Source organism: Curtobacterium sp. VKM Ac-2887, from assembly GCF_015350935.1.
Lineage (GTDB): Bacteria > Actinomycetota > Actinomycetes > Actinomycetales > Microbacteriaceae > Curtobacterium.
In genome coordinates this window covers 57,672-283,626 of the sequence record NZ_JADKSB010000001.1, presented here as the reverse complement: position 1 = coordinate 283,626, position 225,955 = coordinate 57,672, and the positions used below count along the sequence as shown (strand labels likewise).

General features: G+C 70.5%; 224 protein-coding genes (2 of these 224 only partly in view). 162 read left to right on the top strand and 62 right to left on the bottom strand.

The annotated features are described in order from the left end of the window. The 3 genes in view from ITJ69_RS01385 to ITJ69_RS01375 are tightly spaced (at most 51 nt apart) and all read right to left on the bottom strand, a layout consistent with a single transcriptional unit that may run on beyond the window. On the bottom strand, positions 1-400 hold the beginning of the coding sequence (locus tag ITJ69_RS01385) for an aldo/keto reductase (RefSeq protein WP_194671767.1). 539 nt of this gene lie to the left of the window's left edge; 400 of the gene's 939 nt are visible here — the first part of the coding sequence; it begins with the start codon at positions 398-400; the stop codon falls past the left edge of the window. Between the two features lie 51 nt (positions 401-451). Next, positions 452-1,072 (bottom strand): CG0192-related protein, encoded by a 621-nt coding sequence (locus ITJ69_RS01380; RefSeq protein WP_131920964.1) that lies wholly within the window; start codon positions 1,070-1,072, stop codon positions 452-454. 49 nt (positions 1,073-1,121) lie between these two features. After that, positions 1,122-1,877, bottom strand: coding sequence for an SDR family NAD(P)-dependent oxidoreductase (locus ITJ69_RS01375; protein ID WP_194671766.1), 756 nt, complete (start codon positions 1,875-1,877; stop codon positions 1,122-1,124). A 35-nt stretch (positions 1,878-1,912) separates the two neighbouring features. Here ITJ69_RS01375 and ITJ69_RS01370 point away from each other — a divergent pair, with 35 nt between their 5' ends. Next, positions 1,913-2,761: a putative RNA methyltransferase gene (locus ITJ69_RS01370; protein ID WP_194671765.1), complete on the top strand. Its 849-nt coding sequence runs from the start codon at positions 1,913-1,915 to the stop codon at positions 2,759-2,761. A gap of 22 nt (positions 2,762-2,783) precedes the next feature. On the opposite strand, the gene ITJ69_RS01365 is transcribed toward ITJ69_RS01370, so the two are convergent. Next, positions 2,784-3,203, bottom strand: coding sequence for a VOC family protein (locus ITJ69_RS01365; protein WP_131845900.1), 420 nt, complete (start codon positions 3,201-3,203; stop codon positions 2,784-2,786). Positions 3,204-3,265: 62 nt separating this feature from the next. Here ITJ69_RS01365 and ITJ69_RS01360 point away from each other — a divergent pair, with 62 nt between their 5' ends. The 8 genes from ITJ69_RS01360 to ITJ69_RS01325 all read left to right on the top strand — a co-directional run bounded on the left by ITJ69_RS01360 (position 3,266) and on the right by ITJ69_RS01325 (position 12,246). Beyond that, the gene (locus tag ITJ69_RS01360) at positions 3,266-4,213 is read left to right on the top strand and encodes a helix-turn-helix transcriptional regulator (protein WP_194671764.1); all 948 of its coding nucleotides are present in this window, start codon (positions 3,266-3,268) and stop codon (positions 4,211-4,213) included. A gap of 61 nt (positions 4,214-4,274) precedes the next feature. Continuing rightward, positions 4,275-4,445 (top strand): hypothetical protein, encoded by a 171-nt coding sequence (locus tag ITJ69_RS01355; RefSeq protein ID WP_166673509.1) that lies wholly within the window; start codon positions 4,275-4,277, stop codon positions 4,443-4,445. Then, positions 4,442-4,531: a potassium-transporting ATPase subunit F gene (locus tag ITJ69_RS01350; protein ID WP_017887940.1), complete on the top strand. Its 90-nt coding sequence runs from the start codon at positions 4,442-4,444 to the stop codon at positions 4,529-4,531. The genes ITJ69_RS01355 and ITJ69_RS01350 overlap by 4 nt, the downstream gene beginning before the upstream one ends. 8 nt (positions 4,532-4,539) lie before the next feature. Then, positions 4,540-6,231, top strand: a complete 1,692-nt coding sequence (gene kdpA / locus ITJ69_RS01345) for a potassium-transporting ATPase subunit KdpA (protein WP_194671763.1) — start codon at positions 4,540-4,542, stop codon at positions 6,229-6,231. Beyond that, positions 6,228-8,321, top strand: a complete 2,094-nt coding sequence (gene kdpB, locus ITJ69_RS01340; protein WP_194671762.1) for a potassium-transporting ATPase subunit KdpB — start codon at positions 6,228-6,230, stop codon at positions 8,319-8,321. The genes kdpA and kdpB overlap by 4 nt, the downstream gene beginning before the upstream one ends. Before the next feature lie 2 nt (positions 8,322-8,323). Continuing rightward, positions 8,324-8,929, top strand: a complete 606-nt coding sequence (gene kdpC / locus ITJ69_RS01335) for a potassium-transporting ATPase subunit KdpC (RefSeq protein ID WP_194671761.1) — start codon at positions 8,324-8,326, stop codon at positions 8,927-8,929. Positions 8,930-9,055: 126 nt separating this feature from the next. Next, on the top strand, positions 9,056-11,548 hold the full coding sequence (locus ITJ69_RS01330; RefSeq protein ID WP_123937010.1) for an ATP-binding protein: 2,493 nt from the start codon (positions 9,056-9,058) through the stop codon (positions 11,546-11,548). Beyond that, positions 11,545-12,246 (top strand): response regulator, encoded by a 702-nt coding sequence (locus tag ITJ69_RS01325; protein ID WP_123937009.1) that lies wholly within the window; start codon positions 11,545-11,547, stop codon positions 12,244-12,246. Before ITJ69_RS01330 ends, ITJ69_RS01325 begins: the two co-directional genes overlap by 4 nt. On the opposite strand, the gene ITJ69_RS01320 is transcribed toward ITJ69_RS01325, so the two are convergent. Next, positions 12,230-13,075 carry a helix-turn-helix transcriptional regulator gene (locus ITJ69_RS01320; protein ID WP_111083538.1) on the bottom strand — a complete coding sequence of 282 codons (846 nt, stop codon included), beginning with the start codon at positions 13,073-13,075 and terminating at the stop codon, positions 12,230-12,232. The genes ITJ69_RS01325 and ITJ69_RS01320 overlap by 17 nt on opposite strands. A gap of 111 nt (positions 13,076-13,186) precedes the next feature. On the opposite strand from ITJ69_RS01320, the gene hxlB reads away from it, so the two are divergent. The 6 genes from hxlB (at position 13,187) to ITJ69_RS01290 (ending at position 19,165) form a co-directional block, all read left to right on the top strand. Then, entirely contained in the window at positions 13,187-13,750 is a 564-nt protein-coding gene (gene hxlB / locus ITJ69_RS01315; RefSeq protein WP_123339553.1) for a 6-phospho-3-hexuloisomerase, read from the top strand. A gap of 11 nt (positions 13,751-13,761) precedes the next feature. Continuing rightward, complete coding sequence (gene hxlA, locus ITJ69_RS01310) at positions 13,762-14,388, top strand: 3-hexulose-6-phosphate synthase (RefSeq protein WP_111083537.1); 627 nt, start codon at positions 13,762-13,764, stop codon at positions 14,386-14,388. A 105-nt stretch (positions 14,389-14,493) separates the two neighbouring features. After that, a complete protein-coding gene (locus ITJ69_RS01305) occupies positions 14,494-14,988 on the top strand; it encodes a GNAT family N-acetyltransferase (protein WP_194671760.1) in 495 nt (164 codons plus the stop codon). Continuing rightward, entirely contained in the window at positions 14,985-15,725 is a 741-nt protein-coding gene (locus ITJ69_RS01300) for an alpha/beta hydrolase (protein WP_123339425.1), read from the top strand. The genes ITJ69_RS01305 and ITJ69_RS01300 overlap by 4 nt, the downstream gene beginning before the upstream one ends. 85 nt (positions 15,726-15,810) lie before the next feature. Further along, on the top strand, positions 15,811-16,578 hold the full coding sequence (locus tag ITJ69_RS01295; RefSeq protein WP_194671759.1) for an HAD family hydrolase: 768 nt from the start codon (positions 15,811-15,813) through the stop codon (positions 16,576-16,578). A gap of 76 nt (positions 16,579-16,654) precedes the next feature. Beyond that, positions 16,655-19,165 (top strand): glycoside hydrolase family 65 protein, encoded by a 2,511-nt coding sequence (locus ITJ69_RS01290; protein ID WP_123293055.1) that lies wholly within the window; start codon positions 16,655-16,657, stop codon positions 19,163-19,165. A 40-nt stretch (positions 19,166-19,205) separates the two neighbouring features. On the opposite strand, the gene ITJ69_RS01285 is transcribed toward ITJ69_RS01290, so the two are convergent. Together ITJ69_RS01285 and ITJ69_RS01280 are read right to left on the bottom strand one after the other, a co-directional pair. Beyond that, positions 19,206-19,592, bottom strand: coding sequence for a VOC family protein (locus ITJ69_RS01285; RefSeq protein WP_194671758.1), 387 nt, complete (start codon positions 19,590-19,592; stop codon positions 19,206-19,208). After that, complete coding sequence (locus tag ITJ69_RS01280; protein WP_194671757.1) at positions 19,589-20,104, bottom strand: DUF1697 domain-containing protein; 516 nt, start codon at positions 20,102-20,104, stop codon at positions 19,589-19,591. Before ITJ69_RS01280 ends, ITJ69_RS01285 begins: the two co-directional genes overlap by 4 nt. A 90-nt stretch (positions 20,105-20,194) precedes the next feature. Between ITJ69_RS01280 and ITJ69_RS01275 the strand changes: the two genes are divergently transcribed. Both ITJ69_RS01275 and ITJ69_RS01270 read left to right on the top strand, forming a co-directional pair. Next, positions 20,195-20,767, top strand: coding sequence for an ArsR/SmtB family transcription factor (locus tag ITJ69_RS01275; RefSeq protein ID WP_123293057.1), 573 nt, complete (start codon positions 20,195-20,197; stop codon positions 20,765-20,767). Beyond that, entirely contained in the window at positions 20,764-22,038 is a 1,275-nt protein-coding gene (locus ITJ69_RS01270; protein WP_194671756.1) for an MFS transporter, read from the top strand. Before ITJ69_RS01275 ends, ITJ69_RS01270 begins: the two co-directional genes overlap by 4 nt. A 19-nt stretch (positions 22,039-22,057) precedes the next feature. Here the strand turns inward: ITJ69_RS01270 and ITJ69_RS01265 are convergent, their stop codons facing one another. Further along, complete coding sequence (locus tag ITJ69_RS01265) at positions 22,058-22,321, bottom strand: hypothetical protein (RefSeq protein ID WP_111083527.1); 264 nt, start codon at positions 22,319-22,321, stop codon at positions 22,058-22,060. Between the two features lie 100 nt (positions 22,322-22,421). Between ITJ69_RS01265 and ITJ69_RS01260 the strand changes: the two genes are divergently transcribed. From ITJ69_RS01260 to ITJ69_RS01250, 3 genes are all read left to right on the top strand, one after another. After that, positions 22,422-22,886, top strand: coding sequence for a prevent-host-death protein (locus ITJ69_RS01260; RefSeq protein ID WP_131920992.1), 465 nt, complete (start codon positions 22,422-22,424; stop codon positions 22,884-22,886). A gap of 145 nt (positions 22,887-23,031) precedes the next feature. Next, entirely contained in the window at positions 23,032-23,235 is a 204-nt protein-coding gene (locus ITJ69_RS20240) for a hypothetical protein (protein WP_228504467.1), read from the top strand. Positions 23,236-23,274: 39 nt separating this feature from the next. Next, entirely contained in the window at positions 23,275-23,727 is a 453-nt protein-coding gene (locus ITJ69_RS01250; RefSeq protein WP_123937000.1) for a hypothetical protein, read from the top strand. Between the two features lie 149 nt (positions 23,728-23,876). Here ITJ69_RS01250 and ITJ69_RS01245 read toward each other — a convergent pair whose 3' ends face one another. Further along, positions 23,877-25,349 carry an NCS2 family permease gene (locus tag ITJ69_RS01245; protein WP_123293062.1) on the bottom strand — a complete coding sequence of 491 codons (1,473 nt, stop codon included), beginning with the start codon at positions 25,347-25,349 and terminating at the stop codon, positions 23,877-23,879. Positions 25,350-25,525: 176 nt separating this feature from the next. On the opposite strand from ITJ69_RS01245, the gene folE reads away from it, so the two are divergent. The 5 genes from folE to ITJ69_RS01220 all read left to right on the top strand — a co-directional run bounded on the left by folE (position 25,526) and on the right by ITJ69_RS01220 (position 29,155). Beyond that, positions 25,526-26,119, top strand: coding sequence for a GTP cyclohydrolase I (folE, locus tag ITJ69_RS01240; RefSeq protein WP_194671927.1), 594 nt, complete (start codon positions 25,526-25,528; stop codon positions 26,117-26,119). Next, complete coding sequence (folP, locus tag ITJ69_RS01235) at positions 26,116-27,054, top strand: dihydropteroate synthase (protein ID WP_194671755.1); 939 nt, start codon at positions 26,116-26,118, stop codon at positions 27,052-27,054. Before folE ends, folP begins: the two co-directional genes overlap by 4 nt. Then, positions 27,051-27,833, top strand: coding sequence for a pyrimidine reductase family protein (locus tag ITJ69_RS01230; protein ID WP_194671754.1), 783 nt, complete (start codon positions 27,051-27,053; stop codon positions 27,831-27,833). Before folP ends, ITJ69_RS01230 begins: the two co-directional genes overlap by 4 nt. Positions 27,834-27,843: 10 nt before the next feature. Next, positions 27,844-28,497 (top strand): HAD-IA family hydrolase, encoded by a 654-nt coding sequence (locus tag ITJ69_RS01225; protein ID WP_131921000.1) that lies wholly within the window; start codon positions 27,844-27,846, stop codon positions 28,495-28,497. Positions 28,498-28,612: 115 nt separating this feature from the next. Beyond that, positions 28,613-29,155, top strand: a complete 543-nt coding sequence (locus tag ITJ69_RS01220) for a type 1 glutamine amidotransferase domain-containing protein (RefSeq protein WP_194671753.1) — start codon at positions 28,613-28,615, stop codon at positions 29,153-29,155. 51 nt (positions 29,156-29,206) lie between these two features. Here the strand turns inward: ITJ69_RS01220 and ITJ69_RS01215 are convergent, their stop codons facing one another. Next, positions 29,207-29,743, bottom strand: a complete 537-nt coding sequence (locus ITJ69_RS01215) for a molybdenum cofactor biosysynthesis protein (RefSeq protein ID WP_131846116.1) — start codon at positions 29,741-29,743, stop codon at positions 29,207-29,209. Between the two features lie 333 nt (positions 29,744-30,076). Between ITJ69_RS01215 and ITJ69_RS01210 the strand changes: the two genes are divergently transcribed. The 7 genes from ITJ69_RS01210 to ITJ69_RS01180 all read left to right on the top strand — a co-directional run bounded on the left by ITJ69_RS01210 (position 30,077) and on the right by ITJ69_RS01180 (position 36,268). Next, positions 30,077-31,669: an AlkA N-terminal domain-containing protein gene (locus ITJ69_RS01210; protein WP_416354921.1), complete on the top strand. Its 1,593-nt coding sequence runs from the start codon at positions 30,077-30,079 to the stop codon at positions 31,667-31,669. Continuing rightward, on the top strand, positions 31,666-32,178 hold the full coding sequence (locus ITJ69_RS01205) for a methylated-DNA--[protein]-cysteine S-methyltransferase (RefSeq protein WP_111083519.1): 513 nt from the start codon (positions 31,666-31,668) through the stop codon (positions 32,176-32,178). The genes ITJ69_RS01210 and ITJ69_RS01205 overlap by 4 nt, the downstream gene beginning before the upstream one ends. 28 nt (positions 32,179-32,206) lie before the next feature. Beyond that, on the top strand, positions 32,207-32,467 hold the full coding sequence (locus ITJ69_RS01200; protein ID WP_123293073.1) for a type II toxin-antitoxin system Phd/YefM family antitoxin: 261 nt from the start codon (positions 32,207-32,209) through the stop codon (positions 32,465-32,467). Beyond that, the gene (locus tag ITJ69_RS01195; RefSeq protein WP_123293075.1) at positions 32,464-32,724 is read left to right on the top strand and encodes a type II toxin-antitoxin system RelE family toxin; all 261 of its coding nucleotides are present in this window, start codon (positions 32,464-32,466) and stop codon (positions 32,722-32,724) included. The genes ITJ69_RS01200 and ITJ69_RS01195 overlap by 4 nt, the downstream gene beginning before the upstream one ends. A gap of 164 nt (positions 32,725-32,888) precedes the next feature. Then, positions 32,889-33,710: an alpha/beta fold hydrolase gene (locus ITJ69_RS01190; protein ID WP_194671752.1), complete on the top strand. Its 822-nt coding sequence runs from the start codon at positions 32,889-32,891 to the stop codon at positions 33,708-33,710. An 18-nt stretch (positions 33,711-33,728) separates the two neighbouring features. Beyond that, on the top strand, positions 33,729-34,601 hold the full coding sequence (locus ITJ69_RS01185) for a hypothetical protein (RefSeq protein ID WP_194671751.1): 873 nt from the start codon (positions 33,729-33,731) through the stop codon (positions 34,599-34,601). A gap of 191 nt (positions 34,602-34,792) precedes the next feature. Then, positions 34,793-36,268 (top strand): amino acid permease, encoded by a 1,476-nt coding sequence (locus ITJ69_RS01180; RefSeq protein WP_123293079.1) that lies wholly within the window; start codon positions 34,793-34,795, stop codon positions 36,266-36,268. A gap of 14 nt (positions 36,269-36,282) precedes the next feature. On the opposite strand, the gene ITJ69_RS01175 is transcribed toward ITJ69_RS01180, so the two are convergent. Next, on the bottom strand, positions 36,283-37,047 hold the full coding sequence (locus ITJ69_RS01175) for a LysE/ArgO family amino acid transporter (protein WP_323742875.1): 765 nt from the start codon (positions 37,045-37,047) through the stop codon (positions 36,283-36,285). Positions 37,048-37,117: 70 nt separating this feature from the next. Here ITJ69_RS01175 and ITJ69_RS01170 point away from each other — a divergent pair, with 70 nt between their 5' ends. Continuing rightward, positions 37,118-38,044: a LysR family transcriptional regulator ArgP gene (locus tag ITJ69_RS01170; protein WP_194671749.1), complete on the top strand. Its 927-nt coding sequence runs from the start codon at positions 37,118-37,120 to the stop codon at positions 38,042-38,044. Positions 38,045-38,081: 37 nt separating this feature from the next. On the opposite strand, the gene ITJ69_RS01165 is transcribed toward ITJ69_RS01170, so the two are convergent. Both ITJ69_RS01165 and ITJ69_RS01160 read right to left on the bottom strand, forming a co-directional pair. Continuing rightward, positions 38,082-38,861: an Fpg/Nei family DNA glycosylase gene (locus tag ITJ69_RS01165; protein ID WP_123671403.1), complete on the bottom strand. Its 780-nt coding sequence runs from the start codon at positions 38,859-38,861 to the stop codon at positions 38,082-38,084. Then, a complete protein-coding gene (locus ITJ69_RS01160) occupies positions 38,854-43,641 on the bottom strand; it encodes a DEAD/DEAH box helicase (RefSeq protein ID WP_194671748.1) in 4,788 nt (1,595 codons plus the stop codon). Before ITJ69_RS01160 ends, ITJ69_RS01165 begins: the two co-directional genes overlap by 8 nt. A 161-nt stretch (positions 43,642-43,802) precedes the next feature. On the opposite strand from ITJ69_RS01160, the gene ITJ69_RS01155 reads away from it, so the two are divergent. Continuing rightward, a complete protein-coding gene (locus ITJ69_RS01155) occupies positions 43,803-44,459 on the top strand; it encodes a PadR family transcriptional regulator (protein ID WP_111083510.1) in 657 nt (218 codons plus the stop codon). Positions 44,460-44,619: 160 nt separating this feature from the next. Here the strand turns inward: ITJ69_RS01155 and ITJ69_RS01150 are convergent, their stop codons facing one another. After that, positions 44,620-45,240, bottom strand: a complete 621-nt coding sequence (locus tag ITJ69_RS01150) for an alpha/beta hydrolase (RefSeq protein ID WP_194671747.1) — start codon at positions 45,238-45,240, stop codon at positions 44,620-44,622. A gap of 73 nt (positions 45,241-45,313) precedes the next feature. Between ITJ69_RS01150 and ITJ69_RS01145 the strand changes: the two genes are divergently transcribed. Beyond that, positions 45,314-45,856 carry an NUDIX hydrolase family protein gene (locus ITJ69_RS01145; RefSeq protein WP_111083509.1) on the top strand — a complete coding sequence of 181 codons (543 nt, stop codon included), beginning with the start codon at positions 45,314-45,316 and terminating at the stop codon, positions 45,854-45,856. 96 nt (positions 45,857-45,952) lie between these two features. Here ITJ69_RS01145 and ITJ69_RS01140 read toward each other — a convergent pair whose 3' ends face one another. Both ITJ69_RS01140 and ITJ69_RS01135 read right to left on the bottom strand, forming a co-directional pair. After that, the gene (locus tag ITJ69_RS01140) at positions 45,953-46,162 is read right to left on the bottom strand and encodes a CsbD family protein (protein ID WP_111083508.1); all 210 of its coding nucleotides are present in this window, start codon (positions 46,160-46,162) and stop codon (positions 45,953-45,955) included. Between the two features lie 143 nt (positions 46,163-46,305). Further along, the gene (locus tag ITJ69_RS01135; RefSeq protein WP_131845925.1) at positions 46,306-47,913 is read right to left on the bottom strand and encodes a DEAD/DEAH box helicase; all 1,608 of its coding nucleotides are present in this window, start codon (positions 47,911-47,913) and stop codon (positions 46,306-46,308) included. A 288-nt stretch (positions 47,914-48,201) separates the two neighbouring features. On the opposite strand from ITJ69_RS01135, the gene ITJ69_RS01130 reads away from it, so the two are divergent. After that, on the top strand, positions 48,202-49,035 hold the full coding sequence (locus tag ITJ69_RS01130; RefSeq protein ID WP_194671746.1) for an endo alpha-1,4 polygalactosaminidase: 834 nt from the start codon (positions 48,202-48,204) through the stop codon (positions 49,033-49,035). Between the two features lie 111 nt (positions 49,036-49,146). On the opposite strand, the gene ITJ69_RS01125 is transcribed toward ITJ69_RS01130, so the two are convergent. From ITJ69_RS01125 to ITJ69_RS01115, 3 genes are all read right to left on the bottom strand, one after another. Beyond that, positions 49,147-49,506: a GntR family transcriptional regulator gene (locus ITJ69_RS01125; protein ID WP_165901018.1), complete on the bottom strand. Its 360-nt coding sequence runs from the start codon at positions 49,504-49,506 to the stop codon at positions 49,147-49,149. 10 nt (positions 49,507-49,516) lie between these two features. Continuing rightward, positions 49,517-50,089, bottom strand: coding sequence for a DUF1684 domain-containing protein (locus ITJ69_RS01120; RefSeq protein ID WP_123293403.1), 573 nt, complete (start codon positions 50,087-50,089; stop codon positions 49,517-49,519). A gap of 131 nt (positions 50,090-50,220) precedes the next feature. After that, positions 50,221-50,703, bottom strand: coding sequence for a hypothetical protein (locus ITJ69_RS01115; protein WP_123293092.1), 483 nt, complete (start codon positions 50,701-50,703; stop codon positions 50,221-50,223). A gap of 74 nt (positions 50,704-50,777) precedes the next feature. Between ITJ69_RS01115 and ITJ69_RS01110 the strand changes: the two genes are divergently transcribed. Next, positions 50,778-51,545: a carbonic anhydrase gene (locus tag ITJ69_RS01110; RefSeq protein ID WP_194671745.1), complete on the top strand. Its 768-nt coding sequence runs from the start codon at positions 50,778-50,780 to the stop codon at positions 51,543-51,545. Positions 51,546-51,548: 3 nt separating this feature from the next. Here the strand turns inward: ITJ69_RS01110 and ITJ69_RS01105 are convergent, their stop codons facing one another. Next, positions 51,549-52,181, bottom strand: coding sequence for a GNAT family N-acetyltransferase (locus ITJ69_RS01105; RefSeq protein ID WP_123339447.1), 633 nt, complete (start codon positions 52,179-52,181; stop codon positions 51,549-51,551). A 97-nt stretch (positions 52,182-52,278) separates the two neighbouring features. On the opposite strand from ITJ69_RS01105, the gene ITJ69_RS01100 reads away from it, so the two are divergent. Together ITJ69_RS01100 and ITJ69_RS01095 are read left to right on the top strand one after the other, a co-directional pair. Beyond that, complete coding sequence (locus ITJ69_RS01100) at positions 52,279-52,884, top strand: hypothetical protein (RefSeq protein WP_216834250.1); 606 nt, start codon at positions 52,279-52,281, stop codon at positions 52,882-52,884. 67 nt (positions 52,885-52,951) lie between these two features. Next, positions 52,952-53,254, top strand: a complete 303-nt coding sequence (locus ITJ69_RS01095; protein ID WP_111083501.1) for a DUF427 domain-containing protein — start codon at positions 52,952-52,954, stop codon at positions 53,252-53,254. 33 nt (positions 53,255-53,287) lie between these two features. On the opposite strand, the gene ITJ69_RS01090 is transcribed toward ITJ69_RS01095, so the two are convergent. The 6 genes from ITJ69_RS01090 to ITJ69_RS01065 all read right to left on the bottom strand — a co-directional run bounded on the left by ITJ69_RS01090 (position 53,288) and on the right by ITJ69_RS01065 (position 58,462). After that, positions 53,288-54,547: an Nramp family divalent metal transporter gene (locus ITJ69_RS01090; RefSeq protein ID WP_323742874.1), complete on the bottom strand. Its 1,260-nt coding sequence runs from the start codon at positions 54,545-54,547 to the stop codon at positions 53,288-53,290. Between the two features lie 77 nt (positions 54,548-54,624). Further along, positions 54,625-55,320 carry a CGNR zinc finger domain-containing protein gene (locus ITJ69_RS01085; protein ID WP_111083499.1) on the bottom strand — a complete coding sequence of 232 codons (696 nt, stop codon included), beginning with the start codon at positions 55,318-55,320 and terminating at the stop codon, positions 54,625-54,627. A 47-nt stretch (positions 55,321-55,367) separates the two neighbouring features. Next, complete coding sequence (locus ITJ69_RS01080; RefSeq protein ID WP_134194363.1) at positions 55,368-55,859, bottom strand: SprT-like domain-containing protein; 492 nt, start codon at positions 55,857-55,859, stop codon at positions 55,368-55,370. Next, entirely contained in the window at positions 55,856-56,686 is an 831-nt protein-coding gene (locus ITJ69_RS01075) for a hypothetical protein (RefSeq protein WP_194671743.1), read from the bottom strand. Before ITJ69_RS01075 ends, ITJ69_RS01080 begins: the two co-directional genes overlap by 4 nt. 125 nt (positions 56,687-56,811) lie before the next feature. Continuing rightward, positions 56,812-57,504, bottom strand: coding sequence for a hypothetical protein (locus tag ITJ69_RS01070; protein WP_194671742.1), 693 nt, complete (start codon positions 57,502-57,504; stop codon positions 56,812-56,814). A gap of 115 nt (positions 57,505-57,619) precedes the next feature. Further along, the gene (locus ITJ69_RS01065; RefSeq protein ID WP_123339452.1) at positions 57,620-58,462 is read right to left on the bottom strand and encodes a spermidine synthase; all 843 of its coding nucleotides are present in this window, start codon (positions 58,460-58,462) and stop codon (positions 57,620-57,622) included. Positions 58,463-58,604: 142 nt separating this feature from the next. On the opposite strand from ITJ69_RS01065, the gene ITJ69_RS01060 reads away from it, so the two are divergent. From ITJ69_RS01060 to rpoC, 6 genes are all read left to right on the top strand, one after another. After that, positions 58,605-59,174, top strand: a complete 570-nt coding sequence (locus ITJ69_RS01060; RefSeq protein ID WP_194671741.1) for a hypothetical protein — start codon at positions 58,605-58,607, stop codon at positions 59,172-59,174. Beyond that, the gene (locus ITJ69_RS01055; RefSeq protein ID WP_194671740.1) at positions 59,171-60,559 is read left to right on the top strand and encodes a sensor histidine kinase; all 1,389 of its coding nucleotides are present in this window, start codon (positions 59,171-59,173) and stop codon (positions 60,557-60,559) included. Before ITJ69_RS01060 ends, ITJ69_RS01055 begins: the two co-directional genes overlap by 4 nt. Then, complete coding sequence (locus ITJ69_RS20820) at positions 60,556-61,206, top strand: response regulator (protein ID WP_194671739.1); 651 nt, start codon at positions 60,556-60,558, stop codon at positions 61,204-61,206. The genes ITJ69_RS01055 and ITJ69_RS20820 overlap by 4 nt, the downstream gene beginning before the upstream one ends. Before the next feature lie 306 nt (positions 61,207-61,512). Further along, positions 61,513-62,124 (top strand): hypothetical protein, encoded by a 612-nt coding sequence (locus tag ITJ69_RS01045; RefSeq protein WP_194671738.1) that lies wholly within the window; start codon positions 61,513-61,515, stop codon positions 62,122-62,124. Positions 62,125-62,584: 460 nt separating this feature from the next. Next, the gene (rpoB, locus tag ITJ69_RS01040) at positions 62,585-66,073 is read left to right on the top strand and encodes a DNA-directed RNA polymerase subunit beta (RefSeq protein WP_111083490.1); all 3,489 of its coding nucleotides are present in this window, start codon (positions 62,585-62,587) and stop codon (positions 66,071-66,073) included. A 45-nt stretch (positions 66,074-66,118) separates the two neighbouring features. After that, positions 66,119-70,000 (top strand): DNA-directed RNA polymerase subunit beta', encoded by a 3,882-nt coding sequence (gene rpoC, locus ITJ69_RS01035; RefSeq protein ID WP_111083489.1) that lies wholly within the window; start codon positions 66,119-66,121, stop codon positions 69,998-70,000. Between the two features lie 129 nt (positions 70,001-70,129). Here the strand turns inward: rpoC and ITJ69_RS01030 are convergent, their stop codons facing one another. Beyond that, positions 70,130-70,525 carry a VOC family protein gene (locus ITJ69_RS01030; RefSeq protein WP_159571823.1) on the bottom strand — a complete coding sequence of 132 codons (396 nt, stop codon included), beginning with the start codon at positions 70,523-70,525 and terminating at the stop codon, positions 70,130-70,132. An 85-nt stretch (positions 70,526-70,610) separates the two neighbouring features. Here ITJ69_RS01030 and ITJ69_RS01025 point away from each other — a divergent pair, with 85 nt between their 5' ends. The 44 genes from ITJ69_RS01025 (at position 70,611) to map (ending at position 106,750) form a co-directional block, all read left to right on the top strand. Then, entirely contained in the window at positions 70,611-71,639 is a 1,029-nt protein-coding gene (locus ITJ69_RS01025) for a GNAT family N-acetyltransferase (RefSeq protein WP_159571820.1), read from the top strand. 178 nt (positions 71,640-71,817) lie between these two features. After that, a complete protein-coding gene (locus ITJ69_RS01020) occupies positions 71,818-73,485 on the top strand; it encodes a GspE/PulE family protein (RefSeq protein ID WP_111083486.1) in 1,668 nt (555 codons plus the stop codon). A gap of 19 nt (positions 73,486-73,504) precedes the next feature. Next, positions 73,505-75,058 (top strand): type IV pilus twitching motility protein PilT, encoded by a 1,554-nt coding sequence (locus ITJ69_RS01015; RefSeq protein WP_194671737.1) that lies wholly within the window; start codon positions 73,505-73,507, stop codon positions 75,056-75,058. Beyond that, positions 75,058-76,281 (top strand): type II secretion system F family protein, encoded by a 1,224-nt coding sequence (locus ITJ69_RS01010; RefSeq protein ID WP_194671736.1) that lies wholly within the window; start codon positions 75,058-75,060, stop codon positions 76,279-76,281. Before ITJ69_RS01015 ends, ITJ69_RS01010 begins: the two co-directional genes overlap by 1 nt. A gap of 193 nt (positions 76,282-76,474) precedes the next feature. Continuing rightward, positions 76,475-76,903: a type II secretion system protein gene (locus ITJ69_RS20815; RefSeq protein ID WP_311316835.1), complete on the top strand. Its 429-nt coding sequence runs from the start codon at positions 76,475-76,477 to the stop codon at positions 76,901-76,903. A 75-nt stretch (positions 76,904-76,978) separates the two neighbouring features. Next, positions 76,979-78,442 carry a prepilin-type N-terminal cleavage/methylation domain-containing protein gene (locus ITJ69_RS01000; RefSeq protein WP_131921045.1) on the top strand — a complete coding sequence of 488 codons (1,464 nt, stop codon included), beginning with the start codon at positions 76,979-76,981 and terminating at the stop codon, positions 78,440-78,442. After that, positions 78,439-79,140 carry a PilW family protein gene (locus tag ITJ69_RS00995; RefSeq protein WP_131921047.1) on the top strand — a complete coding sequence of 234 codons (702 nt, stop codon included), beginning with the start codon at positions 78,439-78,441 and terminating at the stop codon, positions 79,138-79,140. Before ITJ69_RS01000 ends, ITJ69_RS00995 begins: the two co-directional genes overlap by 4 nt. After that, positions 79,137-81,032, top strand: coding sequence for a hypothetical protein (locus ITJ69_RS00985; RefSeq protein WP_228504465.1), 1,896 nt, complete (start codon positions 79,137-79,139; stop codon positions 81,030-81,032). The genes ITJ69_RS00995 and ITJ69_RS00985 overlap by 4 nt, the downstream gene beginning before the upstream one ends. Further along, positions 80,999-81,880, top strand: coding sequence for a prepilin peptidase (locus tag ITJ69_RS00980; RefSeq protein ID WP_323742871.1), 882 nt, complete (start codon positions 80,999-81,001; stop codon positions 81,878-81,880). The genes ITJ69_RS00985 and ITJ69_RS00980 overlap by 34 nt, the downstream gene beginning before the upstream one ends. A 42-nt stretch (positions 81,881-81,922) precedes the next feature. Then, complete coding sequence (gene pilM / locus ITJ69_RS00975) at positions 81,923-82,975, top strand: type IV pilus assembly protein PilM (RefSeq protein ID WP_131921051.1); 1,053 nt, start codon at positions 81,923-81,925, stop codon at positions 82,973-82,975. Beyond that, positions 82,972-83,712 (top strand): hypothetical protein, encoded by a 741-nt coding sequence (locus ITJ69_RS00970; RefSeq protein WP_131921053.1) that lies wholly within the window; start codon positions 82,972-82,974, stop codon positions 83,710-83,712. Before pilM ends, ITJ69_RS00970 begins: the two co-directional genes overlap by 4 nt. Next, positions 83,709-84,413, top strand: a complete 705-nt coding sequence (locus tag ITJ69_RS00965; RefSeq protein ID WP_131921055.1) for a hypothetical protein — start codon at positions 83,709-83,711, stop codon at positions 84,411-84,413. Before ITJ69_RS00970 ends, ITJ69_RS00965 begins: the two co-directional genes overlap by 4 nt. 68 nt (positions 84,414-84,481) lie before the next feature. Continuing rightward, a complete protein-coding gene (locus tag ITJ69_RS00960; protein WP_416354919.1) occupies positions 84,482-85,210 on the top strand; it encodes a CBU_0592 family membrane protein in 729 nt (242 codons plus the stop codon). A 27-nt stretch (positions 85,211-85,237) separates the two neighbouring features. Then, complete coding sequence (locus tag ITJ69_RS00955; RefSeq protein ID WP_123936962.1) at positions 85,238-85,723, top strand: DUF6121 family protein; 486 nt, start codon at positions 85,238-85,240, stop codon at positions 85,721-85,723. A gap of 36 nt (positions 85,724-85,759) precedes the next feature. Then, positions 85,760-86,971 (top strand): hypothetical protein, encoded by a 1,212-nt coding sequence (locus tag ITJ69_RS00950; protein WP_194671735.1) that lies wholly within the window; start codon positions 85,760-85,762, stop codon positions 86,969-86,971. A gap of 229 nt (positions 86,972-87,200) precedes the next feature. Then, the gene (gene rpsL, locus ITJ69_RS00945; RefSeq protein WP_017885540.1) at positions 87,201-87,569 is read left to right on the top strand and encodes a 30S ribosomal protein S12; all 369 of its coding nucleotides are present in this window, start codon (positions 87,201-87,203) and stop codon (positions 87,567-87,569) included. Positions 87,570-87,574: 5 nt separating this feature from the next. After that, complete coding sequence (gene rpsG, locus ITJ69_RS00940; RefSeq protein WP_055950927.1) at positions 87,575-88,045, top strand: 30S ribosomal protein S7; 471 nt, start codon at positions 87,575-87,577, stop codon at positions 88,043-88,045. 87 nt (positions 88,046-88,132) lie between these two features. After that, positions 88,133-90,250, top strand: coding sequence for an elongation factor G (gene fusA, locus ITJ69_RS00935; RefSeq protein ID WP_111083473.1), 2,118 nt, complete (start codon positions 88,133-88,135; stop codon positions 90,248-90,250). Between the two features lie 147 nt (positions 90,251-90,397). After that, positions 90,398-91,585 carry an elongation factor Tu gene (gene tuf, locus ITJ69_RS00930; RefSeq protein ID WP_123293136.1) on the top strand — a complete coding sequence of 396 codons (1,188 nt, stop codon included), beginning with the start codon at positions 90,398-90,400 and terminating at the stop codon, positions 91,583-91,585. A gap of 205 nt (positions 91,586-91,790) precedes the next feature. Next, the gene (locus ITJ69_RS00925; protein ID WP_194671734.1) at positions 91,791-92,768 is read left to right on the top strand and encodes a DNA topoisomerase IB; all 978 of its coding nucleotides are present in this window, start codon (positions 91,791-91,793) and stop codon (positions 92,766-92,768) included. A gap of 79 nt (positions 92,769-92,847) precedes the next feature. Then, positions 92,848-93,675 (top strand): DarT ssDNA thymidine ADP-ribosyltransferase family protein, encoded by an 828-nt coding sequence (locus ITJ69_RS00920; protein WP_159571794.1) that lies wholly within the window; start codon positions 92,848-92,850, stop codon positions 93,673-93,675. A 510-nt stretch (positions 93,676-94,185) separates the two neighbouring features. Beyond that, entirely contained in the window at positions 94,186-94,494 is a 309-nt protein-coding gene (rpsJ, locus tag ITJ69_RS00915) for a 30S ribosomal protein S10 (protein ID WP_017885534.1), read from the top strand. 12 nt (positions 94,495-94,506) lie between these two features. Beyond that, positions 94,507-95,163 (top strand): 50S ribosomal protein L3, encoded by a 657-nt coding sequence (rplC, locus tag ITJ69_RS00910; protein WP_027466731.1) that lies wholly within the window; start codon positions 94,507-94,509, stop codon positions 95,161-95,163. 2 nt (positions 95,164-95,165) lie between these two features. Next, complete coding sequence (gene rplD, locus ITJ69_RS00905) at positions 95,166-95,825, top strand: 50S ribosomal protein L4 (RefSeq protein ID WP_111083469.1); 660 nt, start codon at positions 95,166-95,168, stop codon at positions 95,823-95,825. Continuing rightward, positions 95,822-96,121 (top strand): 50S ribosomal protein L23, encoded by a 300-nt coding sequence (gene rplW, locus ITJ69_RS00900; protein WP_111083468.1) that lies wholly within the window; start codon positions 95,822-95,824, stop codon positions 96,119-96,121. The genes rplD and rplW overlap by 4 nt, the downstream gene beginning before the upstream one ends. Before the next feature lie 18 nt (positions 96,122-96,139). Beyond that, the gene (gene rplB, locus ITJ69_RS00895; protein ID WP_111083467.1) at positions 96,140-96,979 is read left to right on the top strand and encodes a 50S ribosomal protein L2; all 840 of its coding nucleotides are present in this window, start codon (positions 96,140-96,142) and stop codon (positions 96,977-96,979) included. Positions 96,980-96,990: 11 nt separating this feature from the next. After that, positions 96,991-97,272, top strand: a complete 282-nt coding sequence (rpsS, locus tag ITJ69_RS00890) for a 30S ribosomal protein S19 (RefSeq protein ID WP_017885529.1) — start codon at positions 96,991-96,993, stop codon at positions 97,270-97,272. A 25-nt stretch (positions 97,273-97,297) separates the two neighbouring features. Next, the gene (rplV, locus tag ITJ69_RS00885; protein ID WP_111083466.1) at positions 97,298-97,690 is read left to right on the top strand and encodes a 50S ribosomal protein L22; all 393 of its coding nucleotides are present in this window, start codon (positions 97,298-97,300) and stop codon (positions 97,688-97,690) included. After that, positions 97,690-98,502 (top strand): 30S ribosomal protein S3, encoded by an 813-nt coding sequence (gene rpsC, locus ITJ69_RS00880; RefSeq protein ID WP_017885527.1) that lies wholly within the window; start codon positions 97,690-97,692, stop codon positions 98,500-98,502. Before rplV ends, rpsC begins: the two co-directional genes overlap by 1 nt. 2 nt (positions 98,503-98,504) lie before the next feature. Further along, entirely contained in the window at positions 98,505-98,924 is a 420-nt protein-coding gene (gene rplP, locus ITJ69_RS00875; protein WP_111083465.1) for a 50S ribosomal protein L16, read from the top strand. After that, on the top strand, positions 98,924-99,244 hold the full coding sequence (rpmC, locus tag ITJ69_RS00870; protein ID WP_111083464.1) for a 50S ribosomal protein L29: 321 nt from the start codon (positions 98,924-98,926) through the stop codon (positions 99,242-99,244). The genes rplP and rpmC overlap by 1 nt, the downstream gene beginning before the upstream one ends. Beyond that, complete coding sequence (gene rpsQ / locus ITJ69_RS00865; RefSeq protein ID WP_111083463.1) at positions 99,244-99,528, top strand: 30S ribosomal protein S17; 285 nt, start codon at positions 99,244-99,246, stop codon at positions 99,526-99,528. Before rpmC ends, rpsQ begins: the two co-directional genes overlap by 1 nt. Positions 99,529-99,559: 31 nt before the next feature. After that, on the top strand, positions 99,560-99,928 hold the full coding sequence (rplN, locus tag ITJ69_RS00860; protein ID WP_111083462.1) for a 50S ribosomal protein L14: 369 nt from the start codon (positions 99,560-99,562) through the stop codon (positions 99,926-99,928). A 3-nt stretch (positions 99,929-99,931) separates the two neighbouring features. After that, positions 99,932-100,291, top strand: a complete 360-nt coding sequence (gene rplX / locus ITJ69_RS00855; RefSeq protein WP_111083461.1) for a 50S ribosomal protein L24 — start codon at positions 99,932-99,934, stop codon at positions 100,289-100,291. Beyond that, positions 100,291-100,884, top strand: a complete 594-nt coding sequence (rplE, locus tag ITJ69_RS00850; RefSeq protein WP_111083460.1) for a 50S ribosomal protein L5 — start codon at positions 100,291-100,293, stop codon at positions 100,882-100,884. The genes rplX and rplE overlap by 1 nt, the downstream gene beginning before the upstream one ends. Before the next feature lie 153 nt (positions 100,885-101,037). Beyond that, entirely contained in the window at positions 101,038-101,436 is a 399-nt protein-coding gene (rpsH, locus tag ITJ69_RS00845; protein WP_017885519.1) for a 30S ribosomal protein S8, read from the top strand. Positions 101,437-101,442: 6 nt separating this feature from the next. Beyond that, the gene (gene rplF / locus ITJ69_RS00840; protein ID WP_111083459.1) at positions 101,443-101,979 is read left to right on the top strand and encodes a 50S ribosomal protein L6; all 537 of its coding nucleotides are present in this window, start codon (positions 101,443-101,445) and stop codon (positions 101,977-101,979) included. 2 nt (positions 101,980-101,981) lie between these two features. After that, the gene (gene rplR / locus ITJ69_RS00835) at positions 101,982-102,356 is read left to right on the top strand and encodes a 50S ribosomal protein L18 (protein WP_031259041.1); all 375 of its coding nucleotides are present in this window, start codon (positions 101,982-101,984) and stop codon (positions 102,354-102,356) included. Next, on the top strand, positions 102,353-103,207 hold the full coding sequence (gene rpsE / locus ITJ69_RS00830; RefSeq protein WP_123936959.1) for a 30S ribosomal protein S5: 855 nt from the start codon (positions 102,353-102,355) through the stop codon (positions 103,205-103,207). The genes rplR and rpsE overlap by 4 nt, the downstream gene beginning before the upstream one ends. Beyond that, complete coding sequence (rpmD, locus tag ITJ69_RS00825) at positions 103,207-103,392, top strand: 50S ribosomal protein L30 (RefSeq protein WP_173168934.1); 186 nt, start codon at positions 103,207-103,209, stop codon at positions 103,390-103,392. The genes rpsE and rpmD overlap by 1 nt, the downstream gene beginning before the upstream one ends. Beyond that, entirely contained in the window at positions 103,389-103,853 is a 465-nt protein-coding gene (gene rplO, locus ITJ69_RS00820) for a 50S ribosomal protein L15 (RefSeq protein WP_027466723.1), read from the top strand. The genes rpmD and rplO overlap by 4 nt, the downstream gene beginning before the upstream one ends. A gap of 147 nt (positions 103,854-104,000) precedes the next feature. Continuing rightward, positions 104,001-105,323, top strand: coding sequence for a preprotein translocase subunit SecY (gene secY, locus ITJ69_RS00815; RefSeq protein ID WP_111083457.1), 1,323 nt, complete (start codon positions 104,001-104,003; stop codon positions 105,321-105,323). Beyond that, positions 105,320-105,910, top strand: coding sequence for an adenylate kinase (locus ITJ69_RS00810; protein ID WP_123339470.1), 591 nt, complete (start codon positions 105,320-105,322; stop codon positions 105,908-105,910). Before secY ends, ITJ69_RS00810 begins: the two co-directional genes overlap by 4 nt. A 6-nt stretch (positions 105,911-105,916) precedes the next feature. After that, the gene (gene map, locus ITJ69_RS00805; protein ID WP_159571785.1) at positions 105,917-106,750 is read left to right on the top strand and encodes a type I methionyl aminopeptidase; all 834 of its coding nucleotides are present in this window, start codon (positions 105,917-105,919) and stop codon (positions 106,748-106,750) included. A 241-nt stretch (positions 106,751-106,991) separates the two neighbouring features. Here map and ITJ69_RS00800 read toward each other — a convergent pair whose 3' ends face one another. Then, entirely contained in the window at positions 106,992-108,278 is a 1,287-nt protein-coding gene (locus ITJ69_RS00800) for an LCP family protein (protein WP_185094111.1), read from the bottom strand. 294 nt (positions 108,279-108,572) lie between these two features. Between ITJ69_RS00800 and infA the strand changes: the two genes are divergently transcribed. From infA to ITJ69_RS00760, 8 genes are all read left to right on the top strand, one after another. Beyond that, positions 108,573-108,794 (top strand): translation initiation factor IF-1, encoded by a 222-nt coding sequence (gene infA, locus ITJ69_RS00795; RefSeq protein ID WP_017885509.1) that lies wholly within the window; start codon positions 108,573-108,575, stop codon positions 108,792-108,794. A gap of 70 nt (positions 108,795-108,864) precedes the next feature. Continuing rightward, positions 108,865-108,981 carry a 50S ribosomal protein L36 gene (gene rpmJ / locus ITJ69_RS00790; RefSeq protein ID WP_071276701.1) on the top strand — a complete coding sequence of 39 codons (117 nt, stop codon included), beginning with the start codon at positions 108,865-108,867 and terminating at the stop codon, positions 108,979-108,981. Between the two features lie 186 nt (positions 108,982-109,167). Continuing rightward, positions 109,168-109,542, top strand: a complete 375-nt coding sequence (rpsM, locus tag ITJ69_RS00785; RefSeq protein WP_058728274.1) for a 30S ribosomal protein S13 — start codon at positions 109,168-109,170, stop codon at positions 109,540-109,542. Between the two features lie 9 nt (positions 109,543-109,551). Further along, entirely contained in the window at positions 109,552-109,950 is a 399-nt protein-coding gene (rpsK, locus tag ITJ69_RS00780) for a 30S ribosomal protein S11 (protein ID WP_017885507.1), read from the top strand. A gap of 190 nt (positions 109,951-110,140) precedes the next feature. Next, positions 110,141-111,136 carry a DNA-directed RNA polymerase subunit alpha gene (locus ITJ69_RS00775; protein ID WP_071259847.1) on the top strand — a complete coding sequence of 332 codons (996 nt, stop codon included), beginning with the start codon at positions 110,141-110,143 and terminating at the stop codon, positions 111,134-111,136. A 63-nt stretch (positions 111,137-111,199) separates the two neighbouring features. Continuing rightward, positions 111,200-111,769, top strand: coding sequence for a 50S ribosomal protein L17 (gene rplQ, locus ITJ69_RS00770; protein ID WP_123293149.1), 570 nt, complete (start codon positions 111,200-111,202; stop codon positions 111,767-111,769). 157 nt (positions 111,770-111,926) lie between these two features. Beyond that, the gene (locus ITJ69_RS00765; RefSeq protein WP_123293150.1) at positions 111,927-113,045 is read left to right on the top strand and encodes an FUSC family protein; all 1,119 of its coding nucleotides are present in this window, start codon (positions 111,927-111,929) and stop codon (positions 113,043-113,045) included. Positions 113,046-113,086: 41 nt separating this feature from the next. Beyond that, on the top strand, positions 113,087-116,293 hold the full coding sequence (locus tag ITJ69_RS00760; protein ID WP_194671733.1) for a BTAD domain-containing putative transcriptional regulator: 3,207 nt from the start codon (positions 113,087-113,089) through the stop codon (positions 116,291-116,293). Between the two features lie 10 nt (positions 116,294-116,303). Here ITJ69_RS00760 and ITJ69_RS00755 read toward each other — a convergent pair whose 3' ends face one another. Further along, positions 116,304-117,137 carry an ABC transporter permease gene (locus tag ITJ69_RS00755; RefSeq protein ID WP_134194345.1) on the bottom strand — a complete coding sequence of 278 codons (834 nt, stop codon included), beginning with the start codon at positions 117,135-117,137 and terminating at the stop codon, positions 116,304-116,306. Continuing rightward, entirely contained in the window at positions 117,134-118,147 is a 1,014-nt protein-coding gene (locus tag ITJ69_RS00750; RefSeq protein WP_123293153.1) for an ATP-binding cassette domain-containing protein, read from the bottom strand. The genes ITJ69_RS00755 and ITJ69_RS00750 overlap by 4 nt, the downstream gene beginning before the upstream one ends. 175 nt (positions 118,148-118,322) lie before the next feature. Here ITJ69_RS00750 and truA point away from each other — a divergent pair, with 175 nt between their 5' ends. The 5 genes from truA to glmM all read left to right on the top strand — a co-directional run bounded on the left by truA (position 118,323) and on the right by glmM (position 125,099). After that, a complete protein-coding gene (truA, locus tag ITJ69_RS00745) occupies positions 118,323-119,210 on the top strand; it encodes a tRNA pseudouridine(38-40) synthase TruA (RefSeq protein ID WP_323742869.1) in 888 nt (295 codons plus the stop codon). A gap of 81 nt (positions 119,211-119,291) precedes the next feature. After that, a complete protein-coding gene (locus ITJ69_RS00740; RefSeq protein WP_194671732.1) occupies positions 119,292-122,402 on the top strand; it encodes an ExeM/NucH family extracellular endonuclease in 3,111 nt (1,036 codons plus the stop codon). A gap of 331 nt (positions 122,403-122,733) precedes the next feature. Then, positions 122,734-123,180 carry a 50S ribosomal protein L13 gene (gene rplM / locus ITJ69_RS00735; RefSeq protein WP_071259898.1) on the top strand — a complete coding sequence of 149 codons (447 nt, stop codon included), beginning with the start codon at positions 122,734-122,736 and terminating at the stop codon, positions 123,178-123,180. A 37-nt stretch (positions 123,181-123,217) separates the two neighbouring features. Further along, positions 123,218-123,703, top strand: coding sequence for a 30S ribosomal protein S9 (rpsI, locus tag ITJ69_RS00730; RefSeq protein ID WP_111083442.1), 486 nt, complete (start codon positions 123,218-123,220; stop codon positions 123,701-123,703). 22 nt (positions 123,704-123,725) lie between these two features. After that, a complete protein-coding gene (gene glmM, locus ITJ69_RS00725; protein WP_159570572.1) occupies positions 123,726-125,099 on the top strand; it encodes a phosphoglucosamine mutase in 1,374 nt (457 codons plus the stop codon). A gap of 229 nt (positions 125,100-125,328) precedes the next feature. Here the strand turns inward: glmM and coaA are convergent, their stop codons facing one another. Both coaA and ITJ69_RS00715 read right to left on the bottom strand, forming a co-directional pair. After that, the gene (gene coaA, locus ITJ69_RS00720; RefSeq protein ID WP_123339480.1) at positions 125,329-126,273 is read right to left on the bottom strand and encodes a type I pantothenate kinase; all 945 of its coding nucleotides are present in this window, start codon (positions 126,271-126,273) and stop codon (positions 125,329-125,331) included. A gap of 105 nt (positions 126,274-126,378) precedes the next feature. Continuing rightward, positions 126,379-126,864 carry a glutathione peroxidase gene (locus ITJ69_RS00715; RefSeq protein WP_111083439.1) on the bottom strand — a complete coding sequence of 162 codons (486 nt, stop codon included), beginning with the start codon at positions 126,862-126,864 and terminating at the stop codon, positions 126,379-126,381. 70 nt (positions 126,865-126,934) lie between these two features. Here ITJ69_RS00715 and glmS point away from each other — a divergent pair, with 70 nt between their 5' ends. From glmS to ITJ69_RS20810, 11 genes are all read left to right on the top strand, one after another. Beyond that, the gene (gene glmS / locus ITJ69_RS00710) at positions 126,935-128,782 is read left to right on the top strand and encodes a glutamine--fructose-6-phosphate transaminase (isomerizing) (protein WP_194671731.1); all 1,848 of its coding nucleotides are present in this window, start codon (positions 126,935-126,937) and stop codon (positions 128,780-128,782) included. A gap of 7 nt (positions 128,783-128,789) precedes the next feature. Next, positions 128,790-129,164 carry a holo-ACP synthase gene (locus ITJ69_RS00705; RefSeq protein WP_123293157.1) on the top strand — a complete coding sequence of 125 codons (375 nt, stop codon included), beginning with the start codon at positions 128,790-128,792 and terminating at the stop codon, positions 129,162-129,164. Next, the gene (gene alr, locus ITJ69_RS00700) at positions 129,161-130,264 is read left to right on the top strand and encodes an alanine racemase (RefSeq protein WP_194671730.1); all 1,104 of its coding nucleotides are present in this window, start codon (positions 129,161-129,163) and stop codon (positions 130,262-130,264) included. The genes ITJ69_RS00705 and alr (ITJ69_RS00700) overlap by 4 nt, the downstream gene beginning before the upstream one ends. After that, entirely contained in the window at positions 130,261-131,427 is a 1,167-nt protein-coding gene (gene alr, locus ITJ69_RS00695) for an alanine racemase (protein WP_194671729.1), read from the top strand. The genes alr (ITJ69_RS00700) and alr (ITJ69_RS00695) overlap by 4 nt, the downstream gene beginning before the upstream one ends. Next, complete coding sequence (tsaE, locus tag ITJ69_RS00690) at positions 131,424-131,939, top strand: tRNA (adenosine(37)-N6)-threonylcarbamoyltransferase complex ATPase subunit type 1 TsaE (RefSeq protein WP_333925014.1); 516 nt, start codon at positions 131,424-131,426, stop codon at positions 131,937-131,939. Before alr (ITJ69_RS00695) ends, tsaE begins: the two co-directional genes overlap by 4 nt. A gap of 70 nt (positions 131,940-132,009) precedes the next feature. Beyond that, on the top strand, positions 132,010-132,606 hold the full coding sequence (locus ITJ69_RS00685) for an NAD(P)H-dependent oxidoreductase (RefSeq protein ID WP_194671728.1): 597 nt from the start codon (positions 132,010-132,012) through the stop codon (positions 132,604-132,606). A 59-nt stretch (positions 132,607-132,665) separates the two neighbouring features. Then, positions 132,666-133,832, top strand: coding sequence for a Fic family protein (locus ITJ69_RS00680; protein WP_194671727.1), 1,167 nt, complete (start codon positions 132,666-132,668; stop codon positions 133,830-133,832). Positions 133,833-133,863: 31 nt separating this feature from the next. Beyond that, the gene (tsaB, locus tag ITJ69_RS00675; RefSeq protein WP_194671726.1) at positions 133,864-134,499 is read left to right on the top strand and encodes a tRNA (adenosine(37)-N6)-threonylcarbamoyltransferase complex dimerization subunit type 1 TsaB; all 636 of its coding nucleotides are present in this window, start codon (positions 133,864-133,866) and stop codon (positions 134,497-134,499) included. Next, positions 134,496-135,053 carry a ribosomal protein S18-alanine N-acetyltransferase gene (gene rimI / locus ITJ69_RS00670; RefSeq protein WP_194671725.1) on the top strand — a complete coding sequence of 186 codons (558 nt, stop codon included), beginning with the start codon at positions 134,496-134,498 and terminating at the stop codon, positions 135,051-135,053. Before tsaB ends, rimI begins: the two co-directional genes overlap by 4 nt. Further along, a complete protein-coding gene (gene tsaD, locus ITJ69_RS00665; protein ID WP_111083431.1) occupies positions 135,040-136,095 on the top strand; it encodes a tRNA (adenosine(37)-N6)-threonylcarbamoyltransferase complex transferase subunit TsaD in 1,056 nt (351 codons plus the stop codon). Before rimI ends, tsaD begins: the two co-directional genes overlap by 14 nt. A gap of 89 nt (positions 136,096-136,184) precedes the next feature. Then, positions 136,185-136,955: a DUF4190 domain-containing protein gene (locus ITJ69_RS20810; RefSeq protein WP_194671724.1), complete on the top strand. Its 771-nt coding sequence runs from the start codon at positions 136,185-136,187 to the stop codon at positions 136,953-136,955. On the opposite strand, the gene ITJ69_RS00655 is transcribed toward ITJ69_RS20810, so the two are convergent. Further along, positions 136,948-138,138 (bottom strand): class I SAM-dependent methyltransferase, encoded by a 1,191-nt coding sequence (locus ITJ69_RS00655; RefSeq protein ID WP_194671723.1) that lies wholly within the window; start codon positions 138,136-138,138, stop codon positions 136,948-136,950. The two genes, ITJ69_RS20810 and ITJ69_RS00655, sit on opposite strands and share 8 nt — an antisense overlap. Positions 138,139-138,298: 160 nt before the next feature. Here ITJ69_RS00655 and groES point away from each other — a divergent pair, with 160 nt between their 5' ends. Together groES and rarD are read left to right on the top strand one after the other, a co-directional pair. Continuing rightward, on the top strand, positions 138,299-138,595 hold the full coding sequence (groES, locus tag ITJ69_RS00650; protein WP_110893972.1) for a co-chaperone GroES: 297 nt from the start codon (positions 138,299-138,301) through the stop codon (positions 138,593-138,595). 154 nt (positions 138,596-138,749) lie between these two features. Beyond that, complete coding sequence (gene rarD, locus ITJ69_RS00645; RefSeq protein ID WP_181437351.1) at positions 138,750-139,712, top strand: EamA family transporter RarD; 963 nt, start codon at positions 138,750-138,752, stop codon at positions 139,710-139,712. Positions 139,713-139,876: 164 nt separating this feature from the next. On the opposite strand, the gene ITJ69_RS00640 is transcribed toward rarD, so the two are convergent. The 3 genes from ITJ69_RS00640 to guaB all read right to left on the bottom strand — a co-directional run bounded on the left by ITJ69_RS00640 (position 139,877) and on the right by guaB (position 143,360). After that, on the bottom strand, positions 139,877-141,208 hold the full coding sequence (locus ITJ69_RS00640) for an ABC transporter substrate-binding protein (protein WP_123936943.1): 1,332 nt from the start codon (positions 141,206-141,208) through the stop codon (positions 139,877-139,879). Positions 141,209-141,399: 191 nt separating this feature from the next. Further along, the gene (locus ITJ69_RS00635; protein WP_123293171.1) at positions 141,400-141,783 is read right to left on the bottom strand and encodes a VOC family protein; all 384 of its coding nucleotides are present in this window, start codon (positions 141,781-141,783) and stop codon (positions 141,400-141,402) included. Between the two features lie 74 nt (positions 141,784-141,857). After that, positions 141,858-143,360 (bottom strand): IMP dehydrogenase, encoded by a 1,503-nt coding sequence (gene guaB / locus ITJ69_RS00630; RefSeq protein ID WP_123293173.1) that lies wholly within the window; start codon positions 143,358-143,360, stop codon positions 141,858-141,860. A 242-nt stretch (positions 143,361-143,602) separates the two neighbouring features. On the opposite strand from guaB, the gene ITJ69_RS00625 reads away from it, so the two are divergent. The 7 genes from ITJ69_RS00625 to ITJ69_RS00595 all read left to right on the top strand — a co-directional run bounded on the left by ITJ69_RS00625 (position 143,603) and on the right by ITJ69_RS00595 (position 151,248). Then, positions 143,603-144,997 (top strand): branched-chain amino acid ABC transporter permease, encoded by a 1,395-nt coding sequence (locus ITJ69_RS00625; RefSeq protein WP_323742865.1) that lies wholly within the window; start codon positions 143,603-143,605, stop codon positions 144,995-144,997. A 12-nt stretch (positions 144,998-145,009) separates the two neighbouring features. Further along, a complete protein-coding gene (locus ITJ69_RS00620) occupies positions 145,010-145,996 on the top strand; it encodes a branched-chain amino acid ABC transporter permease (RefSeq protein WP_123293176.1) in 987 nt (328 codons plus the stop codon). Further along, positions 145,989-146,891 carry an ABC transporter ATP-binding protein gene (locus ITJ69_RS00615; protein ID WP_123293178.1) on the top strand — a complete coding sequence of 301 codons (903 nt, stop codon included), beginning with the start codon at positions 145,989-145,991 and terminating at the stop codon, positions 146,889-146,891. The genes ITJ69_RS00620 and ITJ69_RS00615 overlap by 8 nt, the downstream gene beginning before the upstream one ends. Next, entirely contained in the window at positions 146,888-147,706 is an 819-nt protein-coding gene (locus ITJ69_RS00610; RefSeq protein WP_123293180.1) for an ABC transporter ATP-binding protein, read from the top strand. The genes ITJ69_RS00615 and ITJ69_RS00610 overlap by 4 nt, the downstream gene beginning before the upstream one ends. Positions 147,707-147,895: 189 nt before the next feature. Next, positions 147,896-148,087: a hypothetical protein gene (locus ITJ69_RS00605; RefSeq protein WP_123936942.1), complete on the top strand. Its 192-nt coding sequence runs from the start codon at positions 147,896-147,898 to the stop codon at positions 148,085-148,087. Between the two features lie 90 nt (positions 148,088-148,177). Next, the gene (locus ITJ69_RS00600; RefSeq protein WP_123339491.1) at positions 148,178-149,296 is read left to right on the top strand and encodes a GuaB3 family IMP dehydrogenase-related protein; all 1,119 of its coding nucleotides are present in this window, start codon (positions 148,178-148,180) and stop codon (positions 149,294-149,296) included. A gap of 65 nt (positions 149,297-149,361) precedes the next feature. Then, positions 149,362-151,248, top strand: coding sequence for a glycerol-3-phosphate dehydrogenase/oxidase (locus tag ITJ69_RS00595; RefSeq protein ID WP_123293182.1), 1,887 nt, complete (start codon positions 149,362-149,364; stop codon positions 151,246-151,248). Between the two features lie 80 nt (positions 151,249-151,328). Here the strand turns inward: ITJ69_RS00595 and ITJ69_RS00590 are convergent, their stop codons facing one another. Then, positions 151,329-151,832: a hypothetical protein gene (locus tag ITJ69_RS00590; protein WP_194671722.1), complete on the bottom strand. Its 504-nt coding sequence runs from the start codon at positions 151,830-151,832 to the stop codon at positions 151,329-151,331. Positions 151,833-151,907: 75 nt separating this feature from the next. Here ITJ69_RS00590 and ITJ69_RS00585 point away from each other — a divergent pair, with 75 nt between their 5' ends. The 5 genes from ITJ69_RS00585 to guaA are packed head-to-tail and all read left to right on the top strand — an operon-like array spanning position 151,908 to position 156,712. Beyond that, positions 151,908-152,438, top strand: a complete 531-nt coding sequence (locus ITJ69_RS00585; RefSeq protein ID WP_071260110.1) for a cation:proton antiporter regulatory subunit — start codon at positions 151,908-151,910, stop codon at positions 152,436-152,438. Between the two features lie 3 nt (positions 152,439-152,441). Next, on the top strand, positions 152,442-153,893 hold the full coding sequence (locus tag ITJ69_RS00580) for a cation:proton antiporter (RefSeq protein ID WP_132099123.1): 1,452 nt from the start codon (positions 152,442-152,444) through the stop codon (positions 153,891-153,893). A 5-nt stretch (positions 153,894-153,898) separates the two neighbouring features. Beyond that, positions 153,899-154,678 carry an SURF1 family cytochrome oxidase biogenesis protein gene (locus ITJ69_RS00575; protein ID WP_123293184.1) on the top strand — a complete coding sequence of 260 codons (780 nt, stop codon included), beginning with the start codon at positions 153,899-153,901 and terminating at the stop codon, positions 154,676-154,678. 10 nt (positions 154,679-154,688) lie between these two features. Beyond that, positions 154,689-155,135, top strand: a complete 447-nt coding sequence (locus tag ITJ69_RS00570; RefSeq protein ID WP_111083416.1) for a DUF3817 domain-containing protein — start codon at positions 154,689-154,691, stop codon at positions 155,133-155,135. Then, positions 155,132-156,712 (top strand): glutamine-hydrolyzing GMP synthase, encoded by a 1,581-nt coding sequence (gene guaA, locus ITJ69_RS00565; protein ID WP_111083415.1) that lies wholly within the window; start codon positions 155,132-155,134, stop codon positions 156,710-156,712. The genes ITJ69_RS00570 and guaA overlap by 4 nt, the downstream gene beginning before the upstream one ends. A 307-nt stretch (positions 156,713-157,019) precedes the next feature. Here guaA and ITJ69_RS00560 read toward each other — a convergent pair whose 3' ends face one another. Both ITJ69_RS00560 and ITJ69_RS00555 read right to left on the bottom strand, forming a co-directional pair. Then, positions 157,020-157,883 carry a Bax inhibitor-1/YccA family membrane protein gene (locus ITJ69_RS00560; protein WP_194671721.1) on the bottom strand — a complete coding sequence of 288 codons (864 nt, stop codon included), beginning with the start codon at positions 157,881-157,883 and terminating at the stop codon, positions 157,020-157,022. Positions 157,884-157,919: 36 nt separating this feature from the next. Continuing rightward, positions 157,920-158,927 (bottom strand): DUF817 domain-containing protein, encoded by a 1,008-nt coding sequence (locus tag ITJ69_RS00555; RefSeq protein ID WP_159570537.1) that lies wholly within the window; start codon positions 158,925-158,927, stop codon positions 157,920-157,922. A 106-nt stretch (positions 158,928-159,033) separates the two neighbouring features. On the opposite strand from ITJ69_RS00555, the gene ITJ69_RS00550 reads away from it, so the two are divergent. The 6 genes from ITJ69_RS00550 (at position 159,034) to ITJ69_RS00525 (ending at position 168,556) form a co-directional block, all read left to right on the top strand. Then, a complete protein-coding gene (locus ITJ69_RS00550) occupies positions 159,034-160,044 on the top strand; it encodes a glycerophosphodiester phosphodiesterase family protein (protein ID WP_123293190.1) in 1,011 nt (336 codons plus the stop codon). A gap of 12 nt (positions 160,045-160,056) precedes the next feature. Next, positions 160,057-162,501 (top strand): ATP-dependent helicase, encoded by a 2,445-nt coding sequence (locus tag ITJ69_RS00545; protein ID WP_194671720.1) that lies wholly within the window; start codon positions 160,057-160,059, stop codon positions 162,499-162,501. 150 nt (positions 162,502-162,651) lie between these two features. Beyond that, positions 162,652-164,073, top strand: a complete 1,422-nt coding sequence (locus tag ITJ69_RS00540; RefSeq protein ID WP_323742863.1) for a pyridoxal phosphate-dependent decarboxylase family protein — start codon at positions 162,652-162,654, stop codon at positions 164,071-164,073. Beyond that, entirely contained in the window at positions 164,070-165,443 is a 1,374-nt protein-coding gene (locus ITJ69_RS00535; protein ID WP_194671719.1) for a lysine N(6)-hydroxylase/L-ornithine N(5)-oxygenase family protein, read from the top strand. Before ITJ69_RS00540 ends, ITJ69_RS00535 begins: the two co-directional genes overlap by 4 nt. Before the next feature lie 38 nt (positions 165,444-165,481). After that, the gene (locus ITJ69_RS00530) at positions 165,482-167,851 is read left to right on the top strand and encodes a GNAT family N-acetyltransferase (RefSeq protein ID WP_323742862.1); all 2,370 of its coding nucleotides are present in this window, start codon (positions 165,482-165,484) and stop codon (positions 167,849-167,851) included. A gap of 132 nt (positions 167,852-167,983) precedes the next feature. Continuing rightward, positions 167,984-168,556, top strand: coding sequence for a hypothetical protein (locus ITJ69_RS00525; protein WP_194671718.1), 573 nt, complete (start codon positions 167,984-167,986; stop codon positions 168,554-168,556). Between the two features lie 16 nt (positions 168,557-168,572). Here ITJ69_RS00525 and ITJ69_RS00520 read toward each other — a convergent pair whose 3' ends face one another. The 10 genes from ITJ69_RS00520 to ITJ69_RS00475 all read right to left on the bottom strand — a co-directional run bounded on the left by ITJ69_RS00520 (position 168,573) and on the right by ITJ69_RS00475 (position 176,958). Continuing rightward, positions 168,573-169,208 carry a pyridoxal 5'-phosphate synthase gene (locus ITJ69_RS00520; protein ID WP_194671717.1) on the bottom strand — a complete coding sequence of 212 codons (636 nt, stop codon included), beginning with the start codon at positions 169,206-169,208 and terminating at the stop codon, positions 168,573-168,575. A gap of 18 nt (positions 169,209-169,226) precedes the next feature. Then, the gene (locus tag ITJ69_RS00515) at positions 169,227-169,877 is read right to left on the bottom strand and encodes an NUDIX hydrolase (RefSeq protein WP_194671716.1); all 651 of its coding nucleotides are present in this window, start codon (positions 169,875-169,877) and stop codon (positions 169,227-169,229) included. Continuing rightward, the gene (locus tag ITJ69_RS00510; RefSeq protein WP_131922730.1) at positions 169,874-171,454 is read right to left on the bottom strand and encodes a nicotinate phosphoribosyltransferase; all 1,581 of its coding nucleotides are present in this window, start codon (positions 171,452-171,454) and stop codon (positions 169,874-169,876) included. Before ITJ69_RS00510 ends, ITJ69_RS00515 begins: the two co-directional genes overlap by 4 nt. Next, entirely contained in the window at positions 171,451-172,302 is an 852-nt protein-coding gene (locus ITJ69_RS00505) for a phosphoribosyltransferase family protein (RefSeq protein WP_159570510.1), read from the bottom strand. The genes ITJ69_RS00510 and ITJ69_RS00505 overlap by 4 nt, the downstream gene beginning before the upstream one ends. 24 nt (positions 172,303-172,326) lie before the next feature. Then, complete coding sequence (locus ITJ69_RS00500) at positions 172,327-172,797, bottom strand: hypothetical protein (RefSeq protein WP_194671715.1); 471 nt, start codon at positions 172,795-172,797, stop codon at positions 172,327-172,329. A 5-nt stretch (positions 172,798-172,802) separates the two neighbouring features. After that, on the bottom strand, positions 172,803-173,483 hold the full coding sequence (locus ITJ69_RS00495; RefSeq protein ID WP_123936925.1) for a hypothetical protein: 681 nt from the start codon (positions 173,481-173,483) through the stop codon (positions 172,803-172,805). Continuing rightward, entirely contained in the window at positions 173,483-174,346 is an 864-nt protein-coding gene (locus ITJ69_RS00490; RefSeq protein ID WP_194671714.1) for a hypothetical protein, read from the bottom strand. Before ITJ69_RS00490 ends, ITJ69_RS00495 begins: the two co-directional genes overlap by 1 nt. Next, on the bottom strand, positions 174,343-176,229 hold the full coding sequence (locus ITJ69_RS00485; RefSeq protein WP_228504461.1) for a WXG100 family type VII secretion target: 1,887 nt from the start codon (positions 176,227-176,229) through the stop codon (positions 174,343-174,345). The genes ITJ69_RS00490 and ITJ69_RS00485 overlap by 4 nt, the downstream gene beginning before the upstream one ends. 2 nt (positions 176,230-176,231) lie before the next feature. Further along, positions 176,232-176,561, bottom strand: a complete 330-nt coding sequence (locus ITJ69_RS00480; RefSeq protein WP_123936922.1) for a DUF6507 family protein — start codon at positions 176,559-176,561, stop codon at positions 176,232-176,234. A gap of 100 nt (positions 176,562-176,661) precedes the next feature. Then, on the bottom strand, positions 176,662-176,958 hold the full coding sequence (locus ITJ69_RS00475; protein ID WP_071404660.1) for a WXG100 family type VII secretion target: 297 nt from the start codon (positions 176,956-176,958) through the stop codon (positions 176,662-176,664). Between the two features lie 107 nt (positions 176,959-177,065). Between ITJ69_RS00475 and ITJ69_RS00470 the strand changes: the two genes are divergently transcribed. Further along, positions 177,066-181,487 carry an FtsK/SpoIIIE domain-containing protein gene (locus ITJ69_RS00470; RefSeq protein ID WP_194671712.1) on the top strand — a complete coding sequence of 1,474 codons (4,422 nt, stop codon included), beginning with the start codon at positions 177,066-177,068 and terminating at the stop codon, positions 181,485-181,487. A gap of 29 nt (positions 181,488-181,516) precedes the next feature. On the opposite strand, the gene ITJ69_RS00465 is transcribed toward ITJ69_RS00470, so the two are convergent. The 6 genes from ITJ69_RS00465 to ITJ69_RS00440 form a co-directional block, all read right to left on the bottom strand. Next, entirely contained in the window at positions 181,517-182,125 is a 609-nt protein-coding gene (locus tag ITJ69_RS00465; protein ID WP_123293218.1) for an FHA domain-containing protein, read from the bottom strand. After that, complete coding sequence (locus tag ITJ69_RS00460) at positions 182,125-182,733, bottom strand: hypothetical protein (protein ID WP_194671711.1); 609 nt, start codon at positions 182,731-182,733, stop codon at positions 182,125-182,127. Before ITJ69_RS00460 ends, ITJ69_RS00465 begins: the two co-directional genes overlap by 1 nt. Before the next feature lie 5 nt (positions 182,734-182,738). Further along, positions 182,739-183,542, bottom strand: a complete 804-nt coding sequence (locus ITJ69_RS00455; RefSeq protein ID WP_194671710.1) for an oxygenase MpaB family protein — start codon at positions 183,540-183,542, stop codon at positions 182,739-182,741. A 92-nt stretch (positions 183,543-183,634) separates the two neighbouring features. Then, positions 183,635-184,000 carry a hypothetical protein gene (locus ITJ69_RS00450; protein WP_194671709.1) on the bottom strand — a complete coding sequence of 122 codons (366 nt, stop codon included), beginning with the start codon at positions 183,998-184,000 and terminating at the stop codon, positions 183,635-183,637. A 63-nt stretch (positions 184,001-184,063) separates the two neighbouring features. Then, positions 184,064-184,357 (bottom strand): hypothetical protein, encoded by a 294-nt coding sequence (locus tag ITJ69_RS00445; protein WP_123340961.1) that lies wholly within the window; start codon positions 184,355-184,357, stop codon positions 184,064-184,066. A 43-nt stretch (positions 184,358-184,400) separates the two neighbouring features. Beyond that, entirely contained in the window at positions 184,401-184,835 is a 435-nt protein-coding gene (locus ITJ69_RS00440; protein ID WP_123293224.1) for an ester cyclase, read from the bottom strand. 357 nt (positions 184,836-185,192) lie between these two features. Here ITJ69_RS00440 and sucC point away from each other — a divergent pair, with 357 nt between their 5' ends. The 9 genes from sucC to ITJ69_RS00395 all read left to right on the top strand — a co-directional run bounded on the left by sucC (position 185,193) and on the right by ITJ69_RS00395 (position 196,938). Then, on the top strand, positions 185,193-186,362 hold the full coding sequence (sucC, locus tag ITJ69_RS00435; RefSeq protein ID WP_123671459.1) for an ADP-forming succinate--CoA ligase subunit beta: 1,170 nt from the start codon (positions 185,193-185,195) through the stop codon (positions 186,360-186,362). An 11-nt stretch (positions 186,363-186,373) separates the two neighbouring features. Next, complete coding sequence (gene sucD, locus ITJ69_RS00430) at positions 186,374-187,258, top strand: succinate--CoA ligase subunit alpha (RefSeq protein WP_159570483.1); 885 nt, start codon at positions 186,374-186,376, stop codon at positions 187,256-187,258. Positions 187,259-187,376: 118 nt separating this feature from the next. After that, complete coding sequence (locus ITJ69_RS00425) at positions 187,377-187,865, top strand: hypothetical protein (RefSeq protein WP_194671708.1); 489 nt, start codon at positions 187,377-187,379, stop codon at positions 187,863-187,865. A gap of 84 nt (positions 187,866-187,949) precedes the next feature. After that, positions 187,950-189,953, top strand: coding sequence for a DUF6350 family protein (locus tag ITJ69_RS00420; protein ID WP_194671707.1), 2,004 nt, complete (start codon positions 187,950-187,952; stop codon positions 189,951-189,953). 41 nt (positions 189,954-189,994) lie between these two features. Continuing rightward, positions 189,995-190,588, top strand: a complete 594-nt coding sequence (gene purN / locus ITJ69_RS00415; RefSeq protein WP_131845996.1) for a phosphoribosylglycinamide formyltransferase — start codon at positions 189,995-189,997, stop codon at positions 190,586-190,588. Beyond that, positions 190,585-192,219 (top strand): bifunctional phosphoribosylaminoimidazolecarboxamide formyltransferase/IMP cyclohydrolase, encoded by a 1,635-nt coding sequence (gene purH, locus ITJ69_RS00410; protein WP_194671706.1) that lies wholly within the window; start codon positions 190,585-190,587, stop codon positions 192,217-192,219. Before purN ends, purH begins: the two co-directional genes overlap by 4 nt. 546 nt (positions 192,220-192,765) lie before the next feature. Next, positions 192,766-194,574: an ABC transporter ATP-binding protein gene (locus ITJ69_RS00405; RefSeq protein WP_111085340.1), complete on the top strand. Its 1,809-nt coding sequence runs from the start codon at positions 192,766-192,768 to the stop codon at positions 194,572-194,574. A gap of 92 nt (positions 194,575-194,666) precedes the next feature. Beyond that, the gene (locus ITJ69_RS00400) at positions 194,667-196,475 is read left to right on the top strand and encodes an ABC transporter ATP-binding protein (RefSeq protein ID WP_123341009.1); all 1,809 of its coding nucleotides are present in this window, start codon (positions 194,667-194,669) and stop codon (positions 196,473-196,475) included. A gap of 37 nt (positions 196,476-196,512) precedes the next feature. Next, positions 196,513-196,938, top strand: coding sequence for a DUF805 domain-containing protein (locus ITJ69_RS00395; RefSeq protein ID WP_123293233.1), 426 nt, complete (start codon positions 196,513-196,515; stop codon positions 196,936-196,938). A gap of 39 nt (positions 196,939-196,977) precedes the next feature. Here the strand turns inward: ITJ69_RS00395 and ITJ69_RS00390 are convergent, their stop codons facing one another. Further along, positions 196,978-197,325: an MGMT family protein gene (locus ITJ69_RS00390; protein WP_235035781.1), complete on the bottom strand. Its 348-nt coding sequence runs from the start codon at positions 197,323-197,325 to the stop codon at positions 196,978-196,980. Between the two features lie 30 nt (positions 197,326-197,355). Then, positions 197,356-197,811 carry a GNAT family N-acetyltransferase gene (locus ITJ69_RS00385; RefSeq protein WP_111085338.1) on the bottom strand — a complete coding sequence of 152 codons (456 nt, stop codon included), beginning with the start codon at positions 197,809-197,811 and terminating at the stop codon, positions 197,356-197,358. An 85-nt stretch (positions 197,812-197,896) separates the two neighbouring features. On the opposite strand from ITJ69_RS00385, the gene ITJ69_RS00380 reads away from it, so the two are divergent. From ITJ69_RS00380 to ITJ69_RS00330, 11 genes are all read left to right on the top strand, one after another. After that, on the top strand, positions 197,897-199,180 hold the full coding sequence (locus ITJ69_RS00380) for an ROK family transcriptional regulator (protein WP_194671705.1): 1,284 nt from the start codon (positions 197,897-197,899) through the stop codon (positions 199,178-199,180). Positions 199,181-199,262: 82 nt separating this feature from the next. Next, a complete protein-coding gene (locus tag ITJ69_RS00375; RefSeq protein ID WP_194671704.1) occupies positions 199,263-200,192 on the top strand; it encodes a hypothetical protein in 930 nt (309 codons plus the stop codon). 116 nt (positions 200,193-200,308) lie between these two features. Beyond that, positions 200,309-202,744 (top strand): lamin tail domain-containing protein, encoded by a 2,436-nt coding sequence (locus ITJ69_RS00370; RefSeq protein ID WP_194671703.1) that lies wholly within the window; start codon positions 200,309-200,311, stop codon positions 202,742-202,744. A gap of 123 nt (positions 202,745-202,867) precedes the next feature. Further along, positions 202,868-203,710 carry a PhzF family phenazine biosynthesis protein gene (locus ITJ69_RS00365; RefSeq protein ID WP_194671702.1) on the top strand — a complete coding sequence of 281 codons (843 nt, stop codon included), beginning with the start codon at positions 202,868-202,870 and terminating at the stop codon, positions 203,708-203,710. Positions 203,711-203,932: 222 nt separating this feature from the next. Further along, positions 203,933-205,291, top strand: a complete 1,359-nt coding sequence (locus ITJ69_RS00360; RefSeq protein WP_123293238.1) for an extracellular solute-binding protein — start codon at positions 203,933-203,935, stop codon at positions 205,289-205,291. A 108-nt stretch (positions 205,292-205,399) separates the two neighbouring features. Beyond that, a complete protein-coding gene (locus ITJ69_RS00355) occupies positions 205,400-206,350 on the top strand; it encodes a carbohydrate ABC transporter permease (RefSeq protein ID WP_111085332.1) in 951 nt (316 codons plus the stop codon). Then, positions 206,350-207,249 carry a carbohydrate ABC transporter permease gene (locus ITJ69_RS00350; protein WP_333925055.1) on the top strand — a complete coding sequence of 300 codons (900 nt, stop codon included), beginning with the start codon at positions 206,350-206,352 and terminating at the stop codon, positions 207,247-207,249. Before ITJ69_RS00355 ends, ITJ69_RS00350 begins: the two co-directional genes overlap by 1 nt. Positions 207,250-207,286: 37 nt before the next feature. After that, the gene (locus ITJ69_RS00345; RefSeq protein ID WP_194671701.1) at positions 207,287-210,400 is read left to right on the top strand and encodes an alpha-mannosidase; all 3,114 of its coding nucleotides are present in this window, start codon (positions 207,287-207,289) and stop codon (positions 210,398-210,400) included. A 291-nt stretch (positions 210,401-210,691) separates the two neighbouring features. Further along, complete coding sequence (locus tag ITJ69_RS00340; protein ID WP_194671700.1) at positions 210,692-211,663, top strand: hypothetical protein; 972 nt, start codon at positions 210,692-210,694, stop codon at positions 211,661-211,663. A gap of 33 nt (positions 211,664-211,696) precedes the next feature. Continuing rightward, entirely contained in the window at positions 211,697-212,437 is a 741-nt protein-coding gene (locus ITJ69_RS00335) for a histidine phosphatase family protein (RefSeq protein WP_194671699.1), read from the top strand. Beyond that, positions 212,427-213,290: an NAD(P)H-hydrate dehydratase gene (locus tag ITJ69_RS00330; protein WP_194671698.1), complete on the top strand. Its 864-nt coding sequence runs from the start codon at positions 212,427-212,429 to the stop codon at positions 213,288-213,290. Before ITJ69_RS00335 ends, ITJ69_RS00330 begins: the two co-directional genes overlap by 11 nt. A 131-nt stretch (positions 213,291-213,421) precedes the next feature. Here ITJ69_RS00330 and ITJ69_RS00325 read toward each other — a convergent pair whose 3' ends face one another. After that, positions 213,422-213,859 (bottom strand): YdeI/OmpD-associated family protein, encoded by a 438-nt coding sequence (locus ITJ69_RS00325; RefSeq protein WP_123936903.1) that lies wholly within the window; start codon positions 213,857-213,859, stop codon positions 213,422-213,424. A 229-nt stretch (positions 213,860-214,088) separates the two neighbouring features. Between ITJ69_RS00325 and ITJ69_RS00320 the strand changes: the two genes are divergently transcribed. Genes ITJ69_RS00320 through ITJ69_RS00305 form a run of 4 tightly spaced genes read left to right on the top strand, consistent with a single transcriptional unit; the run spans position 214,089 to position 218,192 of the window. Beyond that, the gene (locus ITJ69_RS00320) at positions 214,089-215,231 is read left to right on the top strand and encodes an ABC transporter substrate-binding protein (RefSeq protein WP_194671697.1); all 1,143 of its coding nucleotides are present in this window, start codon (positions 214,089-214,091) and stop codon (positions 215,229-215,231) included. A 5-nt stretch (positions 215,232-215,236) separates the two neighbouring features. Then, the gene (locus tag ITJ69_RS00315; RefSeq protein ID WP_194671696.1) at positions 215,237-216,214 is read left to right on the top strand and encodes an ABC transporter permease; all 978 of its coding nucleotides are present in this window, start codon (positions 215,237-215,239) and stop codon (positions 216,212-216,214) included. Further along, complete coding sequence (locus ITJ69_RS00310; RefSeq protein ID WP_194671695.1) at positions 216,211-217,125, top strand: ABC transporter permease; 915 nt, start codon at positions 216,211-216,213, stop codon at positions 217,123-217,125. The genes ITJ69_RS00315 and ITJ69_RS00310 overlap by 4 nt, the downstream gene beginning before the upstream one ends. After that, positions 217,122-218,192: an ABC transporter ATP-binding protein gene (locus ITJ69_RS00305; RefSeq protein WP_194671694.1), complete on the top strand. Its 1,071-nt coding sequence runs from the start codon at positions 217,122-217,124 to the stop codon at positions 218,190-218,192. The genes ITJ69_RS00310 and ITJ69_RS00305 overlap by 4 nt, the downstream gene beginning before the upstream one ends. A 179-nt stretch (positions 218,193-218,371) precedes the next feature. On the opposite strand, the gene ITJ69_RS00300 is transcribed toward ITJ69_RS00305, so the two are convergent. Next, positions 218,372-218,851 (bottom strand): NUDIX hydrolase, encoded by a 480-nt coding sequence (locus tag ITJ69_RS00300; protein ID WP_123936898.1) that lies wholly within the window; start codon positions 218,849-218,851, stop codon positions 218,372-218,374. A gap of 59 nt (positions 218,852-218,910) precedes the next feature. Between ITJ69_RS00300 and nagB the strand changes: the two genes are divergently transcribed. Continuing rightward, positions 218,911-219,696: a glucosamine-6-phosphate deaminase gene (gene nagB, locus ITJ69_RS00295; protein ID WP_111085323.1), complete on the top strand. Its 786-nt coding sequence runs from the start codon at positions 218,911-218,913 to the stop codon at positions 219,694-219,696. A 9-nt stretch (positions 219,697-219,705) separates the two neighbouring features. Here the strand turns inward: nagB and ITJ69_RS00290 are convergent, their stop codons facing one another. Then, a complete protein-coding gene (locus ITJ69_RS00290) occupies positions 219,706-220,893 on the bottom strand; it encodes a MalY/PatB family protein (protein WP_194671693.1) in 1,188 nt (395 codons plus the stop codon). 45 nt (positions 220,894-220,938) lie between these two features. Here ITJ69_RS00290 and ITJ69_RS00285 point away from each other — a divergent pair, with 45 nt between their 5' ends. Then, positions 220,939-221,226: a hypothetical protein gene (locus tag ITJ69_RS00285; RefSeq protein WP_123671476.1), complete on the top strand. Its 288-nt coding sequence runs from the start codon at positions 220,939-220,941 to the stop codon at positions 221,224-221,226. On the opposite strand, the gene ITJ69_RS00280 is transcribed toward ITJ69_RS00285, so the two are convergent. Further along, a complete protein-coding gene (locus ITJ69_RS00280) occupies positions 221,168-221,743 on the bottom strand; it encodes a TetR/AcrR family transcriptional regulator (protein WP_123671477.1) in 576 nt (191 codons plus the stop codon). The two genes, ITJ69_RS00285 and ITJ69_RS00280, sit on opposite strands and share 59 nt — an antisense overlap. Positions 221,744-221,820: 77 nt before the next feature. On the opposite strand from ITJ69_RS00280, the gene ITJ69_RS00275 reads away from it, so the two are divergent. Beyond that, positions 221,821-222,717: an SDR family NAD(P)-dependent oxidoreductase gene (locus ITJ69_RS00275; protein ID WP_194671692.1), complete on the top strand. Its 897-nt coding sequence runs from the start codon at positions 221,821-221,823 to the stop codon at positions 222,715-222,717. Positions 222,718-222,725: 8 nt separating this feature from the next. On the opposite strand, the gene ITJ69_RS00270 is transcribed toward ITJ69_RS00275, so the two are convergent. Next, positions 222,726-223,616 (bottom strand): alpha/beta hydrolase family protein, encoded by an 891-nt coding sequence (locus ITJ69_RS00270; RefSeq protein WP_194671691.1) that lies wholly within the window; start codon positions 223,614-223,616, stop codon positions 222,726-222,728. 126 nt (positions 223,617-223,742) lie between these two features. On the opposite strand from ITJ69_RS00270, the gene ITJ69_RS00265 reads away from it, so the two are divergent. After that, on the top strand, positions 223,743-225,955 hold the 5' portion of the coding sequence (locus tag ITJ69_RS00265) for a GH92 family glycosyl hydrolase (RefSeq protein ID WP_323742852.1). It continues 244 nt past the right edge of the window; 2,213 of the gene's 2,457 nt are visible here — the first part of the coding sequence; its start codon is at positions 223,743-223,745; its stop codon lies beyond the right edge, outside the window.

The following is a 225,955-nucleotide window of genomic DNA, read 5'->3' as shown; positions in this document are numbered from 1 at the left end:
CGACCTCTTCCGGTTCGACCAGGGCGTCGGGGCGGTGCAGCAGCAGGACGTCGACGTAGTCGGTCTGCAGCGCGGTGAGCGATTCCTCGACCGACTCGAGGATGTGCTCGTACGAGAAGTCGAAGTACGCGCCGTTCGAAGTCGGACGGATGCCGACCTTGGTCTGCAGCACGATCTCGGCACGCTCCGACGGTGACAGCGTCACGGCGGCACCGAACCGCTCCTCGCAACCGTGCCACTCGCCGTACACCGCGGCGTGGTCGAACATGTTCACGCCCGCGTCACGCGAGGCGCTGTAGAGCGCGCGGATGTCCTCGTCGCTCATGTCGTTGATCCGCATCAAGCCGACGACGACGTCGGATGCGGTGAGGTCGGTCTGTGGCAACTCCAGTGTCTTCACGCCCCCGATCCTGCCAGCCGGTCCCCGGTGCAGGCAGGCCCTGCCAGTACCTCAGGCGCGTTCGGGCAGCAGGACGGCGAGCACTCCGGAGTCGTCCGTCCACGTACCGGTCAGCTTCTCGCCCTCGGGCAGGGCGGTGCCGACGACCCGAGCGATGACGATCGTGCCGTGGTCGGTCGCGATCGACGTCACCGCGCCCGTCGTGGTCGCGTGCACCGAGGTGACATCGGGGGAGTCGGGTTCGGAGCCGCTGCCGTGGGCCCAGGCGTCCTTCGGCCGCCGTCCGGCATCGTTCGCCAGTTCGAGCTCCGCTTCGTGCCCGCCGGTGACGATCGCCCGGCGCAGGACGTCGGCGTGGACCGGATCGCCCACGGCGTCGTACACCCAGCGTCGCCCGAGCACGGAGTGGTCCATCTCGGTGACCAGGAACGCGTCGGCGCCGGGCAGCGGTGCATCCCGGTAGGTCAGTGGCGCCTGCAGGACCCGGCCGTCCTCGGTGCGGGCGAGCAGCACTTCGACGCCGACCTCGCCGGCGGGGTCGTCGAACCGGAACTGCCCGACGACCTGCAGCGGCGCTCCCGCGACGACGCCGCTCCACGCCTGGTCGGGCAGCCAAGCGGCGAGCGCTTCGGCCTTGGAGGGGCGGAGCGTTGCCTGCTCGATGACTGCCATGTCCCGACCGTACTGCTGCGCAGCACCCTGCCGTCGGCGCACCTCGAGGTCAGTGGACGGAGAACCCGCCGTCGACCGCGATGGACTGCCCCGTGACGTACGCCGAACCAGGGCCGGCGAGGAACACGGCAGCGGCGGCAAAGTCCGAAGCGAGTCCGTTCCGGCCGACCAGCGTCCGCGCCGCGAGCGCTGACACCGCGGCCGGGTCGGAGCCGAGCCGCTCGTTGAGCGGGGTGCGCACGAAACCGGGGATGAGGACGTTGGAGGTGACCCCCTGCGCGGACCAGGCCTCCGCTTGGGACCGGGCCAGTGCCTCCAGGCCGGCCTTGGAGACCCCGTACGCGCCACTCGCGGCGAACGGACGGTGCGCCTGCTGCGAACTGATGCCGATGATCCGGCCGTGGCCACGAGCGGCCATGCCGGGCGCGAGCCGCTGGCCGAGCACGAAAGGTGCGTCGAGGTTCACGGCCATCGTGGCGTCCCAGGTGTCCTCGTCGAGGTCGGCCATCGGCGGCCGGAGGTTGATCCCCGCGGAGTTCACGAGGACGTCGACGTCACCCGCCGCGTCGGCGAGGGCGTCTGCCCCGGCACGCGAGGACAGGTCCGCGACGATGCCGTCGGCCGATCCTCCAGCGGCGCGGACGTCGTCGACCGTCGCGTCGATGGTCGACCGTGTCCGAGCAGCGACGAGCACGTGCGCACCCGCGTCGGCGAGTGCGGTGGCGATGGCGCGTCCGATGCCGGAACTGCCTCCTGTCACGAGGGCGGTGCGTCCGTCGAGGCCGAAGAGCTGCTGCAGCGACATCCGGCCAGGCTAGCGAGGCCCCGTACGCTGGGCCGGTGCGTGACGACCTGCTGCCGATGCTCGCCTGCCCCGTGTGCGCCGAGCCCCTCGGTCGGGTCGACGGCGGCCAGGTCGGCTGTACGACCGGACACCGGTTCGACGAGGCCAAGCAGGGCCACCTGACGCTCCTGCCGGCGAAGCGTCGGGCGCTCACCGCGGACACCCCGGAGATGGTCGACGCCCGGCTGCGGTTCCTGGGACGGGGCCACTACGCGCCCGTCGAGCGGGCGCTCGCCGACGCCGTCGCCGAGGCGACGGCCCCCGGCATCGTGCTCGACGTCGGGTCCGGTCCGGGAACGTACCTGGCGCATGCGCTGGACGCAGCGCAGGTTCCCGACGCAGCGCACGTCCCGGACGGTGCGGACGGGAGGCTCGGGGTCGCGTTGGATCTGTCGGCCATCGCGATCCGCCGCGCGGCCCGCGTCCACGAACGTGCCGGAGCCGTCGTCGGGGACGTGACCGAGCGCCTCCCGGTCGTCGACCACGCTGCCGCCGTCGTCCTCGATGTCTTCGCACCGCGCAACCAGACCGAGTACGCCCGTGTCCTGCACCCCGAGGGCGTGCTGGTCGTCGTGACCCCGCGCACCGGCCACCTGGCGGAGCTGGCCGAGGCGACGATCTCCGTCGACCCGGAGAAGGAGCGCCGGTTGCACGAGTCGCTCACGCCGTCGTTCGTCCTGCGGTCCTCCGAGGACCTGACCTGGACGATGGACCTCTCCGCCGAGGACGTCCACGACGTCGTGCACATGGGGCCGAGCCACCACCACGTCGCACCGGACGCGGCGTTCGCCCCAGCGACGGTGACGGCCGCGGTCACCGTGTCGACGTGGACGCCGACGCGCTGACCGCGGCCACGGGGAACTACAGCTAGCGGTCGGCCGGGGCGACGTCGAGCTGCCAGACCACGCCGAACCGGTCGCGGAGCTGCCCGGCGAGCGGCGCCCAGGCCGAGGGAGCGAGGGGCTGCCGGATCTCGGCGCCGTCTGACAGCACGGCCCAGTACCGCTCGATCTCGGCGGTGTCGTCGCCGTGCACGAACACGTAGAACGCGTTCGATCCCTGGTCGTAGGGCTGCCCGGGCCAGACGTCGAAGGCCATGACCCGGAACCCGGCGTCGGTGGAGACCTGGCCGAAGACGATGCGGTCGGCCCAGGCCTGGTCGTCGAGGGCGCCCATCTGGCCGTAGGTGGCGGCGGTGACCTCGCCGCCGAAGACCGATGCGTAGAAGTCGAGGGCCTCGCGGGCATTGCCGTCGAAGTTGAGGTGGGGTGTCGTTTCGATGCTCATGGAACGAGGATGACCGGCAATGCGGTCAGATCGTGTCCGCTTCTCCGACGAGAATGCTCGACATGGCCGGACCCTCCTCGCGCATGCTCGCGCTGCTGTCACTGCTGCAGGTGCACCGCGACTGGCCGGGCGACGAGCTCGCCGGACGCCTCGAGGTCAGCCCCCGCACGGTCCGCCGCGACGTCGACCGGCTCCGCGAGCTCGGGTACCGGGTGGAGGCGCTCCGCGGGCCGGCCGGGGGCTACCGGCTCGCAGCGGGCTCGGACCTTCCGCCGCTGCTGTTCGACGACGACCAGGCCGTGGCGATCGCGCTCGCCCTGACCGTCGCCCCCGCCTCGGGCGCGGACATCGCCGAGTCGGCCGCCCGGGCGCTTGCGACGATCCGGCAGGTCATGCCAGCGCGGCTCCGGTCGCGCATCGACGCGGTGCAGGCCGTGACCGCGACGAGCCGGACCACGACCGACCCGGACGTGCTGGTGGCGGTGAGCGAGGCCGTCCACCTGCGCGAGGTGTTCCGCTTCGGCTACGGCGAGGACGAGACCCCGCACCGGGTGGAAGCGCACGCCGTGATCGCGCGGAACGGCCGCTGGTACCTGCTCGACTGGGACCTCGACCGCGACGACTGGCGCACCCATCGCATCGACCGGATCACCCCGCGGATGCGCACACGGGTGCCGTTCACCCCACGGCCCGTACCCGGTGGCGACCCCGTGGCCTTCGTGTCGGCGCGCTTCAAGGGATCGGCGCAGGCCGACGTGTGGCCGTGCGTTGGTTCGGTCACCGTGACGGCTGCCGAGGCCCGGACGATCGCGCCCTACCTGCCCGAGGACGCCGTCGTCGAACCCCTGTCCGACGCGCGGATTCGGGTGACGCTCGGCTCGTGGTCCTGGTCGGGGCTCGCCGGAGCGTTCGCGGGGTTCGCGGTCGACTTCGTCGTCGAGGGTCCCGAGGACCTCCGCGACGCCGTCGGTGCGCTGGCCACGCGGCTCCGGGCGGCGAGCGCGCGTTAGCGGGGCGCATGCGTCCGCCAGGGCGGCGTGAGGAAACCGTTAGGAGCGGCCAGGAGGCCCGGTGCAGGATCCAGCATCGGTCCAGGCACCACACGTGGTGCCGTCCGCGTCGCCCGGCGCGGACACCGCAGACCTTCTGGAGTCCCTCGTGTTCGACGTGTTCGTCGTCGCCGGTGTCCTCGCCGTGTTCGGCGTGGTGGCACTGATCGCCAAGGGGGTGGAACGGCTGTGATCGGCATCACCATCGCGGCCGCCGTCCTCGGCATCGCCGCTGTCGTGTACCTCGTCTGGGCGCTCGTGCGTCCGGAGCGGTTCTAGTGGGCGCCGTGGGCGCGTCGGTCGCCGCGGACGTCTGGGCGGGGATCGTCCAGGTCGCCACGCTCGTCCTGCTGCTCGTCGTCGCCTACCGGCCGCTCGGCGACTGGATGGCCCGTGTCTTCACGCCCGTCCGGCACAACCGGGTCGAGCGCGGGGTCTACCGGCTGATCGGGGTCGACCCGGACGCCGAGCAGTCGTGGCCCGTGTACCTGCGCGGCGTGCTGCTCTTCAGCGTCGTCGGCCTCCTGCTCGTCTACCTGCTGCAGCGCATCCAGGTCGTGCTGCCCGGCGACCTCGGGCTCCCTGCCGTCGGCCCGTCGCTCGCGTTCAACACCGCGGCGTCGTTCGTCGCGAACACGAACTGGCAGTCCTACTCGCCCGAGGTCACCGTCGGGTACAGCGTGCAGATGGCCGGCCTCGCGGTGCAGAACTTCCTGTCCGCAGCCGTCGGGCTCGCCGTCGCCGTGGCGCTGGTCCGCGGGTTCGCCCGGCGCAAGTCCGGCACGCTCGGCAACGTGTGGGTCGACGTCGTCCGCGGCGTCGGTCGGCTGCTGCTGCCCGGGGCGTTCGTCTTCGCGATCGTGCTCGTCGCCGGCGGCGTCATCCAGTCGTGGGGGAGCGGCACCGACGTCACCACGCTGGTCGGTGGCACGCAGCACCTGCCGGACGGGTTCGTGGCGTCGCAGGAGGCGATCAAGGAACTCGGCACGAACGGCGGTGGCTACTTCAACGCCAACTCGGCGCACCCGTTCGAGAACCCGCAGGCGTGGACGAACCTGGTCGAGGTCTTCCTGATGCTCGTCATCCCGTTCTCGCTGCCGCGCACCTTCGGCCGGATGGTCGGCGACGACCGCCAGGGCTACGCGATCCTCGCCGTGATGGGCGCGATCTTCCTCGTGTCCCTGTCGGTGATGTCGATCGCCGAGCTCAGCGGTGGGGGGCTCGCCACACACGCAGCCGGTGCCGCGATGGAGGGCAAGGAGACCCGGTTCGGGATCCTCGGCACCACCCTGTTCGGCACGACGTCGACCGCGACCTCGACCGGTGCGGTGAACGGCATGTTCGACAGCTTCACGCCGATCGGCGGGATGATGGCGATGCTCAACATGATGCTCGGCGAGGTCACCCCCGGCGGTGTCGGTTCCGGCCTGTACGGCATGCTCGTGCTCGCCGTCATCACGGTGTTCATCGGCGGGCTGCTCGTCGGCCGGACGCCGGAGTACCTCGGCAAGAAGATCCGCGCCAAGGAGATGACCTTCGCGGCGCTGTACATCCTGGTGACGCCGACCCTCGTGCTCCTCGCGACCGGACTCTCGCTCGTGATCCCCGGTGTCCGGGAACAGGTGCTCGGCACGTCGATCTTCAACCCCGGCAACCACGGTCTGTCCGAGCTGCTCTACGCCTTCACCTCGGGTGCGAACAACAACGGCTCGGCCTTCGGCGGGCTCACCGCGAACACCACGTGGATGAACTCCGCGCTCGGCGTCGTGATGCTGCTCGGGCGCTTCGTGCCGATGGTGTTCGTCCTGGCGCTCGCCGGGTCCCTCGCCGCCCAGGACCGCGTACCCGAGACCGCCGGCACGCTGCCCACCCACCGCCCGCTGTTCATCGGGCTGCTCGGCGGCGTCGCCGTCATCGTCACCGCACTCACCTACTTCCCGGTGCTCGCACTGGGCCCGCTCGCAGAAGGACTGTCATGACCGTGACCACCGAGCCGGAACCGCGCACCGCAGTGGAGCCGGCCACCCGCTCGTCCGCATTCGGACCCCGTCAACTGGTGGCGGGCCTCCCGGGAGCCCTGCGGAAACTCGATCCGCGACTGATGTGGCGGAACCCCGTCATGTTCATCGTCGAGGTCGGCGCAGCCCTGACGACGGCGGCCGCCGTCGTCGAGCCGTCCGCGTTCACCATCGCCATCGCGGTGTGGCTGTGGCTCACCGTCGTCTTCGCGAACCTGGCGGAGTCCGTCGCCGAGGGCCGTGGGAAAGCGCAGGCCGACACGCTGCGGAAGACCCGCTCGACCACGAGCGCCCGACGGGTGCTCGGCTACGACCCGGCCGACGCAGCGGCCGTCGGCAACGCGACCGAGGAGGTCGCGTCGGTCGACCTGGCCAAGGGTGATGTGGTGGTCGTCGTCGCCGGCGAGGTGATCCCCGGTGACGGTGACGTCATCGACGGCATCGCGTCCGTCGACGAGTCGGCCGTCACGGGGGAGTCCGCACCGGTCATCCGCGAGTCCGGCGGCGACCGCAGTGCCGTCACCGGCGGCACCCGGGTGCTGTCCGACCGGATCATCGTGCGCATCACCTCGACCCCTGGTGAGACCTTCATCGACCGGATGATCCGCCTCGTCGAGGGTGCAGCCCGGCAGAAGACGCCGAACGAGATCGCGCTGAACATCCTGCTCGCCTCGCTGTCGATCGTGTTCGTGATCGTCTGCCTGACGATGCAGCCCATCGCGGGACTCGTCGGTGCCACGGTCAGCGTCCCCGTCCTGATCGCCCTGCTCGTCTGCCTCATCCCGACCACCATCGGCGCCCTGCTCTCCGCGATCGGCATCGCCGGCATGGACCGGCTCGTGCAGCACAACGTGTTGGCGATGTCGGGCCGTGCGGTCGAGGCCGCCGGTGACATCACCACCCTGCTGCTCGACAAGACCGGCACGATCACGTACGGCAACCGTCGGGCGTCCCGCGTGGTGCCGGTGCCGGGTGTGAGCGAGGCCTCGCTGATGGCGGCAGCCGCGCTGTCGAGCGCGGCGGACTCGACGCCCGAAGGTCGCTCGATCGTGTCGCTCGCTGCCGAGGCCGGGGTCACGCCGGCCCTGCCGGACGGCGCCGTCGAGGTGCCGTTCACGGCGCAGACGCGCATGTCCGGTCTGGACCTGCCGGACGGGTCGCAGATCCGAAAGGGTGCCGCTGCGGCCGTACTGGCCTGGGCAGACACCCCCGACGCCGGTTTGGTTGCCGCGATCGACTCCACCGTCGCGGAGATCTCCGACCAGGGCGGCACCCCACTTGTCGTCGGCCGCCGCTCCTCGGACGGCGCGGTCGCCCTGCTCGGCGTCGTGCACCTGAAGGACGTCGTCAAGGACGGCATGGCGTCACGGTTCGCCGAGCTCCGGTCGATGGGCATCCGCACGGTGATGATCACCGGTGACAACCCCCGAACCGCGGCCGCGATCGCGCACGAGGCCGGCGTCGACGACTTCCTGGCCGAGGCCACCCCGGAGGACAAGCTCGCGTACATCAAGCGCGAGCAGGAGGGCGGCAACCTCGTCGCGATGACCGGGGACGGCACCAACGACGCCCCGGCCCTGGCGCAGGCGGACGTCGGCGTCGCGATGAACACCGGCACGACGGCGGCGAAGGAGGCGGGCAACATGGTCGACCTCGACTCCGACCCGACCAAGCTCATCGACGTCGTCCGCATCGGCAAGCAGTTGCTCATCACGCGCGGCGCCCTGACCACCTTCTCCATCGCCAACGACGTCGCGAAGTACTTCGCGATCATCCCGGCGATGTTCCAGGCGGCGTTCCCCGGGCTCGCAGCACTCAACGTCATGGGGCTGCACAGTCCGTCGTCAGCGATCCTGTCAGCGGTCATCTTCAACGCGCTCGTCATCGTGGCGCTCATCCCGCTGTCCCTGCGTGGCGTCAAGTACCGCGCGGCCGCAGCGTCGTCGATCCTCGGCCGGAACCTGCTCGTCTACGGGCTCGGCGGCGTGATCGTCCCCTTCATCGGCATCAAACTGATCGACCTCGTGGTCGGTCTCATCCCGGGGTTCTAGTCATGGCATCTGCACGTTCCACCGTCCGTTCCGCTGGTGTGGCCATCCGCCTCACCCTGCTCGCCACCGTCGTGCTCGGCGTCGGCTACCCGCTCGCCGTCTGGGGCGTCGGCCAGGGGGTGTTCCACGAGCAGGCCAACGGCTCGGAGGTCACCGATTCGTCCGGCGCCGTCGTGGGGTCCTCCCTCATCGGGCAGTCGTTCTCCGGCAAGCAGGCGGATCGCTGGTTCCAGTCGCGGCCCTCCGCAGCTGGCGAGGACGGCTACGACGCCGGGGCCTCGTCCGGCTCGAACCTCGGGCCGAACAACCCGGACCTGCTGAAGGCCGTCGAAGAGCGGCGTGCGGCACTGGCAGAGGCCGACGGGGTCTCGGAGGCGGACGTCCCCGCCGACGCGGTCACCGCCTCGGGTTCGGGCCTCGACCCGGACATCAGCCCCGAGTACGCGTCGCAGCAGGTCGCGCGCGTGGCAGCGGCGCGGGGCGTGTCCGAGGACACGGTGCGGCAGTTGGTCGCATCGCACACCGAGTCGCGTCAGCTCGGGTTCCTCGGCGAGCCCGTCGTGAACGTGCTGGCCCTGAACCTCGCGCTGGCGAAGGCATCCTCGTGATCGATCGCGCCCCGCGGTGGTCATCGCGCCCCGACTCACCGGGGCGCGATGACCACACAGGGGCGCGATCCCGCCCTGCGCCCGGCTTCGCACCCGCTGCGGAACTCGACGCGAGAGGATGAGCACGTGAAGCGCGGCAAGCTACGGGTCCTGCTCGGTGCCGCACCGGGCGTCGGCAAGACGTTCACCATGCTCGAGGAGGGCCGCCGGCTGCTCGACGAGGGCCGGGACGTCGTCGTCGCCGTGGTCGAGACGCACGAACGGGCCGCCACCGCTGCGCTCGTCGACGGCCTCGAGGTCGTGCCGCGCCGCACCGTGGACCACCGCGGTGTGGAGCTCGACGACCTGGACCTCGACGCGGTGCTCCGGCGAGCGCCCGAGGTCGCCCTCGTCGACGAACTCGCGCACACGAACGCTCCCGGCAGTCCGAACGAGAAGCGCTGGCAGGACGTCGAAGCGCTGCGGGCCGCCGGCATCGACGTCATCTCGACGGTCAACGTGCAGCACATGCAGTCCCTCGGTGACGTGGTCCGCGAGATCACGGGCACCGTGCAGCGCGAGACCGTCCCCGACGCCGTGGTGCGCGCGGCCGACCAGATCGAGGTCGTCGACCTGGCACCGGCCGCCTTGCGCGAGCGGCTCTCCGACGGGCTCGTGTACCCGGCTGCCCGGATCGATGCGGCCCTGTCGAACTACTTCCGGCTCGGGAACCTGACGGCGTTGCGCGAGATCGCGCTGCTCTGGCTGGCGGACGAGGTCGACGACGCGCTCAAGGCCTACCGCGCCGAGCACGGCATCGAGCACCGGTGGGAGACCCGGGAGCGCGTGCTGGTCGCCCTGACCGGCGGCCCCGAGGGCGAGACCCTCCTGCGCCGCGGTGCCCGCATCGCTGCCCGCAGTGCCGGGGGTGAACTCGCGGCCGTGCACGTGACGACGAACGACGGCCTGCGCGAGCGCCACCCGGGGGCGCTCGGTGCCCAACGCACCCTGCTCGAACAGCTCGGCGGGACGTACCACCAGGTGGTCGGCGACGACGTGCCGTCGACCCTCGTGCGGTTCGCGCGGTCGATCGACGCGACCCAGATCGTCATCGGCGTCAGCCGTCGCAGTCGGCTCGCCGCGGCCCTGACCGGCCCGGGCATCGGCAACACGGTGATCCGGGAGTCGGGCGACATCGACGTGCACGTCGTCACGCACGAGCGCGCCGGTGGTGGCTTCGCCCTGCCCAAGCTCGGCGGCAGTCTGTCCCGCGGACGGGTCCTCGCCGCGTTCGTGCTCTCGGTCCTGGTCGGGCCCCTGCTCACCTGGGTCCTGTCGATCGGCAGCGACCCCGACGCCATCACCGTGGACGTCCTGGCGTACCAGTTGCTGGTGCTCGTCGTGGCGCTCGTCGGCGGGATGTGGCCGGCGGTGTTCACGGCGGTGCTGTCCGGACTGAGCCTCGACTTCTTCTTCGTCCAACCCCTGCACATGGTCACGGTGCAGCAGCCGTGGCACCTCTTCGCCCTGGTCATGTACGTCATCAGTGCCGTACTCGTCAGCTTCGTGGTCGACCGGTCCGCCAGACGTTCGCGTGCTGCCCGTCGCGCCGCGGCGGAGTCGGGTCTGCTGATGGGGATCGCCGGCAGCGTCCTCCGCGGCGACGACGCCCTGCAGGCCCTGCTCGACCGCACCCGCGAGGCCTTCGGGTTCGCCGGTGTCCGGATCCGGCAGGGGAACGAGGAACCGGCCACGTCGGGGACGTTCGGCGAATCGCCGGACGCGTCCACGAGCCTCCCGTCCGGTGCCGTGCTCGAGTTCGCGGGCGCTCCGGACGACCCGACGCAGCGCCGGTTGCTGCGCGTCGTCGAGCAGCAGCTCGACGCCGCGGTCGAACACCGCTCGTTGACGCGCACCGCGCTGGACGCGGAGCGGATCGCGGCGGCTGACCGCGTCCGCAGCGCGATCCTCGCGGCCGTCGGCCACGACGTGCGTCGGCCGATCGCGGCCGCCTCGGCCGCCGTCCAGTCGTTGCGTGCGCTGGACGTCGACCTGTCCAGGGCCGACCGGGAGGCGCTGCTCGCGACCGCCGACGAGAGCCTCGGTCAGCTGGCGGTGCTGTTGGCAGACCTGTTGGACGTCAGTCGTGTGCAGGCGGGTGTGCTCGCGGTCGCGTCCGGGCCGCTGGCCCTCGACACGGTGGTCGCACCGGCGCTCGACGAGCTCGAGCTCGGGCCCGACGACGTCGACCTCGACCTGCCGGCGGACCTGCCGCCGGTCCTCGCCGACCCGGTCCTGCTGCAGCGGGTCGTCGTGAACCTGCTCGCGAACGCCGTCCGCTACGCACCCGACGGCACCCGCGTGCGCGTCGCGGCGAGCGCCTTCGGAGGCGGGGTCGAGCTCCGGATCGCCGACCACGGTCCGGGTATCCCGTCGGACCGGGTCGACGAGGTCTTCCAGCCGTTCCAACGGCTCGGCGACACCGACAACGAGACGGGCCTCGGACTCGGTCTCGCACTCGCGCGGGGCTTCACCGAGGGCATGGGCGGCACGATCGAGGTCGACGACACCCCGGGTGGTGGGCTCACCGTCGTGGTGCGGCTGCCGATCGCCGGGCACGTGGGAGTGGAGCTCCGGTGAAGGTCCTGATCGCGGACGACGACGCGCAACTCGTCCGAGCGCTCTCCGTCACGCTCGCCGCCCGCGGGTACGAGGTCGTGACGGCGAAGGACGGGCGCGCGGCGATCGACGCCGTCATCACCGAACGCCCCGACCTGGTGCTGCTCGACCTGGGCATGCCCCGGCTCGACGGCATCGGGGTGCTCGAGGGCATCCGGGGGTGGTCGCAGGTGCCGGTGCTCGTGCTGTCCGGACGGACCGACTCGTCCGACAAGGTCGACGCACTCGACGCCGGCGCGGACGACTACGTGACGAAGCCGTTCCAGATGGACGAGCTGCTGGCGCGGTTGCGGGCCCTCGGACGACGCCGTGCCCCGGCCGGCGTCGACAGCGCGCCGACGATCCGGATCGGCGACCTCGTCGTGGACCTCGTCGCGAAGCAGGTCACCCCGGCCAGCGGTCCCGCGATCCGACTGACCCCGACCGAGTGGCGCCTGCTCGAGGTGCTCGTCACGAACCCCGACCGGCTGATGACCCGCGAGATGCTCCTGACCGAGGTGTGGGGGCCCTCGCACGGCAACGACTCCGGGTACCTGCGGCTGTACATGGCGCAGCTGCGGCGGAAGCTCGAGCCCGACTCGGCGACCCCGCGGTACCTGGTCACCGAGTCCGGCATGGGCTACCGCTTCAGCCCCTCCGGGGTCACGCCCGGGAACTGAAGGCGGCGAGCTCGGCACGGGTGCGGGCGCCGTGCTTCCGGAGCAGGTTCGCCACGTGGTACTTCACGGTGTTGACGCTGATGCCCAGGCCCTCGGCGATCTCGCGGTTGCCGACACCCGTCGCGAGCAGCCGCAGCACGTCGCGCTCCCGCGGGGTGAGGTCGTCGTCCGCGACCGAGTCCACCTCGGTCGGCGACGGGTCGAGGGGCAGCGAGATGTCGAGGACCGAGCCCCAGTCCGGCGTGCTCGACACCTGGACGCGGCCGTCGAGGGTGACGACCCGTTCTGCGATCGGCCGCATGGCGTCGTCGTGCACGTCGAGGGTGCCGGACCCGTCGTCACGGAGCTGCATGAGCAGGTTCCGGCCGTCGCAGTCCCACTGGATGCGGACCCGCTTGGCCGCACCACCGTCGACCAGGGCGAGCACGGCGGTCCGGACGATGGCGCGGGCCGCGTGCGCGACGTCGCCCGGCAGTGCGCGGCCGGTGGTCGGCGGCTCGACGAACTGCACGTCGAGGTCGCCGAACCGGACGAGCGGGCGCAGGTCGGCTCGGAGGCGCGAGAACGCCCCGGTGACCGGCTCCAGCAGGGTGCTGCGCTGGTGGTCGGTCTCGGTGCGCAGGTCGACGAGTGCTGCCGACGCGATCTCGACGGCCTCGGCCCGCGCGGCGGCGTCCGACACCCGTGGTGACCGGAGCACGGCGAGCACGGACTCGAGGGTGAGCGCCTGACGGTCCGCCTGCTCGGCGACGGTCCGGGCGTGCTCCGAGGCGGCGAGCCGACTGGCGGGCTCGCCACGGGCCTCCCGGTCGGGTGCGATGGCGTCCATGGGAGCCGAACCTACCTGTCCCACCCGTGCGGACGGGGCCACCCGATCGGGTGGGATGCCTGCCGACGCGGGTAGCGGTGCGGCGGGCCGCGCGACGGCATGCTCGTGGACATGGCAGAACCCACCGTCCCCGCAGCGTTCGACGTGATCGTGCGCGAGGTCACCGACCTCGCCGCGAACGTCGACGACGCGTCGGCCGAGCGCGCCCTCGACCTGATCGACCGCTCCCACCGTGTCTTCGTGCACGGTGCCGGCCGTTCCGGACTCGCGCTGCGCATGACCGCGATGCGGCTCATGCACCTCGGTCGCGACGTCCACGTCGTCGGCGAGGTCACCACGCCCGCGATCCGGCCCGGGGACGTGCTCCTCGTCGCGAGCGGTTCCGGCACGACCACCGGCATCGTGCAGGCCGCCCGCACCGCGCACGACGTCGGCGCGTCCGTCGTCGCCCTGTCGACCACCGACGACTCCCCGTTGTCCGAGGTCGCGGACGTCACCCTCGTGCTGCCGGCAGCGACGAAGACCGACCGCTCCGGCACGGCCTCGGCGCAGTACGCCGGCAGCCTCTTCGAGCAGGCCGTCGCCCTGGTCGGCGACGCCCTGTTCCACACGCTCTGGTCCCGCGGCGGGCAATCCGCCGACGACCTCTGGCCCCGACACGCAAACCTCGAATGAAAGGCATCCACATGCAGCTCCAGTTCGCCATGGACACCCTGACCACCGAAGCCGCCCTCGAACTCGCCGCCGCGGCCGCGCCGCACGTCGACGTCCTCGAGCTCGGAACGCCCCTGATCAAGAGCGCCGGCCTGTCCGCCGTCACCGCGATCAAGGAAGCCCACCCGGACAAGATCGTCTTCGCCGACCTCAAGACGATGGACGCCGGCGAGCTCGAGGCCGACATCGCGTTCTCGGCCGGAGCCGACCTGGTCACCGTCCTCGGTGTCGCCGGTGACTCGACCATCGTCGGCGCCGTCAAGGCCGCGAAGAAGCACGGCAAGGGCATCGTCGTCGACCTGATCGGCGTCTCCGACAAGGCCGCCCGTGCCCGCGAGGTCGTCGCGCTCGGCGCCGAGTTCGTCGAGGTCCACGCCGGGCTCGACGAGCAGGCGGAAGAGGGCTTCACGTTCTCGACACTGCTCGACGCCGGCAAGGAGTCGGGTGTGCCGTTCTCGATCGCCGGCGGCGTGAACGCGTCCTCCGTCGCCTCGGTGCAGGAGGCCGGTGCCCGGATCGCCGTCGCCGGCAGCGCGATCTACAGCGCGTCGGACGTCGGCGCAGCAGCCGCCGAGATCCGCGCCGCGATCACGGCGTAGCGCCCGCGGCGCCCGCGGCGCGATGGTGAGCAGAAATGGTCGAGTGCGCATCCCGCACCCGACCATTTCTGCTCACCGAGGGACCTCCGCCGGTACCGTCGAGGCGTGACGATCGAGCTGCGCCGGGTGACCGCGGACGATTGGCGCGTCTGGCGACCCGTCCGGCTGCGAGCGCTCGCCGACTCCCCGCACGCGTTCGGCTCGACGCTGCAGGACTGGGCGGACGCCCCCGAGCACCGCTGGCGGACACGCCTGTCGATCCCCGGTGCGCTCGACCTGCTGGCGGTCGCCGCCGAGGGCGACGTCGTCGGGATGGCCAGCGGCGTCCCGGGTACCGACGCCGGTGCGCCAGCCGAACTCATCTCGATGTGGGTCGACCCCGCAGCCCGGGGCCGAGGCGTCGCACGTGCCCTGATCGAGGCGATCGCGGAGTGGGCAGCGGCCTCCGGTGGCAGGGCGCTCGAACTCTCCGTGATGCCCGACAACACCGTCGCCCGGCACACCTACGAACGCGCCGGGTTCACCGCACTCGACGAACCGGGCGATCCCCTGCCCGACGGTCGGAACGAGGTGCTGATGCGTCGTACGGTGGTCGCATGAACCGAGTACTGCGGTGGACCGCGTGGATCGTCGCCGTGCTGCTGGTGGTCGTGGTGGTGTTCCTCGTCTGGGCGCACATCGTCATGCAGGGCACCCGGAGCGCTGCGCTGCAGGTCTGGCGCGACGACCGTGTGTCGGTCCAGGACGCCGGTGACTCCGTGGTGATGACGCCCACGGGGCAGGCCGACGGCAAGGGCATCGTGTTCATCCCGGGTGCGAAGGTCGATCCGTACGCGTACATGGCGACCTTCCGGCAGGTGGTCGCGAACGGCACGACGGTCGTCATCACGAAGCCGACGCTCAACCTCGCGTTCTTCGACACCCGGCCGCTCTCGACCTTCGAGGCGCACGCGCCGGACGTCGCGACCTGGGCGGTCGGCGGGCACTCGCTGGGCGGGGTCCGTGCCTGCCAGCTCGCGCAGGACGCGGACGGCCTGCTGCTGCTCGGCAGCTACTGCGCGAACGACATCAGCAGCTCGTACATCGACGTGCTGAGCGTCTCGGGCTCGCGTGACGGGCTCTCGACCCCCGACAAGGTCGACGCGGCCCGGCACCTGTTGCCGTCGACCGCGACGATGACCGAGGTCCAGGGTTCGAACCACGCCGACTTCGGCGCCTACGGGGACCAGCCGGGCGACCGCACGGCGACCATCAGCCGCGAGGCCGCCCGCGAGCAGATCTCCTCGGCGATCGAGGAATGGGCGCGCGACCTGCCGCCGGCCCCTGGCCTGCGCTGACGGCGCGGTCTGAACACGCGTGCTGGAGCGGTCCTAGACTCGACGAGAGCAACGTCCACGAACCCCGTTCCCTGAAGGGCTGCAGATGACGACGCCGACCCGGCGCACACCCGCGCGACTCGCGGACACGCGAGCGCTCCTGTTCGACCTGGACGGTGTCCTCACCCCCACCGCCAACGTGCACATGCGCGCCTGGAGCCGGCTCTTCACGCCGTACCTCGAAGCGCACGGGGTCGCGCCGTACACACAGGCCGACTACTTCGCGTACATCGACGGCAAGCCGCGGTACGACGGCGTGCGGTCGCTCCTCGAGTCGCGGGGGATCGACCTGCCGCAGGGCACCCCGGACGACGGCCCGGACGACGACACCGTGTGCGGTCTCGGCAACCGGAAGAACGCCGAGTTCACCGCCGAGCTGGACGAACACGGCGTCGAGCCGTACCCCGGCTCGCTCCGGTTCCTCACCGCCGCGATCGACGCCGGCTTCCACGTCGCGGTCGTCTCGAGCTCCGCGAACGCCGTCTCGGTGCTGCGGACCGCCGGCATCCTCGACCGGTTCACGGTCGTGGTCGACGGGCTCGTCGCCCGTCAGGACGGCCTGGCCGGCAAGCCCGCCCCCGACACCTACCTGGACGCGGCCGGGCGCTTCGGACTGACCGCCGCCGAGTGCGTCGTGGTCGAGGACGCCACCAGTGGTGTCGAAGCCGGCCGGAACGGGGCCTTCGGGCTCGTCGTCGGGGTCGACCGCGGAGCGGGCGCCGACGCGCTGCGTGAACACGGCGCCGACGTCGTCGTGACGGACCTCGCCGACCTGGTCGCGGACCTTCCCCACGCGACCACCAGCACGACGTAGCCAGCGCGCCGGAGGCGAGCCGCGCCTCCCGGTCGAACCGACGTCCCCACGCCACCCTCCCTTCCCACGGAGCACCATGAACCCCATCACCTCGGACCCGCTCGACCGCGTCCGGTACCCGATCGACGAGTGGGCACTCGTCGAGACCGAGTACACCCCCGACCAGCAGGGCGTCGCCGAGACGAACTTCGCCGTCGGTAACGGGTACCTCGGCCTGCGCGGCAACCTCGACGAGGGCCGCGGCGGTGTGCAGTACGGCACGTACATCAACGGGTTCCACGAGACCTGGCCGATCCGGCACGCCGAAGACGCCTTCGGGTTCGCCAAGACCGGCCAGACGATCATCAACGCGCCCGACGCCAAGGTGATCCGGCTCTACGTCGACGACGAACCCCTCGTGCTGGCCGAGGCGGACATCCTCCACCACACGCGGCGCCTCGAGTTCCGCGGCGGCTACCTGTTCCGCGAGACCGAGTGGTCGACGCCGTCCGGCAAGCGCGTGCTGATCCGGTCCCGCCGCCTGGTGTCGTTCACCGATCGGCACCTCGCCGTCATCGACTACGAGGTCACCGTGCTCGACGCGGACGCCTCGATCCTGCTGTCCAGCCAGATCCTGAACCGCCAGGACGTGCAGGACGAGTACCACGCGGGGATGCGCGCAGCCGCGAACGCCTTCGACCCGCGCAAGGCCGAGGCCTTCACCGACCGGGTGCTCGAACCGAAGCTCAAGCGCAGCACCGGCGCCCGTTCCCTGCTCGGGTACCAGGCGTCGAGCTCCGGCATGACGATCTGCGTCGGTGTGGAGCACCACCTCGAGACCGAGAACAGCTGGGACGAGTCGTCGTCGATCGACGACGACCTGGCGAAGCACGTCTACCGCGTCCAGGCGCGTGCCGGGCAGCCGATCCGACTCGTCAAGCACGTGGTGTACCACACCTCCCGCGGTGTCCCGGTGCGCGAACTCGCCGACCGCTGCGACCGCACGCTCGACCGGGCGCACGCCGAGAACATCGACGAGACGTTCGAGAAGCAGCGCGTCTGGCTCGACGACTACTGGGCCCGGAGCGACGTCGAGATCGCCGGGCAGCCGGAGATCCAGCAGGCCGTCCGGTGGAACCTGTTCATGCTCGCGCAGGCCACGGCCCGCACCGACGGGCACGGCATCGCCGCCAAGGGCGTCACCGGCTCCGGCTACGGCGGGCACTACTTCTGGGACATGGAGATCTACGTCCTGCCGTTCCTGTCGTACACGGCGCCGATCGTCGCCCGGAACGCGCTGCGGTTCCGCTACAACATGCTCGACGCCGCACGCTCGCGGGCACGCGAGCTGAACCAGCGGGGTGCCCTGTTCCCGTGGCGCACGATCAACGGCGAGGAGTCGAGCGCGTACTACGCCGCCGGCACCGCGCAGTACCACATCGACGCCGACATCGCCCATGCCCTGATGCAGTACGTGCGGGCGTCCGGTGACACCGAGTTCCTGAAGCGCGGGGCGATCGACGTGCTCGTCGAGACCGCCCGGCTGTGGGCCGACCTCGGCTTCTGGCGCTCCAACGGCGACAAGAAGTTCCACATCGACGGCGTCACCGGGCCCGACGAGTACACGACCGTCGTCGACGACAACCTCTACACGAACGTCATGGCGCGGGCGAACCTGTGGTTCGCGGTGAACGCGTGCCGCGAACTCGCGGCCGACGACGTCGAAGAGTACGACCGGATGGTCCGGCGCACCGGTCTGCGCCCCGACGAGCTCGTCGAGTGGGAGCACGCCGCCGAGTCGATGGAGATCCCCTTCGACCCGCACCGTGGCATCCACCCGCAGGACGCCCAGTTCCTCGACAAGGAACTCTGGGACCTCGAGAACACCCCCGAGTCCAAGCGTCCACTGCTGCTCCACTACCACCCGCTGGTCATCTACCGGTTCCAGGTGCTCAAGCAGGCTGATGTCGTGCTCGCGCTGTTCCTGCAGGGGCACGAGTTCACCGCGGCCGAGAAGCGCCGCGACTTCGACTACTACGACGCGCTCACCACGGGCGACTCGACGCTGTCGGCGGTCGTGCAGTCGATCATGGCGGCCGAGGTCGGGTACCACGACCTCGCCGACCAGTACTTCCAGACGGCGCTTTACGTCGACCTGGCCGACCTGCACGGCAACACCTCGGACGGCGTGCACATCGCGTCGACCGGGGGCATCTGGGGTGCGCTCGTCAACGGGTTCGGCGGCATGCGCGACCACGGTGGCCGGATGACGTTCAACCCGCGACTGCCGCGGCACTGGGACTCGTTGACCTACCGTCTGACCGTGCGCGGGTCGCGGGTCCGGGTCGACCTCGGGCAGGACGCCATGACCTTCACGGTCGAGACGGGTTCGGGCTTCACCGCCTGGGTGCACAACCAGCAGTGGGACATCGAGGCCGGCGAGCCGACCGTCGTGCCGTTGCCGCACCAGGGGCCGCGGATGTCCGGGCACGCACCGACCACGAGCGACATCCAGGGCACGCTCCGCGCCGACGGCTCCGTGATCACGGCGTCGATCCCGACGATCTCGCTCCAGCGCGACTTCGACGTGGACGAGACGACCGCGTAGGGCGTCACGCCGGCTGTCGGCAGGGGCCCGCTCGACCCGGTCAGCTCGCGACGAGCTCGACCTTGAAGCGTTCGGCGTCCTCCAGGAAGGCAGCACGGTGGTCTGGACCGCCGGCGTACGGGTGCCGGTCCTCGTAGAGGCGGGTCCAGCCGTGCGCCGGTGCGTCCGTCCACAGCTGCTCGACCTGTCCGGCGTCGCCGGCGTGGAACGCGAGGTGGCTCAGCCCGGGCCGTCGGCGGTCGTGCGCGCCGTCGAGCGGTGCGGCCTCGAGCACGACGTAGACGTCACCGAGTCGCCAGGTCCGGCCCGCTGGCCACTCCTGGAACGGCGTGTACCCGAGCTCGCCGAGCAGCCAGTCCCACGCCCTGCTCGCCGTGTCGAGGTGGGCGGTGCGGAGCTCGACGTGGTGCAGGGCTCCCCGGGTCACAGGAGCTTCCGGAGCGTGTTCGTGTTGCGCGTCGTGGTCGTCCGCTTGAAGCGTGCTGCTCCGGCCCGCTTCGCGAACGCGGTGTCCGTGCTCGACCCCTTCGGGCACGACCAGTACACGACCCCGTCACCCCGGGCGACCTGCTCCACGGCGGCGTCGAGCGTGAGGTCGGCGAGCAGCGCATCGAGGGCGTCGTCGTCGGAGCCGAACACCACGTAGTCGTGCCGATCGTCGGCCCGGTCGAACGGGAACCCCTCGACGATGCGTTCGAGGTCGTCGTGCGGGACGAGCACGATCCACGCGTCGTAGCCGAAGCGGTCGCGGAGTGTCTGCTCGATCGTGGCCTTCAGGGTCGGCGCGTCGGCGTCCGTCCCGAACACCACGTTGCCGGATGCGAGCACCGTGCGGACGTCGTCGAAGCCGATTCCACGGAGCAGTTCCGCGAGCTCGGCGTTCTTGATCGTGATGCCGTTGACGTTCACTCCGCGCAGCAGCGCGATCCACTTCGCCATGCCGGAACCGTAGCGCGGTGGCGGCCGTCTCAGCCGATCAACTACACAAGAAGCATTGCGCAAGAGTTCTTGTGCATCTATCGTCAGAGCATGACCGTGCGCAGACTCGACGACGCCGCCCACATGCGTGCCCTCGCCCACCCGACCCGACTGCGGATCGTCGGGCTCCTGCGTTCCGGTGGACCGCAGACTGCGGCGATGCTCGGCGACGAGATCGACGAGGCACCCGGCACGATCAGCTACCACTGCAAGCGCCTGGCCGACGCGGACTTCATCGAGCCGGCGCCGGAGCTCGGTTCGGACCGGCGGGAGCGGTGGTGGCGTGCGACTGCGGACCGCACGTCGTGGGACCTCGCCGATGCGCTCGACGACCCGGAACGGATGCTCGCCACGACGGCACTCGACCACACCGTCGCCGATGCGTACGCGGCCGAGTACGGGCGGTTCATCGACCAGGCGCCGGTGCTCGGCCGTGAGTGGGTCGCGGCGTCGACCAGTTCCGACGAGGTGCTGCGGCTGACCGCCGAGGAACTCACCGGCCTCGGCGCCGAACTGCGTGCCGTCGTCGAGCGATGGACGGCCGTGAGTGACGCGCACACGCCGGGTGACGGGTCGGAGCGCGTCATCGCCGTCACGCAGAGCTACCGGATGGGGCGACCGTGAACGCCCGGGCACGGTTGCGGGCGCTGCTCGCGGTCCAGGTCGTCTCGCGGACCGGCAACGTCGTCACGACCGTGGCCGTGCCCTTCGCCGTCCTGGCCCGGGGCGGCTCGGCGACGGATGTCGGGATCGCCGCCTTCGCCGCGACGGTGCCGATCGTCCTCGGCGGCCCGTTCGGCGGGGCGCTCGTCGAGCGGGTCGGGTTCGTCCGTTCGAGTGTGGCGTCGGACCTCGTCAGCGGTGCGACCCTCCTGGCGATGCCGATCCTCGCCTGGACGGTGGGTCTGCCGTTCTGGGCACTCCTGGCGCTCGTGTTCGTGAGCGGCCTGTTCGACCTGCCCGGGGAGTCCGCACGCCGGGTCCTGCTCCCGGGGCTCGCACGATCGGCCGGCGTCCCGCTGGAGCGCGCGGTCGGTCACTTCGAGGCGTCCCAGCGACTCTCGGTGCTCATCGGCGCGCCGCTCGGCGGGGTGCTCGTCGCGGCTGCCGGACCGATGGCCGCCCTCGTCTGCACCGCGGTGGCGTTCAGTACCGCAGCGCTGCTCGCTGCGGTACTGGTCCGGCCAGCGGGCGACGACGCAGCGGGCGACGACGCAGCGGGTGCGAGCGCTGATGCGGCTCCGACCAACGGGTACTGGCGGGACATCGCCGAGGGCTTCCGGTTCTGCGTCCGCGACCCGTTCTTCCGGCTCGTGATCGCCCTCGTGCTGATCACGAACCTGCTCGACGCGGCCCGGTCGACGACGTTGCTCCCGCTCTACGCCGCCGACGCACTCGGCGGGGCGCAGGCACTGGGCTTCGTGACCGGGACCTTCGGCGGTGCGGCGTTCCTCGGGTCGGTGGCCTTCGGGTACGTCGCACACCGCGTCCCCCGTCGGATCACGTTCGTCGTGTGCTTCGTGCTCGCCGGTGGGCCCTCGCTCCTGGTGCCGGCGCTCGGCCTCGGGCTGCCGTGGATGCTCGCTGCCTCGGCGCTGTCGGGCCTCGCCGCCGGTGCGCTCAACCCGATCCTCGGTGCGGTCGAGCTCGAGCGCATCCCGGTACACATGCGGGCCCGGGTGTTCGGGCTGCTCGGAGCCGGGTCCTGGGCGGGCATCCCGCTCGGCGGACTGCTCGCCGGGTTCGCGGCCGAGGGTGTCGGTGTGCAGGCGACGTTCGGAGCGGTCGTCGTGCTCTACACCGTCGTGACGCTCGCGCCGCTGACGGGTGGCGCCTGGCGCCTCATGGAACGACGGGCTCCGGAGCGGGCGCCGGTCGAGCGCGTGACGACGTAGTCCGCATCCGGGGCGGCGCTCACGTCCACGTCCGCGCGACGCCCCAGCCGCTGCCCTCGGGCACGATGTCGACCACCAGCGTGTCCCCGTCGTCGGCCGTGGCCTGGAAACGCCAGCCGACCGTGCGCTCGGGGGCGTGGGTGATGGCGGTCGGCAGCTCGGCCCGCGTCACGGTCAGACGGGTCGGGGTGTCGCTCACCCGCCAGCGGCGCCCGCCCCAGACCAGCCGGCTCGGTGCGCCCTCGGACCACCACACCGTGGCGGCCGTCTCCGTGATCATCATCGGGTCTCCTCGTTCGAACGTGTGTTCGAATGCTAGGTCGCAATCGGACGGCGAGCAACTGCGGGTTGTATTCAGAACGCGTTCTGAATACGCTGGATCCATGACCCTGACCGCCCCTCCTCGCTCGCGTCGTGCCGTCCAGTCGTCCGACCTCTCACGCCATTCGAGAGAAGTGTTCGCCGCGGCTGAAGAAGAGCCGCTCGAAGTCACGCGGCGCGACGGAAAAGCGCTCGTGCTCACCACGAAGGAACGCTCGGACGACGACGACGCGGTCCTCGAGATCGCCGCGCAGCTGATCGCTGCAGTGACCGTCAACGAGGGGCTGCCGCTCCACGATCGACTCGCCATCCCCTACCCGTGGATCAAGCTCCTGAGTCGAGACGACCAGCAGCGATTCGCACGTGAGATCGTCGACGTGGCTCGTGGATCGTTCTCGCTCAGGCAGCCGCGTGCCTTGCTCGTCGAGATGCAGGCGTGGCGCAGCAGTGCCGAGGCGATCGCGGCGGGCTGGAGCACCGGCGAACCCGAACTCCTCGAGCACCCGATCGTCCTCGACGCGCCGTGAAGCCGTGGTCAGTCGGGGCACCGGTGTCCCCCGTCCGGTACGGACGACGGAGTTCACGGTCGTCCTGGGTACGCGCTCGGCAGAACACGGCTGGCGAGACGTCCTGGCGACACAGCGGAACGCCGTCGTGTCAGCCTGGGAGCGGTTGACCAGCGACCCCTTGTCCGAAGACCTGGCCTGCCATGCGCTCCGCGGTGCGCTCGGCGTCGTCCGGCACTCGGGTCGCGAATGGACACGTCGGCAGCTCGAACTGAAGCGGGGCGCGCGGATCTGGTTCACGGTGGACGAGGCGGATCGAGTCGTCTGCATCACAGACGTCCACACGCGCCATCCCAACCAGACGAAGTGACTGCGCCTGACCTCGGATGCCCTCGTGTAGACGGAGAGCATGACGAACGACGATCAGGGCCCCGACGCACAGCACCAGGCCCCCGCGGGGGTCTCCGACGCCACGGTCGAGGCACTCGGCACACTGTCGGCAGCGGTCGAGGTCATCGAGCACGCCCGCGGCCTGCTCTACGGCTTCCACCGCCTGACGGGCACCGCCGACCTGAACCTCGGCGAAGCCGTCGAGCAGCTCCGGGAGGCCGGCCACACCGAACTCGCCGACCGCATCGACACCGAGCTCGTGGGTCGCAACGTCATCGCCGGCCGCTGGACGTTCCAGGTCGTCGAGGACTACGACGACGGGTACTACGCCCTGGCGAAGGAGCTGGAGCGCACTGCGCGGGACGAGCTCGTGCAGGGGCGGCGCCACCTGTTCGAGGCGGGCATGAAGGAGGACCGGCGGTCCGGCGGTCGACGCCACCACGAGGCGACGCCGGGCGACCTGCCGGACTGAGCACGGGCCTCCCGGCCGGCCCGAACGCGAAAGCGACAGTTCTCCGCGGATGTTTCGCGGACAACTGTCGCTTTCGTGGACCACCCTCGGACGGCCCCACAGGAACTGTCGCTCTTGCAGACCAGCCCCTGCCCAGCCCCCCCCCGGCCTCAGCCGACGCCGAGCAGCGCCTCGAGCGGCCCTCGTGCGAAGTACAGCAGGAAGCCCGCGGCGACGACGTAGAGCAGCCACGACACCTCGCGGCCCCGGCCGGACAGCAGCTTGATGAGGACCCAGCTGATGAACCCCACGCCGATGCCGTTCGCGATCGAGTAGGTCAGCGGCATGACGACGATCGTCAGGAACGCGGGCAGGGCCGAGCCGAAGTCCGTCCACGAGATGTCCGCGACCTGCGCGACCATCAGGGCGCCGACGACGACGAGTCCGGCGGCGGCGACCTCGAGCGGGACGACCTGCGTGAGCGGGGTGAGGAACATCGACGCCAGGAACAGCAGGCCGGTGACGACCGACGCCATGCCGGTGCGTGCGCCCTCGCCGATGCCGGCGGCGGAGTCGATGAAGACGGTGTTCGACGACACCGAGGCGCCACCGCCGGCGATCGCGCCGACGCCCTCGACGACGAGCGCCGACTTCAGGCGGGGGAACGTGCCGTCGGGCTTCGCGACGCCGGCGGCCTTCGCCAGGCCGGTCATGGTGCCCATCGCGTCGAAGAAGTTCGTGAACACGAGGGTGAAGACGAGCATCGACGCGGCCAACGGCCCGATGCGGCTGAATGCACCGAACAGGTCAGCGTGGCCGACGAGCGACAGGTCGGGGAACGCGAAGAGCGCACTCGGCAGGCCGGGGGCGTTGAGGTTCCAGCCGGTCTTCGAGTCGACCGAGGTCGGCACCTGGAAGATCGCCTGCAGGATGATCGCGATGATCGTCGTCGCGACGATCCCGATGAGCAGCGCGCCCTTGACCTTGCGGGCCATGAGCGTGCCGATGATGACGAGGCCGATCAGGAACACGATGGTCGGCAGGGCGCCGACGGAGCCGTCCTCACCGAGCTGCAGGGGCGGCGACGCGAGCCCGGACGAGCGCACGAAGCCCGAGTCGACGAGGCCGATGAAGGCGATGAACAGGCCGATGCCGACGGTGATCGCTGCCTTCAGCTGCGCCGGGACGGCGGTGAAGATCATCGTCCGGATCCCCGTCAACGCCAGGACCACGATGATCACGCCGTTGATGACGACGAGTCCCATCGCCTCGGCCCAGGTGACCTGCTGCACGACGCTGACGGCCAGGAACGAGTTGATCCCGAGGCCCGCGGCGATGCCGAACGGCAGGTTCGCGATGACGCCCATGGCGATGGTCATCAGGCCGGCGACGAGGCCGGTCGCGGCGGCGACCTGCGCGTTCTCGAGCCAGCCGCCGGAGACGTCCTTGGCGGCCTGGTCGGCGCTGAACCCACCGAGGATCAGCGGGTTGAGGATGACGATGTACGCCATCGTCACGAACGAGACGAGTCCGCCTCGCACCTCGCGCGGGATCGTGGATCCGCGCTTCGTGATGGAGAAGTATCGATCGAGGCCGGTCGCGAAGCGGTTCCGGGGTGGGGTGTCGGTCTTCGTGGCGCTCACCGAGCAAGTTTAAAGCCTGCTGGGTTTCCGGCATGTCACAGGATCCTCACAGGGCGCGCAGGGTGCGCCGATGTCCGACCGGGAGGCCCGACCCGCGTGATCGGGGGACGTCACGCCGTGCGCCGGCTCGCGTTCTCCGGCCATGGCTGGTGTTGGATGGACCGGTGACGTCACGCATGGACCGTGCCCGCGTCGAGGCCGCGGTGCGCGAACTCCTGCTCGGCATCGGCGAGGATCCCGACCGCCCCGAACTCGAACGCACACCCGCTCGGGTCGCCGACTCGTACGCCGAGTTCTTCGCCGGCATCGGCACGGATGCCGTGGCCATCGCCCGCGACGGCACGGTGCACGCCGAGGACGGTGAACGCGGCCGACTCGTCATCGTCCGCGACGTGAAGTTCCGGTCCGTCTGCGAGCACCACCTGCTGCCGTTCCTCGGGGTCGCGCACCTGGCCTACGCGCCGGGTGATCGCCTGATCGGGCTCGGCACCCTCGCGCGTGTGCTCGACGCCGTGGCCTCGCGTCCGCAGCTGCAGGAACGGCTGGGCGAGCAGGTCGCCGCCACGATCGCCGAGGGGCTCGGTGCCGAGGGGGTCCTCGTGGTCCTCGACGCGCAGCACCAGTGCGTGACGACCCGTGGGGAGCGCCAGACCGGCTCGACGACCGTCACGGTCGCGGCGAACGGCTCGCTGGCCGACGCCGCGGGCCGGGCGGAGGCGATCGCGCTCATCGGTGCGGGGCGTGTGCCCGACCCCGAGGCGGACTCGTGACGTCGGAGGGGGCCGCCACGGGCCTCCAGGCAGGATCGACCGCACCCGGCTGGGTCGTGCCGGACCTGCGGCAGCCGGTCCGTACGATCGGACGCAGAACGTTCGACTTCGACCACCGCATCGCCGTGATGGCGATCGTGAACCGCACGCCCGACTCGTTCCACGACCGCGGCGCCACCTTCGAGCTCGACCGCGCCGTCGCCGCCGCCGTCCGGGCTGCCGAACAGGGCGCCGACTGGGTCGACATCGGCGGCGTGAAGTTCGCTCCGGGGCCGGAACTGCCCGCTGCGGACGAGGTCGACCGCGTCGTGCCCGTCGTCGAGCAGCTCGCCCAGGAGTCCGACGTCACCATCAGCGTCGACACGTTCCGCCCCGAGGTCGCCGCAGCGGCGATCGCAGCTGGCGCGAGCGTGGTCAACGACACCACCGGCCTGTCCGATCCCCGGATGGCGGCCGTCGTCGCGGACTCCGAGGCGACGATCGTCATCACGCACTCGCTCGCCGAACCCCGACGGCCCCTCGCAGCGCCGCCGCAGTACGACGACGTCACCGCGTCCGTCGTCGGGTTCCTGCGGGAGCGCGTCGACCGGGCGCTCGCCGCGGGGATCCCGGAGTCGCGGATCATCGTCGACCCGGGCCACGACCTCAACAAGAACACCGTGCACACGCTCGAGGTGACCCGGCGCCTGCCCGAGGTCGTGGCGCTCGGCTACCCGGTGCTCGCGGCGGTTTCGAACAAGGACTTCGTGGGGGAGTCGCTCGGACGCCCGCGCGGCGAACGCCTGGCGGGCTCGCTCGCCGTCGCGACCGTGAGCGCGATGCTCGGGGCGCGGATCGTCCGGATGCACGACGTCGCCGAGAGCGTCGACGCGATGCGCATGGTCGAGGCGACACTCGGCTGGCGCACCCCGGTGGAAGCACGGCACAACACGTGAACCTCCTGCCCCCGTCGATCGCGGACCTGTCCGACGACGACCTCATCGACCTGTACACAGCGGGTGCCTCGGCGCCGTGGCTGCGGGTGAACTTCGTGGCGACGCTCGACGGGTCCGCCTCGGCCGCCGGGGTCTCGGGGTCGCTCGGCGGCCCGGACGACCTGCGCGTGTTCGACCTGCTCCGCCGGGTCGCCGACGTGGTGCTCGTCGCAGCCGGCACCGTGCGTGACGAGGGCTACGGGCCGATGGTCCTGCACGACGCCGACGTGGCCTGGCGCCGGGCGCACGGCCTGCCCGACCACCCGGTGTTCGCGATCATGTCGCGGTCACTGTCGCTGGACGCCGGATCCCGGGTGTTCACCGAGGCCCCGGTCCGGCCCGTCGTCCTGACCTCCGCGGCGGCGTCGGACGTCGGGGTCGCGCTGTCGTCCGTCGCCGACGTCGTGCCCTGCAGCACCGACACCGACCCCGACTCGGTCGACGTGTCGCTCGTCCGCGACGCACTGGTGGCGCGGGGGCTCGGCACGATCCACTGCGAGGGTGGCCCGTCGTTCCTCGGGTCGCTCATCGCCGCGGACGCCGTCGACGAGCTGACCCTGACGATCGACCCGTCGCTCGAGGGCGGCGCCGGGCCCCGGATCGCCCGCGGCAGTTCCCCGGAGCTGCGACGGATGCGGCCCGCGCACGTGCTCCGCGGTGCGGGTGACGTGCTGCTGACCCGGTACGTCCGGGCGGAGCCGTCCGCCCGAGTCTCGGTGCCGGTCGACCGCGTCGGCTAGGGTCGGGCGCGTGATCGACATCGTGGCGTCCGGGGTCCTCTTCGACATGGACGGGACGCTCGTCGACTCGACCGCGGTGGTCGAGGCGACCTGGACGAGGTTCGGTCAGGACCGCGGCATCGAGCCCGCCGAGATCCTGGCCTTCTCGCACGGCCGTCAGGCGATCAGCACGATCGAGCACTTCCTGCCCGGACTGGACCGCGACGAACAGCTCCGCATCGCCGCCGCACTGGTCGCCGAGGAGAGCGCGAGCAGCGAGGGCATCTTCGAGATCCCCGGCGCCGCAGCCTTCGTCGACCGGCTCCTCGACGCGGGGGTCCCGGTGGCGCTCGTGACGAGTGCGCCGCGCGACCTGGCCGCCGGCCGGATGGCGGCAGCGGGCCTGACCATGCCGACGGCGTTCGTGCCGTCCGAGGACGTCGAGCACGGCAAGCCGCACCCCGACGGGTACCTGCGCGGTGCCGCACTGCTCGGTGTCGCGGCAACCGACTGCGTGGCGTTCGAGGACGCCCCCGCCGGCCTCGAGTCGGCCATCGCCTCCGGAGCGACCACGGTCGTCGTCGGCCCGCACGAGTCGGACGTCACGGCCGGGCTCTACCGGGTGTCGGGGTACGAGGGCATCACCGTCGAGCCCGAAGGGTCCGCTTTCCGCATCCGCGGCTGAGGACCCGCTGCGTCCTGCGGGCACGCCCAGCGCTCCCCGACGACCCTCGGGTGTGCGGCCGGAACAACCGGGCCGCACGTGCGGCCGGAACCACCGGGCCGCGGAAGGAGCGACCATGGCAACCCTGGACGGCAAGAAGGTCCTCGTCATCGCGACGAACTACGGCGTGGAGCAGGACGAGATCGTCGTGCCCGTCGACCAGCTCCGCGAGCGCGGCGCGACGGTGACCGTGGCGGCGCAGGACTCCGGTTCGATCGCGACCCTCGTCGGCGACAAGGACCCCGGCAAGTCCCTCGACCCCGACACCACCATCGCCGGTGTCAACGTGACCGGGTACGACGCGCTCGTGGTCCCGGGTGGCACCATCAACGCCGACACCCTGCGACAGGACAACTCGGCGGTCTCCCTGGTGACGGCCTTCGTCGAGGCGAACAAGCCCGTCGCGGCGATCTGCCACGGCCCGTGGACCCTCATCGAGGCCGGTGTGCTGCGCGGACGGACGATCACCTCGTTCCCGTCGCTGCAGACCGACGTCTGGAACGCCGGCGCCGAGTGGGTCGACCAGGAGGTCCAGGTCGACGGCGGCATCATCACCTCGCGGAACCCCGACGACCTGCCGGCCTTCGTCGACGCGATCGAGAGCGCGCTGACCGCGTGAGCACGGTGCGCTGCCGCTGACGGCGGTGCGCTGCCGCTGACGGCGCCGCCGTCAGCCCGGCGCGACGGGGCGGGTCGTCCGGAGCACCGCGGGTCCGAGGGTGAGCACGCCGTCGGACTCGGGGTCGCACCGCACCCCGCCCCGTCCACGCATCGCCCGGAACGCACCCGGCGCCACCTCGTGGTCCATCCAGGCGCACGGGTTCGCCGGCCGGTACCCGCGGAACAGCACGGCACCGCTGCCGGGGCTCTGCAGCGAGAACGGCTCCCCCCGGAGCGCTTCGACGTCGGCGCCCCGCAGGAACACGTTCCGCCGGGTCGCCACGGGGTCGACCGGCACGCCGAGTGATCGTCCGACCTCCTCGAGGCCCTCGAGCCCGATGACCGTCACCGAGGCGTGCACGTGCGCCCGCGCCGCGAAGTAGCGGTCGCCGACGATGCCGAGTCCCGCGCGCAGTTCGATGCGGTCGCGCAGCTCGTCCGGGTCGTCCGATCGGACCGGCAGCGCACCGTCGGCCGGCCTGCCCTCGTAGCGGTGGCGGCGCGACACGAGCAGCAGCGCGACCTCGACGTCGGTCCGGAACGGCAGGTCGACGGAGTCGGCGACCTCGGCGAGCCCGGCGAGCTCGTCGGAGCCGACCCGGTGGTCAGACCCGGCCACGTCGTCTCCGGAGGTCACCCGCCCAACGCTAGCCGGGCCTCCCGGTCGACGCCGTGCCGTCGTCGGTACTGCGCCGAGGTTCCACAACACGCCGTCGGTGTGGCGCCGAGGTTCCACGGGCGAGTACATCGAGCGCCGACATGCCGAGATCTCGGAACCTCGGAACCTCGGGCCGCCCGCCACCCGCACCACGCGACGTGCCGCGGCGTCCGATTTCCGCCAGTCGCGGTCGGTGGTGCGTGTCAGGCTGGGCCCGTGACCATCCCCGGAACCGACCAGCTGCATGCCGAGCGCTACCGCGTCGTCGCCTCGCGCGACGCACGCTTCGACGGCCAGTTCGTCACCGCCGTGCACTCCACGGGCATCTACTGCCGACCGAGCTGCCCGGCACGCACGCCCCGCGAGACCGGCGTCACCTTCTACCGCACGAGCGCCGCAGCGCACCTGGCCGGCTTCCGTGCCTGCAAGCGCTGCCTGCCCGAAGCGACCCCCGGCAGCCCCGAGTGGGACCTGCGCGAGGACGTCGCCGGCCGCGCCATGCGCCTCGTCCTCGACGGCGTCGTCGAGCGCGACGGCGTCCCGGGGCTCGCCGCACGGGTCGGCTACTCCGAACGCCAGCTCAACCGCATCATGACGGCCGAGCTCGGTGCCGGCCCGAAGGCGCTCAGCCGCGCACACCGCGCCCAGACGGCACGCACGCTGCTGACGTCGTCGGACCTGCCCATCGCGGACGTCGCCTTCGCGGCCGGGTTCGCGAGCGTCCGCCAGTTCAACGAGACCGTCCGCGAGGTCTTCGCCGTCACCCCGTCCGAGCTGCGCGCCCGTCGGACGCTCCGGCCCGCGTCCGACGGCGCACTGCACGTGCACCTGCCCGCGCGGCCGCCGTTCGACGCGCAGGGGCTCCTCGACTGGCACGCACTGCACGCCCTGCCGGGCCTGGAGCAGGTGGACACCGACGAATCCGGTCGGGTCACCTCCTACGGGCGGCTGCTCGACCTGCCGGGAGGCCCGGGCTGGTTCAGCGCATCGGCCGCGGTCGCGGGGACGGCCGGTTCCACGGCCGCCGGTCGCGGTACCGGGATCGACCTGCGGGTGCGCGTCACCGACCTGTCCGACCTGCCGACGCTCGTCGCCCGCGTCCGGTCGTACTTCGACCTCGATGCCGACCCGGTCGCCGTCGACGCGGTGCTCGGCTCCGTGCCCGAGCTCGCTGCGGCCGTGCAGCGGGTCCCCGGCCTGCGGCTGCCCGGTGCCGTCGACGCGCACGAGATCGTGTTCCGCACCCTCATCGGGCAGCAGGTCTCCGTCGCCGCGGCCCGGACGGCCCAGACGCGGCTCGTGGCGGCGTTCGGTGCCGCCGTGCCGTCGGCGATCCTGCCGGACGGCCTGCTGTTCCCGTCCGCCGAGGTCATCGCCGCCCGCGGCCACGAGGTGCTGCGCGGTCCGGCCGCCCGCGTCGACACGATCCTGCGGGTCGCCGCGGCGCTCACCGACGGGTCGCTCGTCATCGACGGCGGACAGTCGCTCGACGAGCTGCGCGAGCGGCTGCTGGCGGTGAAGGGCATCGGGCCGTGGACCGCCGACTACGTGGCGCTCCGGGTCCGGCACCACCCCGACGTGTTCCTCCACAGCGACCTCGCGGTGCGCAACGGTGCACAGGAACTCGGACTGCCCGGTACGGCGCGCGAGCTCTCCCTATGGTCGGAGCAGGTGGCGCCCTGGCGGAGCTACCTGACGATGCACTGCTGGCGACCGATCATCGACCGCGCGATCGCGACGGCCGCCGGTGCGCGGGTGCACGGCACCGGCCGTGCGCGGCACGCAGACAACGACCCTCGGAAGGACGAACGATGACCGACGCAACCATCCAGACCCTGGACACCCCGGACGGGGCCTTCACCGTGCTCGAGGACGCCGAGGGCCGTGTCCTCGCCTCGGGCTGGACCGACTCCGTCGACCGGATCCTCGGGCGGCTCGCCGACCGGTACCGGCCCAGTCGCATCGTCGACGGCACGGTCGCCGCCGCTGATGCCGTGGACGCCTTCTACTCGGGCGAGGTCGAGCACGCCATGCAGGTGCCGGTGCGGCAGTTCGGCACCGACCTGTTCACCGAGGGGTGGCGGCAGCTCCGCCGCATCCCGGCCGGCGGCACCCTGACCTACACCGAGTTCGCGGGGGCGATGGGCCGACCGGACGCCGTGCGGGCCGCCGCCAGCGTGTGCGCACGGAACGCTCCCGCACTGTTCGTGCCGTGCCACCGGGTGCTGCGTTCCGACGGCACGCTCGGGGGCTTCGCGTGGGGGCTCGACGTCAAGCGATCGTTGCTCGAACGGGAGTCGGTCGGTACCACGGCGCTCGTCTGAGTTGTACAAAACGCTCTAGAATGTACCGGTGAGCGAAGTGTCGATCTCCGAAGCACGTGGCCGCCTGGCGTCGATCATCGATGACGCCCGGCACGAACCCGTCTACCTGACCCGGCGCAACAAGCGCGTCGCGGCGGTGGTGGACGCGGATGTCCTGGACCGCCTGCTCGAGGCGGCCGAGGACCTCGACGACCTGGTCGCGTACGACGCTGCCATCGCGGAGAACAAGCGCATCGGCGGCGAGAACGTGCAGTGGGACGATCTCAAGCGCGAACTCGGACTCGGATGACCTGGTCGGTCGAGGTCATCCCGTCCGCGCAACGTGTCATCCGCAAGCTCCCGCCCGACGGTCGTCGGCGGATCGAGGGACTCCTCGCGATCCTCGCCGACCACCCGCGGCCCCCGGCAGCTCGGAAGCTCGTGAACCGACCCGGTTGGCGGGTGCGATCAGGTGACTACCGTCTGATCTACGAGATCGACGACGGCCGACTCATCGTGATCGTCGTCGATGCCGGCCACCGCCGAGCGATATACCGCGACCGCTGAGCGGAGCCGGAGCCGGAGCCGGACCCGGACCCGGATCGGTCGTCTCCCCCTGGTTGCGGGTGGTGACGTGGGAGCGCTCCGATGCCATGCTTCGAGGACCGACCCGCCCGGTCCCTCCCGAGGACCCGACGCAGCGCCGTCGAACCACCCTCGGAAGGCCCCCAATGGACCAGCACGTCGACCGCACGGTCGTCTCCGCCGACGGCACGGTGATCGCCGTGTCCGACGCGGGGACCGGTCCGGCGCTCGTCGTGGTCGGTGGCGCCTTCGACCACCACGGCACCCCCACCGTCGAGCACCTGACCGGCGGCCTGCAGGACCGCTACCGGGTCATCACGTACGACCGGCGGGGCCGCGGTGCGAGCGGCGACACCACCCCGTGGACGATCGAGCGCGAGGTCGAGGACCTCGCGGCCGTCGTCGCGAGTGTGGACGGACCCGTCGTCGCGCTCGGCCTCTGCGTCGGCGCGGGGGTGGTCCTCCGGGGCCTCGCCGCCGGTGTCCCGCTCGGGGCCGCCGTGCTGTGGGAGCCGCCGTACCGGGCGACGGTCGACCCGCACGCCGACGACGTCGTCTTCGCCGACCTGCTCGACGAGCACGTCGCCGCCGGCCGTCGCGCCCAGGCCGTCCGGGCGTTCCTCGCGCACGTCCTGGGGGTGCCGATGGGGCAGATCTCGGCGCTGCGGCTGAAGGGTGCGCTCTGGCGGTCGCTCGTCGTCGACGCCCACGTGCTCAGCCGCGACGTGCGGGTGCTCAACGGCCTGGCGATCCCGGAGCGGGTGGCAGCAGCGGTCGGTGTCCCGGTGCTCGTCGCCGCGGGCAGCGACGGCCACGAGTGGATGCGGCAGGCGGCCCGAGCGGTCGTCGAGGCCGTGCCGGGCTCGGGCTACGTCGAGGTCCCCGGGCAGGGTCACGTGCCCGACCCGGCTGCGATCGGCGCCGTGCTCGACGGGTTCCTGGTCCGGGTCGTCTCACCGAGCAGCTGACTGCGAGAGGATGGCGTGGTGAACGCACCTCGTCTCGGTCTCCTGCTCGACGTCGACGGGCCCATCGCCAGCCCCGTCTCCCGCACCATCGCGATCCCGAGCATCATCGAGGACCTCGTCGCCCTCGCCGCCGAGGGCATCCCCGTCGTCTTCAACACCGGCCGGAGCGACGCCTTCATCCGGAGCGAGGTGGTCGGTCCGCTGCTCGCCGGTGGTCTCGCCGAAGGTGGCCGCGTGCACGCCGTCTGCGAGAAGGGCGCCGTCTGGTGCTCGATCGGCCCGCAGTACGAGGGCGGGACGAGCGAGCTCACCGTCGCCGACGACCTGGCGCTCCCGCGCGACTACGCCGACGAGATGCGCGAGCTCGTCCGCACCGAGTACGCCGACCTGGTGTTCTTCGACGAGACGAAGCGCGCCATGGTGTCGATCGAGCAGCGGGTGGAGGTGCCGAACGCCACGTACCTGGCTCGGCAGCCCGAGTTCGACGCGAAGGCGATGGCGGCCCTCGAGCGTCGCGGCCTGGGCGTGCGCCGTCTCGACGACGTCCGACCCGACGCCGACGGCGCCGTGCAGTGGCGGATCGACCCGACGATCATCTCGACCGACGTCGAGTCCGACCGCAGCGGCAAGGACATGGGCGCCGAGCGGTCGCTCGAGCTCCTGGCGCAGGACGGCGAGTTGCCGACGGCCTGGCGCACGATGGGCGACTCGCGCAGCGACTACGCGATGGCGGACTGGCTGCACGCGAACGGCCACGAGGTCGCGCACGTCGACGTCCGTCCCTCGGACGGCGTTCCGGCGACGCCGTACCCGGTGCTCACCGCACCCGACGGGGTGATCCACGACGAGGCCGGAGCGCGGTTCCTGGCGGACTGGCGCCGATCCGCCTGAGCCGAGCCGGGCCTCCCGGTCGACCCGCTCTGCCCACGGAACCTGGTTCCGGACACCGCACCGCGCCGTTCCCTGGTTCCGCGTCCGGAACCTGGTTCCCATGCGCCCAGCGGCTCCGCTGTTTGCGTGTCGGGGTGGTACACCAGTAATGTCACGGGGTCCGCCGCCCAGTCGATGACGGGATCCACCCCATGGCAACGAAGCTCCGCATCAAGTCGATCGAGGCCTCACTGGCCGACTCCGAGGAGCAGGGCCGGTCCCTGAAGCGCTCCCTGAAGACGTTTGACATCGCCGCGATGGGCATCGCGGTCGCCGTCGGCGCCGGCATCTTCTCGGTCGGCGCGAACGCCGCCGCGAACTTCGCCGGGCCCGGCGTCATCATCTCGTTCCTGCTCGCCGCGGTCACGTGTGGCCTGGCGATCATGTGCTACGCCGAGTTCGCCTCGACGATCCCCGTCGCCGGCTCCGCGTACACGTTCACCTACGCCACGATGGGCGAGCTCCTCGCCTGGATCGTCGGCTGGGACCTCATCCTCGAGACCCTCACCGCGAGCGCCGTCATCGCGAAGTACTGGGGCATCTACCTCAGCACCGCGTTCGACGTCTTCGGTGTGACCCTGCCCAGCACGATCCAGCTCGGCCCGATCCCGTTCACCTGGGGCCCGGTCCTGATCGTCGGCATCTTCACGGTGCTGCTCGCCTTCGGCACCCGCCTGTCGTCGCGGGTCTCGGCGGTCATCACGATCATCAAGGTCGCCATCGTGGTGTTCGTCATCGTCGCCGGTGCGTTCTTCGTCAAGGCCGCGAACTTCACCCCGTTCATCCCGCCGTCGGAGCCCGCCAAGGGCGCCGAGGGCAGCGTCTGGACCCAGTCGCTCGTGTCCTGGTTCACCGGTTCCGAGCCCGCGCAGTACGGCGTCTTCGGGCTGCTCGCCGCGGCGTCGCTCGTGTTCTTCGCGTTCATCGGGTTCGACGTCGTCGCGACCAGCGCGGAGGAGACCGAGAACCCGCAGAAGACGCTGCCCCGCGGCATCTTCATCGGCCTGGGCATCGTGACGCTGCTCTACGTCGGCGTCAGCATCGTCATCACCGGCATGGTCTCCTACCAGCGCCTGGCGCAGGAGGACGCACCGTCCCTGGCCTCGGCCTTCGACATCGTCGGGTTGCCGTGGGCTGCCGGCATCATCGCCATCGGCTCCCTGATCGGTCTGACGACCGTCGTCATGGTGCTGCTGCTCGGCCTGTCCCGCATCGTCTTCGCGATGAGCCGCGACGGTCTGCTGCCGCGCTGGTTCTCGAAGACGAACCCGAAGACGCAGACGCCGGTGCGCGTGCAGGTCGTCGCGGGCGTCGTCGTCGCGCTGCTCGCCGGCTTCACGGCGGTGGACAAGCTCGAGGGCATGATCAACATCGGCACCCTGTCGGCCTTCGTGCTGGTGTCGATCGGCATCATCGTGCTCCGCAAGTCGCGCCCGGACGCCCCGCGCTCGTTCCGGGTGCCGTGGTCGCCGGTGATCCCGATCCTGTCGGCGGTGCTGTGCTTCTGGCTGATGCTGAACCTCGAGGTCGAGACCTGGCTGCGGTTCGTCGTCTGGCTCGTCATCGGCTTCGCGATCTACTTCGGCTACAGCCGCCGCAACAGCCGGGTGGGCAAGGGGCAGCAGTAGCGGGCTCCGGCCTCCTACGCGCCGACGACCAGCAGGACGCCGAAGCCCAGCATCACGACGGCGACCAGGCCGTCGAACACCCGCCACGTCAGGGGCTTCGCGAACAGCGGCCGGAGCAGTCGCCCGCCGAACCCGAGCGCGCCGAACCACAGGCAGCTCGCCGCGACGGCGCCGACCGTCCACAGCCACCGGTCGTCGGGACCCTGCTGGTTCGCCACGGACCCGAGGAACACCAGCGTGTCCAGGTACACGTGCGGGTTCGCCCACGTGAAGACGAGCATGGTCGCCACCGCCGTGCGCATGGTCACCGCCTGGCCGGGAGGCGCGGTGCGCGTCCGCCCCGCCACCACCGTCCCCGGGCGCTCGGGTCCACTGCCCGCGGCCGGCTCCGGCACGCCGTCGTCCGCCGCCTGGTCGGCGACGCGAGTCGCGATGGTCACGTCGTCCGCCGCCGCCTCGTCGGCCACGCGCATGGCGTCGCTCGACGGCCGCAGTGCCCGTCGCGCGGCGAGCACGCCGTAGGTCACGAGGAACGCGGCTCCGACGAACCGCACGACGACGAGTGCCACCGGGAACCGCTCGACCACGGCCCCGACGCCGAGCACCCCGGCGACGATGAGCACGGCGTCCGACACCGCGCACACGACGACCGCCGCCGTCACCACCCGCAGGCCCGAGCTGACCGCCAACCGGAGCAGGTAGGTGTTCTGCACACCGATCGCGACGATCAGGGCGAGTCCGGTGCCGAGGCCGGCGAGCAGGGGGAGGAGTGCGGTCACGTCCACGACGCTAGGGGCACCCTCGTCTGTAGACCAGCTCACGTTCCTACAGCGCCGTAAGCTGCACTGCATGGTCCGGTTCCAGCGCGAGCACCTCGAGACCCTGTTGGCCGCCGTCGACCACGGCACCCTCGACGCGGCTGCCCGGGCCCTGGCGATCACCCCGTCGGCGGTCTCGCAGCGCATCAAGTCGATGGAGCAGCAGGTCGGCCGGGTCCTGCTGCAACGGACGACCCCGGTCACCCCGACAGCCGACGGCGCGGTCGTGCTCCGGCACGCACGCCAGGTGCGGTTGCTCGACGACGAGACCGCCCGTGCACTCGGCGAGACCGGTGCCGACGGTGCGGGGTCTGCGGTGCCGTCGATCCCGCTCGCCGTCAACGCCGACTCGCTCGGCACGTGGTTCCTCGACGCGCTCGCACTCGTCCGTGCCGACACCGAGGTGGTCTTCGACCTGCACCGCGAGGACCAGGACCGCACCGCCGAGCTGCTGCGCGCCGGCACGGTGATGGGTGCCGTGACGGCCGAGGCGGACCCCGTGCAGGGCTGCTCGTCGGTACCGCTCGGCATCGACCGGTACCGGGCGGTGGCATCGCCGGCGTTCGTCGACCGCTACCTGTCCGACGCCGACACCGAGCGGCGGATGCTGAGCCGCCTCGACCGGGTGCCGCTCGTCGACTACGACCGTGACGACGACCTGCAGCAGGGCTACCTCCGCCGGGTGCTCGGCCACGCGCCCTCCGGTCCACGCCACTTCGTCCCGACCTCGGCCGACTTCGCACGGGCGGTCTCGCTCGGCTTCGGGTGGGGGATGCTGCCCGAGGCGCAGTGCCTCGATGCCCTGGCGCGGGGCGAGCTGCTCGAGCTCACCCCGACCCGCCGAGCCGACGTCGCCCTGTGGTGGCAACGGTGGAACCTGGCGTCACCGCTGCTCGAGCGGGTCACGGACGCGGTGCGGTCGACCGCCGCCGAGCGCCTGCACCCCGTCACCCGGTGAGCAGGCACGTGCCGGTGCTCGTCGCTGCGCCCGCGGTTCAGGTCTGGCAGCGCGGGCACCAGTAGGTGTCCCGCAGGGTGAGCTCCGAGTCACCGAGGTCTCCTCGCCGGATCCGGGTGCCGCACCGCAGGCACGGCTTGCCCGCTCGTCCGTAGACCCAGAACCGACGCCCCGGGCGGTCGATCCCCGTCGTCACCCGGTGGCTGCGGTCGCGGTTCGCCAGGATGAGCCGGCTCGCCAGGGAGATCGTCCGGCCGGCGTCGTGCACCTCGGCCACCGGTCGGGTCGGCAGGACCCCGCGCAGGAAGCAGAGCTCGTTGCGGTAGACGTTGCCGAGGCCGGCGAGCACGCGCTGGTCGAGCAGCGCCAGTCCGACCGGCCGTGCAGGATCCCGCGTCAGGTTCTCGAGCGCCAGGTCGGCGTCCCAGTCGGGCCCGAGCAGGTCCGGGCCGAGGTGTCCGACGACCTCGGACTCCTGGTCGCGGGGGATCACCTCGAGCACCCCGAGCGTGAACCCGACGGTCGAGACGTCCTCGGTGTCGAGGATCGCGCGTGCCTGGTGCGCCGGGCGTCGCCAGCGCTCACCTGGCGCGTAGACGTCCCACCGCCCCTCCATCTTCAGGTGCGAGTGCACGGTCAGGTCCCCGATCCGGTGCAGCAGGTGCTTGCCACGGGGCACGACCTCGTCGACGGTGCGGCCGACCAGGTCGACGGTCGCGAACGCGGGCACCCGGAAGTCGCTCCGGGTCAGGACCTTGCCCGCGAGCGCCGTGTGCAGCCGGTGCGCTGCCCGGTAGACGGTGTCGCCCTCAGGCACGGAGCCGGAGTCCCTGCGGGGTGGCGGTGAACCCGGCGTCGCCCAGCGCGGTGCCGAGCGGGGTCCCGAGCACGAACTCGCCGTCGACGCGCTCGACCGCGAGCTTCCGCAGGCCCGTGCGCACGATGCCCGCGATCGACGCGGCCGCGACGGCGAGGTCCGCGGGGTCGTCGGTGAAGGTCAGCACCGACTTGCCGCCGCGCTCGACGTACACCGCGAGCCGGCCGTCGACGGTGGTGACGAGCGCTCCGGCCTTGCGCCCGGGCCGGTGGCCGCGGGAGCCGGTGGTGGCCGGTGCCGGGGCCATCTGCGCAGCCGCAGCGACAGCAGCGACGTCGGCGCCCGTGTCGCCCGCCTCGGCCGCCGCGTGGTCCTCGGACGGCCAGGGCAGCGATGCTCCGTACGGGTTCGCGGGGTCGGTCGCGGCCAGGGTCAGTGCCTCGCGCTTCCGGTCCGGGTCGACGCGCTCGTCGTCGAGGTCACGGGCGTAGGTCCGCAGCCGGTCGATGGTCGGACCCGTGGCGAACTGTGCGGCCCCGAGGCCCTCGATGAAGTAGCCGCGGCGCGCCCGCCCGGACTCCTCGAACCGCGAGAGCACCCGGTACACGCCCGCGAACCCACCTCGGACCCCCTCGACCTGGACGGCCCCGCGGGTGACGACCCCGTAGCGCTCGAGCAGCTGCTCGGCGGTCGCGGCGGCCCGCACGGTCGAGTCGGACTCGGCCAGGGGGAGCAGGGACCAGCGGCCACCGACGGACGGCGGACCGGACTGCGTCGGCATCGTCGGACGTCGGCGCCCGCGGTACGCACGAGCCCGCGGGGCGCTGCTGCTCTTCGCCTTGCCGCCGAGCATCGAGCGCAGCGGAGCGAACGTGTCGTTCGTGATCTGTCCGGCCCAGACGAGGTCCCACAGCGCCGTCGTCAGGGCCGGGTCGTCGGTGCTGCCGACGGCCTGCCCGAGCTGGCGGAAGAAGTACGCGCCGCCGCCGGCCAGGGCACCGAGCACGTCGCGCTGCAGCTCAGTGGTCTCGTCGCCGGAGGGCTCGGCGAGCGTCGTCGACGCCGTCTCGGCGAGGTGCAGGCGCACCCACCCGTCGTTGCCGGGCAGGGTCCCGCCGCCGGACCACAGGACCTCGCCGGTGGCGGTGAGCTCGTCGAGCATGTTCGTGGAGTAGTCGGTCACCCGCGCGGGCAGCACCAGGGTCTCCCAGGCGCTGGCGGGCAGGGCGACGCCGGCGAGCTGGTCGATCACCTGCAGGACCCCGTCGACCCCGCGCAGGCCGCCGCGGGTGCCGGGGGTCTGCACGTGCTGCCAGGCGGGCAGGAAGCGCGCGAGCGTGTCCGGCGACACCGGCTCGACCTCGTGGCGGAGCGCGGCGAGGGACTTCGTGCGGATCCGGCGCAGGACCTCGGCGTCGCACCACTCGGCGCCCTGCCGATCCGGGCGGAACTCGCCCTCGACCACACGTCGGTCGGCGACCAGACGGCGCAGGGTGTCCTGCACGACGGCGACCCCGAGGCCGAGGCGACCCGCGGCCTCCTGCGCCGAGAACGGCCCGTGCGACCGGGCGTACCGGCCGACCAGGTCACCGAGCGGGTCGGCGACGGGTTCGACGAACGCGGTCGGCACGCCGATCGGCAGCGGGACCCCGAGGGCGTCACGCAGGCGCGAGGCGTCTTCGATGACGGCCCAGCGGGTGGACCCGGCGTGTGAGAACGACAGGACCCGGCGGTCGCGCTCGAGCGCGGTGAGCACGGTCTGCACCTCGGTCGCAGCGGCGGAGCGGTCGTCCGACGCCGCCAGCCAGCTCCGGTCGACGGCTTCGTCGAGGTCGAGCGCGCCGACGAGCCGCAGCACGTCGACCAGCCCCTCGGCGTCGCGCGCCCGGCGGTCCGGCGACAGCCGCTGCAGGTCCTGTTCCACCGAGGCGATGACCGCCGGGTCGAGCAGCTCCCGCAGTTCGGCGCGGCCGAGCAGTTCGCCGAGCAGGGTCGAGTCGAGCGACAGTGCCGCGGCCCGGCGCTCGGCGAGCGGGGAATCGCCCTCGTACATGAACGCGGCGACGTACCCGAACAGGATCGAGCGGGCGAACGGGGACGGCGTCTCGGTCTCGGTCTCGACCAGGCGGATGCGGCGGCCGGCGATCTCGTCGGCGATGCCGAGCAGGGCGGGCACGTCGTAGACGTCCTGCAGCACTTCGCGCACGGTCTCGAGCACGATCGGGAACGACGGGTACTTCCGGGCCACCTCGAGCAGCTGCGAGGCCCGCTGCCGCTGCTGCCACAGGGGCGATCGCTGCCCGGGGTTCCGACGGGGCAGCAGCAGGGCGCGCGCCGCACACTCGCGGAACCGCGCGGCGAACAGCGCCGACCCACCGACCTCGTCCGTGACGAGTGCCTCGAGGTCGTCGCGCTCGAACACGAACAGGTCGGCGCCCGGCGGTTCGGCGTCGGTCTCGGGGATGCGCACCACGATGCCATCGTCGGCGGCCATCGCGTCGCCGTCGATGCCGTGGCGTTCACGCAACCGTGCCGCGACCGCCAGGGCCCACGGCGCGTGCACCTGCATGCCGTACGGCGAGTGCAGGATGAGCCGCCAGTCGCCGAGTTCGTCGCGGAAGCGCTCGACCACGAGCGTGGTGTCGTTCGGCACGTGACCGGTGGCCGCGCGCTGGTCGCGCAGGAAGGTCAGCAGGTTCGTGACGGCACGCTCGTCGAGGCCGCCGGCGGCGACCCGGGCGCGGGCGTCGTCGTCCGAGGCGCCCTCGACCTCGCGCACGAACGCCCCCGTCGCGCGACCGAGTTCGGCGGGGCGGCCGATGCCGTCGCCCTTCCAGAACGGCACCCGACCGGGCTGTCCGAACGCCGGGCTCACGATGACCCGGTCGTGGGTGATCTCCTCGATCCGCCAGCTCGTGGCTCCGAGGGCGAAGACGTCGCCGACGCGGGACTCGTAGACCATCTCCTCGTCGAGCTCGCCGACCCGGGAGGCCTTCTCGCCGACCATGAACACGCCGAACATGCCGCGGTCCGGGATCGTGCCGCCGCTCGTCACCGCGAGCCGCTGGGCGCCGGGGCGTCCGGTCAGGGTGCCGTGCACGCGGTCCCACACCAGCCGCGGGCGGAGTTCGGCGAACTCGTCGCTCGGGTACCGCCCGGTGATCAGGTCGAGCGTGGCGTCGAACGCCGAGCGGGGCAGCCCGCTGAACGGAGCGCTCCGCCGGACCAGGTCGAACCAGTGCTCGACGTCGACGGTGTCGATCGCTCCCGCGGCGACGGTGTGCTGCGCCAGCACGTCGAGGGGGTTCGCCGGCACCGAGATCGACTCGATCTGCCCCGAGACCATCCGTTCGACCGTGACCGCACTGTTGACGAGGTCGGCGCGGTGCTTCGGGAACAGCACCCCGCGGGAGATCTCGCCCACCTGGTGCCCGGCACGCCCGACGCGCTGCAGGCCGCTCGCGACCGAGGGTGGCGCCTCGACCTGGACGACGAGGTCGACCTCGCCCATGTCGATCCCGAGCTCGAGCGAACTCGTCGCGACGACGCACCGCAGCCGACCGGACTTCAGGTCGTCCTCGATGATGGCGCGCTGGTCCTTCGACACCGAGCCGTGGTGGGCGCGGGCGAGCACGGGCACTGCAGTGTCGGAGCCGCCGCCACCGGTTTGCCCGGACGCGCCGATCATCTGCGCCGGCGGCCGCTTCGTGCCCTGGGGTGCGACCGCGTGCGCCGAGGTCCGGGCGGGCGACTGTGGGCGACCCCGCGCCACCGGCAGTCCGTCGTCGGCCGGCGAGACACCCGCCGGCACCAGCGCATCGCCCTCCGCGGCCGAAGCCGGAGCCGCCGCGGCGAGGACGCGCTCTTCGTGGATCTCGTTCAGCCGCGCGGTGAGTCGCTCGGCCAGTCGCCGCGAGTTCGCGAACACGATCGTCGACCGGTGCTCCTCGATGAGGTCGACCACACGCTCTTCGACGTGCGGCCAGATCGAGCCGTTCGCGGGCGCATCGGACGCGTCCGCACCGACCGGCGGAGCACCGAGCTCGGCCATGTCGTCGACCGGCACGACCACGCGCAGGTCGAAGGTCTTCTGCGCCGGCGGGGCGATGATCGTCACCGGCGCCCGACCCCCGAGGAACCGGGCGACCTCTTCCGGCGGCCGGACCGTGGCGGACAGCCCGATGCGCTGCACCGGCTTGTCGAGCAGGTCGTCGAGCCGTTCGAGCGAGACGGCCAGGTGCGCTCCGCGCTTGGTCGAGGCGACCGCGTGCACCTCGTCCACGATGACGGTGTCGACGTTGACCAGGGTCTCGCGCGCCTGCGAGGTGAGCATGAGGTACAGCGACTCGGGCGTCGTGATGAGGATGTCCGGCGGCTGGCGGAGCAGCTTCTGCCGGTCCGACGACGGGGTGTCGCCACTGCGCACCCCGACGGTGACCTCTGGTGGTTCGGTACCGAGCCGCCTGGCCGTCTGCGTGATGCCGACGAGCGGGCTGCGCAGGTTCCGCTCGACGTCGACGCCGAGGGCCTTGAGCGGCGAGACGTACAGGACCCGCGTGCGCTGCTTGGCCGGGGGCCGGTCGGTCGCGCTGATGAGCCGGTCGATCGACCACAGGAACGAGGCCAGGGTCTTGCCGGAACCGGTCGGCGCGATGACGAGTGCGTGCTGCCCCGTCGAGATGGCGTCCCACGCGCCCGCCTGTGCCGGAGTGGGGGCGTCGAACGCACCACGGAACCACTCCGCGGTCGCGGGGGAGAAGCGCTCGAAGACGTCCGTCATGGTCCGCCCATCCTGCCCGCCACCACCGACAGCAGGCCGAGCGGGGAATACTCCTTGACAAGACGATAGTTAGCGATCTATCGTAAACACATCGCGATACGACGAAGACGAAACCAGTCAGACCGATCGCGAGCCGACTCAGCAACAAGGAAGGACGCACCATGCGCCCCATGCACAACGACAACGACAGCAACCACCACCCGCGCGGCCCCCGTTTCGGCGGCGCGCGGCAGCACCACGGCGCCGGTTTCCCCGGCCGCGACCGCGGTGACCACGAGCACGGCGGCCGAGGCGGCCGTGGCTTCGGCCCGGGCTTCGGGCCGGGCATGGGCTTCGGCCCCGGCTTCGGTGGCTTCGGCGGACCCGGCTTCGGTCGTGAACGCCGCCGCCGCGGTGACGTCCGCCTCGCGATCCTCGGCCTGCTGGCCGAGGGGCCGCAGAACGGCTACGCCGTGATCAAGACCATCGCCGAACGCACCGGCGGCGCCTGGAAGCCGAGCCCCGGCTCGGTCTACCCGACGCTCCAGCAGCTCGTCGACGAAGACCTCGTGGTCTCGTCGGGCGACGGCCGCAAGACCCTCTTCGAGCTCACCGACGCCGGCAAGGCCGAGGCTGAGGCGAAGGCCGACGAGATCGCCGCGGCACTCGACGCGGCCCCCGGGATCCCGGACGCGCAGCGCGAGTTCTTCGAAGCGCTCCGGAAGACCATGGGCGTCCTGCAGATGTACCGGACGACCGCGACGGAGGACCAGGCCAAGGCCGCCACCGCCAAGGTCGACCAGCTCCGCAAGGACCTGCTGCAGATCCTCGCCGACTGACGGACAGGAGGCACGGTGCCAGCCCGCACCGTGCCTCCCGTCCGTCGTCGCCGGGGCCGACCCCCGCGCATCGTGAGCAGAAATGGTCGAGTCCGCACGTCGGACCCGACCATTTCTGCTCACCAAGCGGGCTGCGCGTCGCACCAAGCGCGCCCCGCGCCTACGCGCCGTCGATGAACGCCGCGACGTCCGACAGCTCCGCTGCCGACACCGCGTGCGGCAGGCCCTCGTACGTCCGGTCCGTCACGGTGGTGTTCGCCGCCGCCCACGCCTGCGTCCGCGCGGTGGCCTCCGCCGGGATCACCGGGTCGAGGTCTCCGTGCCCGAGGAACACCCGCGGCCGGACGGCGGCGACGGCCTCGTCACGCGCATCCGTCACCCCCGGCACGACGAACCCGGACAGCGACACCGCGAAGGCGAACGCAGCCGGTCGTACCCGCAGCAGCTGCAGCGCCATCGACCCGCCCTGCGAGAACCCGAGCAGCCCGATCCGCGGGTGGTCGGCGGCGACGGAGTCGACCCACGCGAGCACCTCGGCGACCGCGGCGTCGACGGGCTCGAGTGCGGGGGAGCCCGGCGTCCCGAGCGGGTACCAGCTGAACCCCTGGCCCCACGGCATCGGTGCCCGCAGTGACGCCATCGTCCAGGCCGCCGGCAGCGCGGGGGCGAGTCCGAGCAGGTCGCGTTCGTTCGACCCCACCCCGTGCATGGTCACGAGCAGCGGTGTCCCTGCGCGTTCCTCCGCGGGACGGGTCCACTGCACCAGGTCTGCATCAATCATGTGGACAACGCTAACCATCCCCAAGTCCCGCGCCTTCCGCCGAACTCGACGCCGTCCCTGGTAGACACGGTGCATGGCCTCGTTGCAAACCCCCGACCCCGACTCCGGCTGGCTGTCCGACGAGGAACTCGCCAACGCGCGTCGTCGACTCCCCATCTGCTACGTCGAGGCGATCCCCGTCCGTACCGACGGGCTCGGCGTCGTGACCGAGGTCGGAGTGCTGCTGCGTGTGGCCCCGAGCGGCTCGATCGTCCGCACCCTGGTGTCCGGTCGCGTGATGTTCGGCGAGTCCATCCGCACGGCGCTCTTCCGTCACCTCGAGAAGGACCTCGGCCCGATGGCGTTCCCGCAGCTGCCGTCGAGCCCGACGCCGTTCACGGTGGCCGAGTACTTCCCGCTGCCCGGCGCCTCGGTGTACACCGACGAACGGCAGCACGCGATCTCGCTGGCCTACGTCGTCCCGGTCACCGGCACGTGCGAGCCCCGGCAGGACGCCCTCGAGCTCACCTGGATGACCCCGATGGAAGCCGCGTCGGACGGCGTCGCCGACGACATGGAGGGTGGCCGCGGCGCCCTGCTGCGTGCGGGCCTCGCGTCGGTCGGCGCGCTCATGTAGCGACCGGCTCGGTTCCCGAACACGACGGAGCCCCCCCCCGAACACGACGAAGCCCCCGGATCCGGGGGCTTCGCAGCGCGGTGATTGACCGGCTTGTTACTTCGTGTCGCGGTCGCTCTTGAGGCTGTCGGCGACGCCGGAAGCGGCGTCCTTGACGTTCGTACCCGCCTGCTTGGTGTCGGCCTTGACCTGATCGGTCTTGCCCTCAGCCTTGAGGTGGTCGTTGTCCGTCGCGTTCCCGACGGCCTCCTTGACCTTGCCTGCCGCCTTCTCAGCGGCGTTCTTGATGTCTTCGATCCCAGCCATAGGCACTCCTTCCAACAGCGGACGTTTCCCCGTCAGCCGCTTGCGCGGCATCCGGTGAAGGAGAACCTACGCCTTGGGGGCGTCCGCTTCGCAGGCGCCCCCAAGGTTGTCCCCCGCTGGTCAGCGCGGGCCGGGTCGACAGGTCAGTGGCGGTCGGCAGCGCCGGCCGGACGGGAGGCACGGCGCGACGAGCCACGACGGCCCCCGCCCGACTCCTGGCCGGCTCCACGGCCCGCGGCGTAGCCACCGTCCGAGGACCAGACGGCAGAGGACCCACCGCGCACGGTGTCGCTGCCGGCACGACGGCTGCCGCCGGTACGGCGACCACCCGTCGAGCCCGCGCCCGCGGCGGCGGAGCGCCCGGTGCCCTCGGAACGTGCGCCACGAGCCGGACGGCCCTGACGGCCCCCGGCCGAACCGGCGGACTCGGAAGCCGAGCCGGCACGCGCGGGCTGACCCGAGCCTCCCGGACGGCCGCCGCGACCACGACGACCACGGTCACCGGCGGAATCGGCGGAGCGCTGCTTCGGCTGACGCTGCTGCTGCGCGGGCTGGTCCTCGGCGACGTGGCGGATCGGGGCGATCTCACCGACGAGCGTGGTGACCGCCGGGGAGGTCGCGGTGACCTGCTGCGGGGTGACCTTGATCGCGGCGGCACGCATCATCTGCGCGACGTCGCGACGCTCGGCGGGCATCGTCACCGTGACCACGTCACCGGACGAACCGGCACGGGCGGTACGGCCCGAGCGGTGCAGGTACGCCTTGTGCTCGGTGGGCGGGTCGACGTGCACGACGAGCTCGACGTTGTCGACGTGCACACCACGGGCGGCGACGTCGGTGGCGACGAGGACGAGGGCCTCGCCGGACGAGAACTTCGCCAGGTTCCGCTCACGGGCGCCCTGCGACAGGTTGCCCTGCAGGTCGACGGCCGGGATCCCCTGGCTGCTGAGCTGCTTGGCGAGGCGCTTGGCGTGGTGCTTCGTGCGCATGAAGAGGATGCGGCGACCGTTGCCCGAGGCGAGGGTGCTCACGAGGTGCTTCTTCGCGTCGGCGTCGGCGACCTCGAACAGGTGGTGGGTCATCGCCTCGACGGGGCTGTTCGCCTCGTCGACGGAGTGCATCACCGGGTTGTGCAGGAACTTCTTGACGAGCTTGTCCACGCCGTTGTCGAGCGTGGCGGAGAACAGCAGACGCTGCCCCTGCTCGGGCGTCGCCTGCATGATCTTGGTCACGCCGGGCAGGAAGCCCATGTCGGCCATGTGGTCGGCCTCGTCGAGGACGGTCACCTCGATGTCACCGAGGTTGACGTGGCCCTGCTGCATGAGGTCGGCGAGGCGACCCGGGCAGGCCACGACGACGTCCACGCCGCCGCGCAGGGCGTCGACCTGACGGCCCTGTCCGACGCCACCGAAGATGGTCGTGGTGTTGAGGCCCATGGCCTTGGCGAGCGGGGCGAGGGCGACGTCGATCTGGGTCGCGAGCTCACGGGTGGGGGCGAGCACCAGGGCGCGGGGGCGGCCGGCGCGGCGCTTGCGGCCACTGGCGGCGAGGCGCGCGACGAGCGGGATCGCGAAGGCGATCGTCTTGCCGGAGCCGGTGCGGCCACGGCCGAGGACGTCCTTGCCCTGCAGGGAGTCGGGGAGCGTGTCCTCCTGGATCGGGAACGCGGTCTCCTTGCCCTGGTCGGCGAGGACGGCGACCATCGGCGCGGGGACGCCCAGGTCGGAGAAACGGAGGTCATTGGTGGTCATGGTGACCTTTCGAGCCGGATGAGACCGGCTGTGGGCGCGCTCTGAGGCAGCGCGCGGGCGGGACGCGCGCCAACAGAGGTGGCTGGCGCAGTCGCCGCAGCAGAGAAGCCTGGGCACCTTCGGGAGGTGCTCGATCATCGACCAGAGGATCAGTGGAACGTGGTCGGGAGTTCGGGGCGTCCGTACGACGCACGAGACGATCGGCGTCTCGAGTACCACCAGCATAGCGCGTGCACCCCGCAGAACCCAGGACCGGTCCGTTCGCCGTGCGCATGCGAGGATTCCCGGGTGCGTACGCGAACCGTCCTGATCACCACCGCGATGGCCCTGGTGGCCGTCCTCGGCACGGCCGGTTGCGCCGAGGCTGCTCCGACCAGCGCTGCGGCGAGCTACCGCAACCTGCCGACCTCGGGGCGCCCCGACTACCAGCTCGGCGGCTCCTACACGCCGCCGTCCGGTGTGACGATCGTCGAGCGGGACAGCACCGCCAAGCCCGCGAAGGGCACGTACGACATCTGCTACGTCAACGGGTTCCAGACGCAGCCCGAGTCCGCCCGCACGTGGACGGGGTCGTACCCGTCGGCGATCCTGCGCGACCCGGCCGGCAAGCCGGTGTCCGACCCGGGTTGGCCGGACGAGATGCTCCTCGACACCCGGACGGCCGCGAAGCGCGCGCTCATCACGAAGGTGCTCGCGAAGTCCATCGCCCGCTGCGGCGACCGCGGGTTCGACGCGGTCGAGTTCGACAACCTCGACTCGTGGACCCGGAGCGGGAAGCGGCTCACGCGCGCCGGCAACCTCGCGCTGGCGAAGTCACTCGTCGACACCGGGCACCGCCACGGCCTGGCCGTCGGGCAGAAGAACACGCCGCAGCTCGGGGCCTCCGGCCGGAAGCAGACCGGGTTCGACTTCGTCGTCGCCGAGGAGTGCGTGCAGTACCGGGAGTGCTCGGCGTACACGAAGGCCTACGGCAAGCGGGTCATCGACATCGAGTACGCGGACACCCTCGAGCGCTCGTGGGGGTCGGTCTGCAAGCTGAAGAGCCGCCCGGCGATGACGATCCTGCGCGACCGCGACCTGGTCACGCCGACCGACGACGCCTACGTCTTCGAGCACTGCTGAGCGCGGGTTCCTTCCCAGAACGCCCGCGATGGAAAGTCGAATCGGGCGTACCGGGCCGGAACTTCCGATCAGGTACGCCCGGAAGCGCCAGGTACGCCTCGAAGCCCGGCGCTACGCGGGCCAGGCGTCCTTGAGCGCGGTGGCCGCCTGGTCCGCCGACAGTCCCGCCGCGCGGGCAGCGGCTGCGAGCGCACGTGCCGCATCAGCCACGGCGTCCGGCACCTCGGCCGGCCGCACCACCCGGGTGCCGGCACCACGCGCGGTGTGCACGAGCCCGGCCTCCTCGAGCAGCTGGTAGGCCTTCGCGACCGTGCCGGCCGCCAGCCCGAGCTCGTCGGCCAACCCCCGCACGCTCGGCAGCCGTTCGCCGTCGACGAGGTACCCCGCGCCGATCTGTGCCGCGATCTGCGAGCGGACCTGCTCGAAGGGCGGCACGCGTCCGCCGGCGTCGAGTGCGACCAGTCCTGCCATGCGTTCCACCCTAGAAGTCGTACTGCTCGCCGACCGGGATCGGCACCGGCACGGTGTTGCCCGGAGGCGCGAGCGGACACGCCCACGCCGGGTCGTACGCGCACGACGGGTTGTACGCGAAGTTGAAGTCCAGCACGAGCGAGTCGGCGTCGTCGCCGCCCAGGTCCGAGCCCTTGATGGTGTCGAGCAGGTAGCGTCCGCCGCCGTACGTGCCACGGGCCTTGCCGGCGCTGGAGTCCTTCACGGGGACGAACAGCCCGCCCGCGTAGCCGCCGTGCGACCAGACGTCGAGCGTGCCGACGCCCGGGACCGTCACGACGCCGAGGCGGTCGAAGTGCACGGTGCCGTCGGTGCCGGTCTCGTAGTCGAACTCGGCGGGCTCGGCGGGTTCGATGCGCACCTGGAACCGCCAGGCGGGGTCGTAGTCCGGCACGGGCAGCGACTCGAAGTCGCGGGCGTCCTCGTCCAGGAGCGGCGACGCGGGGTGCTCCGCGAACATCGCGTCGCGGGTCTCCCGCCACAGCGCGTGCGCCGTCTGGGGATCGGGCGTCGCGCGGACGCGGCGGTACAGGTCGAACGTCATGCGCCGCCAGTCCACGGTCGCCAGCGTGCTGCGCACACGGTCGTCGGTCGTCGGCTCCTGGGGGCGCGTCTGGCTCACGTGGTCGAGGCTACGCCCGCTCCGCGGTGGACGGGAGGCCCGACTCGCCTCGGTCAGGCAGCATCCGTCCGCCAGGTGGGCGCGAGCGCACGCATCCGGTACGCCCGCCACTGCCAGATGACCCACATCCCCGGCCACAGCAGTGCGCCGAGGGGCCACGGCCGCATCCGGTAGGTCAGGCGGTCGATGAGCAGCGTCCGGTCGCCGGGAGCCGGCACGACCGCCATCCGGTGGCGCATCGTCATGCGGCCGAACAGCCCGCTCGTGCCGCCGCCGTTGTCACGCTGCACGGGGACGCCGTCGATCTCGTACAGGTCGAGGTCGACGTGCGTGTCGCCGCTCGGCACGAGGCCGAACGCACTCGCGGTGATCGGGTGCGGGTGCCCCGGTTCCCACCGCTCGGGGAACCCCTCGGGGCTGCGCGAGCGGTACACCAGGAACGGCTTCGTCACCGCGACCATCACGGATGGGGACAGCAGGGCATCGCGCACGGCGTCGACCGGAGCATCGAGGACGATCCGGATACCGACGTGCATGCCGAGGACCCTACGCTGGCGGCCGACGACCGCTCTCGGCAAATGTGAAATACGAGTATGTGAGTGTGTACAGCATGCGATCCACTCACCCCCGCCTCCCCCTGCTCGCCGCTCCCGCCGTCCTCCTCGTCCTCGCCGGCTGCGCGGCCGGAACGCCTCCCGAGGCCGACGCGCACGACGCCGGCACGTCGTGGTCGTACGAGGGAGCAGGCGCCCCGCAGCACTGGGGTGGTCTCACCGACGAGTACGGCACGTGCGGCACCGGCGACCAGCAGTCCCCGATCGACCTCCCGGCCGCCCGCGGTGGCGCCGACCTCGACCTCGTGGGCTCGGGTGCTGTCCGGGGGCTGACGGCGGACAACGGGCACACCGTGCAGTTCACCGCTGACGACGGCGCCTCGACGACCGTCGCGGGCGAGGAACTCGACCTGGTCCAGATGCACTTCCACGCGGGGTCGGAGCACACCGTCGACGGCGAGCCGGCCGACGCGGAGTTCCACTTCGTGCACGCCGACGACCGCGGAGCCCTGACCGTCGTCGGGGTCCTCGCCGAGCGGGGCGCGCACAACCCGGCGTACGAGAGCTACCTCGCCGGGGCGACGGCAGGGGCGGGTCGCGAGAGCACCGTGGACGTCGAGGCGATGCTGCCTGCGTCGCGCTCCTTCGCGACCTACGAGGGCTCGCTCACCACGCCGCCGTGCACCGAGGGGGTGCGGTGGATCGTGCTCGAGGACCCGATCGAGCTCGGCGCCGACCAGCTCGCCGACCTCGAGGCAGCGCACGTCGAGAACGCGCGTCCGGTCCAGCCACTGGGCGACCGGACGGTCCGTCACACGCTCTGACGGTCAGGCGTGCCGGGCGGACCGGCGGCGCGACCCCTCGGCGCGGTCGTGCCGCCGGAGCCGCTCGGCCAGGGACAGCCGGACCGCCGGCCACTCCGAGGCGATGATCGAGAACACCACGGTGTCGCGGAGCGTGCCGTCGCGGCCGATCGAGTGGTTCCGCAGCACGCCGTCCTGCTTGGCGCCCAGACCGGCGATCGCGGCGCGGGACTGGTGGTTGTGCCAGTGCGTGCGGAACTCCACCGCGATGCACTGCCAGGCCTCGAACGCGTGGGACAGCATCAGCAGCTTCGCCTCGGTGTTGATGCCCGACCGCTGCGCCGACTTCGCCAGGAAGGTGCTGCCGATCTCGACGTGCCGGTTGCCCGCGTCGATGTTCATGAAGGTCGTCGAGCCCACCACGCGGCCGGTCGGACGGTCACGCACCGCGAAGGGCACCATGCGGCCGGCCTCGTGCTCGGCGAGGCGCCGGTCGATCTCGTCCTCGACCTGGGCCGGCGCGGGGACCGAGGTGTACCAGGTGCGCCACAGATCGCCGTCCGTCACCGCTGCCCGCAGGTCTTCCGCGTGCTCCTGCGCGAGGGGCTCGAGCGTCACACGGTCGCCGGTCAGGGTGGGCGCGGGGGCGATCTCCATGGAAGTGCATCCTACGGTCGTCGACCATGGTGGAGCCTGTCGGGACGGCCACCCTGTGGAGAGGGACAGCATCGCCCGGACGGCTATCGTGACGGACGTGGCAGAACGCACCCAGGAGCAGTACCAGGTCCGGTTCGCGTGGGGCACCGGTGGTGCGGCACGCATCGCCCACGGCGCACACCTCGTCGTCTGGGTGGACGTCCTGCCGAGCTCGCCGGACGCGGCGGCGCAGCGCCGCGCGTTGCGGAACGCGACCGCCCAGCTGCCGGACGGTCCGGAGGTCGTGCTCGGCCACCTCGGCAACGCGAGTGCGATCGCGGAACGGGTGACGGGCCTCCAGGCCGATCGTGGCGACCGGTGCGTCGTCGCGGTCGTCGCCGCCGGGCTGCACCATCCCGGAGCGCTGGACGACGCGGCCGAGGCCGCGGGCGAGACCGTCGACGTGCCCGACGCACCCGACTTCGCCGTCGAGGACCTGCTCGCCGCCGGCGCCGTCGTCGACGCGCTCGCCGCGGTCGGGATCGACCACACCTCACCGGAGGCCGCCGCGGCCTGCGCGGCGTACACCGGGCTCCGGCGCGCGGTGAAGCACCTGGTCACGGCCTCCGAGAGCGCGGCCGTCCTCGGTCGCGAGCCGGTGCACGCGGCGCTCGCCGTCGGACCGGAACTGGTCGTCCTGCGGGAATCGCGGGGCCGGGCGTAGCGTTCGGGCGGACAGGGACCGGAGCGCCGTCCAGGCCGTCCGGCACCAGCGAGCGAAGGAGCAACGCATGAAGGCAGTCGTCGGCGACACGGTGATCGCGGAGGCCCCGGAAGAGGACCTCATCAAGATCGAGGGCAACTGGTACTTCCCGCCGTCGAGCGTGAAGTCCGAGCTGTTCACCGAGAGCCCCACCCAGTACCACTGCCCGTGGAAGGGCGACACCCAGTACTTCACGGTGAACGTGGACGGACAGGCGCTGCAGGACCGCGCGTGGTCCTACCCGACGCCGATCCCGTCGTCGTTCGACCGCGTCGGCAAGGACTACTCGGGCTACGTCGCGTTCTGGAAGGACGTCACGGTCGTCGAGTGACGACGGACGTCGTGCCGCGCACCGCGTCGCCGCTCACTGCGTCACCGTGAGCACGATCAGCGCGACGTTGAGCGCCACGATGACCGCCGCGATCACCCACGCCACCACGCGGGTGGTCGCGGCGTTCACGTCCGTGCCCATGATGCTGCGGCGCGACGTGTAGACGACCAACGGGACGATCGCGAAGGCGATCCCGAAGCTCAGCACCACCTGGCTCACCACCAGCAGCATCGTCGCGTCGGCACCGATCGCGAGCAGCACGATCGCCGGCACCAGGGTGATCACGCGCCGTGCCACGAGCGGGATCCGGACGTGCAGCAGCCCCTTCATGATCTCGGCGCCGGCCATGCAGCCGACCGAGGTCGAGGCCAGCCCCGACGCCAGCAACCCCACCGCGAACGACACCCCGACGACGGGCCCGACGTGGTCGGCGATCGCCCGCTGGGCACCGGGGATCGAGTCGGTGTCGGCGACGCCGGGCAGGGTCGCCGCGGCCAGGACGAGCATGCAGATGTTCACGCCGCCGGCGACCACCAGCGCGAGACCGACGTCCCACCGGGTCGCGACGAGCACGCGGCGGCGCTGGGGGCCGGCGGGGACGTCGCCGTGCCGGTCGCGGGCCAGCGCGGAGTGCAGGTACACCGCGTGCGGCATGACCGTCGCGCCGAGCATCGACGCCGCGAGCATCACCGACTCGGAGCCCTCGAACCGCGGCACCAGGCCGCTGACGAGCTCGGCGGGGGAGACCTGCGCGAAGAGCAGCCCGGCGCAGAAGCCGACGGTCAGGATCGCGAGCATCGCCGTGACGACGGCTTCGAAGGTGCGGGTCCCGCGGCGGCTGTGCAGGGTCAGCAGGAGCATCGAGACCACGCCCGTGATGAGCCCACCGGCGACGAGCGGCAGGCCGAAGAGCAGGTGCAGGGCGAGTGCGCCGCCGATCACCTCGGCGATGTCGGTCGCGGCCGCGACGATCTCGGCCTGCCCCCAGAACAGCAGCCTCGGGGTGCGACGCATCCGCAGGCCGAGGTGCTCCGGCAGGGACTTGCCCGTGACGACGCCGAGCTTGGCGGACAGGTACTGCACGACGACCGCGCTCGCGTTCGCGGCGACCAGGACCCAGAGGAGCAGGTAGCCGTACTTCGCCCCGGCGGTGAGGTTGGCCGCCACGTTGCCGGGGTCGACGTAGGCGATGGCCGCGACGAACGCCGGGCCGAGCAGGGTGAGGCCGGCGGCGCGGCGCCTCGGGGTACCCGTGGGTTCCTCGGTGGTCCTGGCTGCGGCGGTGTCGGTCACGGGACCCAGCATGCCAGAGAATTCGGCGCACCGAATCTTTTTCTTCGCGGTGCCTTGTCGGCTGGCTGGAGGGTGGTTCAGACCGCCGCGCGCCGAGCGCGGTGCGCACGGACCTTGGCGCGGTTCCCGCACCGCTGCATCGAGCACCAGCGACGCGTCCCGCCCCGCGAGGAGTCGTAGAAGACCAGCGCGCAGTCGTCGGCCGAGCAGCGGCTCAGACGCGTCGGTCGGCCGTCGGCCTCGACGTCGTCGAACCCGACCTCGGTGAACAGCGCGACGGCGTCGCGCGCGACGCTGGACAGTGCCTGGGCCAAGCGGACACGGTTCGCTCCGGCACGGCGTCGGCCACCCGGGAGGCTCGGGGGCACGTCCGGCAGGGCGGCGAACAGGTTGACGGTGTCGATGTCGTCGGGCGCGGGGCGCGTGCGGCCGGTCCCGGCACGAAGGCCCGCCGCGACGGCGGTGCGCTCGGCCGCGGTGGTCGCCGGGCCGGGGGCCGCGGCGACGGCGAGTCGGGCGATCGCCGCGCGGAGCGCGCGTGCGTCCTGCAGCTCGCGCGCGCTCGCCCCGACGTCGATCGGTTCGGTGTGGTCGCTGAGCCACTCGTCCAGGTCCGCCGGGCTCGCGAGCAGCTCACCGAGCTGCGATCGAGGGCGTCGGCCGTCCGGGTCGTCGGCGAACCCACCGGTGTGCGCGAAGTCCAGGGCGATCCGACCGGCGTCGAAGAACCAGGTGGATCCGGCGTCCGTGCGGATGTGCTGCCCCGTGTGCATCCGTCCAGGCTAACGGGTTACCGGCGCGCCTCCGCGCGCGGACGGACTCATGCGGTAGTCGAGGCCACTGTCGACGGGGTGTCAGCCTCGCTCCGGCGCCGCCAGACGATGGCGTTGCGGGGATCGAACCGGCGGGAGCACCGGGCACAGGCGAGCTGGCGGGTGGGCGTCCGGTAGCGGAAGTGCTCGTGTCCGGCCGGGCAGGTCCCGATCCACGGTGCGAGCTCGCTGGCGATCGGGCCGTCGTGCAGCCGCGAACCCGTGTACCCGATGGCGGACGCGGTCCGCTTCCACTTCGGGCCGTGGCCCGCACGGGCGCCGGCGAGGGCGTGCGCGACCTCGTGCAGCAGGACCTGCTCGACGTCGTCGTCCGAGAACCGTGTCGCCAGGTGCCGGCTGACGGTGATGCGCTTCCGGGCGAAGTCGCACTGTCCTGCGCGGGTCTTCGCGTGGTCGAACCCGAAGGCCCACGAGCCCGCGCCGAGGTGTTCGGAGATGAGTGCCTCGGCTCGGGAACGGACCGTCTCGAGTGCGGTCACTGGTCGGCGCGGGGGTCGGCCTGGCCCTTCTTGGCTGCCCGGGCGGCGATCCGTCCCCAGATGTCGTCGGCCTCGGTGCGCGCGGCGTCCGGCGCCCCGAGCACCCGGCGGCGGATCGGCGGGACCTGCTTGACCGGCTCCGCGACGCGCATGGTCGGTTCGTCGTCCTCGGCGCGGCGGGCGGCGACCTCGCGGGCCGTCCGCGGCTTGTCGGCGGGTTCGGCGGGGTGCGTGATCGAGGCACGCATCGCCGCCTCGACCGCGGTGCGCAGCGCGTCGGTGCGCTCGGACGGGGCACCGGCCTGGCGGAACGCCTGGTAGGCGCGGGACAGTGCGGCGCGGGCATCTTCGAAGCGGTCGTTCTCGAACAGCGACCACCCCTCGATCTCGGCGGCGGCACCCTCGAGCTCCGGCCACTCCTCGGTGGCTGCGGTGTCGCGGGCCAGGGCGGCCTCGGTCGCGGCACGCTCGTGGCGACCCAGGTCGTGCAGGATGTGTGCGCGCCGGATCCGGGCGGCGACCTTGTCCTGACGCTCGCCCGTGAACATCGCGAGGCGGAAGACCTCCTCCGCGACGACGAGTGACTCGTCGAGGCGACCGAGCAGGCGGAGGAGTTCGGCGCGTTCCGCGAGCGCCTCGGTGCTGCGGCTCTGACCGAGGTCGCGCAGACGTTGGTGCACGGCGTCGACGTCGACCGCCGGTCGCAGGCTGATGGGCGCGAAGGTGCTGCCCGGGCTGACCCCGGCCGTCACGGGAGCCGCGTGGCGCGGTTCACGGGACGGGTCGGACGGGTCGGGCTGCTGACGGTCGTCGGGCGGGAGGGACATCGGTTCGAGGGTAGCCGCGCTCTGCCGGGAGCGGCCGGTGCGACGCGCTCAGGCTTCGCGCCGGTGGACGCAGAACGGCCCGCCGTGCCGGAGCACGACGGGCCGTTCCGGACGGGCTCAGCGGATCAGGACATCCCGCTCGCCGCGACCGCAGCGACGCCGACCGCCACGACGAAGACGATGAGCGCGACGACGGCGAGGACGATCGCGAAGACGCCCCAACCGCGGCCACGCTTGGTGACGGCAGCGATGATGCCCTGCACGATCGCCCACAGGCCGAGGGCCGTGCCCAGGTAGAACATGAGGGATCCGGTGATGACGTTCGACGAGGTCATCAGCTCGGTGATCTGCGCGTCGCTCGGCGTCGCTCCGCTGTTCTGCATCGAGTCGCGGAAGGCGTCGGAAGCGCCGAACGACTGCCCGAACAGGTACCCGCCGATGGCTCCCACGACCAGGGCGGCGAGGCCGACCAGGAACGCGATCACGCCGACGGTCTTCTTCTTGGCCTTCGGTTCCTCGTAGCTCTGCCACGCGGGCGAACCGGAGCTCGCGGGCGCGGCGGCGTACGGCTGCTGGCCGTACTGCTGCTGCTGGCCGTACTGGTCCTGCTGCTGCCCGTACTGCTGCTGCTGCTGCTGCCCGTACTGGTTCTGCTGCTCGCCGTACTGCGGGGCGGACTGCCCGTACTGCGGCGTCGGGTCGCTCCGCTCGCCGTACCGCGGTGCGTCGGCGGCGGGCTGCTGCTGCGGGGCTTCGCCCCAGCTCGGCGCCTGGCCGTCGCCCGTCCGGTCCTGGTTGCTCCGGTCGTCGTTCGTCATCAGGGGATCCCATCGCTCGGTCGCGCACCTGCGCGGTCGTTCAGACCATCCTGACAGCCGCACCCGCCGAGTGCCCGGGAACGGCCTGGCGCGCCGCCCCGTCGTCACCGCAGGGTCAGGCGCCGAACACGCTCCGGTTCGGCTCCGGTGACGCCACGGCCGTCGCGTCGGTGACGATCGGCGCCCCGGCGATGAACGCCCGCAACTCGGCCCCGTGCACGACCTTCGCCGGCATCGGGTCCGACGAGTACCGCCGCGGCATCTCGGCGATCGGCAGGTCGGTCGGCGAGCCGAGCAGCACGATGTTCCCGAACCGACGCCCCTTGAGCATGCCGGTGTCCGCCACCGCTGCCACCGACGGCAGCACGGCCTGCAGCGTCGACGCCTGCCCCCGTGCGAACGCGAGACCCGCGCCGTCGGCCACGTTCACGGCGACGATGCCGGTCGGCGACAGGAACGCGGCGACCTCGCGGTAGAACTCGATGCTCGTCACGTGCGCCGGGATCTGCGAGCCGCCGAAGACGTCCACCACCGCCAGGTCCACCGTGCCGCGCAGCCCGGAGGGGAGCTTGCCGAGCACCTCGCGCGCGTCGCCGTACCGCACCCGGATCGACGCTCCGCGGGGGAACGGCAGGACCTCGCGGACGTGGTCCACCAGGTCGCGCTCGAGCTCGATGACCTGCTGGCGGGAGCCCGGCCGGGTCACTGCGACGTACCGGGGGAGCGTCAGGGCACCGGCGCCGAGGTGCAGCGCCGTGACCGGACCGGACGGCAGCAGGTCGATGGCGTGCCCGATCCGTCGGATGTACTCGAACGCCAGGTGGGTCGGGTCCTCGAGGTCGACGTGCGACTGCGGCGTGCCGTCCACCACGAGTGTGAACGACCCGGGGCGGTGCCGGTCCGGCTCGACCACCGAGTAGCCCGCACCGATCCGGAACCCGTCGAACGCATCAGCCATGCGGTCAATCGAACACCACCCGACCGGCACCGCGATCACCACCCGGGCCCCCACCCCTGGTTGGTGTGCCCGCGAACGCACCGGAACGAGGCTGGATCCATCGGTCGGGGACGTCCCGCCGGGTCACCTCGAAAGGCACACCATGTCGGTCCAACTCCTCGTCAACGTCCTGATCGGCGTCGCCCTCGTCGGCTTCCTCGGGTACCGCCAGGCCACCTGGCAGTACCTCGACCCGGCGCGCATCTGGCGCACGCCGATGATCATGGCGATCGTCGGTGTGGTGGTCCTGGCGCAGTCGGGGGCGACGATCACCACGACCGACGTCGTGTTCCTCGGCATCGAGGCCCTGATCACGATCGGTGTGGGCCTGACGATGGGCACCATCACCCGGTTCCGCACGGTCGCCACCCCGGACAGCAAGGGTCGGACGATCCAGTCCCGCACGGGGTGGCTCGGTGCGTCGCTCTGGATCGTGCTCATCGCCGTGCGCGTCGGCCTCGACGTGCTCGGCGGCCACCTCGGTGCGCACCTGCTCACCTCGACCGGCGCGATCCTGCTCGTGCTCGCCCTGAACCGCGCCGCCCGCGCCGTCGTCATCGACCAGCGCATCCCGCGCGGAGACCGCGGAGACCACGGAGACCAGAGCGACCGCGGAGACCGCGGCGACCGGACCGCCAGTGGCCGCACCACCCGCGGCATGATGGTCCGGTGACCCTGCTGAGCGGACAGGACCCGACCGACCTCCCCGGGGGTCGGTCCCGTTCGGCAACCGCCTGGGGACTCAACGCCCTCGGCATCGCGATCGTCGGGTTCTGGTTCGTGAAGAACGGACTCGAGCTGCAGCCCCCCGCGTGGGTGTGGGTGCTCGGCGCGGTGGCGCTCGCCGCGTGGGCGCTCCGCGAGTTCGGCCGGACGCCGCAGCTGCTCGTCGTCGCGGGCGTGGTGATGATCGTCGCCGGTTCCCTGACCGTGGTGGCGACCGACTCGCTCATGATCGTCCCCGTGATCGTCGGGATCGTCCTGCTCGGCGCGAACCTTCGGGTGCCGGTCTGGCTCGCGGCGGTGGCGGCGGTGGGGGCGATGGTGGTCATCGCCGTCTGCGCGACGATCGAGCACGCCTCGGTCCAGTTCGTCCTCGGCACGAGCGGCGGGCTGCTGCTCGGCGTGCTCATCGGGTTCAGCCGCCGGCAGTTCCGGGTCGCGGCGCAGCGCGCGCGGCAGGCCGAGCAGGACCAGCAGCGGGCACAGCTCCTCGCCGACCGGTCCCGGGCCTCGCGGGACATCCACGACGTGCTCGCGCACTCGCTGGGCGGACTCGTGCTGCAGCTCGATGCGGTCGAGGCCCTGCTCGAGGCCGGCCGGGTCGACGACGCGACGAAGCGTGCCGGCGAGGCCAGGACCCTGGCGGCGGACGGCCTCGCCGAAGCCCGCCGAGCCGTGCACGCCCTCCGCGACGACGCGGACGCCGAGCCCGATGCCACCCCGGACCGGGCCGCCACCCCGGACCGGGCCGCCACCCCGGACGGGGCCGCCGTCTCCGACCCGACCACGACCGCGGACCGCACCACCACACCGGACCGGACCACGGCCCCGGACCAGGCCACGCGGACCACCGGAGCCGACGTGCCGGACGCGAGCCGCGCCTCCCGGCCGTCCACCGACCACGTGCCGGACCACACCGACCAGACCGACCGCACCGACCACGTGCCGGACCGCACCGACCTGACCGCCCTGGTCGCCGCCCACCGCTCGTTCGGCGGCACCATCGTGGTGCAGGGCGACACGACCCTGGCCGCACTCGACGAGGCGCACCGCGCCGCCGTCGTCCAGGTCGTTCGCGAGGCCCTCAGCAACGCCCGCCGGCACGCCCCCGGCCGACCCGTGTCACTGTCCGTCGTCCGCGACGGCGACGCCGTGGACGTCGTCGTGGCCAACCCGCTCACCGGCGGCGGCCAGGGTCTGCTCGGGATGCGCGAGCGCGTCGAGGAGCTCGGCAGCGGCGCGACGGTCGAGGCCGAGCGGTCCGACGACGAGTTCGTCGTCGCGCTGCACCTGCCGGTGGACCGGGTGGCCGAGCACGAGGTGGACGCCTCGTGACCATCCGTGTCCTCGTCGTCGACGACCAGGCGATCGTCCGCGACGGCCTGGTGACGGTGCTGTCGCTCGTACCGGACCTGCAGGTGACGGGTGAGGCAGCCGACGGCGCGGAGGCGATCGCGGCGGTGGACCGTGACGCTCCCGACGTCGTGTTGATGGACCTGCGCATGCCCGGCACCGACGGGCCGACGGCGACCGCGCGCATCGTGGCCGACCACCCGCAGGTGTCGGTGCTCGTGCTGACGACCTACGCGGACGACGAGTCGATCGTGACCGCGCTCCGGGCGGGTGCGCGTGGGTACCTGACGAAGGACGCCGGACGGGCCGAGATCGCGACGGCGATCCGGGCGGTCGCGTCGGGGCAGTCGACGTTCGACGCGACGGTCGGAGCGCGGCTGGTGGCGCAGCTCGCCGGCGGCGGGGCGACGGCGTCCGCGCCCGCTGTGCCGCCGCTGCGAGACCGGTTCCCGGACCTCACCCCGCGCGAGGCCGACGTGCTCGAGCACATCGCGGCCGGCCGGACGAACCCGCAGATCGCGGCGGAGCTGTTCCTGACGGTGCCGACGGTGAAGTCGTACGTGAACCAGGTGTTCGCGAAGCTCGGGGTCGCCACCCGCGCCGAGGCGGTCGCGCGCGTCCTGCGCTGACCGGTCCTGGCCGGTACGTGAATGCGTACACATGGACGGCCAGCGGACGCCAAGACTCGTTCCGTACTGTTCATCCGGTCGTCACGCGGGACCGCGTCGATGCGTGCAGTGCCCCACACCTCGCGCGTCCGCCCTCCCGACGTGACCACGACGTGCCGTCGAGCGCCCCCAGCGCTCGAGCGTGCGCGCCGTCGGCGCGCGTCCGCGTGCCCCTTCCGGTCACCCGCGCGCGCTGACCGTGATCACATCGCACCCGTCATGTAAAATACGGGATGCAACACTCCGCCGAGCCGCAGGAGACCCGACATGACCGCTGACACGATGAGCGTGCCCACCGCACGCCTGGCCGCACCGACGACCCGTGCCACCACGCGCACGACCGCGAGCCGGACGACGCGGGTGCCCCGCGCCTCCCGTCCGGCCCACGCCGACCACGAGACGGCGCCCACCTGGATGCGTGTCGTCGGCGCTGTCCTGCTCCTCGGTGGCCTCGGCCTGACCGCGGCGGTGACCGCCTGGCCCGGCGACGCGCCGGAGACCGCGCTCATCGTTCCGGCGCTGGTTGCCGTCGTGGCGGGCGTGCTCCTGCTGCTCGCGCGAGCCGGGTTCGCCGTCACCGACACGCACGTCACGCTGCACTTCCGGCCGCTGCCGCCACGGCGCATCGCACGTCGGCGCATCGCCGACGTCCGACTCGTCGAGGCGGACGCCCGCACCTACGGCGGCGTCGGCCTGCGGATCGGCCGCGGTGTGCGCGCCCTGATCCTCACCCCCGGACTCGGGATCGAGCTCACCGACGACCGTGGTCGCGTCACCTTCGTGCGCACCCGTCGACCCGAGGACGCCTTCCGTGCGCTGGCCGGACTGCAGGGCCAGCCGGGAGGCGCGGGGCACGTCGAGCGCGAGCGACTCGGCTGAGCGCACGGCCGGGTCCACTGCGCGGGCGGGGTGCGCAGGCCTGTTGCGGGCCGTCGCGGGCCGGGCGCGGGCCGTTGCGGGCCGGGCGCGGGCCGGGAATTCCGCGGGCACGCAGCGGCTTATACACGCCACTGCCGAATCTGGTCAAGCCAGGACTGGACAGCACGACTCGGCGCGAACTATGATGGCAGTTCGCGCTCCCTGGCATCCGTGTCGTCATATTGCGGTCGACGCAGAGTTCTGAGTTGGACAAGCTCAACTCGCCCTGGTGCAGCCGGACCCGTATATGGCGGCGGGTCCCGCTCACGGAGATCATCCCACACGTGCACCGACGTTCCGCGTCAGGCACGCGTCGGCGTGGTCGCAGGGCAAGAACTCGCGGGGATCGCCGAGCGATCATCTACTCACCTACATGCTGCTCGTCAGTATCGGCCCGACGGGGCCTACGGAGGTCACACCCTTGGCTGCTGCGCCCAACGCATCCACCAACCCCAAGAACGGTCGCAACCACTCGCGACTCTCGTTCGCCAAGATCACGGACACCCTCACGGTTCCTGATCTGCTCGCACTCCAGACGGAGAGCTTCGACTGGCTCGTCGGCAACGACGTCTGGAAGGCCCGTCTCGCAGAGGGACAGGAGCAGGGTCGCACCGACCTCGCCCTGCACTCCGGGTTGGAGGAGATCTTCGAGGAGATCTCCCCGATCGAGGACCTCGGCGAGACCATGCAGCTCTCGTTCACGGCGCCCGAGCTCGAGGACCCCAAGTACTCGATCGACGACTGCAAGGAGCGCGGCAAGACCTACGCCGCTCCGCTGTACGTCAACGCCGAGTTCATGAACCACATGACGGGTGAGATCAAGACGCAGACGGTCTTCATGGGCGACTTCCCGCTCATGACCGAACGCGGCACGTTCATCATCAACGGCACCGAGCGCGTCGTCGTGTCGCAGCTCGTCCGTTCGCCCGGCGTGTACTTCGAGCGCCAGCAGGAGAAGACGTCCGACAAGGACATCTACTCCGCTCGCGTCATCCCCTCGCGTGGTGCGTGGCTCGAGTTCGAGATCGACAAGCGCGACCAGGTGGGCGTGCGCATCGACCGCAAGCGCAAGCAGTCCGTCACGGTCTTCCTCAAGGCGCTGGGTCTGACCAGCGAGGAGATCATGGAGGAGTTCCAGGGCTTCGCCTCGATCGAGTCGACCCTCGAGAAGGACGCCATCCTCACGAAGGAAGAGGCGCTCAAGGACATCTACCGCAAGCTGCGCCCGGGCGAGCAGGTCGCTGCCGAGGCCGCGCGTGCGCTGCTCGACAACTTCTACTTCAACTCGAAGCGCTACGACCTGGCGAAGGTGGGCCGCTACAAGGTCAACCGCAAGCTCGGGATCGACGCCCCGCTGTCCGACTCGGTGCTGACCGTCAAGGACATCGTCGCGACGATCAAGTACCTCGTGTCCCTGCACGCCGAGAAGACCACGCTGAACGGCGTGCGTGACGGCGAGCCGGTGCAGCTGCGCCTCGACGTGGACGACATCGACCACTTCGGCAACCGTCGCATCCGCGCCGTCGGCGAGCTCATCCAGAACCAGGTCCGCACGGGTCTGTCCCGCATGGAGCGCGTCGTCCGCGAGCGCATGACCACGCAGGACATCGAGGCGATCACGCCCCAGACGCTCATCAACGTGCGTCCGGTCGTCGCCGCGATCAAGGAGTTCTTCGGAACGTCCCAGCTGTCGCAGTTCATGGACCAGAACAACCCGCTCGCGGGCCTGACGCACAAGCGTCGTCTCTCGGCCCTCGGCCCGGGTGGTCTGTCCCGTGAGCGTGCCGGCGTCGAGGTCCGTGACGTCCACCCGTCGCACTACGGCCGCATGTGCCCGATCGAGACCCCGGAAGGCCCGAACATCGGCCTGATCGGTTCGCTCGCGTCGTTCGGTCGGATCAACTCGTTCGGCTTCATCGAGACCCCGTACCGTCGCGTCGTCAACGGCGAGGTCACGAAGACCATCGACTACCTGACCGCCTCGGAAGAGGACGAGTTCGTCGTCGCGCAGGCCAATGCGCCGCTGACCGACTCGTTCCACTTCGCCGACGACAAGGTCCTCGTCCGCAAGAAGGGTGGTGAGGTCGAACTCGTCGCCAAGGGCGAAGTCGACTACATGGACGTCTCGCCGCGCCAGATGGTGTCGGTCGCGACCTCGCTCATCCCGTTCCTCGAGCACGACGACGCGAACCGCGCCCTCATGGGTGCGAACATGCAGCGTCAGGCCGTCCCGCTGCTCCGTTCCGAGTCGCCGCTCGTCGGTACCGGCATGGAGGGCTACACCGCGATCGACGCCGGTGACGTCGTCACCGCCGACAAGGCCGGTGTCGTCTCCGAGGTCTCGGCAGACGCCGTGACCCTGCAGCTCGACGAGGGTGGCACGCAGACCTTCTACCTGCGCAAGTTCGACCGCTCCAACCAGGGCACGAGCTACAACCACCGCGTGGTCGTCTCGGCCGGCGAGCGTGTGGAGCAGGGCGAGGTCATCGCCGACGGTCCCGCGACGGAGAACGGCGAGCTCGCGCTCGGCAAGAACCTCCTCGTCGCGTTCATGCCGTGGGAGGGCTACAACTACGAGGACGCGATGATCCTGTCGCAGAACCTCATCAAGGACGACACGCTCTCCTCGATCCACATCGAGGAGTACGAGGTCGACGCCCGCGACACGAAGCTCGGCAAGGAGGAGATCACCCGTGACCTCCCCAACGTCAGCCCGGACCTGCTGGCCGACCTCGACGAGCGTGGCATCATCCGCATCGGTGCCGAGGTCCGCCCCGGCGACATCCTGGTCGGCAAGGTCACGCCGAAGGGCGAGACCGAGCTCTCCGCTGAAGAGCGCCTCCTCCGCGCCATCTTCAACGAGAAGTCGCGCGAAGTCCGCGACACCTCGCTGAAGGTGCCCCACGGTGAAGAGGGCACGATCATCGGCGTCAAGGTGTTCGACTCGCAGGACGGCGACGACGAACTCGGCTCTGGTGTCAACCAGCGCGTGGTCGTCTACATCGCCCAGAAGCGCAAGATCACCGCGGGTGACAAGCTCGCCGGTCGTCACGGCAACAAGGGCGTCATCTCGACCATCCTCCCGGTCGAGGACATGCCCTTCCTCGCCGACGGCACCCCGGTCGACATCGTCCTGAACCCGCTCGGCGTCCCCGGCCGCATGAACTTCGGCCAGGTCCTCGAGATCCACCTCGGTTGGCTCGCCAAGCAGGGCTGGAACGTCGAGGGCATCCAGGAGTGGGCATCGGCCCTCCCCGAGGCAGCGCACAGCGCCGCTCCGGGCACGAAGGTCGCCACCCCGGTGTTCGACGGTGCGTACGAGCGCGAGATCGAGGGCCTCCTCGACTCGACCCTCCCGAACCGCGACGGCGAGCGCCTGATCGGCTCGTCCGGCAAGGCGCAGCTCTTCGACGGTCGCTCCGGCGAGCCGTTCCCCGAGCCCGTCTCGGTCGGCTACATGTACATCCTCAAGCTGCACCACCTGGTCGACGACAAGATCCACGCTCGTTCGACGGGTCCGTACTCGATGATCACGCAGCAGCCGCTGGGTGGTAAGGCGCAGTTCGGTGGCCAGCGATTCGGTGAGATGGAGGTGTGGGCGCTCGAGGCGTACGGCGCCGCCTACGCCCTCCAGGAGCTCCTGACGATCAAGTCCGACGACATCCTCGGCCGCGTGAAGGTCTACGAGGCGATCGTCAAGGGCGAGAACATCCAGGAACCCGGCATCCCCGAGTCCTTCAAGGTCCTCATGAAGGAGATGCAGTCGCTCTGCCTGAACGTCGAGGTCCTCTCGGCCGACGGCCAGGCGGTCAGCCTGCGCGACAACGATGACGAGGTCTTCCGCGCTGCGGAGGAGCTGGGCATCAACATCTCCTCGCGGTTCGAGTCGTCGTCCGTCGACGACATCTGATCCCGCCCGTACATCGAAGCCTGAATCAAGCAAGAGAGAAGAACATTGCTCGAAGCAACTTCCTTTGACGCCATTCGGATCGGCCTCGCGACCGCCGAGGACATCCGTCAGTGGTCGTACGGCGAGGTCAAGAAGCCGGAGACCATCAACTACCGCACCCTGAAGCCCGAGAAGGACGGTCTGTTCGGCGAGCAGATCTTCGGACCTTCCCGCGACTGGGAGTGCGCCTGCGGCAAGTACAAGCGTGTCCGGTTCAAGGGCATCGTCTGCGAGCGCTGCGGCGTCGAGGTCACCAAGTCCTCGGTCCGTCGTGAGCGCATGGGCCACATCGAGCTCGCTGCCCCCGTCACGCACATCTGGTACTTCAAGGGCGTCCCGTCGCGCCTCGGGTACCTCCTCGACATGGCGCCGAAGGACCTCGAGAAGGTCATCTACTTCGCGGCGTACATGATCATCGACATCGATGAAGAGGGCCGTCACGCGGACATGCCGGGCCTCGAGAACGAGATGCGTCTCGAGATCAAGACCCTCGAGGGCCAGCGCGACTCGATCATCGCCGACCGCCTCAAGAAGCTCGAGGACGACCTCGCAGCCCTTGAGGAAGAGGGAGCGAAGGCCGACGTCAAGCGGCGCACCAAGGACACCGCCGAGAAGGAGATGTCCCAGGTCCGCAAGTCGTTCGACGAGGACATCACCCGTCTCGAGCGTGTGTGGGAGGACTTCCGCAACCTCAAGGTGGGCGACCTCAAGCCCGAGGACGCCGTCTTCCACGAGCTCCAGGACCGGTTCGGGATCTACTTCGACGCCTACATGGGCGCCGAGGCGATCAAGCTCCGGCTCGAGGCGTTCGACCTGGCTGCCGAGGCCGAGGCGCTGCGTCTGCAGATCGCCGAGGGCAAGGGCCAGAAGAAGATCCGTGCGATCAAGCGTCTGCGCGTCGTCAGCTCCTTCCTCGCCACCGGCAACTCGCCGGCAGCGATGGTGCTCGGCGTCGTGCCGGTCATCCCGCCGGAGCTGCGCCCGATGGTGCAGCTCGACGGTGGCCGTTTCGCCACGTCGGACCTCAACGACCTCTACCGTCGTGTGATCAACCGCAACAACCGTCTCCGCCGCCTGCTCGACCTCGGTGCCCCCGAGATCATCGTGAACAACGAGAAGCGCATGCTGCAGGAAGCCGTTGACGCGCTGTTCGACAACGGTCGTCGTGGACGTCCGGTCACGGGTACCGGCAACCGCGCCCTGAAGTCCCTGAGCGACATGCTCAAGGGCAAGCAGGGTCGTTTCCGCCAGAACCTGCTCGGTAAGCGCGTCGACTACTCGGGCCGTTCGGTCATCATCGTCGGCCCGCAGCTGAAGCTGCACCAGTGTGGTCTGCCCAAGCAGATGGCGCTCGAGCTCTTCAAGCCGTTCGTGATCAAGCGCCTGATCGACCTGTCGCACGCGCAGAACATCAAGTCGGCCAAGCGCATGGTCGAGCGTTCGCGTCCGCAGGTGTGGGACGTGCTCGAGGAGATCATCCGCGAGCGCCCCGTGCTGCTGAACCGTGCGCCGACGCTGCACCGTCTGGGCATCCAGGCGTTCGAACCGCAGCTCGTCGAGGGCAAGGCCATCCAGCTCCACCCGCTCGTGTGTGCTGCGTTCAACGCGGACTTCGACGGTGACCAGATGGCCGTGCACCTGCCGCTGTCGGTGGAGGCCCAGGCCGAGGCCCGCATCCTGATGCTCGCCTCGAACAACATCCTGAAGCCGTCCGACGGCCGTCCGGTGACCCTGCCCGCACAGGACATGATCATCGGTCTGCACCACCTGACGACCGTCCGCGAGGGCGCCGTCGGTGAGGGCCGTGCGTTCTCGTCGGTCGCCGAGGCGATCCTGGCCAACGACCAGCACACGCTGCACCTCAACGCCATGGCGAAGATCCGCATGACGGGTGTCCACTTCGCCGAGGGTGAAGCTCCCGAGGGCTACGAGCAGGGCGACACCGTCCTCCTCGAGACGACCCTGGGCCGTGCGCTCTTCAACGAGACCCTCCCGGCGAACTACCCGTTCGTCCAGAAGGTCACCGACAAGGGTGTGCTGTCCGCGATCGTCAACGACCTCGCCGAGCGGTACTCCAAGACCGAGACGGCCGCTGCGCTGGACCGGATCAAGGACGCCGGCTTCTACTGGGGCACGCGCTCCGGTGTGACCGTCGCCCTGTCGGACGTCGTGACGCCTCCTCGCAAGAAGGAGATCATCGCGGGCTACGAGATCCAGGCCGCCAAGGTGCAGGGCGAGTTCGACAAGGGTCTGATCACCGACTCCGAGCGTCGCGCCGACCTGATCAAGATCTGGACCGAGGCCACCAACGAGATCGCGCAGGAGATGCGGGACAACTTCCCCGTCGACAACACGATCAACCGCATGGTGTCGTCGGGTGCTCGTGGTAACTGGCTGCAGGTCCGCAACATCGCGGGTATGCGTGGTCTGGTGAACAACCCGAAGGGCGAGATCATCGCCCGCCCGATCATCAACTCGTACCGCGAGGGCCTGACCGTGGCGGAGTACTTCATCGCCACCCACGGTGCTCGCAAGGGTCTTGCCGACACCGCGCTCCGTACCGCGGACTCCGGGTACCTCACCCGTCGTCTCGTGGACGTCTCGCAGGACGTCATCATCCGCGAGGACGACTGCGGTACGACGCGTGGCCTCGAGCTGCCGATCGCGACCGTGGACGCGGACGGCAAGCTGGTCCGTGACCCGCGCGTCGAGAACACCGTGTACTCGCGCACCCTGGCCACCGAGGCCGTGGACGCCAAGGGCACGGTCGTCGCCGAGGCTCGTGAGGACGTCGGTGACGTGCTCCTCGAGAAGCTGCTGGCAGCCGGTGTCGAGAGCATCAAGGTGCGCTCGGTCCTGACCTGCGAGTCGGCCGTCGGTGTCTGCGCGAAGTGCTACGGCCGTTCGCTCGCCACCGGCAACCTGGTCGACATCGGTGAGGCAGTCGGCATCATCGCCGCGCAGTCCATCGGTGAGCCCGGTACCCAGCTGACGATGCGTACCTTCCACACGGGTGGTTCGGCCTCGGCCGATGACATCACCCAGGGTCTGCCGCGTGTCACGGAGCTCTTCGAGGCCCGTACGCCCAAGGGCGCGTCCCCGATCGCCGAGGCCCCCGGCCGCGTCGTCGTCGAGGACACGGACAAGGGTCGTCGGATCATCCTCACGCCGGACAACGGTGACGAGCCGTTCATCTACCCGGTGCTCAAGCGTGCGACGCTCCTCATCGAGGACAACCAGCACGTCGAGCTCGGCGAGCAGTTCATCGCCGGCACCGTCGACCCGAAGGAAGTCCTCCGGGTCAAGGGTGTCCGAGAGGTCCAGAAGCACCTGGTCAACGGTGTGCAGGACGTCTACGGCTCGCAGGGTGTGCCGATCCACGACAAGCACATCGAGGTCATCGTCCGTCAGATGCTCCGCAAGGTCACCGTCGTCGACCACGGCGACACCGACCTGCTGCCGGGTGAGCTCGTCGACCGGTCGCGCTACAACATGCTGAACCGCGCGGCGCTGCAGGAGGGTCGCAAGACCGCCTCGGCTCGCCAGGAGGTCATGGGCATCACGAAGGCGTCCCTCGCGACCGAGTCGTGGCTGTCCGCCGCTTCCTTCCAGGAGACCACCCGCGTGCTCACGCAGGCGGCCATGGAGGGCAAGCAGGACCACCTCGTCGGCCTCAAGGAGAACGTCATCATCGGTAAGCTCATCCCCGCCGGGACGGGTCTCAGCCGGTACCGCGACGTGGACGTGAACGCGACGGAAGAAGCGAAGGCAGAGCGGTACCCCAACCGCATCTTCGCGGACGACTCGTCGTTCTCGGACGCCGACCTGAGCTTCGTCGACTTCGACAGCTTCTCGTCGGACGACTTCACGCCGGGCACGTACAACTGAGTCTGATGTGATCCCACGAAGGCCCCGTCTCCGCAAGGAGGCGGGGCCTTCGTCGTGTCGTCACCACGTGACGGACAGGAGGCCCGGTGCCAGGCCGCCACGGGCCTCCCGGCCGTCGAGCGGGTGCGTCTAGAGCGCGCGGTCCGCGCCGCTGTCGCGTCCCGAACCGCGACCGGTCTCGTCCACGAGCGAGAACAGGCTGAGGACGTTGCCGTCGGGGTCGCGGACGTCGAACCAGTTCACGGCGCCGTCGACGCACTCGACCGGTCCGATGTCGATGCCGAGCGAGCCGATGCGAGCGTGCTGGGCTCCGACGTCGTCGACGCCGAACCGGACGCTCACGGGGTTCTCCTCGGCGGAGTCGTCCTCGTAGAGCTGGATCCAGATCCCGCCGACCTCGTACTCGGCGACACCGTCCTCGGGTTCGAGGTCCGGTTCGGTGCGCTCGAAGACGGCGCCGTACCAGAGGCAGGACGCCTCGATGTCGGTGACGGGCAGCCCCACGGTCACGCTCGTGATGTCCATGACTCATCATGGTCCCGGTCGGGCCTGCTCGTCGAGGGGCTTTCCGCGGTGCCTCGCCGCGCGGCGGAACTGGCAGGCTGGAGGGATGGCGACCCTGCGCGAACGGATCACGGCCCCGGCACACCTCTCGTTCCCCACGCCGATCGGCGGCCTGACGTTCCGCGCGGGCGCGCACGACGACGTCGGGGCGATGCACGCCGTCGCGGTCGCGTCGGCTGCGGTCGATGACCCGCACGCTCGTCCCTCCACAGCTGACCTCGAACGGTCGTTGTCCACCGAGGGGCTGGACGTCACCAGGGACACCGTGGTGGGGGTCGATGCTGGAGGGCATGTGCAGGCCTACGGCATCGTCATCGACGTCCCCTCCCGCGTCACCGCTGCGCGTGCCGTGCTCGACGGGGCGGTCCACCCCGACCTGCGCGGGCAGGGGATCGGACGGCGGGTGCTCGGATGGCAGGTCGGCCGGGCCCGGCAGCGCCTGGCGACGCTCGACGTCGACCTGCCGGCGACGCTCGAAGTCGGTGGACGGCAGGGGTCCTCGGCGCTGCGGCTGGCGGCGCACCACGACTTCGCGCCGGTGCGCACGTGGCTCGACATGCAGGTCGTGTTCGACGACCGCACGCCGGACACCGACGCAGTGCCCGTCCTGGGGGACGGGCTCGTCCTGCGGCCCGTCACGGCGGACGACATCGAACCGCTCCGGACGGCCAAGAACGACGCCTTCCGCGACCACTGGGGTTCCCAGCCGATGGTCGCGTCGGACTGGCGGGGGTTCCTCACCTCGGACAAGAGCCGGCTGGACCTGTCGCGGGCCGTCGTCGACGCCGACGGTTCGGTCGTGGCGTTCACGATCGTCGAGGTGGAGCCCGACGGGTTCGCTGCCCGGGGCCGTTCGTACGGGTACGTGCACTGGGTCGGCGTCGTGCGTGCAGCACGGGGGACGGGTCTCGCCCCGATCGTCCTCGACGCCACGCTGCAAGCGATCCGCGCCGACGGGCTGTCCGCGGCGGTGCTGCACGTCGACGCCGAGAACCCGAGCGGAGCCGGGCGCATCTACGAGCGACTCGGGTTCGTCGCCGGCGAGGTCCACGTCACCGCGTCGGCGTCGCTCTGACCGTCGCGTCGGGGATCCTGGACCCCAGTTCTGGGTGCATCCGGACCCCCTCCGCCCCCTCCTTCTGGGACTGCGGCCGACGACTGTCGCAGAAGTAGCGTGGTCGAGCGCCACATCCCTGGTGGTGCGGAACCCGACCACGTCTCGCCGCGCGCGAGTCCAAGGAGGCACAGGACTCATGGCGACCCTGTCCGAGATCCTCATCCTGAACGGCGCCCTGCCGATCGAGCACCTCGACTCGATGACGGGCGACGAGGACCTCGACGAGCGCGCGATCCGCGGCCTGGTCGACCAGGGCGTCGTGAGCGAGGCGCAGTTCATCACCGCCCGCGCGGCGTCGAACAACTCCCGCACCGTCCCGTTGACCGACTACCCGGTCGACGGCACTGCGGTCTCGATCCTCCCCGCTGCGCTCTGCCGTCGCCACGGTGTCCTCGGTGTCGGGTTCGAGGGCGAGCTGCTCATCCTCGCGATGGTCAACCCGACCAACGTGCTCGCGATCGACGATGCCCGCGCTGCGTCCGGCCGGCCGATCAAGCCGCTCCAGGTCGACGAGCGCGACCTGCTCACCGCGCTCGACCGCTACCTGCGTGCCGACGACGAGCTCAACGACCTGACCTCGTCGCTCGAAGAAGAAGCCTCGGTCAGCTCCTCGGCCCAGGTGGACCTGGCCGACGGTGCCCTCGACGACGTCCCGATCGTTCGCTTCGTGAACCTGCTCGTCTCGCAGGCCATCCAGGACCACGCCTCGGACATCCACATCGAGCCCGGTGAGCACGAGGTCCGGATCCGCTACCGCATCGACGGTGTGCTGCACGAGATGGCCCCGGCGCCGAAGAACATCCAGAACGGCGTCATCAGCCGCCTGAAGATCATGAGCGACATCGACATCGCCGAGCGTCGCAAGCCGCAGGACGGCCGCATGTCGGTCCGCCACGGTGGCCGCCAGATCGACCTCCGCGTGGCGACGCTGCCCACCGTGTGGGGCGAGAAGGTCGTCATGCGGATCCTCGACAACACGAACACGTCGCTGACCCTCAAGGACCTCAACCTCCTCGAGCAGAACTTCCAGGCGTACCAGCGGTCGTACTCGAAGCCGTACGGCATGATCCTGGTCACCGGGCCCACCGGCTCCGGCAAGTCCACGACGCTGTACACGACCCTGAACGCGGTCGCGAAGCCCGAGATCAACGTCATCACCGTCGAGGACCCGGTCGAGTACCGGATGGCCGGCATCAACCAGGTGCAGGTCAACCCGAAGGCCGGGCTGACCTTCGCCTCGGCGCTGCGCTCGATCCTGCGCTCCGACCCCGACGTCGTCCTGCTCGGTGAGATCCGCGACCACGAGACCGCCCAGATCGCCATCGAGGCATCTCTCACCGGCCACCTGGTGCTGTCCACCCTGCACACGAACGACGCCCCCTCCGCCGTGACCCGACTCACCGAGATGGACATCGAGCCCTTCCTGGTCGGCTCCGCGTTGGACTCCGTCGTGGCCCAGCGTCTGGCGCGACGGTTGTGCGACCGGTGCAAGGCCCCCGCCGTGTACGAGGCCGAACAGCTCCGTACCCTCGGGTTCCTGCGCCCCGGCGACGAGGTCCCGGCGTTCTTCGCCCCCATCGGCTGCGCGGTCTGCTCGAACACCGGGTACCGCGGCCGCATCGCCCTGCACGAGGTCATGACCGTCACCGAGGAGATCGAACGCCTCGCCGTCTCGCGCGCCTCGAGCGCCGAGATCAGCCGCGTCGCCCAGGCGCAGGGGATGCTGACGCTCCGCCAGGACGGCTTCGAGAAGGTCAAGCTCGGTCTCACGAGCGTCGACGAGATCCTGCGCGTGGTCGCGTAGTCACGAGAGAGCGCAGCAGATGACCGACTCCGTGTACGACATCACGCACCCCGGCGACGAGCCCGTCGCCGGCTGGCACCCGGGCAACCCCGGCACCGAGGTGGGCTCCCGCCGTGCAGCACGCCTGGCTGCCGCCGCAGCGTCGGCCCCTCCGGAGCAGGTGTACGACCTCGGGGACGACACTGCCGGATGGCCGGCACCGTCCGGGTCGCCCGTCGCCGTGCCCGTCGCGCAGCCGCTCGCCGCTCCGGCGACGCCGCCCGCCGGGGTGCCGTCGTCGATCGCGACCTACGGCTACGCCGAGGCGCCGACGCAGCAGCTGGCCGCAGTGCCGTACAGCGGCTCCCACTACGCCGCGCCTGCCGCGCCTGCGCCCGCGGCGACGACCGGCGGCGACATCGACTTCTCGCGCCACGCGCGCGAGGTCGCCGACCCCGACCTGATCACCGCACTCGCCCAGGTCGTGTACCAAGGCGCGTCCGACCTGCACGTCACCGCCGACGCCCCGCCCACCGTCCGCGTCGACGGCTCGCTCCGTCCCGCGGTGCCCGGGGGCGCGTGGTCGCGCGGCAAGGTCATCGCCGCACTCAAGACGATGCTGTCGGTCGAGCAGGCCGGCCAGTTCGACCAGGAGCAGGAACTCGACTTCGCGTACTCGCTGTCGCCGGAGTACCGCTTCCGCGTGAACTTCTACCAGCAGCGCGGCAACTGGGGCGCGGCCTTCCGCATCATCCCCACCAAGATCAAGACGCTCAAGCAGCTCGGCATCCCCGAGCACGTCGGCGACTTCGCCGGCCTGCCCCGCGGACTCGTCCTGGTCACCGGCCCGACCGGCTCCGGCAAGTCCACGACCCTCGCCGCCCTGATCGACCTGGTGAACGAGAGCCGGGCCGACCACATCGTGACGGTCGAGGACCCGATCGAGTTCATGCACGAGCACAAGAAGGCGATCATCAACCAGCGCGAGGTCGGTGCCGACACGCACTCCTTCGCCGCCGCGCTGAAACACGTGCTGCGTCAGGACCCCGACGTCATCCTGATCGGGGAGCTCCGCGACCTCGAGACCATCTCGGTCGCGCTCACCGCGGCCGAGACCGGTCACCTGGTGTTCGCCACCCTGCACACGCAGAGCGCCCCCGGCACGATCGACCGTGTCATCGACGTCTTCCCGCCACACCAGCAGGGCCAGATCCGCACGCAGCTCGCGGCGACCCTGCAGGGCGTCGTCTGCCAGACCCTGGTGCCGAAGGCCAACGGCGTCGGCCGGGTCGTCGCCACCGAGATCATGACGATCACCCCCGCCATCGGCAACCTGATCCGCGAGGGCAAGACCTACCAGATCACGTCCGCCATGCAGGCCGGCCGTGACCTGGGCATGCACACCATGGACCAGGACCTCGCCGAACTGGTCAACGTCGGCACGATCTCGCGCAAGGCCGCGATGGACAAGGTGCACGACGAAGAGGGCTTCGACCGGCTGGTGCAGCGCGTCGAGTCCCCGTCCGACTCCTCGGCCGCCGCGATCGCCGCCAGCGGGATCGACTTCGGCGACAAGTTCTCCGGAGGCTACTGATGTCCCTCGCATTCGACTACCGCGGGCGCGACGGTGCCGGCAAGCTCGTCAAGGGCCGCCTCGACGCCTCGTCCGAGGGCGCGGTCGTCCAGCGGCTCCGGGGCATGGGTGTCTCGCCGATCGCGATCACGGAGTCCAAGGCCGGCACCGGCCTGCAGACCGAGATCAAGATCCCCGGGTTCGAGAAGGGCGTCGGCCTCAAGGACCTCGCGATCATGTCGCGCCAGGCCTCGACGATGCTCACCTCGGGACTCTCGCTGCTGCGCGCGCTGTCGATCCTCGCCGACCAGACCGAGAACAAGAAGCTCAAGGACATCCTCGGCAAGGTCCGCGACGACGTCGAACGCGGTGTCTCGTTCTCCGACGCGGTGGCGAAGTTCCCGGTCGACTTCCCGCCGATCATGATCAACATGATCCGTGCGGGGGAGACCGGCGGGTTCCTCGACCAGGCCATGGACTCCATCGCCACGAACTTCGAGAAGGAGCACAAGCTCCGCTCGACCATCAAGTCGGCGATGACCTACCCCGTGGTCGTGCTGTGCATGTCGCTGGCCGCGGTCGTCATCATGCTCATCTTCATCGTGCCGATCTTCCAGAACATGTTCTCGTCGCTCGGTGGACAGCTCCCGATCCCGACCCAGATCCTCGTCTCGATGTCACACGCCATGCGTTGGCTGGCGCCGGTACTGGCCGTGATCGCGGTGGTCGGCTGGTTCTGGTACCGGGCCAACAAGAACACGGATCGGTTCCGGGCGTTCCGCGACCCGATCCTGCTGCGTCTCCCCGTGTTCGGCGCATTGGCGAAGAAGATCGTGATCGCGCGGTTCGCGCGCAATTTCTCGAACATGATCGGTTCCGGAGTTCCAATTCTGCAGGCCTTGCAGATCGTCGGAGAAGTGTCGAACAATTTCGTCGTGCAAAGCGCGCTCGTCCGCGTTGCCGAAGCCGTTCGGAAAGGTGAATCCATCGCAGCGCCGATGGCGGTGGAAAAAGTGTTCCCGAGCATGGTCTCGCAGATGATCGCCGTTGGTGAGGACGCCGGCTCGCTCGAGACGATGCTCGAGAAGATCGCTGTCTTCTACGACGCCGAGGTCGAATCCACCACCGAATCGTTGACGGCACTCATCGAGCCGCTGCTCATCGCGTTCCTCGGAGTCGTCGTCGGCGGGATGATCGTCGCGCTCTACCTGCCGATCTTCCAGATCACTGCGCTCGTCAAGTAACCACTCGGAGGCCATGCCCCTCGTGCGGGGGCATGGAAGCACGAAATGCCCCCGTTACTGGGGGCATTTTGGTACCCCCGGACCCCCCGTTCTCGGGATTACGCACGGAAACACCCCTGAATACTCTTGTGACCGGCGGCGGAGCACTCCCCGGCACAATCCCCATCGCATTCCCAGAAGAATGGAAACCACCATGTACTTCGCTCTCATGGGCAAGCTCGACGCTCGCCGCAAGGGTCTCCTCGAGGACAACGAAAAGGGCTTCACGCTCATCGAGCTCCTCGTCGTCGTCATCATCATCGGCATCCTCGCGGCCATCGCGATCCCGGTGTACCTCAACGTCCAGAACAACGCGAAGGACGCGACCGTCAAGTCGGACCTCGCGAACGCGAAGACTGCCGTCATCGCGTTCCAGACGGACAAGAACGGCGTTCTCCCGACCGCGACCGAGTTCGGCACTTCCGCGACGATGACCCCGTACGGCTACACCCAGAGTGATGGCACGACCTTCACCTACAAGCCGGCCGCGACGGGCTCGAGCTTCGCGATCTGCGCTGTCGGTGCGACGAAGACCAGCTTCAAGATCACTGACACGGCGGCTGCCGCGGCAGGCACTTGCTGACCTGACCACGTCGAAAAGGCGGCTCGTCGTGAGACGAGTCGCCTTTCGTGCAAGAGCCAACTGGAGGAGGTGACCATGTTCCGTCGAATGAACCGCGTCCTACAACGCGCGGAGTCCGGGGATGCCGAGGCCGGCTTCTCCATCATCGAGGTCATGGTCGCGATGATGGTGTTCGCCGTGATGTCGGTGGGGATCGCCTACGGCATCGCGAACACCCTGCAGCTCACCCAGACCAGCCGCGGACGTGAAACCGCCGTCGCACTCGCGTCACAGGACATCGACACGCTCCGCCAGACGGCAGCTGCTTCGACCGGCGGCATCTTCAAGGTCGTGAGCAAGGCCGGCGCTGACAACACGAAGACCATCGGCGGGGTGACCTACAAGATCGAGCGCGCCGTGACCTGGGTTCAGAGCGACGGAGCCAGCGGTGCCTGCGGCACGTCGAACGGCAAGCTCGCCTACAAGAGCGTCGTCGAGACCGTGAGCTGGCCGAACCCTCGTGGCGGCGGAGCAAGCTCGACGACTGTCACCTCCGCGATCGCCCCGAGCGACGCCGTCACCGACCCTGGGTACGGGACGATCATTATCTCGGCAGTGACGGCGTCGGGAAGCCCCTACCAGGGCGTCTCGATCACCGTCACGCCGCTCGCCGGGGGCGGCGGTTCGCCGCTCACCACCGCGGTGCAGTCGACGGACGCGCAGGGCTGTTCGTACGCGGTCAACGTGGCGCCGGGCGACTACACGGTGACGGCGACCACGACCGGAGGCATCGACACCAACCAGGCGCAGCCGTCCTCGCAGACTCCGATCACGGTTTCTGCAGGCGCGAGCTCCCCGGTGCCGTTCGTCTACGACCGCGCGAGCCAGCTGACCCTCCAGTACGCGAAGACCTACAATGCCACCCTGCCGACGAACATGGTGACGGTGCTCTCGAGCTCGGTGGGGGGGCTCGACACCATCAAACCGTGGGACGTCGCGAGTACGTCCCTCGTGGTGACCTCGACGTCGAAGCCGTCAGTGCCGGTGTTTCCCTTCACCTCGGGCTACGCGGCGTACGCCGGGCCCTACTCCAACAGTCCAAGCTCCACGGTGAGTTGTCTGAGCCCGAACCCCTCAGCGTGGTCGACACCGAACGCCGCCGGGGCCATCGGGGCCATCCCGCCCACGATCGAGGCGTCGCCGGGCGCTCCTGCGTCGGCGTCTGTCATGACCGGCGTCGCCACGGTGAGTGGAGTGAAGGGCCGGTACATCACCGCGGTCTCCTCGGCGAGCCCGGCGGCGGGCGACCCCGGATGCTCAGCCGGGATGACGATGAAGTTCCCGGTCTCCTCGACAGACGCCGCCACGGTGGCGCTACCGTTCGGGACCTGGACCATCTACTCGGGCACGAGCTTCGGATCCACGACGAAGAACGAGATCGCGTCGAACGCATCGAACGTGAAGCCGGTGACCAATGGCTCCATCAACCAGAAGACCGCACTGGTGGTCATCAGCTTCGACAACACGTTGACCCTCGACCCGCGAGGCCAGACGTCGTGATCCGCCTTCTCCGCCGTGTGCACCGTGATCAGGCCGGCATCAGCCTCTCCGAGCTGCTCGTCGCCGTGAGCGTCTCGATGGTCATCCTCGTCGCGGTGGGGGGTTTCTTCACCGCCACGTTGCGGGCGGGTGCGACCAACACCTCGTCCGACCAGAACGCGCGGTACGCATCGGTCGTGATGAACTCCGTCACTCGGTACGTCCACGCCGCCAGCCTGCTGCCCAAGTCCGACGGTAGCTACGCCGCAGCCGTCACCGAGGCGGCCCCGACGCGACTGACCTTCTACGCCTACATCAACCTCGACGGGAGCGGTACCGACAACCCGGTCCAGATCCGCTACTCCCTCAACGCGGCGAAGAAGGTCGTCCTCGACCAGTGGGACGGCACGGCGTCGAACGGCTTCTGGACCTTCCCGTCGACGGCGCAGGCGCCGACTCGTTCGATGGTGATCGGAGGCCCGGTGGCTTCTCCCACCGGTGGCGCACCGATGTTCGAGTACCTCGGGGCGGACGGCAGCCCGCTGCCGGCGCAGAGCGACGGCACCATCTCGACCACGCAACTCAGCAACGTCCGCGCCGTCCGGGTCAACCTGGAACTCGGGTCGACCGTGAGTGGGGCAGCAGGGAACACGACCATCCAGAACACGCTCTACCTCTTCAACGTCGTCTACGGGACCAGCAACGGAGGAACGCCATGACCCGGCTCCGGAGCGTGCTCGAGCGGGCGCGCGACGACGACCGAGGGATGATCCTCGGCAACGTCCTGATCTTCGGGACCGTGATGATGCTGCTTGTCGCAACGATGATCGCCGTGTCGACCTCCGGGGCGGTGAAGTCAGCGACGGACCGCAACTTCCAGAACGCGATGGCGGCCGCATACGCAGGACTGGCCGACTACCAGTCCAAGCTGTCCAATGACAACGGCTACGCGCTCTACGGAAACTCGAGCGCGCAGTTCAGCAAGGCGAGCGGTTCGAGCTTCAGCGGGCAGGCGGACAACATCGCCTTCACGAATGCCGGCTCCACCTGGGCCAAGGTGGTTGGTTCAACCGACCAGTGGTACCGGTACGAGGTGGACAACTCGAACTACTCCGCAAAGGGCGTCCTGAAGGTCCGTGTCACGGGGAAGTCGGGGGGTAGCGTCCGGTCGTTGGTCGCGAACCTCAAGGGTGACGGGTTCATCAACTACCTGTACTTCACCAACTACGAGTCGTCGAACCCGGCGATCACCGGAAGTACCTGCACGACCGTCTACCAGTGGCAGTCTGCAAGCAACAAGTGCGCGGCGGTCCAGTTCGCCGGTACCGATGTCCTCAACGGTCCGATCCGGACCAACGACGTCTTCACCGCGGCCTGCGCGACCGTGTTCAACGGGCCGGTCGAGCAGCACGACACCTCGGTCCGCCCCGCGAGTGGGACCTGCGCTGGCGCTTTCAACGGGGGTGCCGCGAGTGCGGTGCCCTACCTCGGGCTGCCTGCGCTGAACTCGAACCTCTCGCAGGAGACACGCGTCGACCTCCCGACCTCGGTACCTCGGCCGGGCTGCCTTTACACCGGCCCGACCCGGGTGTCGTTCCTGGGCAACGGCAAGATGACTGTCTGGTCGCCGTGGACGAAGGCAACGCAGGTGCAGGTGAACGGTTCGACCGGTGAGGTCAAGGCGGGTGCCGACATCGCGAAGGCCGCTGCGCTGTGCGGAGCCGTCGCTGACCTGCAGAGTTCGGCAGGCGCCACGATCCCGACGCTCCCGACGAACCTGATGTACGTCCAGGACATCCCTTCTGCCGCGAACGACGTGAACGCTTGGGCCGCCAACACCTTCCCTTCCCGGTACACGAACACCTACTGCACGACGACGGTGACCGTCCGGTCGAACGGGACCGCGACGACCACCAGCAACCAGGCCTTCAACAACGGTCAGGGTTTCCCGGCGTCGGGGGAGTGGGTCAACGGTGGGCAGTCTGGGTCCTACTACCAAACCGGATCGGCATCGGACACGTACAGCTGCTCAGCTGGCGATGTCTTCGTCAGCGGGGGCTTCAGCGGCGCCATGACGATCGCTGCATCGGGGACGGTCTGGGTCACCGACGACATCACCTACGCCAGCGCCACCAACGACGTCCTCGGACTCGTGGGCCAGAACGCGGTCGAGATCTACAACCCCGCGCGGTGCAGCTCGTACCCGACGACGTACCAGCCGCGGGTCGGCTACGTGACTGACACCACCCGTTGCAACCAGAGCGGCGTCGGCCTCCTGAACCGCAGCAGCGGCGCGGGCATAACGATCAGCGCTGCTATGGCGAGCAACGCCGGCACGTTCTGGAACCAGAACTACGACATCGGGCCCAAGCTCGGCGTGCTCAAGGTCGTCGGATCGATCGCGCAGAACTGGCGTGGTGCGGTCGCGACGACCGGCAGCACGGGGTTCTCGAAGAACTACGTGTACGACCAGCGGCTCCTCACGACGGCACCACCGAAGTTCCTGCAGCCCGTCTCGACGTCGTACGGCGTCACCACGCAGGTCGAGGTCCAGACGGCGTACAAGGTAGACGGATCGTGCGCGACCACCAGCAGCGGGGCATGCCGGTGACCGCGGTCCGTGAGCTCCTTCCGGTGACCCTGGCACTGGCAGGCGTCTTCGGTCTCGTCGTCGGGTCGTTCCTCAACGTCGTCGTGTACCGGGTACCCGCAGGATTCTCGGTGGTCGCACCGCCGAGTGCCTGCCCGCGTTGCGGTCACCAGATCCGGCGCCGCGACAACGTTCCGGTGCTCTCGTGGTTGGCCCTGCGCGGTCGGTGCCGGGACTGCGGCGCGCCCATCTCGGCGCGCTACCCGTCGGTCGAGCTGGCGACTGCCGCCCTGTTCGTGGGCGTGGCGTGGTCGTGGTCGTGGTCCTCGTCGGTAGCCGTGATGCCGCCCGGGGCGGCCGTGCTCGCTGAAGCCATCGACTTCGCAGCACTCCTCTTCCTGATGGCCGTCTCCGTGGCACTGGCACTGATCGATGTCGACACGCGCCGACTACCGAACGCCATCGTCTACCCGTCCGCAGGCGTCCTCGGGATCCTGCTCGTCACGGCTACCGTCCTCAGCGGTGATGTCGGTGCGCTCGTGCGAGCTGTGGCTGGTGCTGCTGTGCTCGGCGGCGCCTATCTCGTGCTCGCGCTCGCGGTCCCCGGGGGAATGGGGCTCGGGGACGTGAAACTCGCCGTGGTCCTCGGCTTCGTGCTCGCGTACCTCGGATGGGGACCCCTCGCAGTGGGTGCTTTCGGAGCCTTCGTCGTGGGCGGTACCGTCGCGATCGCACTGCTCGTGAGCGGGCGAACACGGTGGCGCGGCGGTCTGCCCTTCGGGCCGTCGATGCTCGCGGGCGCCTGGATCGGGATCTTCTTCGGCCAGGACCTCTGGGCCGCCTACCTCCGGCTGCTCGGGCTCGCCTGACTTCTCCGGCAACCAGACTCCAACCAAAGCGAAAGCAGCATCATGGGCAAGAGCATCGTCGGCATCGACATCGCGGGTACCGCGATCCGCGCGGTCGAGGTCGCGAACGCAGACCGCGCTCGGCCGACCGTGTTGCGTTTCGCCGAGGTCCCGACGCCGCCCGACGCCGTCAGTCGCGGTGAGGTGCTCGAACCGAACACCGTGGCTGCGGCGCTGCGCTCGCTGTGGTCCACCGGCCGCTTCCGCTCTCGGGACGTCGTGCTGGGCATGGGGAACCAGCGTGTCCTGTCCCGCGACCTCATCGTCCCGGCAGCACCCCTGGAGCAGATTCGAGAGAGCCTGCCGTTCCAGGTGCAGGACATGCTCCCTGTGCCGGTCGGTGATGCGATCCTCGACTTCTACCCGACCTCAGAGGGCATGAGTGAGGACGGCCCGGTCGTGCACGGGCTCCTCATCGCGGCGATCAAGGACGCAGTCCTCGCCAACGTCCACGCGGCGCAGCTCGCCGGGCTGAACCCCGTCGGGGTCGACCTCATCCCGTTCGCGTTGACCCGGGTGCTCGTCGGCCGCCCTGGCCTGCCGGGCACCACAGTGCTGGTGCAGCTCGGCGCGGACACGACCACCGTCGTCCTGTCGACCGACGGCATTCCGCAGTTCGTCCGGATCATCCCCATCGGGGGCAACGACGTGACCCGCGCGCTCGCCGGCAACCTCGACATCGAGTTCGCGCAGGCGGAGGCCGTCAAACGTCACCTCGGGATCGGGCAGGGTGCGAGAACGCCTGATGACGGCCGGGCAGTGGCGATCATCAGCGATTCAGTACTCGAGCTGATCGCGAGCCTGCGGAACACCATCAACTACTACGTGAACACCCGACCCGGCGAGCGGGTCGAACGGATCGTCCTCGTCGGCGGCGGAGCCCGACTCGTCGGGTTCCGGAACGCGCTCGCTGAGCACACGCGGCTCCCGGTAGAGTTCCGGTCCGCATTCGCAGGAGCCGACGTCGCTCGGTCGATCCCGGCCGACGACATCGCAGTACACGAGGACGCGATCGCCGTCGCCTACGGGCTGGCAGTAGGGAGCCGGGCAGCATGACTGCAACCGAGATCAGACCGATCGTCGCCAGTTCGGACGCGACCGGCGAACAGCGTGGTCGAGGCCGTCGACCGAAGAAGGCTGCCTCGACGACGTCCATCGTCGGCCGTGAGCCGCGCGTCGACCTGCTCCCGGCCGAGGTGCACACGGGGCGCCGAGAGCGTGCGCTTGCCCGCCGGGCCTGGCTCGGAGTCGTGGTGGCGGCCGCCGTGGTGGTCGTCGGATCGGGGGTGGCGTACGTGCACCAGCTCGAGACCGCCGAAGCCCTCCGCAGTGCACAAGCGGAGACGACGTCGTTGCTCCAGCAGCAGCTGCGGTACTCGGACGTGCGACAGGCGGAGCGGGACGCAGCGCTCCTCGAGGCGGCGCAGGCAGTCGGCGGGTCGACGGAAGTCGACTGGAACGCGACCCTCGCACAACTCGAAGCCGTCCTCCCTGCGGGGGTGTCGATCACAGCGATGTCCATCGACTCGGCAGATGTGACGAAGGCGTTCACGCAATCGACAGTGCCGTTGGAGGGAACGCGGATCGCCACGATGCAACTGACCATCGAGAGCCCGAGCATCCCGTCCGTCCCCGACTGGACTGCCCGCTTGTCGACGATCAAGGGGTACGCGGATTCGACCATCACCTCGGTCTCGCTCGAGGCCGACACCGGTACGTACTCGGCGACGATCGAAGCGCACCTTGGCGACAAGGCCTACGACGACAAGTACACGAAGGACGATGCCAAGTGAACAAGAGCCGCCTCTCGCTGATCGTCGCTCTCGCCGCCGCGCTCGCCGTCCTCGCTGGCGGGTGGTTCCTCGGTGCGCAGCCGCAGATCGCACAGGCGTCCACCAACGCGTCGCAGCGAGCGGACATCGCAGCGACGAACTCGGGCAACCGCGCTGAACTGCGCCGCCTCGAGAAAGCGTCCGAGTCGCTCGACTCGACGAAGCGAGAGCTTGCAGCGCTGCGCGCGTCAGTTCCTGCAGCGCCCGAGACTGACTCCTTGTTGTCCCAGCTGAATCTCGCGGCCTCTTCGAGCGCCGTCACCGTGACCTCGGTCACCTTCGGCGAGCCGAAGGCCTACCTGCCGGAGGGCTCCGGATCAGCGGCGGCGCCGAGCCCGTCAGCATCCCCGAGCGCTGCGAGCTCGAGTGCCACGCCGACGGCGGCAGCGACGCCGGCTGCGCCCACCCCGTACAGCGATGACCAGATCACCGCGTCGAACTTCGTGCTCATCCCCGTCACCGTTGCCGTCACGGGCTCATACGACCAAGCGCTGAGCTTCACGAAGGCCGTCCAGGGCGGCGAGCGGCTGTTCCTGGTGAACGGCATCGCTGCGACGAGTGCGGATGAGGGGGACTCGCCGATGGCGAGCCAAGCATGGTCGCTCTCCGGTTCGGTCTACGTGCTCTCGGACGCCGCAGCCGCGGCCTCCGCGAAGGGCTGATCCGACCCCCTCCCACTGGGGTGTGACGCGCCACGCCGACCCCTCTTCCGCGACACCCGTCGGTGTGCATGCGATGCTCACGACGCCGTGATCGCGGCTGCTCATCCCCCTCTCGAACGGTCGGCTCGAACCGGCCGTTCCCGTCGTGCCCGGAGTCGCGCGTGTTGGTCGGAATCGTGGAATTCCTTGGTTGGTTCGGTGCTGTAACCGTGCTGGCTGGTTACATTCTCTTCTCCACGGGGAAGCTCCCGAACGGGCCGGTCTACCAGCTCTTCAACCTCGTCGGCGGGCTGGCCGTCGCCGTCAACGTGGCCGCGCACCACGCGGTGCCGTCGACCATCGTCAACGGCATCTGGGCGATCGTGGCGGTGGTCGTCCTGGTGAAGATGGGACGCGCCCGTCGCGCGGCGAAGCGCGGCGAGCTGGCGGCCTCCGAGGCGACCGTCCTGCACGCCGAGCCGGCGTCCACCACCGGCGTCCTGCCGATCATCGGCCCGGCCCTGCGCGACCACGAGCCGGACGAGCCCTCCGAGGCGGACGCAGCCCCGGGCCTCCAGGCAGCGCCGACCACCAGCACGACGCAAGCAGCGCCGACCACGAGCACGACGCAAGCAGCGCCGACCACGAGCACGACGCAGGTCGCTCCGATGACCGAGACCGTCCCGATCATCACCGCGACGATCGCGCTGGCCCTGGTCGCCGCAGCCCAGGGGCACGTGGAGCGTGCGGACGGCGCGGACAGCGCAGACGCCGCCGAAGGCGCCGACCACGCGGAGCGGACCGAAGCCACCCGCTGACCGCCCCGTCGGCGATACGATCACCTCATGTCCCGGTGGTTGATCGCGACGATGACGTCCGTCCTCTTCATCGCGCTCGTCGTCGCCGTCGCGGGGTTCGAAGCGCTCCTCGCCGACGTCGAGGCGATCGCGCAGCCGGACGCGACCCCGTACCTCGGCCCGGCCATGGTGATCGGCGCCGCAGTGGTGGTGTTCCTCGCGACCGCGGTCGGCGCGCGAGAGGGCAACCCCGGTGTCACCGGCCTGGTCGCCGCCGCGACCGCCTACCTGGTCATGCTCGGCGTCGGTGCCGTCGGGTACGCGGCGATCCGCCGCGACCTGACCGAGCTCCTCGTCTTCCCGGCCGGCTACGCACTCGGGCCGTTCGTCGTCGGCTCCGTCGTGGTGGCGCTCCTGTCGGTGATCGGCGGGATCTCCATGGCCCGGCACCAGGCCCGGACGACGGGCTCGACACCGACGGCAGGGCAGCGGCAGGAGCCGACCGTCGCGGGTGACGACACCGTCGGGCGGTAGTCTGCCCGGGCAGGACGCACACGCAACGGGGGAACGATGAGCGACGAGAACACGCCGGATCCGGACCAGCAGGACGGTTGGGGAGCCGTGCCGTCGGTGGCGTCGATCCGCGGGACGCAAGAGACGCCCGCGGCCGCGCAGAACGCGCAGGCCGGGTCGACGGCGCAGGTCGGCACGACCGCGCACGGCGCGCAGTACGCCCCGACCGCGTCGCGTGCACCGCGCCGAAAGCTCCGCCGCGGCCAGCTCATCGGGATCATCGCCGGCAGCACCGCCGTCGTGCTGTTGCTCGTCGCCGGTGTCGTCGGGTTCTCGGTCGGCTCCGCCACCCACTCGGCCGACCGCCCCGTGCGGGCGTTCCTCGACGACCTGACCGCGGGGAAGGTCACCGACGCCCTCGACGCAGCGGGCATCGACCGGACGAAGTCGGACGTGCTCCTGACCGACGCCGCGTACGCGAAGGCGACCGCGAAGGTCACCGGCTACCGCGTGGCCGCGACGCGCACGGACGGCGACACCGCCACCGTCCGCGCCTACCTGCGCCAGGCCGGCCGTGACGTCGCGGCGACCTTCGCGCTCGACAAGACCGGCACCGACTGGGGCGTGTTCCCGGTGTGGGAGCTGCAGGCGCCGGAGCTCGGCAGCGTCGACGTCAGCGTCCGGGGTCCGGCCGGCGCCTCGGTGCAGGTCGCGGGCACGTCGACGAAGACCCCGAAGGACGGCACGGTCGGTCTCCGCGCCCTCCCCGGCACCTACGCGGTCACGTACGACGGCGGCAAGTGGACCAAGGCCACTGGAGGCAGCGCCGTCGTGGGCGGGTTCGGTGGCAGTACCTCGACGCCGGTGCAGATGACCGCGACGCTCACGAACGCGGGCGACCAGGCGGCGAAGCGGGCCGTGGACGCCTGGGTGGACGGCTGCATCGCCTCGAACGACGCCGCGCCGGCCGGGTGCAGCTTCTACGCGTACGGCGAGAACCCGGCGTACACCTACACGAACGAGAAGTGGACGCTCGAGTCGCGGCCGACCGTCGCCGTCGGCAGCTGGACCACGAACGGCTGGCTCGTCTCCACCACCACCTTCGGCCGGGCCACCTTCACGGCGGACATCGCCGGCGCGGGCGGCACCGGGACGGCCACGGCCGGACCGCTCAACGTCAACGCGAGCGGGTACATCACGGGGTTCTCGAGCTCGGGTGCGACGTTCCGGTCGGCGGTCGGCAACGGGTCCTCGGACACCGGCTCATGACGGTGTCCGGCGTGGTGCCGGCCCGGATTGATTTCGTCCCGTTACGCGGGTAGTCTCTTCTGGGTGTGCGCCCTCGGGCGCGCCCGAAAAGTCCGGCGAGCGAGATCGCCCAGTCGGACCACTCCGTCCCCCCGCAGGTTCCTCCGCCGTCAGGCGGTCATCAGCGTGGGACGAGGAAGCCGGCGGATCGCGCCGGCCAGAGAGCACGAGCGAAGAACCAGGAGAACAGTTGCCTACTATTCAGCAGCTGGTTCGCAAGGGTCGTACGCCGAAGGTCACCAAGACCAAGGCGCCCGCCCTGAAGGCGAACCCCCAGCAGCGTGGTGTGTGCACCCGCGTCTACACCACCACCCCGAAGAAGCCGAACTCCGCACTGCGCAAGGTCGCTCGTGTGAAGCTCTCGAACGGCACCGAGGTCACGGCGTACATCCCCGGTGAGGGCCACAACCTCCAGGAGCACTCGATGGTGCTCGTCCGTGGCGGTCGTGTGAAGGACCTCCCCGGTGTGCGGTACAAGATCATCCGTGGCGCCCTGGACACCCAGGCCGTGAAGAACCGTAAGCAGGCTCGTAGCCGCTACGGCGCGAAGAAGGGTTGAGTTAGATGCCTCGTAAGGGTCCCGCCCCCAAGCGTCCCGTCGTCGCCGACCCGGTCTACGGTGCGCCGATCGTCAGCCAGCTCGTCAACAAGATCCTGCTCGACGGCAAGAAGGGCCTCGCCGAGCGCATCGTCTACGGTGCACTCGAGGGCGTCACTGCCAAGAACCAGCAGGATGCTGTCGTCACGCTCAAGAAGGCGCTCGACAACGTCCGTCCGACCCTCGAGGTCCGCAGCCGCCGCGTCGGTGGCTCGACCTACCAGGTCCCGGTCGAGGTCAAGCCGCACCGCGCGAACACCCTCGCGCTCCGCTGGCTGACCTCGTACGCCAAGGCCCGTCGCGAGAAGACGATGACCGAGCGTCTCATGAACGAGATCCTCGACGCGTCGAACGGTCTCGGTGCCGCGGTCAAGCGCCGCGAGGACACGCACAAGATGGCCGAGTCGAACAAGGCCTTCGCCCACTACCGCTGGTAGTCCCGGCACCGTCCGGGCACCGGTGGTCAAGAACCCCGGCGCCCGGACGGCCGCCAACCTCTCCTACAACTCTTCCGGAGGAACCCTGTGGCACAGGACGTGCTCACCGACCTGAACAAGGTCCGCAACATCGGCATCATGGCGCACATCGATGCCGGCAAGACCACGACGACCGAGCGCATCCTGTTCTACACGGGCATCACGCACAAGATCGGTGAGGTCCACGACGGCGCTGCCACGATGGACTGGATGGCGCAGGAGCAGGAGCGCGGCATCACGATCACGTCGGCCGCGACGACCTGCTTCTGGGACAACAACCAGATCAACATCATCGACACCCCCGGTCACGTGGACTTCACGGTCGAGGTGGAGCGTTCGCTCCGCGTCCTCGACGGTGCGGTTGCCGTCTTCGACGGCAAGGAGGGCGTCGAGCCCCAGTCCGAGACCGTGTGGCGTCAGGCTGACAAGTACAACGTCCCGCGCATCTGCTTCGTCAACAAGATGGACAAGCTCGGCGCGGACTTCTACTACACCGTCGACACGATCATCAACCGCCTCGGTGCGGAGCCCCTCGTGCTCCAGCTGCCGATCGGTTCGGAGAGCTCGTTCGAAGGCGTCGTCGACCTCGTCCAGATGCGTGCACTCACCTGGCGCGGCGACGCCAAGGGTGACGTCGCGATGGGTGCGAAGTACGAGATCGAAGAGATCCCGGCCGACCTGCAGGACCGCGCCGCCGAGTACCGCGAGAAGCTCATCGAGCGCGTGGCCGAGGCGGACGACGTCCTCATGGAGCGTTACCTCGAGGGCGACACCGACTTCTCGGTCGACGAGATCAAGGCCGCGATCCGCGCCCTCACCGTGAGCAGCACGCTCTACCCGGTGCTGTGCGGTTCCGCGTTCAAGAACCGCGGTGTCCAGCCGATGCTCGACGCCGTCATCGACTACCTCCCGTCCCCGCTCGACGTGCCGCCGATGATCGGCCACGACGTCAAGGACGAGGAGAAGGAGATCATCCGCAAGCCCGACGCGTCGGAGCCGTTCTCGGCTCTCGCGTTCAAGGTCGCGGTGCACCCCTTCTTCGGTCGCCTCACCTACGTCCGCGTGTACTCCGGCTCGATCGAGTCCGGCGCACAGGTCATCAACTCGACCAAGGGCAAGAAGGAGCGCATCGGGAAGATCTTCCAGATGCACTCCAACAAGGAGAACCCGGTCGCCAACGTGACCGCTGGCCACATCTACGCGGTCATCGGCCTCAAGGACACCACCACCGGTGACACCCTGTGCGACCCGACCAACCAGGTCGTCCTCGAGTCGATGACGTTCCCGGAGCCGGTCATCGAGGTCGCGATCGAGCCGAACACGAAGGCTGACCAGGAGAAGCTCTCCACGGCCATCCAGAAGCTCGCCGAAGAGGACCCGACGTTCCGCGTCGAGCTCAACGCCGAGACCGGTCAGACGACGATCAAGGGCATGGGCGAGCTCCACCTCGACATCCTCGTCGACCGCATGAAGCGCGAGTTCCACGTCGAGGCGAGCGTCGGCAAGCCCCAGGTGGCCTACCGCGAGACGCTCACCAAGATCGTCGAGCGCTACGACTACACCCACAAGAAGCAGACCGGTGGTTCCGGTCAGTTCGCGAAGGTGCAGATCGCGCTCGAGCCGATGGAGGTCACGAGCGAGAAGGTCTACGAGTTCGTCAACGCGACCTCCGGTGGCCGTGTCCCGCGCGAGTACATCCCCTCGGTCGACGCCGGTATCCAGGACGCCATGCAGGTCGGCATCCTCGCGGGCTACCCGACCGTCGGCGTGAAGGCCATCCTCAAGGACGGCGCGGCGCACGACGTCGACTCGTCCGAGATGGCGTTCAAGATCGCCGGTTCCATCGCCTACAAGGAAGCGGCCCGCAAGGCCGGTCCCGCGATCCTCGAGCCGATCATGGCCGTCGAGGTCCGTACTCCTGAGGAGTACATGGGCGACGTCATCGGTGACCTGAACTCCCGTCGTGGCCAGATCGCCTCGATGGAGGACGCCTCGGGCGTCAAGGTGGTCCGCGCGAGCGTGCCGCTGTCCGAGATGTTCGGCTACGTCGGCGACCTGCGGTCGAAGACCTCTGGTCGTGCGGTCTACTCGATGACCTTCGAGACCTACAGCCAGGTCCCGGCCAAGGTCGCCGAGGAGATCATCGCGAAGAACGCGGGGGAGTAGCGCTCAGCGCTTCTCCACAGGCGGGGGTGCCCGGCGACGGGCCCCTCGCCACCAAGTAAAGTACAGACACACACCGCGCATCAACGGTCGCGAGCCCATCCAGGGCCGGCCGGGGATGACGCTTCCGAGTCCTGAGGAGGACCCACAGTGGCCAAGGCCAAGTTCGAGCGCACCAAGCCGCACGTCAACATCGGAACCATCGGTCACGTCGACCACGGCAAGACCACGCTCACGGCGGCGATCACCAAGGTTCTGCACGACCAGTACCCGGACCTCAACGAGGCCCGTGACTTCGCGCAGATCGACAACGCTCCCGAGGAGCGCCAGCGCGGCATCACGATCAACATCTCGCACGTCGAGTACCAGACCGAGAAGCGTCACTACGCGCACGTCGACGCCCCCGGTCACGCCGACTACGTGAAGAACATGATCACGGGTGCGGCGCAGATGGACGGCGCGATCCTCGTGGTCGCCGCCACCGACGGCCCGATGCCCCAGACGCGTGAGCACGTGCTGCTCGCCCGCCAGGTCGGCGTCCCCTACATCGTCGTCGCGCTGAACAAGTCCGACATGGTGGACGACGAGGAGATCCTGGAGCTCGTCGAGCTCGAGGTCCGCGAGCTCCTCGGCTCGCAGCAGTTCGACGAGGACGCCCCCGTCGTGCAGGTCTCGGCGCTCAAGGCGCTCGAGGGCGACGAGAAGTGGGTCAAGTCGGTCCAGGAGCTCATGGCCCAGGTCGACGAGCACGTGCCGGACCCGGTGCGCGCCACCGACCAGCCCTTCCTGATGCCGATCGAGGACGTCTTCACGATCACCGGTCGTGGAACGGTCGTCACCGGTCGTGTCGAGCGTGGAACGCTCAACCTGAACGCCGAGGTCGAGATCGTCGGCATCCGCGCGACGCAGAAGACCACGGTCACGGGCATCGAGATGTTCCGCAAGCTGCTCGACCAGGCGGTCGCCGGTGACAACACCGGTCTGCTCATCCGTGGCCTCAAGCGCGAGGACGTGGAGCGCGGCCAGGTCGTCGTGAAGCCGGGTTCGGTCACGCCGCACACCGAGTTCCAGGCGAACTCCTACATCCTGACCAAGGAAGAGGGCGGGCGTCACAACCCGTTCTACGCGAACTACCGTCCGCAGTTCTACTTCCGCACCACGGACGTCACCGGCGTCATCACGCTGCCCGAGGGCACCGAGATGGTCATGCCCGGTGACACCGTCGCCATGACCGTCGAGCTGATCCAGCCGATCGCCATGGAAGAGGGCCTCCGCTTCGCCATCCGTGAGGGTGGTCGTACGGTCGGCGCCGGTACGGTCGAGAAGATCCTCAAGTAACTCCGGTTACCTGCCGCAGCGGGGTCGAGCCTTCGGGCTCGGCCCCGCTGTGTCGTTGCCCCGGTCGACATGGCAGCGCTCGGAGCCACTGTCGGCCGCTCACGGCCCTGGCGGGCGGCGGACGGGAGGCCCGGGGTGCGCCCGCCACGACGGCGTCCGTCCGCCCCGTACGGCGTCCCAGGCACCGGGGAGTTGGCTCGGCCGGGTGACTCGTCTGCGCCGTTCCACGACCTCCGGTCGTGGCTACCACCGTGTCCGGAGTGGCCGCGGCTTCTCGTACCGCGACCCCGACGGTGCGACCGTCACCGATGCCGGGGTGCGTCAGCGGCTCGAGGACCTCGTCATCCCGCCGGCGTGGGACGACGTCTGGATCTCGCCGTACGAGAACGGGCACGTCCTCGCGACCGGCATCGACGGAGCCGGACGCCGCCAGTACATGTACCACCCGTCGTGGCGCGAACGGATGGACCGGATCAAGTACGACCGGGCGCTCGCCCTCGCGGAGTCGCTGCCGGTCGCACGGCGCGGGGTCACGCAGGACCTCCGACGACCGGAACCCGATCGCCGCCGAGCGCTGGCCGCAGCGTTCCGGATGCTCGACCAGGGATCGCTGCGGGTCGGTTCGGAGCGGTACGCCAGCGAGCACGGCAGCCGCGGACTGTCGACCCTGCTGTGCGCGCACGCCCACGTCTCCGGTGACGACATCGAGCTCGACTTCCCCGGCAAGAGCGGGCAGGAGTGGTCGTCGTCGATCCACGACGCCGACCTCGCGACCGTGATCGCCGGCATGAAGCGCCGCGGGCCGAACGCCCGACTGCTGTCGTTCCGCGAACGCCGCGGTGACGAGTGGGAGCCGTTGTCCGCCGAGGACATCAACGCCTACGTCAAGGAGCGTGCGGGTGACGACTTCACGGCGAAGGACTTCCGCACCCTGCACGGCACGGTGGCCGCGGCCGTCGACCTGGCGCAGACCGGTCCGCTGTCGTCGCAGGCGAAGCGGAAGCGTGCGGTGTCCCATGCCGTGGAGGCCGCGAGCGACGAGCTCGGCAACACCCCGACGGTGTGCCGGCAGAGCTACATCGACCCGCGGCTGCTCGACGCCTACGAGCACGGCGAGACCATCGATCCGGCCCGGATCCACGCCGCCGAGTCCGAGGTCCGGGCACTGCTCTACCGACAATGACCCCCGGAGCGTCCGGATGACGTAGCGTTGGTCGACGTGCCGGACCACCCCACACGGCACGGAAGGACCCACAACAGTCGTGACTGACGAGTGCATCCACGGTTTCCCCACCGAGCTCTGCGACATCTGCGCGCCCCGGCAGCGTGAGGAGTCGGCGATCCCAGCCGCTCCGGCGCCACGGCGGACCCGCATCACCACCAACCTGCGCGTCGACCCGCCGGCCTCCGGCCCCGGGACGTCGCTGCGTTCACCGACGTCGCTCCGGTCGTCGTCGGCCGACCTGCCCGAGGCTCGGGTGTTCGCGTCGCTGCGTGCGCACCACGTGACCCACATCGACAACCTCGACGGCATCGTCGGGTCCGGCGCCATCCTGGCGGCCGACCAGGCGGAGCCCGCCGTCGACGTCAGCAGCCCCGAGACCCGGGGCGCACGCGCCGAGGCCGAAGCGCCCGACGGCAGCACCATCGCGAGCCACGTGCCCTTCACCCTGTCGCCGGATGCCGTCCGGTGGGACGAACTCCGCACCGGCGCCGTCGGGGAGCGGTGGTCCGACGCCGCCCGACGCACGCGCGCGGTGGACTACGTCGTGCTCGTCGTCCCGGTCTCGGCGTTCGGTGACTCGGTGGTCGTCGCCGACCAGGACGCCGACGCCGACGACGTCCGGTTCGCCGTCGGCCCCGACGCCGGGACGAACCTGATCCGCCGCACCGACTTCTCCGACCCCGAGATGCTCGGACTCGAGCTCCTCGCGGGGCCGAGCGTGCCGTTCTCGTCCGTCGCGGTGATCGGTGTCCCGAACGACAAGGCCCGTCAGACAGTCCGTGCGGTGCTCGCCGACCACGGCGGCCACGCGCCGCGCGTGGCGGTCTTCCCGCCGTGGTTCGTCCCCCCGGTGACGGCCGAGTAACCGTCTCCACGAGCGCCCTCCGGACCATGTCCGGAGGGCGCTCCGCGTTGCGGCGGCGACCCGTGCCTCCAGGCCGTCCGATCCGCGTGGATCCGGGGAAGTGAGCCGGTGTCGACACGCCCGGCACATCGCGACACGCCCGGGTTGCACGTGGGCTCGGGACATGCGAGACTTGTCCGGTTCCGAATTCCCCGCGGGTGCGAGTCCGCAGGATCACTGCTCTGGCAGTGCACAACCCCCCTGTTCAGCAGGGCTGGGTTGGGCCGCAGGCAGCAGAACACGACTCCCCGAGGTCATGACGGACGCGACACTGTTGCGCCCGGAGTGCGAGGAAGTCGATTGCCCACGCTGGACGGCCAAGGTCGCCCGCGCGGTTGACAGGTGAACAGCGGTCATCCCCAGCGGATGCGGCCGGTTGGTTCAGGAAAACAGCACGGTCTGCAGCAATGCGGAGCCGAGCGGCGTCAGGCGGCCTGCGGGTGCGCGGCGCAGAGAGAGGACAAGAGACACATGGCGGGACAGAAGATCCGCATCCGGCTCAAGTCGTATGACCACGAGGTCATCGACACGTCGGCCCGGAAGATCGTCGACACGGTGACCCGTGCCGGTGCAACCGTGGTCGGCCCGGTGCCACTCCCCACCGAGAAGAACGTGATCGCAGTGATCCGTTCTCCTCACAAGTACAAGGACTCGCGCGAGCACTTCGAGAAGCGCACGCACAAGCGGGTCATCGACATCGTCGACCCGACGCCGAAGGCCGTTGACTCGCTCATGCGACTCGACCTGCCTGCAGACGTCAACATCGAGATCAAGCTGTAAGGGGGCTGACCAATGGCGAACTCAACCAAGACCGTCAAGGGCCTCCTCGGCAAGAAGCTCGGGATGACCCAGGTGTGGGACGAGAACAACAAGTTCATCCCCGTCACCGTGATCGAGGTCGGCCCGAACGTGGTCACCCAGATCCGCAACGCTGAGCGCGACGGCTACGAGGCGATCCAGATCGCCGCCGGTGCCATCGACCCGCGCAAGGTCAACAAGCCGGCCGCTGGCCACTTCGAGGCCGCTGGCGTGACCCCGCGTCGCACCCTCACCGAGATCCGGACCAACGACTCCGCTGAGTACACGCTCGGCCAGGAGCTCACCGTGGACGGCACGTTCACGGCGGGCCAGAAGGTCGACGTCGTCGGTACCTCCAAGGGCAAGGGCTTCGCCGGTGTCATGAAGCGCCACGGCTTCCACGGCGTCGGCGCCTCGCACGGTGCACACCGCAACCACCGCAAGCCCGGCTCGATCGGTGCTTCCTCGACCCCGTCACGTGTCTTCAAGGGCATGCGCATGGCCGGTCGTATGGGTGGCGACCGCGTGACCGTCCTCAACCTCACGGTGCACGCCGTCGACGCCGAGAAGGGTCTGCTGCTCGTCAAGGGCGCCGTCCCCGGTGCTCGTGGCCGCTCCGTCTTCGTCCGCACCGCCGTGAAGGGTAAGTGATCATGGCCACCACGACCGCAACCACGATCGACGTCCTCGACGCATCGGGTGTCAAGTCCGGCACCGTCGAGCTGCCCGCAGCTCTCTTCGACGTCGAGACCAACGTCCCGCTGATCCACCAGGTCGTCACCGCGCAGCTCGCAGCCGCGCGTCAGGGCACCCACAAGACCAAGAACCGCGGCGAAGTCCGCGGTGCCGGTCGCAAGCCGTTCAAGCAGAAGGGCACCGGCCGCGCCCGTCAGGGTTCCGTCCGTGCTCCCGAGCACACCGGTGGTGGCGTCGTCCACGGACCGACCCCCCGCGACTACTCGCAGCGCACCCCCAAGAAGATGATCGCCGCAGCGCTGCTCGGCTCGCTCTCGGACCGCGCCCGCGGTGGCCGCATCTCGGCTGTCGACGGCTTCGTCGAGGCCGACGTGCCGTCGACCAAGGTCGCTCGCACGCTCCTCGAGAAGGTCGCGCCCGTCAAGCACGTGCTGATCGTGCTCGAGTCGAACGACGAGCTGACGCTCAAGTCGATCCGCAACCTGCCGAACGTCCACGCGCTCTCGTACGGCCAGCTGAACGCCTACGACGTCCTCAAGTCGGACGCCGTCGTCTTCAGCAAGAGCGCCCTCGACGCCTTCATCGCGTCGAAGACCGCGAAGGAGATCACCGCATGAGCGGCTTCAACAAGGACCCGCGCGACGTCATCATCTCGCCGGTCGTCTCGGAGAAGAGCTACGCGCTCATCGACCAGGGCAAGTACACGTTCATCGTGGACCCCCGTTCGAACAAGACCGAGATCAAGCTCGCCATCGAGAAGATCTTCGAGGTCAAGGTCGCGAGCATCAACACGCTGAACCGCCCGGGCAAGACCCGTCGCACCAAGTTCGGTCTCGGCAAGCGCAAGGACACCAAGCGCGCCATCGTGACGCTCAAGTCCGGTTCGATCGACATCTTCACGGCTGTCGGCTGAGGACCAGAGGGATAAATCATGGCTATTCGTAACTACAAGCCGACGACCCCCGGTCGTCGCGGCTCGTCGGTCGCCGACTTCGCTGAGATCACCCGTTCGACTCCGGAGAAGTCCCTGCTTCGTCCGCTGCCGAAGACCGGTGGTCGCAACAGCTCCGGCCGCATCACCACGCGTCACATCGGTGGTGGCCACAAGCGCCAGTACCGCGTGATCGACTTCCGTCGCTCCGACAAGGACGGCGTGGACGCCAAGGTCGCTCACATCGAGTACGACCCCAACCGCACTGCGCGCATCGCGCTCCTGCACTACGTGGACGGCACGAAGCGGTACATCATCGCGCCGAACAAGCTCAAGCAGGGCGACGTCATCGAGCAGGGCCCCGGCGCCGACATCAAGCCCGGCAACAACCTGCCGCTGCGCAACATCCCCGTGGGTACCGTCGTGCACGCCATCGAGCTCCGCCCCGGTGGCGGCGCGAAGATGGCCCGCTCGGCTGGCGCTTCGGTCCGTCTCGTCGCCAAGGACGGCCCCTACGCGCAGCTCCGTCTGCCGTCGGGCGAGGTCCGCAACGTCGACGCACGCTGCCGCGCCACGATCGGCGAGGTCGGCAACGCCGAGCAGTCGAACATCAACTGGGGCAAGGCCGGCCGCATGCGCTGGAAGGGCGTCCGCCCGACCGTGCGTGGTGTCGCGATGAACCCGGTCGACCACCCCCACGGTGGTGGCGAGGGCAAGACCTCCGGTGGTCGTCACCCGGTCAGCCCCTGGGGCCAGGCCGAGGGTCGCACGCGCAAGCCGAACAAGCCGAGCGACAAGCTCATCGTCCGTCGCCGTAACGCCGGCAAGAAGCGCAAGTAGGAGTTCAGAAGATGCCACGCAGTCTGAAGAAGGGCCCCTTCGTCGACGAGCACCTGCTCCGCAAGGTCGTCACGCAGAACGAGGCCAACACCAAGAACGTGATCCGTACCTGGTCGCGACGGTCGATGATCGTCCCGAACATGCTCGGTCACACCATCGCGGTGCACGACGGCCGCAAGCACATCCCGGTGTTCGTCACCGAGTCGATGGTCGGTCACAAGCTCGGCGAGTTCGCGCCGACCCGCACCTTCCGTGGTCACGTGAAGGACGACAAGAAGGGCCGTCGCCGCTAACGCGGGGACGCAGAGGAGGAACGAAATGGTGGAGTCGATCGCACGCGTGCGACACATCCGCGTCACGCCTCAGAAGGCCCGTCGCGTCATCGAGCTGATCCGCGGCAAGCAGGCCCACGAGGCGCTCGCCATCCTGAAGTTCGCCCCCCAGGGCGCTTCGGAGCCCGTGTACAAGCTGGTCGCCTCGGCGATCGCGAACGCCCGGGTGAAGGCTGACTCGACGAACAGCTTCCTCGACGAGCGCGACCTCTACGTGAGCCGCGTCTTCGTCGACGAGGGAACGACCCTGAAGCGGTTCCAGCCGCGCGCCCAGGGCCGGGCCTTCCGCATCAACAAGCGCACCAGCCACATCACGGTCGTCCTCGCGACGCCGGAAGAGGCCGAGGCTGCCGCGACGAGCAAGAAGGCGAGCAACTAATGGGCCAGAAGGTCAACCCGTACGGCTTCCGTCTCGGGATCACGACGGACCACGTCTCGCACTGGTTCACCGACAGCAAGAAGGCCGGTCAGCGCTACGCCGACTACGTGGCCGAGGACATCAAGGTGCGCGAGTACCTGAAGAAGACCCTCGACCGCGCCGGTGTTGCTCGCATCGAGCTCGAGCGCACCCGTGACCGTGTCCGCGTGGACATCCACACGGCGCGTCCGGGCATCGTCATCGGCCGCCGCGGCGCCGAGGCGGAGCGCGTTCGCGGTGAGCTCGAGAAGCTCACCAAGAAGCAGATCCAGCTGAACATCCTCGAGGTCAAGAACCCCGAGACCGAGGCCCAGCTCGTCGCGCAGGGCATCGCCGAGCAGCTCTCCGCTCGTGTCGCGTTCCGTCGCGCCATGCGCAAGGGCCTGCAGGGTGCACAGCGCGCCGGCGCCAAGGGTGTCCGCATCCAGGTGTCGGGCCGTCTCGGCGGCGCCGAGATGTCCCGTTCGGAGTTCTACCGCGAAGGCCGTGTGCCGCTGCACACCCTCCGCGCGAACATCGACTACGGCTTCTACGAGGCCCGGACCACGTTCGGCCGCATCGGCGTGAAGGTCTGGATCTACAAGGGCGACATCACGAACAAGGAGCTCGCTCGCGAGCAGGCGAACCAGCGTTCGTCGCGCCCCGAGCGTCGTGGCGGCCCGCGCGGTGAGCGTGGCGACCGTGGCGGCGACCGTCGTGGCGGCGACCGCGGTGACCGCCGCCCGCAGCAGGCCCCGCAGGACGCGCCGGCCGGCGCAGGAGTTGAGGCGTAACCATGCTTATTCCCCGTCGAGTCAAGCACCGTAAGCAGCACCACCCGAAGCGTTCGGGTCAGGCAACCGGTGGTACCAAGGTCAGCTTCGGCGACTACGGCATCCAGGCCCTCACCCCGGCGTACGTGACCAACCGTCAGATCGAGTCCGCTCGTATCGCCATGACGCGTCACATCAAGCGTGGCGGCAAGGTCTGGATCAACATCTACCCGGACCGTCCGCTCACGAAGAAGCCGGCTGAGACCCGCATGGGTTCCGGTAAGGGCTCGCCCGAGTGGTGGGTCGCCAACGTCAAGCCGGGTCGTGTGCTCTTCGAGCTCTCCGGCGTCACCGAGGACATCGCCCGTGAGGCGCTGACCCGTGCAATCCACAAGCTGCCCCTCAAGGCACGCATCATCAAGCGCGAGGAGGGCGACGCATAATGGCGATCGGTTCCAAGGAGCTCCGTCCGACGGAGCTCGACACGTTCGAGAACGAGCGTCTCGCTGACGAGCTGAAGAAGGCCAAGGAGGAACTCTTCAACCTCCGCTTCCAGTCGGCCACCGGCCAGCTGGAGAGCCACGGTCGTCTCCGTGCCGTCAAGCGCGACATCGCTCGCATCTACACCGTCCTCCGCGAGCGCGAGCTCGGCATCCGTGCCACTCCCGCGCCCGTCGAGACCGCCACCAAGGCCAAGAAGACGACGAAGAAGGCTGACAAGCCGGCTGAGTCGACCGAGGCCGAGACCGCCGAGGAGAAGTAATGGCGAACGAAGAGAAGACCTCCGCCGCCCTCACTCGCGGCTACCGCAAGACGCGTCGCGGCTACGTGACCAGCGACAAGATGGACAAGACCATCGTGGTCGAGGTCGAGGACCGCGTGAAGCACGCGCTCTACGGCAAGATCATCCGTCGCACGTCCAAGGTGAAGGCCCACGACGAGCTCGGCACCGCTGGTGTCGGCGACCTCGTCGTGATCAGCGAGACCCGTCCCCTCAGCGCTTCCAAGCGCTGGCGCCTGGTCGAGATCCTCGAGAAGGCCAAGTAGGCCTCGGCCTGCTTCGGAATAGGAGACAGCAGTGATTCAGCAGGAATCCCGCCTGAAGATCGCCGACAACACGGGTGCCAAGGAGATCTTGACCATCCGCGTGCTCGGTGGTTCGGGTCGTCGCTACGCCGGTCTCGGTGACGTCATCGTCGCCACGGTGAAGGACGCCATCCCCGGCGGCAACGTGAAGAAGGGTGACGTCGTGAAGGCGGTCATCGTTCGCACCAAGAAGGAGACCCGTCGTCAGGACGGCTCCTACATCAAGTTCGACGAGAACGCGGCAGTGATCCTCAAGGCCGACGGCGACCCGCGCGGCACGCGCATCTTCGGTCCGGTCGGTCGCGAGCTCCGTGACAAGAAGTTCATGAAGATCATCTCGCTCGCGCCGGAGGTGCTGTAAGCCATGGCGAACATCAAGAAGGGTGACCTCGTCCAGGTCATCACGGGCGCGACGCAGGAGCGTGGCGGCGACCGTGGCAAGCAGGGCAAGGTCATCGAGGTCCTCAAGGACAAGCAGCGCGTCGTCGTCGAGGGCGTGAACTTCGTCACGAAGCACGTCCGCGTCGGCCAGACGCAGCGCGGCTCGAAGACGGGTGGCATCGAGAAGCACGAAGCCTCGATCCACGTGTCCAACGTCGCTCTCGTCGACCCGAAGACGAAGAAGCCGACCCGCGTCGGCTTCCGTACCGAAGAGGTGGAGAAGGGCGGGGTCAAGAAGACCGTCCGTGTCCGCTACGCCAAGAAGTCAGGTGAAACGCTCTGATGACTGACACGACTGCAACGACTGAGGCCCCCAAGGCCCAGCCGCGCCTCAAGCAGAAGTACAAGGACGAGATCAAGGCCACGCTCACCGAGCAGTTCGGCTACGCGAACGTCAACCAGGTCCCCGGCCTGGTCAAGGTCGTCGTGAACACCGGTGTCGGCGAGGCCGCTCGCGACTCGAAGATCATCGAGGGGGCCATCAAGGACCTCACGGCGATCACGGGTCAGAAGCCCCAGGTCAACATCGCTCGCAAGTCCATCGCGCAGTTCAAGCTGCGCGAGGGTCAGGCGATCGGTGCGCACGTCACCCTCCGTGGTGACCGCGCCTGGGAGTTCCTCGACCGCCTGATCTCCCTCGCACTGCCCCGCATCCGCGACTTCCGCGGTCTCAGCGACAAGCAGTTCGACGGGAACGGCAACTACACGTTCGGTCTCTCGGAGCAGTCCGTGTTCCACGAGATCGACCAGGACCGGATCGACCGTGTCCGCGGCTTCGACATCACTGTCGTCACCACCGCGAAGACGGACGACGAGGGACGCGCGCTGCTCCGTCAGCTCGGCTTCCCGTTCCGCTCCAACGAGCAGACGGTCTAAACTACTTCGGGCGGTGCGGGCCGGAGGATCCACGTCCTCCGGCCCGCACGCACGAACACACCGATCCTGGGGAACCGCCCCGGGATCACTCGATCGCTCAGGTCGGCATTCGTGGAACGGGTGTCGAAACCAGGCGAGAAATGGACGAACATCATGACGATGACCGATCCGGTCGCAGACATGCTGACCAGATTGCGGAACGCGAACTCCGCGCACCACGACGCCGTCGCGCTCCCGAGCTCCAAGCTCAAGAAGAACATCGCCGACATCCTCAAGCGTGAGGGCTACATCAGCGAGTGGAAGGTGGAGGACGCCCGAGTCGGGCAGACCCTCACCATCGACCTGAAGTACGGCCCCGAGCGCGAGCGTTCGATCGCCGGCATCAAGCGCGTGTCGAAGCCGGGCCTCCGGGTCTACGCGAAGTCGACGGAGATCCCCCAGGTCCTCGGTGGCCTCGGCGTGGCGATCCTCTCGACCTCGTCCGGCCTGCTGACCGACCGCGAAGCCGAGCAGAAGGGCGTGGGTGGGGAAGTCCTCGCCTACGTGTGGTGATCGACAATGTCACGAATCGGACGTCTTCCCATCGACATCCCCGCCGGCGTGACCGTCTCCGTTGACGGTCAGAGCGTGGCGGTCAAGGGCCCGAAGGGCGAGCTCGCGCTCGTCATCGCGGAGCCCATCCAGGCCAAGGTCGAGGAGAACCAGGTTCTCGTCACCCGTCCGGACGACGAGCGCGAGTCGCGTTCGCTCCACGGCCTGACCCGTACCCTCATCGCCAACAACATCATCGGCGTGACCCAGGGCTACACCAAGGGCCTCGAGGTCGTCGGCACCGGTTACCGCGTGCAGGCGAAGGGCTCGAACCTCGAGTTCGCGCTCGGGTACTCCCACTCGATCACGGTCGAGCCGCCCGCGGGCATCAGCTTCGCGGTCGAGGGCAACAACAAGGTCACGGTCGCCGGCATCGACAAGCAGGCAGTCGGCGAAGTGGCGGCGAACATCCGGAAGCTCCGGAAGCCCGAGCCGTACAAGGGCAAGGGTGTCCGTTACGCCGGCGAGAACGTGCGCCGCAAGGCCGGAAAGTCAGGTAAGTGATCATGGGACTCCTCAAGACACGAGGCAAGAGCAAGGCGGCCGCCAAGGCGCGTCGTCACAACCGTCTCCGCAAGAAGATCACCGGCACCGAGGCTCGTCCCCGTCTCGCCGTCACCCGCTCGTCGCGTCACGTGTTCGTGCAGGTCATCGACGACGCGAAGGGTCACACCCTCGCAAGCGCCTCGACGATGGAGGCAGACCTCCGCTCGTTCGACGGCGACAAGACCGCCAAGGCCCGTCGCGTCGGTGAGCTCCTCGCCGAGCGCGCGAAGTCGGCTGGCGTCGAGGCCGTGGTCTTCGACCGCGGTGGCAGCAAGTACGCCGGTCGCGTCGCCGCGATCGCCGATGGTGCCCGTGAAGGAGGGCTGAACCTGTGAGCGACAACGCGAACACCAACGAAGACGCCAAGACCGAGGCCGTCGAGGCCACGGACGCCGTCGAGACCACCGAGGCGAGCACGGAGGCCCCCGAGGCCACCGAAGCGACCGCTGAGGGCACCGAGGCAACTGCTGAGGGCACCGACACCGCCGCGAAGGGCAAGGAGGCGGAGGCACCTGCCGTCGCCGAGCGTCCCGTCGAGACCGCTGCCGGTTCCGCATCGAACAACCGCGACTCGGCTGACAACCGTGGCCGTCGTGGTGGCGGTCGTGACCGTCAGCAGGGCCGCGACCGCAACAACCGCGGTGGCGACAGCCAGTTCCTCGAGCGCGTGGTGACCATCAACCGCGTGTCGAAGGTCGTCAAGGGTGGTCGTCGCTTCAGCTTCACGGCGCTCGTCGTCGTGGGTGACGGCAACGGCCTCGTGGGCGTCGGCTACGGCAAGGCCAAGGAGGTCCCCACGGCGATCTCCAAGGGTGTCGAAGAGGCGAAGAAGAACTTCTTCCGCGTCCCCCGCGTCGGCAACACCATCCCGCACCCCGTGCAGGGTGAAGCCGCTGCTGGCGTCGTCCTCCTGCGTCCGGCTGGCCCGGGTACCGGTGTCATCGCCGGTGGTCCCGTCCGCGCCGTGCTCGAGTGCGCCGGCATCCACGACGTCCTGAGCAAGTCGCTCGGTTCGTCGAACACCATCAACATCGTGCACGCGACCGTCGAGGCTCTGAAGCAGCTCGAGGAGCCCCGCGCCGTCGCGAGCCGTCGTGGCCTCGACGTCGAGCGGGTCGTCCCGGCTCGTCTGCTCCAGGCTGAGGCCGCAGCACTGCGTGCCGCGACCGAGAAGGCAGGTGCGTGATGGCGACGCTGAAGATCACGCAGATCAAGTCCGTTATCAGCGAGAAGCAGTACCAGCGCGACACGCTCCGCAGCCTGGGTCTCAAGCGCATCGGCCGTACGGTCGAGCGTGAGGACAACGCCCAGAACCGCGGGTACATCGCAACGGTGGCGCACCTCGTGAAGGTCGAGGAGGTCGACGCATGAGCGACGAGAAGAACGAGCGCGTGCAGGTGCTGAAGCTGCACCACCTCCGCCCCGCAGAGGGCGCCAAGAAGGACCGCACCCGTGTGGGTCGCGGTGAGGGCTCGAAGGGCAAGACCGCTGGGCGTGGTACCAAGGGCACGAAGGCCCGTTACCAGGTCCGGGTCGGCTTCGAGGGTGGGCAGATGCCGCTGCACATGCGCACCCCGAAGCTCCGCGGGTTCAAGAACCCGTTCCGGGTCGAGTACCAGGTCGTGAACCTGGACAAGATCTCGGAGCTCTACCCCGATGGTGGCGACGTCACCGTTGCGGGCCTGGTCGCCAAGGGCGCCGTCCGCAAGAACGAGAAGGTCAAGGTTCTCGGTCAGGGTGACATCACCGTGAAGATCACGGTCACGGTCGACAAGGTCTCGGCGTCCGCCGCCGAGAAGATCGTGGCTGCTGGCGGCACCGTCTCCCAGTAACCCCCGTCGGCGGCCCGTGCGTTTGCGCACGGGCCGCCGTTACGGTTTCCTTGACAGTGGCCGGCATCCGCCAGCCTGGTCGGCCCTGCCGACCGACACCGGAACGGCCGCGATCGACGGCCCCGGTCCCAGAAGTTCGGAGTCCTCGTGTTCAGAGCGGTCGCGCGCATCATGCGCACCCCTGATCTTCGCAAGAAGATCGGCTTCACCCTCGCGATCATCGCGCTGTTCCGCCTCGGGTCGTACATCCCGGCACCGTTCGTCGACTACGCGGCCGTGCAGAGCTGTCTCGCCAGCGCCTCGTCGTCCGGCGGTCTCTACGACCTGATCAACCTGTTCTCCGGCGGCGCGCTGCTGAAGCTCTCGGTCTTCGCGCTCGGCATCATGCCGTACATCACGTCGTCGATCATCGTGCAGCTCCTGCGCGTGGTCATCCCGCACTTCGACTCCCTCTACAAGGAGGGCCAGTCCGGTCAGGCGAAGCTGACGCAGTACACGCGCTACCTCACGATCGCGCTGGGCGTGCTGCAGTCCACCACCCTGATCACGGTCGCCCGCTCGGGTGCCCTCTTCGGCACGAACGCGTCGTCCTCCTGCTCGTCGATCATCTCGAACGACAGCTGGTACGCGATCATGCTCATGGTCGTCACGCTGACCGCCGGTACCGGCCTCATCATGTGGATGGGCGAGCTCGTCACCGAGCGCGGCATCGGCAACGGCATGTCGCTCCTCATCTTCACGTCGATCGCGGCGCAGTTCCCGTCGGCGCTCTGGGCCATCGAGCAGTCGCAGTCGTTCGAGCTCTTCCTGTTCGTCATCCTGGTCGGACTGGTCATCATGATGGCCGTCGTGTTCGTCGAGCAGTCGCAGCGGCGGATCCCGGTCCAGTACGCCAAGCGCATGGTCGGCCGACGCACGTACGGCGGCAACAACACGTACATCCCGATCAAGGTGAACATGGCCGGCGTCGTGCCCGTCATCTTCGCGTCGTCGCTGCTGTACCTGCCGGCTCTGGTCGCGCAGTTCAACAAGCCCTCCGACGGCTCCGAGCCCGCGGCGTGGGTCACCTGGATCGAGAACAACCTCGTCTCCGGCGACAACCTGTTCTACATGGTGCTGTACTTCCTGCTCATCGTCGGGTTCACGTACTTCTACGTGGCGATCACCTTCAACCCTGAAGAGGTCGCCGACAACATGAAGAAGTACGGCGGGTTCATCCCCGGCATCCGTGCCGGTCGTCCGACCGCCGAGTACCTCGACTACGTCCTCACCCGGGTGACGCTGCCCGGCTCGCTCTACCTCGGTTTCATCGCGCTCATCCCGCTGGCAGCACTGGCGCTGTTCGGCGCGAACCAGAACTTCCCGTTCGGTGGCGCGAGCATCCTGATCATCGTGGGTGTCGGTCTCGAGACCGTGAAGCAGATCGACTCGCAGCTGCAGCAGCGTCACTACGAAGGGCTTCTCCGTTGAGCGCACGTCTCATCATCGTCGGACCCCCCGGAGCGGGGAAGGGCACCCAGGCCGGACGGATCGCCGAGTCCTTCGGGATCCCGGCGGTCTCGACGGGCGACATCTTCCGCAAGAACGTCGCAGAGGGCACGCCGCTCGGTGTGCAGGCCAAGGCGATCATGGACGCCGGCGACTACGTGCCGGACTCCCTGACGAACGAGCTCGTGAAGTCGCGCCTGAACGAGGCCGACGCAGCCGAGGGGTTCCTGCTCGACGGGTACCCCCGCACGGTCGGGCAGGTCGAGTACCTCGACGCGCTGCTCGCCGAGCAGGGCACCGGGATCGACGCGGTCGTGCAGCTCGTCGCCGACCAGGACGAGCTCGTCGGCCGGTTGCTCAAGCGTGCCGAGCAGCAGGGCCGCAGTGACGACAACGAGGAGACGATCCGTCGTCGCCAGCAGGTCTACACCGAGCAGACCGCCCCGATCGTCGGCGCCTACGGCGAGCGCGGTCTCGTCCTCGACGTCGACGGCCTCGGCGCGATCGACGAGGTCGGCGACCGCATCCAGGCCGCGCTGTCGGCTCGCGGGCTCACCGCGGGCGTCTGACCCGGCGTGGTCCGCTTCCGCAAGCCCTCGATCTACAAGACGCCGGACGAGCTCCGCGCCATGGTGCGACCCGGGCTGCTGACCGCCGAGGCGCTCGACGCCGTGCGTGCGGCGATCCGTCCCGGCATCACGACCGGTGAGCTCGACGCGATCGCCGAGCGGACGATCCGGGCCGGCGGCGGGATCCCGAACTTCCAGCTCGTGCCGGGCTACCGGCACACGCTGTGCGTGTCCGTGAACGACGAGATCGTGCACGGCATCCCCGGTGACCGCCTGCTCGCTCCCGGTGACATCGTGTCGGTGGACGCCGGTGCCGAGGTCGACGGCTGGAACGGCGACAGCGCGTTCACCACGGTCGTCCCCGGTGGTGACGCCGAGGTGTCCGCGGCGCGCCAGACCCTCTGCGACACCACGGAGCGATCGCTCTGGCACGGCATCGCGGCGCTCGCCCACGCGAAGAACCTGCACGAGGTCGGTTCCGCGGTCGAGGACGCGATCGACGAGACCGGCGCCTGGGGCATCGTCGAGGACTACACGGGGCACGGCATCGGTCGCTCCATGCACGAGGACCCGCCGGTCTTCAACTACCGCGTCCGCGGTGCCGGTCCGGCGGTGAAGCCCGGCCTGGTGGTGGCCATCGAGCCGATGGTCACCGCGGGCACGATCGACAGCTCGACGGACGACGACGACTGGACCGTCCGCACGATGGACGGCGGGGATGCCGCGCACTGGGAGCACAGCGTCGCGGTGCACGCCGACGGCGTGTGGGTCCTGACGGCCGCCGACGGCGGCGCTGCGGGCCTGGCCCCGCTGGGCGTGACGCCCGTCCCGATCCCGTAGGACGGGCCTCCAGTCCGACACGCCACTACCGGCCGCACACCCCGACCGGGAGGCTCGGCGCAGCTCCGTCCCGCAGCGCGCGCTCGGCGGTCCCACGTCCACGGCCGCGCGAGACGCCGTCGTCGTGCGGAGACGCCGGCAAGACGCCGAGGCGCCGGCAAGACGCCGAGACGCCGTCGGATCCGGCGGCGTCTCGTGCGTTCGGGGGCGTCGTGCCAGGACGACGGCGTCTGGGGTGCGGTCAGTTGCCGACGGAGCAGGTCTGCTCGGAGGCGCTCTGTCCGGTGATCGACGAGGGCAGCGGGGTCGACGTCGCCGTGCTCGTGGCCGACGAGCTCGGTGCGGACGACGTGCCCGACGATGCGCCGCTCGACGCGGGCGACGACGCCGTGTCGGACGGCGTGGTGCCGGTCGACGGTGCGGTCGTCGCGGTGCCCCCGGCGGTCGGTGACTCCTCGGATGCGCGCCCGGTGCTCGAGTCGCTCAGCGAGGACTTCACGTCGTTCTGCAGCGCCACGTTGAGCGTGTGGGCGGTCTCCTGGTCGACGATCACCCGCGCGCTGTCGTCGGGGTCGTCGGCGACGGGGTACTGCACGAAGAGCATGTTGGCGGTGCTCATGCCGCGCAGTGCCGAAGCGAGGCCGACGAGGGTGCGGGTCTGGGCCAGGCCGTCGGACAGCGTCATGTTCGACAGGGCCGCGCCGGCGAGCTTGTAGAGCGTGATGGGGTTCGACAGGGTGCCGTCGGAGGTGACCTTGCGGAGCAGCGCCGACAGGAACACCTGCTGCGAGCTGATCCGGGCCAGGTCGCTGCCGTCGCCGACGCCGTGGCGGGTGCGCAGGAACGCGAGGGCGTCGGAGCCCTCGAGGTTGTGCGAGCCGGCGGTGAGGTGCAGACCGGTGAAGGTGTCGTCGATGGGCTCCGCGACGCAGACGTCGACGCCGCCCAGCGCGTTCGACATCTCGATCACGCCGTCGAAGGTGATGAGCCCGGCGTAGGGGATGCTCAGGCCGGTGAGGTTCTCGACGGTGTCGACGACGCACGAGACGCCACCGTTGCCGAGCGCCGTGTTGAACATGGCGGAGGTCGAGGCCGGGTAGGTCGTCCCGCTCGCGGGGTTGGTGCAGGCCGGGATCGGGACCATCAGGTCGCGGGGGAAGCTGACCGCGGTGAGCTGCTGGTGGTCCTCGGAGATGTGGATGAGCATCGTGACGTCGTTGCGGGCGCCCTCGACGTCCTCGTCGGAGTCGAACTGTCCGACGCGGGTGTCGCTGCCGATGAGCAGGATGTTCGCCCCGCCCTTGATCGCCGTGATGTCGGCGGTCTTCGCGGTGCTCTGGTCGTCGGTGCTGAGCTGCACGGTCTGCGGTGCGGTCGCCAGCTGGGCGCCGGCGATGGCGGCGACGCTCGTCCCGCTCACGAGCACGACGGCCAGCGCCGAGGCCACGACGGTCACGAGTGTGGTCCAGCCGCGACGGCGGGCCTGCTTGCCGTGTGCGGCGAAGGGGCGTCGTGTGGCGTCGGGCACGTGGTCTCCGTTCGGTGGTCCGCGCAGGGTACGTGGGCGGCGGACGTGGCTGCGGAGCAACGCTACGGTCCGGGCACAAGCTCCGGCCCGGAGCACGCCGTCAAACCACTGTGGAACACTCAGGCGTGCTCGCGGAAGCCCCAGGTGAGGGGGCGTGCCGCGCCTGCACTTGGCAATTGCGGGTTTACCACATAAGATCGATCTTTGGTGTGTCATGCCCTCTCGGGTGTGGCGACCGACCCGCAGACCGGTTCGGGGATCACACCTGTTCCACAACCAAGCGACAGTGAGGCTATGGCCAAGAAAGACGGCGTCATCGAGATCGAAGGCTCGGTGCTCGAAGCTCTGCCCAACGCGATGTTCCGCGTTGAGCTGACGAACGGACACAAGGTCCTCGCGCACATCTCCGGGAAGATGCGCCAGCACTACATCCGCATCCTCCCCGAGGACCGCGTGATCGTGGAGCTGAGCCCGTACGACCTGACCCGCGGCCGGATCGTCTACCGCTACAAGTGATCCGCGAGCTGGAAAGGAACGGCTCGGCAATCCTGCCGCGCACGAAGCCAGCGAGCACGAGGAAAGAACAATGAAGGTCAACCCCAGCGTCAAGCCCATGTGCGAGCACTGCCGAGTGATCCGCCGCAAGGGCCGCGTCATGGTGATCTGCAAGAGCAACCCGCGTCACAAGCAGCGCCAGGGCTAGTCCCGGGCGCGTGACCGGCGCCGACGCTGTCCCTCGGACAGCAGGCTGCTCGAGCACGACCCACAACTGAAGATCGACAACGCAGTACCAGAACCCGGTCGCACGACGGCCGGGGGACACCTCGGGTCGGAGGCCCGGGCACCGGTACTGCTCCACACCTCCATCGACAACAGGAGCAGCCATCACATGGCACGTCTAGCAGGCGTCGACATCCCGCGCGAGAAGCGCGTGGAGATCGCACTCACGTACATCTACGGCGTCGGCCGTACCCGCGCGGTCCAGGCACTCGCCGAGACCGGTATCTCCGGTGACATCCGCGTCAAGGACCTGACCGACGACCAGCTCGTCGCCCTCCGTGACTTCATCGAGGGCAACTTCAAGGTGGAGGGTGACCTCCGCCGCGAGGTGGCAGCCGACATCCGTCGCAAGGTCGAGATCGGTAGCTACGAGGGTCTTCGCCACCGTCGTGGTCTCCCGGTGCGCGGTCAGCGCACCAAGACCAACGCGCGTACCCGCAAGGGACCGAAGCGCACCGTGGCAGGCAAGAAGAAGGCTCGATAGGAGACCCCGATGGCTACCCCCAAGACTGCCGCGCGCAAGCCGCGCCGCAAGGAGAAGAAGAACGTCGCAGTGGGCCAGGCCCACATCAAGAGCACGTTCAACAACACGATCGTCAGCATCACCGACCCGTCGGGTGCCGTCCTCAGCTGGGCGTCCTCGGGTGCCGTGGGCTTCAAGGGTTCGCGCAAGTCGACGCCGTTCGCGGCGCAGCTCGCCGCCGAGTCCGCTGCGCGTCAGGCGCAGGAGCACGGCGTCAAGAAGGTCGACGTCTTCGTGAAGGGTCCGGGTTCGGGCCGCGAGACCGCGATCCGTTCGCTCCAGGCCGCTGGCCTCGAGGTCGGTTCGATCAACGACGTCACTCCGCAGGCGCACAACGGTTGCCGCCCGCCGAAGCGTCGTCGCGTCTGACGCGAGGAGCAACCGGCCGCGCCCTGCTCGTCCCCTGACGGGGTCGGGCAGGGCCCGCGGCCATTCCTGGTCGTTCGATCGCGCACATCGGTGCGCGTGATCACAACTCAACAGACCCGTCGGGGCCCACGCGGCCCCGTCGTACCGCCAAGTGTCATATAGCGGACACTTCGCCGAAAGGAATCCCACAGTGCTCATTGCACAGCGCCCCACCCTGACCGAGGAGTCGATCTCCGAGCACCGCTCGCGCTTCGTCATCGAGCCGCTCGAGCCGGGCTTCGGTTACACCCTCGGCAACTCGCTGCGCCGCACGCTCCTCTCCTCGATCCCCGGCGCGGCTGTCACCAGCATCCGCATCGACGGTGTCCTCCACGAATTCAGCACCGTTCCCGGTGTGAAGGAAGACGTCACCGAGATCATCCTCAACATCAAGAGCCTCGTCGTCTCCAGCGAGCACGACGAGCCGATCACCGCGTACCTGCGCAAGCAGGGTGCCGGTCAGGTCACCGCAGCGGACATCTCCGCTCCGGCCGGCGTCGAGATCCACAACCCGGAACTCGTCATCGCGACCCTGAACGACACCGCGCGGTTCGAGCTCGAGCTCACGATCGAGCGCGGCCGCGGCTACGTCTCGGCCACGCAGAACCGTTCCGAGTTCTCCGAGGCCGGTCAGATCCCGATCGACTCGATCTACTCGCCGGTCCTCAAGGTCACCTACCGCGTCGAGGCGACGCGTGCCGGTGAGCGCACGGACTTCGACCGCCTGGTCGTCGACGTCGAGTCGAAGCCGGCGATCACGCCGCGCGACGCCATCGCGTCGGCCGGTCGCACGCTGGTCGAGCTGTTCGGGCTCGCTCGCGAGCTCAACACGGCCGCAGAGGGCATCGAGATCGGCCCCGCGCCGGTCGACGCTGTCCTGTCGAACGAGCTGCAGACCCCGATCGAGGACCTCGACCTGTCGGTCCGCAGCTACAACTGCCTGAAGCGCGAGGGCATCAACACGGTGTCCGAGCTCGTCGCCCTGTCGGAGACGCAGCTCATGAACATCCGCAACTTCGGTCAGAAGTCGGTGGACGAGGTCAAGGACAAGCTCACCGAGCTCGGCCTGTCCCTCAAGGACACCGTCCCCGGATTCGACGGCGCCCACTTCTACAGCGGGTACGACGAGGACGAGTCCAACAACTGATCTCGCGCTCACGCGCAAGCGCGCTGACACCGCGCGCACCACTTTCACCACTGGAGAACTGACATGCCGAAGCCCACCAAGGGCCCCCGCCTCGGTGGCGGTCCCGCTCACGAGCGCCTGCTCCTGAGCAACCTCGCCAACGCCCTCTTCACGCACGGCCGCATCACGACCACCGAGACGAAGGCCAAGCGCCTCCGTCCGGTCGCCGAGCGGCTCATCACGTTCGCGAAGCGCGGCGACCTGCACGCTCGTCGTCGGGTCATCGCGACCCTGCGCGACAAGTCCGTCGTGCACACGCTGTTCACGGAGATCGCCCCGCAGGTCGAGGACCGTCAGGGCGGTTACACCCGCATCACGAAGCTCGGCTTCCGCAAGGGCGACAACGCCCCGCTGGCGTCGATCGAGCTCGTCCTCGAGCCGGTGTCGGGCACGCCCGCCCCGGTGAAGCGCACCGCGGCTCCGGCCGCCGCCGCTCCGGTCGAGGAGCCGGCTGCCGACGAGACCACCGAGGAGGCCCCGGTCGAGGCGACCGAGACCACCGAGGAGTCCGCGCCGGTCGAGTCGGAGACCGAGACCGAGGCTGCCGCCGAGGTCGAGGCCGACGCCGCCGAGAAGAGCGACGACACCAAGTAGGACCCCGCGTCACCACGAAGCCCCCGCGACCCAGGTCGCGGGGGCTTCGTCGCGTTCGGGAGCGCTACCCCTGCTCCCCGACGTCCGGAGAACGCAGGACCGTCGCCTTCCCAGTGGGCGCCCCGTAGCGTGTCCGCCCGACAGGGAGAGTCACCACATGGAGTTCCAACACATCGCGGGCGTCGGTCGCCGCGCGTGGCGGTGGAGCCGCACGTCCGGCACGCAGCCGCGACTGCTGCACGCAGCCAAGGCCGCCGGCGCCGCGGCACTGGCCTGGTTCATCGCCAGGCACGTGCCCGGGGTCGCGTCCGACTACCCGTACTACGCACCGCTCGGGGCGATCGTCGCGATGCAGACGACGGTCTACGCGGGGCTGCGCAACGGCATCCAGACGCTCGTCGGCATCCTGCTCGGCATCGCCGTCGCGGGCTTCACGATGATCGTGGGCGACCCGGGGATCCTCGCCGTGGCCCTGGCGGTCGGCATCGGCGTGCTCGTCGGCGGGTTCCGGGTGCTCGGCGAGGGCAGCACCTGGGTCTCGACGGCGGCGTTGTTCGTGCTGCTCGTCGGCGGGGCGAACGCCGAAGGCTACTCGTTCGGGTACCTGGTGCAGATGGGCGTCGGCGTCGTCGTCGGCCTGCTCGTGAACTTCCTGGTGTTCCCACCGCTGCACTTCTGGGACGCCGAACGTCGGATCGACGAGGTGAACGCCGTGTTGGCCGAGCACCTCGAGGGGCTCGCGCGCGTGCTGGAGACCGGCAAACGCGACGAGGACGCCTGGAACCGGCAGCAGGACAAGCTCGACCGTGCGATCGCCGACGTGCGCGCGCGGGTGTCCGTCGCGCACGAGAGCCGGAAGATCAACCCCCGCGGGGCGCTCCGCGGGTCACGGGCTCGGCTCCAGCAGGACGGGGCACGCTTCCGGGCGCTCGAACGGGTCGCCTGGTACACGACGGACCTCACCGAGCTCGTCGCCCGGTCGGGTCCGGTGTCGGCGAACATCGGGCGTCCGGATCCGGCGTTCACCGAGCCCCTCACGGAGGCGCTCCGTCAGCTCGCGTGCATGATCCGCGGGGAGTGCCCCGAGGACGAAGGCGACAAGGCGATCGAGCGACTCGAGCAGGCGCTCGACGCTTCGCGCGAGAACCCCTCGCACGTCGCGGTGACGGCGTCCGCGCTCGTGGCACTCCGCGGCATCGTGGAGTCCGAGCGCCGTGCGACGGACAACCTCGACACCCGCACGGGGCCGTCGGCGTTCCACCGTCCGCGCGGCTGACGCGAGGACCCCGTGACACCGGCGCTCCGTAGACTCGCACCGTGACCGTCCCGCCCCGAATCAACGTCCTCGGACCGGTCACGGTGACGGGTGCGGACGGCCGGCAGTCGCCGGTGCCCGGTGCGCTCGCTCGGTCGTTCGTGACGGCGCTGGTACTCGCGCGCGGCCACGCCCTGACCACCGAGTCCCTGATCGACGACCTCTGGCCGGACGTGCAGCCGCGGGGTGCCCGTGCAGCGCTGCAGACGCTCGTGTCCCGACTGCGCCGGAGCGTGGCGGACGGCCTCGTGGTGTCGACGAGCACCGGGTACGCGTTGGGCGGCGGTCCCGAGGACGTCGACCTCGCCCGTGCCGAGCGTGCGGTGGGCGAGGCGGAGCCGGCAGCGGTCCGTGCGGCCCTCGACCTCTGGCGTGGTGAACCGGGCGCCGACGTCGACGGCGACCTGGGCGCCGCACTCGCGGACCGAGCGGCAGCGCTCCGGCGGACACTCCGGCGCGCGCTCGGCGGCGCACTGCTCGACGAGGGCGACGCCGACGAGGCCGCCGCACTCTGGGCGGCGGAGGCCGTCGCCAACCCCTACGACGAGGTCGCGGTCGCCGGTTCGATGCGTGCCCTCGCCGCGGCGGGCCGCACGAGCGAGGCCCTGGCCGCCTTCGCGGCGCACCGTGACCGCCTCGCCGACGAACTCGGCGCCGACCCCTCGGCCGACCTCGTCCGCCTCAACGCCGAGTTGCTGCGTCGGTCCGGCCCCGCCACGGGCAGCGTCCGCCGCGTCGGCCTGCGTGCTGCGCCGAACACGTTGGTCGGGAGGGAGGCCGACCTCGCCGCCGTCTCGGACCTGCTGTCCGCCGGACGGCTGGTCACGATCCTCGGTGCGGGTGGGCTGGGGAAGACCCGCCTCGCGCAGGCGGTCGCCGCCGGCCTGCCGCCGACACAGGGCGTCGTCGTGTTCGAGCTCGCGCCGCTCGCCACGGCCGACGACATCGTGCCGGCCCTCGGCGCGCTGCTCGGGATCGCCGAGTTCCGCTCCACCAGGTCGCTCCGGGACGCCGTCGCGGCCGACCTGCGCACCCGCGTCGTGCGGGCACTCGCCGACGGGCCGACCGTGCTCGTCCTGGACAACTGCGAACACCTGGTGGCCGAGGTCGCCGCCTTCGCCGCGGACCTGCTCGCGACCGTGCCCGAGCTGCGGATCCTGACGACGTCGCGCGCGCCGCTCGCCATCGCCGGCGAGGTCGTGGCTCCCCTCGCGCCCCTGCCCGTCGAGGCCGACGGGGCAGCCGTCCGGCTGTTCACCGAGCGGGCGCGGGCCGCACGACCCGGAGCCGTGCTGCCGGTGGACGCGGTGCGCCGGATCTGCACGCGGCTCGACGGGTCACCGCTGGCCATCGAGCTCGCGGCTGCACGCATCCGGGGGATGAGCACCGACGAGATCGAGCGCCGGCTGGACGACCGGTTCGCGCTGCTGCGCGGCGGCGACCGGAGCGCCCCGGAGCGGCACCGCACCCTGCTCGCCGTGATCGAGTGGAGCTGGCGCCTGCTCGACGACGGGGCCCAGGACCTGTTGACCCGGCTGGCGCTCTTCCCGGACGGACTCGCGGTCGATGCGGTCGAGGCCGTCGCGGCCCCGGACCGCAGGGCCGACGCGCTCGACGACCTCGCCGAGCTCGTGGAGCAGTCGCTCGTGCAGCTCGTCGAGCACGAGGGCGAGCCCGTGCGGTACCGGCTGCTCGAGACGGTGCGGGAGTTCGGTGCGGCCCGGCTGGGGGACCGCGGCGCCACCGAGGACGTCCGTGCGGCCATGATCAGCTGGGGCCGTGGGTTCGCGGCCGAGCGCAACCTGCTCACGATCACGGGTTCCGCCCAGCTCGAGCGGTTCCGCGAGGTCGCCCGCGAATCCGACAACCTCGTCACGCTGCTCCGCTGGAGCCTGGCAGCCGACGACACCGCGGCGGTCGCGCACCTGTTCGCGGCCCTCGGCGGCTACTGGTCGCTGCGCGGGGCCCACGGCGAGGTCGTCGCACTCGGCCCCGAGGTCGTCCCGGTCCTGCGCCGTACCGGACCGGCGACCGCGGACCGTGCCGCGACCGTGCTCGGACTCGTCGTCACCGGCGGGTCGTCCGCGTTCAGCGACAAGCGCACCGCAGCCCTGGCCGTGTCGACCCTGCGCCGCGTGATGCGCGACGGCACCACCGGGTTCGCGGTGCTCGACGCCCAGGCAGCGCTGCTCCTCACCCTGGGGCGACCGGCCGACGGGTACGCCCTGCTCGCCCGCTACCGCGACGACCCGGAGCCCGGGGTCGCCTGCCTGGCGAACATGCTCAGCGCGCCGCTCGCCGAGAACGACGGGGAGTCCGCCGTCGCCCTGCGGTACGCGACCCGCGCCGAGACGCTCTCGCGGTCGAGCGACGACGCCTGGACCACCGGGTCGATCGCCGTCACCATGACCCAGCTCCTGGCGCAGACCGGCCGGCACGCCGACGCCCTGCGGTCCGCCGAGGTCGCCCGCGAGCAACTCGAACGGTTCGGGGCCGACGACGACCTGTACGAGATCGGCTGGACCGTCGGCCTCTGCGCCGCGAGCACCGGCGACGTCGTGCGTGCCCGGCAGGTCGCCGACGACCTGCAGCACCGTCCGGTCGAGGCCCGCGGCGGGTTCGACGAGGACCGGGTGCAGATCGGCGTGCTCGCGATGGCCATCGGTGCGGAGTGCTCGCGCTGGGAAGGAGCCCTCGACGACGCGGCGGCGGAGTACGCCCGCGCCTGGGACTCCGTGCTGCCCCTGCGGAAGCAGACGCCGCACTGGACGCTCATGGCGGGCTCGGCGCGGATCGCGGCGCGGGACGAGGCGGCGGTGCGCCGGTCCGACGGAGCCGCGCCGGGCCTCCCGGTCGACGACGTGGCGGTCGCGAGACGCCTGCGCGTCGGTGCGCTCGTGATGCTCCGCGTCCACCCGTGGTGGCTGGACCTGCCCGTGATCGGGACCGCCCTGCTCGGCCTGGCGCTCGCCGCCGCCCGTGACGGACAGCCGGAGCACGCCGCTCGCTGCTGGGGGCTGGCGACCCGACTCGGTTCGCGGCAGGACTTCGGTGTGCTCGCGCACCCACGGATGCGGTCGGTGCTGGCCGACGCCCTCGGCGACGCGGTGCTGGCGGACGCCGAGACGGCCTCGGCCGGATCGAACCGGACCGAGGCCGTCTCGGAGGCGCGGCTCCTGCTCGAGGAGCTGCGGTTCCGCGTGCGCTGACCGGCGCCCGTCAGGCCTTCCGCATGTACGCGCGGACCGTCAGTGGCGCGAACACCGCGACCACGACCGCTGCGCCGAGCAGGCTGATCCAGAGGTCGACGCCCACCGTGCCGTGGTTCACGAGCTCGCGGACCGCCGTGATGAGGTGCGAGATCGGGTTCACCTCGGAGAACCAGCGCAGCCAGTCCGGCAGGGTGTCCGCCGGCACGAACGCGTTCGACAGGAACGTCAGCGGGAACAGCACCATGTTGGAGATGCCGGAGACGCTCGACGCCGTCCGCGCGACGACGCCGAAGTAGGCGAAGATCCAGCTGATCGCCCACGCGACGACGATGACCAGCAACCCGGCCAGGACGACCGCACCGAAGCCGCCGGCCGGACGCAGACCCATGATGATGCCGACCGTGAAGGTGATCGTCGTGGCGATCGCGTACCGGACGGTGTCGGCGAGCAGCGCACCCGCGAGCGGGGCGATCCGGGCGATGGGCAGGGACTTGAAGCGGTCGAAGACGCCCTTGTCCATGTCCTCGCGCAGCTGCACGCCGGTGACGATCGACGACGTGATGTTCGTCTGGACCAGGATGCCGGGGATGATGATCGGCAGGTAGCTCGCGACGTCACCCGCGATCGCACCACCGAAGATGTACGTGAACATCACGGTGAAGATGATCGGCATCAGGGTGACGTCGAACAGCTGCTCCGGGGTGCGCCGGACCTTGATCAGCCCGCGGTACGCCATCGTGAGCGACTGCCGGACGGTGGCGCCGAGGCCGGTCGCACCGACGCCGGGGCGCGGGGTGATCCGGGGAGCAGCGGTGCCCGTGGTGGTGGTGAGGGTGGTCATGCGATGCTCCCTGCGAGTTCGCGGTCGGTGCTGTCGTTGTCGTCGTCGGTGCCGTCGTCGTCGGTGGTCGCCGGTGCGCCGGTGATCGTCAGGAAGACCTCGTCGAGGGTGGGCTTCTGCACGCTCATCTCGGCGAGGGTGATGCCGGCCTCGCGGAACGACACCAGCAGGTCCGTCACGCGGTCGGGGTCCGACATCGGTGCGGTGAGACGCGAGCCCTCGGGGCTGGCCACCGCGTCGACACCGAGGGTGTTCCGGACGATCGTGCGCGCGGCGTCGAGCCGGAGCGCATCGGTCAGGCGGAGCTGCAGCGACGAACTGCCGATCGAGGCCTTCAGCTCGTCGCTCGTGCCCTCGGCGACGACCTTGCCGTGGTCGATGACCGCGATGCGGTCGGCGAGCTGGTCCGCTTCATCCAGGTACTGCGTCGTCAGCAGCACCGTCGAACCCGTCGCCACGAGCTCGCGGATGGTGTCCCACATCTGCGCACGGGTGCGGGGGTCGAGCCCCGTCGTCGGCTCGTCGAGGAAGATCAGCGGCGGCTGCGCGATGAGGCTCGCAGCCAGGTCGAGCCTGCGACGCATGCCACCGGAGAAGCCCTTGAGCGGGCGTGACGCGGCCTCGGTCAGCCCGAAGCGTTCGAGCAGTTCCACGGCCTTCCGCTTCGCGTCCGCGCGGGACAGCCCGAGCAGGCGCGCGAAGATCACCAGGTTCTCGGTCGCGCTGAGCGTCTCGTCGACGCTGGCGTACTGACCGGTCACCCCGATCAGGGTGCGGACCGTCTGCGCCTCGCGCCGGACGTCGTGCCCGAAGATCCGGGCCTCGCCGCCGTCCGCCTTGAGCAGGGTCGCGAGCATGGAGATGGTGGTGGTCTTGCCGGCGCCGTTGGGACCGAGCACGCCGTAGACCGTGCCGGCCTCCACACGGAGGTCGACACCGTCCACTGCGCGGTTCGTCCCGAAGGTCTTCACGAGGCCGGAGGCCTCCACCGCGAGCGGTGTCGTGGTCATCGAAATGTCCTTTCGTAGATGTCGAGGACGATGGTGCCGCGGGGCGCTCACGCGGCACTGACGTGGCGCTGACACCGGTGGACAGCGCGCGTCAGCGGCGCAGCGGCCTTCGGTTGCGTAAACGGGTGTCCGCCGGCTGCCGGGAGGCGCGGTGCGGCCCCGGTACGGTGGTCGCGTGGACGAGACGGCGGGCCCGCAGAGCGGCGGCGAGGTTGCCGGGATCCGGCTGCGGCTGGACATCGCGTACGACGGGGCCGCGTTCTCCGGGTGGGCCCGGCAGCCCGGGCTGCGGACCGTGCAGGGCGCGCTCGAGGCCGCCCTCGCCACCGTCTTCACCCGGTGGGGCGAGCCGCCACTGCTCACCGTCGCCGGACGCACCGACGCCGGCGTGCACGCCACCGGGCAGGTCTCCCACCTCGACCTCTCCGCCGAGCAGTGGGACGCGCTCAGCGCCAAACGCGGCACGGGGCGCTCGCCGCTGGACGGGCTCGTCAAACGCGTGAACGGCATCGCGGCACCCGAGGGCGACGTCGTCGTCACCCGGGCGTCGGTCGCACCCGACGGGTTCGACGCACGGTTCTCGCCGCTCTGGCGACGGTACGAGTACCGGATCGCGGACGCCGACGCCCCGCGCGATCCACGTCGGCGCGGGCACACGGTCTGGCACGGGGCGAGCCTCGACCCGGCAGCGATGGAGCGCGGTGCGCTGACGCTGTTGGGGCTGCACGACTTCGCGACGTTCTGCAAGCCGCGCGAGGGCGCGACGACCATCCGGACGTTGCAGGAGTTCCGCTGGGACCGCGAGCCGGACGGCGTGCTGGTGGCGCGCCTCCAGGCCGATGCGTTCTGCCACTCCATGGTGCGCGCGATGGTGGGGGCGACCATCGCCGTCGGCGAGGGACGGTTCGGGCCGGAACGGCTCGAGGAGCTCCGCGTCGCCGAGACGCGGACGAGCGCGTTCAAGACGGCGCCGGCGAAGGGGCTGACGCTGACCGAGGTGGGGTACCCGGCCGACGAGGAGCTCGCGGGGCGGGCGGAGCAGACGCGGGCGCGGCGGGAGTGAACGCCCGGTCCTGATGTTGCCGAACGCAATCATTTACCTCGACGCAACCTGAGGGACTCCGCAGGTCGGTAGCGTGCGGGCATGCCCAACTCCCTCGGGCGCACTCTGCTGTGCGCCACGGCTGCCGCGACACTCCTCGCGGCCCCGCTCGTCACCGTCACCGCAGCGACCGCGAACCCCGAGGGGAGTGGCCTCGTCATCGAGGAGGCCTACCTGAAGGCGGGCAGCAACGGCGCCTTCTACAACCAGAAGTTCATCGAGATCGGCAACCCGACCGACGCCCCGGTGTCGCTCGACGGCTGGTCGCTGCAGTACCGCTCGGCGACGAGCTCCGGCGCCTTCTCGACGAGCGCGCTCGAGGGGACGGTGCCGGCCGAGGGCACGTTCCTGGTGTCGATGGCCGGCAACGGCGGCGCCACCCCGGTCGGAGCGGACCTGCCGACGGCGGACGACACCGCCTCGCTGAACCCCTCCGGAACCACGGGCACGCTCGTGCTGTCCGACGCCTCCACGCCGGTGGCGCTCGCCGCGGGTCCCGTGACGACCGGCACCGCTGGCGTCGTCGACCTGCTCGGCTACGGCGCCTCGAACACCTTCGAGGGCACCGTGCGCACCGTCGAGGGGGCGAACGCCGTGCCGAACGGCCTGGTCCGCCAGGGCACGAAGGACACCGACGACAACGGCGCGGACTTCTCGGTGACGACGACCCTGACCCCGCGGAACGCCGCGGGTGAGACGGCTGCGCCGACCGACCCGACCGAGCCCACAGACCCGACCGATCCGACGGAGCCGACGGACCCCGGCACCCCCGCCGAGGCCGTGACCATCGCCCAGCTGCAGGGCGCCACGGACACCTCGCCCTACGCCGGCAAGACCGTCACCACCGACGGTGTCGTCACCGCGGTGTACGCGTCCGGCGGCTTCAACGGCTACACGATCCAGACCCCGGGGACCGGCGGCGCGATCGACTTCAGCACCCACACCGCGTCCGACGCCGTCTTCGTCTTCTCGTCCGCGACCGCCGGGCTGGTGGCCGAGGGCGACCACGTGCGGGTCACCGGTGCGGTCTCCGAGTACTTCGGCCTGACCGAGCTGACGGTGTCGGGGGCATCCTCGCTCGAGAAGCTCAGCGACGCCGTCGTCGCTCCGCAGCCCGCCGCGGTCGCGTTCCCGTCGTCGGACGCGCAGCGCGAGTCGCTCGAGAGCATGCTCATCGCCCCGCAGGGCTCCTTCACGGTCGCCGACAACTACACGACGAACCAGTACGGCGAGGTCGTGCTCGCCAGCGGTGCCGGCCGCCTCGTCCAGCCGACCGAGGTCGGTCGTCCGGGCAGCGCCGAGGCGACGGCCGCCGCGGCGTCCAACGCCGCGCGCAAGGTCACGCTCGACGACGGTGCCAGCACCAACTTCCTGACGAAGGCCAACCAGGGCATCCCGGTGTCCTGGCTCACCCAGGGCCCGGTCACCGTCGGTGCGACCGCCACGTTTGAGGGTCCGGTCGTCCTCGACTACCGCAACAGCGGGTGGAAGTTCCAGCCGACCGCGCCGATCACCGGTGCGACCCCGGCGGCGGACCTGCCCGCGTCGTTCTCGAACGTGCGCCAGGCAAAGCCGCAGGACGTCGGCGGCGACCTCAAGCTCGCCGGGTTCAACGTGCTGAACTACTTCCCGACCACGGGTGACCAGCTCACCGGCTGCTCGTACTACACCGACCGTGCGGGCGACCCCGTCACGGTGAACTCCGGCTGCGACGCCCGCGGTGCTGCCGAGGAAGAGGACTTCCTGCGCCAGCAGGTCAAGATCGTCAAGGCGATCAACGGCCTCGGTGCCGACGTCGTCTCGCTCGAGGAGATCGAGAACTCGGCGCGCTTCGGCCAGGACCGGGACGCCGCGGTCGCCACGCTCGTCGACGCCCTGAACGCCGCCACCGGCGAGGACACCTGGGCCTACGCGAAGTCGCCCGCGACCGTCCCGGCGAGCGAGGACGTCATCCGCCTCGCGCTCATCTACAAGCAGGACCGCGTCGAACCCGTCGGCGAGTCGACGATCCTGCTCGACGACGCCTTCACGAACGCCCGGCAGCCCGTCGCGGACGCGTTCCGCCCCGTCGGCGGCACCGCGGACGACGACTTCCTGGTGATCGCGAACCACTTCAAGTCGAAGGGCTCCGGCACCGGCGAGAACGCCGACCAGGGTGACGGCCAGGGCGCCTCCAACGCCGACCGGGTGCGCCAGGCGAAGGCCCTCGTGACCTTCTCCACCGACATGCAGGCGCAGTACGGCACCGACAAGGTCTTCATGCTCGGCGACTTCAACGCCTACAGCAAGGAGGACCCGGTGGTCGTCCTCGACGACGCCGGCTACACCGACCTCGGCCCGGCACTCGACGCCACCGAGTACTCGTACGTGTTCTCCGGCTTGAGTGGCTCGCTGGACCACGTGTTCGCGTCGAAGGCCGCGCTCGAGACGGTCACGGGCGTGGACATCTGGAACATCAACTCGGTCGAGTCGGTGGGTCTGGAGTACAGCCGCTACAACTACAACGCGTCGGACCTGTACACCGACGACGTGTTCCGCGCGAGCGACCACGACCCGATCCTGGTCGGGTTCGACCTCGACGCTGCCGGCACGGACCCCGGGACCGACCCGACTCCGGTGCCGACCCCGACCCCGACGCCGGGTGACGGCGGCTCGACCCCGACCCCGACCCCGACGCCCACGTCGAAGCCGACCCCTGCTCCGACCCCGTCCGCGCCGAGCACGGTGCCGCCGGTGGCCCCGTCGGAGACCGGTCTGACCGACGCGAACCGCGGGAGCGTCTCGGCGCCGTCGTCGGCTCGTGCGGGGGAGACCATCACGGTGACCGTCGGCACGCAGTACGCGGGTGACGTCGTGAACGTGTGGCTGTACTCGACCCCGACGCTGCTCGGCACCGTGACGGTCGGCGCTGACGGCACGGTGCGCGTCACGATCCCGTCGGACACCCCCGCTGGTGCACACCGCCTCGCGGTGACGGCCGCGGACGGGAGCCTGATCGGCTGGACCCCGATCACGATCACCGCTGACGGGCAGCTCGCGTTCACGGGTGCCGAGGGCCTCGGTGTCGGTGCGCTCATCGCGTTCCTGCTGCTCGCCGCGGGTGCGGGCGTCCTGATCGTCCGCCGCCGGAGGACCGCGGCCGCCGCGGAGTAGTCCCCACGCCCCACGGGGGCACTTCGTGAGCAGGAATGGTCGGGTTCGCCGTGCGCGACCCGACCATTGCTGCTCACCATGCGGGGGTGGGCGCGACCCACGGACGGACGGGAGGCCCGTGGCCAGGCCGCCACGGGCCTCCCGTCCGGCAGTGGCTGCGTTTGACCGACGCGACCCGCGTCGGCTAGGCTCTCGCCTTGGTCTGTGCGCCACGCGCGCCGGACAGTCAGATGAGCCCTCCATCCGGGCGTTCCGCCGGCTTCTGCCGCGGGGAACCCCGACCGGAGTGGGATTCACGGACTCCTCACCTCGACACGAAAGCAGCACTCCTGTGACTCGCACGTTCTCACCGAAGCCGGCAGACGTCCAGCACGACTGGATCGTCATCGACGCGACCGACGTCGTCCTCGGCCGTCTCGCCACCCACGCCGCGGCGCTCCTGCGCGGCAAGCACAAGGCCACCTTCGCCCAGCACATGGACATGGGTGACTACGTCATCATCGTGAACGCCGACAAGGTCGCCCTGACCGGTTCGAAGCTCGCGAAGAAGGTCTACTACCGCCACTCCGGGTACCCGGGCGGCCTGACGGCGACCTCTTACCCGGAGATGCTCGAGAAGCACCCCACCCGCGCCGTCGAGAAGGCGATCCGCGGCATGCTGCCGAAGAACACCCTCGGTCGCGAGCAGCTCAAGAAGCTGAAGGTCTACGCCGGCGCGGAGCACCCGCACTCCGCGCAGCAGCCCAAGGCGTACATCTTCGACCAGGTCGCACAGTAGTTCCGGCCACGACGACTTCAAGGACATAGAGAAACTCATGGCTCAGATCGCTGATTCCCTCGACCAGACCCCGGAGAGCTTCACCACGGAGAGCGCACCCGCCGCTGCCGAGGCTGCTCCCCGTCAGATCCTCAACGTCTCCGGCGGTGCCGTCGGGCGCCGCAAGGAGGCCATCGCGCGCGTTCGCCTCGTTCCGGGCTCCGGCACGTTCGTCGTGAACGGTCGCTCGCTCGAGGACTACTTCCCGAACAAGCTGCACCAGCAGCTCATCAACGACCCGTTCAAGGTCCTCGAGCTCCTCGGCTCGTACGACGTCGTCGCCCGCATCACCGGTGGCGGCCCCTCGGGTCAGGCCGGCGCACTCCGCCTCGCCATCGCCCGCACGCTGAACGAGATCGACCGCGAGAACAACCGCGCGACCCTCAAGAAGGCCGGCTTCCTCACCCGTGACGCCCGCGTCATCGAGCGCAAGAAGGCCGGTCTCAAGAAGGCCCGCAAGGCTTCGCAGTTCTCGAAGCGCTAGTCGTCACCGGCTGAAGATCGCAATGCCGCGTCTGTTCGGTACCGACGGGGTTCGTGGTCTCGCCAACGGCGAGCTGACGGCCGCGCTCGCACTGGGTCTTGCCCAGGCGAGCGCGGCCGTCCTCACACACGGACACCATGCCGACGCCCGCCGGGCGTCCGGTCGACCGCGCCCGCGCGCGGTCCTGGCGCGCGACCCGCGCGTCTCCGGCGAGTTCCTCGGTGCCGCCGTCGCGGCCGGGCTCGCTTCCGCCGGCGTCGACGTGCTCGACGCCGGGGTCATCCCCACTCCCGCTGCGGCGTTCCTCGTCGCGGACATCGACGCCGACTTCGGCGTGATGATCTCCGCGTCGCACAACCCCGCCCCGGACAACGGGATCAAGTTCTTCGCCACGGGTGGTCGCAAGCTGCCGGACGAGGTCGAGGACCGCATCGAAGCGGCCATGCACGACCACTCCGCGCCGACCCCCACCGGCATCGACGTCGGTCGGATCACCCGGTTCGCCGACGCCGAGGACCGCTACGTCGTCCACCTGCTCGGCACGCTGCCGCACCGGCTCGACGGCATCCACGTCGTGCTCGACTGCGCCAACGGTGCTGCCGCCGGCGTCTCGCCCGAGGTGTTCGTGAACGCCGGGGCCCGCGTGACGCTCATCGGCGCCGAGCCCGACGGCTGGAACATCAACGACGGTGTCGGCTCGACCCACATCGACAACCTGTCCCGCGCCGTCCTGGCTGCCGGCGCGGACATCGGCATCGCGCACGACGGCGACGCCGACCGCTGCCTGGCGGTGGACGCCGCGGGCAACGCCATCGACGGTGACCAGATCATGGCGATCCTGGCGCTGTCGTTGCAGGAGCGCGGGCGGCTGAAGGACGACACCCTCGTCGCGACGGTCATGTCCAACCTCGGGCTCAAGCGCGCCATGGCAGACGCGGGCATCACGGTGATCGAGGCCGGCGTCGGCGACCGCTACGTGCTCGAGAAGATGAACGAGGGCGACTACTCCATCGGTGGCGAGCAGTCCGGCCACATCATCTTCAACGAGTACGCCACCACGGGCGACGGCATCCTGACCGGGCTGCACCTGGTCGCCGAGATGGCGCGCACCGGGAAGTCGCTGCAGGAGCTCGCCTCGTGCATGACGGTGTTCCCGCAGGTGCTGCTCAACGTCCGCGGCGTCGACCGGCACGGTCTCGCCGACCAGGGTGTGCAGGACGCGGTCGCCGCGGCTTCAGCAGCGCTCGGTGACACCGGTCGGGTCCTGCTCCGTCCGTCGGGTACCGAGCCGGTCGTGCGCGTGATGGTCGAGGCCGCCTCGCAGGACGACGCTCAGCGCATCGCCGAGGAGCTCGCCGCCGTCGTGCAGGACCGCCTGGCGCTCGACGCCGCGTAGGGCGGGCGCGACTTCGCGCTGCGCGCGCGCCGCGTTCGCGCCCCGCTGCGGTCGTTGCGCCCCGACTCTTCGGGGCGCGATGCCCGTACCGGGGCGCAATCGGGCGAGCACGCGACCGCGTCGCGCCCCGCTTGCGTCGCGCGCCCCGCTGCGGTCGTTGCGCCCCGACTCTTGGGGGCGCGACGCCCATACCGGGGTGCAAGCCCGCGCGCACCCGCGCGCGCCCGCGCTAGATCTTGCGGAGCAGGACCGAGTTCACCTTGTGATCGGCGGCCTTCTTGAGCACCAGGGTCGCGCGGGACCGGGTCGGCAGGACGTTCTCGAGCAGGTTCGGCTCGTTGATCGCCCGCCAGACCTCGGTCGCCGTCCGCACCGCGTCGTCGCGCGACAGCGAGGCGAACCGGTGGAAGAAGGAGTCCGGGCTCGAGAACGCCTCTTCCTGCAGGGCCAGGAACCGGTCGACGTACCAGGCCTCGATGTCCTTGGTCTTGGCGTCGACGTAGATCGTGAAGTCGAACAGGTCGGACAGCGCGAGCCGCCCGTGCACCGGCGGGGCGAGCACGTTCAGGCCCTCGACGATGAGGATGTCCGGCTGGCGGACGACGATCTCGGCGTCCGGCACGATGTCGTAGACCAGGTGCGAGTAGTACGGCGCCCGGACCTCGGTCGCGCCGCTCTTCACCTGGCTGACGAACCGCAGCAGGGAGCGACGGTCGTAGGACTCCGGGAAGCCCTTCCGGTCCATGATCCCGCGACGCTCGAGCTCGGCGTTCGGGTACAGGAAGCCGTCGGTGGTCACCAGCTCGACCCGCGGGGTGTCCGGCCAGCGCTTCGTCAGCTCGCGGAGCAGTCGGGCGACGGTCGACTTGCCGACGGCGACGGAGCCCGCGACGCCGATGACGAACGGCGTGCGTCCGGCTCGGTCACCCAGGAACGCCGATGTCGACGCGTGCAGGTTGCGGGCGCCGGCCGCGTAGAGCGTCAGCAGCCGTGACAGCGGGAGGTAGACCTCCTGCACCTCCTGCATGTCCAGCCGGTCGCCGAGCCCGCGCAGCTGCACGATCTCGGTCTCGGTGAGCGACAGGTGCTCCTTGGGTGCGAGCTGCGACCACTCGTGCCGCGGGATCTCCACAAACGGGGTCGGGTGCGCGACGGCGGTCTCCGGGATCGGCATGGGGACGAGCGTACAGACGGGAGGCCCGGTGCAGGTGAGCTGACCGGCTCACCTCTACCGGGCCTCCCGTCCAGTGCTCGGTGTGCGTCCGCAGGACGCGGTGCGTCAGGCGGGCAGGGCGGCCTCGATGGCCGCGATCACCTCGGGGGCGTCCGGCTTCGTGGTCGGACGGAAGCGCGAGACGGTGCCGTCGGGGGCGACGAGGAACTTCTCGAAGTTCCAGCTGACCCGTCCGGCCTTGCCGTCGGCGTCCGGGGTCTCCTTGAGCGCCTGGTAGAGCGGGTGCGCGCTCTTGCCGTTCACCTTGACCTTCTCGGACATCGGGAAGGTGACGCCCCACGTGGTGGAGCAGTACTCGTCGATGGCCTCGGACGAGCCGAGCTCCTGCAGGAACTGGTTGCTCGGGAACCCGAGGACCGTGAAGCCGCGCGGGCCGTACTGCTTCTGGAGGGCCTCGAGCTGCTCGTACTGCGGAGCGAGACCGCACCGCGACGCCACGTTCACGACCAGCACCGCCTTGTCCGCGAACGAGCCGAACGTGGTGTCCTCGCCGTGCAGCGTGGTGATGGCGATGTCGTCAAAGCGTCCCATGGCCGAAACGTTATCCCCAGCCCTGCTGCTTCGCAGGGTCCGCGCTCAGGCAGACCGTAGGATCGCTTCCATGTGTGGAATCGTCGGCTACGTCGGCAGCAACAGCAGCCAGGACGTCCTCCTCGGTGGCCTCCGTCGCCTCGAGTACCGCGGCTACGACTCGGCGGGCATCGCCGTGGTCGACCCTGCGGGGGACCTCGTCTCCGCCAAGAAGGCGGGCAAGCTCCAGGCCCTCGTCGACGAGCTCGAGTCGTCGCCGATCCCGGACGGCACCACGGGCATCGGGCACACCCGCTGGGCGACCCACGGCGGCCCGACGGACGGCAACGCCCACCCGCACCTGGCCGACGGCGACAAGCTCGCCCTCATCCACAACGGCATCATCGAGAACTTCTCCGAGCTGCGCGCCGAGCTGCAGGCCGAGGGCATCGAGTTCCGCAGCGAGACCGACTCCGAAGTCGCCGCGCACCTGGTCGGTCGGGCGTTCCGCGAGACCGGTGACCTGACCGCCGCCATGCAGCAGGCCGTGCAGCGACTGGACGGGGCGTTCACGCTCCTCGTCGTGCACGCCGACCAGCCCGGCGTCGTCGTCGGCGCCCGTCGCAACTCCCCGCTCGTGGTGGGCCTGGGCGACGGCGAGAACTTCATGGGCTCGGACGTCGCCGCGTTCGTCGCCTACACACAGCGCGCGCTCGCGATCGGGCAGGACGAGATCGCCACGATCCGCCCCGACCGCGTCGACGTCATCCACTTCGACGGCACCCCGGCCACCCCGAGCGAGTTCGAGGTGAACTGGGACGCCTCCGCCGCCGACAAGGGCGGCTGGTCCTCGTTCATGGCGAAGGAGATCAGCGAGGAGCCCGAGGCCGTCGCCAAGACGATCCTCGGCCGCGTGCACGACGGTGCCGTCACCCTGACCGACCTCGACCCGATCGCCGAGCGTCTGGCCACGGTCGACCGCGTCATCGTGATCGCCTGCGGCACCGCTGCGTACGCCGGCATCCTCGGCAAGTACGCCATCGAGCAGTGGGCCCGGATCCCGGTCGAGGTCGAGCTCGCCCACGAGTTCCGCTACCGCGACCCGGTGCTGAACGACCGCACGCTCGTCGTCTCGATCAGCCAGTCCGGCGAGACCATGGACACGCTCATGGCCGTCAAGTACGCCCGCGAGCAGGGCGCGCAGGTGCTGTCGATCTGCAACACCCAGGGCGCGACGATCCCGCGCGAGTCCGACGCCGTGATCTACACGCACGCCGGGCCCGAGGTCGCCGTCGCGTCGACGAAGGCCTTCATCGCCCAGGGCGTCGCGCTGTACCTGCTGGGGCTGCACCTGGCCACCCTCCGCGGCACCATGACGGCGGAGCAGATCGCCGAGCAGGTCGCCGAGCTCGAGGGCCTCGCCCCGAAGCTGCAGCAGACCATCGACGACGCCGCTGGCATCAAGGACCTGGCGCGCTGGATGGCGGACACCCGCAGCGTGCTGTTCCTCGGTCGCCACGTCGGCTACCCGATCGCGCTCGAGGGTGCGCTCAAGCTCAAGGAGCTCGCGTACATCCACGCCGAGGGCTTCGCCGCAGGTGAGCTCAAGCACGGCCCGATCGCGCTCATCGAGCCCGGGCAGATCGTCTTCGTCATCGTGCCGTCGCCGCGTGACCCGCGGTCGCTGCACCCGAAGGTCGTGTCGAACATCCAGGAGATCCGCGCCCGTGGCGCTCGCGTGATCGCCATCGCGGAAGAGGGCGACGCCGCCGTGCTGCCCTTCGCCGACGAGGTGCTACGCATCCCGCTCGCGACCCCGCTGTTCGAGCCGCTGCTCGCCGTGGCGCCGCTGCACATGTTCGGCATGGAGCTCGCCGCGGCCAAGGGCCTCGACGTCGACCAGCCGCGCAACCTCGCGAAGTCGGTCACCGTCGAGTAGTCGCACGATGATCATCGGCATCGGGGTCGACGTGGTGGACCTGGAGCGGTTCGAACGGGTGCTGTCGCGCACGCCGGCGATGCGTGCGCGGTTGTTCACCCCGGCCGAGCAGGTCCGCGACGGCGAACAACGGCCGATCGCGTCGCTCGCTGCGCGGTTCGCGGCCAAGGAAGCCCTGATCAAGGCGTTCGGCTCCAGTGCCGGGCTCAGCTGGCAGGACCTCGAGGTCGTGTCGGACGACCAGCGCAACCCGTCGCTGACGCTGCACCAACAGGCGCGACAGGTGGCGGATGCGCGTGGCGTGACGAGCGTGCACCTGTCGCTCTCGCATGATGGAGGGATCGCGACCGCGTTCGTGGTCCTGGAGGGAACAACGAAGTGAGTGCGTTCACCGGCATCACGGTCGATCGTGAAGCGCTGATCGAGAACTACGCGACGATCGCCGAGCAGGTCGCACCGGCCGGTGTCATCCCGGTCGTCAAGGCCAACGCCTACGGCCACGGCGCGCTCGACGCCGCACGGGCCTTCGTCGACGCCGGTGCCGAGTGGCTCGGCGTCGCGGACATCGACGAGGCCGTCGCGCTCCGGCAGGGCGGCATCGACGAGGACGTCCGGATCCTCGCTTGGTTGCACGCCCCGGACGAGGACTTCCGCCGGGCAGCGCAGTACGGCATCACCCCGGCGGTGTCGAGCGTCGAGCAGCTGTCCGCCGCTGCCGACTCCGAGGTCGGCGCCGTGCACATCTGCGTCGACACCGGCCTCAGCCGCAACGGTGCGGTCGAGTCCGAGTGGACCGAACTCTTCGCGACCGCCGGGGCCCTCGCCCGTGGTGGCAACCGCACCCGTGTCGAGGGGCTGATGTCGCACCTGTCGAACGCGTCGCGCACGGACGACCTCGACCAGGACGCCGCACTGCAGCGCGCGCTCGACGGCCTCGCCGCCAACGGCATCGTGCCCGACCTGGTGCACCTCGCCGCGAGCGCCGCGAGCATCGCCGTGCCGGAGACGCGCCGCGACCTGTCCCGCGTCGGACTCGCCCTGTACGGCCTGAGCCCGTTCGCCGACCGCACCTCCGCCGACCTCGGCCTCCGGCCGGCCATGCGTGTGACCGCCGCCGTGCTCCGCACCGTCGACGTCCGCGCCGGCGAGGGTGTGTCCTACGGCTACACCTGGCGGGCGTCGACCGACACCCGCCTCGCGGTCATCGGTCTCGGGTACGCCGACGGGTTCGACCGCGACTTCGGCAACCGGGTCTCGGTCCGGATCGGCGACCGCACGTTCCCGGTGGTCGGACGGGTCGCGATGAACGCCATGCACGTCGACATCGGCGACGCCGACGTCAGCATCGGCGACGAAGCCGTGCTCTGGGGCGACCCGGCGAACGGCGACCCCGCGGTCGAGGACTGGGCCGCCGCGATCGGCACCATCAACTACGAGGTGGTCGCCCGGGTCGGCCACAGCGTGCACCGGAGGACGACGTGAGCTCCGCACCCCTGCGCCAGGCACGGATCGACCTGGACGCCTACCGCGCGAACCTCGACCTGGTCCGCGAGTGGATGGACCCCGTCGCGGTCATGGCGATCATGAAGGCCGACGCCTACGGCCACGGTCTCGAGCCGATCGCGCTCGCCGCGGTGGACGCCGGCATCCGGTGGATCGGGGTGCTCACGGTCCCCGCGGCCCTGCGTCTGCGGTCGATCGGCGTCGGTGAAGACGTCCACCTCTTCACCTGGCAGCACGACCCCGCACTCGACTTCCGCGACGCCATCGACTCCGCCGTCGACCTCGGTGTCTCGAACGTGCCGGAGCTGCAGCGCGTCATCGACGCCGTCGACCAGCGACCCGCGCGCGTGCACCTCGGCTTCGACTCCGGGCTGCACCGCGACGGAGCGACCCCGGCGGCCTGGCCAGCGCTCGTGTCGCTCGCGCTGGACGCCCAGCGCGCCGGCCGCATCGAGGTCGTCGCGGCGTACACGCACCTGGCGGAGTCCTCGGACCAGGACGACGCCGACGCCGTGGCGCTCTTCGACGACGCCGTGGAGCGGGCCGACGACCTCGGGCTCGAGCTCCCGATGGAGCACGTCGCCGCTTCGCTCGCCGGGTTGGAGCGCAAGGAGTTCCGCAAGGACATGGTCCGGATGGGCGCGAACCTGTTCGGCATCCCCGGCGCGGACGGTGTCTCGGCGGCGGACCTCGGGCTCGAACCCGTGATGACCCTGACGGCGTCGGTCGCGAAGACCAAGCGGGTGCCCGTCGACACCGGCGTCTCGTACGACTACACGTACCGCACCGACTCGGAGACCACCCTCGCGCTCGTGCCCGTCGGGTACGCGGACGGCGTCCCCCGTCTGGCGCAGGGCCGCATCGAGGTCGCGATCGGCGGCAAGCGCTACCCGGTCGCCGGCCGTGTGGCCATGGACCAGTTCCTGGTCGACGTCGGCGACGACGACGTCCGCACCGGCGACACCGTGACCCTGTTCGGCACCGGCGAGCACGACGAGATGACCGTCCTCGACTGGGGCCGTGCGCTCGGCACCATCGGCGAGGAGATCGTCTGCCGCATCGGGCCCCGCGTGCCACGGTTCTACGAGGGCCACGACATCGAGGGACACGTCGGGGAGTACCTGCGGGGCGACCGGTCGTGACCGGCGCCGCTCGGGTCCTGCTGGACACGGCCGTCGACCGCACCGATGCGATGGGCCAGCTCGGGGCGCGGCTGGCCGCGGTCCTGCGTGCCGGGGACCTGGTCGTGCTGACCGGGCCGCTCGGCGCCGGCAAGACGACGCTGACCCGTGGCCTCGGCGCCGCCCTCGGCGCGCGTGGTCAGGTGTCGAGCCCGACCTTTGTCCTCGCCCGGACGCACCCCACCACCGCCGGCCCGGACCTGGTGCACGTCGATGCCTACCGGCTGTCCGACCCCGTCGAGCTCGACGACCTCGACCTCGACTGGGATGCGTCGATCGTCGTGGTCGAGTGGGGCCGCGGCATGGTCGACGGCATCAGCGACAGCGTGCTCGACGTCGAGATCACCCGGGCCACCGGTGCCGATGCCGGGTCCGCCGCCGCTGAGGACACAGACCCGGACGAGGTCCCCGATGAGCCCCGCCGTGTCGTCGTCACCGCGACCGGCCCGCGGTGGGCCGACGTCTCCCTCTGACTCAGCACCGATGACCAGGCGTGGTGCCGACGATCCAGGCACCGGGCAGCCTCCACGGTGAAGATGGACCGTGCCCACGCTCATCGTCACCGCCCACCCGGACCCCGATTCGCTGACGAGCCACCTCGCGCAGCGTCTGCGCGACGCGTTGTCCGCGGGTTCCGTCGAGATCGCCGATCTGGCCGCCGAGGACTTCGACCCGCGCTTCACCCTCGCCGACCGTCACACCTACCGCACCGGGACCGATGCCCCGGCCGACGTCGTCGCCGAGCAGCGTCGTGTCGACCAGGCAACCGACCTCGTCCTGGTGTTCCCGGTCTGGTGGTGGTCGATGCCCGCGCTGCTCAAGGGCTGGATCGACCGCGTGTTCGTCAACGGTTGGGCTTTCGACGTCGACCCCGACGGCGGCATGCGACGGAACCTCGGCCGGTTGCGGGTGCACCTGGTGCCGATCGCCGAGGACGACGTAGGCGTCTACGAACGCCACGGGTACGGCGAGGCCTTCCGGACGCAGGTCGAGCACGGCATCGTCGACTACTGCGGTGCTCGTCGTGGTGTCACCGTCTTCATCCACGAGTCCGAACACGACGTCGTCGTCGTGCGCGAGCGTGCGGTCGCCAGTGCCGTCGACATCGTTCGCCGTGCGATCACGACGGACAACGCGTGACCATTTGGAAGTTCCATCAGAACTTATAACTCAAAGCCCATTTTGCTTATGATGACAGGATGCGCCGAGAAGACTTCCGATCAGAACGCTTCGGCACACTCGCCACGCGTCCGCTGTCGGAGTGGCCACATGCCTACTTCCTCCCGGCGCCGTTGCCACGGGAGCTCGTCCTCGAGCCGGTGACGAACGCCGCAGTGTCCCGCGCGGACATCGCGATCGGTCGGCTCGCGGGGCTCGGGCAGCTCGTCCAGGAACCAGAACTCCTGCTCGGCCCGTCCATGGCGCAGGAGGCGCTGGCGAGCTCGCGCATCGAGGGAACTCAGGCGTCACTGAGCGATGTGCTCAGCGTCGAGAACGACGACGAGATCCTCGACGAGGATCTCCGCGAGGTGGACAACTACCTCCGGGCCGCCCGCGAGGGAGTGGCGCTCCTCGCAGATCTCCCCATCACCCAACGTTTCATCTGTTCGCTCCACGAGACCCTGATGCGGGAGGTCCGTGGAGACGAGAAGTCGCCCGGTGAGCTTCGTCGCTCACCAGTGTGGATCGGATCTCCGAACGCTCGACCGGAGACTGCACGGTTCATCCCACCGCACCAGGACCACCTTCCCGAGACGCTTGACGACTGGGAGCGTTTCGTGAACGCACCACTGGAGTCGATGTCGGTCACGGTGAAGTGTGCCCTGATGCACTACCAGTTCGAGACCATCCACCCGTTCCTCGACGGGAACGGCCGGATCGGGCGCCTCCTGATCGGCTTCTCGCTGATCTCGGACGGAATCCTGCCGGCGCCCATCCTGCACATCTCCGGCTACTTCGAGCAGCACCGCACGGAGTACTACGAGCGTCTGCAGGCCGTTCGCGAGCGAGGCGAGGTGGACGAATGGGTCCAGTTCTTCGCCGAGGCCGTCACGGTTCGTGCCAACGACAGCGCGGAACGGATCCGGAAGCTGGTCGAGATCCGCGAGCGGTACCGGCTCGCGGCCCGTGCGGAGCGATCCGCCCTCCCCGGACTCGTCGACGTCATCTTCAAGAACCCCGTCCTCACGGTTGCGTCGGTCCGGAGGGCGCTCGGCGTGTCACAGCCGACGGCATCCGCGTTGCTCCGTCGGGCCGAGGATTACGGCTGGGTACGGTCACTCGGGCGAGCGGGCAGAGGCGGTCGCGAGCGCTGGCGTGCCGACGAGATCTGGAACGCGGTCGCTGGCAGCCTCGACGAGGACTGACCCCTCGCCGCACCCCGCCTACGATGGACGGGTGCTCCTCGCCATCGACACCTCCGCCGGAACGTCCGTGGCCGTCGTCGACCCGGCCACCGGCACGCCCCTCGCCACCCGCGACACCGAGGACAGCCGCCGGCACGCCGAGGTGATCGGCCCGTTCCTGGCCGAGGCGCTGGCCGAAGCGGGCATCACCGGCGCGGACGTCACCGGCGTCGTCGCCGGCATGGGCCCCGGCCCGTTCACCGGTCTGCGCGTCGGCATCGCCGCCGCCCGCACCTTCGCCGCCGCGGTCGGCGTCCCCGTCCTGCCGCTCGTCAGCCACGACGCGGTCGCGGCCGACGAGCGCGACGGCCGACGGGACGGACCGTTCGTCGTCCTGACGGACGCCCGCCGGCGCGAGGTCTACTGGAGCGCGTACGACCAGACCGGCACGCGCGTTGCGGGTCCGGGTCTCGCCAGGCCCGCCGATCTCGACGAGGCGATCCGTGCCTCCCGGCCCGAAGCGGTGGGCTGGGACCGCGTGACGGCCCCGTCCATCCCTGCCTGGAGGCTCGGATCACTCGCCGCGGACCGCCTGCGGTCCGGCGCGGGGTTCGACCAGGACACCCCCCTCTACCTGCGGGAACCCGACGTCACGGTGCCGGGTGCGCCGAAGCGGGTGAAGCAGTGACGGTGCCGGACGGGCTCCGTCTGCGGCGGGCGCACCCGCAGGACCTCGACGACATCATGTGGCTCGAGCACGTCTCGTTCCCGACGGACGCCTGGTCGGCGTCGCAGATGTCGGGCGAGCTGTACTCGCCGCACGGGTACTACGTCGTGATCGAGACCGTCGACGACTCGGCCGCGCCGTCGGTCGTCGGGTACGCCGGACTGTCCTCGTTGGCGGGCAACCCGGTCGCCGACGTGCAGACCATCGCGGTCGCAGCCGAGCAGCGCGGTAAGGGACTCGGGCGGGTGCTCTTCACGGACCTCCTCGAGGAGGCCCGTCGCCGCGGTGTGCGCGAGGTGTTCCTCGAGGTCCGCGCCGACAACCCCGTCGCGCAGTCGATGTACACGGCGTTCGGGTTCGAGCACATCGCGACCCGGCCCCGGTACTACCAGCCGGACGGCGTCGACGCGTGGGTGATGCGGGCGGAGCTGCCGGTCGCAGCAGACGCGGCGCCGACGCCGACGACGTCGACCGTCGGCCCGATCGGACAGGAGGCGCTCGATGAGCGTGGCTGAACCACTGGTGCTCGGCATCGAGACGAGCTGCGACGAGACGGGTGTCGGGATCGTGCGGGGGAGCACGCTGCTCGCGAACGTCATCGCGTCGAGCATGGACGAGCACGCCCGGTACGGCGGCGTCGTGCCCGAGGTCGCCGCGCGGGCGCACCTCGAGGCGATGACCCCGACGCTGCACGAGGCACTCGAGCGGGCCGGGGTCACCCTCGACGAACTCGACGCCGTTGCGGTCACCGCCGGGCCGGGTCTGGCGGGCGCGCTCATGGTCGGGGTCGGTGCCGCGAAGGCGCTCGCCGTCGCCACCGGCAAGCCCCTGTACGGCGTGAACCACCTGGTCGGGCACGTCGGTGCCGACGTCCTGCGCACGGACGGCAGTGACATCGAGCTGCCGACGATCGCCCTGCTGGTGTCCGGCGGGCACACCTCGCTGCTGCTCGTGAAGGACCTGGTCGGCGACGTCGAACTGCTCGGCGAGACCATCGACGACGCCGCGGGTGAAGCGTTCGACAAGGTCGCGCGGCTGCTCGGCCTGCCGTACCCCGGCGGGCCGCAGATCGACCGGGCCGCGGCCGACGGCGACCCGAAGGCCATCCGGTTCCCCCGCGGCCTGACGCTGCCGAAGGACCTGGCCGCGCACCGGTACGACTTCTCGTTCTCCGGACTGAAGACCGCCGTCGCCCGCTGGGTCGAGCGCTGCCGCGACGAAGGGCGCGAGGTGCCCGTGGCCGACGTCGCGGCGAGCTTCCGAGAAGCCGTCGTCGACGTCCTGCTGACCAAGGCCCTGAACGCGTGCCGCGACACCGGCGTGGACCGGCTCCTGCTCGGTGGCGGTGTGGTCGCGAACGCTCGGCTACGGCAGGTCGCCGAGGAGCGGTGCGCCGCTGCGGGGGTGCAGCTGCGGATCCCGCCGTTCGACCTGTGCACGGACAACGGCGCCATGATCGCTGCCGTCGGCGCACGCCTGGTCGCCGAGGGGCACGCGCCGAGCGACCTCGGGATCGCGGCCGACTCGACGTTGCCGGTGACGACCGTCCAGGTCTGAACCGTCCGGGCTCCGACCGGTCGGCCCTCGGGTGCCTGTGGGAGGATTCACGTGGCGTCGGAGAGACCGGGCGCCGAGAGGGGTGGACGGTGTCCGATCAGAACGAGTGGCCGAAGCCGGGCGAGACGACGCCGGGCGGCACGACCGGCGGGCAGCCCGAGGGGACGTCCGCTCCGGACGCACCGCAGGCCCCCGACGCACCACAGGCCCCGTCGGCTCCCGAGCAGCCGCAGCAGTCCAACCCGTACGGGCAGCAGCAGCCGTCGAACCCGTACGCGGCACCGCAGCAGCCGAACCCGTACGGTCAGCCGCAGCAGTCCAACCCGTACGGCCAGCCGCAGCCGTCGAACCCGTACGCGGCTCCGCAGCAGCCGCAGAACCCGTACTCGGCACCGCAGGCGCCGCAGGACCCGTACGGCGCCGCCCAGAACCCGCACGGCCAGCAGAACCCGTACGCGCAGCCGCAGGGCGGTCAGAACCCCTACGCGCAGCCGCAGCAGCAGCCGTACGCGCCCGCGGGTGCCTACGGTGCGACGGCGTACCAGCCCTACGCGCAGCGCCCGAAGACGAACACGCTGGCGATCCTGTCGATCGTGTTCGGACTCGCCGCCGTCCTGATGTGGTTCATCGCGATCCTGCTCGGCCCCGCCGGCGCGATCCTCGGCCACGTCGCGCTCGGCAAGATCAAGCAGAACGGTGAGGCCGGCCGAGGGCTCGCCCTGACCGGCATCATCGCCGGCTGGGTGATGACCGGCGTCTGGCTGATCTGGATCGCCTTCATCATCTTCCTCGGCGTGATCGGCCAGAGCTCGTACTCCGACTACGGCTACGACTCGGGGACCGGCGCGTTCCTCAGCTGAGCCGCTCGCACAGGATCGCGGTGTGCCGGCCCTCCAGTCGGGTGAGCACGAGGGTCACACGACCGGCCCCGCGTAGCCGCAGGCGCTTGCGGAACTGCGCCGGGTCGACGTCGACGCCGCGCTTCTTGATCTCGACGGTGCCGATGCCGTCGGCGGCGAGCCGCGCTGCGAGCCGCTTGACGTCGAGCGGCATGGTGTCGAGCACCCGGAAGCCCTGGGCGAAGGGCGTGGTCGCGGCGCGGTCCGAGGTGACGTACGCGATCCCGTCGGAGAGCATGTGGCCCTCCAGGGTGCGGGCGAGGTCGCCGATGAGCCGTGCGCGGATGACGGCGCCGTCCGGTTCGTACAGGTAAGCCCCGAGTGGCCCCACCTCGGCGTCCTCGGAGTCTGCCGGGCCGGTCATCTCGGCGATGCCGTGTGCACCGATGACGGTCGCCGCTCGGCGGATGCCCGGTCGGGCGAGTGGCCCGAACCACAGCGCGAGCTCGACGACCTCGCGGTCGACGGACGTCCACTGCGCCTCGGCGGTGTCCGGGATCAGGTCGCGGTCGATGCCCGGCCCGAGCTTCACGCCGGTCGGCGTCGTCGTCGCGGTGGCGAACACGGTGTCCAACGAGGGTGACCAGTCGTCCGGGTCGGCCAACCGGCGGGTGTCGGAGTGGCCGGAGGTCCGACGTGCGGGGTCCATCCAGATGCCGTCGACGCGGGAGACGTCGAACGAGGCCGCGTCGCCCAGTTCGACCCGGGCGTTCGGCCACACCGCGAGGTTGTGCGTGGCGACCGCCGCGGTGACCTCGTCACGGTCGACCGCCGTGACGTCGAGGTCGAGGGCCGCCATCGCCATCGCGTCGCCGCCGATCCCGCACCCGAGGTCGGCGACCCGGGTCAGCCCGGCAGCGGCGAAGCGCCCGGCGTGCTGCGCGGCGACCTGCAGGCGGGTGGCCTGCTCGAGTCCGGCCTCGGTGAAGAGCATGCGTCCGGCGAAGTCGCCGAACTTGCCACGGGCCTTCTGCCGGAGCTTGGCCTGGGTCAGGACGGCCGCGACGAGCTGCGGGTCGTGGCCCTCGGCACGGAGCCGCGACACCACCCGGACGATCTCGCCGCCGTCCGAGACACCGGGGGTACGGTCGAGCAGGGCCATCCCGTCGGGGGTCAGCAGTGCGGCGAGTTCGGCGGCTTCCATGTCCCGATCCTCCCAGGTGCTGGATGTTCCCCTGATGTGCTGGCACTCGGATTGACCGAGTGCCAGTGGCCCCCTAGAGTTGGCGTTGGCACTCTCCTGTGCGAAGTGCCAACCCGGTTTTCATCTGTACCGAGTCCGTACCGAGAAAGAAGAGGTCACCGTGGCCGTCAGCATCAAGCCGCTCGAGGATCGCATCGTCATCCGCCAGGTCGAGGCGGAGCAGACCACTGCATCCGGTCTGGTCATCCCCGACACCGCGAAGGAGAAGCCCCAGGAGGGCGAGGTCGTCGCCGTGGGCCCCGGTCGCATCGACGACAACGGCAACCGCGTCCCGCTGGACGTCGCCGTGGGTGACAAGGTCATCTACTCCAAGTACGGCGGAACCGAGGTCAAGTACTCGGGCGAGGACCTGCTGGTCCTGTCGGCCCGCGACGTCCTCGCGGTCGTCGTCAACTGAGTCCAGTACTCCACGCGAACGCCCCGTTCGGCCTGTCGGCCGGCGGGGCGTTCGTGCGTCTGCGGGCTTCCGGTAGATCCGTTGCGTGCACGTGCTCCGACCGGGAGGCCCGTGGCACGCCCGGCCCGTCGGTGGCCGTTCCTAGGATGGTTCCGTGAGTGAACCGAGTCCCGCGCGACCCGTCCGCAGCGAGGCATCCGTCGGCGTCGTGCAGGCGATCATCGCGTACGGGCTCTGGGGCCTCATGCCCCTGCTCTTCGCGGCGATGGCCCCGGCCGGCGCGTTCGAGATCGTCGCCTGGCGGATCGTCTTCGGGCTGGTGTTCTGCGCGGTCGCGATCGCCGTCACCCGCTCGTGGCTCCGGACCCGCACCCTGATGGCGCAGCGCCGGGTGATGGCGGTGATGGGGCTCGCCGCGGTCCTCATCCTGGTGAACTGGACCGTGTACGTCCTGGCGACCACGACCGGCCACACGGTCGAGGCCGCCCTCGGGTACTTCATCAACCCGCTCGTGACGATCGCGCTCGGCGTCGTCGTGCTCCGCGAACGCCTGCGGCCGGCGCAGTGGGCCGCGGTCGGCATCAGCGTCGTGGCGGTCGTCGTGATCGCCGTCGGCTACGGCCAGGTGCCGTGGATCTCGCTCGTGCTGGCGTGCTCGTTCGGCCTGTACGGCCTGGTGAAGAAGCGCGTCGGTGGCACCGTCGACGCGCTGAGCGGTCTGACGATCGAGACCGTGTGGCTGCTGCCGATCGCGGTCGTGGCGCTGGTCGTGCTCGGCGCGACGGGGCTCGGCGGCGGCGTGACGTTCACGAGCGAAGGCTGGGTGCACGTCCTGGTGACGGTGCTCACCGGCCCGGCGACAGCCGTCCCGCTCCTGCTCTTCGCGTCCTCGGCGCGTCGGGTGAGCCTGTCGACCCTCGGGTTGACGCAGTACCTGGCGCCCGTGATGCAGCTGCTCGTCGGTGTGGTGGTGCAGCACGAGGCCATGCCGCCCGCGCGCTGGTTCGGCTTCGGGATCGTGTGGTTGGCGCTCGTGGTGCTGACGGCGGACTCGTTCGCCGCCGCGCGGGCGTCCCGTCGCCGAGCGCTCGCACCTGCTCCGGCCGAGCCGGCCTGACGGACGCGCCCCGGGCCTCCAGTCCGTCTGTCCGCGCCGCGCCTGGCCCGAGTCTCGGCGTGTGCGACAGTTCTCGCGTGCGCGAAACCGAGAAACGTCGCTGGGCCCGAGTCTCGGCTCCGTGAAGCCGAGACTCGGGCCCAGAGTGGGACCGGTAGTGGTGGTTACTTCTTGACCGCGCCCTGGATGGCGCTCTGGTAGACGGGCTTGTTGTCGCCGTCGAACTTGTAGATGCCGATGTAGGCGCTCGACGGGTCGTTGTTGTCGTCGAACGGACCGATGCCGGACGGGCCGGTGTAGTGGATGTCCTTGCCGTCGTCGAGGAGCGCGACGCACTCCTTGAACGTGGCGCACTCGGTGCCGCCGTCCGCTCCGGAGACCGCAGCCATGTTGGCCTGGATCGTGCCCGAGTCGGTGCCCTTGCCCTTCACCGCAGCGAGCGCGGCGAGGACGGTGGCGTCGTAGGACTCCGCCGCGTACGAGTAGTCGGCGAGCGTCTTGTTCGACGAGTCCTTGTAGAAGGCGGACAGCTGCTTCTTGAAGTCGTCCTTCGGCGAGGCACCGGGGATGGTGCCCTGGGCGCCGGTCAGGGTGCCCTTGTCGAAGTCCTTCGAGTAGTCGGCCGTGTTGCCGTCGGACATGTAGATCTTCGCCGTGTTCCCCTGCGAGACGAGCTCCGGGATGATCGACTTCGTCTCGTCGAAGGCCAGGACGACGATCGCGTCCGGCTTGGCTGCGAGTGCGGCCGTCACCTCGGACGAGAACGTGGTCTGACCGGGCGGGAACTCCTGGCCCTCGCCCTTGCCGCCGTAGACGACCTGGCCACCGGAGGCCTCGACCGCGGACTGCACCGAGTTGCGGAGGCCCGTGCCGTAGGTGTCGTTGAAGACGAGGAACGCGACCTTGGCGTTGCCGTCACCGGTCACGAGCTGACCGAGCGCCGAACCCTGCACCGAGTCCGGCGGAGCGGTCCGGTAGTAGTACGACGAGTAGCCGGACAGGTCGCTCGCGGTGTTCGCGGGCGAGATCTCGACGATGCAGTTGCTGGTGAGCTGGTCGATGACGTTGAGCGTGACCGACGAGGACTCGGCGCCGATCGCGACCGGGACCTTCGCGTTCACGAGCTTCGTCGCGGCCGAGCTCGACACGGTCATGTCGTTGCTGTCGCCCGAGTCCGTCGCCGGGTCGATGGTGACGTCCTTGTCGAGGACGCCGCCCGCGGCGTTGATGTCCTTGACCGCGAGGCCGACACCGGACTCGGCGGGCGGGTTCAGGTACGCCAGCGAACCGGTGAGCGGCAGGATCGTGCCGATCTTCAGTGCGTCGGTGCTGGGGGTGTCGGGGGCCTTGCAACTGGCGGCGGGGTCCTTCTTCGCATCGCTCGACGCCGAGCTGGACGGGGAGTCGCCGCTGCTGGTGGTGGAACACGCGGCGAGCAGGACGGCTGCTGCGCCTGCCAACGCCAGTGCCGTGGTGGCACGGGTGGTTCTGATCATCCGTGGAGCCCTTTCTCTGCGCGGAGGCCGTGCCGCTTCGGGTCGAACGCGGCGCCTCCACTGGATGTCGAGAAACGTAGGGTCCCGGTGTTTCGCCCGTGTGACGGGGCGGTACGGAAAGTGTTTCGTTACCGAGCCGTGATCGTTTCTGTGCGGAGGATCAGGGATCGGCGAGCCGCGCAGCCCGCGCGTCAGCCGTCGAGTTCAGCCACGGAACGCAGCACGCAGAACTCGTTGCCCTCCGGATCGGCGAACACCACCCACCCACCGTCGTCGTGTCGGAGGTCCGCGAGTTCGGTCGCACCGATGCCCCGCAGCCGCTCCACCTCGGCATCGCGCGTGCGGTCGGTGGGACGCAGGTCGAAGTGGATCCGGTTCTTCACGGACTTCGCCTCGGGCACCTGGATGAACAGCACCTGGTGCGAGCCGTCGGGAGCGGTGATCATGCACTCCTCGTGCCCGGGGCCGTTCGGGTCGTCGGCGATGTCGACGTAGCCGAGGACCTGCTTCCACCACTCCGACAGAGCGAAGGCGTCACGGCAGTCGATCGTGGTGTGGGAGACGGCGCTGACCATGCCGTGACACTACTGCCGGCAGACGACGAACGCCCCGCTCCGGTGGGGAGCGGGGCGTTCGGGGTGCAGTCGGCTCAGCTGCGGTAGTTCGGTGCCTCGACGACCATCTGGACGTCGTGCGGGTGCGACTCCTTGAGCCCGGCAGCCGTGATGCGGACGAACTTGCCGCGGGCCTTGAGCTCCGGGATCGTGCGGCCGCCGACGTAGAACATCGACTGCCGGAGTCCACCGGTGAGCTGGTACACGACGTTGCCGACCGAGCCGCGGTAGGGCACCTGGCCCTCGATGCCCTCGGGGATCAGCTTGTCGTCGTTGGGGACGTCCGCCTGGAAGTAGCGGTCCTTCGAGTACGAGGTCTTCTTGCCGCGGGTCTGCAGTGCGCCCAGGGAGCCCATCCCGCGGTACGCCTTGAACTGCTTGCCGCCCACGAAGACCAGGTCGCCGGGGGACTCGTCCGTGCCGGCCAGCAGCGAACCGAGCATGACGGTGTCGGCGCCGGCCACCAGGGCCTTGGCGATGTCGCCCGAGTACTGCAGGCCACCGTCGGCGATGATCGGCACGCCGGCCTCGCGCGCAGCGAGGGACGCCTCGTACACGGCGGTGACCTGCGGGACGCCGACGCCAGCGACGACGCGGGTGGTGCAGATCGAGCCGGGTCCGACGCCCACCTTGACGGCGTCGACACCGGCGTCGATGAGCGCCTGCGCACCGGCACGGGTCGCGACGTTGCCGCCGATGACGTCGATGTCCGCGAAGGACGGGTCGGCCTTGAGACGGCGCACCATGTCGAGCACGCCTTCGCTCTCGCCGTTGGCGGTGTCGACGACGAGCACGTCGACGCCCGCGTCACGCAGGGCCTCGGCACGCTGCCAGGCGTCGCCGAAGAAGCCGATCGCGGCACCGACGCGCAGTCGGCCCTCGTCGTCCTTGGTGGCGTCCGGGTACTGCTCGCTCTTGTCGAAGTCCTTGACGGTGATGAGGCCGCGGAGCTTGCCCTCGGCGTCCACCAGCGGGAGCTTCTCGATCTTGTGCTGCGCGAAGATCGCGATGGCTTCTTCGGGGTCGATGCCCTCCATCGCGGTGATCAGCGGCGCCTTGGTCATGACGTCGCGCACGAAGGTGGTCGACTGCTCGAACGTCGCCACGAACCGCATGTCGCGGTTGGTGATGATGCCGACGAGGGTGCCGTCCGCTTCGACCACGGGCAGGCCGGAGACCCGGAACTGTCCGCAGATCGCGTCGACCTCGGCCACGGTGGCGTCCGGGGTGGTGGTCACCGGGTTGGTGATCATGCCCGACTCGGAGCGCTTGACCTTGTCGACGTAGGCCGCCTGGTCCTCGATGGAGAGGTTGCGGTGGAGGATCCCGATGCCACCCTGCCGCGCCATGGCGATGGCCATGCGGGCTTCGGTGACGGTGTCCATCGCTGCGGAGAGCAGCGGGACGTTGACGGAGATCCGCCTGGTGAGCCGGGACGCGGTGGACGCCTCGCTCGGGATGACGTCGGTGTGCCCCGGCAGGAGCATGACGTCGTCGTACGTGAGTCCGATGAATCCGAACGGATCCGGCTGGTCCATGGGTCCCCTTCGTGGGCGAGTGAAGTGGTCGAGACACCGAGAACGCAACGGCGGGTTCCGGATAGGACATGGTAACGCGCGTGGGCCGTCCCGCTATTCCGCGTTCCGCCTGGGAGAACGGATCGCGGCGCTCCTCCACACAGGTCACGGTTGCGCGACGACTCACAGCGGGAACGAGTTGGAAACACGGGTGTCACACAATCCCCATAGCGTCACTCGACATCCGAACGAGAGGCTCTTCCGTGGGATCCATCACTCCTCCGGGACGGGCGCAGCCGCGCCTGTTCCGCCTCCGCCAGGCCCGGCGACGACCGGTCCTGGCGGCCGTGCTCGTCGCCGCGTTCCTGGCGACCTTCCTGATCGACTGGGCGGTCACCCTGCCGGCCTTCAGTGCCACGTCGGCACCGGCGACCAGCCAGGCCTGCACCGTCAGCCCGACGAACGGGTGCATCCAGGGCACGATCACCGACTCCGAGCGGGAACCGGCCGGCGACGTCGACGTCGACGTCGCCGGGCCCGGCGGCTTCGCCGAGACCGCCACCACGAACGCCGACGGCCGCTGGTCGGTCAGCGTCGACGAGGCCGGCGAGTACACCGTGAGCGTCGACCAGGACACCCTGCCGAAGGGCCAGTACCTGACGAACGCGGCGGACGCGGAACGCAAGGTCCAGGCGACCCTGAACGCCAACGTCGGGCAGATCTTCCAGCTGTCCGACCAGAAGGGCGCCACCACCACGACGGACTCGTCGAGCGTCAGCCCGCAGCGGGCCTGGCAGCAGTTCGCCTCGGGGATCCGCCTCGGCCTGCTCATCGCACTGGCGTCGATCGGCCTCTCGCTCATCTACGGCACGACGGGGCTGTCGAGCTTCTCGCACGGCGAGCAGGTCACCCTCGGCGGGCTGCTGGCCTACGTGTTCGCGAACCAGCTCGGCTGGAACATCTGGGTGACCGGTATCGTCGTCACGCTGCTGTGCGCGGCGACCGGGTACCTGCAGGACGCCGGGATCTGGCGGCCACTGCGGCGCAAGCGGATCAGCCTCACGCAGCTCATGATCGTGACGATCGGTCTGTCGATCGCCGCCCAGTACGCGTTCCAGTACTTCTTCGGCGCCGCGACCGTCCGGATCCAGCAGGGCAACCCCGAGACCGTCCGGTTCGCCGGGGTCACGCTCACGGTGCAGTCCTACGTGGCGATGGGCATCGCGCTGGTCGTCCTGATCGCCACCGGCCTGTTCCTGGCGAAGACCCGCTTCGGCCGGGCCACCCGCGCCGTGTCGGACAACCCGGCGCTCGCCGCGGCGTCCGGCATCGACGTCGACCGGGTCATCCGGTTCGTGTGGACCCTCGCCGCGGGTCTCGCCGGCCTGTCCGGCGTGATGCTCGGCCTGGTGCTGAACGGCGTGAACTGGCAGACCGGCCTGCAGCTGCTCCTGCTCATGTTCGCCTCGGTGACCCTCGGTGGTCTCGGGACGGCCTACGGCGCGCTGGTGGGGTCGATGATCATCGGCGTCGTCGTCGAGCTCACGAACCTCGTGCTCCCCGGTGACTTCAAGTACGCCACCGCCCTCGTCATCCTCATCCTCATCCTGCTGTTCCGGCCGCAGGGCATCTTCGGCCGCGCCGAGCGGGTCGGCTAAGGGAGCACGCGCATGGACTACATCCTCAACCTGCTGTCCTCGCTCACCCAGGAGGCCCTCGCCCCGACCACGGCGGCGTTCGCCCTGGCAGCCATCGGACTGAACGTGCACTTCGGCCTGACCGGGCTCGTGAACATGGGGCAGGCGGCGTTCCTGCTGCTCGGCGCCTACGGCTTCGCGATCTCGATCACGAACGGGCTGCCGTTCGTGATGGCCGTGCTCATCGCCCTGCTCGTCGCCATCGTGTTCGCGATCATCCTCGGCGTCCCCACGTTGCGGCTCCGCGGCGACTACCTGGCGATCGTGACGATCTCCGGCGCCGAGATCATCCGCATGGTCGGCCGCTCCAGCCTGCTGACCACGACGACGGGTGGCTCCAACGGCATCACCGGGTCGAGCTACCGCGACCCGTTCACCGCCCTGAGCCCGCTGCCGGACGGCACCACGACCATCCTCTGGTTCACCTACGCGAACAACGGCGTCAACGGCTGGTGGATCCGCATCGCCGCCTGGGCCCTCGTCGCGCTGTTCACCTTCGTGCTCTTCCTGCTCATGCGCAGCCCCTGGGGCCGTGTCCTGAAGGCGATCCGCGAGGACGAGGACGCCGTCCGCTCCCTCGGCAAGAACGTCTACTCGTACAAGATGCAGGCGCTCGTCTTCGGTGGTGCGCTCGGAGCGCTGGCGGGGATCATCTACGTCCTGCCGAGTTCGGTGCAACCGGACGCCATGGGCCGCTCGATGACGTTCTTCATCTGGACGGCGCTCATCCTCGGCGGTGCCGCGACGGTGTTCGGCCCGGTGCTCGGCGCAGTGCTGTTCTTCGTCGTCCGGCTCTTCATCCGCACCCTGGCCGGCGACTTCATCCCCGACTCGATCATGAACGCCCAGCAGGCCGAGCAGTTCTCGTACGTGCTCGTCGGCGTCGCGCTCATGCTCCTGATCGTGTTCCGACCACAGGGCCTGCTCGGCAACAAGAAGGAGCTGACGTTCAGTGTCTGAGACCTACGGCTACACGAAGGCCGACCCGATCCTCACGGTCGACGGCGTCACCCGGCACTTCGGCGGCATGACCGCCGTGGACGTCGACCACCTCGAGGTCCAGCGCGGCTCCATCACCGCCCTGATCGGCCCGAACGGCGCCGGCAAGACGACCTTCTTCAACCTGCTGACCGGCTTCGACAAGCCCAGCCCCGGTGCCAGGACACAGTTCAACGGCGCCACGCTGCAGAAGACCAGCGCGACCCACATCGCCAACCGCGGCATGGTCCGTACCTTCCAGCTGACGAAGGCGTTGTCGCGGCTCACCGTGATGCAGAACATGCTGCTCGGCGCCCGCGACCAGCCCGGCGAGAACTTCTTCGCCGCGCTGATCAAGCCGGTGTGGGCGAAGCGCGAGCGGGAGATCACCGCGAAGGCCGAGGACCTCCTCGCCCGCTTCAAGCTCGACGACAAGGCGGACGACTACGCCGGGTCGCTGTCCGGCGGCCAGCGGAAGCTCCTCGAGATGGCCAGGGCGCTGATGTCCGACCCGACGATGATCATGCTCGACGAGCCGATGGCGGGCGTGAACCCCGCGCTGACGCAGTCGCTGCTCGGGCACATCCAGTCCCTGCGCGACGACGGCATGACCGTGCTGTTCGTCGAGCACGACATGCACATGGTCCGGCACATCTCGGACTGGGTGGTCGTGATGGCCGAGGGCAAGGTCGTCGCCGAGGGCCCGGCGGACACCGTGATGGACGACCAGGCGGTCATCGACGCGTACCTGGGTGCGCACCACGACACCGACCTGGGTGACGACTCGCTCCTCACCGAGGAGACCTTCGAGGAACTGGCGGAGGAAGTCGCGGAAGAAGACGCGGCGGACGCAGCAGCAGAGGAGAAGACCCGATGACGGACGCAGTCGACCCCACGAACGCGAGCAGCGCCTCCAGTCCGGAAGCGCCGAAGGCGAGCACCGCCACGCTGGAACGCGAGCCGGTGCTGAGCGCGAAGAACCTCGTCGCTGGCTACCTGCCGGGGGTGAACATCCTGAACGGCTGCGACCTGGACTGCTACCCCGGTGAGCTGATCGGGATCATCGGGCCGAACGGCGCGGGCAAGTCCACGCTGCTCAAGGCCCTGTTCGGTCTCGTGTCGATCCGCGAGGGGTCGGTCACGTTGCAGGGTGAGGACATCACGAACCTCAAGGCGAACAAGCTCGTGCAGGCCGGCGTCGGCTTCGTCCCGCAGACGAACAACGTGTTCCCGTCGCTGTCCATCGAGGAGAACCTGCAGATGGGGCTGTACCTGCGGCCCCGCAAGTTCGCGGAGCGCCTCGAGGTCATCTACGACCTGTTCCCGGTGCTCGCGCAGCGCCGCGGCCAGCGGGCGGGGTCCCTGTCCGGCGGTGAGCGGCAGTCGGTCGCCATGGCGCGTGCGCTGATGATGGACCCGAAGGTGCTGCTGCTCGACGAGCCGAGTGCCGGGCTGTCCCCGGTGCGGCAGGACGAGACGTTCCTGCGGACCCGCCGGATCAACAAGGCCGGTGTGTCGATCGTCATGGTGGAGCAGAACGCGCGACGCTGTCTGCAGATCTGCGATCGTGGGTACGTGCTCGACCAGGGGAGGAACGCGTACTCGGGCACGGGGAAGGAACTCGCGGACGACCCGAAGGTCATCGAGCTGTACCTCGGGACGCTCGCCAAGGACGTCGACGCGGGGCGCTAGCGCACTGTGTCGACTGCGGGTACCGCTGTGGGGGTGGTATCCGCGACGGGTGGGGCCGTGCGTGGTCGCTTCGCGCCGCACGGCCCCGCTCCTGCATGCGGTTGTCTGTTGGCCCACCCCGGTGCGTGGCCGGCTCCGGTTCTGCCGGGAGGCCCGCCCCGCGTCCGCCGGGTCGGTATCGTTCCGCAGGTGCAGAGACTGTCGGCGGGCGCGATGGACGCCCTGGTGTGGGTGGTCTTCATCGCGCTGTTCGTCGGTGCGGCGCTGCTCGTGAAGGTGGCGGCTGCGCTCCTGGTTGTGCTCGTGGTGCTCGCGCTCCTGCTCGGCTTCGTGTTGCGGGTACTCCGCAAGCGACGCCGGACACCGCGCCGCCCCCGCTGACCGCGCCGCCCCCGCCGCCTCGCGGCCCCTGCCGCGGTCCGCACCGTCCGGTCCGTGCACGCCCCCGGACCTGCCCGGTAGGCTTGCCGGGTGAGCGAAGTCGAGATCGGTGCAGGCAAGCGCGGACGTCGGGCGTACGCGTTCGACGACATCGCGGTGGTCCCCTCCAGGCGCACGCGTGACCCGCGCGACGTCAGCGTGCAGTGGTCGATCGACGCGTTCACCTTCGCGTCGCCGATCCTCTCCGCGCCGATGGACTCCGTGTCCTCGCCGGCCACGGTCATCCAGATGGGCAAGCTCGGCATCCTGGGCGTCCTCGACCTCGAGGGGCTGTGGACCCGCTACGAGGACCCGACGCCCTACTACGACGAGATCAAGTCGCTCACCGACGGCAACGTCACGAAGCGCATGCAGGAGATCTACTCCGAGCCGATCAAGCCGGAGCTGATCACCGCGCGCCTGGCCGAGATCCGTGCCGCCGGGGTGCCGGTCGCCGGCTCGCTCAGCCCGCAGCGCACGCAGGAGTTCTCGAAGACGGTCGTCGACGCCGGTGTCGACCTGTTCGTCATCCGCGGCACGACGGTCTCGGCCGAGCACGTGTCGCAGAACGAAGAGCCCCTCAACCTCAAGAAGTTCATCTACGAGCTCGACGTCCCCGTGATCGTGGGCGGTGCCTCGACGTACACGTCGGCGCTGCACCTCATGCGCACCGGTGCCGCCGGTGTCCTCGTCGGCTTCGGCGGCGGTGCTGCGTCCACCACGCGTGCCGCGCTGGGCATCCACGCGCCGATGGCCACCGCGGTCGCCGACGTCGCGGGTGCCCGTCGTGACTACCTCGACGAGTCGGGTGGCCGCTACGTGCACGTCATCGCCGACGGCGGTCTCGACACCGCCGGCGACATCGTCAAGGCGATCGCGGTCGGTGCGGACGCCGTCATGCTCGGTACCGCGCTCGCCCGTGCCACCGAGGCGCCGGGTGGCGGCTTCCACTGGGGTGCCGAGGCCCACCACCCGGAGCTGCCCCGCGGCCGCCGGGTCGAGGTGGGCACGATCGCCCCGCTCGAGAACGTGCTGAACGGCCCGACCCCGACGTTCGACGGCCGCGCCAACCTCGTCGGTGCGCTGCGCCGCTCGATGGCGACGACCGGATACTCCGACGTCAAGGAGTTCCAGCGAGTAGAAGTGGTCGTGGCGCCGTACCACCAGTGATCCTGGTGGCACCCGCGCACCGACGCGGGTGACGCTTCGGCGCCGACCTTGACCCGGAGGCGACGATGGCGAAGTCCAGCACCACGAAGCAGACCAGTTCGGCCGGACGTCCTGGCGACGTCGTGCCGGGGGCGGGGTTCGACCCCGCGGCCAAGCTCGGCCCCGACGAACGCGCGGCGGCGATCGAGACCCTCAAGACGAAGGAGCTCGACGTCCTGGTCGTGGGCGGCGGCATCGTCGGTGCGGGCAGTGCGCTCGACGCCGTCACCCGTGGCCTGACCGTCGGCATCGTCGAGGCCCGTGACTGGGGTTCCGGCACGTCGAGCCGTTCGTCGAAGCTCGTGCACGGTGGCATCCGCTACCTGGAGCAGTTGAACTTCGGGCTCGTGCGCGAGGCCCTCATCGAACGCGGCCTGCTGCTGCAGCGGATCGCCCCGCACCTGGTGAAGCCGGTGCGCTTCCTGTACCCGCTCAACCACCGCGTGTGGGAGCGGTTCTACATCGGCATCGGCATGGCGATGTACGACGCCTTCAGTTGGTCCGGCGGTCGTCCGCCCGGGGTCCCGCACCACCGGCACCTCAGCCGCACGCAGGTGCTCCGTTCGATGCCGTCGCTCAAGAAGGACGCCTTCGTCGGCGGCATGACCTACTACGACGCCCAGGTCGACGACGCCCGCTACGTCGCTTCGCTCGTCCGCACGGCGGCGTCCTACGGTGCGCACGCCGCGAGCCGGATCCGGATCGAGGGCTTCATCAAGGTGGGGGAGCGCGTGGTCGGCGCCCAGGCCCACGACATCCAGACCGGCGAGCGGTTCGAGATCCGCGCGAAGCAGGTCGTGAACGCCACGGGCGTCTGGACCGACGACACCCAGGCGATGATCGGCACCCGCGGGCAGTTCAAGGTGCGGGCGTCGAAGGGCGTGCACCTGGTCATCCCGCGCGACCGGTTCCAGTCGAACATGGGCATGATCCTGCGCACCGAGAAGAGCGTGCTGTTCGTGATCCCGTGGGGCCGGCACTGGCTGGTCGGCACGACCGACACCGACTGGTACCTCGACAAGGCGCACCCGGCGGCGACCGCGGCCGACATCGACTACATCCTCGAGCACGTCAACAAGGTGCTCCGCGTCCCGCTCACCCGTGAGGACGTCGAGGGCGTCTACGCCGGCCTCCGTCCCCTGCTGGCGGGGGAGTCCGACCAGACCTCGAAGCTCAGCCGCGAGCACGTGGTGGCGCACACGGTGCCCGGGCTCGTGGTGGTCGCCGGCGGCAAGTGGACCACCTACCGGGTGATGGGCAAGGATGCCATCGACGAGGCCGTCGCCGCGATGGACGGCAAGATCCCGGCGTCGACGACCGAGGACATCCCACTGCTCGGGGCCGAGGGGTACCCGGCCGCGTGGAACCGTCGCGCACGGACCGCCCGCAGCTTCAACGTGCACAAGGTCCGCATCGAGCACCTGCTGAACCGCTACGGCACCCTGGCCACCGAGGTGCTGCAGCTCGTCGAGCAGGACCCTGCCCTGGCCGAGCCGCTGCCGGGAGCCGACGACTACATCGGCGCCGAGGTCGTGTACGCCGCCTCGCACGAGGGAGCCCTGCACCTGGAGGACGTCCTCGCCCGCCGCACCCGCATCTCGATCGAGGCCTGGGACCGTGGTGAGTCGGCGGCCCCGGTCGCCGCGAAGCTCATGGCCGACGTGCTCGGCTGGGACCAGGAGACCACCGAGCACGAGGTGTCGAACTACCTGAAGCGTGTGGCCGCGGAACGCGAGTCGCAGCTGCAGCCCGACGACGAGAGCGCGGACCGTGTGCGGCTCGAGGCACCGGACATCGCGTTCGGCTTCGACGAGGACGACGTCGTCGTGGGCGGCGGCCGCAGCAGCGGCGCGGAGGGCGCGAAGGCGTCCGACGAGCAGGTGGTGGGGGAGAAGACGAGCGAGCCGGAGTAGCGACCCGCGTTGCGGACGCGGCCACGGGCCTCCAGGCCGGAAGACCGGGAACACCGGACGGGAGGCCCGTGGTGCGTCCGTCAGACGGCGCGCGCCCGCAGGGCGGCGCGGCGCACGTGCACCGCCTGGCCGACGACGAGCACGACCGGCACCGCGATCAGCGCGACGAGACTCGTGACGTACAGCACACCGGACCAGATGGTGTGGGCGCCGCCGCCGATCCCGTAGCCGTCCGCGACGTCCATGCCGAGTGCGAACCCGCTCCAGAACGACGCCGGAGCACCGAACGCCACGACGGCGAGCAGCACCGTCGCCATCACGTGTGCGGTGGCTCGGGTGACCAGCAGCAGCACGGAGAGTCCGGCGGCGAGCAGGACACCGACCGCGGCGACCACGATGACGATCACCGTGTCGGTCCGCACCGAGAAGCCCTGGCTGGTGAGCTCGGCGTGGATCTGCGCGAGCGACTGCCCCGGCACCGCGCCGAGCGGATCCAGCACGAGCGCGTTGAGCGCCAGCAACCCCGCGTACAGCGTGACGACCAGCGTCCCGACGACCCCGACGACGATCCGAGTTCTCCCCATCCACAGAACAGTAGCGACCGGAATGCGCGGGGCCGTGCGGTGGTTAGCATGGGCGTACTCGAAAAGGGAGCCATCATGGTCGACGTCCATCGCGTCAAACTCCCCGGAGTCGGCGTGCTGCACAGCTTCTACACCGACGACGGTGGCAAGTGCGGTGTCATCACGCACCGGTCGGGTCACTCCGACCTCATCTCGTTCGCCGACGTCTCCGACGGCGCGGACAAGTCCGAGAAGGTCTCGCTGCGCCTCAGCGAGGACGAGGCGCACACCCTCGCCGAACTCCTGGGCGGCACCCGGATCACCGAGGGCCTCGACAAGCTCGACGAGATCCCCGGGCTGTCCATCGACTGGTTCTCGGTCGACTACGACGACGCGATCGCCGGCAAGCCGCTCGGCGACCTGCACGACTCCGGCTTCATCGGCCTGACCGTCGTGGCCGTCGTCCGTGGCGACAGCGCCAACCCGGCACCCTCGCCGGACTTCGTCGTCTTCCCCGGTGACACCATCGTCGTCGCCGGTTCCCCCGAGAAGGTCGCCAAGGCCTTCTCCTTCTACCGCAGCGGAGAGCTTGCGGCCGCATCGGCCGAGGCCCCGCGGAAGAGCTAGCGCATGCACCTGGGCGGTGAACTGCTCACCATCGGTGTGCTGTTCGTCATCGCCTACGTGCTCGGGCGGCTCGGCAAGACCATCGGTCTGCCGGCGATCCCGATCTACATGATCGTCGGGCTCATCGCGAGCCCGCACACGCCGTGGATCGGCCTGAACGTCGAGTCGCACACGATCGAGCTCATCGCGACGTTCGGGCTCATCCTGCTGCTGTTCAACCTCGGGTTGGAGTTCGACCAAGAGGAGTTCTACGGCAACGCCGGCAAGCTCCTGGTGTCGGGCGGCACCTACGTCGTCATCAACATGGGCGTCGGGTTCGCGTTCGGGTTCTCGCTCGGCTGGGGCACCCGTGAAGCCCTGATCATCGCCGGCATGACGGCCACCTCGTCGAGCGCGATCGTCACGAAGCTCCTCATCGAGCTGCGACGACTCGCGAACGACGAGACCCCGATGATCCTGGGCGTCACGGTCATCGAGGACGTCTTCATCGCCGTCTACCTGGCGATCGTGTCCGTCGTGCTGTCCGGCGACACCAACGCCTGGGCCGTCGTCGGCAAGCTCGCGCTCGCGTTCGGCTTCCTCATCGTGATGTTCACGCTCGCCCGGTTCGCCGGCAAGTGGGTGTCGAAGATCTTCGCGACGCGTGACGACGAACTCTTCACGGTGCTGTTCTTCGGGCTCGCCGTGATGTTCGGTGGCATCGGCGACCTGCTCGGCGTGACCGACGCCATCGGTGCCTTCGTCATCGGCCTGCTCTGCGGAGCGACCCGGTACCGCGACCGCATCGAACAGCTCGCCCTGCCGATGCGTGACGTCTTCGCCGCGTTCTTCTTCGTGAACTTCGGCCTCGGCCTCGACCTGTCGACCTTCGGCGAGGTGCTCTGGCCGGTCCTCGGTGCGATCGGCATGACGGTCGTGCTCAACGCGGTCGCCGGGCAGATCGTCGCGCGCATGAACGGCTTCAACGTCCAACAGGGGATCAACACCGCCGTCATCCTGGTGAACCGTGGCGAGTTCGCGCTGATCCTCGCGACGCTCTCGGCTGCCGCCGGACTGGAGGCCCGGATCACCGCGTTCGCGGGCCTCTACGTCCTCGTCATGGCGATCCTCGGGCCGCTGCTCGCGGTGAACTCGGAGCGGATCGGCCGCCTCGTGGTGCGACCCGCCCGCCTCGCCCGCCTGCGCGGACGACTCGGTGGCCGCCGAGCGGTCGCAGCGGCTGCCGCCGCCGAGGCAGCAGAGGCCGAGGAAGCCGAAGCAGCGTCCGCCGCCGCGGTCCGCCGTGCCGAGCGGGACCGCCAGTTCGCGGAGGAGTTCGCGCTCGTGGAGGCCGCTGGCAGGGACGAGCAGGAGAATGGGTCACCGGAGGCGACCGACGAACCCGTCACGTCGCCCGTCGAGATCCCCACCGAGCGCCCCGAGCGTCCGGTCCGACAGCGCGATCCGGAGTACTGATACAGATGTGGGCCGTTGCCCGACGACCGAGGTGGATCGCGCTGCTGTTGCTGGCGCTCGTGCTCGCGGCGGTGTTCGCCGGGCTGGGCAAGTGGCAGCTCGAGCGGAGCATCGCCAACGGCAAGCCGCTGCCGGAGACCACCGAGACCCGCAAGACGCTCGATGCGGTCACCGCCCCGGAAGAACCCGCGAGCGAGACCATCGCCGGCCAGAAGGTCACCGTCACCGGCACGTTCGTCGCCGGCGACACCACGATCCTGACCGGCCGCACCGGGGGTGGGACGTACCAGACCGTGGGTCACTTGGTGGACTCGGATGGTGGGGCGAGCCTCCCGGTCGTCATCGGGTGGTCCGACCAACGGTCCGCCGCCGTCGCCGGTGGTGACCGCCTGACGGACGGGCAGACGCTCACGGTGCAGGGCCGGTACTACCCCGCCGAGTCGCCCGACCAGGACACCTACAAGCAGGCTGAGTACTCCGCCGTGGCACCCGCGCGCTTCGTGAACACGTGGAAGGCGTTCGACGACCGGATGTACCTCGGGTACGTCGTCGCCGACGGTGCCACCGCGCAGGCCGCCGACCTCGGCACCATCGCCGACCGGGCGCCGTCGCGCGAGGTCCAGTTCGACTGGCTGAACCTGTTCTACGCGATCGAGTGGGTCGTCTTCGCCGGCTTCGCGGTGTTCCTCTGGTACCGGTTCGTGAAGGACGCCTGGGAGCGCGAGGAAGAGGAGCGGCGTGAGGCTGCCCTCAGCGTCGACGGGGCCCTCGCGGACCGACGGTAGGCTGGTCGTCATGGCCTTGACCGTCCGAACCCGCGACATCCCGAAGATCCCGGGTGCGGTGAAGTGGTACCGCGTCTCCGCGTACATCACCGGTGTGCTGCTGCTGGCCCTCGTGATCGAGGTCATCATCAAGTACACGCCGCTCCAGCTCGAGATGCAGCTCGGCAACGGCCCGTTCTTCGTGCCGAACGGCACGGCCGGCGAAGCACCCGGCACGTTCAACCTGTCGATCGCGATCCTCATCGCGCACGGCTGGCTGTACGTCCTCTACCTCTTCACGGACTTCCGTCTGTGGAGCATCATGCGCTGGAAGCCCTCCCGCTTCCTGCTCATCGCCCTCGGTGGCATCATCCCGTTCATGTCCTTCGTGGTCGAACACCGCATGCAGCAGAAGGCCATGGACACCTACCACGAGCTGATCGCTGCCCAGCAGCGTGAGAAGGAGGCCGCTCGGTGAGCGAGACCGAACAGCGTCCCGTCCTCGTCGTCGACTTCGGGGCCCAGTACGCGCAGCTCATCGCGCGTCGGGTCCGTGAAGCGAACGTCTACAGCGAGATCGTCCCGCACTCCATCACGGCGGAGGAGATCCGCGCGAAGGACCCCGCAGCCATCGTGCTGTCCGGTGGGCCGTCGTCCGTGTACGAAGAAGGTGCACCGTCCCTCGACGGCGACATCCTCGACCTCGGCGTCCCCGTGCTCGGCATCTGCTACGGCTTCCAGGCCATGGCGACCGCCCTCGGTGGCGAGGTCGCGAACACCGGCCTGCGTGAGTACGGCGCGACGTCCGTCGACGTCAGCGGCACCGACAGCGTCCTGCTCGGCGGGCAGCCCGGGTCCCAGGTCACGTGGATGTCGCACGGCGACTCCGTGGCGAAGGCCCCCGAGGGCTTCGAGGTCCTCGCGTCGAGCGCGTCGACCCCCGTCGCGGCCTTCGCGTCCGACGAGCGCAAGCTCTACGGCGTGCAGTGGCACCCCGAGGTGAAGCACTCCGAGCACGGCCAGGCCGTCCTCGAGAACTTCCTGCACCGCGCCGCCGGTCTGCCCGGCGACTGGAACTCGAGCAACGTCATCGACGAGCAGGTCGCCCGGATCCAGGCCCAGGTCGGGTCGAACCGCGTGATCGCCGGCCTGTCCGGCGGTGTCGACTCCGCCGTCGCCGCAGCCATCGTGCACAAGGCCGTCGGTGACCAGCTCACCTGCGTCTTCGTCGACCACGGGCTCCTCCGCGCCGACGAGCGCAAGCAGGTGGAAGAGGACTACGTCGCTTCCACCGGTGTCCGGCTCATCACGATCGACGCCGAGCAGCAGTTCCTCGACGCCCTCGCCGGCGTGAGCGACCCCGAGCAGAAGCGCAAGATCATCGGGCGCGAGTTCATCCGCACGTTCGAGGCCGCGGCCGAGGCACTCGTGCTCGAGGCGCGCGGGGACGGTGACGACGGCGAGGTCAAGTTCCTCGTGCAGGGCACCCTCTACCCCGACGTCGTCGAGTCCGGCGGCGGAGCGGGCACCGCGAACATCAAGTCGCACCACAACGTGGGCGGCCTGCCCGAGGACATGACCTTCGAGCTCGTCGAGCCGCTCCGTGCGCTCTTCAAGGACGAGGTCCGTGCCGTCGGTCGCGAGCTCGGTCTGCCCGAGGTCATCGTCGGCCGCCAGCCGTTCCCCGGACCGGGGCTCGGCATCCGCATCGTGGGTTCGGTCGACAAGCAGCGGCTCGAGCTGCTCCGCGCCGCCGACAAGATCGCGCGCGAGGAACTCTCCGCAGCGGGCCTCGACGGGGAGATCTGGCAGTGCCCGGTCGTCCTGCTCGCCGACGTCCGCTCCGTGGGTGTCCAGGGTGACGGCCGCACGTACGGGCACCCGATCGTGCTCCGTCCGGTCTCGTCCGAGGACGCCATGACCGCGGACTGGACGCGCCTGCCGTACGACGTGCTCGCGAAGATCTCGAACCGCATCACGAACGAGGTGCCCGACGTCAACCGGGTCGTGCTCGACGTCACGTCGAAGCCGCCGGGGACGATCGAGTGGGAGTGACGCTCCCCTGAACGACCGGAGGCCCGGCACGCCCTGCGGGCCGGGCCGCCGCGCGTCCGGGGGCGGCGCTGCCGGGGGAGTGGGTGCTGCTGGGGGTCGTCGAGTGGCGACAACACCCCGCGGGCCCGGTGCCGAGCGGTCACGAACTGTCGATTGGCCCCGGCCCGGGCGACACTTCGTGACCACTCGCCGGGCGACCGGCGGGGTGTTGCGACCACTGGCGCTGCCGCCGCTCCTGCCCACAGCCCTGCTCCGGGAACGACGAAGGGCCCCGGCAACGCCGGGGCCCTTCGTGGACGCGGTGGTGCTAGTTGCGCGCGCTGCTCGCGACGATGGCGAGGATGCGCAGGATCTCGAGGTACAGCCAGACGATCGTCATGATCAGGCCGAACGCCGCGGTCCAGGCGTAGATGCGGGGAGCTCCACGACGGACACCGGTCTGGATCTGGTCGAAGTCGAGGATCAGCGAGTACGCCGCCATGACCACGACGAGGATGCCGATGATCACGCCGAGCGGGATGCCGAAGACGGTGATCCCGAGGGCACCGAACGCGGTGTTCGTCACCCCGGTCCACATCAGGACCAGATTGATGAGCGAGAACGCCATGTACCCGACCATGGCGACGAGGAAGAAGCGCGTGGCCTTCGGTGTGGCGCGGACCTTGCCCGATGCGAACAGCGCGAGCGTGACGGCGAAGACACCGAGTGTCCCGAACACCGCCTGGGTGACGATGCCGCCCCACATCGAGTTGTACGCGCCGGAGATGCCACCCACGAACAGGCCCTGGGCGAAGGAGTACGCCAGGACGAGGCCCGGTGAGGGCTTCTTCTTGAACATGTTCACGAGCGCCAGGACGAACCCGACGACGGCGCCGATGATCCAGACGATCGGGGGCAGGTTCCAACCGGCCACTGCACCGACGACGAGCACGCCGAAGGCGAGCAGCGTCTTGACGATGGTGTCCTCGTACGACATGCGGTCGGTGTCGACCGTCGATGCCGCCGGGCGGTCGTACATGTACTGCAGCTGCTCGGGGGTCATCCCGCCCTGTGCCTGCTGCGGGGTCTGTCCCCAGCCGGCCTGCTGCTGACCAGCGCCACGCCCGCCCCAGGTGTTGGGTCCCTGGGCGTTGAAGGCGGGGGACTGGTCGAAACCGGGCTTGAAGGCCATGGTGTCCTCTTCCTAGGAGATATGAGTCCTCTCAGCCTAGGTGCGCTCGGTCGCGGAAGGCTGAGGATTCGCGGCGAGCGGACGCGGGCCCGGAGGCCCTGACGACGGCAGCCTATGGGCACCCGCTGCGCGCGCGCCTCGAAGTCGTCGAGAGTCCGCCGTCCAACGCGCCGAGCCGGACGGCAGCGCCGAGCCCGACGGCACCGCCGGGTAGAGCCAGGTGACGAGCGCGACCGAGATCGTCATGAGCAGGAACCAGGCCACGATCTTCGTCGGGGCCACCGGGTGCCAGACGGCGAGCTGCGCGGGGTAGCTCCACGCTCCGGCCCAGGTCGCGACGTTCTCGGCGAGCCAGATGAACACGGCGACGAGTCCCATGGCGACGAGCACCGGCATGCGCATCGTCGCTCGGTGGATCCGGACGTGCATGGTCGTGCGGGCGAAGAGCAGGACGACGAGTGCGAGCAGGACCCAGCGGGCGTCGGGCAGGAAGTGGTGCCCGAAGAAGTTCAGGTACACGCCGGCAGCGACGACGGCGAGCAGCCACTGCCGCGGGTACCGGTCGAACCGCAGGTCGAACAGGCGGTGCACACGGACCATGTACGACCCGACCGCGCCGTACATGAACCCGGAGAACAGCGGGACCCCGGCGATGACGAGCAGCCCGCCGGGTTCGTACGACCACGAGCCCATGCGCGTCTTGAAGACCTCCATGGCGGTGCCGACGACGTGGAAGAGCAGGACGACCCGGAGTTCCCGCACGGTCTCGAGCCCGAACACGAGCATGCCGAGCTGCAGCAGCACCGCCACGGCGGTCAGCACGTCGTTCCGGAACGCCGCCGGCACGGTCAGTGAGGCCCCGGCCATCGAACCGAGCAGCAGCGCCCCGAACGCGCACGCCCACGCCTGCTTCGCGCCGAACACCAGGAACTCGGTGACGAACAACCGGACGGGCCGGTGCGGCTGGTGCCCGGCGTCGAGCAGTCGGCGGGCGGCACGGTCGATCCTGGCCTCGACGGCGGTGGAGAGCGATCGGACGGTCATGCAGCGATGGTCAGCGCCGATGCTGAGATGCACGGGCTCCGGCCGGGCGCGTGTGTCCCGCGACACAGGGCGGCCCGCCGTCACCCTGGCCCAGTAGGGTCGCGCCATGACCCTCGTGATCGCCCACCGCGGTGCGTCCGGCTACCGCCCCGAGCACTCGCGGAGCGCGTACGAACTCGCCATCGAGCTCGGTGCCGACGCGATCGAGCCGGACCTGGTGCCCACGAAGGACGGCGTGCTCGTGCTCCGCCACGAGAACGAGGTGTCCGGCACCACCGACGTCGCGGACCACCCGGAGTTCCGGCACCTGCGCACGACGAAGACCGTCGACGGCCAGAGCCTGTCCGGCTGGTTCACCGAGGACTTCACCTGGGCCGAGCTGCAGACGCTCCGCACCCGGGAACGTCTGCCCGCCCTGCGGCCCGGGTCGGCCGAGCACGACGGCGAGGAGCCGATCCTGCGCCTCGAGGACCTGCTCGCGATCCTCGACGCCGCGCCTCGTCCGGTCGGGCTGGTCGCCGAGGTCAAGCACGCGGCGTTCTTCGACCGCGCGGGCTTCCCGATGGGCGAACTCGTCGACCGCACGCTCGGTGACGCCGGGTGGCGCCGTGACGAGCGGCTCACGGTCGAGAGCTTCGAGAAGGGCGTGCTCCGCGACCTGCGCGAGCGGCACACGGGTGGTCGGCTGGTGTACCTCCAGGAGGCCCGTGGCAGTGCCGCCGACGAGGTCGCGTCCCACGGATCGCTCGCCCCCACCTACGCCGCGGAGCGTTCCGAGGACGCGCTCGCGTCGTTCGCGACCGAGTTCCACGGCATCAGCGTCGACCTCGGCACGCTGATGGCCGGGGTGGACAGCGTCGCGCTCGAGGACCCGACGCCGGTCCGGAGCGCGATCGTCGACCGTGCGCACGCCGTGGGCCTCGCGGTGTACACGTGGACGCTCCGACCGGAGAACCGGTTCCTGCCCGGGCCGCTGCGCCGCGGTGGGGACGTCGCGGCCTTCGGCGACTGGGAGCGCTGGTACACCTCGGTGATCCGGACCGGCCTCGACGGGGTGTTCGCGGACCACACCGACCTGGCGGTCCTCGCCCGGTCGGCTGTCGGGGGTCCCGCTTAGACTGTCCCGAACATGACGATCGTGCTCGACCCCTTCGAATCGACGCCCGAGCCGGGCGCCGGTGCCCGTGCGTACGAAGACCCGTTCACCGCGGGTCTGAACCCCCAGCAGAAGGAAGCCGTCGAGTACCGCGGCGAGTCCCTGCTGATCGTGGCCGGTGCCGGATCCGGCAAGACGAGCGTCCTCACGCGCCGCATCGCGCTGCTGCTCGCCAACCGTGAAGCCTGGCCGTCGCAGATCCTCGCGATCACCTTCACGAACAAGGCCGCGGCCGAGATGCGTGAGCGCGTCCGGGCTCTGGTGGGTGGCGAGTCCGACGGCATGTGGATCTCGACGTTCCACTCGGCGTGCGTGCGCATCCTCCGGCGCGAGGCCGAGCGCTTCGGGTTCGCGCAGTCGTTCACGATCTACGACTCCGCCGACTCCAAGGCCCTGCTGAAGCGGATCATCAAGGACCTCGAGGCGGACACGCTCGGGCTCACGGTGGGCGCCGCGGCGTCGAAGATCTCGAAGCTCAAGAACGAGCTGCAGGACATCGACTCGTACGCGCGCAACATCAACGTGAACGACCCGCAGGAAGTCATGTTCACCGAGGTCTTCCGTCGGTACACGAACGACCTGCGCCGGGCGAACGCGTTCGACTTCGACGACCTCATCGGCCAGACCGTCTTCCTGTTCCGGGCGTTCCCCGAGGTCGCTGCGCTCTACCAGCGGCGCTTCCGCTTCATCCTGGTCGACGAGTACCAGGACACCAACCACGCGCAGTACTCCCTGATCCGCGAGCTCACGCGTCCGGTGCCGGTCGACCAGGTCGACAAGCTCGAGGACTCCGGCCAGCACGTCGCCCGCATGCGCGAGCGCGACGGGTCGATCGCCGGAGCGTCCCTGACCGTCGTGGGCGACTCGGACCAGTCGATCTACGCGTTCCGCGGGGCCGACATCCGCAACATCGTCGAGTTCGAGCGCGACTTCCCGAACTCCAAGGTGATCCTGCTCGAGCAGAACTACCGCTCGACGCAGACCATCCTCGACGCCGCGAACGCCGTCATCGCGAACAACTTCGACCGTCAGGCGAAGAACCTGTTCACCGACGTCGGCGCGGGCGAGAAGATCGTCGGCTTCACCGGGTACACCGGCCACGACGAGGCCCAGTTCGTCGCCGACGAGATCCAGCGCTTGCGCGAGAACGGCATGGACTACCGCGACATGGCGGTGTTCTACCGGACGAACTCGCAGACCCGTGCGCTCGAGGAGATCTTCATCCGTGCCGCGATCCCGTACCGGGTGCTCGGCGGCACGAAGTTCTACGAGCGCGCCGAGATCAAGGACGCCATGGCGTACCTGATCACCGTGGCGAACCCCGCCGACCCGATGGCGCTCCGTCGTGTGCTCAACGTGCCGAAGCGCGGCATCGGCTCCGTCACCGAGACGACCCTGCAGCGCTACGCCGACGAGCACGAGACCACGATGCGTGATGCCCTGCGGCACGCGGGTGAGCTCGGCTTCGGGCCGAAGGTGCGGAACGCCATCACCGAGTTCGCGGCGCTGCTGGACTCCGTGTCCGAGAAGGCCCCGACGCAGCCGGTCGTCGACACCCTGACCCAGCTGCTCGACGGCTCCCACCTGCTCGAGAACCTGCGGAAGTCGCCCGACGCGCAGGACGCCGCCCGGGCCGACAACATCGACGAGCTCGTGGCGGTGACGCGCGAGTTCCAGAAGAACAACCCCGAGGGCACGCTGACGGACTTCCTGACCGAGGTCTCGTTGGTCGCAGCGGCGGACGAGCTCGACGACTCGTCCGGCACGGTGTCGCTCATGACGCTGCACACGGCCAAGGGGCTGGAGTACGAGGCTGTGTTCCTGACCGGCGTCGAGGAAGACCTGCTGCCGCACCGGATGTCCGCGAACGAACCGGGTGGTCCGTCGGAGGAACGCCGGTTGTTCTACGTCGGCATCACCCGCGCGAAGAAGGTCCTGTTCCTGTCGCTGGCGATGACCCGCGCCCAGTTCGGTGACGTCAACGTCGCCATGCCGTCGCGCTTCCTGCAGGAGATCCCCGAGGGGCTCATCGAGTGGAAGCAGTCGCCGGGCATGGCGAACAGCCGTGGTGGCACGCAGCCCCGGGCGCTCAACGCGAAGCGCGAGGGCGGCATCGGCGGCGGCGGTGGCGGTGGTTACCGCGGCGGTGGCGGCTGGGGCGGTGGGTCGTACGACCGCGCGGCCGCTGCGTCGAAGACCCGCCCGAAGACCGAGTGGGCGAACCGGGTGTCCGGCCAGGTCCGCGACAACGGCGACATGGAACTCGTCGCCGGCGACCGGATCAAGCACGTCGACTTCGGCGAGGGCACCGTGTCGGCGGTGACCGGCCAGGGCGCGAAGCGCATCGCCGAGATCGCGTTCGACTCCGCGGGCCGCAAGAAGCTGCTCATCAAGATCGCGCCGATCGAGAAGCTCTAGCCAGAGCTGGCTGAACGTCCGTACACCCCGCCGGTTCCCCGGCGGGGTGCGTTCGTCGTGGGCACGAGGACGTCGCGCCACGCCCGAGACCTGGGAGTCCACCCCTGTTCGGGTGACACCGAAATACAGGTGAGGTTAGCCTTACCTAACGTGACACCCATCGAACTGCTGACCACTGCCAACGCCGAGCGCTACCGGTCGACCGTCGGGTCGACGGTGGACCAGCTCGCCGACCGACTCGCCACCGTCGACCGCCCGACGACCGCGACCGCCCCGGAAGCGCTCCACGACCGGGTGCGCGCGGTCGACCTGGACGCCGCTCCTGTCGGGACGGAACGGGCGCTCGCCGAACTCGACGACCTGTTCGTCCGCGAGGCCGTGTGGTTCCACGACCCCGGCTACCTCGCGCACCTGAACTGCCCGGTCGCACTGCCCGCGGTCGCCGCCGAGTCCGTCCTCGCCGCGGTGAACCCGTCGGTCGACACCTGGGACCAGTCCCGCATCGGCACGGACATCGAACGCCACGTCGTCGACTGGCTGGCCCGTCGTGCCGGGTTCACTGCCGGCGACGGGGTGTTCACCTCGGGCGGTTCGCAGTCCAACTTGCAGGCGCTGCTGCTGGCGCGCGAAGCCGTCGGCATGGCCGGAACCGTGTTCACGACGGCCGAGACCCACTTCAGCATCGCCAAGTCGGCACGACTCCTCGGTCTCGAGGCCGTCGTCGACGTCGCCACCGACCACGCCGGTCGGATGCGGCCGGCAGCCCTCGTCGAGGCGATCGCGGCGACCCGGGCCGCGGGCGGGACGCCGATCGCGGTCGTCGCGACCGCCGGCACCACCGACCGCGGGGTCATCGACCCGATCGAGCCGATCGCCGACGTGTGTGATCTGGAGGACGTCTGGCTGCACGTCGACGCCGCGTACGGCTGCGGGCTGCTCGTCTCCCCGACGCGTCGGCACCTGCTCGCCGGCATCGAGCGGGCGCGCAGCGTGACGACCGATCTGCACAAGTCCTTCTTCCAGCCGGTGTCCTCGAGCGCACTGCTCGTCCGTGACCCGGCCGACCTGCGCCGGACGGCCTGGTACGCCGACTACCTCAACCCCGAGGACGCCGCCGAGCCGAACCAGGTCGACAAGTCGCTGCAGACCACCCGCCGCTTCGACGCCCTGAAGCTCTGGGCCACCCTGCGCGCGACCGGGGCCGACGCGATCGGCACCGCGTTCGACGCCGTCATCGACCTCGCTGCCGCCACCCACCGGATCGTCGAGGAGCACCCCGACCTGGTGCTCGTCGCCCCGACGCAGCTCAGCACCGTGCTCTTCCGCTGGCAGCCCGCCGGGGTGAGCGACGAGCAATCCGACGCGCTCGTCGCCCCGATCCGTGCGGCGCTGCTCGCCGAGGGCCGGGTCCTCATCGCGAAGACCGTGATCGACGGCCGACCCTGCAACAAGCTGACGCTGCTCAACCCCGAGACCACCCCGGCGCAGATGCGCGCCTCGCTCGAGCACGTCGCTGCGACGGCAGCACGGGTCCGCGCGACCACCACCGCCCCGGAAGGAGCAACGCGATGACCACCGACCGCACCGTGCACGACCTGATCGGCATCGGCATCGGCCCGTTCAACCTCGGCCTCGCCTGCCTCACCGACCCGCTCGACGACCTCGACGCGGTGTTCCTCGACGCCGCCGACGGCTTCGCCTGGCACCACGGCATGATGCTCGACGACGCCACGATCCAGGTGCCCTTCATGGCGGACCTGGTGACGATGGCCGACCCGACCTCGCCGTTCTCGTTCCTCGCGTGGCTCAAGGAGACCGGCCGCCTGTACCCGTTCTACATCCGCGAGGACTTCCACCCTCTGCGCAGCGAGTACGACGCCTACTGCCGGTGGGCCGCCGACCGGCTCGACACGCTCCGGTGGGGCCGGTCCGTCACAGCGGTGGAGCACGACTCGGCGACGGACGTGTTCACGGTGCACGCCGAGACCGATCAGGGTCCCGAGACGTACCGCGCACGCCACGTCGTGGTCGGCATCGGTACGGAGCCGTCGGTCCCCGCCCCGCTGCGCGGGATCGCCGGACCGGTCATCCACTCCGCCGAGTTCCTGCCGAACCGCGACGCGCTCCGCGGTGCCGCCTCGATCGCGGTGGTCGGCAGCGGGCAGTCCGCTGCCGAGGTCTACCGCGAGCTGCTCGAGGACCTGCGCCAGGACGGCTACCGACTCGACTGGATCACCCGGTCGCCGCGGTTCTTCCCGATGGAGGACACGAAGCTCACGCTCGAGATGACGAGTCCGGAGTACACGGACCACTTCCACGGCCTGCCCGAGGATGCTCGCGACCGTCTCGGGCGCGAGCAGCGCGGGCTGTACAAGGGCATCAGTGCGGACCTGGTCGACGAGCTCTACGACCAGCTGTACCGCATCAGCGCTCGAGGCCCGATCCCGACGACCCTGCGCACCGAGACCAGTGTCGTCGACGCCGAGTGGCTCGCCGACCGGGGGACGTACCGGCTGACGCTCCGCCACGAGCAGCTCGGCGAGACGTACGAGCACGAGGTCGAGCGGCTGGTCCTGGCGACCGGGTACACGCCGCGCACGCCACGGTTCCTCGACCCCGTCGAGCACCTCGTCGCCCGTGACTCCCGTGGTCGCCTGGCCGTCGCGCGCGATCACCACGTCGACACCCTCGGCGGACGCATCTGGGTGCAGAACGCCGAGGAGCACACGCACGGCCTGACCGCGCCCGACCTCGGCATGGGTGCGTGGCGGAACGCGTCGATCATCCGGTCCGTCACGGGTCGCCCCGTGTACGGCCTGGAGGCCCGGATCGCCTTCCAGGAGTTCGGCCTGCCCGCCACGGACCAGCCCACGACCCCACCCGACGGCGCGCACCACGCGCCGGCCCGGCAGACGACCGAGCGCACGGAGGTGCCCGCATGAGCGCGCACGTGACGGGCGCCGATCTGACAGGCACAGATGTGAGGCGCACTGCACTGGCCGGTGCGCCCGAGGCGACGGTGTCTGCCGGAGCTGCTCCGGGCCTCCTGGCCGTCGAACCCGTGGTCCCGGAACGCGACGCCGCCGTCGTCCAGTCGTGGCTCGCCCACCCGGCGTCGTCGTGGTGGGAGATGGGCGACCTCGACGTGGACGGCGTCCGGGACTACCTGACCGGCGTGCAGGCGGACCCGGCGCAGGCTGCGTGGCTCGGCCGACGCGACGGTGAGCCGTGCTTCCTGGTCGAGACCTACGACCCCGCCGCCGTCCTGCTCACCGACGTGTGGGCGGCGGAGCCCGGCGACGTCGGCATGCACCTGCTCGTCGCATCGGTGCCGGCCGGCGGCCGCGTGCACGGACTGACGAGCGCCGTGATGCGCGCCGTCGTCGTGCACTGCCGCGACGTCCTCGGCGCGCGGCGGGTCGTCGTCGAGCCGGACGTGCGGAACACCGCGGTGCAGGCGAAGAACGCCGAGGTGGGCTTCCGCGCGCTGCGCCAGGTCGACGTCGACGGCAAGCGGGCACTGTTGTCCGTGCTCGACACCGACCGGATCGGCGTGCCCGACGACGACGGTCCGGCCGCGCACCTGCGACCCGAGCACCTGGAACCCGCTGAACGCCACCTGGTGGCGAAGGCCATCGCCGAGTTCACCCACGAGCGGCTGATCGCACCCGTGCCGGACGCGGAGGGGTGGCGGCTCGACGCGGGGGACTCGACCTACCGGTTCCGGGCACGCCAGCACGTGCTCGAGCACTGGTCGATCGACGAAGCCTCGCTGACGCGCACTCGCGCTGGGACGCCGGCGTCGCTCAGTGCGCAGGACTTCGTGCTCGAACTGCACGAGGTGCTCGGGATCCCCGACGAGCTCCTCGGCACGTACCTGGAGGAGATCGCCTCGACCCTGGCGAGCGCCGCTGCGAAGCACCGGAGGGGTGGGCCGTCCGCCGCGCAGCTCGCGCGTGGTCGGTCCGCTGCGGGCTCGTCCGTCGAGGCTGCCGTCGCCTCGTTCCAGGACGTCGAGGCGGCGATGACCGAGGGTCACCCGGCGTTCGTCGCCGCGAACGGGCGGATCGGGTTCGGACTCGACGAGTACCGGGCCTTCGCACCCGAGGTCGGCGGCCGGTTCCGGTACCGGTGGCTCGCCGCCCGACGGGAGCACACGCACCTGGCGCTCGCCGCCGACCGGACGGAGCAGATGCACTGGCAGGCGGAGCTCCCCGAAGCGGTCGTGGCCGGGTTCCGCGCCACGCTGGAACGTCGGGGCCTCGACCCCGACGACTACGTGTGGATCCCCGTGCACCCCTGGCAGTGGCAGCACCGGATCGCCGTGACGTTCGCACCCGACCTGGGGCGGCAGGACCTCGTCGACCTCGGCGAGGGGCCGGACGAGTACCAGCCGCAGCAGTCGATCCGCACCGCGTTCGACCGCTCGGACCCGACGCGCTCGTACGTCAAGACGGCGCTCGCCGTGCAGAACATGGGGTTCCTGCGGGGGATGTCGCCCGCGTACATGCGGAACACTCCGGCGGTGAACGACTGGGTCGAGTCGATCGTCAGCGCCGACCCGACGCTGGCCTCGGTCGGGTTCTCGGTGCTCCGTGAGCACGCCGCCATCGGCTACACCGGCGACGCGTACCACCGGGTCGACGTGTCGTCGCCGCAGCGCAAGATGCTCGCGGCCCTGTGGCGGGAGAGCCCGCTGCCGCGGGTGACGGACGGCGAGCGACTGCTGACGATGGCGGCGTTGCTGCACCGGGACGCCTCGGGGAACGCCGTCGTCTCGGCGCTGATCGAGGCATCGGGGCTGCCTGCCGACGAGTGGGTGCGGCGCTGGCTCGACGCCTACCTCTTGCCCGTCGTGCACTGCCTGACCGTGCACGACCTGGTGTTCATGCCGCACGGCGAGAACCTCGTGCTCGTCGTCCACGACGGCGCCGTTGTCCGTGCCGTCATGAAGGACATCGGGGAAGAGGCAGCGGTGCTCGGGCGCCACGACGATCGTCCCGTGCCCGCCGACATCGACCGGATCGTGCACCCGGTGTCCGACGACGAAGCGGCCCTTGCGGTGTTCACCGACGTGTTCGACGGGGTGCTGCGGTTCGTCGCGGCGATCCTCGACGACGACGGAGCGCTGCCGGAAGGCCGGTTCTGGGAGGTCGTAGGGGAGTGCATCGACGCGCACGCCGCCGCGCACCCGGACCGCCGCCGGCCGTTGGACCTGCGGGTGCCGACGTTCGAGCACTCCTGCCTGAACCGGCTACAGCTGCGGAACACCCTGTCGATGGTCGACCTGGCGGACCAGTCGTCGTCGCTCATCCGGGCGGGGGCGATGGCGAACCCGATCGGACGGTAGGGGCTGCGCGGCGGACGGCGGACCTACTCGGTGCGAGGTTGACCACTCCGTGCAGCGCAAGAAGCGCGCACGGAGTGGTCAACCTCGCACCAGCCGGAGCGGCGCCGGTGCGGGGTGCGGGAGACTGGCCTGGTGCAGACGGGCGGGGGCGGCGCGATGGACGAGGTCACGGTCGACATCGGGGACGTCGTCGACGCGGATCAGACCTGGCGCCGTGCATTCCGACCAGTCAGGCGCATCCGAGGCGCCGGACTGTTGCTCGGCGGGGCGGTCCTCGTCGGGGGAGTCGTCGTCGCGGACCGGCCGAGAGACCGCGGTACCGCAGTGGTCCTGGTCGGCACGGTGCTGGTTGCCGCGGGGCTCATCGCCCTCGGGTACCTGGTCACGCGACGCCGGCTACGGCTGGCCCGGGCCGCGCGGTCGACGGCCGTCGATGCCGGTGTCGCTCGTGTCCTGACGCAGGCACGGGCTGCTGGCGTTCCCGAACTCGACCCGGCCAGCGTTCGGCGCGCGCTGGTCGAGACCGACAACGGACCGGGGCCCTGGTACGACCCGAAGCTCGGTCCGCACACATGGCCGGTGTGGCGCGTGCGGACCACCGACCCCACGGCGACGGTGTTCGTGGTGGCCAGGAAGTCCGACGACGCCCGGTCGCTGACGATCACCGTCGAGTCCGCGAAGCCGTCGTGGTGGCAGCGGGACTGACCGGGAGCGGACTCGACTACGGCTGCAGGCGGGTGGCCGACCAGGCGCCGTCGGCGAGCACGTACTGCAAGCGGCGGTGCATCCGGTCGCGGCTGCCGTGCCAGAACTCCACCACGTCGGGCTCGAGCCGCCACGCGACCCACCCGGCCGGCCGTGGGACGGCGTCGTCGGACTCGTCGAGCAGCACGTTGGCGTCGTCGATCAAGTCCTGCAGCGTCCGCGGTTCGAGCACGGCAGACTGGTCCGCGATGGCGGTGGCGGCGCGGGACTTCGGCGACCGGTCGGCGAACAGCGCGTCGGATTCGTCGTCGGACAGCTGCACCGCCCGGCCCTCGAACCGGAGCTGCTGCATGGTCTCGCGCCAGTAGACCTGGAGTGCCGCGTGCGGGTTGTCGGCGAGCTGACGACCCTTCGGGCTCAGCGTCGAGGTGCCGAACACGAGCCCGCGGTCGTCGAGTCGCTTCACGTCGACCGTGCGGGCGGACACCCGGCCGTCCGCTCCGGCCGTGGCGAGGGTCATCGACTTCGGCTCGGAGACGTCGCGTTCGTCCGCGGCATCCAGCCACCGCTGCGCGAGGTCGAGCGGCGACGCCGGGGGTGCGTCGAACTCGGGCAGGTGCAGGGAGGCGTCACCGGACAGGGAGGAGGACATGGGTCCACCCAACCGTGCTCAGTCCTGCCACGTCCAGGCTGCCGGGGGACGCCCGCCCCGGGGTCCCGCACTCGCTGGGAGGTCGACCCGGGCAAGCGCGGTGTTCGTACGGAGCGTCCGGTTGAGGTTGCCCGGGTCCGGTGTGGTCCCCGTCAGGGCGATCCGCAGCCGAGCGGCGTCCGCCGTGGTGAACGGATCGCCGAGCAGCGCTCGTGTGAACGGCAGGTCAGACCAGAGGAGGACCCGTGCGCGCTCGAGCGCCGAGTCGACGATCCGGTCGTGGTCGAACGGCAGTCCGAGCGGCAGCGCGCCGACCTCGTGCCACGTTGCGTCGGCGTGCGCTGCCGGGTCGATGACCGCGAGGAACGCGATGCTGATCGCGGAGCTCCGTGGATCGCGGTCGGGTCCGTCGAACGCGCCGACCTGCGCGAGGTGGCGCACCGCTGCCGGGCCGACGCCGGTCTTGGTCCGCAGGGCGCGCCGCGCACCGTCGGCGAGGATCTCGGTGCCGTCGAGGAGCACGCCGGGGAGCGCTTCCTGTCCGGCGTACGGTGCGTACGCCCGACGCGCGGTGGCGACCCGTAGACCGTCCGTCGTCACGAAGGACACCGGGACGACGTCGATCGCGATGAGCGGTTGGTCGCGGATCGCCGCTGCGGCATCGGTCACGCGGTGGCCCCCCGGCGGGTGGCACGAGCCGAACGCTCGTCGCGGAGCGTCTGGCGGACGTCGGCGAAGGACTGGAGGCGCGTGAAGCGGCCGTCGACCCACACCGGCTGGAGCAGGCTGGTCGCCTCGTCGTCGGCCGTGGCCTGGTCCGTCTGCCGGATCTCGCCGGTCTCGTCGCGGTGCAGGGCGATGCGGCCCTTCGCGCTCTTCTTGCCGCTGCCGGTCTTCGGGTCCTTCTGGATGTCGACGGGCTCGCCGTCGACGAGTGCCCACGTGGCCTTGACCGCGCTGCCGAGGTTGTCGCGGGTCATGTACTGGTACGTGTACGACCCGATGCCGAGCACGATGTTGTCGCTCGAGTACCCCTTGGCGGCCAGGCGCTCGTAGATGCGACGGGCACGGTCGAGCGTGATGCTGTCGCCGTAGATGACGCCGATGTGCTGGTCGAGGACCTTGAAGCCCTGCTCGTTCACGGTGTGCCCGAAGATCTCGTCGAGCAGTTCGACGACGCCCTTCTGCTCGTGGCTGCGGTCGGCGGCGAACAGTTCCGCCTCGTCGACACCGTGCACGGTGCCGGTGACGATGTCGACCGGGTCGCCCGAGTCGGGTCGGATCACGAGCTTGCCGTCACGACCGGTGATGCGGTCCTTGAGCTGCGGCAGGGTCTCGGTGATGACCTTGAACAGGTCGAAGCCGTCACTGACCGCCGAGACGATGCCCGTCGGGTACACGTCGAGGATCTGCTCGAAGGTCGCCAGCTCGCCGTCGGCGCCGCGGACGCACATCACGCTGTGCTCGGTGGCGGGCACGCTCGCGGCCACCCAACCGTTGTCGCCCGGGTAGTAGCGGTCGATGAAGTCGAGCGACGGCATCGAGTCAGTGCCGAGGAACGAGAGCAGGTGGCCCGCGCCACCCGCTGCGGCAGACTCGATGCTCGACTGCCCACGGAACGAGAAGTCGTGCGCGGCGAAGTCGATGCCGGCCGGGACCGCGCCGGTGCGGGCGGCCCAGTCCTCCATCAGGTCGCGGTACTCGAGCGCCTTCGTCGCGACCGTCGACGGGTGCCAGATCGACGCCGACAGGGCGGTCTCGATGTAGTTGGGCAGCCAGTAGAACTCGTCGATCGTGTTCTCGACGGTGAGGGTCGCGACGCCGATCGGTGCGAGGGTGCCCTCGGGCAGCGCACGGATCTCGAGGGGCAGGGAGCCGAGGCGGTGGAGGGCCCGGACGTGGTCGGTGCCGATGTGGTTCGGGCCGAAGTAGCTCTGCAGTGCTTCATCGAAGAGCCGGACGACCTCGTCTTCGTCCGCCGCGAAGAACGGTGCCCAGGCCTCGACGAGCGAGCGCTGGATGAACGCCTGCAGCCCGAAGACCACGGCGTGCGTCGACTCGGGCATGTGCGCGTTCGACCGGTTCGTCCAGTTGATCAGGATGCGGGTGGTGCCGGCCGGGTAGACCTGCCGGTGCGAGTGCTTGTAACCGTCGACGGCCAGCAGCGGCGCGATCGGGCTCGCCGTGGTGATGCGCGGCTCGATCCCGGTGCTCGTGCTGGTCGTGGTGCTCGTGGTCTGCGTCATCGGATCTGCTCCGTCAGGTAGGGGGTGAGTGCGATCGTGCGCAGGCCGTCGATGGCGTTCTGCGCCGGGTACGAGTCGGTGGTGACGATCTCGCCGAAGTGGTCGGCGAGCTGTGCTGCCCGGCCGGAGAAGACGCCGTGCGAGACCCAGAGGCCGAGGCGTTCCTTGGGCAGGCCCGTCGAGCCCGCGAGCCCCATGAACGTGCCGCCGCCGTCGCAGATGTCGTCGACCACCAGGAACCGGCCGGTGTCGGGCAGGGGTTCGCAGGTGAAGCCGTCGAGCTTGCCGGTGTCGGGGTTGCGGTGCTTCTCGGCCCGGTAGAGCGGCAGCCCGCACGCCTCGGCGACCGCGGTTGCACGGGGGACCGCGCCCTTGTCCGGAGCGATGATGCCGGTGTACGGGTCGCCGCCGTCGTGCTCGGGTGCGCCGACCACGGCGTCACGGACGACCTGCTCGCTCGTGACGACGGTCAGGTTGTCGACCAGACCGACGATGACCGGCGAGTGCGGGTCGAACGCGATGACCTGGTCGAGGTGGAAGCCGTTGAGGACGTCGGCGTAGACCTTCGCGCCGAACGGCAAGCCGCGGTCTTGCCGGGCTCCGGGCAGGTAGGGGACGAGCGCGACGGACCTCGATCCGCGCTGCCGCACGGCGTCCGCCCACATGCCGAGCATGATCAGGTCGTCGCCGCTCGTGCCGCGCAGGGTCGCGATCTCGGTGAGTCTCCCCGGCTCGGCGGTGTCGTTCGCGACCTTGACGTGGGCTTCACCGGCGGGGAACCGCATGGTGGAGAACGTCGCTGTCGTCTGGTTGCCCTGGGCGTCCCAGGTGCTGAGTTCGACTGCCATGGCTCGACCGTACCACGGTATTTGTCAGGAGGACAAGAACGCAGTCTCGATCGCTGCCTGCGCTCCAGCCCGCCACGGCCGCGGCAGCCCTGAGGGACGTTCCACCACGAAGATCGCCGGGTGCGGGCGGTCGCCGAGGGCGTGTCTGATCGCCGCAGCCGTCGCCCGGGGGTCTCGGGCCAGCACCACGGGGAGCGACCACCGACCCGAACGGAGCATGAGCGACCGCCCGGGCGAGACGGTGTCGGCGGTGATCGCGGCCCAGAGGCCGGCGGCCGTCCCGAGCGGCGTCGGCGTCACGGACCGGAGCGTGGCGAGCACCGGCGGCCGAGGAGGTGGGAGGAACTCCGTACCGGCGCGGGACGGGCCCGCCGGGTCGATGACGAACCGTACCGAGCCCGTGGCCTCGCGCTGGCGGAGTGTGTCGCTGGAGATGCACTGCGTCCCGGCTCCGCCGACCCGCTGGACCACGACCGCCGGGTGTCCACGGTGCATCGGGCTCAGCGCCGTTCGACGTGCGCGAGCGGCTGCTGCTGACGCACCCACGTGGCGTGCTCGACGGGGAGCTCGTCGATCCAGGCGGTGAGGACCGGCACCGGCACGTCGTGCGCGCGTGCGACCTCGAACACGATCTCGGAGAAGGCGAACGCGGCGTCACGGTCCGCCGTCGCCACCACGACCATGAGGTCCTCGGGCACGATGTCGACGCCGTGGCGGAACAGCCACACGCGGACCACGCCAGGCGTGAGCGGAGCTCGTTCCGCGAGCGCGTCGGAGAACCCCTGGGACGCGGACGGTGCCGGGCGGAGCGTGACCTCGGCTCCGTCGGGGAACGGACCACCCGCGGCGATGACCGTCTGCTTCTCGTCTGGCTGCACGACCTGCGGGTAGGGCTGGTCGATGTCGAGCACGAGACCCCAGTCAGTGGGCAGGCCGGCGACCAGACGTGACATCGGCAGTGACAGCGGCGTCGCGGCGACCCCGGCCGGGATGCGCGCGACGGCCGCTGCGGGATCGGTGAAGGCCAGCGCGAGGGGGATGCCCTCGGGGCTGACGACGCCGAGTGGGATTCCCTGCTCGTCGTGTCGGAGCGCGACGACCTCGGCAGCTGCGAACGCGAACCGCGAGCGCACCATCAGGGCGCGTCGCTGTGCGGAGGTGAGGTTCGTGGTGGTGCTCATCAGGAGAAGATCCTCGCGAACAGGCTCGGTCGTGCCGCCGTCGGGGGTGCGAACACGAGCGCGAACGTCGGGTGCAGCGGGTCGCCGGGGTGGGGGATGTCGCGGATGATCGCGTACCCGTCGGAGAGTACCTCTGACTGGACGCCCTGCGGGAACACGAACCGGGCGAGCAGATCGGCCCAGTCGTCGGCTCCGCGGATCTCGGTGCCCCACGTCGGGCGGACGACACCGGACAGCGTCGTGTACGCGCCGAGGTCGGGACGGACGTCGTACCCGAGATCGCCGATCGTGCGGACGATCGGAGCGAGTCTGCCCCAACCCTGTTCGTACGGGCCGGTCGACGGCACGGTGTACGTTCCGCGGGCATCGGCCGGCAGGGGTTCCACGGTCTTCTCGATGCGGGACACCGTCGTCGGCACCACCCCGGGTTCGTGGCGGTCGATCGCTGCTCGGTCCGGGCTCAACGTCGTGCGGAAGCGGCGCGGTTCGTACTCGTTCCGCCAGCCGTCCTCGATGTTCGCGTCGGTCCGGCCGTCGACGGCGAACGATGCGACGTGGAACGAGTCCGGCAGGGCCACCGACTCGAGGACCGCGGGTGCGGAAGTCGTGTGGACGAGCGCCGCGCGCGGGACGACGACCTGTCGCCCGCGTTCGAACAGCGTGCCGTCGAGGTCCTCGACCTCGTGGCCATCGTCCGACAGGGCGTTGAGCAGTCGCAGGCTCGCGCCGTACTCCGGCCACAGTGGGTCGACGGTGTCGGTGATGGTCCACCGGCCGTCCGCGGCGCGCTCGGGCAGGGCGTTCCAGGACGGTGAACGGTCCAGGAGCTCGTGACCCGCCCGGGTGACGCCGCTACGGGTCACCGCAGTCGGTCCTGGACGGACTGCGTCGCCTCGCTGATGTCCCACGGCGCCGTCACGATGCCCGCCGCGACGGCCGGCCCGCGCGAGCCGAGGTCGTGCAGCGCGTTCGCGTACTGGTTCGTCGTGAGGACCCCAGGCTGTGGACTCCGCGTGGCCGGGTCCATCAGCACCTGGTTCATCCCGTCGGGGACGACGTTCCCCGCCTGGTCGACCGGGCTGAGCACGCCGGTGTTCACCAGGTCGCTCGTCGACTTGTCCGTGAAGAGCTGGTGCTGCCCGCCACCGCCGAACTGGGTGTTCGCCTGCGCGGTGCCCTCGGCGTGCGGCAGCGGTTGGTTCACCAGGTAGCTGTCGCCGGTGTTGCGGTAGTCGGGGTGCGTCGAAGCTCCTGCCGGGACGCCGTCGTGACCGGCGTGGGACTGGACGCCCACCTGCACGGACTCGCTGTAGTTCGAGGCGCTGCCGCCGGCGTGCATGGTGCCGTCGGGGACGTAGAAGTTGCCGTGCCCCGGTCCGCTGATCTGGAGCGTCTGCCCGACGAGCGCGTCGGCGTCGCCGTTCGCCCAGCGGTCGACACCGAGGTAGCCGCTCTGGAAGCCGCCCTTGCCACCCTGCCAGTGCCGCGCGAGCTCGGCGAGGGAGGACCCGCCGTTGTCCCAGTACGCCTGCGTGGCCTTGTTCGCGATCTCCGGCATCGACCGGACCGAGGCGATGAAGCCGTCGCCCGGACGTCGGAGTGCACCGACCGCCGCGGAACCGCCGTGCACGGCGAGGGCGCGGAGCGACTCGACCGAGCGCAGTGCGGCACCGTGGCGAAGGTTGTTGACCAGGTGCAGACCCGGCGCGAACAGCTGTCGGCTCTCCGAGGCGACGTGTCGACCGGCCGAGCTGAACTTGGCAGCGAGTGAGGCGCCCTTCGCGAACTCCTCGCCGATCTTCGCCGCGGTGGTGATCCCCTTCATCCCCGGGATGCAGTCGAGCAGCGCGAAGGCGAGATCCCACCCGTCGGCGGTGCCCTTCGACATCTTGTACAGGGTGTCGGCGAGGACGAGCAGGGCTGCGCCGAGCACGATCCAGGCGAGTGGCCCGCCGATGATCATGACGATGATCCCGCCCACGGCGACGACGACCTTCGCGATGGAGACGATGGTCTCCCACGCCTCGGACCCGAAGATCTTGTCCCACGTGGACTGCTTCCCCAGCCCCGCGTCGGCCGCTTCACCGATCTTCGTCGCGGTCCGCTGCTCCGCGTCCTGCCAGTCACCCTTCGCATCGGCGACGAGTCGCTTCGCCGCGTCGATCCGCGACTGCGCCGCCGCGATGTCGCCCTGCGCGGACGACACGGAGCCCTGCGCGACGGAGGCATTGTCGGACGCTGCCCGCAACTGCGCCGGTGACGGCACGTCCACCCCGTCGGGCACCTCGGACCCGGCCGGGTACTCGTCCGCGACCTTCGACAGGTCGGACGATGCCGACTGGTAGTGCGACAGGTTCGACTGCGCATCGGAGAGCCGGTCCTGCGCCGCGGCGAGGTCCCCGGAGGCGTCCTTCGCGTCCGCGAGCGCACCATCAGCCCGGTACTGGGTGTCATCGACCGTGTCCGCCCACCCCGACAACGCCGTCGCAGCGAGTTCGTACGAGTCGACGAGCTTGGTCAGGTCCGACGGGGTGTCCTCGATCGCGTCGACGAACACATCGGCCGCTTCACCCTCCCAGTCGGTCAGCCACCCGGACCCCTTCACCGACTTCAGCCGGGTCGAGGCGTCATCCGCGGCGTCGGAGATGCGCTGGTACTCCCGCGACATCATCCGCAACGTCGACGGATCCCCCTTGACCGGATCATCACCCTGATCGACGACATCCCACCCCGACGGCCGCCCCATGACTACTCCGCCCTCGAGGCAGCGGGTCCGCCGCCGCCGTTCTCGTCGTTGACCTGCAGTGCCTGTGCGAGCTGCTCGTCGGTCTCGGTGTAGGTCTCGACGGACGCGCTGAGCATGTCCGCCAGCGCCTTCGTCGAGTCGCTGATCTTGTCGCGCTTGTCGCCCCAGCGGTGGTCGAAGTCGTGCAGGGCGTCCTGCACGGTGCCCGAGCCGATCTCGTCGTCGGACGCGTCGACGCGCTTGTGCGCCTGTTCGAGCGTGCTGTGCACGGTCGACAGGTCGGTCTGGAGCTCCCCGAGCCCCATCAGGTCAACGAGCAGTCTCGAAGCCACGGAACAATCCCTCCCCGATCACGAACCGGAAGCCACCGCCACCGGAACCGCGTCGACCCCGTGCCCCACGTGATCGCGGGACACGGGGTCGTCAGCGGTGTCAGCCCTTGAGGCCGGAAGCGAGCGACTCGTCCGTCTCGGACAGGGTCTGCGACGCCTTCGACAGGAACGTCGACAGGCCCTCGAGCCCCTGGACGGTCTGGGTCACGCCACGGTTGAACTCGTCGTAGGACTCGCCGAACGCGACGGACGACTTGTCGGTGACGTAGCCGTCGGAGATGAGCTGCTGGATCTTGCGCTGCAGGGCGGAGAGACGGTCTTCGATGTCCGCCTGACCCGCCTTGAGGTCGGAGGCTGCTGCCTCGAGGTCTGCGTACGAGACGTTGATGTTCGCCACGGTGTGACTCCCTTTCCCCGGAGTTTCGTCATGTCCCCCCAACGGGGCGTGTTGCAGGGGACACTACCATCGTCCTGCGACATGTAGTCAATGCTACGGGGGATGCCATGACCTTCACGTTCACGATGGTCGACCGCGAGAGCGGTCAGACCGCCAACGTCTACGTCGACGGGGACGACACCCGTGCGGTCGGCGAGCTCGTCGCCGAGGCCGAACGCCTCATCGCGACGGACGTCGTGGCCTCCGGACGGACCCCGGCGTACTTCGTCGGCGAGCAGCCGCTCGACCTGGCGGCGACGGTCGCCGAGTCCGGTGTGCGCGAGGGCGTGGTCGTGGCCCGCAGCCTCGAGCAGGTGCCGCCGCAGCCGCTCCGTCCACTGACCGACGCCGAGATCCGGATCGTCTCGGGCCTGCACGCCGGCACCATCGTGCGGGTGGGCACCGGCACGGTGACGATCGGCACGGCGACGAACGCCACGGTGCGCATCCCGGTGAGCACCACCGCCGAGGTCGAGGCCGAGGCCACCGGGGCCGAGACCGTACCGGAGGTCGCCCTGCTCGTGTCGGTCACGGCCGACGGCGCGAAGGTCCGTCCGGCGAACGGCTTCGCCGGGGCGGTGCTCGACGGTGCTGCCGTCACCGAGGAGACCGACTGGCCGGAGACCGCGCAGCTGGCGATCGGCGGGGTCCTGCTCGGCTTCGGTCGGGCGCCGGACCGTGGGGCGCACCTGTCCCTGGCCGACGACGGCATGTCGCTCGAGTACAACCGCCCGCCGCGCATCCTGCCGCCCGACGAGCACACCCGCTACCAGCTGCCGGCCCCGCCGACCGAACCCCCGGCGCGGGCGCTGCCCATCCTGATGGCGCTGGCGCCGATGGGCATGGCCGTGATGTTCGTGTCGACCACCGGTCGCTGGATCTACCTGCTCATCGCCCTGCTGTCGCCGATCCTGATGATCATCACGGGCCTCCAGGGTCGCCGTCAGGGCAAGAAGACGTACCGCCAGCGGATCGTGGAGTACGAGGACACCAAGGCGCGCATCGAGGCGGACGCGACCGAGAGCCTCCAGTCCGAACGGGCGCGCTGGATCGCGAGCGCTCCTGATCCGGCCGCCGTCTACGAGACGGCGGTCACGCCGCTGCCGCGCCTGTGGGAGCGGCGTCGGACCGACCCCGACCACCTGCTCGTCCGTGTCGGCACGGCGACGCAACGGTCCGAGGTGACCATCGAGGACCCGGAACAGCTGTCGCACAAGCGGACCGTCGCGTGGGACGCGACCGACGTGCCGGTCCGGATCCGCCTGGCGGAGCGTGGCGTGATCGGCATCGCCGGCCCGGACGACGACGCCCGACGGCTGGCGAACTGGGTGGTCGCGCAGCTCGCGACGCTGCAGAGCCCGAAGGACGTCACCTTCACGCTGCTCACCGACACCACCCGGACCGCGCTGTGGGAGTGGATGTCCTGGTTGCCGCACGTCCGCCGCGACGGCGCCGACCAGCCGATGACGAGCATCGCCTCGAACGCCGCAACGACCGCGCGGGCCATCGCCGAGCTCGCGGCGGTCATCGACGCCCGGAAGGAAGCCGGCATCGGCAAGAAGACGCCGCCGGCCGACGAGATCGTGGTCGTGATGGACGGCGCCCGACGCCTGCGTGCGATGCCGTCGCTCGTGCAGGTGCTGAAGGAGGGGCCGTCGGTCGGGGTGTTCAGCATCTGCCTCGACCTGGACGAGCGGCTCCTGCCCGAGGAGTGCGACGCCGTGGTCGTGGTCCGCGACGACCGGATCCGGGTCACGCAGCAGCGCAGCGAGCGGATCGACGATGCCCGACCCGACCTGGTCGACCAGGACTGGCTCGAGTGGGTCGCCCGGTCGCTGTCGCCGATCGTCGACGCCAGCCCGGACGTGCAGGACGGCGCCATCCCGTCGTCGGCGCGGCTGCTCGACGTGCTGCAGCTCGAACCGCCGACGTCCGAGGCCGTGCAGGCCCGCTGGCTGCTCGGCGGACGCAGCACGACCGCCGTCATCGGCGCCTCGATCGACGGGCCGTTCGCGATCGACCTGCGGAACGACGGTCCGCACGGACTCGTCGCCGGCACGACCGGTTCCGGCAAGTCCGAGCTGCTGCAGACGATCGTCGCGTCGCTCGCCGTCGCGAACCGGCCGGACGAAATGAACTTTGTGCTCGTCGACTACAAGGGCGGTGCGGCGTTCAAGGACTGCGTCGACCTGCCGCACACGGTCGGCATGGTCACCGACCTCGACACCCACCAGGTGGAGCGGGCGCTCGAGTCGCTCGGCGCAGAACTGCGCACCCGCGAGCACGCCCTGGCCGAGGTCGGCGCGAAGGACCTCGAGGACTACCAGGACCTGCAGGCGAAGCGCGCGGCGTCGGGCGACGCGATCCCGAGCCTGCCGCGGCTGCTCATCGTCATCGACGAGTTCGCCTCGCTCGCCCGCGAGCTCCCGGACTTCGTCAAGGGCCTGGTGAACATCGCCCAGCGCGGGCGCTCGCTCGGCATCCACCTCGTGCTCGCCACGCAGCGCCCCGGCGGTGTCGTGTCGCCCGAGATCCGCGCCAACACGAACCTGCGGATCGCGTTGCGCGTCACCGACCAGTCGGAGAGCCAGGACGTCATCGGCGCGAACGACGCCGCGCGGATCGCGAAGACGACGCCCGGTCGCGCGTACGTGCGGCTCGGCGCGGCCTCGTTGCTGCCCTTCCAGTCCGGTCGGGTGGGCGGGCGTCGGCCCGGCACGGACGACCAGGAGGCCCGGCCCGCCCTGGTCCGCGAACTCACCTTCGCCTCGTACAGCGAACCAGCCCCACGCCCGGCAGCCGTCGAGGCCGCCGCCAGCGACGTGGAGGTCACCGACCTGAGCGTCCTCGTCGCGTCGATCGGCGACGCCACCCGAGCCCTCGGGACCCCCGACCAGCGGAAGCCCTGGCTGCCGCCCCTCGGCGCGGTCGTCGGACTCGACGACGTCGAAGCCGCCGGTGCCGCAGGTGCCGCCGAGCTGCCGCCGCTCGCCGTGGCCTGGGGCATCGAGGACCACCCCGCCGACCAGCAGCAGCGCCCCGCCGTGTTCGACCTCGACGCCGACGGCCACCTGTTCGTCATCGGGTCGCCGCGCTCCGGCCGCAGCCAGACGCTCCGCACCCTGGCCGGTGCGATGGCCCTGCGCCTCGGCGTCGGTGACGTGCACATGTACGGGATCGACTGCGGCAACGGCGCCCTGCTCGCGCTCGGGGCCCTGCCGCACTGCGGTGCCGTGGTGCAGCGGCACGAGCCCGACCGGGTCTCGCGGCTGCTCGGCATCCTGCTCCGCACCGTGCAGGAGCGCCAGGCCGCCTTCGCGAGCGGCGGGTACTCGTCCATCGCCGAGCAGCGGTCCGACGAGCACACCACCCCGCTGCCGCACGTCGTCGTGTTCCTGGACCAGTGGGAGAGCTTCATGGCGACCCTGGCCGACGCCGAGAACGGTGCGCTGCACGACGCCGTCCAGACGCTGCTGCGCGAGGGCGTCGGCGTCGGCGTGCACCTGATCGTCTCCGGGGACCGCACGTTGACCTCCGGCCGGATGTCGAGCCAGGTGGAGCGGAAGCTGCTGCTCGCCCTGGCCGACCGCGGCGACTACAACTACGAGGGCATCAACGGCAAGAAGCTGCCGGAGTCGATCCCGCCCGGCCGCGGCTTCCGGAACGCCACCGCGACGGAGACCCAGGTCGCCGTGCTGCCCGGCGGCCTCGGCGGACGCGACCAGGCGGCGGCGATCCGCGGCATCGGCGACGAGGTCCGCGCCCACGTCCCAGCAACCGTGCCGAAGCCGTTCCGGATCGACGTCCTGCCGCGGTCCATCACGTTCGAGGAGGCCGCGCGGTACCTGCCCTCGACGGACGCCTCGGTCGGCCGGGTCGCGCTCGGCGTCGGCGGCGACGAGCTCCGGCTCTTCACCCACGACTTCGTGCAGGACACCCCGGTGTTCATCGTCGCCGGCAGCCCGCGCTCCGGCAAGAGCACCGCGCTCGTCGCGATGGCCCGGCACGTCCTGTCCGCAGGTGGGTCGGTCGTCGCGGTCACGCCGCGGGACTCCCCGCTCCGGGCGCTCGAGGGCGCCCCGCGCGCGACCGTGGTCACCGACGGCGAGATCGGGGCCGAGGGCCTCTCCGCCGCGATCGACACCGGCTCGGACGGCTTCACGCTCGTGCTCGTCGACGACGCCGAGGCGCTCAAGGAGACCCCGGCCGAACCGGTGTTCCGGGCGGTCATGGACTCCGACCGGGGCCGTTCGGTCGGGCTCGTCATCGCCGGCGACGTCGAGGGCGTCGCGAGCGGGTTCCGTGGCTGGCAGGTCGACGCGAAGAAGGCCCGTCGCGGGATGCTGCTCGCGCCGCTCAGCACCGTCGACGGCGACCTGATCGGCACGAAGCTGTCGAAGAGCCTGGTGACGCAGGACCGGGTGCCGGGTCGGGCACTGCTCAACGACGCCGACCAGGCGCTGCGGCTGGTGCAGGTGGCCGCCGACTGACGGAGGCGGCGCGAGGTCGCGCGCCGGCGTCAGCCGAGTGGGGCTTCGCCGACCAGCGCGGTCTGCGGCTCGGCGCGCAGCGTGTGGCCGCCGAACACGACCACGTCGCCCGGCTGCACCACGGTGCGCTGCGCCGGCGGCACCATCGTCGCCGGGAACCCCGGCCGCTGCAGCTCGACCCCGTTCGCCGACGCCGTGTCGAGCACCCAGAGCGAGCCCTCGGCACCGAAGCCGAACTCCAGGTGCGTGCGGCTGAGCAGCTTGTCCGGGTCCTCGAGGGCGATCATGTGCGCGTAGCCGCCGTCCGGGTGGGCGCTCGCCGGGTCACGGCCGATCAGCCCGCCACCGGACACGGTCACCCGCTGGTGGTCGTCGAGCACCAGGACGGCCGCCGCGGTCTGCCGGGCCGGAGCCGCGTCACGGCGAGCCGTGCCACCGGCGGAGCCCAGGGGACGCCCGGGCAGCTGCGCGACGGTCGCCCGCACCCGGTCGGCGCTGGCGCGGGGAGCCGGCGGCGGCGTGACGACCGCGCGGGCGAGTTCGCCGCGCTGCGCCATCCGCGCGAGGTCGTCGACGGTGACCCGCTCGACGACGGGTTCGACGGGCTTCCGACGCTTCCGGAACGGCCAGATCCGCATCAGTCGACCCCGACGCCGACCGTGGCCGAGTCGATGAGCTCGAAGGTGTCGGTCACGGTCTCGAACAGTTCGTACAGCGGCTCGGCCAGGTCGGTCGCTGGCGAGGACACGCTCACCAGGGCGACCTGGTCACCCGCCGGCACGAACGTCTGCATGAGCACGACGTCGAACGAGCCGCGGCCGTCCGGCGCCTGGACGGTCGAGACGCCCCAGACGCGCGGCACCCGGCCGACCCGGGGGACCTCGTGCACGTCGACGTGCATGCCGTCGTCGTCACCGCCGAGCGCGGCGACGTGGTCGGTCAGGGCAGCAAGCGGGTCGCCGCCGGCCTCGGGAGCGGGCAGGACCGTGACGGTCAGGGCGCCGGAGACGATGCCGTCCTCGCTCGGCTCGGCGAAGGCCGCGCAGTACCGGGCACCGCTGTCCCACGCCGACCGCGCGAACCGACGGAGGGCGCGGACGATCTCGGTGCGGTGGTCCCAGAGCTCGCGCTGGTCCTCGATGCGCTCCTGCACGAGGGCGCTGATCCGGTCGTCGCGGCGCTCCGGCTCGACGGGCAGTTCGAACCAGGAGCGCGGGACCGTGATGGCGAAGTGGTCGACCGACATGCCCGCTACCGTACCGTGGCGTGTCGCCCGGCCGTCCGGCGCATCGCCCGCAGCAGCAGCGGACCCGGCAGCCGCAGCAGGGCCCCGGGCAGGACCGACCGCACCCCGCTGACCACGGCGACCGTCCGCTGGAACCGACGGTGCTCGCGCGGCCCCCACGCGAACCCGTACGCGGTCCGCAGCCGTTCCGGCAGCATCCCGACCGTGACGATCCGGACGAGCGGCATCGCGGCACGCACCCAGAGCGGCGCGAACCGCGGGTGGAGCAGGTCACGCACCACCCCGCGGGCGTCGTCGGTGACCTCGAGCCGCTCGAGGGCGTCGGCCCAGTACTCGTCGAAGGCCGCGACCGAGGTCGGCCAGCGCTCGGCGGGCACCCGCAGCGTCGTCGCGATCGGGGCGTACGCGGCGAGCACGGCCTCGGCGCGTTCCGCCGTGACGGGAGCGCCGAACAGGTCGTGCGCCCGACGAGCCGAGTCGAACAGGGTCGCGGCCACCCACAGCTGCCGGTCGACGTCGTCCGCGCCGGTCACGGGGGCGTGGGCCCGGTTCACGAAACCCGCGGCGATCGCGGCGTCACGCTCCGTGCCGGAGACGACGGCGTACACGAACATCAGGGTGTGGGCCAGCCGCTGCTGCGGTCGGCGGGCGAAGTCCGAGTGCCGGCGGACCCCCGCCGCGACGACCGGGTCGGCGATCTGCAGCAGGATGGCGCGGCCGCCCGCGGCCACGGGTGTGCTGTCACCGAGGAAGCGACGCAGGTTGCGGTCGTGGACGCGACCGGACGACGGACGGGAGGTGGGCCCCACCAGCCGGTTCCGGCGCACCGCGCCAGCGGGGTGACGGCCGTGACTGGAGGGACGTGGCGGGCCCGGCACCGGGCCTCCAGGCCGTGGGGTGGTCACGGTCCACCCCGTCGGCGTCGCGCCCGCAGGACGGGGACGAGGTCAGCGGCGATCGCCGCGACGAGCCCGACCGCGCCGGTCACGAGGGCGATCACCAGGTACGTGCCGTCCACCCGGACGTCGCCCGTCAGGGCGAGCAGGGTGGCCACGAGCCAGATCGCGGGGAGCGGCCAGAGGCGGCTCGGTGCTCCGGTGACGACGGCTCCGACCACCGCGACCGCGAGGAGCAGGACCCATCGACCTGCCGGCTCGGACTGCGCGGCGAGGTGTGCGGAGGCCGCGACGAGCAGCATCGCCGCGATCGCCACCAGGCGGGCGGCCGACGGCATGCTGCGGACGCTGGCTCGGACACGACGGAACACGGCCCGATGCTACGGGCCGTGTTCCGCGGATCGCTGGGGGAGGCGCTGATCAGGGGATGCGGATCAGAGCGGCTTGGTGCCGAGGTCGCCCCCCAGGTCCGGCCGGTCCTCGTCGGCGTCGTGCTCCCACAGGTCGGGGGAGCCCTCGCGCGGAGATCCGCCGGTCGGGCCGTCGTCGGTACCGTCACCGGGCTGCGGCTCGACGGTCTCGCCGGCGACCGCGTCGTTCGTCACGGTCTCGAGGGACTCCTCGGACTCGTCCACCTCGTACGGGCCGACGTGCTCGCGGTCGATGTCGTCGTCGCGGCGCTGCTGGGCCTCGAAGTCGTCGACGGGGCTGATGCCGGGATCGCTCATGGTGTCCTCCTGGGTGTGGGTGGTGCCGGGTGTCCGATGGTGTTCAGGCGCTGACGAAGTGGACGTCGCCGGAGCCGAGCGCGAGCTGCTCCGCCAGGCCCTTCTCGTCGGTCGCGCCCCAGCGTTCGGCGATCTTGCCGTCACGGAACTTCGAGACCTGGATGCCGCGGACCTCGAAGGTGCGACCCGTCGGCGCGTGGCCCTGGAACGGACCGGTGTGGGTGCCGCGGATCGTGAACACCGCGGTGATGTAGTCGTCCGTGACGACCAGCGGGTCGGGCTCGAGCGTGAGGTCCGGGAACGCGGTGGTGAACTCGGTCCAGAAGTCGACGATCCCCGCGAGACCGGGCTGCTGGTCGGGCGCGGGGTCGTGGTCCACGACGTCCTCGGCCCACACCTCGGGGAAGCGGTCGAAGGCCCGCGCCTCCAGGATCTCGCCGAGTCGTTCCTGTGCCTGCTGGTTCTGTTCCGCGGTCATGCGCGCTCCTTCGTTCGGGCCATCCGGTGGTTCGGGCCTGCCGGTGGTTCGGGCCTTCCGGTGTACGCCGGATCGGTGAGAGCGGCGTCCAGGGTGCGCGAGTTCACCTGCGGGACACCTCCCCGTCACGACGGCCGTGCACACTGCCGGTGCTCGGGGGAGTGGAGCGCGGTCGCCGACGGGTGGTCGAGCGACCGCGCCTTCCCCTGCGTCCCGCGCCGCCCGTTGTCTCGACGTCCATGTCGCCGCGCTAGGCTGCGTGACGGCCGTTGTCTCGACATCGAGCGACCCTCGATGTGGAGTGCGCGACCGGGAAACCGATGCCGATCGCACGAACCGTGCGGGAAGAAGAACAGCGTGGATCTTTTCGAGTATCAGGCCAGGGACCTCTTCGAGTCCTACGGCGTCCCCGTCCTCCAGGGGATCATCGCCGACACCCCGGAAGAGGCGAGAGCGGCGGCCGAGAAGATCGGTGGCGTCGTGGTCGTCAAGGCCCAGGTGAAGGTCGGTGGGCGCGGCAAGGCCGGCGGCGTCAAGGTCGCGAAGACCCCCGACGAGGCGTTCGAGCACGCCCAGGCGATCCTCGGCCTCGACATCAAGGGCCACACCGTGCAGCGCGTCATGATCGCCCAGGGCGCCGACATCGCCGAGGAGTTCTACTTCTCCGTGCTGCTCGACCGGGCCAACCGCTCCTACCTCTCGCTCACCAGCGTCGAGGGCGGCATGGAGATCGAGCAGCTCGCCGTCGAGAAGCCCGAGGCGCTCGCCCGCGTCGAGGTCGACCCGCTCACCGGGATCGACGCGGCCGCCGGTCGCGCGATCGCCGAGCAGGCCGGGTTCCCGGCGGAGCTCGTCGACCAGGTGGCCGACGTCTTCTCGAAGCTCTACGACGTCTACAAGGGCGAGGACGCCACGCTCGTCGAGGTGAACCCCCTCGTCCGCACCGGCGACGGCCAGATCCTGGCGCTCGACGGAAAGGTCTCGCTCGACGAGAACGCCGACTTCCGCCACCCCGCGCACAAGGACCTCGAGGACTCCGCGAGCGAGGACCCGCTCGAGGCCAAGGCGAAGGCCCACGGCCTGAACTACGTCAAGCTCGACGGCCAGGTCGGCGTCATCGGCAACGGTGCGGGCCTCGTCATGTCGACGCTCGACGTCGTCGCCTACGCCGGTGAACGTCACGGCGGCGTGAAGCCCGCGAACTTCCTCGACATCGGCGGCGGCGCCTCGGCCGAGGTCATGGCCAACGGCCTCGACGTCATCCTCGGCGACCCGCAGGTGAAGAGCGTCTTCGTGAACGTCTTCGGCGGCATCACCGCCTGCGACGCCGTCGCGAACGGCATCGTCGCCGCCCTCGGGATCCTCGGCGACGCGGCCACCAAGCCGCTCGTCGTGCGTCTGGACGGCAACAACGTGGAAGAGGGCCGACGGATCCTGGCGGAGGCAGCGCACCCGCTCGTCACCGTCGCCGCGACCATGGACGACGCGGCCGAGCAGGCCGCCGAACTCGCCGCTGCCGCGGCCTGAAGGGACTGACCATGTCGATCTTCCTCAACAAGGACTCCAAGGTCATCGTCCAGGGCATCACCGGCGGCGAGGGCACCAAGCACACCGCCCTCATGCTCAAGGCCGGCACCCAGGTCGTCGGTGGCGTCAACGCCCGCAAGGCCGGCACCACCGTCACCCACGGTGACGTGTCGCTGCCCGTCTTCGGCACCGTGCGCGAGGCCATCGACACCACCGGTGCCGACGTCTCCATCGTCTTCGTGCCGCCGGCGTTCGCCAAGGACGCCGTGCTCGAGGCCATCGATGCCGCGATCCCGCTCGTCGTCGTCATCACCGAGGGCATCCCCGTGCAGGACGCCGCCGAGTTCTGGGCACACGCCAAGGCGCTCGGCGGGAAGACCCGCATCATCGGCCCGAACTGCCCCGGCATCATCACCCCGGGGGAGTCGCTCGTCGGCATCACCCCGGCGACGATCACCGGCAAGGGACCGATCGGCCTCGTCTCGAAGTCGGGCACCCTGACCTACCAGATGATGTACGAGCTGCGGGACCTGGGCTTCTCGACCGCCATCGGCATCGGCGGCGACCCGGTCATCGGGACGACGCACATCGACGCGCTCGCCGCGTTCGAGGCCGACCCCGAGACCGAGGCCATCGTGATGATCGGTGAGATCGGTGGCGACGCCGAGGAGCGCGCAGCCGAGTTCATCAAGGCGCACGTCACGAAGCCGGTCGTCGGCTACGTCGCGGGCTTCACCGCCCCCGAGGGCAAGACGATGGGCCACGCCGGAGCGATCGTGTCCGGTTCCGCCGGCACCGCCGAGGCGAAGAAGCAGGCGCTCGAGGCCGCCGGCGTGAAGGTCGGCAAGACGCCGTCCGAGACCGCTGCGCTGCTGCGCGAGGTCGTCGCCCGCTAGCGGTTCGTCCGTTCCGCTGAACACCGGTGTTCGTTCGTCGGACCGCGTCATGCGCGTGTTCGTCCGACGAGCACCGGTGTTCTGCGTGGGGTCCCCGCGGCACCGGTAGCATCGCGGCGTGGTCGAGCGGAGCGGGCAGCGGGGTGAACCCGCACGCTTGGGGATCGTGGTCGGGCTCGTGTCGGCACTGGTCGGCATCGGCTTCCTCGCCACCCCGATCCGTGCGGTCGACACCCCGGGAGGCGTGCACCTCTGGAGCATCGCCATCGCTCTGATCGCATTCGGTGCGTGGTTCACGTGGGCTGCATTCCTCCTGCCGCGTTCTCGCACGAACCCGAGCCTGCGGCGCGAGGACATCGACATGCCGCACGACCCGGCGATCTACGACCCGGCCGACTACGAACGGCGACCGGGCTACGTGACCGAGGTCGACGGTCGCACTGGCCAGACGCCCATCGCGGTCGCTGTGTCGGTTGCTTCCCTGATGTGCGCGCTCTTCGTCGGCGGACTCATCGGACTCGATCGGTGGATCGCCTGGCCATTCGCGATCGGCATCGCGGTCGTCGCGTGGCAGATCATCACGATCAGCGGGCGCCGTCGGAACTGAGTCCGTCCGGGACCACCCGCTGAGTCTGCTGCGGAGCCGCGCGGCTCACGGCCGAGAGCCGGACTGCCACGTATCCTCACTGCGATGAACCGCCTGGGAACCGCTCTGCTCGCCGCGATCGAGGCGGTCGTGACGGTCGGCGTCGGCATCGGGATCGCACTGGTCCCGCTCACCCTGCTGTGGGGCTTCGAGTACGGCCTGCAGATCGACTGGGACGTGTTCTGGAAGGCCACCGGCAGCGTCTGGCTCGTCGGCCACGGCGTCGACGTCTCGTTCCTGCTCGGGTCCGCGCTGGCGAAGAGCTCCGGGGTCAGCGGTGCCGCCGACCCCATCCACGTGACGCTGGCGGCGCTCGGCTTCGCGGTCGTGACCGCCTGGCTCGGCGCCCGTGCCGGTCGACGCTTCGCGGAGACCGAGCACCGCACCACCGGCCTGCTGGTCGGGACGGCGGTCGTCGCGGCGCTCGGCCTCGGCGTCGCGCTGTCGTCGACCTCCGCTGCCACGCAGCCGACGATCTGGCAGGCCGTGGTCCTGCCCGCGCTGTGGTTCGGGATCCCGGCGCTCGTCAGCTCGGAGGTCTGCCGACGACGACGGGACCTGCCGGCGGACCCCGCCACCCAGCGTGTGCTCGACCTGCTCGACCGCGTGCCCGTGCTCTGGCGTGCGATCGCCGGGTTCGGTCTCCGTGCCGGGACCGCCGCCACCGGAGTCGTCGTCGCGTTCGCCGGGGTCGTCGTCGCGTTCCTGCTCTTCACCTCGTTCGCCGAGGTGATCACCCTGTACGAGCAGTCCCACGCCGGTGTGATCGGTGGCATCGCCCTCACCGTCGGGCAGCTCGCGTTCCTGCCGGACTTCGTCGGGTGGGCGACGTCGTGGCTGATCGGCCCCGGGTTCGCCATCGGCACCGGTTCGAGCGTGTCCCCGATCGCCACGACCCTCGGACCGATCCCCGGACTGCCGGTGTTCGGCGCACTGCCGACCTCGGGCCACACCTTCGGCCTGGTCTGGATCCTGGTACCGGTGATCGCCGGCTTCGCGATCGGCGGCTCGATGCGCCCGCGACTCGTCCGTGTGCTGGGGAACGCCGACTCCGCACCCCACCGAGCGCTCGCCGGTGTCGCGACGGGCATCGTCGCCGGTGTCCTGACCGGGCTGATCGCCTGGGTGTCGTCCGGATCGTTCGGCCCCGGACGACTGGCCGACGTCGGCCCGCACGCCCTGGTGGTGGGTGGGTTCGCCGCGCTCGAGATCGGCCTGCCGGCGGTCATCGCCCTCGCCGCGGGCAGCGACCTCGTCCGACTGCCGGACCGGGGCTGGACCCGGGAGCGCTGGACCGAGGCGGACGACGACGACGCAGACCGGACCGGAGCCGAGGCCGGGGCGGGATCGCTGCTCGCCGCGCTCGACCAGGCCGGCGCGGGACGGACCACCGACGTGCACCGGTTCGTGGTCGAGGAGTCCCACGACGGGTCGACCGCTGCCCGCTCGCGCGCCGCTGTGACCAGCCCGACGGAACCGATCGCCGACGAACCGGTCGCGCCCGCGCCCATCGCAGCGCCTCGTACGCCCCCGCGCGACCCGGACCACGACGTGGAACTGCCGGCCTGGGCGAAGACCGACGCCGTCGCTTCGGAGCGTCTGGCGGACGAGAGCCCGACCGAGCCCCGCTCGTCGGGACGTGCCGCGATGGGTGCCCTGCGCGATCGACTGCACGGTGTCGCCGACGGTGCGCGCGAACGGGCTGGGGGACTCCGCGAGCGAGCTGGTGGACTCCGCGACCGCGCCGGCGGACTCCGCGACCGCGTGACCGGTGCCGACGCCGTAGCGGAGCAGCAGCGCCCTGCGCCCGCTCCGGAACGGCCCGCCACGTCGACGTCCACGCCCGATCACACCGACGCGCAGCCAGCGTTCCCGTGGAGCACCGAGGAGTTCGTCGCCGGACGGGACGACGTCGACGACGAACCGGCCGCACCCGAGGCCCCCGCAGCTGTTCCCACCCAGGCGGCCCGTCCGACGAACTGGGACGTCACCGACCAGATCCCCGACGAGGAGCTGCCCTGGTGGCGCCGCCCGAAGGACGATCGCTAGCGCCGACGTCACGTCGCGCGGGTCCCGGTAGGGTTGGTGCCGTGCTCGAACTGGTCGTCCTGATCTCCGGTACCGGGTCGAACCTCCGAGCCCTGCTCGAAGCGACCTTCGACGCCGAGTACCCCGCCCGTGTCGTCGCCATCGGTGCCGACCGCGATGCCGAGGGTCTCGGTCTGGGCGAGGAGTTCTCGATCCCCACCTTCACGGTGCCGTTCTCGCGCTACGAGACCCGTGCCGAGTGGGGGCAGGCACTCGCCGAGCAGATCCGCCCGTGGTCGCCCGACCTGCTGGTGCTCTCCGGCCTGATGCGCCTGCTGCCCCCGGCCGTGGTGTCCGAGTTCGCCCCGGGCATCATCAACACCCACCCGGCGTACCTGCCCGAGTTCCCCGGCGCCCACGGCGTGCGGGACGCCCTGGCAGCCGGCGTCACCGAGACCGGCGCGAGCGTCATCGCGGTCGACGACGGCGTGGACACCGGCCCGATCCTGGCCCAGGAGCGCGTCCCCGTGCTCCCGGGCGACTCCGAGTCGACGCTGCACGACCGCATCAAGCCGGTCGAGCGCCGCCTGCTCATCCAGACCATCCTCGACATCGCCAACGGCACCACCGACCTGAAGGGCACCCCGAGCGCATGAGCGTGCACGCAGCCGACCCCAGCCTCTACCGCGACCGTGACGTGGTGCCGGTCCGCCGCGCACTCATCTCGGTGAGCGACAAGTCCGGCCTGCTCGAGCTCGCCGGTGCCCTCGCCGAGTCGGGTGTCGAGATCGTGTCGACGGGGTCCACCGCCCAGACGATCCGTGACGCCGGGTACGCCGTCACCGACGTCGCGAGCGTCACCGGGTTCCCGGAGTCGCTCGACGGCCGGGTCAAGACGCTGCACCCGTCGGTGCACGCCGGTCTGCTCGCCGACCTGCGCCTCGAGTCGCACGAGCAGCAGCTCGCCGACCTCGGGATCGCGGCGTTCGAGCTCGTCGTCGTGAACCTGTACCCGTTCGTCGAGACGGTGGCCTCTGGTGCCGACACCGCGACCGTGGTCGAGAACGTCGACATCGGCGGCCCCGCGATGGTCCGTGCGTCGGCGAAGAACCACCCGAACGTCGCGATCGTCGTCTCGCCGTCGTCCTACGCCGAGGTCGTCGAGGCCGTCCGCGCGGGCGGCACCTCGCTCGAGCTCCGCAAGCGTCTGGCGGCCCAGGCCTTCGCGCACACCGCGGCGTACGACACCGCGGTGGCGTCCTACTTCGCCAGCGACGTCGTCGCGGCCGCTGCGGCGCCGACGACCAGCGGCGACATCCAGACGCCCGGTGCGTTCGACGAGCACCTCGGCTTCACCGCCGACCTGTCGGCCACGCTCCGCTACGGCGAGAACGCGCACCAGGCAGCCGCGTTGTACACGAGCACCGACGGCGCCGGCATCGCGCAGGCGACGCAGCTGCACGGCAAGGAGATGTCGTACAACAACTACGTCGACGCCGACGCGGCCGTCCGTGCGGCGTTCGACTTCGACACCCCCGCGGTCGCCATCATCAAGCACGCCAACCCGTGCGGCATCGCGATCGCCCCGGCGGACGCCGCCGACCCGATCGCCTCGGCCCACGCCGCCGCGCACGCCTGCGACCCGCTGTCGGCGTTCGGTGGGGTCATCGCCGCGAACCGTCCGGTCACCGTGGCGATGGCCGAGACCGTGAAGGGCATCTTCACCGAGGTCGTCGTCGCCCCGGGCTTCGACCCCGAGGCGCTCGAGATCCTGTCGCGCAAGAAGAACATCCGCCTGCTCACGCTGCCGGCCGACTTCGCCCTGGCACCGCGCGAGGTCAAGCAGATCTCCGGCGGCTTCCTGGTGCAGGACGCCGACCGCTTCACGGCGTTCGACCAGTCCACGTGGACCCTGGTCGCCGGCGCGCCCGCCGACGAACAGACCCTCGCCGACCTGGCCTTCGCGTGGAAGGCGAGCCGTTCGGTCAAGTCGAACGCCATCCTGCTGGCGAACCAGGGCGCGAGCGTCGGGGTCGGCATGGGCCAGGTCAACCGGGTGGACTCGTGCCACCTCGCGGTGAACCGTGCCGGTGACCGCGCGACCGGCAGCGTCGCGGCGTCCGATGCGTTCTTCCCGTTCGCCGACGGCCTGCAGGTGCTGCTCGACGCCGGTGTGCGCGCGGTGGCCCAGCCCGGTGGCAGCGTCCGCGACGACGAGGTCATCGCCGCGGCGACGGCCGCGGGCGTCACGATGTACTTCACGGGCGAGCGCCACTTCTTCCACTGAAGTGAACAAATCGCGGCACCCTATTGCGCGCTGAGAGTCACTGTGAATAGTCTGTAAGGCTCCGCGACAGGCAGCCGACGGTCCCTCGGGACCGGTGGCACCGCGGACACAACGGTGACGAAGACGACGACTGGAGTGACGATGGACAACATGACCGGAACCGTGGCGACGGCCGCCCGTGCAGGTCTCGTGTCCGTCGTGGGGACCACTCCCGCACGGCGATCCCTGATCGCACCGCGACCGCGCGTCGCGGCCGCCGTCTAGCCAGGCCGTTCCCACGGCCTCGCGGCGCCGCACGACCAGCGTCCGCGAACCACCCGCCTGAACCCGGGGGACGAGTGTCTCCCGGTGCCCTCCGGCCCGACCGACGTCACGCGAGTGACGGCGGAGGCGCGACCACGCGCCCGGCCGATGATCACCACGCAACGCCACACCGAGCCTCCAGGTCGAGGCCGCGCACGCACCGCACGCCAGCAGCAAGCAAGCAGCAGGCGGCCAGGGCGCAGCGCGACCCGGGGACCCGGCAGACGCATGAGGACGCAACGCATGTCCAAGTCGCCCACCACGGCGCGCCCGTCCACCTTCCGCGCGATCGCGCGGATCTACCCCTACGTGAAGCCCTACCAGGGGCGCCTCATCGGCGGCATGGCCGCAGCGATGGGAGCCTCCTTGGTGGCGCTCGCAATCCCCTACGTCCTGCAGTGGCTCGTCGACGGCCCGCTGTCATCGAAGGACGGCGCACAGATCTGGCCCGCCGGCCTCGGCGTGCTCGCCCTCGGTGTGCTCGAGGCGTTCTTCATCGCCTCGCGCCGCCGGATGGTGATGCGCCCCTCGACGCGGATCGAGGCCAGCATGCGGAACTCGCTGTACGCGAAGCTGCAGGACCTGCCCGTCGCGTTCCACGACCGGTGGGAGTCGGGGCAGCTGCTGTCCCGTTCCGTGTCGGACCTGTCGTTGATCCGCCGCTGGCTGGCCTTCGGTGTCGTCCTGCTCGTCGTGAACGTCGTGACGATCGTCGTCGGCTTCGTCGTGCTGTTCACCTTCGGGTGGCTGCTCGGGCTGATCTTCCTGATCGCGTCGATCCCGCTGTGGATCAACGGGCTGCTGTTCGAGCGTCGGTACTCCGTCGTCGCGCGCCGCAGCCAGGACCAGGTCGGTGACCTCGCGACGAGTGTCGAGCAGTCGGTGCACGGCATCCGCGTGCTCAAGGCGTTCGGTCGCGGCGGGTCGAAGCTCGAGGAGTTCAGCGAGCAGGCCGAAGCCCTGCGTGGCACGGAGATCAAGAAGGCGAAGGCCATCGCGAGCATCTGGCTGTGGCTGCTGCTCGTGCCGGACGTCGCGTTCGCGCTGTGCCTGCTCGCCGGCATCTGGCTGGCGTCGCAGGGCGAGATGACCGTCGGTCAGCTGTTCGCGTTCTTCGCGACGGCGACGGTGCTGCGGTTCCCGATCGAGTCGATCGGCTTCCTGCTCTCGATGACGTTCGACACCCGCACGGCGGTCGACCGCTTCTTCGAGGTCATGGACTCCGAGAACACCATCACGGACCCGCAGGACCCGAAGACGATCGCGGAGCCGCACGGTGCGCTGTCGTTCAACGGCGTGCACTTCCGGTACCAGGACTCCGCGCCGCAGTACCCGGACCTGATCAACGGCGTCGAGCTGCAGTTGCAGCCGGGCGAGACCATGGCGCTCGTCGGGCTCACGGGCTGCGGCAAGACGACGCTGCTCTCGCTGGTGCCGCGCCTGTACGACGTGACCGGCGGATCGGTGACGATCGACGGGGTCGACATCCGCGATCTCACCCGCGAAGAACTGCGCCGGCACGTCGGCGTCGCCTTCGAGGACGCCACCCTGTTCTCGTCGACCGTGCGAGAGAACGTGCTGCTCGGTCGACCAGACGTGCAGGGTGCCGAGGCCGAGGCGCTCATGCGCGAGGCCCTCGACATCGCGCAGGCGTCCTTCGTGGACGACCTGCCCGACGGCGTGGACACCCGGGTGGGCGAAGAGGGGCTGTCGCTGTCCGGTGGACAACGCCAGCGCCTGGCGCTCGCTCGCGCGATCGCCGCGCGGCCGTCGGTGCTGGTCCTCGACGACCCGCTGTCGGCGCTCGACGTCGACACCGAGGCACGGGTCGAGGCGGGCCTGCGGCGCGTGCTCGCCGACACGACGTCGCTCATCGTGGCGCACCGTCCGTCGACGGTGACGCTGGCCGACCGGGTCGCCCTGATGGAGAACGGCGTCGTCACCGCCGTCGGGACCCACCACGACCTGATGGCCACCAACGAGCACTACCGCTACGTCATCTCGTCGCTCGACGACGACGACGCGACCGCACGACAGGAGGCGATGGCATGAGCCAGCAGACGGACCAGAACCTGCCGGGAGGCACGGCACCGGTCACCGACGACGCTGCGGACGCGCAGTCTGCCGCGCCCGTCACCGCCTCGATCACCACCCTGGGCGTGCGCGGCGAGGAGCGTGAGGACTTCACCAAGGCGGAGAGCAAGCGCCTGCGGCGTCGCTCCCTCGCCCTGCTCGGTTCCCTCGCAGCCCCGCTGAAGCTCCGCCTGGTGCTGCTCGGGATCGTCGTCGTGGTCTCCACGGCGGGCACCGTCGCGGGTCCGGCGCTCATCGCGTGGGGCATCGACAACGCCCTGCCCGCGGTGATGGACCAGAACGACTGGGTGCCGGCGTTCGGCGTCGTCGCGACGTACATCGTCGTGGCCGTCCTCGGCGCGGTGCTCACCGCCTGGTACACCGTTCTCGCCGCACGGATCAGCCAGGCGATCCTGTTCGACCTGCGCAAGCGGGTGTTCCTGCACACGCAGCGGCTGTCGCTCGAGTTCCACGAGACCTACACGTCCGGCCGGATCATCTCCCGCCAGACGAGTGACCTCGACTCGATCCGCGAGCTGCTCGACTCCGGCCTGAACCAGCTCATCCAGGGCGTACTGTACATGGTGTTCACCGCCGTGGCCCTGGTGCTGCTCGACCCGACGTCCGGGCTCGTGCTCGCGGTGTCGCTCGTGCCGCTCTGGTTCCTGATCCGCTGGTTCCAGAAGAACTCGCAGACGCTGTTCCGCGCCACCCGCGTCACCTCGGCGCGCGTGATCGTGCACTTCGTCGAGACCATGACGGGCATCCGTGCCGTGCAGGCGTTCCGCAAGGAGTCCCGCAACAAGGACGAGTACGGCGGCTTCGTCGAGGACTACCGGCTGGCGAACACGAAGGTGTTCAACCTGTTCGGGACGTTCGACCCGGTGCTCGTGCTCATCGGCAACGCCACGCTCGCTGCGGTGGTCGTCGTCGGCGGCTTCCGGATCGTCGGCGGGACGCTCGAGGTCGGTGCGCTGCTCGCGGTCGCGCTGTACGCCAAGCGCTTCTTCGACCCGGCGCAGGAGCTCGCGATGTTCTACAACGGGTACCAGTCGGCCTCGGCGGCGATGGAGAAGATCTCCGGCGTCCTCGAGGAACGGCCGAGCGTGCCGGACCCCGTGAAGCCGACCAAGCTGGCCGACGCCACGGGCAAGATGGACTTCGACGAGGTCGTGTTCGCCTACAACGCGGGCAAGGTCGTCCTGCCGGAGTTCGACCTGCACATCCCGTCCGGGCAGACCATCGCGCTCGTCGGGTCCACCGGCGCCGGGAAGTCGACGCTCGCCAAGCTCATGGCGCGCTTCTACGACCCGTCGCACGGTTCCGTGCGGCTCGACGGCGTGGACCTGCGCGACCTCGACACGAAGGACATGCGCCGCGCGATCGTCATGGTCACGCAAGAGGCCTACTTGTTCTCCGGCACGGTCGCGGACAACATCGCGCTCGGCAAGCCGGGGGCCTCCCGCGCCGAGATCGAGGCGTCCGCCAAGGCGGTCGGCGCGCACGAGTTCATCATGGCGCTCCCAGACGGGTACGACACCGACGTGAACAAGCGCGGTGGTCGTGTCTCGGCGGGACAGCGGCAGCTGCTCTCGTTCGCGCGGGCGTTCATCGCGGACCCGAAGGTGCTCATCCTCGACGAGGCCACGGCGTCGCTCGACATCCCCTCGGAGCGGCTGGTGCAGGAAGGGCTCGAGACCCTGCTCGCCGACCGCACCGCGGTGATCATCGCGCACCGCCTGTCCACCGTCGCGATCGCCCACCGCGTGCTCGTGATGGAACACGGGAAGATCGTCGAGGACGGCACCCCCGCCGACCTCATCTCGGGTACCGGACGGTTCGCCCAGCTGCACGCGGCCTGGCGCGACTCGCTCGTGTAGGACGCAGCCGGGCTGCACCACGTGGTTGGCTTGCTCCATGAGCAACGACAGCGTGCAGCCCGGCGGCGTCGCCCTGCGCGACCCCTTCTACGGCGCACCCTTCACCGAGGCCGTCCGGCGGTTCTGGCGGAAGTACACCGTGTTCACCGGACGGGCCTCGCGTGCCGAGTTCTGGTGGTGGTGGATCACGTCGCTCGCGATCGGACTCGTGCTGCAGCTCGTCCCGCAGGCGTTCACGCCGGACACCGCGCTGTTCGAGAACCCCGTCGGGTCCTACCTGTTCGTCCTCTGGGGCCTCGCGACCCTGATCGGGTCGCTCGCCCTCGGTGCCCGACGGCTGCACGACGCCGGCCTGTCCGGCTTCTGGCAGTTCCTGCACGTCGTGCCCGGCATCGGCTCGCTCGTCGTGTACGTGCTGTGCCTGATCCCGACGAGCCCGAAGGGCGAGCGCTTCGACCGCTGACCGGCGGCGGACGGACGGCCGACGTGCGCGGGCCGCACGTCAGAACGGGTCGTCCGCATCCGTGGACGGCGACCAGCGGGCACGACGCATGTCGAGCCTCCAGGCCGCCGTCCCCTGCACGAGCGGCGTGCCCTCCGCGCGGTAGTGCTGGAGCGCACGGGCCTCGTGGTGCAGCGGCGGGTGCCCACCCGCGCGCACCACGCGCCACCAGGGCAGGTCGGCGCCCTCGTGGGCCATCACCTTGCCGACCGCACGCGACGCGCGTGAGCCGAGCGCCGCGGCGACGTCGCCGTACGTCATGACGTGACCCGGCGGGATCATCCGGACCACCTCGGCCACCGCCGCCCCGAAGTCCTGCTCCGGCGCGGGGGCGTCGTCCTCGGGCACGTCGTTGATGAGTACGTCGTCGGAGACGTACTAGAGCGTCAGGACCGCGAAGTGGTCGCCGTACTGGGTCTCACGGACGACCTCGAAGCCCACGGCGCGGAAGAACGCCTCGGGGCTGTCGTCGCCACCGGGCTCGTACACGACCGTCAGGCGTTCCTGCCCGCGGCTGCGGGCCTCGTCCGCCAGGCCGTGCACGGCGAAGCGGCCGACGCCGCGACCCTGCGCCGTGCCGGCGACGTTGACCCGCCAGATGGCGCTGCGCAGCTCTTCCTGCGCGTTGTCCGCGTCGAACGAACCGATGATGAGGCCCAGGACCTCGTCGCCGTCCAGGACCACCCGGGTCCACGCGGAGCTCGGCTTGACGTCGGACTCGGCGACCCCGTAGGTGGTCGGCTGCACGAACTGTTCCTGACCCGGCTTGAGCGTCAGGGAGTTCGCCGCGGCAGCGGTCTTCGCGGAGAGTTCTTCGAGACGCAAGTCGGCCATGCGGCCAGGGTAACGGTGCGACCCGTGTGGGGGCCAGCGCGGACGGCAGACCGAGACCGCACCGTTGCCGCGGTATGGTCGCGGAATGGCAGAACATCGGCGTGGAGCGAACCTCCCGTCGATCGGCGGGTTCAACCGCACGGTCGTGCTCGATGCCGTCCGACGCTCGCCGGACGGCCTGAGCCGCGTCGAACTCGCCTCGCGAACGGGCCTCAGCGCGCAGACCGTGTCGAACGTCACCCGGTTCCTGATCGAGGCCGGCATGATCGTCGAGTCCGGCACCGTCGTCGCCGGTCGGGGCAAGCCGCGCACCATCCTGCGGCTCGAACCCGGCAGCCGCTACGCCGTCGGCGTGCACGTTGACCCGGCCGTCGTCACCTACGTGCTGCTCGACCTGGCCGGTACCGTCGTCGCCTCGTCCACCACCTCGACCCCGACCGCCGACGACCCGTCCGAGGTCGTCCGCACCATCGGCTCCGCCGTCGACGGCCTGATCGCCGACGCCGGCGTGGACGTCGACGGGGTGCTCGGTGTCGGGATCGCCAGCCCCGGCCCCATCGACGTCGACGCCGGCATCGTCGTCGACCCGCCGTTCCTGCCCCGGTGGCGTGACGTGCCCCTGCGCGACGCGCTCGCCGAGGCCACGGGCTACCCCGTCCTGCTCGAGAAGGACGTCACGGCCGCCGCGGTCGGCGAGATGTTCCTGGCGGGGGAGTCGTCGGCGCGCAACTTCGCGTTCGTGTACTTCGGCACCGGGTTCGGCGTCGGGCTCGTCGTCGACCACGAACCCGTGCGCGGGGTCGGGTCGAACGCCGGCGACGCCGGGCACATCATGGTCGACCAGCGATCGCTCGCCGGCACCCCGGACGGGTCCGGCACCCGGGGAGAGGTCGGCGCGGCCGTGGCGCCGGACCGGCTCGTGCGGATCGCGCGGGAGCGGGGGGTGGCGTTGTCCGGCGGCGTCGGCGACGCTGCTGGTGCGGTCTCGCCCGTCTCGTCCGACGGGTCGGTCGATGCGGTGAACCGTGCCTGGGACGAGCTCGCCGAGGCCATCGCTGCCGGCGACGAGGCCGCGATCACGCTCGCCGCCGAGGCCGGCACCGTCATGGGCGACGCCGCCGTCGTCATCGTGAACCTGCTCGACATCGACCGGGTCGTGTTCGGCGGACCGTTCTGGTCCCGCATCGCGAGTGCCGCACTGCCGGCCGCCCGCGCGGCGATCGTCGGGTCGCCGTTGCTCGTGCCGAAGCACGCGGTCGACGTGGTCGAGAGCGACCGCGGTACCGACGTCGCCGCGGTGGGGGCCGCGTGCCTGGTGCTCGACGCCGCGTTGTCCCCGCGGGCGAGCGGGCTGCTCATCCGCCGCTGACGGCGGTCGGGGGTGGCTCGCACCGCCCGCTACGCTGCGAACCGACGGATCCGCCAGGTGGGCGGCGAACGACGGGGGACACATGACGGACAACGGCGCCGCGGGCACGATCGACCGACGCTGGGCGAAGGTCCGGCCACTCGTGTTCCGGACGATCATCGGCGCGGTCGTCGCAGCCGGGCTCGTCGGCATCGTGGCGGTGCTGGTCGGCGACTTCGGACGGGTCGCGGTGCAGCTGCTCCTGACGATCGTCGTGGTGGTCGTCTTCGCCCTGTTGTCCTGGTACGACGCCGACGTCTCGTCACGCCGATCGGGCACGTTCGCGTTCGTCAGCATCGTCACGTCGATGTACCTGCTCGTCGCGGGGCTGTACAAGGTGTGGCTCGCCCCGACGGACTCCTCTGGCGATGACGGCCTCTGGCTCGTCGGCGAGCGGTTCTGGCACTGGATCTGGCTCGTCGGCGTCGCCCGCGTGGCGCTCCTGCACGTGCACCTGCTGCTCGTCATCCACCGCCGGTACCCGACACCTGCGCTCCAGGTCGTCGCGAAGGCCACCGTCGGGGTCATCGCCCTGCTCGCACTGCTGCTGTCGATCCCGCTGCTCGCACCCGACGTGGACTACGCCCGCGGCTACTGGCGACTCGTCTGGGTGGTGGTCATCCTCGACCTGCTCGGAACGGTCGTCGTCCCGCTCAGCAACGCGCTCTTCCGCCCGCGGGGCGCCGTCCCGGCGTGGGCGGTCGGAGCGTGGCCGACGCCGGAAGCGCCGCCGGCAGCACCCCCGACGGCGCCCGCGACACCGATCGCGACGTGGGCCGCCACTCCGGTGCCCGATGCCCCGACGGCTGCCACGGCCGCCACGGCGGCCGGCCCGGTCAGCGGGGACCGGTACCGGTACGAGCCGCGCCCGGAGGCGTCGCGTGCCCTGGCGTGGCCGCGGTACGTCGACGGCACGCCACTGCCGGCGCTGCCCGACGGGTCGCCCGACTTCTCCGGGGTCGCGCAGGGCTGAGGGATCCCGCGCTCGGGCGCCGCGCGACACCTGTCGTTCACCGGGCGGCCACCGGTCGGACGCCCGGGTGCTGAACAGTCGTGCAGGTCTCCCCTCCCCTCCCGAGAAGGACCTGCATGCGCACTCCTGCCCTGCGCCCCCGCTCCGTGCGGATCGGTGCTGCCATCGTCACCGCGCTGGCCCTCGGCGCCGGTGTCGTCACGGCCAGCCCGGCACTCGCCGCCGTCGGTGACGACGACCCGAGCGTCGGCGCCGCCGCCCCGAACGGCCTCGTCGTCAACGAGGTCGAGTCGAACGGCGACGACACCGACTGGGTCGAGCTGCAGAACACGTCGTCGGCGTCGATCGACCTGACCGGTTACGCGTTCCTCGACGACGACAGCACCCACGACGCCTACGTCCTGCCCGCCGGCTCGACGATCGCCCCCGGCGGGTACTTCGTCATCGACCAGCTCTCGGCGACCGCACCGGGGTTCGACTTCGGACTCGGTGGCGCCGACACCGCGCGGGTGTACGACCCCGCCGGCGACCTGGTGCTCCGGTACTCGTGGACGAGCCACGCGGTCGTCACGTACGGCCGGTGCGCCGACGGGACCGGTGCGCTGGTCGACACCACCGCGTCGACGAAGGGGGCCGCCAACGACTGCTCCTCGCCCGTGCGCATCAACGAGGTCGAGTCGCAGGACGGCACCCCCGGCGACTGGGTGGAGCTGACCAACGTCGGCAGCACCACGGTCGACCTGGGCGGGTACGTCCTCAAGGACAGCGAGGACGACCACGCGTACACGATCCCTGCCGGCACGACGATCGCGGCCGGGGGCTTCACCGTCCTCGACGAGGCGGACTTCGGCTTCGGACTCGGCAAGGCCGACTCCGCCCGGGTCTTCGATCCGCGGGGTGCGCTGGTCGACTCGTACTCGTGGACGGCCCACGCTGCCGCCACGTACGGCCGCAACCCGGACGGCACCGGCGACTTCGCCGAGACCGCCGAGTCGACGAAGGGCACGGCGAACCGGTTCGCCGGAGTCGTCACCGCCGAGCCGTGGCCCGGTGGCGCCGACGAGACCGTGCTCGACGACGAGGACACCTTCACCGGTGACCTGAGCGGCATCGACTGGACCACGTCCAGCACCTCCGAGGACGGCCAGCTGTGGGCCGTGCAGAACGGCGACGGCCTGCTCTACCACCTGACCTCGGACGGTCAGGGCGGCTGGGCGCCGTCGAACGCCGCGGGCACGGACCTGCGGTACGCCGACGGCACGGGGACCCCGGACGCCGAGGGCGTCACCGTCACGAGCGACGACCCGGGCGCCGTGTACGTGTCGACCGAGCGGGACAACGACGTGTCGAAGACCAGCCGTCCGTCGGTCCTGCGGTACGCCACCACCGACGGATCCGAGTCGACGCTGCGCGCCACCGACGAGTGGGACCTCGCAGCCGACTTCCCGGGGCTCGGTGCGAACGCCGGCCTCGAGGGCGTCACCTGGATCCCGGACTCGTGGCTCACCGAGCACGGCTTCGCCGACGAGCACACGGGCGCGGCCTACGCGCCGTCGACGTACGCCGGGCACGGCGAGGGGCTCTTCTTCGTCGGCGTCGAGGGCACCGCGAGCGTCTCCGCCTACGCCCTGATGGCGGACGGCTCGTTCCAGCGTGTGGCCACCATCGGGTCGCCGTTCGCGGTCGTGGCCGACGTGCAGTTCGACCCGACCCTCGACGCGCTCTGGGTGGTGTGCGACGACGCCTGTGCCGGACGCACCGCGCTGTACGAGCTGACCGACGGTGCCTTCACCGCAGCGAAGGTCTTCGAGGCGCCGTCGAACGCGGACCGGACGCTCGCCAACGAGGGCTTCGCGATCTCCGGCGTCTGCGCCGACGGGCAGCGTGCGACCTTCTACGCCGACGACAACGACACGGACGGGTTCTCGCTCCGCACCGGGACGTACCCGTGCGAGGGCAGCGGCACCGATCCGGGCACGGACCCGGGCACCGACCCGACGCCGACGCCGACGCCTGCTCCGGGTGACGGTGGATCGACGCCTGCGCCGACCCCCGGGACCGGTGGATCGACGCCGACGCCGACGCCGACCCCGTCGCCGACCGCTCCGGCCGCTCCGACCGCTCCGATCGCCCCGGTGGCTCCCTCGGAGACCGGTCTGACCGACACGAACCGTGGGGGCGTCTCGGCCCCGTCGTCCGCCCGCGCGGGAGAGACCATCACGGTCACGGTGGGCACGCAGTACGCCGGCGACCGGGTGAACGTGTGGCTGTACTCGACGCCGACGCTGCTCGGCACCGTGACGGTCGGCGCTGACGGCACGGTGCGCGTCACGATCCCGGCCGATGCTCCGGCTGGCGAGCACCGCATCGTCGTGACCGCGGAGGACGGCACGGTGCTGGGCTGGACCCCGATCACGATCACCGCTGACGGGCAGCTCGCGTTCACGGGTGCCGAGGGCCTCGGTGCCGGCGCACTCATCGCGTTCCTGCTGCTCGCCGCGGGTGCGGGTGTGCTGATCGTCCGCCGTCGCAAGGCGGCGGCGGCGGAGTAGCCCCCACGCCCCACGGGCGCACTTCGTGAGCAGGAATGGTCGGGTTCGCCGTGCGCGACCCGACCATTCCTGCTCACCATGCGTGATCAGCAGTCCGCGCTGCCCCCGCAGTAGCGTCGCACCATGAGCATCGACGTCCTCCGGTACACCGCCTTCGCCGCCGAGCCCGGGGGTGGCAACCCCGCCGGACTGGTCCTCGACGCAGCGGCACTGACGGATGACGAGATGCTCGCAGTCGCCCGCGAGGTCGGCTACCCCGAGACCGCGTTCGTCGTCGGCGCCACGGCGACGGGCCCGCACGTCCGCTACTTCTCGCCCGCCGCCGAGGTGCCGTTCTGCGGGCACGCGACGGTCGCGCTCGCGGTGGCGCTCGCCGAACGGCAGGGGCTCGGCCGCCGGGTGTTCACGACGGCCGCCGGCGAGGTCGCCCTCGACGCCACCACCGGCCCGGACGGGGTGGTCCTGGTCGCGATGACGAGCGTCGAACCGGCGACGCGGGACATCGACCCGGCGCTCCTGGGGCGGTTGTTCGACCTGCTCGGGCTCACGGCCGACGACATCGCGCCGGACTTCCCGGTGCTCGAGTCGTTCGCCGGCAACTGGCACCCGGTGCTCGTGCTGCACGACCGGGAGCTCTTCCATCAGTTCCGGTTCGCACCCGCCCCGCTCGCCGACCTCAAGCGTGAGGCCGACTGGCAGGGGACGGTCACGGTGCTGCACCGGACCGGGGAGCGCGAGTACGAGGCCCGGAACCTGTTCCCCGCCGGCCGCATCACCGAGGACCCGGCGACGGGTTCGGCGGCAGCGTCGACCGGGGCGTACTTGCGCGAGACCGGTGCCGTCGAGCCGGGGGACCGCGTCGTCATCCGGCAGGGGCGCCACGTCGGTCGTCCGAGCCTGCTGCTCGTCGACGTGCCGGAGTCCGGCGGGATCACCGTGACGGGGAGCGCGACACCGATCGACTGACGCAAGTTCTTTCCCAGAGCGCGTGGGATGGGAAGCGGAAACGGGCGTACCTGGTCGAAAGTTCCGACCAGGTACGCCCGATTCGACCAGGTACGCCCCAAACAGGAGCGCCCCGACGCGCGCGGCGCGAAAAACTCCTTGACACGGATAAGTCCATACGCTGGACTAATCCTGCGCGCGGGCGATGGAGCCCGCGGATGTCACCCGTGCAAAGGAGCACCGATGAAACGCACCCGCATCATCGCCGGACTCGCAGCCGTGGCCGTCGCCGCGGTCGGCCTGGCAGGCTGCTCAGCCTCGGGGTCCGCCTCGAGCGACACGATCAAGATCGCGTACCAGAAGTTCGGAGCCTTCCAGCAGCTCGACGCCCAGATGAAGGTCGTCAAGAAGGAGTACGAGAAGGACAACCCGGGCAAGAAGGTCACGCTCGTCCCGATCCAGGCCCAGGGCAACGACTACTACACGAAGCTCGCGCTCATGAACAAGGCGCCCGCGACGGCTCCCGACGTCATGTACGAGGACACGTTCCTCGTCAAGGCCGACGCCGAGGCCGGCTACCTCCTGCCGCTCGACAAGTACACGGCGAAGTGGAAGGACTGGGACCAGTTCTTCGACAACGCCAAGCAGGCCGGCCAGGGTGACGACGGCAAGATCTACGGCGTCCCGATGGGCACCGACACCCGCGCTCTTTGGTACAACAAGGACATCTTCAAGTCCGTCGGCCTGCCCGTGCCGTGGCAGCCGAAGACCTGGGACGACGTGCTCGCCGCAGCGAAGACGATCAAGGACAAGAAGCCCGACCTCATCCCGTTCAACATCTACTCGGGCAAGGCGCAGGGTGAGGCGTCGACCATGCAGGGCTTCGAGATGCTCCTGTACGGGGCGGACGGATCCGGCAACACGCTCTACAAGGACAAGAAGTGGGTCACGGGCTCGAAGCAGTTCGAGGACTCGCTGCAGTTCGTGAAGGACGTCTACCAGGGCGGCCTCGGCCCGACACCGCAGCAGGCGCTCGACACGAACGTCGGCACGACCATCGCGCAGACGTGGCTGCCGAAGGGCAAGCTCGCGATCGACCTCGACGGTTCGTGGCAGTCCGGCACGTGGCTCAAGTCCGGCACCGCGCCGTGGGCCGAGTGGAACGACGTGATGGGTCAGGCGCCGATGCCGACGCAGAACGGTCAGGACCCGGGCTACAACTCGATGTCCGGCGGCTGGACCCTGGCGGTCGGCGCGAAGTCGAAGAACCCGCAGGCGGCGTTCGACTTCATCACGAGCTTCCTCGACAAGGACGGCTCGCTGAAGTACGACACCGAGAACAGCCAGATCGCCGTCCGCAAGGACGTCGCGGACGACACCGCCTACACCGACGCCAACCCGACGTTCAAGTTCTTCTCCGGACTGGTGGAGAACACGAACTTCCGCCCGGCGACGAGTGACTACTCGCAGGTGTCCAACGCGATCCAGGTCGCGATGGAGTCGGTCATGACCGGACAACAGACACCGAAGCAGGCGGCCGCCGTGTACGACAAGGCCGTCACGCAGGTGGTCGGCAAGGAGAACACCGTCTCGGCTGGTTGACGGACGTCACCCACTGACGGACGGGAGGCGCGGGGCGGCCCCGCACCGCGCCTCCCGGTCCGTCCTTCCCCACCTTCGGAACCCCTCCGCACCCGGAAGGCACCCATCGTGTCCAGCACCCCCCTCGCGCCGACGCTGTCGGCGCCCGGTGCGCCGAAGCGCACCGATCCACCCGTGCCGCGCAAGCGGCGACCGCTGCGGAACGTCGGCCGAGCGGTCCCGCTCCTGCCCGCCCTCGTCCTGCTCGTCATCTTCCTGCTCGGCCCCGTCATCTCGTCGTTCTACGGGTCGTTCACGAACTCCGCACTCACCGGCGCCGGCGCTGCCGACCAGCAGTTCGTCGGCTTCCAGAACTACGTCGAACTGTTCCAGGACCCGGACTTCCCGAAGTCCGTCATCCTGACGGTCGTGTTCCTGCTCGCCTCGGCGGTCGTGGGACAGAACGTGCTGGGGCTCGGCCTCGCACTCCTGATGCGCTCGGCCAACAAGGCCGTCCGCGCGATCGTCGGTACCTTCGTCGTCGCCGCCTGGGTCCTGCCCGAGATCGTCGCCTCGTTCGCCGCGTACGCGTTCTTCAACGACGAGGGCACGCTCAACGAGTTCCTGAAGTCCATCGGCATCAGCGGACCGAACTGGCTCTACACGTTCCCGATGTTCGCCGTGATCCTGGCGAACATCTGGCGCGGTACGGCCTTCTCGATGCTCGTCTACTCCGCCGCCGTGCAGGAGGTCCCCGAGGAGATCACCGAGTCCGCCGAGGTCGACGGTGCCACCGGGTGGCAGCGCCTCGTCTACATCACCCTGCCGGTGATCCGACGGAGCATCTCCACCAACCTGATGCTGACGACGCTGCAGACGCTGTCGGTCTTCACCCTCATCTTCGTGATGACCGGGGGTGGGCCGGGCACGAACTCGTCGACCCTGCCGATCCTCGCCTACCAAGAGGCGTTCAAGTTCTCGCAGCTCGGCTTCGGGACCGCGATCGCGACCATCCTGCTCGTGGTGGGGGCGGTCTTCTCGATCATCTACATCCGAGCACTCAAGCCGGAGGTGGACTGATGGCCATCACTGCCCCGTCCCTCGACCCGACCACCACCCGCTCGGTGACCGCTCCCGGTTCGCTGCACATGACGTCGCCCCGCGGCCGCACCATGCGGTGGGTGGCGAACACCGTGCTGCTCGTCATCGCGGTGTGCTTCGCGGTCCCGCTGCTCTGGCTCGTCCTCGCCTCGGTCGACACCCAGGCGTCGCTGTCCGTGAAGCTGCCGACGCAGTTCACGCTCGACAACTTCACCAAGGTGCTCACACCCGAGCTGTCGTTCATCCCGCTCGCGAACAGCCTGCTGCTCTCCGGCGGCACGGCGGTCGTCACCGTGGTCTTCGCACTGCTCGCCGCGTACCCGCTGTCCCGCTACAAGATGCGGGTCAACAAGCCGTTCCTGTACAGCATCCTGTTCGGGACCGGCCTGCCGATCACCGCCATGATGGTGCCCGTCTACGCGCTGTTCGTGTCGCTCAACCTGATCGACAACGTGTGGGGCTGCATCTTCTTCCTCGCCGCAACGTCGCTGCCGATGGCGATCTGGATGGCGAAGAACTTCATGGACTCCGTGCCGATCTCGCTCGAAGAAGCTGCGTGGACCGACGGGGCGTCGATGATGACCACCCTGACGCGCATCGTCGTCCCGCTCATGCGTCCGGGCATCGCCGTCGTGTTCATCTTCGTGTTCATCCAGGCGTGGGGGAACTTCTTCGTCCCGTTCGTCCTGCTGCTCTCGCCCGACAAGGTGCCCGCCGCGGTGAGCATCTTCAACTTCTTCGGGCAGAACGGGGCGGTCGCGTACGGACAGCTCGCCGCGTTCTCCATCGTCTACTCCGTGCCCGTCATCGCCCTCTACGTGATCGTGTCCCGAGGCCTCGGCGGCGGCAACGCCCTCGCCGGCGGCATCAAGGGCTGATCTGCTGGCTCCGGCCGGCTCTCTCGAAAGGAACCACATGCACCAGGACGAACCGCTCGTCGAGGCCCGGATCGCTCGCCTCGTCCGCGACCGTGTCGACCCCGCCGTCCACCGCCGCTCGGCGCCGGTGACGATCGAGGCGTGGGAGGTGCCGGACGAGCCGGTGCCGTTCGACTCCGCCGTCCAGCAGGCGTACACACCGTTCACCGTGGGCAGCGCCTGGGGTGGCCGGCCGTGGGGGACCACCTGGTTCCGGATCACCGGCACCGTCCCCGCCGACTTCGGCACGGCGCCGGGGACCACTGCGGAACTGCTCGTCGACCTCGGGTTCACCAAGCGGCACCCGGGGTTCCAGGCCGAGGGACTGGCGTACCGGCCCGACGGCTCCACGATCAAGGGCGTGGAGCCGCGGAACGACACCGTGCCCGTCGAGGTCGGTGCAGGGGAGTCGTTCGAGCTGTACGTCGAGGCCGGCGCCAACCCGGACATCGGCGGCGACTCGTTCCAGGGCGCGACGCCCCTCGGGTCGCGGTCGACCGCGGGCGACAAGCCGATCTACCGCGTGCGCGCCCTCGAACTCGTCGAGCGCGACGACACCGTGTGGGAGCTGCAGCAGGACTTCTGGGTCCTGCGTGGCCTGATGGCGGAACTCCCCACCGACGGCACCCGCGGCGCCGACATCCTGCACGCCCTCGAGCTCGCAGCCGACGCCCTCGACCCCGACGACGTCGCCGGCACCGCAACCGATGCTCGTCAGGTGCTCGCACCCGTACTGGCCGTCCCGGCCAGTGCCGCGGCACACCGGGCGATCGCCGTCGGCCACGCGCACATCGACTCCGCCTGGCTCTGGCCGGTGCGCGAGACGATCCGCAAGTGCGCCCGCACCTTCTCGAACGTCCTCGACCTGATGGACCGCGACCCGGACTTCACCTTCGCGTGCTCGTCGGCGCAGCAGTACGCGTGGATCCGCGACGGCTACCCGTCGATCTGGGCCCGCATCAAGCAGCGCGTCGCCGAGGGCCGGTGGATCCCGGTCGGTGGCATGTGGGTGGAGTCGGACACGAACCTGCCCGGCGGTGAAGCGCTCGCCCGCCAGTTCGTCGCCGGCAAGCGCTTCTTCCTCGAGGAGTTCGGCATCGACACCCCCGAGGCCTGGCTGCCCGACTCGTTCGGCTACTCCGGCGCGCTGCCCCAGATCGTCCGGGCCGCCGGCTCGAAGTGGTTCGTCACCCAGAAGCCGTCGTGGAACGAGACGAACGTCATCCCGCACACGTCCTTCCACTGGGAGGGCATCGACGGCTCGCGCATCCTGACGCACCTGCCGCCGGCCGACACCTACAACTCCGACGTCTCCGCCGCCGATCTGCACCGGGGCGAACGGAACAACAAGGAGCGCGGCGTCGCCAACACCTCGATGCTGCTCTACGGCTTCGGTGACGGTGGCGGCGGACCCACCCGCGAGATGGTCGCGGCCGCCCGACGCCAGCACGACCTGGACGGCTCGCCGCGCGTGCAGCTCGGCACCCCCGCCCAGGTCTTCGAGGAGCTTGAACGGGTGCTGCCGACCCCCGGTGTGTGGTCCGGCGAGATGTACCTCGAGTTCCACCGCGGCACCTACACGTCGCAGATCCGCACGAAGCAGGGCAACCGCCGCTCCGAGCACCTGCTCCGCGAAGCCGAGCTGTGGGCGTCGACCGCGGCCGTGCGCCTCGGGCTCGACTACCCCTACGAAGAGCTCGAGCGCGCCTGGCACACCGTCCTGCTGCAGCAGTTCCACGACATCCTGCCGGGGTCCTCGATCGCCTGGGTCTACGAGAACGCCGAGGAGAACTACGCGAAGATCGCCCAGGTGCTCGAGGGGCTGATCGGCAACGCGACGACCGCACTCGCGAACGGGGGCGCTGCGGCGCTCGCCGGGGTCGGGGCCTCGTCGTCGGCCGCCGCCGGCGGCAGCAGTGCGCTGCTCGACGCGCCGTCCGGCGCCGACGCCGTCGGCGGGAGCGGCTCGTCCGGGAACGTCGTGCGCTTCAACGCCTCGCCGGTCGCGGCGGGAGACGCGGCCGCCCTGGGTGGTTCGCTCGGCTCGGAACCGCGACCCGTGCCTCCCGTCCGCTCCGGCGACCACTTCGTCTTCGACACCGGCGTCGTCACGGCGACCATCGACGGCGCCGGCCACGTCGTGTCGCTCGTCGACCGCGCCAGCGGGCGCGACGCGATCGCACCGGGTGCGGCAGCTGCCGAGTACACCGTCTTCCGCGACACCCCGAACCAGTGGGAGGCGTGGGACATCGACCGCGCGTACCAGCGCAACGGCACCGTGCTGTCGGCTTCGTCGGTCGCGATCGACGGCTCCTCGCTCGTGGTGGAACGGTCCTTCGGGTCGTCGACGCTCACGACCCGGTACTCGGCGGTCGCCGGGCTCGCAGAGCTGGTGATCGAGACCGAGGTCGACTGGCACGAGCACCAGAAGCTGCTGAAGCTCGCGTTCCCGGTGGACGTCCGTGCGTCGTCCGCCTCGAGCGAGATCCAGTTCGGGCACATCGACCGACCGACCCACCAGAACACCTCGTGGGACCACGCCCGCTTCGAGACGTCGGCGCACCGCTGGGTGCACGTCGCCGAGCCCGGGTTCGGCGTCGCGGTGGCGAACGACTCCACCTACGGACACGACATCACACGTTCCACGCGGCCCGACGGCGGGACCACGACGCTCGTGCGCGAATCGCTGCTGCGCGGGCCGACGTTCCCGGACCCGAACGCCGACCAGGGGCACCACGTGTTCCGGACGGTGCTGCGGGTGGGGGCGTCGGTGCTCGACGCTGCCGACTCCGGCTACCGGCTGAACCTGCCGGTGCGCTCGGTCGCGGGGACGACCGGAGTCTCGCCGCTGGTCTCGGTGTCGTCGCCGCAGGTCCTGGTCGAGGCCGTGAAGCTCGCCGAGGACCGCTCCGGTGACGTGGTCGTGCGACTGTACGAGGCCTCCGGTGGTCGGGCGACCGACGTCGGGGTGTCGTTCGGGTTCGACGTCGCTTCGGTGGCGACGGTGGACCTGCTGGAACGCCCGCTGGGGGACTCGTGGGACTCGGGGGAGCCGGTCGTGCTCACGCTCCGGCCCTTCGAGATCGTGACCCTGCGGGTACGCCGGGCCTGAGGCAGCGGGGCCGGTCCCCCTCGGGGGAGAGACCGCGGCGCCGGACGGGACACGGGTGCGTTCCGTCCGGCGCCGCCTTCTGCGTGTGGTGCGGGCGTGGGTGGGTGGGTACCTGGTCGAATCGGGCGTACCGGGGCGAAAGTTCCGACCAGGTACGCCCGATTCCGCTTGGCATCGCGGCCGTTCTGGGAAGGAACGTCCCTCCTCCACAGGCGGGCAGGCCTGGAGGCCCGTCCACAGACCTCGACGTCAGCCCGCTGGGTGCATGGCGGGTCGGGCAATGTCTCCTCCATGAACGAACCGCTGCCCATCCTCCGGGCCTCGCCCACGCGTGAGGCCGGACTCGACGCCACCACCCTGCGCCGCCGGACCCGACTCCAGGGTCCGGGCCGACTCGTCCGGGCAGGGCCGAACGCGTTCGTCGACGGGGCAGCGTGGGACGCGGCCGGGCCACGGCAGCGGTACGTCACCCGCGTGTACGCGCGGCTCGGCCGGCTCGGCCCGCGGGCGACGGCATCGCACGACTCAGCGGCCGCGGTGCACGGCCTGCCCGCGCTCGGCGGGTGGAGCGTCCCGGTGCACGCCACCGTGCCGGAGTCGATGTACCGGGGCAGGACCCCCGAGCTGGTCCTGCACACGAGACCGGTGTCCGGCGCCGAACGGGTCCGGGTCGGCGACCTCGCCGTGACCGCGGTCCCGCGGACGGTGATCGACATCGCGATGAGCGGGGACCTGCGCACTGGGGTCGTCGTGGCAGACGCTGCGCTGCGCAACGGGACCGAGCGCGACGAGCTGTGGCGAGCGGTGCACCCGAGTGCTCGCGGGCGGGCCCGGGCCGCACAGGTCCTCGACCTGGCCGACGGGCGTTCGGGCTCGCCGGCGGAGTCACTCGCGCGCGTGGTCTTCCGCGAGCTCGGGTTGCCCGCTCCCGTGCTGCAGCAGGAGTTCGTCGTCGATGGCCGCCGGTCCGCCGTCGACTTCTGGTTCCCCGCAGAAGGCGTCGTCGTCGAGATCGACGGACGCGCGAAGTACACGCAGGACCGGTACCTCGGCGGTCGCAGCCAGACCGAGGTGTTCCTGGACGAGAAACGTCGCCACGCCAGGCTGCTCACGGTGCCGGGTGTGCGGACGATCATCCGGCTCGAGTGGCGGGACCTGTTCGACCTCGATGCGCTGGCGCTCCGGTTCCGCGCCGCGGGGTTGCCGTGTGCGATCCGCCCGGTCCGGAGCGCCCGCCGCACCGCAGTCGGTGGGCGTCGGTGAGCCGGCTCAGCGCGGCGTGGTTAGCGTGGCGGCATGGCAGTGCAGGAGATCTGGCTCGTCCGCCACGGTGAATCGCTCGCGAACGTCGCCGCCGCCCGAGCAGAGGGCGCGGGCGACGACGTCATCGACGTCGAGTACCGGGACGCCGACGTCCCGCTGAGCCCGCTCGGCGAGTCGCAGTCGCGGTCGCTCGGACAGGAACTCGCCGATCGTGGCATCGACGACGTCCCCGTGGCGCTGTGGGTCTCTCCGTACCTGCGTGCGCAGCAGACCATCGAGATCGCGCTCGGGGCCGGCGGACTGGCCGAGCCCGAGAAACGGGTGGACGAGCGGCTCCGCGACCGCGAGCTCGGTGTGCTCGACCTGCTCACCCTGCAGGGTGTCCGGAACCGGTACCCCGAAGAGGAACGTCGCCGGCAGTGGCTCGGCAAGTACTACCACCGGCCAGCGGGCGGCGAGTCCTGGGCCGACGTGATGCTCCGGCTCCGATCGGCACTGGTCGACGTCGAACGGATCGAGGGCACCGAGCGGCTCGTCGTCGCGGCGCACGATGCCGTCGTGATGCTGGTCGTGGCGGTGTGCCTCGACCTCGACGAGCCGGCGCTCATGGAGTTCGCTCGGACGCACGCGGTCGCGAACGCCTCCCTCACCCGACTCCGCCGCGAGCGTGCGGGCGCACCGTGGATGCTCGAGGAGTTCTCCTCCGTCGGCCACCTCGACGACGACGAGGTCACGGCACACACCGGCCGGAAGGACGACGAGCATGTCCGCTGAGACCGTCACACCGAACTTCCTGCGGGACTGGCCGCTCCCCGAGCCGGGCGCCGGCAAGTACGGTCGCGGGCAGGTGCTCGTGGTCGGCGGCGCAGCGCGGACGCCCGGAGCCGCGATGCTCTCGGCGCTCGCTGCACTCCGGGTGGGAGCGGGGCGGCTCACCCTCGCGGTGGGGCGGAGCATCGCGAACGAGGTCGCGGTCGCCGTGCCCGAGTCCGGCGTCGAACCGCTCGACGAGGATGCGGACGGTCACGTCGCCGTCGGTGCCATCGAGGGCATCGCCGCCTCCGCCGCGAGTGCGGACGCGCTGCTGGTCGGCCCGGGACTCGACGAGCCGAACGGCACCCGTGACCTGGTGGCCGGACTCGCCGACGTCGTCGGACCACAGACCACCGTCGTGCTCGATGCGTTCGCCCTCGGGGTGGCGGCCGACGTGCGGGACCGTCTGGAACCGCTCCGGGGTCGGCTGGTGATGACGCCCAACTCCGGCGAAGCCGAACGGCTCCTCGGTCGGGAGGGCAGCGGCGACGACGTGGCCGACGCGATGGCGATCGCGCAGCGGTTCGGTGCGGTCGTGGCCCTGGGGGACGCCATCGCGACTCCCCAGGGGCGGAGCTGGATCAAGGGCACCGGCTCCGGAGGACTCGGCACCAGCGGCAGTGGCGACGTCCTGTCGGGTGCGGTCACCGGCCTGCTCGCTCGTGGCGCGGAACCGGCACAGGCGGTGGCGTGGGCGTCCTACGTGCACGCGGCTGCCGGTGATCGGCTCGCGGTGCAGGTCGGGCCCCTCGGGTACCTGGCGAGCGAACTCGTGACCGAGATCCCGCGGGTGCTCGTCGAACTCGGCGCCTGAGCTCGCCCGTTCTTTCCCAGAGCGCGCGCGATACCTCATGCTTGCGGGCATACCTGCCAGGAACTTTCGACCAGGTACGCCCGAATCGACCAGGTACGCCGCCCGCGCCGCGCCGCGCCGCGCCGCGCCGCTCAGCCCTGCAGCGCCTCCACGGCCTTCGCGATGCGCCGCGCTCGGGTCTCCGGCGCCTTCGCCTGCGACACCGGGTCGGCAAGCGCTCGCTGCCGCGAGTTCGACAGGGTGTCGAACGCTGCACGCACCCCAGCGTCCTGCAGTGCCGCCGCCAGGTCGTCGGGCAGGTCGATGACCCGGGGCTGCGTGTCGACGACGAGCGTGACCTCGACGGTGTCCCCGGCCGCGATACCCGCGGCCTCGCGGTGCGACGCGGACAGCGGCACCAGGAACTGCTCGTCCATGACCCCGACGGTGGACCGGTAGGTGTAGCCGCCGTTGATCGTGACCACCACCGGCGGGCGCTTCCCCGCACCCAACGCATCGATCACGGACGACGGGACCGGGAGCCCTGTCGCCGTCTTCCTCGCCAGCAGGACCGTCGTCGTGAACTGCATCCGTGCCTCCAGGCCGTGAACCGGAGCACGCACCGAGCGTGCCGCCAGGCGAGATCGTACAGCCGCACCCGCTGTTCCGCAGCCGTTCACCGGCGCAGCACGGGCCGGAAACCGGCCGCCTCCACGATCGTCCCGGGCCGAGAACCGCGGCCCCGCCCGAAGCACCCACCCGCAGCACCCGCAGCACCCACCTGAAGCACCCGCAGCACCCACCCGAAAGGCACCTCCCGTGCAGCACAAGCGCACCATCGCCGGCATCGCCCTCGCCGCCGCAGCGATCGTCACCCTCGCCGGATGCTCGGCCACGAGCTCGGCCAGCACGACGAAGGACGACACGAACTGGAAGACCGCCACGAGCGCCGAGGCCTCCGGCGGCATGGACGCCCTCGTGAAGGCCGCGAAGGCCGAGGGACAGCTCAACGTCATCGCGCTGCCGCCGTCGTGGGCCAACTACGGCAAGATCATCGACGGCTTCACGAAGAAGTACGACATCAAGGTCAACTCCGCGAACCCGAACGGCTCCAGCGCCGACGAGGTCGCCGCGGTGAAGTCGCAGAAGGGGCAGTCCACCGCTCCCGACGTGCTCGACCTCGGCAACGCCGTGCTGCAGGAGAACCTCGACCTGCTGACGGACTACAAGGTCGCGAACTGGAGCGACATCCCGGACACGCTCAAGGAGCAGGACGGCGCCTGGACCCGCGACTACACGGGCCTGATGTCGATCGGCTACGACTCGTCGAAGATCACGGACGCCCCGAAGGACCTGACGGACCTGCTCGGCTCCGAGTACAAGGGCAAGGTCTCCATCGCGGGCGACCCGACGCAGGCGAACCAGGCTGCGTCCGCGGTCTACCTGGCCGCGCTCGAGAACGGCGGCTCGGCCGACGACATCACCAAGGGCGTCGACTACTTCGGCAAGCTCAAGCAGGCCGGCAACTTCCAGAACGTGCTGCCCACGCAGGCCACGGTCGCCTCGGGCGAGACCCCCGTGGTCATCCAGTGGTCGTACAACAACCTCGCCTGGGGCCCCGCCGCCGGTGCGAGTGGCAACAAGGACTGGAAGACCGTCGTGCCTGAGGGCCAGGCGCTCGGCTCGTACTACTCGCAGGCCATCAACAAGGACGCCCCGCACCCCGCCGCAGCGCGCCTGTGGCAGGAGTACATCGCCAGCCCCGAGGCGCAGAACCTGTACCTGCAGGCCGGTGCGTTCCCGTCGACCCTCGCTGCCCTGAAGGAGTCCGGCAAGGTCGACCAGGACGCCCTCGACGCCGCCGGCGGTGCGCCGAAGGACTACGTCGAGCTGACCGACGCGCAGGTGGCAGACGCCGCGAAGGTGCTGTCTGCCAAGTGGTCCTCGACCATGGGGTCCTGACCAGCATGACCACCGCATCGGCGGGCGCGCCCGCGCCAGCAGCGAGCGCACCGGCGACGAGCGCGACGAGCCCCGTGCTCCCGACGTCCGCACGAGCGCCCGTCGATGCCACCCACGGCGCCGGACCCCGTGTCCGGCGCCGCGTCGGCCTGGCCTGGCTCGGCCTCACCCCGTTCGCCGCGTACGTCCTGCTCTTCCTCGCCGTCCCCGCGGTGATCGCGGTCGGCAGCGGGTTCTTCACCGACGACGGCGCGTTCACCCTCGCGAACCTCGCAGCGTTGGCCGAGCCCTCCGTCCTGCGGGCCTTCGGCGGCTCGTTCGGCCTGTCCGCCGTGTCCGCCGTGATCGGCGCCGTCATCGGAGCGCTCGTCTGCTGGGCACTGTCGGCACTGCGGCCCGACGGGCTCGTCCGGTCGATGATCGACTCGGCCGCGAGCGTCCTCGCCCAGTTCGGCGGCGTCATGCTCGCGTTCGCGTTCATCGCCACGATCGGCGTGCAGGGTCTCGTCACGACGTGGCTGGTGTCCCTCGTCGACGTGGACCGCAACGCGACCGGCGCCTTCCTCTACACGGTGCCCGGTCTCGTCATCCCCTACGTCTACTTCCAGGTGCCGCTGATGGTCCTCACGTTCATGCCCGCGCTCGAGGGCGTGAAGACGCAGTGGGGCGAGGCCGCCGCCACCCTCGGCGCCTCCCGCGCCACGTACTGGCGCCGGATCGCCCTGCCCGTGCTCGCACCGGCGTTCTGGGGCTCGTTGCTCCTGCTGTTCGCGAACGGCTTCTCGTCGTTCGCCACCGCCGCGGCACTCATCTCGCAGGGCGGCATCGTGCCGCTCACGATCCGCACGCAGCTCACCAGCGAGACCCTCATCGATCTGCAGAACGTCGCCGGCGTGCTCGCCTTCGGCATGGTCGTCGTGATGGCGGTCGTGATGGGCGCGTACTCGTTGCTGCAGCGCCGGGCCGCAAGGTGGCAGCGATGAGCGCGGCAACGCCGGTGGGGCCGTCGCGTCCGACGTCGGTCGCGTCCGGTCGGACGGGAGGCTCGCCCCGCGTCGGCCGCTTCGGCACGGCCCCGTCACGGGGCACCGCCACGGCCGTGCTCACGGTCGTCGGGATCGTCTTCGCCGTCCCGCTGGCCGCGCTGGTGCAGTTCACCTTCCGCGAGGGCACCGACGACGGTCTGACCTTCGCGCACTGGGCCGCCATCGTCGACCCGGCCAACGCGTTCACCTACCAGCCGGTGTTCGACGGCCTCGGGGCATCGCTGCTCATCGCGGTCATCACCGTCGGCATCGTGCTGTTCGTCCTGCTGCCCGCCCAGATCATCACGGCGCTGCGCTACCCGAGGCTCCGCCGCGTGCTCGAGTTCGTCTGCATCGTCCCGATCACGGTCCCCGTGGTGGTGCTCGTCGTCGGCTTCATCCCCGTGTACCAGGTGGTCTCGCGGGTCTTCGGGTCCGGTGCCTGGACCCTGGCCTTCGCGATCGGCATCGTCACGCTGCCGTTCGCGTTCCGCCCGATCGCCGCCGCCATCACCGCGACGGACATGACGGTGCTGTCCGAGGCCGCCCGGTCGCTCGGCGCCTCGTGGTGGACGGTCACCTGGCGGGTGCTCCTGCCGAACCTGCGCCGGGGCATCACCGCCGCGTGCTTCCTCACCATCACGGTGGTCCTCGGCGAGTACACGCTCGCCGCGTTCCTGTCCCGCACCACCTTCCAGACCGCCCTCGTGCTCGTGCAGCAGACCGACCCGTACGTCGCCGCGATCTTCTCGGTCGCGGCCCTCCTGTTCGGCTTCGTGCTGCTCGTCGTCATCGGCCGCATCGGGACGGGCCGTCGTGCCGGCCGTACCCGCACCGTCCGCACCACCCGCGTCAAGGAGTCCGCATGACCGTCACCGCACCGGCAGCCCCGGCGTCCCTCGCCTCCACCGGCGCCGTCGTCGAGCTCGAGGCCGTCGAGAAGCACTACGGCACGCACCGGGCCCTGGCCGGACTGTCGCTCCGCGTCGAACCGGGCGAGTTCGTGTCCCTGCTCGGCCCGTCGGGCTGCGGCAAGACGACGGCGCTCCGGGCGCTCGCCGGCCTCGAGGCCATCGACGCCGGCGCCATCCGCATCGACGGCCAGGACGTCGCCGCCACCCCGGTGAACAAGCGCGACATCGGGATGGTGTTCCAGCAGTACTCGTTGTTCCCGCACATGACGGTGCGGCAGAACGTCGCGTTCGGCCTCGAGATGCGCCGTGTCCCCGCCGTCGAGCGCAGGAGCCGCGTGGTCGAGGCACTCGACATGGTGCACCTGGGCGAGTTCGCCGAGCGCTACCCGCACCAGCTGTCGGGTGGCCAGCAGCAGCGCGTCGCCCTCGCCCGGGCCCTGGTCACGCGGCCCCGGGTCCTCCTGCTCGACGAGCCGCTCTCCGCCCTCGACGCCAAGGTGCGCGTCTCGCTCCGTGAGGAGATCCGCCGCATCCAGAGCGACCTCGGCATCACCACGGTGTTCGTCACCCACGACCAGGAAGAGGCGCTCGCCGTCTCCGACCGCATCGCCGTGATGAACGCCGGCGACATCGAGCAGATCGGTACGCCGGAGGAGCTCTACCGCTCCCCGTCGTCGGCGTTCACGGCGGACTTCGTCGGGCAGTCCAACCGGCTGCAGGGCGACCTGCGCGGCGGCGACGTGTTCGTGTACGGGTTCCGCGTGCCCGCGCTCGACGCCTCGGTCGCCGACGGGCCGGTGCTCGCCTACGTCCGACCGGAGGACGTCGCCTTCGCCCCGGAGGGCATCAGCGGCACCGTCGCGTCGTCGAGCTTCCTCGGCTCGATCCGCCGCACCACGGTCCGGCTCGACGACGACACCGTCGTGATCGTGCAGCACGAGGTCGGCGACCGTCGCGCCGCCGGCGAGTCCGTCGCCGTCCGCCTGCTCGGCGCCCCCGTGGCGGTGGCCCCGCTCACCTGACCGCGACTGCTCGTTCGACGAAAGCGACAGTCCTCGCCGGCCCAGGCGCGTCCCCTCCGCGAAAGCGACAGTTTCCCGCGGAAGGTCGGCGGCACACTGTCGCTTTCGCGGGGTGGGCGCGACGACGGGCGGACGGGAGGCGCGTGACGGCCTGGCACCGGGCCTCCCGTCCGGTGGGGTCAGCGCTGGAAGCGCGCCTCGCGCTCGTCGGACAGGGCGGCCGCAACGCGGGCTCGCATGTTCGCGGGCATGTCGGGCAGGTCGTCGAGCCGGGCCCAGAACGCCTCGGTGTTCTCGCCGTCCGCCGGGTTCGGCGTGCCCGAGACGTACCGGCAGGCGAACACCAGGTCGAGGTACTGCGCCCGGTCGCCGTTCGGGTACGTCATCTCCGGCAGCACCTGCACCCACGCCAGCCGTTCGGCCACGGCGACGACGTCGGCCTCTTCCAGGACCTCGCGCTCGGCGGCGACGGCGGGTTCCTCGCCCGGGTCGACGATGCCGGTCACCGGGGTGAAGGCACCGTTGTCCGCACGACGGACCACGAGGAGCTCCTGGTCGGCACCGGAGCCCCGCGTGACCACGGCGGTGACGCCCGTCAGCCACAGCGGATCGGTGCCGATCCTCGAGCGGAGGGACAGGACGAAGTCGGGGGTGGGCATGTCCCCACGCTACCGATCCCGCCCTGTCGGAGACTGGTCATGACCAGTAGCATGGGCGTGTGGAGATCATCATCCTGCCCACGCCGGCTGAGGTCGGTCGCGTCGCCGCGGCCAAGATCGCGTCCGTCGTCGCCAAGAAGCCGTCCGCCGTCATCGGTCTCGCCACCGGATCCAGCCCGCAGGGCATCTACACCGACCTGCAGCGCCGGGTCGGTGCGGGCGAGATCTCGTTCGCCGAGGCTCGCGGGTTCGCCCTCGACGAGTACGTCGGCATCCCGCTCGAGCACCCGGAGTCGTACGCCAGCGTCATCGCGCGCGACGTCGTGGCGCCGCTCGGGTTCGACCCCTCGCGGGTGCGGGTGCCCGACGGTCGTGCCGACGACCTCGAGTTCGCGGCGAAGGAGTACGACGCCGCGATCCGTGCCGCCGGCGGGATCGACGTGCAGATCCTGGGGATCGGCGCGAACGGGCACATCGGGTTCAACGAGCCGACGTCCTCGTTCGCCTCGCGCACCCGGATCAAGACCCTGGCGCCGTCGACCCGTGACGCCAACGCGCGGTTCTTCGACTCGCCCGAGCAGGTCCCGACGCACTGCATGACGCAGGGGCTCGGCACCATCCTCGACGCCCAGCAGCTCGTCCTCGTCGCGCAGGGCTCCGCCAAGGCCGACGCGGTCGCCGCCGCGGTCGAGGGGCCGCTCAGCTCGTTCGTCCCCGGTTCGGCGCTGCAGCTGCACGAGCACGCGACGGTCGTCGTCGACGAGGAAGCCGCGGCCGGCCTGCAGCTCGCCGACTACTACCGCTACACGTACGCGAACAAGCCGGCCTGGCAGGTGTTCGAGTAGGACCGACGATCAGCCGCCTGCACGCTGCCGGAACGCGGTGTGCAGGCGGCTGAGGCCGTCATCGAGGGTCTCGGCCGAGCACCCGAAGTTCAACCGCGCGAAGCCCTGACCCTGGCGTCCGAACGCCGGGCCGGAGGCGAGCGCCACCTTCGCCTCGTCGACCAGCAGTGCCGCGGGGTCGTCGCCCCACGGCAGGGCGCGCAGGTCCAGCCACGCCAGGTAGGACGCCTGCGGCTGCCGGTACTCCGCCCCGGGCAGGACGTCACCGATCCGCTCGGCCAGGGTGCGGCGGTTCGCGGCGAGTTCGGTGAGCAGGGACGCGAGCCACGGCCCCCCTTCGCTGAACGCGGCGACGCTCGCGGTGTACCCGAGGATCCCGGTGCGCTCGACGACCTCGGTCGGCAGGGCGTCGAACCACGCACGGGCCCGCTCCGAGGCGCCGACGATCAACGCGCACTTCGTGCCCGCGAGGTTCCAGGCCTTGCTCGCGCTCGTCAACGAGACCCCGAGCGCGGCGGCCTCGGGGCAGGACTCCAGGAACGGCGTGAAGACCGCGTCGGCGTGCACGAGCGGCGCGTGGATCTCGTCCGAGACGACCACGGCGTCCCACTCGGCGGCGAGCTTCGCGAGTGCGACGAGCGACGAGCGGTCGTGCACCAGGCCGAGGGGGTTGTGCGGGTTGCAGAGCAGCACGGTGCGCGCGCCGTCGGCGAACGCCTGCGCGAGGCCGTCCAGGTCCATCCGCCAACCGGCCGTGGTGTCGAACGGGTCCGCGGGGCCGTCGGGTGCGAGCAACGGGACCTCGGTCACGGTGCCGCCGGCCTCGGACACGTACTCCCAGAACGGCGGGTACACGGGCGGCATGATGACGACCTGGTCGCCCGGCTCGATGATCCGGCGGAGCATCTCCACCGCAGCAACCGACACGTCGGTGGTGGTGCGGACGAGGTCGGGGTCGACGCGCCAGGCCCACCGGCTCTCGGCGAAGTCCGCGAACGCCTCGGGCAGGGCACGACCGTGGCCGACGTACCCGGTGTCACCGTTGGTGACCGCGGCGACGAGGGCCTCACGCACCGGTTCTGCGAGCATCGAGTCCATCTCGGCGACGAACATCGGCAGGACGTCCGGCGGGTACGCGGTGTACTTCTCGCTCGTACGGCTGCGGTGCGCATCGAACACGGAGACCATGACGCTCATGCGCCCATCCTGACAGTGCCCGTCGCCGCCCGGCAGGATGAACCCGTGGAACCCCGCTCGCGTACCGTGCTCCGGGCCGCCCGTGATGCGGTGCTGGTGGTGGCCGGCAGCGTCGCGATCGGCCTGGTGATCGTGATCGCCGGACTGGGATGGCTCGACGACATGCCCTACCGGGGGTCCTCGACCGAAGCGGCCTACATCGCGGTCGCGGTGGCGGCGGTGGCCGTCTGCGGGTTCGGGGCGCTCGTCGGTCTCGCCGCGATCAGGGCGTCGGTCAGCTCGTCGGACGGAGCCCGGCGAGCAGGATCTCGACGTAGCGCTCCGGATCGCTGACCCGGGTGCCGCCGGCGACGGCCGCTTCGCGCAGCCCGCACAGCAGCCGGCGGAGGTCGTCGGCGTCGACGTCGGTCCGGACGATCCCCTCGGTGCGTCCCCTCGCGAGCAGCGCGTCGACGGACACCACCAGGTCGCCGGCGAGGGCAGCGGTGTCCGCACAGGAGAACCCGCCGTTGGTCAGCAGGTCACCGAGGGCTGCGTCGTCCACCATGCTCCGGAACGCGGCCGTGACGACCCCGCGGAGCGCATCGGCTGCGTCCGGCAGCACGACGGCGTCGCGGACCTGGTCGAGCATGTCCTCGAGCGCGTCGATCGCGAGCGCTTCGAGCAGGTGCTGCTGGCTCGGGAAGTGCCGGTAGGCCGTCCCGACCCCCACTCCGGCCTCGTGCGCGACGGCGTTGAGCAGGGCCGGTTCGCCCCGGTCGACGAAGGTGCGGGCGACGTCGAGCAGTGCCGTCCGGTTGCGCTGGGCATCGGAGCGCAGCGCCTCGGGTCGGGCCATCGCGATCGTCATGTGGACACTCTATCCGGTTGTGCTAGCGTTCCGGATGAATCATCCGATTGGGTGCGCCGAACGAGCAGGAGACGACGATGGACAGCTTCGAGTGGGAACCGGCAGCGATGCCCGACCAGCACGGCAGGACCGTGGTGGTCACCGGCGCGACCGGTGGGCTCGGCCTCGTCGTCGCCACGACCCTCGCCTCGGCCGGCGCCCGCGTCGTCGCCGGGGTGCGCGACCTCGACAGGGCGGCTCGCGTCCTCCCCGTGGGTCTCGACCTGGAGGCGCGGCTCGTCGACACCGCGTCCGTCGCGTCCGTCACGGCGTTCGCCCGGCAGCTCGCCGAGGACGGCATCGTCGTGGACGCCCTCGTCAACAACGCCGGTGCGACGATCGGCGCGTTCGGGCGCACCGACGAAGGAATCGAGCGCACCTGGGCGACGAACGTCGTCGGGCCGGCCGTGCTCGCCGAGGCGATGCTCCCGCTGCTCGGCGGGCCGTCTCCCCGCATCGTGCTCGTCGGCTCGAACCTGTCGCAGCGCACCCGCCGCGTGCCTGGTCCCGGCGGGGTCGACGGTCCGGACGACTACTCGCAGTTCGGTGTGTACACCGACTCCAAGACCGCGGCCGCAGCGCTGAGCGTCGACCTCGGTGAACGACTCCGTGCTGCCGGTTCGGACATCCGGACGGTGATCGCGCACCCCGGCATCGCGGCGACGGGGATGAACGACCAGGCGGAGACCCTGACGCAGCGCCTCGGCGGCATGGTCGCACGCAGCTTGGCCCGGACCGCTGCGGACGGCGCTCGTTCGACCCTCTGGGCAGCCACCGCCGCGGACGTCACCGAGGGGGTGTTCGTCGGACCTGCCCTCCGCCGTGGTGACCGGCGGCTGCACGTCGTGCCGGTGAAGGGCCCGGCGGCGGACCCGGCGTTCCGCGCTCGCGTCCGGGCGTTCGTGGACCAGGTCGCGGTGCGCGACGGGTCCTGATCATCCGTTCACGTGGGCAGCAGGTGCCGGAGTGCCGCTTCCGTGATGCGCGCCGGCATCGTGTGGCCGCCGTCGAACACCTCGGTCGTCGCGACACCCGGAGGGAACGCGTCGAGGACGCGCCGGACGCCGGCGAGGGGGAACAGTCCGTCGTCCCGTCCCGCCGCGACGAGGACCGGTTGATCAACGGCCGACGCGACCAGGGGGACGTCGCCAGCGGCGGTGAGTCCCGGGACGAACCAGGCCGGGTTGTGGCGGATCCGAGCGTCCTCGAACGAGGCCAGCGTACCGAGTCCGCAGCTGACCACGCCCCGCGTGAGTCGGGCGTCCACGGCGAGTGCGAACAGCGCCACCTGTCCGCCGAGGGAGTGTCCGACGATGCCGAGTTCGGTGTCGGCAGTACTCGTCTCGATCATCCAGGACGTCACCGTGGCGATGTCACGCGAGTGCTTCGCCTGCAGGCTGCTGCCGTCCGCCACACGGAAGAGCGCGTCGAGGCGTTCGTCGGCCGCCGGGTCGTCAGTCCAGTCGCGTCGGCGTTCCTCGAAACCGATCAGATCGGGGATGACCACGCGGGCCCCACTGCGAGCGAGCACCACGCCGTAGGCGAGAGTCGGATCCCCCGCCCGCCCGGCGGCCTCGCTCTTCCCGGAGGTGAAGTCGCCCGCGTGCTGGTGGACGGCGATGACGTCCGTTCCCGTGCCGTGGTCCGGGGTCAGGAGGAAGCAGGGGATGGTGTCGCCGTCGGCCGTGTCCAGCTCGACGCGTGCCCACCGCACCGACCCGTCGCGTCCGAGCGGCTCCAGGCGGACCGCCACCGGACGGAGCTCGTCAGGGGACGGCAGCCCGAGCAGGTCGCGGACGCGTCGTCGGGCCGGTTCGTCGGTCGTCGACACCATGCCCGGACGCTACCAGCGGCGGTGAACCCGCCTGTGGGCCCCGAACACGCCGACCGTGGTGAACAGCAGGAGAGGGCTCGGTGACGGATCGCGCGTCCCCCGTCCGAGGGGGCTAGCGTCGCCGACGTGAACCGTTCTCGCGTGCACCGTCGCCCGCTCGTCCGCCCGCTCCCGCTCGCCGCGGTGGCCACGATCGCCGCGCTGCTCGGGACGGGGGTCGTCGCCGCGCCGGCCGTCGCCTCGCCGTCAGGGCAGGCAGCGCAGGCGGGGCGGACTGTCTCCGATCCCGCCCGGTACGTCGACCCGTTCATCGGCACGAGCGGCGACGGCAACACCTGGCCCGGCGCGACCGCACCGTTCGGCATGCTCCAGTGGAGTCCCACCGGCACCGCGGGCGACCAGACCTCGACGCCGGTCGCGAACGGCTACTCGTACGACGTGAACCGGCTGCGCGGGTTCAGCCTGACGCACCTGAACGGTGCCGGCTGCGCGCCGGGGGCCGCCGGTGACGTGCCGATCATGCCGGTCACGACCCCGATCACGACGTCGCCGTCGGCCGACTCCACCGACGCGGTCTACGCCGCCGGCTACTCGCACGACGACGAGTCCGCGAGCCCCGGGCGCTACGGCGTCGCACTCGACAACGGCGTCCGCACCGACCTCGCCGTCACCACCCGGGCCGGGATCGGCGAGTTCGCGTTCCCCGCCGGGAAGGCCGCGAACCTGCTCTTCCGCACATCGAACTCGATCAACGGCAGCGAGGCCGCGACCACCCGCGTCGACGCCCGCACCCGCACAGTGAGCGGCAGCGTCCTCACCGGCGGCTTCTGCAGCCGCCGGGCGAACGGCGGCGGGGCCACCAACCCCGACCGGCGCAGCTACTACCGGCTGTTCTTCACGGCCACCTTCGACAAGGCGTTCACGAGCACCGGCACCTGGCAGGACGGCACGGTCCGACCGGGAGGCACGTCCTCCTCCGGTGGGGAGGGCTACCTGACCGGCGCCGACCGTGCCGGACGCGGCTCCGGCGCATGGGTCGGGTTCGACGCGCGTCGCGGTGCGACGGTGCACGCGAAGATCGGCATCTCGTACGTGAGCGCCGCAGGAGCGATCGCGAACCGCGACGGCGAGGTGACCCAGCGCTCGACCGTCGCCAGCGTGGCGGCCGGCACACGGGCCTCCTGGAACCGCGAACTGTCGCGTCTGCGCGTCGGAGGCGGCACCGCGGACCGCACCACCCAGCTGTACACGTCCGTGTACCACGCGCTCATGCAGCCGAACACGCTGAACGACCGCGACGGCCGCTACCTCGGGCCGGACCAGCGGGTGCACCGCATGGACCGAGGGCACCGCGCCGTCTACGGCACGTACTCCGGGTGGGACCAGTACCGGGCGCAGATCCAACTGCTCGCACTGCTGCGGCCGGACGTCGCCGGGGACATGGCGCAGTCGATGCTGCGGTTCGCCCAGCAGAACGGTGGGGTGTGGGACCGCTGGCTCCACCTCGGGGCGCCGACGCACGTGATGACGGGTGACCCCTCGGCCGCGACCCTCGCCACCTGGTACGCGATGGGGGTCCGGAACTTCGACGTGCGGGCCGCCTACGCCTCGCTGAAGCACCAGGCGACCGTCGAGAACGCCGACGCCGAGAGCGACATCGGGTGCCCGGGGCAGTGCCTGGCCCAACGCCCGGCGCTCGACGAGTACCTGCAGCGCCAGTACGCCGCGAACGACGACTGCTCGTGCTGGGGCGGCGCTGCCGAGACGCTGGAGGACTCGATCTCCGACAGTGCGCTCGGGTACTGGGCGGGTTCCCTGGGGCTGCGCTCGGACGCCCGGATGTTCGCGGAGCGCGGGGCCTACTGGAAGAACACCTTCAACGCGGCCGTCGGACACCAGGCCGCTCGCCAGGCCGACGGATCGTGGACGCCCGACTGGTCGCCCTCGACCGGCACCGGGTTCGCGCAGGGGACGAGTGCGCAGTACACCTGGCTCGTGCCGCAGGACGTACGGGGGCTGTCGACGGCCCTGGGTGGCGACGATGCCGCTTCCGCTCGGTTGGACGCGTTCTTCCACGACAGCACTGGTGCGTTCGCGGTGACCGGCGGCGACGCCACGAAGTTCGACCCGACCAACGAGCCCGACATCCACACGCCGTGGATGTACAACGCCCTCGGCAAACCGTGGAAGACGCAGGAGACCGTGCGCCGGGTCGTCGACGACGCCTACACGACCGGGCCGAGCGGGCTGCCGGGCAACGACGACCTGGGCACGATGAGTGCCTGGTACGTCTTCGCGTCGATCGGGTTGTTCCCGCAGACGCCGGGGCGGGCGGAGAT

Excerpts from the sequence above, each read along its gene's own strand:
- ITJ69_RS01365 (WP_131845900.1), bottom strand. The coding sequence starts at position 3,203 with ATGAGCATCGAAACGACACCCCACCTCAACTTCGACGGCAATGCCCGC.
- ITJ69_RS00740 (WP_194671732.1), top strand. The coding sequence starts at position 119,292 with ATGCCCAACTCCCTCGGGCGCACTCTGCTGTGCGCCACGGCTGCCGCG.
- ITJ69_RS00765 (WP_123293150.1), top strand. The coding sequence starts at position 111,927 with ATGGAGTTCCAACACATCGCGGGCGTCGGTCGCCGCGCGTGGCGGTGG.
- rpsI (WP_111083442.1), top strand. The coding sequence starts at position 123,218 with ATGGCTCAGATCGCTGATTCCCTCGACCAGACCCCGGAGAGCTTCACC.
- ITJ69_RS01295 (WP_194671759.1), top strand. The coding sequence starts at position 15,811 with ATGACGACGCCGACCCGGCGCACACCCGCGCGACTCGCGGACACGCGA.
- ITJ69_RS00620 (WP_123293176.1), top strand. The coding sequence starts at position 145,010 with ATGGACTACATCCTCAACCTGCTGTCCTCGCTCACCCAGGAGGCCCTC.
- ITJ69_RS00985 (WP_228504465.1), top strand. The coding sequence starts at position 79,137 with ATGACCCGGCTCCGGAGCGTGCTCGAGCGGGCGCGCGACGACGACCGA.
- ITJ69_RS01085 (WP_111083499.1), bottom strand. The coding sequence starts at position 55,320 with ATGCACACGGGGCAGCACATCCGCACGGACGCCGGATCCACCTGGTTC.
- ITJ69_RS00545 (WP_194671720.1), top strand. The coding sequence starts at position 160,057 with ATGACGATCGTGCTCGACCCCTTCGAATCGACGCCCGAGCCGGGCGCC.
- rplR (WP_031259041.1), top strand. The coding sequence starts at position 101,982 with ATGGGACTCCTCAAGACACGAGGCAAGAGCAAGGCGGCCGCCAAGGCG.
- rplE (WP_111083460.1), top strand. The coding sequence starts at position 100,291 with ATGACTGACACGACTGCAACGACTGAGGCCCCCAAGGCCCAGCCGCGC.
- ITJ69_RS00310 (WP_194671695.1), top strand. The coding sequence starts at position 216,211 with ATGAGCGCGGCAACGCCGGTGGGGCCGTCGCGTCCGACGTCGGTCGCG.
- ITJ69_RS01025 (WP_159571820.1), top strand. The coding sequence starts at position 70,611 with ATGGCGACCCTGCGCGAACGGATCACGGCCCCGGCACACCTCTCGTTC.
- ITJ69_RS01195 (WP_123293075.1), top strand. The coding sequence starts at position 32,464 with ATGACCTGGTCGGTCGAGGTCATCCCGTCCGCGCAACGTGTCATCCGC.
- rplC (WP_027466731.1), top strand. The coding sequence starts at position 94,507 with ATGGCGAACTCAACCAAGACCGTCAAGGGCCTCCTCGGCAAGAAGCTC.
- tsaD (WP_111083431.1), top strand. The coding sequence starts at position 135,040 with ATGAGCGTGGCTGAACCACTGGTGCTCGGCATCGAGACGAGCTGCGAC.
- glmS (WP_194671731.1), top strand. The coding sequence starts at position 126,935 with ATGTGTGGAATCGTCGGCTACGTCGGCAGCAACAGCAGCCAGGACGTC.
- ITJ69_RS00405 (WP_111085340.1), top strand. The coding sequence starts at position 192,766 with ATGTCCAAGTCGCCCACCACGGCGCGCCCGTCCACCTTCCGCGCGATC.
- sucD (WP_159570483.1), top strand. The coding sequence starts at position 186,374 with ATGTCGATCTTCCTCAACAAGGACTCCAAGGTCATCGTCCAGGGCATC.
- ITJ69_RS00385 (WP_111085338.1), bottom strand. The coding sequence starts at position 197,811 with ATGGCCGACTTGCGTCTCGAAGAACTCTCCGCGAAGACCGCTGCCGCG.
- ITJ69_RS01150 (WP_194671747.1), bottom strand. The coding sequence starts at position 45,240 with ATGATTGATGCAGACCTGGTGCAGTGGACCCGTCCCGCGGAGGAACGC.
- ITJ69_RS00705 (WP_123293157.1), top strand. The coding sequence starts at position 128,790 with ATGATCATCGGCATCGGGGTCGACGTGGTGGACCTGGAGCGGTTCGAA.
- ITJ69_RS01070 (WP_194671742.1), bottom strand. The coding sequence starts at position 57,504 with ATGACGAACGACGACCGGAGCAACCAGGACCGGACGGGCGACGGCCAG.
- ITJ69_RS00610 (WP_123293180.1), top strand. The coding sequence starts at position 146,888 with ATGACGGACGCAGTCGACCCCACGAACGCGAGCAGCGCCTCCAGTCCG.
- ITJ69_RS00350 (WP_333925055.1), top strand. The coding sequence starts at position 206,350 with ATGGCCATCACTGCCCCGTCCCTCGACCCGACCACCACCCGCTCGGTG.
- hxlA (WP_111083537.1), top strand. The coding sequence starts at position 13,762 with ATGCAGCTCCAGTTCGCCATGGACACCCTGACCACCGAAGCCGCCCTC.
- ITJ69_RS01145 (WP_111083509.1), top strand. The coding sequence starts at position 45,314 with ATGGCCTCGTTGCAAACCCCCGACCCCGACTCCGGCTGGCTGTCCGAC.
- ITJ69_RS00290 (WP_194671693.1), bottom strand. The coding sequence starts at position 220,893 with ATGAGCGTCATGGTCTCCGTGTTCGATGCGCACCGCAGCCGTACGAGC.
- rpsK (WP_017885507.1), top strand. The coding sequence starts at position 109,552 with ATGGCTACCCCCAAGACTGCCGCGCGCAAGCCGCGCCGCAAGGAGAAG.
- ITJ69_RS01015 (WP_194671737.1), top strand. The coding sequence starts at position 73,505 with ATGACCGACTCCGTGTACGACATCACGCACCCCGGCGACGAGCCCGTC.
- rplX (WP_111083461.1), top strand. The coding sequence starts at position 99,932 with ATGGCGAACATCAAGAAGGGTGACCTCGTCCAGGTCATCACGGGCGCG.
- ITJ69_RS01290 (WP_123293055.1), top strand. The coding sequence starts at position 16,655 with ATGAACCCCATCACCTCGGACCCGCTCGACCGCGTCCGGTACCCGATC.
- ITJ69_RS01095 (WP_111083501.1), top strand. The coding sequence starts at position 52,952 with ATGAAGGCAGTCGTCGGCGACACGGTGATCGCGGAGGCCCCGGAAGAG.
- ITJ69_RS01220 (WP_194671753.1), top strand. The coding sequence starts at position 28,613 with ATGGCAACCCTGGACGGCAAGAAGGTCCTCGTCATCGCGACGAACTAC.
- hxlB (WP_123339553.1), top strand. The coding sequence starts at position 13,187 with ATGGCAGAACCCACCGTCCCCGCAGCGTTCGACGTGATCGTGCGCGAG.
- rplD (WP_111083469.1), top strand. The coding sequence starts at position 95,166 with ATGGCCACCACGACCGCAACCACGATCGACGTCCTCGACGCATCGGGT.
- ITJ69_RS01260 (WP_131920992.1), top strand. The coding sequence starts at position 22,422 with ATGACCCTGACCGCCCCTCCTCGCTCGCGTCGTGCCGTCCAGTCGTCC.
- ITJ69_RS00960 (WP_416354919.1), top strand. The coding sequence starts at position 84,482 with ATGCGATGCTCACGACGCCGTGATCGCGGCTGCTCATCCCCCTCTCGA.
- coaA (WP_123339480.1), bottom strand. The coding sequence starts at position 126,273 with ATGCCGATCCCGGAGACCGCCGTCGCGCACCCGACCCCGTTTGTGGAG.
- ITJ69_RS00580 (WP_132099123.1), top strand. The coding sequence starts at position 152,442 with ATGCACCTGGGCGGTGAACTGCTCACCATCGGTGTGCTGTTCGTCATC.
- guaB (WP_123293173.1), bottom strand. The coding sequence starts at position 143,360 with ATGGACCAGCCGGATCCGTTCGGATTCATCGGACTCACGTACGACGAC.
- ITJ69_RS00420 (WP_194671707.1), top strand. The coding sequence starts at position 187,950 with ATGAACCGCCTGGGAACCGCTCTGCTCGCCGCGATCGAGGCGGTCGTG.
- ITJ69_RS00680 (WP_194671727.1), top strand. The coding sequence starts at position 132,666 with ATGCGCCGAGAAGACTTCCGATCAGAACGCTTCGGCACACTCGCCACG.
- ITJ69_RS01205 (WP_111083519.1), top strand. The coding sequence starts at position 31,666 with ATGACCGACGCAACCATCCAGACCCTGGACACCCCGGACGGGGCCTTC.
- ITJ69_RS01250 (WP_123937000.1), top strand. The coding sequence starts at position 23,275 with ATGACGAACGACGATCAGGGCCCCGACGCACAGCACCAGGCCCCCGCG.
- rpmJ (WP_071276701.1), top strand. The coding sequence starts at position 108,865 with ATGAAGGTCAACCCCAGCGTCAAGCCCATGTGCGAGCACTGCCGAGTG.
- ITJ69_RS20815 (WP_311316835.1), top strand. The coding sequence starts at position 76,475 with ATGTACTTCGCTCTCATGGGCAAGCTCGACGCTCGCCGCAAGGGTCTC.
- folE (WP_194671927.1), top strand. The coding sequence starts at position 25,526 with ATGGACCGTGCCCGCGTCGAGGCCGCGGTGCGCGAACTCCTGCTCGGC.
- rplQ (WP_123293149.1), top strand. The coding sequence starts at position 111,200 with ATGCCGAAGCCCACCAAGGGCCCCCGCCTCGGTGGCGGTCCCGCTCAC.
- rpsH (WP_017885519.1), top strand. The coding sequence starts at position 101,038 with ATGACGATGACCGATCCGGTCGCAGACATGCTGACCAGATTGCGGAAC.
- ITJ69_RS00445 (WP_123340961.1), bottom strand. The coding sequence starts at position 184,357 with ATGAGCGATCCCGGCATCAGCCCCGTCGACGACTTCGAGGCCCAGCAG.
- infA (WP_017885509.1), top strand. The coding sequence starts at position 108,573 with ATGGCCAAGAAAGACGGCGTCATCGAGATCGAAGGCTCGGTGCTCGAA.
- ITJ69_RS01160 (WP_194671748.1), bottom strand. The coding sequence starts at position 43,641 with ATGACGGACGTCTTCGAGCGCTTCTCCCCCGCGACCGCGGAGTGGTTC.
- ITJ69_RS00585 (WP_071260110.1), top strand. The coding sequence starts at position 151,908 with ATGGTCGACGTCCATCGCGTCAAACTCCCCGGAGTCGGCGTGCTGCAC.
- ITJ69_RS01300 (WP_123339425.1), top strand. The coding sequence starts at position 14,985 with ATGAACCGAGTACTGCGGTGGACCGCGTGGATCGTCGCCGTGCTGCTG.
- ITJ69_RS00465 (WP_123293218.1), bottom strand. The coding sequence starts at position 182,125 with ATGCGGATCTGGCCGTTCCGGAAGCGTCGGAAGCCCGTCGAACCCGTC.
- ITJ69_RS00495 (WP_123936925.1), bottom strand. The coding sequence starts at position 173,483 with ATGAGCACCACCACGAACCTCACCTCCGCACAGCGACGCGCCCTGATG.
- ITJ69_RS01320 (WP_111083538.1), bottom strand. The coding sequence starts at position 13,075 with ATGGACGCCATCGCACCCGACCGGGAGGCCCGTGGCGAGCCCGCCAGT.
- ITJ69_RS01110 (WP_194671745.1), top strand. The coding sequence starts at position 50,778 with ATGCGATCCACTCACCCCCGCCTCCCCCTGCTCGCCGCTCCCGCCGTC.
- rpmD (WP_173168934.1), top strand. The coding sequence starts at position 103,207 with ATGGCGACGCTGAAGATCACGCAGATCAAGTCCGTTATCAGCGAGAAG.
- ITJ69_RS00340 (WP_194671700.1), top strand. The coding sequence starts at position 210,692 with ATGAACGAACCGCTGCCCATCCTCCGGGCCTCGCCCACGCGTGAGGCC.
- rplF (WP_111083459.1), top strand. The coding sequence starts at position 101,443 with ATGTCACGAATCGGACGTCTTCCCATCGACATCCCCGCCGGCGTGACC.
- ITJ69_RS01000 (WP_131921045.1), top strand. The coding sequence starts at position 76,979 with ATGTTCCGTCGAATGAACCGCGTCCTACAACGCGCGGAGTCCGGGGAT.
- ITJ69_RS00470 (WP_194671712.1), top strand. The coding sequence starts at position 177,066 with ATGACCTTCACGTTCACGATGGTCGACCGCGAGAGCGGTCAGACCGCC.
- rpsS (WP_017885529.1), top strand. The coding sequence starts at position 96,991 with ATGCCACGCAGTCTGAAGAAGGGCCCCTTCGTCGACGAGCACCTGCTC.
- rplW (WP_111083468.1), top strand. The coding sequence starts at position 95,822 with ATGAGCGGCTTCAACAAGGACCCGCGCGACGTCATCATCTCGCCGGTC.
- ITJ69_RS00330 (WP_194671698.1), top strand. The coding sequence starts at position 212,427 with ATGTCCGCTGAGACCGTCACACCGAACTTCCTGCGGGACTGGCCGCTC.
- ITJ69_RS01075 (WP_194671743.1), bottom strand. The coding sequence starts at position 56,686 with ATGTCCCTCCCGCCCGACGACCGTCAGCAGCCCGACCCGTCCGACCCG.
- ITJ69_RS00485 (WP_228504461.1), bottom strand. The coding sequence starts at position 176,229 with ATGGGGCGGCCGTCGGGGTGGGATGTCGTCGATCAGGGTGATGATCCG.
- purH (WP_194671706.1), top strand. The coding sequence starts at position 190,585 with ATGAGCGTGCACGCAGCCGACCCCAGCCTCTACCGCGACCGTGACGTG.
- ITJ69_RS00635 (WP_123293171.1), bottom strand. The coding sequence starts at position 141,783 with ATGGTCAGCGCCGTCTCCCACACCACGATCGACTGCCGTGACGCCTTC.
- ITJ69_RS01060 (WP_194671741.1), top strand. The coding sequence starts at position 58,605 with ATGTCGGTCCAACTCCTCGTCAACGTCCTGATCGGCGTCGCCCTCGTC.
- ITJ69_RS00305 (WP_194671694.1), top strand. The coding sequence starts at position 217,122 with ATGACCGTCACCGCACCGGCAGCCCCGGCGTCCCTCGCCTCCACCGGC.
- ITJ69_RS01125 (WP_165901018.1), bottom strand. The coding sequence starts at position 49,506 with ATGGCAGGACTGGTCGCACTCGACGCCGGCGGACGCGTGCCGCCCTTC.
- ITJ69_RS00395 (WP_123293233.1), top strand. The coding sequence starts at position 196,513 with ATGAGCAACGACAGCGTGCAGCCCGGCGGCGTCGCCCTGCGCGACCCC.
- ITJ69_RS00460 (WP_194671711.1), bottom strand. The coding sequence starts at position 182,733 with ATGTCGGTCGACCACTTCGCCATCACGGTCCCGCGCTCCTGGTTCGAA.
- kdpC (WP_194671761.1), top strand. The coding sequence starts at position 8,324 with ATGGCATCTGCACGTTCCACCGTCCGTTCCGCTGGTGTGGCCATCCGC.
- ITJ69_RS01170 (WP_194671749.1), top strand. The coding sequence starts at position 37,118 with ATGGTCCGGTTCCAGCGCGAGCACCTCGAGACCCTGTTGGCCGCCGTC.
- ITJ69_RS00345 (WP_194671701.1), top strand. The coding sequence starts at position 207,287 with ATGCACCAGGACGAACCGCTCGTCGAGGCCCGGATCGCTCGCCTCGTC.
- ITJ69_RS00280 (WP_123671477.1), bottom strand. The coding sequence starts at position 221,743 with ATGACGATCGCGATGGCCCGACCCGAGGCGCTGCGCTCCGATGCCCAG.
- ITJ69_RS01065 (WP_123339452.1), bottom strand. The coding sequence starts at position 58,462 with ATGGCTGATGCGTTCGACGGGTTCCGGATCGGTGCGGGCTACTCGGTG.
- ITJ69_RS00560 (WP_194671721.1), bottom strand. The coding sequence starts at position 157,883 with ATGGCCTTCAAGCCCGGTTTCGACCAGTCCCCCGCCTTCAACGCCCAG.
- ITJ69_RS00325 (WP_123936903.1), bottom strand. The coding sequence starts at position 213,859 with ATGCAGTTCACGACGACGGTCCTGCTGGCGAGGAAGACGGCGACAGGG.
- ITJ69_RS00270 (WP_194671691.1), bottom strand. The coding sequence starts at position 223,616 with ATGGTGTCGACGACCGACGAACCGGCCCGACGACGCGTCCGCGACCTG.
- ITJ69_RS01360 (WP_194671764.1), top strand. The coding sequence starts at position 3,266 with ATGGCCGGACCCTCCTCGCGCATGCTCGCGCTGCTGTCACTGCTGCAG.
- ITJ69_RS00755 (WP_134194345.1), bottom strand. The coding sequence starts at position 117,137 with ATGACCACCCTCACCACCACCACGGGCACCGCTGCTCCCCGGATCACC.
- ITJ69_RS01105 (WP_123339447.1), bottom strand. The coding sequence starts at position 52,181 with ATGGAGATCGCCCCCGCGCCCACCCTGACCGGCGACCGTGTGACGCTC.
- ITJ69_RS01380 (WP_131920964.1), bottom strand. The coding sequence starts at position 1,072 with ATGGCAGTCATCGAGCAGGCAACGCTCCGCCCCTCCAAGGCCGAAGCG.
- ITJ69_RS00550 (WP_123293190.1), top strand. The coding sequence starts at position 159,034 with ATGACCCTCGTGATCGCCCACCGCGGTGCGTCCGGCTACCGCCCCGAG.
- ITJ69_RS01120 (WP_123293403.1), bottom strand. The coding sequence starts at position 50,089 with ATGACGTTCGACCTGTACCGCCGCGTCCGCGCGACGCCCGATCCCCAG.
- ITJ69_RS00595 (WP_123293182.1), top strand. The coding sequence starts at position 149,362 with ATGGCGAAGTCCAGCACCACGAAGCAGACCAGTTCGGCCGGACGTCCT.
- rpsM (WP_058728274.1), top strand. The coding sequence starts at position 109,168 with ATGGCACGTCTAGCAGGCGTCGACATCCCGCGCGAGAAGCGCGTGGAG.
- ITJ69_RS01020 (WP_111083486.1), top strand. The coding sequence starts at position 71,818 with ATGGCGACCCTGTCCGAGATCCTCATCCTGAACGGCGCCCTGCCGATC.
- ITJ69_RS00715 (WP_111083439.1), bottom strand. The coding sequence starts at position 126,864 with ATGGGACGCTTTGACGACATCGCCATCACCACGCTGCACGGCGAGGAC.
- kdpB (WP_194671762.1), top strand. The coding sequence starts at position 6,228 with ATGACCGTGACCACCGAGCCGGAACCGCGCACCGCAGTGGAGCCGGCC.
- ITJ69_RS00440 (WP_123293224.1), bottom strand. The coding sequence starts at position 184,835 with ATGACCGCGGAACAGAACCAGCAGGCACAGGAACGACTCGGCGAGATC.
- rpsJ (WP_017885534.1), top strand. The coding sequence starts at position 94,186 with ATGGCGGGACAGAAGATCCGCATCCGGCTCAAGTCGTATGACCACGAG.
- rplO (WP_027466723.1), top strand. The coding sequence starts at position 103,389 with ATGAGCGACGAGAAGAACGAGCGCGTGCAGGTGCTGAAGCTGCACCAC.
- rplP (WP_111083465.1), top strand. The coding sequence starts at position 98,505 with ATGCTTATTCCCCGTCGAGTCAAGCACCGTAAGCAGCACCACCCGAAG.
- ITJ69_RS00335 (WP_194671699.1), top strand. The coding sequence starts at position 211,697 with ATGGCAGTGCAGGAGATCTGGCTCGTCCGCCACGGTGAATCGCTCGCG.
- ITJ69_RS00590 (WP_194671722.1), bottom strand. The coding sequence starts at position 151,832 with ATGGGGAGAACTCGGATCGTCGTCGGGGTCGTCGGGACGCTGGTCGTC.
- rpsC (WP_017885527.1), top strand. The coding sequence starts at position 97,690 with ATGGGCCAGAAGGTCAACCCGTACGGCTTCCGTCTCGGGATCACGACG.
- ITJ69_RS00535 (WP_194671719.1), top strand. The coding sequence starts at position 164,070 with ATGACCACCGACCGCACCGTGCACGACCTGATCGGCATCGGCATCGGC.
- ITJ69_RS01280 (WP_194671757.1), bottom strand. The coding sequence starts at position 20,104 with ATGGCGAAGTGGATCGCGCTGCTGCGCGGAGTGAACGTCAACGGCATC.
- ITJ69_RS00570 (WP_111083416.1), top strand. The coding sequence starts at position 154,689 with ATGGCCTTGACCGTCCGAACCCGCGACATCCCGAAGATCCCGGGTGCG.
- ITJ69_RS00750 (WP_123293153.1), bottom strand. The coding sequence starts at position 118,147 with ATGACCACGACACCGCTCGCGGTGGAGGCCTCCGGCCTCGTGAAGACC.
- rplV (WP_111083466.1), top strand. The coding sequence starts at position 97,298 with ATGGTGGAGTCGATCGCACGCGTGCGACACATCCGCGTCACGCCTCAG.
- ITJ69_RS00360 (WP_123293238.1), top strand. The coding sequence starts at position 203,933 with ATGAAACGCACCCGCATCATCGCCGGACTCGCAGCCGTGGCCGTCGCC.
- ITJ69_RS00315 (WP_194671696.1), top strand. The coding sequence starts at position 215,237 with ATGACCACCGCATCGGCGGGCGCGCCCGCGCCAGCAGCGAGCGCACCG.
- ITJ69_RS00510 (WP_131922730.1), bottom strand. The coding sequence starts at position 171,454 with ATGACGCAGACCACGAGCACCACGACCAGCACGAGCACCGGGATCGAG.
- ITJ69_RS00640 (WP_123936943.1), bottom strand. The coding sequence starts at position 141,208 with ATGATCAGAACCACCCGTGCCACCACGGCACTGGCGTTGGCAGGCGCA.
- pilM (WP_131921051.1), top strand. The coding sequence starts at position 81,923 with ATGGGCAAGAGCATCGTCGGCATCGACATCGCGGGTACCGCGATCCGC.
- ITJ69_RS00300 (WP_123936898.1), bottom strand. The coding sequence starts at position 218,851 with ATGCCCACCCCCGACTTCGTCCTGTCCCTCCGCTCGAGGATCGGCACC.
- ITJ69_RS00955 (WP_123936962.1), top strand. The coding sequence starts at position 85,238 with ATGTCCCGGTGGTTGATCGCGACGATGACGTCCGTCCTCTTCATCGCG.
- rplB (WP_111083467.1), top strand. The coding sequence starts at position 96,140 with ATGGCTATTCGTAACTACAAGCCGACGACCCCCGGTCGTCGCGGCTCG.
- ITJ69_RS00950 (WP_194671735.1), top strand. The coding sequence starts at position 85,760 with ATGAGCGACGAGAACACGCCGGATCCGGACCAGCAGGACGGTTGGGGA.
- ITJ69_RS01275 (WP_123293057.1), top strand. The coding sequence starts at position 20,195 with ATGACCGTGCGCAGACTCGACGACGCCGCCCACATGCGTGCCCTCGCC.
- ITJ69_RS01045 (WP_194671738.1), top strand. The coding sequence starts at position 61,513 with ATGACCGCTGACACGATGAGCGTGCCCACCGCACGCCTGGCCGCACCG.
- ITJ69_RS00575 (WP_123293184.1), top strand. The coding sequence starts at position 153,899 with ATGTGGGCCGTTGCCCGACGACCGAGGTGGATCGCGCTGCTGTTGCTG.
- ITJ69_RS01135 (WP_131845925.1), bottom strand. The coding sequence starts at position 47,913 with ATGACCACCAATGACCTCCGTTTCTCCGACCTGGGCGTCCCCGCGCCG.
- ITJ69_RS01140 (WP_111083508.1), bottom strand. The coding sequence starts at position 46,162 with ATGGCTGGGATCGAAGACATCAAGAACGCCGCTGAGAAGGCGGCAGGC.
- rpsG (WP_055950927.1), top strand. The coding sequence starts at position 87,575 with ATGCCTCGTAAGGGTCCCGCCCCCAAGCGTCCCGTCGTCGCCGACCCG.
- ITJ69_RS01180 (WP_123293079.1), top strand. The coding sequence starts at position 34,793 with ATGGCAACGAAGCTCCGCATCAAGTCGATCGAGGCCTCACTGGCCGAC.
- ITJ69_RS01010 (WP_194671736.1), top strand. The coding sequence starts at position 75,058 with ATGTCCCTCGCATTCGACTACCGCGGGCGCGACGGTGCCGGCAAGCTC.
- ITJ69_RS00970 (WP_131921053.1), top strand. The coding sequence starts at position 82,972 with ATGACTGCAACCGAGATCAGACCGATCGTCGCCAGTTCGGACGCGACC.
- ITJ69_RS00655 (WP_194671723.1), bottom strand. The coding sequence starts at position 138,138 with ATGGAAGCCGCCGAACTCGCCGCACTGCTGACCCCCGACGGGATGGCC.
- glmM (WP_159570572.1), top strand. The coding sequence starts at position 123,726 with ATGCCGCGTCTGTTCGGTACCGACGGGGTTCGTGGTCTCGCCAACGGC.
- ITJ69_RS00275 (WP_194671692.1), top strand. The coding sequence starts at position 221,821 with ATGGACAGCTTCGAGTGGGAACCGGCAGCGATGCCCGACCAGCACGGC.
- ITJ69_RS01375 (WP_194671766.1), bottom strand. The coding sequence starts at position 1,877 with ATGTCGCTGCAGCAGCTCTTCGGCCTCGACGGACGCACCGCCCTCGTG.
- ITJ69_RS00365 (WP_194671702.1), top strand. The coding sequence starts at position 202,868 with ATGAGCATCGACGTCCTCCGGTACACCGCCTTCGCCGCCGAGCCCGGG.
- ITJ69_RS00370 (WP_194671703.1), top strand. The coding sequence starts at position 200,309 with ATGCGCACTCCTGCCCTGCGCCCCCGCTCCGTGCGGATCGGTGCTGCC.
- ITJ69_RS00555 (WP_159570537.1), bottom strand. The coding sequence starts at position 158,927 with ATGACCGTCCGATCGCTCTCCACCGCCGTCGAGGCCAGGATCGACCGT.
- ITJ69_RS01265 (WP_111083527.1), bottom strand. The coding sequence starts at position 22,321 with ATGATGATCACGGAGACGGCCGCCACGGTGTGGTGGTCCGAGGGCGCA.
- rpsQ (WP_111083463.1), top strand. The coding sequence starts at position 99,244 with ATGGCGAACGAAGAGAAGACCTCCGCCGCCCTCACTCGCGGCTACCGC.
- ITJ69_RS00380 (WP_194671705.1), top strand. The coding sequence starts at position 197,897 with ATGGCAGAACATCGGCGTGGAGCGAACCTCCCGTCGATCGGCGGGTTC.
- ITJ69_RS01115 (WP_123293092.1), bottom strand. The coding sequence starts at position 50,703 with ATGCACGTCGGTATCCGGATCGTCCTCGATGCTCCGGTCGACGCCGTG.
- ITJ69_RS00375 (WP_194671704.1), top strand. The coding sequence starts at position 199,263 with ATGACGGACAACGGCGCCGCGGGCACGATCGACCGACGCTGGGCGAAG.
- ITJ69_RS00520 (WP_194671717.1), bottom strand. The coding sequence starts at position 169,208 with ATGTCCTCCTCCCTGTCCGGTGACGCCTCCCTGCACCTGCCCGAGTTC.
- rpmC (WP_111083464.1), top strand. The coding sequence starts at position 98,924 with ATGGCGATCGGTTCCAAGGAGCTCCGTCCGACGGAGCTCGACACGTTC.
- ITJ69_RS00500 (WP_194671715.1), bottom strand. The coding sequence starts at position 172,797 with ATGCACCGTGGACACCCGGCGGTCGTGGTCCAGCGGGTCGGCGGAGCC.
- ITJ69_RS01190 (WP_194671752.1), top strand. The coding sequence starts at position 32,889 with ATGGACCAGCACGTCGACCGCACGGTCGTCTCCGCCGACGGCACGGTG.
- ITJ69_RS01030 (WP_159571823.1), bottom strand. The coding sequence starts at position 70,525 with ATGGACATCACGAGCGTGACCGTGGGGCTGCCCGTCACCGACATCGAG.
- ITJ69_RS01155 (WP_111083510.1), top strand. The coding sequence starts at position 43,803 with ATGCGCCCCATGCACAACGACAACGACAGCAACCACCACCCGCGCGGC.
- ITJ69_RS00505 (WP_159570510.1), bottom strand. The coding sequence starts at position 172,302 with ATGGCAGTCGAACTCAGCACCTGGGACGCCCAGGGCAACCAGACGACA.